We start from the raw sequence: 222,590 nt of genomic DNA, 5'->3' as shown, positions 1-222,590 counted from the left end.
GGGCGACCGAGCGTGGTGTACCGCCGCCGCGCGTACGACTACGGCGTCATGAGCCTGGGCATGTAAGCGAACGCTCGGGGGCGGGCCCGGTGCCGTGGGCCCGCCCCCGAGCGAGATGTCAGCGGCCGGAGGACTTCAGGAACAGGTCCCGGGCGAGCACCGCCGTGTCCGCGTAGTCGGCGAAGAGCCCGTCGAGCCCCGCCGCGAGGAAGATCCGGACCTCCTCGAGGATGTTGCCCCACGCGTTGGGGTCGGTGCTCGTGCGCAGGTTCAGCGGCAGGAACTGGTTCTCATTGCGGAAGGTCCACGAGTGGACCTTGAGGCCGCGCGCGTGCGCGTCGTGGATGAGCGCCGTCGGCTGCAGCAGGTTGCCGTCCGCGTCGCGGGCGATGACCAGGTTCTTCGTGGCGCCGACGCCGTCGGTGAACGCCTTGAGGTAGTCCAGGCCGGCCGGGGTGGCGAGGTCGGCCCAGGTGCGCGGGTCGCCGCTGGTCTTGAAGTCGAAGGGCTGCCCGACCTGGTCCAGTAGCACGACCGAGGGCGTGTCGACGAGCCCGCGCAGCTTCTTGATGCTGGTCGGCTCGAACGACTGCAGGAACGCCGCCGCGTTGCGCCCGGCCAGGCCGTTGCGCTTGAGCACCTTGGCGACCAGCGGCTCCAGCTCCAGGCCGATGCCGCGGAAGTAGGTGGGGTGCTTCGTCTCGGGGTACACCCCGATGGTCCGCCCGACCTTGCGCCCCTGCTCCCGGGCGAGGTCGATGACCTCCTGGAAGGTCGGGATCTCGAACAGCCCGTTGTAGATCGCGTTGTGCGGCCGCACGGCGGGAAGCCGCTCGATGGCGCGCAGCGTCTTGAGCTCGGCGAGCGTGAAGTCCTCGGTGAACCACCCGGTGACGGCGACACCGTCGACGGTCTTGGTGGTCTTGCGCGAGGCGAACTGCGGCTTCGTCGAGACGTCGGTCGTCCCGCCGATCTCGTTTTCGTGCCGCGCGACGAGCTGCCCGTCCTTGGTCGGCACGAGGTCCGGCTCGATGAAGTCGGCGCCGAGCTCGATGGCGAGCGTGTACGACCCGATGGTGTGCTCGGGCCGGTGGCCGCTCGCGCCGCGGTGGCCGATGACCAGCGGCCGGCCCGGGCGGTGGCGGTCCTGGTCGGAGTCGTGGGCGTAGGCCGCGGCGGGGCTGACAAGTGCTGCGGGCAGGACGGCCGCGCCGGCGGCCACGCCCATGCCGGAAATCACTGCACGACGACGCATGGGCCATACGTAAGTTGGCCCACGGCAACGTGACGTGACGCGAAGGTGGCCGCCGGGCGCAGTTTGGCGAACGCAACGTTGTCGATGCGCCGACGCATGGCCCGCCTGGAGACCACCGACCTCGCGCCGCTACGCCCCCGAGCCCGTCACGGCACGCTGGCCAGCGCCGACACGGCACGAAGGCGATCGCGCGTGCGGCGTGGGGCTGGGCGCGGGCGCGGCGTGGAGGCCCGCATGCGTGACGTGGAGGCGTGAGTGCGCGGCCCGGGTAGCGCGAGACCGTCCTGCGCATGCCGATGCCGCGGCAATGCCGCGCGGTGGCGCAGGACCAGGGCTCGGCTCGCGGCGCGGGGCCGGCGACTAGGGCTCGGCTCGCGGCGCGGGGCCGGCGGCTCGGCGGCGCCAGACAGAATTGCCTCGCCGCGCCCGCGAACCGGAGCGCGGCCTTGGCGTTGTGGGCGCCGCCGAAGCCGTCGCCCGCGCCCAACGCCGTCGCGAGGGCGATCAGGCAGCGGCCGGGCGCACCTTGGCGAACATGACGTTGTCCAGCCGGGTGCCGTCCGGGCCGGGCAGCCGCGCGTGCTGAAGCGCCTCTCGCTCGTAGCCGGCCGCCTCCAGCACGCGCTGGGAGGCGATGTTGTCAACGGCGGTGCCGGCGATCATCCGCGCCATGCCGCTCTCGAACCCCCAGTCGGTGACCAGCCGGGCGGCCCGCGCGGCGTACCCGTGCCCGCGCGCCTCCGGCATGAGGCTGTAGCCGATCATTGCCTCGCGCAGCACGGGCTCGGCGTAGTAGACCGCGATCTCGCCGAGGTACGCGTCGTCGTCGGCCCGCCAGATCGTCATCTCGGCCCGCTGCCCGGCCAGCCACTTCGAGGCGGACTCGGCGCACTGGCGCGCGATGACCGCGGGGTCGGCCGGTGTGCCCACCACAGAGCGGCCGCTCACCTCCGGCAGGACCCGCAAGTTGTACGTCACGAGGCCGTCCTCCGCCACCATCGGCCGCACGACCACGACGCCGTCGGTGAGCCGGCCGTCCGGCAGGTCGGGCAGGGCCCGCGGGCTCGGGCCGGGCGGGTCGTCGGCGAGCCGCGCCCAGACGACCGTGTCGTAGCGGGTGCCGTCCCGCCAGCGCGACGCACCGCGCGCGATGCCCTCGCGGGTGAACCCCGCCGCGATCGCCACCCGCTGGCTTGCGACATTGGTCAGGGCCGTTTGGAGGTACAACCGCTGGAAATCGGTTTGGAACAGCTCGGCGCTGAGCAGCTCCACCGCCGTGCTGGCCACCCGCCGCCCGCGCGCGGCCGGCACGACCCAGTAGCCGATCTCGGCCGTGTTGTCGCGGCCCGGCCGCCAGCCGATCGCGCCGAGGACCTCGTCGCTGTCAGCGTCGACCACGGCCCGCTCGGTGGCGCCCCGCTCGATGAACGCTAGCGCATCCGCGTGGGTGTAGGGGGACGGGAGCAACGGAAGGTACCGCTGCGTAATTGTATCCGTGCACGCAGCGACAATGATCTTGGCGTCGTCCTGGCGCCACCGGCGCAGTGCTAGCTTCATGACAGGTCTCCGGGCAGCAGGGTCGCGATCCAGCCGTCAAGGCGCTCGCCGCGTTGCACGCAGCTATCGCGCTGAACACCCTCCACCACGAAGCCGACCTTCTCCGCCACGCGGCGGGACGCATCGTTGCCCACGTGGGCGCGCCACACGATGCGGCCCAGCGCGAGGCGGTCGAAGCCGTAGGCGCACGCGGCGCGAACGGCATCCGTGGTGTAGCCCTTGCCGCGTGCCCAAGGTGCCGCCGAGAAGCCGACCTCGGCGGTCACCGGATCGATCGGGTTGATGCGCACGTCGACGGTGCCCGCAAACCGGTCGTCCCGGTCGGCGAACGCGAAGCCCGCGCCGGTGCCGCGCAGCCACATGGAGGGATAGGTGACATGGATGAAGTCCAGGCCCTGCTCGGGGCGGTAGTCCAGCGGGATCGACGTCCACTGCACCGTGCCGGGGTCGCGAAACGTGGCCACGACGTCGTCGAGGTCGCTCTCGCGCAGCGCCCGCAGCGTGCACGCACCCGCGGGCAGGCGCTCGGGCGGCTGGCTGAAAGCGCGGGCGCGGCGGGCCCCGGGGCCGCCAGGGGCGACCCAGGCCGGCGGGGTGTCGCAGACCTCGCCGGGCATCAGCACGCCGTACCAGCAGTCGGTGAAGCCGCCGGCCTTCGCGGGCAACCCCGCGCGCACCACGCCGTCGAACGTGAAGCCGATCCGCTCCGCGCTGAGCTTCGAGGCGTGGTTGCCGACCTCGGCCCGCCAGATGAGCCGGCGCAGCCCGAGCACCTCAAACGCCCAGTGCGCCACCGCGCGGCCCGAGCGCTCGGCGACCCGCCGGCCGCGGGCCCAGGGCGCGACCCAGCAGCCCAGCTCCGCGTTGCGATTGGGCAGGTCGAGCGCGACCAGGCCGGCCGAGGCGAGCAGTTCACCCGAGCGGGCGTCGAAGACGCCCAGCGGCGCCGCAGTCTGGGCCGCCCAGGCCGCGCGGGTGATCGCGCCCGTGTAGTCCTCGGCGTGTTCGTGCAGGTAGGGGACGGGGACCATGGTCCAGCGCTGGATGAGGGGGTCCTGACAGGCGCGGAAGACGTCCTCGGCGTCGTCGGGCTGCCAGGCGCGCAGGACGAGCCCGTCGGTGGCGAGTTCGATCGGCTCCATGAACGCCGATCCTGCCGTATGCCTCCGCGTCAGGAGACGGATATTTCTGCGGTACACCGTGTGATTTGTCCGCCTTTGGGGCTCGGTGTCCGTAGAGTAGGCGGGCGGGGGCGGCAGGTCGGCGGAAAAGCCGCCTACGATGGGTCGCAGACGTTTGAGGGAGCGCTGACCCGTGTCGATTTTCGAGAAGATCCTCCGCGCCGGCGAGGGCCGGATGGTGCGCAAGTTGAAGGCCGTCGCCGACGCCGTCAACTCGCTGGAGGACGAGTATGCCGACCTGACCGACGAAGAGCTCGCCGGCATGACGGAGCAGTTCAAGGAGCGACTCGCCGACGGTCAGACGCTGGACGACATCCTGCCGGAGGCGTTCGCCGTGGCCCGCGAGGCCGCCTCCCGGGTGCTCGGGCAGCGACACTACGACGTGCAGATCATGGGCGGCGCGGCCCTGCACTACGGCAACATCGCCGAGATGAAGACCGGTGAGGGCAAGACGCTGACGTGCGTCCTCCCGGCGTACCTCAACGCGCTGTCCGGCAAGGGCGTCCACGTGGTCACCACGAACGACTACCTCGCCCGCCGCGACGCCGAGTGGATGGGCCGGATTCACCGCTTCCTCGGCCTGACCGTCGGCGTGGTCGGGCCCAACGAGCCGTCCGCCGTGCACCGGGCCGCCTACCAGTGCGACATCACGTATGGCACCAACAACGAGTTCGGCTTCGACTACCTGCGCGACAACATGGCCTGGTCGCGCGACGAGCTCGTGCAGCGGGGCCACAACTTCGCGATCGTCGACGAGGTCGACTCGATCCTCATCGACGAGGCCCGCACCCCGCTGATCATCGCGGGCCCCGCTGAGCAGTCCGCGCGCTGGTATCAGGAGTTCGCCCGCGTGGTGAACCGCCTCAAGCGCGGCAAGGAGGGCGAGGCCGACTACGACGTCGACGAGTCCAAGCGCACCATCTCCGTCACCGAGCGCGGCGTGGCCAAGGTCGAGGACCAGCTGGGCATCGACAACCTGTACGAGTCGGTGAACACCCCGCTCGTCGGCTACCTCAACAACGCGATCAAGGCCAAGGAGCTGTACAAGCGCGACAAGGACTATGTCGTCAACGAGGGCGAGGTCCTCATCGTCGACGAGTTCACCGGGCGCATCCTGCACGGTCGGCGGTACAACGAAGGCATGCACCAGGCCATCGAGGCCAAAGAGGGCGTCGAGATCAAGCAGGAGAACCAGACGCTCGCGTCGATCACCCTGCAGAACTTCTTCCGGCTCTACAGCAAGCTCTCCGGCATGACCGGCACGGCGCAGACCGAGGCCGCCGAGTTCAACAAGGTCTACAACGTCGGCGTGGTCTCCATCCCGACGCACCGGCAGATGATCCGTGTGGACCACCCGGACGTCATCTACAAGACCGAGAAGGCGAAGTACAACGCCGTCGTCGACGACATCGTCGAGCGCCACGCCCTCGGCCAGCCGATCCTGGTCGGCACCGTCTCCGTCGAGAAGTCCGAGCTGCTGTCGCAGCTGCTGCGCCGCCGCGGCGTCGCGCACGCCGTGCTCAACGCGAAGTTCCACGCCAAGGAGGCGGAGATCGTCGCGCAGGCCGGCCGCAAGGGCGCGGTGACGGTCGCCACCAACATGGCCGGCCGCGGCACGGACATCCTGCTCGGCGGCAACGCGGAGTACCTGGCCAACGCCGAGCTGCGCCAGCGCGGGATCCTCGAGGAGGAGGACCCGGAGGGCTACGAGAAGGCGTTCAACGAGCTCCTGCCGGAGATCGAGGCGCTCGTGGAGCAGGAGTCCGAGGAGGTCACCGACGTCGGCGGCCTCTACGTGCTCGGCACCGAGCGGCACGAGTCGCGGCGCATCGACAACCAGCTGCGCGGCCGCTCCGGCCGGCAGGGCGACCCGGGCGAGTCCCGCTTCTACCTGTCGCTGCAGGACGAGCTCATGCGCCGCTTCCGGGCCAGCGCCGTCGAGGCCGTCATGGACCGCTTCAACATCCCCGAGGATGTGCCGATCGAGTCGAAGATGGTCACGCGCCAGATCAAGAGCGCGCAGACCCAGATCGAGGCGCAGAACGCGGAGATCCGCAAGAACGTTCTGAAGTACGACGAGGTCCTCAACAAGCAGCGCAAGGTCATCTACGCCGAGCGCAAGCGCGTCCTCGACGGCGAGGACCTCAGCGACCAGGTCCGCAACATGATCGACGACGTCGTCGGCGCGTATGTGGTCGGCGCCACCTCCCTCGGCGAGACCGCCGAGGACTGGGACCTCGAGCAGCTGTGGACCAACCTCAAGCAGCTCTACCCGGTCGGCATCACGATCGAGGACCTCGAGGAGGAGTCGAACGGCCAGCTCGACCCCGAGTTCCTGCGTGTCCAGCTCATCGAGGACGCCCACGCCGCGTACGACCGCCGCGAGGAGGAGCTCGGCTCCGAGGCCGTCCGCGAGCTGGAGCGCCAGGTGCTGCTCAACGTCATCGACCGCAAGTGGCGCGAGCACCTGTACGAGATGGACTACCTGCAGGAGGGCATCACCCTGCGGGCCTACGCGCAGCGCGACCCGGTGGTCGAGTACCAGCGCGAGGGCTTCGACATGTTCCAGCAGATGCAGGAGGGCATCAAGGAGGAGGCGGTCGGCTTCCTGTTCAACCTTGAGGTCCAGGTCGAGGAGGCCGTCCCCGAGCTCGAGGCCGTCGCGGCGGAGGGCGAAATCGACGGCGAGACCCCCTCGGTCCCGCTGCCCGAGCCCCACGTGGAGATCCGCGCCAAGGGCCTCGGCGCCCGGGCCCCGCGCGCCCTGCAGTACTCGGCCCCCACGATCGACGGCGCCGCCGGCGAGTCGGGCGTGGTGATCGAGCAGGAGGCCCCCGCGGCCCCCGCACTCGGCGTCGGCACCAACGGCGCCGGCGAGCGCGGCAACCCGCGCCGCTCGGGCCCGCCGCTGCCGAACCAGAGCGGCCGCAAGCCCTCCCCGGGCCAGGCGGTCGCGAGCAACGGCCCGTCCCGCAACGCCCCGTGCCCGTGCGGCTCGGGCAAGAAGTACAAGCGCTGCCACGGCGCCCCCGGCGGCCCGGCCTAGGCCGCCCACCGTCGTCCGTGTGAAGGGCGGGCACCCCGGCTCACGTCGGGGTCGCCCGCCCTTTGCGCTGCCGCACCCCCGCGCCACCGTTCGCGCTCCCGATCAAGCGCTCCCAACGATGACCGCCACCGACGCCGCGACCGCGAGCCGACCCGCGGCGGTGACGGCCGCAACCTGCCAAGGCGGGTTGCTTGGCCCGGCGGCGAGGGCGCGCCCCGGCGGCGACGAGCGTGCGGGCCGGTGAGGGCCCAGCCCGGCGGCGAGCGTGGGGCCTGGCGAGGGGCTCGGGCCGGCGGTGGCCAGCGTGTGGCCCGGCAAAGGCCGGCCTGGCGGTGGGCGTGCGGTGCGGCGGCGTGGGCCGGCCTGTCGGCGGCGAGGGGCGGTCCGGCGGCGGCGTGGGGGCGGTCCGGCGGCGGCGTGGGCCGGCCTGTCGGCGGTGAGCGTGCGGTGCGGCGGCGAGTGTGCGGGGTTGGCGGCGCAGGCGCGGCCCTAGCGGCACGGGCGCTGGCTGCGCGGGTCGACACCGCGCCTCCCGGTCGGCCTTGCGGCTGGCGGCGGGGCGAACGTCGACGGCGAGGCGGCCGCCGCGGTCTGGGCCCTGCAGATCCGCGGCGGCCGCGTTCGGGTGGTGGGTGTGGTGCCCAGTGCGCCCGCTGCCCCCATGGCTACCGAGCGCACCGGGGGTTCCCGGCGGTGTTCGGGTGGCGGCCATCGCACCCCGGCACGGTGTGGAGTGCGATGGCCGCCGTGGAGGGCATGGCCCGGCCCACCGAATCCGGGACCATGCGCCCTCCGGAGCCGCCGCGCGCGTCGTCCCTCCCCGGCCGCGCACGGCGGATGTGCATCCCGGCGGCCGTCCCACCCCGTGATCGGGACGGCCGCCAGGTGGTCGAGTGTCCCGCCCCGCGCGTCGCGTCTTGCCGGCCGCGTGTGGCGGATGGTGCGTCCCGGCGGCCGTCCCACCCCGTGATCGGGACGGCCGCCAGGCGGTCGAGTGTCCCGCCCCGCGCGTCGCGTCTTGCCGGCCGCGTGTGGCGGATGGTGCGTCCTAGCGGCCGTCCCACCCCGTGATCGGGACGGCCGCCAGGTGGTTGAGTGTCCCGCCCCGCGCGTCGTGTGTTGCCGGCCGCGTGTGGCGGATGGTGCATCCCGGCGGCCGTCCCACCCCGTGATCGGGACGGCCGCCAGGTGGTTGAGCGTCCCGCCGCCCGCGTCGCGTGTTGCCAGCCGTGTGTGGCGGATGGCAGGACGCGGTGGCCGCTCCGCCCCGTGATCGGAACGGCCGCGCGCGGCGGATGGTGTGTGCCGGAGGCCGCCCCGCCCCGTGATCGGGACGGCCTCCGGCGGACCGAGGTCTGGCCTATAGGACGGTGACCACGGTGCAGATCCAGCCGAGTACGCCGACGCTGCGCCGATCCGTGCGCTCCAAGCGGATCGCCATCGCCCACGTCGCCTCGCCGTGCTCCAGGACCACGACCGCCTCGGCGATGCCGTCCAAGGGCTCGCTCAGCAGCAGGCGGCGGGCGCGGACCAGGTGGCCGCGGCGGGCGGCCTCGCCGGGGGTCATGCGGATGCGGACCGTGCGGCGCAGGAGCTGGTCGCTGATCTCCGTGAAGCGCTTCGGGGACGTCATCGGGCGCAACTGCGCCGGTGGGCGGTAGCCGTTGAGGATCTCGACGCACAGGCTGACGAACTTCTGGGCCGCGGCGTACGCGGTTGAGCGGCGGCCGTCTGCCGTTGTCGGGGCCGGGCGCGGGCGGGGCTGCGGCGGCGGGGTCACGGCGGGCGGCGGCGGCGAGCCGGGCCACTCGAACGGCAGCTGGTCCATGTCCAGCGGCGGCTCCGGTGGCGGGTCGACCGGCGGGTCCAGGGGCGGTGGCATGCGCAGCACGACCGCCGGGCCGCAGGGTGTGCGGCGCGTCCGGGCGCCGCGGCGTGGCCGTCGTTCGGTGATCACCGTCATGGAACTTGCCCCCCGATCCTTGCGTTTGCTTTCGATTGCCTCCCACAACCTTTGTATCGAGCGCGCACAATATCGTCAAGAATCCTGCGTTTGCTTACGTTTGCCTTCGCCCGGTTCCGCGGCATACGTCCGTTCACGCACGCCGGGGAGCCGTGATCAACCCGGCAGGGCCGTGATCAAAAGGAGCGGAAAGAAGACCAGGGGTCAGAACTCGTCCGAGTCGTCGCGGTCGACCAGCGGGTTGCTGCGCACCCACTCGGCCGTCTCGGCGTACTTGCGCTCGATGTACTCCTCGAGCTTGCTCCGCTCGATGCGCCACTGGCCGCGCCCGCCCACCTTGATCGCGGGCAGCTCCCCGCTGCGCACCATGTGGTACACCTGCGAGGTCGACACGTTCAACTGCTCGGCGACGTCGGCCATGAGCAGGAATCGCGGCTCCATCGGCTCAGTTTGCCACCGTTCGCTTCCCACTGGTTACGACGACTCTCGGGCGGGTCCCAATCGGGACCGACACGCGCGACATGCGTGTCGAAAGCCGGACCAGGGTGTAGTACAAGGAGCGTGACGACGGACCTCACGCGCGTGTATCTGCCCGCGACCCTCGCTCAGCTCGCCGTCCTGCGGGAGAGCGGGGAACTGCCGCCGCCCGTCGAGGCGCACGCCGTCACTCCGGCGCTGCGCGAGTGGTACGCGGAGGGCGACGAGGAGGAGCTCGAGTACGTCGCCTTCACCCGCGCCGCCCAGAGCGCCCTGCGCCTGCTGCGCCACGACGCCAAGGCGCCCCGCCGGCGGGTGGTGGTCTCGGCCGACCTGCCGGGCACGGTCCTGAAGATGACCGGGCTGGAGCTGGGCTCGAGCCTGGTCGAGGTCTCGACCAGGGTCGCGCTGCGGACCGTCGCGGCGATCCACGTCGACGGGCAGGCGGCCGAGGGCGACGTCTCGGCGGCCGCGGACGTCGTCGAGGAGGCCGAGGCCGGCGACCCGGACGCCCAGTTCACGGTCGACGGGGCCGAGGACCACGAGCTGGAGTGGTACGACCCCTCGGAGATCGATCAGCTGGTGAGCTGAGCGAAGGGGACTAGGCCCGCTTCAGGGTCCGCCCGACCAGGATCATCGCCAGGAACGCGCCCGCGAACAGCAGGATCAGCCCGTGGTTGACCTGCTCGGGCAGCCGGTTGGCGATGATCGCCGCGTCGAACTCGCTGTCCCTGGCCACCGCGTGCGACAGCGGCAGGCCGCCGATCCAGCCGACCAGCGCGGCGCCGAGCGTGAGCAGGCCCGGGACGGCCCCGGCCAGCGGGTACGCCGGCCACGGCAGCGCCAGGCCCGTGCGGCGCAGGTAGCCGAAGGCCAGCGCGCCGGCCGCCAGGCCGCTGACGATCGACGTCGTCAGCTGGAGCCGGTAGGACGCGTCGGCCATGCTGCCGACGGTCTCCTGGTTGCCGAAGAGGTTGACGAGGTCGTTCTGGAAGTACGCCACGAGCAGCCCGATCGCCGAGGCCAGCACGCCGGCGGCGGCGCCCGCCACGATCGCGCTGACCGGCTGGGCCGCGGCGATCAGGCCGCCGAGCACGCCGGCGACGGCGACCGTGGTCGCGACGTAGGCGACGGACGGGCCCGTGTGGTACGCCGCGAGCATCCCGCCCATGGCCAGCAGCCCGACCGGCAGGCCGCCGAGGCCGCCGTACAGCAGCCGGCGCCGCCACTGCGCTTCGGGGGCGAACCGGCCCACCGCCAGCACGCCGAGCGCCGCGCCGGCGATCAGCGTGGGGGTCAGCACGCCCGGCAGCACGAGCGCGGCGACGGCGGGGCCGGGCACGTGCCCGTACGCCGAAAAAAGCGTCAGGAACAGCAGCACCAGCGCGAACCCGGCCACGAACACCGCCCGCGCCGGCCGCCAGAGATCCGCGGTCCGCTCTGTCAACGAAGCCTGCTTGACACCCACGATGAAGCAGCGTACGCGAGCGGCCGGACCGGGCCGCCGCCCGTGCGAGGATGAAGAGAACCTCGCCAAAGACGACGTGGGAGACCCTCATGGATGCCTTGCTCACTGTGCCCGAGCCGAACAACGAGCCCGTGCACGGCTACGCCCCCGGAACCCCGGAACGGGCCGCACTGCAGCGCCGCGTCGCGGAGCTGGCCGCCGAGCGGCACGACCTGACCATGACCATCGACGGCACGGCGCGGATGGCCGCGGGCGAGCCGATCGAGGTCGTCGAGCCGCACAACCACCGCCATGTGCTGGGCGTCACACACAACGCGACCACCGGCGACGCCGCGGACGCGGTCGCGGCGGCGAAGCGGGCGGCGCCGGCGTGGCGCGACCTGCCGTACGCCGAACGGGCCGCCGTCTTCCTGCGCGCCGCCGACCTGCTGTCGGGCCCGTGGCGCGACACGCTCAACGCCGCCACCATGCTCGGGCAGTCCAAGACCGCGATCCAGGCCGAGATCGACTCGGCCTGCGAGCTCATCGACTTCCTGCGCTTCAACGTCCACTTCGGCCGCCAGATCCTGGCCGACCAGCCCCGCTCGTCGGCCGGCGTGTGGAACCGCTTCGACCACCGCCCGCTCGAGGGCTTCGTCTACGCGATCACGCCGTTCAACTTCACCGCGATCGCCGGCAACCTGCCCTCGGCGCCCGCGCTGATGGGCAACACCGTCGTGTGGAAGCCCTCGCCGACGCAGCAGCTCGCGGCGCACTACACGATGCGGCTGTTCGAGGCGGCCGGCCTGCCCCCGGGCGTGATCAACCTGGTCACCGGCGACGGGCTCGCGGTGTCCGAGGTGGCCCTGGCCGACCCCGACCTGGCCGGCATCCACTTCACCGGTTCGACCGCGGTGTTCCGCACGCTCAACCGCGTCGTCGCCGAGAACGTGTACCGCTCGTACCCGCGCATCGTCGGCGAGACCGGCGGCAAGGACTTCGTGATCGCGCACCCCTCGGCCGACCCGGCGGCGCTGGTCACGGCGCTGATCCGGGGCGCGTTCGAGTACCAGGGCCAGAAGTGCTCGGCGGCGTCGCGCGCCTACGTGCCGGCGAGCCTGTGGGCGACGATCAAGGACGAGCTGGCCGGGACCGCCGACTCGCTCACCTACGGCGACGTCGCGGACTTCACCAACTTCGGCGGCGCGGTCATCGACCGGCGCGCGTTCGACCGCCACGCGGCCGCGCTGGACCGGATCAAGAACGCCGCGTCGTGCACCGTCGTGGCCGGCGGCACCGCCGACGACGCCGAGGGCTTCTTCGTCCGGCCGACGATCGTGGAGTGCACCGACCCCGGCCACGAGGTGTTCACCACCGAGTACTTCGGGCCCATCCTCGCCGTGCACGTGTTCCCGGACGACGACTTCGACGCCGTGGTCGCGCAGGCGGAGTCCGTCGCGCCGTACGCGCTGACGGGCTCGATCTTCGCCACCGACCGGGCGGCCATCGACCGGGCCACGCACGCGCTGCGCTTCGCCGCGGGCAACTTCTACATCAACGACAAGCCGACCGGGGCGGTCGTCGGCCAGCAGCCGTTCGGCGGCGGGCGCGCGTCCGGCACCAACGACAAGGCCGGCTCCTGGCACAACCTGCTGCGCTGGACGTCGCCGCGCACGATCAAGGAGACCTTCGTGCCGCCGACCGACCACCGCTACCCGCACATGGGCTAAAAACAAGATCACACGCAGTGCTACCGCGACGCCCGCCGTGGGCGCGGTCCGTGACTCCCGGGCCCGCGGCGTGCGCGCATAGTCGCTCTTTCCAGTGCTACCGCGACGTCCGCCGTGGGCGCGGTCCGTGACTCCCGGGCCTGCGGCGTGCGCGCATAGTCGCTCTTTCCAGTGCTACCGCGACGTCCGCCGTGGGCGCGGTCCGTGACTCCCGGGCCTGCGGCGTGCGCGCATAGTCACCCTTTCAGTCGCGGGACGGTGCGACCGCGACGATCTTGTCGAGCGTGAAGGCCCGATCGTCGCGGCGCAGCCGGCACCAGGCCTCGATCACCGACCCGGCGAGCTCGGCGTTCTCGATCACCCGCTCGGAGGCGCGCCCGTGCGCGTCGACGTAGCGGATCCAGATCGGCCCGCCGTGCTCGACCGCGTCGGCGAGCAGCTGTGCCTGCTCGGGGCGCAGCTGGGGCGCCCGCCGCCGGATCTGCTCCAGCGGCGACGCCTCGCGCTGCTGCGGTACGGCAAGACGGCGCGCCAGCTCGTCGACCTCCACGGCCGGCCGGGCGCGCCGCGCGGGTACACCGGCCGGGCGCACGCTCACCTGGGCCCGCTCGGGCTGGTAGCCGGCGGCGCGCAGGGCGGCCAGCGTCTCCGCGGCCGGCTCGCGGGAGCCGGCCACCGTGGGCGCGAGCCGCTCGAGCCCGAGCGCGGCGACCACCGCATCCAGCAGCGCCGGGTCCTCGCAGAGCACCACGCTGCCGACGTCGCGCACCCGCACCGGGTCGGCCGGCGGCGGCTCGGGCAGCATCAGCGCGGAGACCTCGGCGATCGAGCGCCCATCGGCCAGGGCACGCCCCAGCGGCGAGATCGCGAACGTGTCCGGCCCGGTCAGCGCGCACACCCCGAACGCCGCCGCCTCGGCAAGGACCTCCCCCACGGCCGCGTCCCCGGCCGCCCGCGCGTCCCCGGCTGTGCGCGCGTGCCCGGCCGCTCGCGTGTCACCGGCTGTGCGCGCGTGCCCGGCCGCTCGCGCGTCCCCGGCTGTGCGCGCGTCCCCGGCTGTGCGCGCGTGCCCGGCCGCCCGCGCGTCCCCCGCCGCCCGCGCGGGCAGCGGCGCGGTCCAGCGCACCAGCGGGGCGAGCGAGTCCGCGCCGGCCACGGCGGTGTCGGGCGGCAGGTCGTGCAGGACGCGCACGACGACCCGGCGCAGGGGCGGGCCGCCCCACCAGCCGGCGAGCAGCCGGGCCAGCCGCTCGCCGGGCGGGGCCTCGAGCCAGCCGGCGTACGCGGCGGTCGGTCGCAGCCGTGCGCCCTCCGCGGCCAGGAGACCTGCTTGGAGTACGACATCGGCAACGGCGTCACCACGACGGCGGGCGAGGGGCGCCTCGGCCAGCAGCGTCGCGGCCCGGTCGAGCAGGATGCCGGCGGCCTCGGCCGCGGCGGCCCGGATCGCGGCCCGGTCGGCCGGCACCAGCGCCGGCGCGGGCGGCACCGGCTCGAACGGCTCGGGCGCCGCGGCCCGGGCGGCCTCGAGCAGCAGACCCGGCGCGGTCCACAGCGTGTCGCCGTCGGGCCAGACCAGCGCGCGCTGGCTCAGCACCCGCAGCGCGGCATCCAGCCCCGCGTCCGCGTCCGCCTCGACGCCCAGCTCCTCGGCCAGCAGCGCGCGCTCGAACGGCGGCTCGCCGAGCCGGGCCAGCGCCTCGACGACCTGCAGCGCGGGCAGCGGCAGCGTGGCGAGGACGTCGGCGACGCCCGCGCGGGCGCACAGGCGCGCCGCGAGCTGGGTGAGGTCGCTCGGCGCGGGCGCGGCGAGGGCGTCCGGCCGGCGCCGCAGCACCTCGCCGAGCTCGCGTTCGTCGAGACCCCGCAGCCAGCGGACCAGTGCGCCTCTCGTCACGACACGCGACCTTATAGCGTCGGTGACCAATGAGCTGCGGCCGGATGTGACGACTCCCGTCTTTGTGCCAACGGGCCCACCGCGCCCGTTTTGCGTGGCGGCCCTCGCCTACCGTCTGGGGTGAGGGGGAGGTACGGGTCATGAAGACGGTCACCGGGGGCAAGACGCTGCTGGGCAACCGCTACCGGCTGGAGTCGGAGGTTGCCCGGGGCGCGATCGGCGCGGTCTGGCGGGCGTACGACACGCAGGCGAACGAGTGGGTCGCGGTCAAGATACTGCGCTCCGAGGCCGCCGAGGTGCCCGAGCTCAAGGACGGCTTCCTGGGCGAGGCCGAGCTGCTGGCCGGCCTGGAGCACCCGTCCGTGATCCGGGTCAAGAACCTCGTCACCGACAAGGGCGTCCTGGCCATCGCCATGGAGCTCGTCAACGGCCCGGACCTGCGCCGCCGGCTGCGCGCCGAGGGCCCGCTGCCGCCCGCGGTCGCCGCCGAGGTGGTCGCGCAGGTGGCCGACGCGCTCGCGTACGTGCACGCCAACGGCATCGTCCACGGCGACGTCAAGCCCGGCAACCTGCTGGTGCCGACCGACGGCGGCCCGGTCCGGCTCGCCGACTTCGGCGTGGCCCGCCGCCTCGACCGGCCGGCCGGCCCCACCCACGCCACGCCCGAGTACGTCTCCCCGGAGGTCGTCGCGGGCGCCACGCCGAGCCCGTCGGCCGACGTCTACGCCCTCGGCGTGGTGCTCTTCGAGCTGATCTGCGGCCGCAGCCCGTACCGCGGCGGATCACCCAACGAGGTCCTGCGCCGCCACGCCGACTGCGTGGCCGTGCCCCCGCCCGGCATGCCGGCCGCGCTCTGGCCGGTGATCGAGGCGTGCATGGAGATCGACCCGCGGATGCGCCCGACCGCCGCCTCGATCGTCGGCCGTCTGCGCGCCGCCGAGGGCGCGCTCGACGGCTTCGAGCCGCTGCCGCGCCTGCCCGCCGAGGCCGTCACGTTCTGGCAGCGCTCGGCCGAGCAGACGGCGCCCGTGCAGGCCCCCGTCCGCCGCGTCGACTGGGTACCGCTGCCGACCGCCCCGACTTCGCCGGCGGCCGCTTCGGCGGCGCTGATGATGGCGGTGCCGATCGGCGAGTTGCCGACCGAGCCCCACGGCGTCGCCGACCTGCCCACCCACGCCTTGCCGGAGCCCCCGACGGTCCCGCACTACTCCACCGAGCCGGCTGAGCCGCCCACGCAGGCCCTTTCGGCAATTTCGGATTTGTCGGAATCGCCCGGCGCTGCGGCAGTCGCCCCTTCCGGCGATTCGGCCACCGCCGACGCACAGGTATCTCCGGGCGAGCCGGTTGGCGCGTCCGATGGTGCGGCGGCCGAGGCGGTGGCGGCCGGTGGGGAGGTCTCTCCCGGCGAGCCGGTTGGCGCGTCCGAGGGTGCGACGGCCGCCGCCGACGCGGAGGTCTCTCCCGGCGAGCCGGCCGAGGCGTCCGATGATGCTGCGGCCGAGGCGGTGGCGGCCGGCGAGCCGCTCTGGGCCGATCCGGAGCCCGTTGCGGAGATGATGATCCCGCCGCAGCGGACCGGTTCGCCGGATGAGCCGCCCACGGTGCTGCGCTTCGAGTCGGCGGCGCCGTCCGGCGACGAGGCGACCCAGGTTGTGGCCGCATCTTCGCCCACACCCGCGTCCAGTGCACCAGTTTCGGATATTTCCGATTCTGCGCCGCCGACGCACGTGATCGCGGCGCCGCTCTGGCCCGCCGGGGCGCCGAATATGCCGCGTGTTTCGGAAATGTCGGGTTCGCCCGATCCGCTCCGGCCGGCGGTGGCGGGGGACTTCGAGCCGCTCAGCCAGTTCGCGGAGGAGGAGCCGCCCACCGAGGCGCACACCGGCGGCACGGCGCGCCGCCAGCGCCGGCTGCTCGTCGGGGCCGCCGCGGGCCTGCTGCTGATCCTCGGCCTCGCGGTCGGCGGGCTGCTGCTCTCCGGCGGCGACCAGAAGGCCAACGGCGGCGACAAGAAGGTCAACGCGACCACGCCGGCGCCGGCCGGCTCCGGGTCGCCGGCCGCCGCGCCGGGGGAGAGCGCCACGCCGGGGGCCGGCACCGCGCCGGCCGAGCCGGGGCAGACCGCCACCGGGCCGGGGGAGAAGCCGCCGACGAAGAAGCCGACGCCCAACCCGACGCCGACCAAGACCGGGCTGCCCGGGATCGGCGACCCTATGCCGTCATTCCCGTCGATGCCGGCGTTTCCCACGTTCCCAACATTCGGGTGACGCTGGTGGAACGGCTGTCCTAACTCGACAGTCGCAGCGCGACAGTCGACAGTGGATTTGCCGAAATCCTGGACTGAGCGGTCGAAAGATGACAGCGTAGAGTCATGGCGGATTCTGGAGTGAACGCGACCGCGGCGGCGCTGCTGGGCCTGCTGCACGAGGGGCCGATGACGGGCGGCCAGCTGATGGCGGCCGCGCAGCGCCGCCTGGGGCCCTACTGGTCGATGACGCGCAGCCAGGTGTACCGGGAACTGCCCGCCCTGGCCGACTCCGGATACGTCAAGCTCGGCAAGCCGGGCGCCCGCTCCAGCCAGCCTTATGCGATCACGCCGGCGGGCAAGCGGGCGTTCGCCCGGTGGCTTTCCGAGCCCGCGGGGCGCGAGTCACTGCGCAATCCGGTGGCCCTACGTGTCGCGTTCGGCGCCCAGCAGTCCTCCGCCCAGCTGCAGGACGTCTACGCCCAGGCCGCCGAGTACCACACCGCGGCGCTCACCGAGGCGCGCGAGATGGCGAAAGAGGCCAAGAAGTCCGGCGACGACTTTTTCTCCGCGTCGCTCGAATTCGCGGTCGGCTATCACAAGGCCGCGCTCACGTGGCTCAAGAGCGCGCCGGGCAAATAGCCCTTCGCGACCCGGCGTAGTCTTGACGCGTGACTGCTCTGGACCACGCCGAGGCTCTCAAGCAACTTGACGGCACCCTTCGCAACATCGAGGCGGTGCTCGACCTCGACCGCCTGCGCAAGGAGAAGGCCGATCTCGAGGAGCAGGCGTCGGCTCCCAACTTGTGGGACGACCAGGTCGCCGCACAGAAGGTGACGTCGCGCCTGTCCTACGTCCAGGGCGAGATCACGAAGCTCGAGCGGCTGCGCGGGCGCCTCGACGACGCCGTGGTCCTGCTCGAGCTGGCCGAGGCCGAGGGTGACGTCTCGTCGTTCAGCGAGGTCGGCGACGAGATCGGCGGGCTGCGCAAGTCGATCGAAGAGCTTGAGGTGCGGACGCTGCTGTCCGGGGAGTACGACTCCCGGGAAGCTCTTGTGACGATCCGCGCGGGCGCCGGTGGGGTCGATGCGGCCGACTTCGCCGACATGCTCATGCGGATGTATCTGCGCTGGGCGGAGCGGCACGGCTACGCGACCGACGTCTACGACACCTCCTACGCCGAAGAGGCGGGCATCAAGTCCGCGACGTTCGCCGTGAAGGCGCCGTATGCGTACGGCACGCTGTCGGTCGAGTCGGGCACGCACCGGCTCGTGCGCATCAGCCCGTTCGACAACCAGGGCCGCCGCCAGACGTCGTTCGCGGCGCTCGAGGTCGTGCCGGTGGTCGAGCAGACCGACGACGTGGAGATCCCCGACGACGAGCTGCGCGTGGACGTGTATCGCTCCAGCGGCCCCGGTGGCCAGGGCGTCAACACGACCGACTCGGCGGTGCGGCTGACCCACATCCCGACCGGCATCGTCGTCTCCTGCCAGAACGAGCGCTCCCAGATCCAGAACAAGGCGACCGCCATGGGCGTGCTGAAGGCCAAGCTGCTGGCCCTCAAGCGGGCCGAGGAGGCCGCGAAGATGGACGCGCTGCGCGGCGACGTGGCCGGCTCCTGGGGCGATCAGATGCGCTCCTACGTCCTCCACCCGTACCAGATGGTCAAGGACCTCCGGACGGAGTACGAGACGGGCAACCCCACCGCGGTCTTCGACGGCGACCTCGACTCGTTCATCGACGCCGGGATCCGGTGGCGCAAGCAGCGGGAGCTCGGCGTCGAGGCGTGATGATCGCTTTGGAGTGCGTCAATTACCTTAAGTGATTGCGGTACCGCAGGAAAAAGTGAGGCGTACGTCACACTTTTTCGCGGAATCAAGCGCTGCCCTGCGGTTCGCGTCGCCTGGTCGGGTCCGCATTTCCGGCAAATCGCGCATGCCGCACGCCGTGTACTTGGCGCACTTGTCACACCGCGTAGACTCACGTCCCGTGATTCGGCTTGACCACGTGACGAAGACGTATCCGAAGGCGTCTCGCCCCTCCCTTGACGATGTTTCCGTCAACATCGAGAAGGGCGAGTTCGTCTTCTTCATCGGTCCCTCCGGCTCAGGCAAGTCCACGATCATCAAGCTGCTCCTGCACGAGGTCGCCCCCAACCGGGGCAAGGTCGTCGTGAACGAGCGCGACGTGACGTCGATGCGGTCGTGGCGGATCCCGGCCTTCCGGCGGCAGATCGGCTGCGTTTTCCAGGACTTCCGCCTGCTGCCGAACCGCACCGCCTACGAGAACGTCGCATTCGCCCTCGAGGTGATCGGCAAGTCGAAGGGCGTCGCCCGTCGCGTCGTCCCCGAGGTGCTCGAGCTCGTCGGCCTCGGCGGCAAGGAGCACCGCTACCCCCACGAGCTCTCCGGTGGTGAGCAGCAGCGCGTTGCGGTCGCCCGGGCCTTCGTCAACCGCCCGCTGATCCTGCTGGCGGACGAGCCGACCGGAAACCTGGACCCGGACACGTCCATCGAGATCATGCGTCTGCTGGACCGGATCAACCGCACCGGCACGACCGTGGTCATGGTGACGCACGACTCCAACATCGTGAACCAGATGCGGCGCCGAGTCGTCGAGATCGAGAGTGGCCGGATCGTGCGGGACCAGCCTCGCGGTGTCTACGGCTGACCCCCAGCCCTAGTCCGCACCGCCCTCCGTCCTCCTGCTGGGTCCGCTGGGAAGGAACCCCCACCCGATGCGCGTGAGATACATCCTGTCCGAAGTCCTCACCGGGCTCTGGCGCAACGTCACGATGACGATCGCCATGATCATCACGATGACGGTTTCGCTGTCGATGCTCGGCGCGAGCCTGCTGCTGTTCTTCCAGGTCGGCAAGATGGAAGACTTCTTCTACCAGCGGGTGGAGGTGTCGGTCTTCCTCAAGGGCGACGTGAGCGACGACCAGCGCAGCAACCTCGAGAGCGCGATCAAGTCCAACGCCCTGGTCCAGTCGTACAAGCACGAGACCAGAGACGAGGCCTGGACCCGCTTCCAGGAGCAGTTCAAGGACGCGCCCGACCTGGTGAACTCGGTCAAGAAGGAGTCGCTGCCGGAGTCGTTCCGGATCAAGCTCAAGGACCCGAACAAGGTCCAGGAGTTCACCGACCAGTTCCGCACCCAGGACGGCGTCAGCGACATCATCGACCAGAAGCAGCTGCTGAAACGGGTCTTCGACCTACTCGGCGCGCTGCAGACTCTGGCGCTGACGGTCGCCATCGTCCAGGGCGCGGCCGCCTTGCTGCTGGTGGCCAACACGATCCAGGTCGCGGCGTACAGCAAACGCCGCGAGGTGGCCGTCATGAAGCTGGTCGGCGCCTCCAACTGGTTCATCCAGATGCCCTTCGTCCTGGAGGCGGTCTTCGCCGGCCTGATCGGCGCCATCCTGGCGTTCGGCGCGCTGATATGCGCGAAGGTCTTCTTCATCGACGGCTCGCTGAAAGCACTGGCCACAGTCCTACTACCGGTGGACTGGTCCAACATCTGGCTGATGCTTCCGGTCCTGTGCGGCGCCGGCGGCCTGGTCAGCGCGATCACGGCCTGGGTGACGCTGCGCTTCTACGTCCGCGTCTGACGCGTTCGGCTCGCTGAGGGGCGGCTCCGGTTCTTCCGGGGCCGCCCCTCGCTTTTTGCCTTCTGCGCCCCGGGCGGGCGCCGCAGCGGTGTTCGTGGAGCTTCGTGCCCCGCTAGCGCTCACACGTTTCCGCGCCCCCCGCACCGTGCTTGCGCCCTTGTATTGGCCGTGCCTGCCTCACGCCGCGACCCGCCCGTGTGGCCTTGCCCGCGGTGCGTCTGGTGTACGTCCTTGCGGTGGTGTTGGGCCACGATAGGTGCATTTAACCGATATTCCTGACTTATGGGTTTTGCGCTGCGTACGGTGACCCTCAAGTGGTACTGGAGGGTTGCTTCCGTGAACCGAACCCGGATCGTCGCTGTTGTCGGTGTGGTCGTCATGTTGCTCGGGGCCGGCGGGCCCGGGTGGGCCGATACCAGCGACGACAAGGCGCGGCTCGACAAGCAGTTGCAGGAGACGCAGGCGACGCTCGAGGCGGCCACCGACAAGGCGCAGCAGGCCGCCGCCGACCATGATCGCGCGGCCGCGGCGATGCCGGGGGCGCAGGCGGCGCTCGCCGATGCCAAGGGGCGGGTCATCGCGGCCGATGCGGCGGTGCATCAGGCCGAGCGCGACCGGGACGCCGCCGATGCCGCGGTCCGGGCCGCCGACGCCGAGTATGCCTCCGCGCAGCGGGAGGTCGACCGGGCCAAGGGCGATGTGTCGGTGTTCGTGGCGGCGGCGTACAAGGGCGGCGGCTTCGCGATGGTCAACTCCGTCTTCGATGGGAGCCCGACCGATCTGGCGGTGCGCATCGAGTACCTCGACAAGGTCGCCCAGGCCAAGCAGCAGGCCGTCGACGAGCTCACGGCGGCCCGTACGGCCGCGCGGGAGCGCAGCGCCGTCGCCGTCCAGGCGGGGCAGGGGGCGCGGCGGGCGGCCGCGGACGCCGCACGGACGCTGTCGGAGTCGCAGGCCGCGCAGGCGGGGGCCGAGAAGGCGGCCGCCGACGTGCGGGCGCTGATGGACCAGACCGCTCGGGCCGAGGCCGCGGCCGGCGCCGAGCGCAGTGCGGTCCTGGCGCGGTACCAGGAGCTGAAGGCCGAGAGCGACCGCGTCGCCGCCCAGTTGCGCGCGGAGGCCGACGCCGAGGCTCGGCGGGCCCGTGCGGCCGCGGGAGCCGCGTCCAAGGGGCCGTTGACGACCGTCACCGCGCCGAGGGACGGGGCGTTCTTCCTCATGCCCGTGCACGGCTGGAAGTCGAGCAACTTCGGGATGCGGTTCGACCCGGTGTACAAGGTGTATCAGCTGCATGCGGGCGTAGATCTGGCGGCGGGCGGCGGCCAGCCCATCGTGGCGGCGGCCGACGGGGTCGTCGTGCGCGCGGGGCCCTCGGGGGGCAACGGCAACTACACGTGCATCTCGCACGGGCTGTACCAGGGCAAGGGGCTCGCGACCTGCTACGCGCACCAGTCCGCGATCCTGGTGCACGTCGGCGAGCACGTGCAGCGCGGCGAGCTGATCGGGCGGGTCGGCACGACGGGGGCGTCGACCGGGTATCACCTGCATTTTGAGGTACGGCTCAACGGCACGCCGGTGCAGCCGCTGAACTGGCTGCCGGGCTGCCTCTGCTGATCGCACGGGAAATGGTCTTGCCGGGCGCGATATTCTTCAGTTCGGTCGAGAAACGCTGGAGGGGTCGATGCCGCGCGAAAAGGGGCGCAAGCTGGTCGCGTCCAACCGGAAGGCGCGCCACGACTACGAGATCCTCGAGACGTTCGAGTCCGGCATCGCGCTGACGGGGACCGAGGTCAAGTCGCTGCGCGCCGGGCGGTGCTCGCTCGTGGACGCGTTCGGGCAGATCTCCGACGGCGAGGTCTTCCTGCATGCGATGCACGTCCCGGAGTACACAATGGGCACCTGGACCAACCATGCGCCCCGGAGGATCCGGAAGCTGCTGCTGAAGCGGCAGGAAATCGACCGCATCGGGGTGAAGGTCCGGGAAAGCGGCCTGACCCTCGTGCCGCTCTCGGTGTATTTCTCGGACGGATGGGCGAAGGTCGAGCTCGCGCTCGCGCGCGGCAAGAAGGCCTACGACAAGCGCCAGACGCTGGCCAAACGCGACGCCGACCGGGAGATCGCTCGCGTTATGGGCAGCCGCAACAAGGGTCGCGCCGAGTAAATCCGCTCTCGCGCGTGAGTAATTGCGAGCTGCTCGGCAGGTAATACGTGGAGGCCCTATAGTCCCTGCGTGACCGAGATTCGGGTCGATGTTGACCTCGAGCAGCCGCCATCCGTGGTGTGGCGCGCGTTCACCGAGGCCCACCTCGTCACCGACTGGCTGCCGACGACCCGGTTCCTGGTCCGCGACGACGGGACGTTCACCTTTCAGGCTCACGATCTTGAGGGCCTGGAGGACCCGATCGAGGGACAGCTTGTCACCGTCGAGGCCGAACGCCGCATGGTGATGCGCTGGGAGGCCGTCAACCTGCATACGGTCGTCGCGATCACGCTCACCGAGCGGGGCGCGGGCAGCCGCTTCACGCTCACGCAGAGCGGTTTTCTCGGGCCGCAGGGGACCATGCGGCGAAGGGTGCTGCTCGCGACGTACACCACCCTCTTCGAAGGACCGCTCAGCGCGACGCTGGCCAAGATCGCCGCTCAGGACGCCGCGGTTTCGGAGGCGCCCGCGCCGACCACCGTGAAGCGCAACGACGGCGGGCCGTTCAATCGGCTGCCCCGCCAGCCCTCCGTGCCGAGCCGCTCGGCGCCCGGCCTGAGCTCGTCCATCCGGTCGACGGCCGGCCCGCGCCCGACGACCCCCGTGCCCGGCTTCGCCGCCGCCGTCCTCGGCGCCCACGCGACCGGCGTGGCCGAGGTCGCCCCGGCGGCCGTGCCGGCCCAGCCCGACGCTCCGGCGGTCGACCAGGCCGAGCCCGACGCCCCGGTGGCGTCGCGTCCGGCCGCCGTTCGCACGGCCCGCCTGGGCGCGCTGACGGCGCCCGTACGGGACGGGTGGAGATGGCTTGCCGGCGCCCGCGACTGGTCGGCCGACCGGCGCAGCCAGGCCATGGCCGCCGGCGCCGCGGTCCTGCTGCTGCTGGCCATGGCGGCCATCCTGGTCGGCAAGTCCACCGCGCTACATCCGGCCGACCCGCCGCAGACCGGCGGCGAGAGCCCCGGCCCCGCGCAGGCCTCGGTGCCGGCCGCCTCCGGCCGCCCCACGGCGACCGTCCCGCCCCCGGTCGTGCCGGCCACCACGCGCTCGCCCGCCTCGGCCCCGCCGGCGAGCGTGTCCGCCTCGCAGCCCGGCACGGCGGGTTTCGCCCAGCTGATCGCGGTGTACAAGACCGAGGACCTGAGCCTGACCGCGTACCGCGTCACGGTGACGATCAGCAACCCCACCGAGACCGTGGCCAACGACTGGGCGGTGGTCATCGTCCTGCCCCTACTGGACTTCGACGTGAGCAACGTCTCGGGTGCCCGCCAGAGCCGCTCCGGCCTGCGCGTCTCCTTCACCCCGCTGGACAGCAACCGCAAGGTCGCCCCCGGCGCCACGGTCACCATCCGCTTCGACGTCAACGGTTTGGGCGTGCGAAACGGCCCCTTCACCTGTACGATCGATGGTCGGCCGTGCACCGCCGCGCCCGCCTGACGGGCTCCGGCGGGTACTGGGATGAAACTGTGGCCGGGACGCGTTACGCTTGATCGGTCGCACGAGGGTGCGGCAGCCACCACCACCCACACGGGGGTGACTGGTTTCGACTTTGTTTGTGGCGATAGGGGAAGCGAGCCGAGGAAGCCGACGTTGTCTCGTGAATCAGTCGTCGGAAAGTTATAAGCGCCAATCTTAAGCGCTCCGAACTCGCTCTCGCTGCCTAAGCTAGAGTGAAGTTCTGTCGGTCTGGGAACGCCTTCGGCCCAGTAACCGGCATCAGCTAGAAGGCTGGCCAACCGAGTCCGGTCACGGGGCTCGTGCGGCGAGATTAATTGTGACTGGGCCCGTCATACCAGCTCGCTCGCGTGATTGGTAGGGCCGAGTAGAGGCATAGCGAGCTGCGCTCGGAGAAGTCCTAACAAAGCGACGAAGGACCCGGGTTCGATTCCCGGCACCTCCACCATGGAGGGCGTAATTGAACCCGCGCCAGCGAGAGCGGCGCGGAGGAGATCGCCATCAGAGGCGGGGTCACCGACATCGGTGGCCCCGCCTCTTGCTATCTCGGCGAGCGGCTTGACCTGGGCTTGGAGGTCGTCAGCGGCCACGAACGGCCCCTGGTCGTCGGCGTCGAGATAGAGCCGGTGGAAGAATGTCCGGTTCAGCGCCTGGCGCGCCTTGGTCGTTGCCTGGCGGTACAGCTCCTGCGGATCGCTCAGCAGTTCGAGGAGTTCGTCGATCCGCTCCTGCGCGCCAGCGGTGTCAGGTGCCTCGTCGAGCTGGCGGGCCAGCCGGCCGCGCTCGTCACGGATCGCACGGAGCCGCTGGGCGATCTTGTCCTGCGGCCAATCCGGATCGCCGACGAGGTCGAGGAACCGATCCTCCTGAGCGCCGAGCTTCGCGAGCTGTGCCTTCACCCGCTGCTGGATCTCGGATCGCGTCGAGACCGAGTGGCCGAGGACGTCACGAACGCGCCGCCCGATTCGCTGGCGCAGCTCAGGTGGAAGCATCACCGTCGCGTAGTTCTCGATAACGGCCGCCTCGACCCGTTCCGTCGGCAGGTACGGCAGGTCGCAGAGACGCTTCTGGCGTCCTTGGCAGAAGTGGTAGAAGTACAGGCTCCCGGTGTGGCTCTTGCCTCGCATGATCATGAGCCGGCGGTGGCATCGGTGACACCACACGACGCCCTTCAGGTAGTGGTTGTGCGTCCGTTCCCGGATACCGCCGGCCCGGCGGATTTCGAGCATCCGCTGAACCTGATCGAACAGTTCTTCGGCGACCAGCGGCTCATGGCGGCCCTTGAACTCCTGGCCCTTGTACTGGACGTAGCCGAGGTAGTACCGATCGCGCAGCAGGTTGCCGAGCGAGTTGATGGAGATGGGCATTCCGCCCGGGAACCGCTTCGTCGGTCGCGTCTTCAGCCCGGCGTCCGTCAGCGCCGCGATCAGCGCGTGGAATCCGTAGTCGCCCGTGGCGTAAAGCTCGAACGCCATCCGAATGAGCGGGCCACGCTCCGGATCAACCACGACCGTGCGGACTTCGCGTCCCTCGAACTTCTCGCGCACGTTCATGTAGCCGATGGGTGCCTTGCCGACCGATCCGCCGCGCGCCACCTTCTGGCCCATCTTGTAGGCGATGTCTGCCCCGGCTGCCCGGGACTGGTACTCGTTGACGCCGTCGAGCACGGTGGCGACCAGGTCGCCGATCGCGCTGTCGTCGGTGTGGTCCATGACCGAGATCAGCGTCGCGCCCGCGTTGCGAAGGTCCCGCTTCGTGATCGCAGCGTCGATGCTGTTCCGATGGAGCCGCGACCGTGCGTACACGATCACGTAGTCGATTCCGCGCTCAGCCTTGAGCCGAGCGATCATCGCCTGGAACTCGGGCCGGCGGTCGGTCGTCGTGGCCGATCTGCCCGGCTCCACGAACTCGGCGACGATCTCCGCGTTGAGCTGGGCGGCCCGCGCCTGAACAGCGGCGCGCTGGGCGGGCAGCGAGATGCCTTCCGGGTCGTAGTCTGTGTTGACCTGGCCGGCCGACGACACGCGAAGGTAGCTGAACGCGCGCTTGCGCGTCGTCGTCGGCCGGTCGTGTTGGCGTGTCATCGTCATTCCTCCGGTTGGGTCTTTCTGCGTTCTTGAGCCATCAGCACGAGCGCTTTGACGAGCAGTTCTTCGTCGACCTGGACGAGGCGGCGCTTTCTTGCCTTCCTGTGGTGCGCGGGCGCCTCCTTTCCTGGGTGTCGTCGGTTCGTCTGCGGCGAACGTCCGTCCGTCGTCCGTCCGCGCGTCCATCGGCGCAGACGCGCGTGTGAGGCGGACGGACGTCCGCGCGGACGTTCACGAGATGTCCTCGTCCGCGGCTCGCCAGTGCCCGCGGCTGACCTGCTGGGCGCGCCCGTCACTGGCCAGGTTCTGGAGGCGGTCGTACACCCACGTCCGCCGCATCCCGGTGAAGTGCATCAGTTCCGGGACAGTCAGCCCGTCGTCGGGCGCGTCCCTGAGCGCCATCTGCAAGGTCATCTCCGGTTGCGTGACGATCTCGCCTTCGACGACGACCTCGGGCTCTGTGAGCGCCTTCTCGGATAGCTCGTCGAGCCCTGGCCGGCTCTCGGCGTAGCGGGCGGCGGTGGTTTGCACGTCGTCGTCGGTGACGAGGTAGCCGCGGGCGCGGCGGGGTTGGGTGTGCCCGTCGCCGAAGATGTAGAACTTGCCGGGTGCGTCGAGGGTGTGTGCGTGCCAGCCGGCGCCGAGCATGCCCTTGTCGAGGATGAGGTCGACATCGCGCCGCTCGCGGACGCGGAGGCAGATGCGGACGCTCATCTGTGATCGGAGCGCGCCGCCGCCCATGGATTTCTGCGTAGGTCGCTGGTTGGCGCCGAGCAGCGTCGTCGCCACCGCTCGGCCGCGCCGCGCGATCGACTCCGCCGCCTCGACGGCCCCCGGTGCTTGCTCGACGAGTTCGGCGTACTCGTCGACCACGATGACGAGCGCGGGGGAGCGGGGGCTGGGTTCCCAGACTCGGCTCCCGCTGCGGCTCATCGCCTCCGCACGGGCGTCGAGCACCCGCACGCCATCCCGGAGCAGGGCGGCGGCTTCGGTGGGCGTGGTGGCGAGCCTGGCGAGGCAGGATTCCCAGCTCTGAGGGTTCAAGTAGGACATCGTCAGCTCCACTGGAGATTAGCTCCGGCGGCCTGACCTGATCGGTGGGGCCGCCGGAGTTTTTGTCGCGGCATTAAGTGTGCGCGCGTGGCTGTGGCACGTCGCTGTGCTCGGCGCCCGCCGGCGTAATTGGCTTCGCCGGCCGATTTCACGCCGATACTCGTCGACCTCTTAACATTGCTTCTGGTCGGGCTGGACCTTTTCTGAAATCTGCGACTGCGGCATCGATTATTTTTGCTAGCTTTGCGAATGTGATTAGATCGTCCCATCGGTTCGTCAGGTACGCGATCGAGTTTGTGGCCGGGAAAGTGGCAAGTTCGAGCATGCGTAGCGTGACGTGCGCGACGTCTTGCACTGTCTTTGGCTCATATTCCGGCGTCGTCGGGTTCGGGAACGTTCTCTGAAAATCTGATCGTGAGATCGTATTATGGGCACCTGAGTGCACGGCGTTGTTGAACCGGAGGTACCAGGGTCTGAGTTCATCACTTTCTACGACTTTCTCCAGATGTCCGAAGGTGATCTTGTCGACGTTGGGGAACAGCGGCCGAGCCCAGCCGTATGGCGTAAAGAAACGATTACCCCATTTTCGCCTTGCTGCAGCCGCTATGCGCCGATCCTCGCGGTCGTAGCCGGCTCTTCGCCGCTCGAGGAGCGACGAGACGTAGTATCGCTCGCAAAATTCGAAATTGTCTCCACCGTCTCGGCCGGCGGATGCCAGTACCCAGATTGTGACGGTGGTTTCGTAGAGCGTCCGGGCACGTGCTTCCGCAGCTTCGCAGAAGCCGTGCTGCAGAAGGTGGAGAATTTCGTCAGCCAGCACGACCGTGCGGGCGTGCAGGCTCGTCAGCAGTAGACACTTGAGCGGCAGCCCGCCGAATAAGCTTCGGATTCCCAGTGAGCTTGGTGCGGTCCGCTGAAGGTCATCTAGGATGGTTACGCATGAATCCATTTGCTCCCGGTTGATGATTTCGGCCGCCGCGATTGCTTGCTCGGCTTTCACGAAAGCGTGCCAATAGGCTCGTAAGGAGCGCTTTCTTGCATGGGCACTCACATCGCTTCGGCGTTTGACGTGCTTATGTACAAGCCGTTCGAATCTGGAGCCGATTGCGGTTGGGGCGGTTCGGATGCGGCCTAGCACCTGATGTTGTGCGGTGACGACCGCCGTCTCCTTGTCGTCTGCGCCAGCCTTGATAAGTTCGTTGGCAACTTCGACCACGGACGCCAAGAAATCGGGCTCGTCGTATCGCACTTATTCTCCCACGAAGGCGGTTAAAAGAACTCTACAGAATGCCGCATCGGCGGACTCCGCGCAAGTTGTTCATCCGTGTGAGGTGCTACCGTTGCTGTCCTTACCGGAGTTCAGGCTGTGATTCTCGTGGCGGCCACTGCGCTGTCGGACGGCAGAGTCGGCTGCGTTGAGCGAGTTCGAGACGTGCCTGGGATGGCGGTTTGTTGGTCGGCGGGTCCTAGGTCTACGTCTGCGGGTTCAAGTAGGCCACCGTCAGCTCCACTGGAGATCAACTTCGGCATCGGGTAGGCCGCCCAAGCCGTGCGAGGGCGGTTGCTCGGTCCGTTGACGGATGTCACGGTGCTCGCGTCGTGGCCGGAGCCCGTCAGGCTTGCGCCCACGTCTACCGGTCGGGGCTAGATCATCGCATTCGCGCAGTCGAGCTGGGAGCAAGCGGGCTGCCGCGCTGACGGGTGCTCGTGATAGCACTTAAACATGGCAGAGACGGGAGTGCGGATTGTACGCATCTGGTTACTGATTGCATTGCGGGAATTGGGAGACGCTGCGCCCCGGCAGGCCGTTCATCAAGCGGTGGAGACTCTTTTCGGAGATCAGTTCACGGCCGACGATCTGGCGCCACGTCGAGGGCGTCCGGGCGCCGAGCCGGCTTGGCGAAACAACCTCGACTCTTTGTACGATCGGCTGAAGAAGGAGGGAATCTGCCTCCCTTCAACACGTGCTCAGCCGTGGAGGCTCTCGCCAGCGGGGTCGATGGAAGCGTCTGCTCTCCCAAACTTGGGCGCGGAAACACTCAAGCAAGACGGCCGGTTCAGTCCAAAAAGCTCTAGCCCCTACACGGCGAACATTGCCGCCGCGGTGCAGGTTAAGTTACGTGAACACGAGGCGCTTCTCGCCGATTACGGTCGCGCAGCGGCGTCCATTGGCTGGCTGCCGGTTACTACCGTCCACCCACGAGACCTGGAATTGTCGCGAGCCGGGGACCGGTGGTTGGCTGAAGTCAAGATGATCTACGGGACTCGCGTCACGTCGGCGGTTCGCGAGGCGTTGGCTCAGCTGCTCGCCTACCGGTACTTCTTCTACAAGGGCGTACCCGACCCGGGCTTGCTGGCGATCTTCTCGGAGGATCCCGGCGGCGACAATGTGGGCCTCCTTCAGTCGGTCGGCATCGCGTCTGTATGGCGTAGGGGATCAGGTTGGAACGGTTGTTCAGCAGCAACTGCTGCAGGGCTGGCTCCGCCGGCCACCCCATAAGGAACTATGTTGCCGGGTTCAAGTAGGCAAGTGTCAGGTCCACTGGAGATCGACTTCGGCGGCCGTTCCCGATGGGCCGGCCGCCGAAGTTGTTTTCCGCGGACTTCGCACGCTGAGCGCGTCGGGCCACGTATCCCGGGCGCTACGCTCTGCGGTGGCTTGGAAGTGCGCGATCGTCAAGTCCGCCTCGCTCGCCCACGCCCGTTGCGTCGCGTCAGGTGCACACGCCGCTCGGCTGCACGGCGGGAGTGAATGGGCCGGTGGCTGCCGCACCCCCTGCGCTGTGACGCGGATCCTGCGCTAAAGCGGGAGGATGCTGACGTCGTACTTCTGGATTTCGGGATCGCGGGTGGCCAGTGTCAGGCCCTCGACCTGGGCCTGGGCGATGAGCATCCGGTCAAAGGGATCTCGGTGCAGGAGGGGCAGACGGCCGGCGACGATGGCGTGTTCGGCGGTGATCGGCAAAGGGCGAAAACCGGCGTCGCGGACGCGCTCAGGTAGGTCGGCTGGCTGGAGCTTGCCGAGGGCTTGTTTGATTGTCACTTCCCAGACGGTTGCCGAGCTCAGGTAGACGTCCGGCTCGTGATCGAGTTGGTCCTTGATGTCGTCGGGCAGGGTCGGATCGTTGGCGAGCCACCATAGGACGACGTGCGTATCGAGGAGAAGGCTCACGACGTCAGGCCGAAGTCACGGGCAATCGCGTCGTTGACGTCGGATGAGTCCCAGTCTTCGGCCATGGCCAGGCGGCCGGCGAGCGAGCCCCGGCCGGCGCGGTTGACTCGCCGGTTCAAGGGGATGACCTTGGCCACCGGCGTGCCGGCCCGGCTGATGACGATCTCCTCGCCGTGCTCAACGCGGTCGATGATCCGCGAGAGGTTGGTCTTGGCGTCGTGGATGTTGAATGCGGCTGCTTCGGACACTGCGACCTCCTTAGCTAACAGTCTAGCTAAGAGGCGCGCCGCTCGTCCGTCCGAACCTTGAGGACGGCGAGACGGTGATCTGGATCTTGAGGACGGTCGGGCCTTCGTCAGCGTGCAACCGGGGGCGTGAGCGGGACGGAATCATGCTGTCGTCGCCACGGGATTGCCTGCAGCGCCTCGCTGCGGCCGGTTCAAGTAAGCCATCGTCAGCTCCACCATGGAGGGCGTAATCGAGCCCGCGCCGGCAAGAGCGGCGCGGCGGAGATCGCCATCAGAGGCGGGGTCACCGACATCGGTGGCCCCGCCTCTTGCTATCTCGGCCAACGGCCTGGCCTGCCCCGGGAGGCCGTCGGCCGCGACCACCGGCCCTTGGTTGCCGGCGTCGATGCGGACGCCCTTCGGAGGAGGGCAGGATGCCTGTGGCGGAGGTCCATGCCGCCTTGAGGTCGACGCCCCAGCGGGCGACGTCGGGCAGGACGCGAGGTTGCCGAGGATGACGCATGGGGTGGCTCCCGCGTGCGGATCGGCCGCGAGCACCGGCATCACGGCGCCGGCTGGCGCGCCCGGCTCTGCCTTGCCAAACGGCCAGAGCGTTGCCGGCGTGGGCCGGGTGCCGGGGCGGGATTCGATGGCGGGAACGTGGGCGATGACGTCCATGCGTCGACCACCGCGGACATGACCCGTGAGCCGGCCAGCCCGAGGTTCTCGGCGATATCGGCCCATGCCTGGATGTCGCGGTCGACCCGGACACGGGCGCGCCGCCGCCGGGTGCGCACACCACGGCACGGCGAATATCACCGTGCCCGCGAACAGTGGAGGAGCAGAGGATCCCGGCTCGGGCCGAGCAGCTTCGGCAGGTCAAGGACCAGACGCTCGCGGCGCCTGCCGTGAAGGAGACGCGTTCCGAGCCTTCATCACGACTCTTTCTTTGCTGGCCCATCGAGGTTGCCGACGAAAGGTCGGACGGTCGGGCCTGCCGGAGGGTTCACTCCTCCGATCATGTTGGCATGTGAGACAACATAGGGGCGGGCGAGGGCGTTCGGGCTGAATTCGGCTGCTTCCTGCGGTTTTGGTGTCAGTATGCCCAAGTCTTCAACTATGTAAGCTATTTCGCCAATCAACCTGGCATGAGCAGACGTTTGGTCGAGCCTGTGCTTCGGAAGCGTTCCTGTCTCGTATAGGGCTTCGCGAAGGATTGCGAAGATCAGTAATGCCGTGGTGATCGCAATAATTGACACCGGGAAAGCCAATTCCCACGAGGAGTAGCCAATGGCACTGCCGTGGGCGCGAACACAAACTGCTGCAAGCCACGCTAATCCGACGACCAGGGTGACAAAGGCTGTGGCGATCACCGTCCGCCACCCGTCGTCGTAATGCGACACTTTCTGGCGGCCGATAAATAATTGTCGACGTCTGTTGGCTCGTATTTCGCCCAGGGTGTTCCATGATTTTTGATTGACGGCGCCCCTCAACGGCATAAGGGCGCTCGGGAGCTTGAAGAGCTTTCCTGGGCTAGCCACTCTTCGGTGTGCACGGACGGAGGATATCACGTGTCATTGAATGAATTTGCCCTCGTTCGCCGTCAGCGGGCCCGGGGCGACCGATCGACTGGCCTTTCGCACCCAATGCAGCGGGCGCAGCCCGGAATGGTCGGCAATGATGGGGCTCATGCTCTTAGGGGTTCAAGTAAGCCATGGCTGCCTCCATCACTGGCGGCCCCTGTTTCGCCTCTGGGGCCGCTTGCCGTTCAAGCCGTCGTCACCTGCTCCTCAGAGCCTGTCAACGCGACGAACGGAGAACGCCATGAAAGAAGGCTGGACCCTCTCTGACGTGTGGATTCTGCGGTCGATCGGCGGGGCGGGCCGGGCTCGTGGGTCGTCGTTGCGTCAGGTGATCGCTGCGGCGGACTACCTGAACCACGCGATTCCGCGGGAGGACGAGTTCGTCACGGCGGTCAGCCGGCTGGCCGCGGCCGGCCTGATCGAGTTCGACGTCGCAGCCGACCGTTACTGGCGTACCGCGGCGGGCGAGTCGTCGGCGGCGCACCGTGGGACGTTTGCGGCCGGGCTCGCCGCATTGCCCGAGCTGCCATCGGTGGGCCCGCCGCAGGCACTGCCCGCCGGGGTGTTCGCGTCGGCAGTGGCCGGCTACCTGCAGACATGAAGAACGCGAACCTTCCCGCTCCAATGAGCGTTGGAGGATGTCGAGTTTTGTGGAATCGGCGTTGATATTTATCCACGCGGATATTTCTGGGTGTAACTCTTCCGTTGCCAGCGTTGCCGGTCGACTGTCACGCCACGTGAGAGAGCGCTCTCACACAGCGCCGCCCAACACCGCCGCATTTCGATGCTTGGAGGCGTTCATCCCATGAAATGGAGCCGTCGAGAACCCGCTCAACAGCAACCGCGCCGGCGTGCCGGTCTGGCCAGGATGGCCCTCGCCGCGGCCGCCGTCGCCGCGGTGGTCGTTGCCGGCGGCAGTGGCCCGGCTGCTGCCGCGTCCGGGGACTACACCCAGAGTGTCACGCAGCTGAACGCGACACAGGCCCAGATCTCGTTCACGCCGACGACCGCCGCGCGTTATGTCGACGTCCACTACCTTTCCCCCAACGCTGGTCAGCAGAACTTCCGCATGACCAACAACGCCGGGACCTGGCAGCGGACCGTCAGCTCGCTGACCAGTGGCTTCGTGCTGGAGTACTGGTTCACGTACGAGAAGAACGGCCCGCAGTTCGATACGCCGCACTTCTTCTACACCCAGGGTGGCGCCAGCACCGTCGCCACGCCGACGTTCAGCCCGCCGGGCGGGACGTACTCGAGCGCGCAGTCGGTGACGATCGCGACGGCGACGGCCGGGGCGAGTATCCGGTACACGCTGGACGGCTCGACGCCGACGGCCGCTTCGCCGCTGTACACCGGGCCGCTCACGATCTCCGCGACGACCACGGTCCGCGCGATCGGCGTGCTGGCCGGTCAGGCGAACTCCGCGGTTGCCAGTGCGACCTACGCGATCGGCACCGCGACCTCGTGCACGACCCAGCCTGACATCCCGAACTTCGGTCCGAACGTGCGCATCTTCGACCCGAGTATGTCCACCGCGACCGTCCAGGCACAGCTCGATGCCGACTTCAACGCGCAGAAGGACACCCAGACCGCCCAGATGGCCGGCCGGCGGGTGGCGCACCTGTTCAAGCCGGGCACGTACAACGTGCATGATGACGTCGGCTTCTACACCTCGGTCGCCGGCCTCGGTCAGAACCCGGGTGACGTGACGATCAACGGCGACGTGACCGTCGACGCCTTCAACGCCTCCGACGCCGGCAACGCGACGCAGAACTTCTGGCGCTCGGCGGAGAACCTGGCCATCGTCCCGAGCAGCGGCTCCGACCGGTGGGCGGTGTCGCAGGCCGCTCCCTTCCGCCGGATCGACGTCCGCGGCAACCTGTGGCTGTACCCGGCGAGCTTCGGCTTCGCCAGCGGCGGCTACATCTCCGACACGCGAGTTTCGGGGCAGGTCTCGTCGGCCTCGCAGCAGCAGTGGTACACCAAGGACAGCAACCTCGGCAGCTGGAACGGCAGCGTGTGGAACATGGTGTTCTCCGGCACCACGGGTGCCCCGGCGAACTCCTTCCCGACGCCGCCGATGACCACGCTGGGCACCACTCCGGTCTCCCGCGACGTGCCGTACCTGTACATCGACGGCACCGGCAAGTACCGGGTGTTCCTGCCCTCGCTGCGCACCAACGCCTCCGGCGCGAGCTGGGCCGGTGGCAGTACACCCGGCTCGTCGCTGCCGATGAGCCAGTTCTATGTCGTGAAGGCGGCCGACACCGCCTCGACGATCAACGCCGCGCTGGCGTCGGGCTGCAACCTGTTCTTCACGCCCGGCGTGTACCACCTCAACCAGACCCTGAACGTGACACGAGCCAACACCGTGGTGCTCGGCATCGGGTACCCGACGCTCATCCCGGACAACGGGGTCAACGCGATGCAGGTCGCCGACGTCGACGGCGTTCGGATCAAGGGTCTGCTGTTCGATGCGGGTACGACCAACTCGGCGGCCCTGTTGACCGTCGGCCCGTCCGGCTCGGCCGCCGATCACGCGGCCAATCCGACGACGCTGCAGGACGTCTTCTTCCGCATCGGGGGCGCGGCCGTGGGTAAGGCGACGAACAGCCTCGTCGTCAACAGCAACAATGTGATCGTCGACCACACCTGGGCCTGGCGGGCCGACCACGGCAACGCGGGTACCGTCGGCTGGACGATCAACACGGCGGACACCGGCGTCCTGGTGAACGGCAACAACGTCCTGGCGACCGGCCTGTTCGTCGAGCACTACCAGAAGTACGAGGTCGTCTGGAACGGCCAGAACGGCAAGACGATCTTCTTCCAGAACGAGAAGCCGTACGACGTGCCGAACCAGGCATCCTGGATCGGCCCGAACGGGCTCAACGGGTACGCCGCGTACAAGGTGGGGCCCAACGTCACCACGCACGAGGCATGGGGATCGGGCAGCTACTGCTTCTTCAACGCCAACCCCGCGGTGAACCTCTACCGCTCGTTCGAGGTGCCGAACACCGCCGGCGTGCGGTTCCACAGCGTGCTGACCGTATCGCTCAACTTCAACGGCACCATCACCCACGTCATCAACGACACGGGTGCGGTCACGCCATCGGGCACCACACCGGTCAAGGTGACGAGCTACCCGTAGGCCCCGGGGCCGACCGGCGCCGGGTCAGAAACGGCGGGCGGGGCTGTTCGCCGGGATCTCGTCCAGCTCGAGATCCCGGTGACCCTCGTCGATCATGCTCATGATGGTCAGGGCGATCGCCCGCACGCCGAACGCCACGGCGGTGAAGACGGCCAGCTGGATGGGGTTGATGCCGGCGTCGCTGTCCACCGTGATCCTCGGGTCGGTGGTCACGTCATGGGCGATCATGTATTGGGCCACCGTCAGGCAGACTGCCAGCAGCGTGACGGCCGTGGCCACCGCCGACCGGGTCGTGGCGCCGGTCCCCAGCCAGACCGCGGTCGCGGTCACCGCGGCCAGGCCGCCCGCGACCACCGCCGTGCCGGCGACGTCGATCGTCATGGCCGAGCCGGTGCGGCCGGAGAACGCGGCCTGGACGCTCATTGCGGCCAGCAGCAGCCCGACCGCGGTGCCGCCGCCGATCGTCCACACGGGGCGCGGGCGCCTCGCGGCCAGCCAGAAGACGCAGGACGTGAGGAGTACCGCGAACACCGTCAGGCCCATGCTCGGGGCCAGGAAGAAGTGGACCTCGTAGTCGCTCATGTGGATGGCGGTGGCGGCCACGAAGAGCATGTCGTCGCGGGCGGTCTCCACCAGGGCCCATGCCGCGACCACCACCAGGAACAGGCGGTTGCGCGGCGACCGGCGCGGGTCGGTCATGCGGGACAGGCAGAACACGGCCAGCAGGCAGCCGATGCCGTTGCCGAGGAGTACGCCGAGGGCGAACCAGACTTGGTGGTCCACGGTGTGGTCGGCCTCCTCGTGAAATACGGTGCGCACACCGTACACCGCTGTCGATGACCGCCGAGGGGTCGGCAACGCGAACGGATCGGCCCAGGTGGGAGACCTGATGGCGGGCGATGCGCCGCCCGGTCGTGACGAAAACAACAAAGCATTGACGTTTGTGAAAGAAATTCAAAATATTCACTCGATGAGAGCATCGACGCAGGTCCATTGGCATCGATAGGATCGTCGGCGGTCGACACATCCGCCACACGGGAGGCGTGCCTCGATGCAGACCGCTATCGCGCTCAGGGAACTGTTCTCGGCCGAAGGGCGGCGGGATCCCTATCCGTTCTATGCGGGGCTGCATCGGCTGGGGCAGGCGGCGCCGCTCGACCCGGCCGTTGACCGGTACTCCGTCGTCGTGCACGGCTACGAGGCGATCGAGAAGCTCACCCGCGACCCCGTGTTCCGCATGCTCGACGCGGCCTACCTCGACCGGCTCGACGGGCGCGACATGCCGCTCTGGCGCCGGCGGCGCTCGCTGCAGGTGCTGCAGCAGACCGTGTTCTTCCTGAACCCGCCGGACCACACGCGGCTGCGACGGCCGCTGGCGCAGGCGTTCACGGCGCGGCGCATGGCGGCGCTCGAGCCGGCCATTGTGCGGCTCATCGACCGGCGGCTCGACCAGGTCGAGGAGGCCGGCGCCGGCGGGCGGACCGTCGACTTCATGAAGCTCTTCGCGTATCCGGTGCCCAGCGACGTCATCGGAGAGCTGGTCGGGGTGCCCGAGGAGGACCGGGCGTGGTTCCCGCCGCGGTCGGAGCCGTTCTCGCTGGTGCTCGAGCCGGGGCCGCAGAACTGGCGGTACCTGCAGGCCGGAGACGCGGCGGCGGTCGAGCTGACCGGGTACTTCGAGAAGCTCGTCGCGGCCCGCACGGCCGAGCCGCGCGACGACCTGACCAGCTCGCTGCTCGGGTCGCGGGCCTCCGGCGCGGCCGAGTTCAGCGATGAGGAGCTCGTGGCCAATCTCATCGGGGTGTACAACGCGGGCTTCCTCACCAGCGTCCACTCGATCGGCAACGGGCTCATCCTGCTCATGGACCGGCCGTCGCACCGCGCCGAGCTGCGGGACCGGCCCGAGGTGGCGGCGGCGTACGTGGAGGAGATCCTGCGGTACAAGACGCCGGTGCAGTTCGGGGTGCGCTATGCCGCCGAGGACACCGAGGTCATGGGGGTCCCGGTGCCGGCCGGCGGCGAGGCGCTCGTGCTGCTCGGGGCGGCCAACCGCGACCCGCGCCGGTTCCCGGACCCCGACGTGTTCGACCCGCACCGGCCCGACAACCACACCATGTCCTTCTCGGTCGGGCCGCACTACTGCCTCGGCGCGGCGCTGAGCAAGCTGGAGATCCAGCTCGCCCTGCCGATGCTGCTGCGCCGGTTCCCGAAGCTGGCGCTGGCCGGTCCGCCGCGCACGCTCGACCTGATGACCTTCCACGGCTACCAGGAGATTCCCATCACCATTGCCTGAATGCGCTAGGGTGCCCGGGTCCGTGCGATGACGCGACGGGAGGGGACCCCAGTTGGACGGCCCACGGGTTTCGGTGACCGGATCGGGATCCGTTGGAATTGACGGCAATAACTACGGCATCGCTTCCACAACGACGATCTTCGGGGCCGGGTTCGAGCCGGTCGACGGCGCCCGGATCAATCCCGCGACGGTGTACCAGGCGGTCGATCTCACCCGGTTCGCCGGCCGGGAATGGCTGACCGAGCGGTTCGACCGGTTCCGGGCGCGGCACCGCAGCGGCTTCTTCCTGGTCGAGTCCGCGGCCGGCCTGGGCAAGACGACGTTCGCCGCCTGGATCAGCCGCGAGCGCGGTTACGTCAGCCACCTCAGCGAGCCGAGCGGTCCCAACACCGCCGCCGTTGTACGCCGGGATCTCGCCGCCCAGCTGATCCCGCGCTGGCACCTTGAGGGGTGGGCGCCGGAGGGGATGCTGCCGCCCGCCTCCGCGCGGCCCGACTGGTTCGCCGAGATTCTCACGGCCGCCGCGCGCAGCCGCGACGAGCTTGAGCCGGGCACCCCCATCGTGCTGGTCATCGACGGGGTCGACGCGGTGCGCAACCTCGACCCGGAGGCCGGCGTCGGGCTGCCCCGCACGCTGCCCGAGGGCGTCTACGTGCTGGCGACGGCGCGGGTCGGCAGCCGGCTGTACGAGCACTGGTCGCCCTTCGGGTTCGCCGTCATCCACGCCGACGACGAGGCGAACCTGCGCGACATGGAGATCTACCTGCGGCGGGTGGCCGACGAGCGCGAGATGCGCGACCGGCTGGCCGCCGCCGGCATGCTGAGCACCGAGCTGGTCGGCACGCTGAAGTCCCGCTGCGCCGGCGTGTGGATCTACCTGCACTTCGTGCTGGACGAGATCCGCAGCGGGCGGCGCCGGGTCGACGACCTCGGCTCCCTGCCCGAGGACCTGTGGTCGTACTACGCCCAGAGCCTCGAGCGTCTGCGCCGCGACGAGCCGAGCTGGGACCTGTGCTACCTGCCCGTCCTGGCGGTGCTGGCCGTGGCGCGGGAGCCGGTGCCGCTGGACCTGGTCGTGGAGCTGTGCCCGACCGCGCGCCGATCGCCGATCCGGCGGTTCCTCGGCGAGACGTTCCAGCCCTTCTGCCACATCACCCCGGCCGATCCGCGCACGCGCGAGCCCGACCGGTTCCAGCTGTACCACGCCAGCCTTCGCGATTTTCTCCTCGGCGAACGGCCGGAGCATCCGCGGCCGGGCAACGACGCGTTCTGCGGCGAGCTGCGGGACGCGGCGCAGCGTGCGCACGAGCTGATCATCGATCGGTACCTGTCGGCGTGGGGCGGCCTGCGCCGGGGCCTGCCGGAGCTCGCCGCCCGCCCCGCCCCCGGGCTCATCGACCGCGGCTACGGGCTGCGGCACATCGTCGAGCACCTGCGCCTCGCCGGGTGGCACCGGGAGATCCACCGGCTGCTGGGCTGCGTGCGGGTCGGCGAGGACCCCGACGGCCGGCCGGTGCGCCAGCAGTTGTGGTTCGCGATCCGCGACCACGCCGACGACCACGACGGGTACCTCAACGACGTGGAACTGGCCCGCGGCCTCGCCCTGCACACCGTCGGGCGAAAGGGCGACGACCGGGCGGACCTGGTCGGGCTGTCGGTGCAGTACAGCCTCATCCTGGCCGGCTTCAACTCGCTCGCCGAGTCGGTCTCGGCGCGGTTCGCCACGGTCCTGGTCAACGCCGGGATCTGGAGCACGAGTCAGGCGCTGTCGCACGCCCGCCGGCTGCCGAAGGCCGTCGACCGCGCCCGGGCGTACCTCTTCCTCCTGCCGCAGCTCGACGCGGCCCAGCGCACGGCCGCCCGCCGGGCGGCGCTCGCGGCGGCCGCGATGATCCGCGACGACCTGCAGCAGGCCGAGCTGTTCATCGCGCTGGCGCCGCACCTCGACGCCGCCGTCATCGAGCGGGACGCGATCCCCTTCGTCTGCCGGCACAGCCGCTCCGGCTGCCGCGTCGTCACCCTCGACGCGCTGCTGGCCGCGCTGCCGCCCGAGCGGCGGCCCGTCGTCGCCGGCGACCTGCTGGAGCACGCCAACCAGACGAGCGACGCGGACGCGCGCCGGGACCTGCTGATCGGCATCGCGCCGCACCTGCCGGTCGCGAAGGCGCTGTCCGCCGGCGACCTGGCCTGGGGGATGGGCGACTCGCTGTCGCGCGCGGTGATGGCGGTCGCGCTGAGCGCCCACCTGCCGGACGAGCGCGAGCGCGCCGAGATCGCCGTCGCGGCGATCACCGCGGCCCGCACCCTGCGCGACCCGGCGAAGGCCACCAACACCCTGCTACAGCTGGCGCCGCGCACCACCGAGGACACCCTGCCAGCGCTGGCCGACGGTGCCTTCCGGCTCTCCGACGAGCCGGGCTGGTCGCTCGTGGCGCAGCGCAGCGGGCAGCAGCTCGGCGCGCGCGGCGTCGAGCAGCTCATGGCGACGATGTTCCCGGTGGCGGGCAGCCCCGAGTGGGTCGCGGCGCTGGAGAACCTCGCGCCCCGGCTCGAGCCGGAGTCGCTGCACCGGCTCGTCGGCGACGCCGCCGGGCTGCCGCCGGTGGCCCGGGCGCGCATGATGGAGAGCCTCGCGCCGGTGCTGCCCGAGTCGCTGTACGGCCTGGCCGTCGAGGCCGCCCGCGGCGTGGCCGATCCGCAGATCCGCATGGTGCTGGAGCACGGCGGTTCACGGCCGCCGGACGACGAGGCGCTGCGCGCGATCCGCGCTGCGTTCGCGGCGACCCGGACCCTCAACGACGACGCTGCGCGTAGCCAGTGCGCGGCCGCGCTGTGGGAGGTCTCCGGCCGGATCGGGCCGCGGGGCCTGAGCCTCTTCGACGACGTCGCCGGGTGGCTGCCGGACGCCAGCGACGAGATGGCGCTCGGCACCCGCACCGAGGCGCTGCGCCGTCTCCAGGCCGAGGCGCGCAACATCGGGCTGCTCGGCCCGGCCGCGGTGCGGGCCGCGATCGCGGCCGTCGAGCAGGTCGCCGAGTGGTTCCCGTAGGCCGCGCCGGTCACGGGGCGTTGAGGTAGGCCCGCACCGCCGCGCGTACCTCCCGCGCACGGAGCGCGTCCGCCTGGCGCTCCTGCTCGCGGCCGGCGCGATGTTCCTTCCCGCGGCCGCGCGCTGGGGCCTGCCGGCTGCTTAGAGACACTTCCATCCGTCGATGGGTGGCGGTAGGTTTCGGCGGTATGAGGCTTCGCCGGGCTGCGGCCGTCATCGCGCTGGGTGCCGTCGTCGTCGGGACCGCGGGTGGGTTCGGCCGGCCGGGCCCGTCCTGGCGGGTCCTCGACTCCGGGTCGACGGCGCGGCTGCGCGGGCTCTCGGCCGTCGATGAGCGCGTCGCCTGGGCCTCGGGCACAGGGGGCACCGTGCTGCGCACCGTCGACGGCGGCCGGACCTGGCGCTCCGTCGGGCCGCCGGACGCCGCCGACCTGCAGCTGCGCGACATCGAGGCGTTCGACGCCCGGCGCGCGGTGGCGCTGTCCATCGGGGAGGGGGAGCAGTCGCGGCTGTACCTCACCGACGACGGCGGCGCGACCTGGACGGAGACGTTCCGCAACCCGGACCCGGCCGCGTTCTACGACTGCGTCGCGTTCTTCGACCGGTGGCACGGCATCGCGCTGTCCGACCCCGTCGACGGGCGCTTCCGCATCCTCGCCACCCAGGACGGCGGCCGGCACTGGAGCGTCCAGCCGGGCGACGGGATGCCGGCCGCGCTGGACGGCGAGTTCGCGTTCGCGGCCAGCGGGACGTGCCTCGTGACCGCGCGGTCGGGCGGCCCCGACGCGTGGTTCGCCACCGGGGGCGGCGCGGCCGCGCGGGTGTTCCACTCCGGCGACTACGGGCGGCACTGGAGCGCCGCCGCCACGCCGGTGCCGAGCGGGGCGTCGGCCGGCATCTACTCCCTGGCGTTCCGCGACCGCCGGACCGGCATCGCCGTCGGCGGCGACTTCGCGGCCCCGGCCGCCGCGCCCGACGGGGCGGCGACCACCCGCGACGGCGGGCGGAGCTGGGCGGTCGCGCGGACGGTGCCGGGGGAGTACCGCTCGGGCGCGGCCTGGCGCTCCGAGCGCGGCGACGTCGCGTACGCGGTCGGCCCCACCGGCAGCGACGTGAGCTACGACGGCGGCCGCACGTGGACCCGCTTCGACACCGGCAGCTTCGACGCGGTGGCCTGCGCCGGCGGCGCCTGCTGGGCATCGGGCGAGTCCGGCCGCCTCGCGCGCCTGCGCTGACTCCGCTTCGCGCGCCTGCGCTGACCCGCTTCGCGCGCCTGCGCTGACCCGCTTCGCGCGCCTGCGCTGACCCGCTTCGCGCGCCTGCGCATGGGCGCCGGTGGCCCTGCCGGGCGGCGCGGTTACCTGCGCACCTACGCACCACGATCGGGACTGCCCTGGGCCGGCGCCCTCGCTCTCGCCTGCCCGCCTCCGCGGGTAAATGCGCCAGCGGCCCCGAGGCGGTCGCGGCGCTGGGCGCGCTGCCTACGGAAGCCGGGGTGGTAGACCGAAGCGGGCGAACACCGCGGGGTCGATGAACGAGACGATCTCCGCGATCCGGCCGTCCTCGCGCAGCGTGAACACGTTGAGCGACCACGCCTCGTGCGGGCCCTCGGCGCCGGCGCGGCGGTAGCAGGCGATCGCGGGCTGCGCGTTGGCCGCCGAGCCGAGGTGCCGCCAGCTCCCGCACGCGGTCAGCGGCAGCTTGAGGGCGAAGTCGGTGACGGCCGGCAGCCCGCTGTACCAGTGCGGCAGTGGCGGCATCGACCAGGTGACGTCCTCGGTCAGCAGCGCCACGAGCGCGGCCGCGTCGCCGTGCTCCAGGGCGGTGGCGTAGGAGGCGACGATCTGGCGGATGCGGTCGTCGCCGATGCGGCGCAGGGTCGGCTGCTGCGGGATCGGCGGCACCTTGTCGGCGAGCGTGCGGCGGGCGCGGGCGATCGCCGAGTTCACCGAGCCGACCGAGGTGTCCATCATCGCGGCGATCTCGGCGGCGGCGAAGCCGAGCACCTCGAACAGCAGCAGCGCCGCGCGCTGGTTGCCGGGCAGGTGCTGCAGCGCGGCGATGAACGCGAGCTCGACGCTCTCGCGCCGCTCGGCGACCACGTCCGGGTAGGGCTCGAGCCAGGCGACGTCGTCGCGGGGCCGGTCGTCGACCTGGGCCCGCTCGCTGGCCGGGCCGAGGTCGATCGGCAGCGCCCGGCGGCCGCGCGCCGCCACGAGGTCGAGGCAGGTGCGCGTCGCGACGGTGAAGAGCCAGGCGCGCAGGGAGCCGCGGCCCTGGTACCCCGACAGACCCAGCCACGCCCGCACCAGCGCGTCCTGCAGCGCGTCGTCGGCGTCGTGGACCGAGCCGAGCATCCGGTAGCAGTGCGCGTGCAGCGGCCCGCGCAGCGGCGCGACCAGCCGGGCGAACGCGTCGTCGTCGCCCCGGCGCGCCCGAGCGAGGTCGTCGGCGAAATCGGGCTCGAGAAGGCGACGAGTCTGGGGCATCTGGCCGGTCTCCCTTCTTGAGAGAAGGAGGTCATCCCTTGAAGAACGACACGCTGCGCGTCCCGGACGCCACGCTCTACTACGAACTGCGGGGCAGCGGGCCGCTCCTGGCGCTGATCGGCTCGCCGATGGGCACCCGCTTCCTGGCGCCGCTCGCCGACCTGCTCGCCGCCGACCATACCGTGCTCACCACGGATCCGCGGGGTATCGGCGCGAGCGTCCTCGATGACCCGGAGTCGGACTCCAGCGCCGAGCAGCGCGCCGACGACCTGGCCCGGCTGCTCGAGCACGTCGATGCCGGCCCGGCCGCGGTGTTCGGCACCAGCGGGGGCGCCGTCAACGCGCTCGCCCTGGTCCAGCGGCACCCGGGGCTGGTGCACACGGTGGTCGCGCACGAGCCGCCGATCAGCGAGGTGCTCGAGGACCGCGAGGAGCGCCGCGCCGCCATCGAGGACATCATCGCCACCTACGAGGCCGGCGACGTGCCCGGCGCCTGGAAGAAGTTCCTGGTCAACGCGGGCTCGCCGCCGCCCCCGCCGGGACAGGGCGAGGGCGCGCCGCCGCCGGACCCGCAGCAGGTCGCCGACGAGCGGTACTGGTTCCGCCACGAGATGCGCGGCACCACGCGCTACCGCCCGGACGTCGACGCGCTGCGGGCCTCGGGCGCCCGGATCGTCATCGGGCTCGGCGAGGACTCGGCCGGCCAGCTGCTGGACCGCACCTCGCACGCGGTCGCCGCGCTGCTCGGCGGCAAGCCCGTGCCGTTCCCGGGCGGGCACATCGCGTTTGTCGTCGATCCGGCGGGATTCGCACCCCGGCTCCGCGAGGTTCTGCGCGACGCGTGACATAGGTCACGTCATCGGGGGTGTGCGTGAATGTGCTGGTGACCCGTTCGTCAGCACATTCACGCACGGCGCGCCATGTCCGTAGAAATCGGGCTCCGGACCGATTCGCGGTTCAGCAATTCTTCAACTTCCGCTGGAATGCTCGCGGGCATGATCCGGAGGTGGCGGAAATTCATTTTGATCGCCGTGTCGATCGCGATCATCGGGTTTCTTGGATTGACCGCTCGGTACTTCGTATGGCCGAGCCTGCCCGCCGTACCGCCGCATATCGACGCCATCGTCGAGCTGGCCGGCCCGGGCGACGGCGACCGTGACCGGCTCGCCGTACAGCTGGCCCAGCAGCGGCGGGCCGACTATCTCGTGCAGTCCACGCTGCAGTCCGACGCCGAATCGGGCCGGTGCCTGCCGCCCCAGGCCGGCGTCGTCGTGCTGTGTTTTCACCCCGACCCGGAAACCACGAAAGGCGAGGCGGAATCAATAGGCCGAATGGCCAGGCAGTACGGCTGGCATTCCATCGTTATCGTGACCACCGCCGACCATGCATGGCGCGCCCGGCTGCGCGTAACCCGTTGTTTTCCCGGCCCCGTGTACGTCGCGACCTCACATCTGCCGCCGCTGTACTGGTTCCGGCAGATTCCGTATCAATGGGCGGCCTCGGCGAAGGCCGTATTCGTGCAGAAGTACTGCTGAGGCTTGACCTGGAGCGCGCTCCAGGTGGCAGCGTCATGGCCCATGAAGACGCGATTCCTGGGACGCAGTGGCATCGAGGTCAGCGCGCTGGGCATGGGCTGCTGGGCGATCGGCGGCCCCTTCTGGGCCGGCGAGCAGCCGCTCGGCTGGGGCGAGGTGGACGACGACGAGTCGATCCGCGCCGTGCGCCGCGCGCTCGACCTCGGCGTCACGTTCTTCGACACCGCCAACGTCTACGGCGCCGGGCACAGCGAGGAGGTCCTCGCCCGCGCGCTGGCCGGCCGCCGGGACGAGGCGGTCATCGCCACGAAGTTCGGCGGCACGTTCGACGAGACCACCCGCCAGGTCGGCCCGGACGACGGCTCGCCCGCCGCCGTCGACCGCGCCGTGCGCGAGTCCCTGCGCCGCCTGCGCACCGACCACATCGACCTCTACCAGCTGCACATCAACGCCCTGCCGATCCCGCAGGCGCTTGACCTCGTGCCGGTGCTGGAGGACCTGGTCGCGCAGGGGCTCATCCGGGCGTACGGCTGGAGCACCGACTTCCCCGAGCGCGCGGACGCGTTCGCCTCGGCCGGCGAGCACTGCGCCACGATCCAGGCCGACCTCTCGGTGCTGCGCGGCTCGTACGCCGTGCTGCCCGTCGCCGAGCGCCACGACCTCGGCGTGATCGTGCGCGGACCGCTCGCCATGGGCCTGCTGGGCGGCCGGTACACCGCGACGTCCGCGCTGCCGCGCGACGACGTGCGCGGCCTCAGCCCGGACTGGATGACGTACTTCACCGACGGCCGCCCGACGCCCGAGTTCCTGTCCCGCATCGAGGCCATCCGCGAGATCCTGGCCTCGGACGGCCGCACGCTCGCGCAGGGCGCGCTGGCCTGGCTGTGGGCGTACGATGCCCGGACGGTGCCGATCCCCGGCTGCCGCACGGTCGCGCAGGTCGAGGAGAACGCCGGCGCGCTGACGCACGGCCCGCTGACGCCGGAGCAGCTGGCCGAGGTCGAAAGGTTGATGGGCCGAGCATGATGCCCGCCGAGCTGCCCGCGGGCGCGCTGCTGCGCCCGATCGAGCTCACCGATGCCCCGTCGCTGCGTGAGACAAGCCTGCGCAACCTCGACCGGTTCCGCCGGTCGAGCCCGCGGCAGCCGGATTCCTTCTGGACGCCTGAGGGCCAGCGCGAGCGCGTGGAGAAGGCGGTGGCCCGCAACGAGTCCGGCGAGGCGTACTGCTGCGTGATCGCCCGCGACGACGCGGTCCTGGGCCTGGTCACCCTGTCGACGATCGTCCGCGGCCCGTTCTGCAGCACGAGCATCGGCTACTGGATCGACCACCTCGAGGAGGGCCGCGGCATCGTGACGGCCGCGGTCGGCGCGGCGTGCGCGACCGCCGCCGACGACCTGGGCCTGCACCGTGTCGAGGCGAGCACGCTGCCGGACAACGTGGCGTCGCAGCGGGTGCTGACGAAGAACGGCTTCGAGCAGTTCGGCCGCGCGCGTGACTACCTGTTCCTGGACGGCGCCTGGCAGGAGTCGGTCCCGTTCCAGCGCATCCTGCACGACCGCCCGCCATCGGCCGGTTCGGCCTAGGTCCGGCGCCCGGCGTCGCCGGGTCTTCACCGACCCTGCAGGGCACCCGTTCTGTCTGTGCCCACCGCCGCCGCGGGAGCCGACGGCGCAGTAGCGCGGCGGGCGCGGAAGGCGAGCACCAGCAGTACCGCACCCAGGAAGGCCACGACCGCCGCGGACGCCGCGGTTACGTGCATGGCCGCGATGAACGCGCGGTTGGCCGCGTCCGCCAGGTCCGGGCGGTGCAGCGCGTCCGCGACCGCGCGGGTGTGCTCGGCCGACGGCGCGGCCGCGTCGCGGGCGGCGGCCGGAAGGCCGGCCAGCGACGGCTCGATCCGGTCCCGGTAGGTGGTGGTCAGGACCGTCCCGAGCAGCGCGATGCCGAGCACGCTGCCGACCTGCCGCACGGTGTTGTTGACCGCCGAGCCCGCACCCATGCGGTCCAGCGGCAGCACGGCGATGACCGCGGCGACGGTCGGCGCGATCGTCAGGCCCATCGCCGTACCGCTGACGAAGCCCACCGTGCAGAACCACACCAGCGGCGTGTCGAGGTCGAACGCCAGGTTGGTCAGGAACGCGGCCGCGACGACGAGCAGGCCCACGCCGCTGACGGCGCCGACGCCGAATCGCCGGGCCAGGCGGGCGCCGAGCGGCGAGCCGACCGCGACGCCGAGCGCGCCGGGCAGGAACGCCAGGCCGGTGTCGAGCGCGCCCATGCCGCGGGCGCCCTGCAGGTAGAAGTTGCCGTAGAACATCTGGCCGGTGATGCCGAAGAACAGCGCGGCCAGGGCGAGGTTGCCGGCGCTGAACCGGCCGTTGCGGAACAGTCTCGGGTCGAACGACGGCTCGGGCGCGCGCCACTCGAAGGCGGTGAAGGCCGCGAGCAGCGCGAGGCCGGCGAGCACGGGCGCCCACACCCGCCACCGCGTCCAGTCCGTGTCCTGGCCGGCCTCGATCAGGCCATAGGCCAGAAGAGCCAGGCCCGCCGTGGACAGCACGAGACCGACCGGATCGGGCCGCCGCCGCTGCGCCAGTTTCGGATTCGGTACCACCACGACGACGCCGATCAGCGCCAGCGCCGCGACCGGGAGGTTCACCAGGAAGACCGACCCCCACCAGAAGTGGTCCACGAGCACGCCCCCGAGCAGCGGGCCGAGCGCCACGCCGACGCCGCTGGAGGCCGACCAGGCGGCGATGGCCCCGGCCCGCCGCTCGGGCGGGAACGTCGCGCCGATGATGGCCATCGAGGTCGGCATCATCATCGCGCCGCCCAGGCCCATCAGGCCGCGGGCCAGGATCAGGCCGGTGGCGTCGCCGGCCCAGGCGGCCCATACCGAGGCCGCGCCGAAGCAGAGCAGGCCGAGCACCAGGATCGTGCGATGGCCGTAGCGGTCGCCGAGCGCGCCGGCGGCGAAGAGCGCGGTGGCGAAGAGCAGCGCGTACGAGCCGACGGCCCACTGCAGCTCGCCGGGCGTCGCGCCCAGGCCGGTGCGCGGGTCGGCGATGCGCTCCAAGGCGATGCCCAGGATGGTGGTGTCGATCCAGATCAGTACCGCGGCGAACACGAGGACCGACAGCACGCGTCGCTGCCGGGGTACGCTGATTGACAGGTCCCTGACGGTCATGGTCGCCACAATGGCAAGAACGTCAGGTTCCTGTCAACAGGGTAACGCTGCACAATGGTCGGGTGAGTTCCCCCGAGGCCTGCTCGACCTTTCTCGTCCGTCACGCCTGGCTCGCCCTGCGCGGCGTGGTCGCCGAGGCGCTGGTCCAGCACGAGCTCTCCGTGGCGCAGTTCGCGTCGCTGATGATGCTCGACGAGAGCCCCGGGCTGTCCGTGGCCGACGTGGCCCGCAAGGTCTCCACCGCCCGGCAGTCGGCCAACGAGATGCTCGGCGGGCTGGAGCGGGCCGGCCTGGTGGAGCGCCGTCCGCACCCCACCGACCGGCGCTCGCAGCAGATCTATCTGACCGACGCCGGGCGGGTGCGCCTGGGCGAGGCGATGCCGACCGTGCAGGCCGTCGAGGCGCGCCTCGCGGCGGGCTTCAGCCCGCAGGAGCTGGCCGTGGTGAACGCGTGGCTGGTGCGCATGACCGAGGCGACCACCTCGGCGGGTGAGGAGATACCCACGCTCTGAGCTGGACAGGAGTGTGTCCTGCATCACATCATGAGATGTAGGCGGGAGGTGCGGCATGGAACTGCTCGGCGGCATTCAACGCATGGAAGACGCCATCCAGGCGCCGGTCAGCGACCCGGCGTGGCGCCCCACGATGAGTCGCGCGGTGGCTCAACTGAAGGCGGCGTTCGCCGAGCACGTCGAGGAGACGGAGGGGCCCGCCGGCTTATACGCCGAGGTGTTGGACGATGCGCCGCGCCTGGCGCCGTACCTCAACGACCTCGTCGGCGACCACCGCAGCGTGTGGACGGCCCTGGACGAGCTCGAGGACCGGCTGGAGGAGCGCGACCCGGCGGAGTCCGTGCGCTGGCAGGCCGACCGGCTCATCCGCGAGGTGTGGCAGCACCGGCAGCGGGGCGCGGACCTGCTGTACGAGGCGTACGAGACGGATCTCGGCGGCGAGACCTGACGGTTCGCTTACGGCCGGGCGCCGCGCGGGCAGGTGCGCAACCGCGCGCTCTACGCTCGAACGATGGGGCAGCGCGTGCTCGTCGTGGACGACGATCCGACCGTGAGCGACGTCGTGCGGCGGTATCTGGAGCGCGAGGACTTCAGCGTCCGGCTGGCCGGCGACGGCCAGGCCGCGCTCGACGCCTACCGCCAGGAACGGCCCGACCTCGTCGTGCTCGACCTCATGCTGCCCGGCATCGACGGGCTCGAGGTCTGCCGGCGCCTGCGCCGCCAGGACCCCGGGCTGCCGATCATCATGCTCACCGCGCTCGGCGAGGAGTCCGACCGCGTGCTGGGCCTCGAGATGGGCGCCGACGACTACGTCACCAAGCCGTTCTCGCCCCGCGAGCTCGCCCTGCGGGTCCAGTCCGTGCTGCGCCGCACCGCGCCCCCGCCGCCGCAGACCGGCGAGCTCGTCGACGGCGATCTGCGCGTCGACGTCGCGCGGCGCATCGTCACCCGCCGCGGGGAGGAGCTCGCGCTGACCGTGCGCGAGTTCGACCTGCTCGTGTTCCTGATGCGCAACCCGGGCCGGGTGCTGCGCCGCGCCGAGCTGCTCGAGCAGGTCTGGGGCTGGACGTTCGGCGACCAGTCCACCGTCACCGTCCACATGCGACGGCTCCGCGAGAAGATCGAGGACGATCCGGCCGAGCCCACGCGCATCCTGACGGTCTGGGGCGTCGGATACCGGTACGAATATGCGTGACGTGGTGTACACCTTCCTGCTGGCCCTGGGCGGCTCGCTCCCGGTGGGCCTCGCGGGCCTGGTGGCGCTGCGGGCGCTGCGGGGCCGCTCCGTCACCGCGCACATCGTGGTCATCCTGCTCGTCACGGTCCTCGGCGTCCTCGCCGGCATCGTGGGCGCCGCCATGCGCATGTTCATCTCCGACCACGACCTGCACGTGCTGCTCATCGTCGTGGGCACCGCGGCCACCGTGTCGCTGGCCGTCGGGCTCTGGTCCGGCCGGCGCCTGGCCCGGGCCAGCATGTGGGCGGCCGAGGCGCGGGAGCGCGAGCGCGCCGCCGAGGCCCGCCGCCGCGAGCTCGTCGCCTGGGTCTCGCACGACCTGCGCACGCCGCTGGCCGGGCTGCGGGCCATGGCCGAGGCCCTCGACGACGGCGTCGTGTCCGACCCGGAGACGGTCGCCGACTACCACCGCCGCATCAGCGCCGAGACCGACCGCATGGCCGCGCTCGTCGACGACCTGTTCGAGCTCTCCCGGATCAACGCGGGCGCGCTGCGGCTGTCGCTGGCCGACGTGCCGCTCGGCGACGTGGTCTCCGACGCCATCGCGTCTGCCACGCCGCTGGCCGCCGCCGAGGGCATCCACATCGTGGCCTCGCCGTCGTCGGGCTGGCCGGTGGTCCGCGGCTCCGTGCCGGAGCTCTCCCGGGTGGTGAACAACCTCATCCGCAACGCCATCCGCTACACCCCGCCCGACGGCACGGTCACCGTGACCGGCGGCCAGGATGCCGGGGGCGGCTGGCTGTCCGTGAGCGACACCTGCGGGGGCATACCCGAGGCCGACCTGCCGCGCGTGTTCGACGTGGCGTTCCGGGGGGCTCCGGCGCGTACACCCGGGAAGGAAGCGGGCGGGGGACTGGGCCTCGCCATCGTGCGCGGGCTCGTCGAGGCCCACCAGGGCGCGGTGGCCGTCGACAACGTGGGCGACGGCTGCCGCTTCGTGGTGCGGCTGCCCAGCGCGGACCGTCCAGCGCGTGCCGGCATGGGTCATCCGGCCGCTCCGGCGGCCGCGGGATGACGTCCGGCCGCTCCGGCGGCCGCGGGATGACGTCGCTTCGTGGTGCGGTTGCCTAGCGCAGGCCGTCCAGTGCGTGCCGGCGCGGGTCATCCGGCCGCTCCGGCGGCTGCGGGATGACGTCGCTTCGTCCTGGTGCGGTTGCCTAGCGCAGGCCGTCCAGTGCGTGCCGGCATGGGTCATCCGGCCGCTCCGGCAGCCGCGGGATGACGTCGAGGAGGACCCGCCGCAGCCGGTCGGTGTTCTCCCCGAAGACCCGGAAGACCTCCTCCTGGGTGACCCCGTGGTCGCCCTCCACCCCCGCGTCGAGGTCGGTGACCAGCGCGATCGAGGTGTAGCAGAGCGCCAGCTCGCGGGCCAGCACGGCCTCCGGGTGGCCGGTCATGTTCACCACGGCGCCGCCGATCGAGGTGTACCACCGGGACTCGGCCCGCGTGGAGAAGCGCGGCCCCTCGACGACGACCATCGTGCCGTCGCCCGCGTCGATCCCGTGCTCGGCGGCCACCTTCTTCACGACGTCGCGCCCGGTCGCGCAGTACGGGTCGGCGAAGTTCACGTGGACCGCGCCCTCGTCGTAGTACGTCTGCACCCGCCCCGACGTGCGGTCGATGAGCTGGTCGGGCACCACGAACGTGCCCGGCCCGAGCTCCGGGCGAAGCCCCCCGACCGCGCACGGGGCCAGCACCTGCGCGACGCCTATCTCCTTGAGCGCCCACAGGTTCGCCCGATAGGGAATCCGGTGCGGCGGGAACCGGTGATCCCGCCCGTGCCGCGGCAGAAATGCGGTCCGCCGCCCGTGCACCGTCGCGACCGTGATCGGGTCCGACGGTGGGCCATACGGCGTGTCGACCACGTGTTCCTCGGCGTCGTCCAGGAGTGCGTAAAGTCCCGAGCCACCGATCACGGCGACGTCCGCGAGTGAGGTCACGGAACAGACCCTAACCGGGACGCGCGGGTCAGGCTATGGTGCGAGACATGACCCTCGCACCCCGCTTCGCGAAGATCTACCCGGCGCGCCCGGTCATCGGCCGCCCGGTCGGTGATGTTTGCTGGTGGGGCTGATGTCCACGCACGGGGATCTCGGTGGGATGGAAGGACATTCGTCCGGCCAGCCGCCGACGGGCCGCGGATCCCCGCGGCCCGGTTCGTCGGGCGGCACCGGCCGAGGCACGTCGAGGAAGCGGCGAGGGAGGGCGATGGAGTCGTTGACCGGGCGCTTGCTGGTGGCGACGCCCGCGCTCCGCGACCCGAACTTCGAGCGCACCGTCGTGCTGGTGGTTGCGCACGAAGAGGGCGGCGCGCTCGGCGTCGTGCTCAACCGCGCCACGGAGGTCCAGGTGGCCGACGTCCTGGGTGGCTGGGGCGCCCTGGCCGGCGAGCCGCCGGTCGTCTTCGAGGGCGGCCCGGTCCAGCCGGAGGCGGCGATCTGCCTGGCCCGCACCCGCCCCGGCGTCGAGGACCTGGCCGGCTTCAACCGCGTCTCCGGCGCCGTCGGCACCGTGGACCTTTCAGGCGACCCCGACCTCCTGGTCGCCGGCGTCGTCGGCGTCCGCGTCTTCGCGGGTTACGCGGGCTGGTCCCCGGGCCAGTTGGAGCGCGAGATCGAGGGCGGTTCGTGGTTCGTCTTCGACGCCCTGCCGAGCGACGCGTTCGCCCCACGCCCGGACGACCTGTGGCAGATGGTGCTGCGCCGCCAGGGCGGCCTGATGGCGGCGGTTGCCCACTATCCATCCGACCCCACGCAGAACTAGAGGGGGAACCCGGTGTGAGCCCCTCCCCGGGTGTGTGTACTATTCCGTGAGTGCCCGCAAGACCGGGGCACGCGAGATGGGGCCGTGGCGCAGCTGGTAGCGCACCACACTGGCAGTGTGGGGGTCAGGGGTTCGAGTCCCCTCGGCTCCACTCATCGATAGGCGCTTCCTGCTCAAAGGCGGGGGGCGCCTTTTTCGCCTTGGCGATTCGTGGGTGCTTCGCGCTCGCTTCGCTCGCTCCAGGCGGGGGCTTTGCCACCCGCACCCCCGTGTCGGTGGTTGGGGCTCGCCCGGAGGTTGCGGGCTTTCGCTTCGTGCGGTCGGGTCATCGGTGGGCGTTTCCTGCTCAAAGGCGGGGGGCGCCTTTTTCGCCTTGGCGATTCGTGGGTGCTTCGCGCTCGCTTCGCTCGCTCCAGGCGGGGGCTTCGCCACCCGCACCCCCGTGTCGGTGGTTGGGGCTCGCCCGGAGGTTGCCGTCTTTCGCTTCGTGCGGTCGGGTCATCGGTGGGCGTTTCCTGCTCAAAGGCGGGGGGCGCCTTTTTCGCCTTGGCGATTCGTGGGTGCTTCGCGCTCGCTTCGCTCGCTCCAGGCGGGGGCTTCGCCACCCGCACCCCCGTGTCGGTGGTTGGGGCTCGCCCGGAGGTTGCGGGCTTTCGCTTTGCTGCGGTCGGGTCAGTCGCCGAAGCTACTCGTCGGAGGGCGTGCTGGGGGCATCGGCGAGGCGAAAAAGATTCAGTCGGCGGCTTTGTCAGCGGGCGGCGCCGCCAGGATGAGTCGGCGAGAAGGCGTAGGCCGTTCAGGGCGACGATGATGGTGGAGCCCTCGTGGCCGGCGACGCCGAGCGGGAGCGGCAGCTCGCCGAGCAGGTCCCAGGCGACCAGGGTGGTGATGAAGGTCCCGGCGACGACCAGGTTGGCGGTCACGAGGCGCCGGGCGCGGCGGGACAAGGCGACGAGCACCGGCAGGGCGGTGAGGTCGTCGCGGACGAGGACCGCGTCGGCGGTGGTGAGGGCGAGGTCGGAGCCGTGGCGGCCCATGGCGATGCCGAGGTCGGCAGTGGCCAGGGCGGGGGCGTCGTTCACCCCGTCGCCGACGAGCAGGACGCGGTGGCCGTCCTGCTGCAGGGCGCGGACCCGGTCGACCTTCTCCTGCGGCAGGAGCCCGGCGTGGACCTCGCGGATCCCGGCCTCGGCGGCGAGCCGGCCCGCGGCGCCCGCGTTGTCGCCGGTGAGGAGCACCGGCGACGCGCCGGTCAACGTGGCGAGCGCGGATACGGTCTCGGCGGCGGCCGGGCGGATCTGGTCGGCGAGCACCACGACGCCGATCGGGACGCCGTCGTTCAGGACCACAACGGCGGTATGACCGGCGACCTGGGCCGCGTCGACGACCTGGGCCGCGTCGACGACCTGGGCCGCGTCGACGGCCTGGGCCGTGTGGGCGGCCGGCGGGAGGCGCGTTCCGTCGGGCCGGCCGACCTCGATCCGCCGGCCGGCGACCGTGGCCGTGACGCCGCGGCCGGGCAGCGATCGGAAGTCCTGGACGCCGGGGATCGGGATGCCGCGGTCCCGGGCGGCGGCCACGATGGCGGCGGCGACCGGGTGTTCGCTGCGGCTCTCGACGGCGGCGGCCAGGCGCAGCAGGCCGTCCTCGTCGAGGCCACCGCCGGGAGCGGGATGGACGCCGACGACCTGGAGGGCGCCGGTGGTGAGGGTACCGGTCTTGTCGAAGGCGACCCGGGTCGTGTCGGCGAGCCGCTCCATCACGACGGCGGACTTGACCAGTACGCCGTGCCGGCCGGAAAGGGCGATCGCGGACAACAGCGGCGGCATGGTGGCCAGGACGACGGCGCAGGGCGACGCGACGATCATGAAGGTCATGGCGCGCAGGAGCGTGCTCTGCAGGTCGGCGCCGAACAGTAGCGGGACGGCGAACAGCAGTACCGTGGCCGCGACGACGCCGACGGAGTACCGCTGTTCGACCTTCTCGATGAACAGCTGGGTTCGGGCCTTGGTGGCCGACGCCTGCTCGACCATGGACACGATCCGGGCGATGACCGACTCGCCCGCCTCGCGGTGCACCCGGGCGGTCAGCGCGCCGGTGCCGTTGAGGGTGCCGGCGTAGACCTCGTCGCCGGCGGCTTTCGCGGCCGGGAGTGCCTCGCCGGTGATGCCGGCCTGGTCGACGTCGCTGGCCCCGTCGACGACGACGGCGTCGGCGCCGATGCGTTCCCCGGGCCGGATTCGGATCAGGTCGCCGACGTGGAGCTCGGCCACGTCGACCGTGGTCTCGGCCCCGTCGGCGTCGAGCCGCGCCGCACGCTCCGGCGCCAGGCCGAGCAGTGCGCGTACCGAATCGGCGGTCCGGGCGGTGGCGAACGCCTCGAGGGCGCCGGAGGTGGCGAAGATGACGATGAGCAGCGCCCCGTCGAAGACCTGCCCGATCGCGGCGGCGCCGATCGCGGCCACGATCATCAGCAGATCCACGTCAAGGGTGCGTTCGCGCAGCGCATGCAGCCCGGCCCGGGCGGGCTCCCAGCCGCCGGTGACGTAGCAGGCCAGATACAGCGCCCACCAGACCGGCGCGGGTGCGCCGGCCAGTTGCGCGACGCCGCCGGCCGCGAACAGGGCGGTGGCGACGGTCGCCCAGCGGATCTCGGCCAGCGCCCACAGGTGACCCGCCAGGCGGCGCGTCGCCGGCGGCGCCGCGCCGGCGACCGGTCGAGCAGGCGTTTGTGTCGTGGTCAGGGTCACGGCAAACAACCATATCTGCGTAGACATGCAGATAGCTAGGCAGATGAGCAGACAGATTCGGAGGATGCGGTTACTCTGGTCGTGTGCACACCGAGCTGCCGGACTTTCAGATGCCGAACGACGAGCAGGTGCACCTTGCTGCGGAGGGGTTCCGGCTGCTTGCCGATCCGACCCGGATCAAGATCCTCTGGGCCCTGCTGCAGGGTGAGTCGTCGGTGGCGTGCCTGGCCGAGCTCGTCGGCGCCGCCCCCACCGCGGTGAGCCAGCACCTGGCCAAGCTCCGCCTCGCCGGTCTGGTCCGCGGCCGCCGCGAGGGCACCTTCGTGCACTACTCCGCCGCCGACACCCACGTGCGCGCCCTCCTTGCGGAGGCGCTGTTCCATGCCGACCACGCCGACCGGGGACTGCCGGACCACCCCGGCGATGACTCGCTGTCCCACCGGCACGCACCGGCCGGGTGAGCGCGCCGGCCTGATGGACCGTATCGATCCGTAGCGGTGCCCCCGCGCTCCTAGGTCTTGTAGGAGTTGGTCTTGTGCCGGGGGCGGGGCGATGCGTAGGGTCGGCTACGGCCGCGCCCCGGCGCCGATCACCCCCCTCGATCGGCGTACGCGTTCGGCGCGGCGATCCCAGAAGGGGCCACCTGCAGGTGCTGTTGCGCTCTGTCGTGACCGTTTTCGCCGCGGCCGCGGTACTGCTGACCGGCGCCGGGGTGGCGCGGGCCGAACCGTCGCCGGCCGAGCTGGAAAAGCAGATCGACGACATGTGGAACCAGCTCGAGCCGATCATCGAGCAGTACAACCAGGTTCACGGCCAGCTCAAGGAGAACCAGGCCAAGGCGGCGGGGCTGCAGAAGCAGCTGCAGCCCCTGGAGGCACAGGTCGACGCGGCGATGGGGAAGATCGGCGACATCGCGGTCCGGCAGTACAAGCTGGGCCGGGTCACCACGATGCAGGTCCTGCTGTCCGGGGCCACCCCGACCGACATGATCGACCAGCTCGCGATGGTCAACGCCATCGCCCGCAGCGAACGAGCGCAGATCGCGGGCGTCGCCGCGGCCCGGGACAAGCTGGCCACTGACAAGCAGGCCCTGGACGTGCTCATCAACCAGCAGTCCGCGCAGGACGCCGACCTCGCGGCGAAGAAGGCCCAGATCGAGGGCAAGGTCGCCGAGCTGCAGAAGCTGCGCCAGCAGGCGTACGGCAGCAGCGGCGCCACCGGTGAGCTCAAGCCGGTCGCGTGCCCGGTCGACTACCTCGGAGGCCCCGGCGGCACGGCGGCGAAGAAGGCGTGCGAGCTCATCGGCAAGCCCTACGTCTGGGGCGCGACCGGTCCGAAGAGCTACGACTGCTCCGGCCTGACGCTCGCGGCCTGGGCCGCCGCCGGGGTCACGCTGCGCCACTACACCAAGTGGCAGTGGGAGGACGCCAAGGCCGTCTCCCGCGCCGACCTGCGCCCCGGCGACCTCGTGTTCTTCTACAGCGATCTGCACCACGTGGGCCTCTACGTCGGCGGCGGCTGGATGGTGCACGCCCCGACCAGCGGCGACTACGTGCGCATGGCGAAGCTCGACGGCCGGCCCATCGCCGGCTACCGCCGTCCCGGCTGATGGTTGTGCCCCGGGGCTAGGGGCAGCGCCGCTCGCCCTTCCTACTAAGAACCTTCGTTGCTGCTGTGGAGTACGCTCCGACTCATGCGTGGTTGCGCATAGGTCAAGGGTTCGGTCGCATCGTCACCCGGACTCGTCAGCAGGAAGGCCGCCGCCATGACCGCGAGTGGCACCGACCGTCACGAGGGGCACGATCACGATGAAGCTCGCGGTCCCGAGGACGACGACCACGGCGGCGGGCACGATCACGGCGGCCACGGGCACGCCGGGCACGGCCACGGGGTGTCGGCCGACGCCGACCGGCGCTGGCTGACCATTGCGCTGAGCCTCATCGGCGTCTTCATGGCCGGCGAGGTGGTCGCCGGCGTCATTGCCCGGTCCCTCGCGCTGCTCTCGGACGCCGCGCACATGCTCACCGACGCCGGGGCGATCGTCCTGGCGCTGGTGGCGATGCGCCTGGCCGCAAGGCCCCCGAAGGGCGGTTACACGTTCGGCTTGAAGCGTGCCGAGATCCTCTCCGCCCAGGCGAACGGCCTGACCATGCTCATCCTCGGGCTGTGGCTGGGCATCGAGGCGGTCCGGCGGCTGATCCACCCGCCGGAGGTGGCCGGCGGCCTGGTGCTGGGCACCGCTCTGGCCGGCATCGTGGTCAACCTCGCCGCCGCCTGGGCGATGTCCAAGGCGAACCGGTCCAGCCTCAACGTCGAGGGTGCCTTCCAGCACATCCTCAACGACCTCTTCGCCTTCATCGCCACCGCCGTTGCCGGCGTCGTCATGGTCTTCACCGGCTTCACCCGCGCCGACCCGATCGCCACGCTGATCGTGGTGATGCTCATGGTGAAGGCCGGCATCGAGCTGATTCGCGCGTCCGGCCGGATCTTCCTGGAGGCGGCGCCGACCGGGATCGACCCGCCCGCCCTGGGCGCCCGCCTGGCCGGCGTGCGCGACGTGGTCGAGGTCCACGACCTGCACGTGTGGGAGATCACCTCCGGCGAGCCGGCGCTGTCCGCGCACGTCCTTGTCGCCGAGGGCCGGGACTGTCATGCCGTGCGGGCGGCGATCGAGGGCCTGCTGCGGCGGGAGTACCGCATCGCGCACAGCACACTGCAGGTCGACCACGCCGACACCGACCCGGCGGTGTCCACCGGGGACGAGGTCGGCCTCGACGCCCCGGACCTGCACTGCGCCGACTCGCACGGCGCCTCCTACCGGCCCGGGCCCTTGTAGGTCCGTGACCGCCTTGCGACCGCCGCAGCACCGGTTGCCGGCGGGGAGGGGTGCGGGCCCCGTGAGCGACCGCGGGGCCCGCAATATCGGCGCTTCCGGTTCTCGAACCCCTGCACCTTGTGCCCTCCAGCCAACTCGGCGCCATCGTAACCCGCACGCCACGCACGGCGCCCTCCGATCAACGGACCGGCATAGTTGCCAAAAATCCCGCGTAGCAAGGGAGTGCTGCCGGACGTGCTGGGCCGGACGCGCGCTGCGCCATTGGCACGATTCGGGGAGTTGATGTACTAAGCAAAATAGTAGTTTCTTAGATGTCAGCGGCACCGATTCCCTGCATCTTGAAAGGACCACCCTCATGAGCGAGTACGGCGACTTCGACGGCGGCCACGAGCCGGGCGGCGACCTGGAGTACGGCAACTTCCAGATGGGTCACGACGCTGGTTCGCTGGACCAGTTGCACCAGGCCAGCGGGAGTGAGTCGGACTACGACTCGCAGTTCGGCGTGTACGGCGAGGACCACAGCGCGTCGGAGTCCACCGACTTCCAGACCGGCAAGCACGTCGAGTTCGACGGCGCGGACGGCAGCCACTTCGAGTCCACGGACTACACGAACTACTCCAACGACTCGCAGTCGTCGGACTCGGTGTTCGCCGCGCAGGGCAGCGAGTCGGCCCACACGGCGGATTTCTCCCAGATCGACGCGCTGCGGGCGCAGTTCGAGAACAACTTCGCCGAAGGTACCCAGTACAGCGTCGGCGGCGGCGACGCCGGCCTGTCCATCGCCGGCAACTAGTTCGCGAACGGGGCAGGGTTCGCTACAGCCGGCGTGCCCTGCTCTGGTCGGCACCGGGTGGTTCGGGACGGTTGCATCCGGTACCCAGGTACAGGCTTACCGTCGTAGGGCGGCACCGGACCGGTGCTGTTGTGCCAGTTCCGGGAGCCTGTGATGGCCTTCGGCACCGCCGACGAACCCGACGGAGACCGCGCATGAGCCTGCCCCTGCAGCCGACGCCCACCCACCACCACAAGCCGGCGCCGCCGGTGGACGACAGCCCGCCGCTGCTCTCCAAGATCAGTGGTGGGCTCGCCGCGCTGGCCTGCGCCGCGTGTTGCGGCCTGCCCCTGCTCATCGCCGCCGGGGTCCTGACCGCCGCGGGCGCCGCCGTCCTGGAGAAGACGCTGTGGGCCGTCGCGGCCGGGCTCGCCGTGGCCGCGCTCGGCATGTGGTGGCTGCACCGCCGCCGCAGCGCTCAGCGTGCCGCCGCGGCGGGCTCGAGTTGCGGCTGCGGCGGCGCGGGCTGCGGCTGCTGAACGCCCGAGGCGGCGCGGCCCTCGTCGCGGGCGCGCCGCCCCGGTGTGCTGGCATACGATCATGACGATCGTCCGGTCCATCGCCCTGTTCGTGCTGGCTGCCCTCGCCGAGATCGGCGGTGCCTGGCTCATCTGGCAGGGCGTGCGCGAACACAAAGGGCTGCTGTGGATCGGCGCAGGCATCGCCGCGCTCGGCGCCTACGGCTTCGTCGCCACGCTCCAGCCGGACGCCAACTTCGGCCGCATCCTCGCCGCGTACGGCGGCATCTTCGTCGCCGGTTCGTTGGGCTGGGCCATGGTCGTCGACAAGTTCCGGCCCGACCGCTACGACATCATCGGCGCCCTGATCTGCCTTGCCGGCGTCGCCGTCATCATGTACGCGCCTCGCACCTAGCCTGGAGCCGGTGGCCCAGGCCACCTCCGTCGGCCACCGGCCGCGCTGCCCTTGGACAGCGCTGGACTGCTTGTTGGCTAGCGCTGCAACGCCTGCGCCGGTTGGATGCGGACGGCTCGGACGGCCGGGGCGAGGCCGGCGAGCATGCCGGCGCCGGCGCTCACCGCGCAGGCCGTCCACGCGGTGGAAAGCTCGATGACCGGGATCCACCCGTTGTACATCGCCACGACGGCGACGCCCAGAATTCCCAGCACCGCGCCGACCGCGCCGCCGAGCGTGCCCTGCGCCGCGGTCTCGGTGACCAGCTGGCAGAAGATGTACCGCCGACGGGCGCCGACGGCGCGGCGCAGGCCGATCTCCGCCGTGCGCGAAGCCATGCTCGCGGTCGCGGCGTTGCCGATCGAGATCGTCCCGATGACCAGGGCCACGGCGCTGAGCCAGAGCGTGAAGCTGGTGACGCTGTGCTCGACCTCGCGCCGCAGGGTCCGCGGGTCCGGCGCCGCAAGGGCGCGCAGGTCGTCCGGCGCCTCCGGGCGGATGGCTACGGGCGCCTGCCGGCCGATGACCTGCGCCGCCCCGGCCGCGGTCTCGATGAGGATGTCCCGTTTCGGCGGCTCCTGCGGCGGCGCGAGCGACAACAGCCCCTCCGCGTCCAGGAACGGCATGATGGCGGCCGACAGCGCCTCCGGACGGCGCGCCACGTCGCGGTAAATGCCCATCACGACGTAGGAGCGCCCAGAGATGAAGACCGCGACGCCGGTGCGCGTGACGCCGAGGGTTCGTGCGGCGGTGTCGGACAGCAGCACGACGGGCGCCCGGGCGCGGTCGTGGAAGTCGTCGTACAGCCGGCCGAGCGTCAGCGTCGGGCTCATCACGCGCAACGCCGCCGCGTCGGCGCCGATCACGGTGATGCCGGCGTCGGGGGCGTGCGGGTCGAGGGTCGCCCGCATAGGTTGTTCGCCGAGCGTGACCCGCCGGCCGGCGCCGACGACGCCGTGCAGGCGGCGCAGGCGGTCCAGTGCGGCCGGGCCGGCCCAGGCCGGATCCAGGTGGTCGTCCTCGGGCTGGACGACGACCTCGGTCGCCCGTCGCAGGTCGAACGACGACGACACCTGGTGACTGAGCGTCGCGCCGAGGCCGAGGCTGGCCACGAACGCGGCGGCACCCAGGATTGTGCCGAGTACGGTCAGCAGCGACCGGCCCGGGTGCCGCAGGATCGACAGCGCCGCATCGCGCACGATGTCGCCGAGGCGCAGCCGTGGTACCGCGATCCCGAGCGCGGCGAACGCCTCGCGCCGGCGCGCCGGTCTCATGCCGACACCGACCCGTCGACGACGCGCAGGCACCGATCCGCCTCGGCGGCCACGTCGGCGTCGTGGGTCACCACGACGAGGGTCAGGCCGTCCGCGTTGAGCTCGCGCAGCAGGGCGAGCACGTTGCTGGTGTTGCCGCTGTCGAGGTTGCCGGTGGGCTCGTCGCAGAACAGCACTCGCGGGTGCCCGGCCACCGCCCGCGCAATCGCGACCCGCTGCCGCTCGCCACCGCTCATCCGGCTCGGGTCCGCGTGCATGCGGTGGGCCAGCCCCATGCGCTCCAGCGCGTCGACGGCCAGCCGTCGCCGAGCCTTGCGCCGGTGCGGCCCGTACGCCATGCCCAGCTCGACGTTCTCCACCGCGGTACGCCCGGGCAGCAGGTGGAACGCCTGGAACACGAAGCCGAACAGCTGCCCGCGGATGGCGTTGCGCAGGGCCTGGCTGCCGCCGACCGTCTCGACGCCACCGACGCGGTACGAGCCCGACGTCGGCAGGTCGAGAAGACCGAGGAGGTTCAGCAGCGTCGACTTGCCCGACCCCGACGGCCCGGTGACGGAGACGTACTCGCCCTCGGAGATCACCAGCGACGTCGGGTGCAGCGCTTTCACCGGCGGCACGTCGGGGTAGGTCCGCGCCACGCCGGCCAGGGCCAGTACCGCGCTCATCCGGCACCGCCCCGCTCGCCCACGACGACCTCGTCGCCGGCCGCGAGCCCGGTGCCGCCGTCCTGCACCTCGACCCAGCCGCCGGCGATCTTGCCCACGACGACCGTCACGTCGGTGGACCGGCCGTCCCGGACGACCGTCACGAAGGTCGTCCCGTCGGCCCGCGAGGACACCGCGGTCACCGGAACGGCCAGAACCTCCACGTCCTCGCCGGTCACCTGCACGGTGACGCGGACGCTGCGCCCGGCGGACGCGTCCAGCGGGGTGCCGGCGAACTCCAGCCGTACCGGGAACCCGCCCTGCGCGCCGTCCGCGGTCGCCGGTTGCGCGCCGACCTCGCTCACTGTCGCCTTCGCGGTCGTACCGGCGAGGTCGTCGGCGACGGTCGCGGACTGGCCCGCGTGCAGCAGCGGCTGCTGGTCCCGGGCGGCCAGGGCCTCGACGGTGGCCGCCTTGCCGTCCAGCTCGAACAGCACCGTCTTCGGGTCCTCGAGCACATCGCCGACGTGCACGCCGACGCGGCTGACCCGCCGGTCCGCCCGGTCGAGGACCAGCACGGACGCCTGGCTCAGCCCGCGGCCGGCCGGCGGCGGGTAGCCGTGGTTCTGGTAGAGCTTGACCACCGCGGCGGCGGTCGCCTCGTCGAACGTGCCGGACTTGGAGGCGTCCAGGCCGATGCGGCGCAGGGCGAGCTGCACCTGCACCACATCGGTGCCCTGCAGGCCGGGGGCGAGGTCGCGGTACAGCGGAAAGGGCAGCACGAGGGCGAACATGGGCTCGCCCGACCGCTCGAACAGCACCGTGCCTTCACTGGCCCGGGAGCCCGCCTTGGCGAACACCTTCGTGACGACGCTGCCGGACCCGACCGCCGTGTGCGGGGCGACGAGCTTGACGCTCGCACCGGGCTGGATCACCCCGCGGATCACCACCGGCTCGGTCAGCGCGCGGCGCTCGGCCCGCGCCGTGAGCAGCGAAGGCTCCGGCGGAGCGGCGTCGGCCGCGGCCTGCTGCGGCGAGCGCAGGCGCGGGCCCAGCACCACGGCCACCCCGGCGACCAGGGCGACCACCGTCACGAACACGCCGGCCAGCACCAGGGAGCGCCGGCGCGCCGCCCGGACCGCGTTGTCGGCGCTCTCGCTCATCGGCCCACCAGCTCCGCGGACCGCTTCGCCATCGCCTCGACCTGCGGGTTGAGCTCGATGAACGCGTCCTCGTTGCGCTGCACCAGGTCGGCCTGCACGTCGCGCGCCACGCGGAGCGTCTCGGCGGCGAGGCCGGTGTCCTGCCGGCAATGCCGCCACGCCACCGCGAGCGCACCCTCCTCGGCGCTGGCCTGGTATCGGCGCTCGGGCACCGGGGGCCCGACCTCGACCGTGCCGGGCCGGTTCTGGGGCTGCCACTGCTGCTCGCTGCCCTGGACCACGGCCCCGAACTTGATGCCGAACGTCCGGGGGTCCGGGTGCTTGCGGAACGCCTGTTCGTCCGCGGGGTGGTAGCCCTTCGGCTCGAGGCAGCCGAGCAGCTTCGAGCCCGTCTGCGGGTCGCTGCGGGCCTGGATCGTGGTCATCAGCGGCTCGCTGAGCTTGTTGCCGAGGTCGAAGTAGGCGAAGTACAGCTTCTCCGACGCCTTGCCCAGCTTGTCCCACGCCTCCTTGGAGCAGGTGTCCATCGCCTTGTCGTAGTTCGGGTCGTTGCTCACGACGGCCGGCGGCTGGGGCGGCTGGTCGGTGCCGAACCCGATCCGGCGGGCCTCCTCGTCCGTGGTCGGCCCGAACGTGGCCGGCGTGATGACCAGGTGGGCAAACTCGTTGGGCGGCTTGGGCAGCATGGCCTGGAGGTCCTGCGGGTACCCCGCCTGCTTGAGGCACTGGTTCCTGATCTTCTGCTGGGCGTAGTCGACCAGGCTGATGTCCTCGCCCAGGAAGATCGAGAACGGGTGCTCCGCGTCGACCTTGATCGTGTCGGCGGTCTTGCCGCCGCCCGCGTCGCCGGTGCACGCGACGAGTGCCCATCCCGTGAGCGCGAGGCCCACCATCGTGCAGAGGGCCCGCGCCGAGCCCTTGAGCTGTTTCACGATTCGGCTCCTTCGAACAAGCTTCGAACACGGCCTGTCGTGCCGGCGGCGCGTACGAGCGCCCGCCGCCGGCACGACAGTTGCCCTGACTAGCAGCGGGCGTGCGCCTGATTGGCGTGGGCGCCGTAGTTCCCCTTGTCGTTGCGGGCCACGGTCTTGTACGTGTACTGGGCGTACGTCACCTCGTTGACCGTGATCATCCGCACGGAGCACTGGGTGTCCCGGTTCCAGATGCCTTCGATCGCGTAGGCGAGCGTGAACTCGGGGTTGTTCACGGTGTTGATGAACACGTCGTCGTAGTGGTTCGGGTCGCTGTACCAGAAGTGCCGCTGGTACTGGCTGGTGACGAAGCCGTCCCAGAACTCCTGGAAGCAGATCTCCCCGGTGTTGCAGGCGGCCTTGCCGTCACCGTGGTCCGCCGCCTGGGCCGGCAGGCCCGGCAGCAGCGCGCCGGCCCCCAGCGCGGCTACCACGGCGAGCCGCAACACGTTTCGTTTCATGGATAGTCCTCACTCTTCTCGGTCCTGGGCGCCGGCACGGCCTAGCCGTTCCGCGTGACGTCTCACCGGATCGGTCAAGGGGTGGTCCGCCGGCACGGAAATCGCGCGAGGGCATCCACTGCAGATAGATGCTCCCCCACCGGATTCCGCGCGGTTCTGCGCCGCGAAAGGGTGAGGGAACATCGGCCGCACGAATATCGGGCTAATAGCTCGAGAAATGCGCGGCCGGTCCCCGTTTACGCCACTCAGGCGGCTGAGCCGGAGGGGCGATGCAATGCATCCTGCGGCCATCGATCGATCGACACAATGGCCCCGGATATCAATGTGAACAGCGTCACAGGGAAGGGTATTTCCCCTGTTCAGGGCGTTTCGCTGTCATGCCGAAAATGGTCAAGTGGTGCTGACCCGGCCACTTTCGTGACCGGGTTGAATTGCGAGTTCTGATGTATGTCAGGTGGCCGAAGGTGATGCGCTGGTGAACTGCAGCGGCAGTCCGGGCGGGCATTCCTCCAGCTTCTCGAGGTCGTAACCGGCCGCGGCGCCGCCCAGGTCGTGGAACGCCAGCCGGAAGCATGCGCTGCTCTGACCTTCGAGCAGCGTGTAGGAGGTGGAATTGGTCTCCACCACCAGCGTGAGGTCCGGCGTGCGAGTGATGACCCAGACCCAGGTCCCGGCCGCACGCGGGCGTGCGGCGAGTTCCCTGAGCGAGTCATCGTCCGGGCCGGATCGGTCGTGGGCCGCCCCGACGACGTCGTCCGCATAGCCGCGGGCGATGATCGGCAGCTCGGCCTCGGCCCGCTGATGGTTGCGGTCCATTCGCTCGTTCCTGTCCCGCAACTGCAGACCCAGCAGACAGAGGGCGCCGGCGACGCACACCACCGCCGCCAGTGCCACGACGACGAATGCCTTTCGCACGGCGCCCTCCCTGTCGATCAGTGGTAACCGATGGCCACAAGCCCGCTGGTCACGGCGTTGGCGTACTGCACATGGCCGGTGTCCTTCGGGTGGAAGCTCGACCGGCTGATGCAGACACTGAGGCGCAGCGTGTACCAGCCGAGGCATTGGTCGCTACTGGGGTCCCCGGCGGACGGCTGGAAGTCGCCCGGTCCGGTCGGCCCGACGATGGCCTCGTTGATGTACTCCGGAATGTCCGGAACGCCCGGCCCGGGCGGCATCCGGCAGGCGCCGAAGTCGCCAAACCCGGTCACCATGTCGATGTACGACACCCTACCGGGACCGCTCGTCGACGACCCTGCCCCGGTGTAGTAGGCGTTCGCCTCGCCGGCGACCTCCTGTTGCATGGTGCGCATCGTGATGGCGAGCTGGTTGATCATGTCCTGCTCGTCCGTGTTCAAGAGCGCGAGGCCGCAGCCCGTGTCGTGCTGTTGCGCGATGATCTGCGGGTAACCGACGATGACGATCCTCGCGTTCTTCGCCTTGACGTGAATCACGTCGACCAGGGTTCTGACCCTCGCCTTCGCATCCCGGATGTACTGCTCGTACTGCGCCCGCTGGCTGGTGCAGATCTGGGCCTGGGCGCAGGCGCCTATCACGTTCGGGAATTTGGCGTCGTTGCCGCCGGCCGACAGCAGGACCAGCGTCGTGTCGTCGCTCAGCACACCGGAGTTCGCCTGGTCCCGTTCGAAGAACTGTCCCTCAGCGACCTCGTGCAGGTCGCCGACGCTCGGTGCGGGCTGCGCCCAGTATGTGGGGACGTTGCCCGACATCTTGTTCGCCTTCGCTCCCGAGCACGACACGTTCTGGAAGTCGATCCGGGAGTCGAACGTGTCGGTCATGGCGCCGATGTTCAGCGTCATACCCGGCAGCTTGGTCAACCGCGGCCACGATTTCTTACTGCGCCGGCAGGCGTCCCAGTAGGTCCCGGTGTAGTCCTTGTCCGTCTCGTTGTAGTAACTGCCGGCGCCCTCGCCGGACTCGTACGAGTCGCCGATCGCCACGACGAAGTGCGCCGGTTTCTGCGGCAGCGGCACGAACGCCGCCGCGTCCCAGGCGATGTCCTGGTTCCCCTGCCCGTCCAGCGTGGCGTTGCTCAGTTCCAGGTTCTGCACGTCCGAGCCGCCGAAGCTGTAGGTGCCCAGCTGTACCCAGGTGTTCGCGGCCCGGTTGGTGGGTAGGAACCGCTCCCGGTCAGTCGCCTGACCGCCGCCGGTGTGGATGACGTAGTGCGCCTGCTGCGTCCACGCCCCGTTGTCCGGCAGGTGCACCATGACCTGGTACCACCCGTTGAGCCGGTTGGTCGGCGTCCAGGTTCCGGTCACGAGCAGGTTCGTCTTGAAGGACTGCTGCGTGTGGGCGAACCAGAAGTGCCCGCCGAAGCCGCCGCCGATCTGGTGGAAGTCCACTTTGGACGGATAGATGGTGCCGGCCGCGCTGCTGGCGGAGCCGAACTTCCACGTGAGTTTGCCGCCCTTCGCCACCGGGGTACAGCCGTCCGGTCCCAGCGGCTTGCTCGTGTCGATGTCGTCGATGATGATGGCCGTGCCCGGCAGGCCGACCACGTTGCACTGCTCGGGATAGATGTTGCTGGCGAGCGGGCGGGGTTCGACCGTTGTGTATGTGCGACGCTCCTGGCCGCACTTCACCGCGCAGTCCGGAAGCCAGCTCACCGACTGGTGCCACCAGCACACCGTGAGGTCGTTCTCCTGGCAAGGTCCGGCCGGCTCGTTCGCGTAGTCGGGGTCGGTCGACTTGTGCGGCGGCGCCGCCGGGTCGCACCGGTTCACGGTCGCCACGCAGGCGATGGTTTGTGGCGGTTGCGCCTCCACGAACGGACCCGGCTGCGTGGAGCCCTGCCACACGGCCGTGGTGTAGGTCGACTTCCACTTACCGCCGTCCGCGTAGTCCGGCAGGATCACCGAGGTGTGGGCCCAACCCATGATCCGCTCGGGGTACGACCAGTCGCTCGGGTGCTTCGCGTTGTCGTAGGGGATGTTGTCGTGGTTCTTGGGCGTCACGATCGCCTGGGTGAGGTACGGCTGGCGGTCCTTCGGATAGATCGGGTTCGCCGGGTTGTTGAGCCAGCCCAGCCCCCACTGCCCGGTCGGGTTGTGCGGCTGCGGGTCGTGCAGCCCGGTGTTGTAGGCCCACACCGCGAAGAACCAGTTCTCGATGTACGTCGGGTTGCCGTCGTTGACGGTGATGCCGTAGTCGAACAGCTGGTTCCACTTCTGCTGCAGCAGGCGCACCGAGGCGGCGATATTGGTCGCGTAGTCGATCGCGACGGCCTTCTGCGCGTCGGCCGACAGGCCGTCGGCCGCGCCGGTGTCGACCGTTCGCATGCCGGTCGTGACCTGACCGACCCCGTAGCCGCAGTCGGTGTCGCCGAAGTTGATCGAGTTCGGGTCCTGCGCCGAGTTGAGGCCGTAGAAGCCGGAGGAGGTCAGCGGGTTGCCGGAGGACCCGTCGACCACGTGCCAGCTCGCGTTGCGCAGGTTCGACTCCTGCGCGAGGATGCCCAGGAGCACCTGCGCCGGCACGTAGCCCCCGGTCCCGCCCGGCGTCTTGAGCGTGACTGACTGGAACATGTTGCCCTGCGGCGACCACGCGGGCAGCCCGGAGTGCAGCCAGTCGGCCGGCCGGCTGAAGGTCAGCTGCCCGCGAACGGCGAGGTCGGCAGCCCACTCGACCTGCTTCGCCGTCGGCTGGTACACCTGGATGGCCGGATCGTTGCGCGGGATCGCGCACGTCCGTTCGGGGTCGTACGTCACCGTCGACGAATCGATGACCGCAAGTGACCGGGGTGCGGCGGCGCCTCCCTGGGCGACGTGCACGGGCGACGGCACGGCGCCGGCGGAGCTCGCCGACGGGTCGAGCGCGAAGGTCAGATCCTTGCCGCCGACCACCTTCGCCTCGATGTGGACACGGTCGGGCCGACCGTCGACGGCCGTCCCGGCCGCCGAGCCGGCCGCCTCGGTGTGGGACGTCGCGGAGTTCACCACGAGCCGCCCGGTGCCCGACACCTCGGCGTCGGGGCTGCCGTCGACCGCGAGCCACCCGCCCGGCCGGTTCTTCTCCCACTGCGCGGACCCCGCGGCGCCGAGCGTCATGACCCGGCCGCCCGCGCCGGAGCGCAGCCGCACCTTCCCGGTCGGGGCACTGCCGACCTTCTGGAGCTTTCCGGTGGCGTACCGCTGGAAGCTGGTCCGGCTGGCGTCGGAGACCTGGAAGGCCAGCCCGTCACGACCGTCCGGCACCAACCGGTACGGCGTGCTGTCGGTCGCGGCGAGCAGCTTGGTGCGGCCGTCGCCCTGCACCTCGATCAGGCCGCGGCCGGAGGCGGCCACGATCCGGTCGCCGACGGGCAGCGCGGAGGTGAGCTCTCCCTTGGCCCGTGTGGTGTGCGACAGCTTGCCGGTCGTCGTGTCCACGACCGTGAGCCACGTCTGGGGCTGCGCTTCGGTGCCTTCGAGGCGTGACAGCACCGCCGTCTCGCCGGCGCCGCAGGCCGGGTTGTAGTAGGCGAGCGTCACGAGCTCGGGCAGCTTGGTCACCGCGCCGCTGCCGAGGTCCACGACGGCGGCGAAGGCGCCGCGGCTCATCAGCTCGCCGTGGTTGGCGAACTGGCGCGGTGCGTAGACGACCACGGCCCGGCGCTGCGATCCGGTCACGCAGTACTGACCGATCCACTGGTCGGTGTCGATGCCCGGCTCGACCAGCGTGGCGGCTGTCCGCCAGTGGTACGCGTCCTGGCGATCGGCGACCAGCAGGTGCAGGCCGGTCTCGTCGGTGGCGGTGGTGACGATGCGGTCCGCCTCGCTACGCCAGTTACGACCGAGCGCATTGTCGGGATCGGTGACGTGGTCCGGGTCGGCGGCCGGTCCCGGATCGGACGGCGGCGCCGCGCTCGTCGTGGCCGGCGGATCGGACGGCGGCGCGGCGAGGGCCGCGGCGCCCTGCAGGCCGACCGACATCAGGGTGACGACCGCGGTGAGCAATGGCGGCAGGAGCCGGCGCCGTCGTCGTCGATGGAACTGGCTGGAACCGGGCATGGTCCACCTTCCGTGAGGGGTACGGAGCCTCTTTCCGCGGGAATGCGGAAATAGGCGGGCAGGGGTATTCAGGGCAGCGGGAACCGATTCCACGACAAAGCCATCGCGGGCTGGCGTTTGCGTCAGTCGAAACCCTGCTGGAACTGGTCGGCGACCGGGTGGATCAGGTCAGCGCGGAGTGCTACCTGTTGACAACGGTGGACAGCAAGGACATGACGTTCTATCCACGATGGAATAACAGAACGGTAGACTTCGATGTCTGCCTACCGAACCGGCAATTGCCGTGAACCCATTCCTGCGGAATCCGTCAGCCCGCCGCCGGCACCTGCGCGGCGGCTGCGGCGACCGCGGTCATGTGCCGCTGCTGTCGAGCGCGTTCTCGTCGGTGACCGCGACGCCGTACCGGATGCCGCTGGGGTTGACCTTCATGCGGTCCGGCCTGGACTGGTGGGACGCTCGCCGGCGCAGCCCTCTGGCGGGACGGGCTTGCCCTGGTGGGTGAGGTCGGTCGGTGGGCGGTCCGGGTCGCCGACCCGGCCGGTCACGGCGATGTTCTGCGCGAGCGTGAGGCCTCGGGGCTGGGCTGGAGCGCGTCCACCGGAGACGTCATGGTGTTCATGCCCGGCCGGGCCGCGGTGCTGGCCGGCGGCGGGCTGGGCGCGGCGAGTCGGGCCGACGGAGGGTCGAACGGCTGCCACCCAGGCCCGTGTTCGGGCTAGGTGGGCAAGCCTGTGGCGACCAGGCATTCACCATGGTTGGTCTCCCCGTGTACGTGATCAGACTTGGCCGGCGGACGCGCGTGCCAATGCGCAGCGCCGGTGGAACCCCCGTGTGTTCGAGTGACAGGTGTCGACCCGTGCAGCCCGATCACGATTCGACAATCTACGGGCATCACTGAATTCTCGGCAACCCCCCATCGCCGGTGCGGCGAGGGCACTAGCCGTAGGGTTCGTCGTCAGCATATGCTGACGGTATGTCAGCGGCAGGCGACCTTGAGCGCGTTGTGCGCGGCGGTGACCCGGACGTCGCCCTGGAGGCGGTGGCCCGGCTTCGCCGGTTGCTGGAGCAGCTCGAGGCCGAGCACGTCGCGGCGGCGCGAAGGGCCGGGCGGTCCTGGCACGAGATCGCGTCGCGGCTCGGCGTGACCAAGCAGACCGTGCACCGCAAGTACCGTCGCATCGAGGGGGACTGATGTTTCGCGGCGATCACCTCGAGCTGGGTCGGACGATGCATCGCGCCCTCGCCATGGCGCGGGAGCTCGGCCATCCGCGTACGGGCAGCGAGCATCTGCTGCTCGCCCTCGCCGCGGCCGACCACCCCGTCGCCGCGGTGCTGGCGGGGCACGGCGCGACCGAAGCGGTGCTGCGCGAGGTGGCCGGCCGGGCCGCGCCGCTGGGGGCCGGGGCCGCCGCGGACCGCGAGACGCTCGCGCCGCTCGACATCGACGTCGACCGGCTCCTGGGACACCTGAGCCCGGCCGTGCTGGACCGGCCGCCCGCCCGTGAGCCGCTGCTGCCCTTCGGGGCGGCCAGGGTGCGCCGGCACGCCGCGGGGCTCAACCCGCCGCTCGGGCTCGACGCCCAGGCCGCGTACGAGGCGTCGCTGCGCCTGGCGCTCGCTCGTCGCGAGCGCGATCATCGCCCGGAGCACCTCGCGCTCGTGCTCGCCGCCCTCGACCCGGGCGCCGCCTGGGCGTTGCGCGCCGCCGGCGTCGATGCTCGCGACGTCCTCGCCACCCTCGCGCGCGCCTTCCCGCCGCCGCGGCGCAACGTGCTGCTGCGCGCCGATCGCCGGATCGGGCTGCGGACGCGGTGCCGCGACGTCGTCCGGCGTTACCAGCGCACGACCGGACGGGCGGTCACCTCGGCGGCGGCGATCACGACGCTCATTGCCGGCGACGCCACGCGGTAGCGGCGGCAACGTCCGACCGGCGTTTCGCTGCGAAGATGCGGCACCAGGACGAGAGCGCTCTCTCGCGTTGCGTGATCAGTTGATAATTGATCGTGATCAAAGCGTTGACGGAGTTGAGTCGGTCACATAGTCTTTCAAGGACTTCGATCGACGGGCATCACCGTCGATGCCTGTTCAGTCGGGCCTGTCACGGGGGTGTGTGCCGAATGGTATCCGCCGGCTTTGTATTGCCCGATACCGCGCATTCCCCGGTTGCTGCCGCGTTAATTTGATTCGCGGCAGTCCCTCCCGTCATCCGCCAGACCGGAAAAACACCGGAGGTGTATGTCATGGCGTCCACCGGCACCCTGATCAAAAAAACACTGTCGAGGCGCATGTTCACGCGCATCGGCGTCGGCGGCCTCGCGGCCGCCACGGCACTGGTCGCGTCCGAGGCGCCGGCCAGCGCGCTCTGCCCGTACTTCTGCTGCAACCTGGCCTACTGCCCGGGCAGTTACAGCTACTGCGTGGCCCACAAGAACTACATCTGGGGCTGCTACAGCGGGGCCCAGTTCTGCCAGTGCTGCGAGGCGAACGGCAACACGTACTCCGCCATCAAGTGCGGCTGAGCGTCGATCGGAGGAATGGACCAATGGCTAAGCACACCCCGACCGACCGCGGCTACGCGGTGATCTTCGAGAACGACGAGGGCACCAACGTCGGTGTCTGCACCGCAATCGCCAACGGCACGCCCAGCGACCTTTTCGCCGTGCACACGCGAATGGCCAGCATCAAGATCGAGGAGGGCATCACGTTCTCGACGGTCGGCAGGCTGCGCATCTCCAACCGCCCGGTGGCGGTGGTCGGCGAAGAGGACGTCGTCCACATCCGCAGCACCACGCCGGCGGCCGCGCGCAACATCGCGGTCCTGCCGTCCTGAACGGTGCACTGAATTCATGACCGTCATTCTGGTTGTCTTCACCGCCGCGATCTGTGCGATGTTGCTGCGGGCGGGCGCCGGAAAGCTCACAGTGCCGGCGCCGCTCGGGGCGGCGCTGGCCGAGCTGACCGGGCGCGCGGCCGTGCCGGCGTCCCTCGTGCGGGTCCTGGCCGTCGTCGAACTGGCGCTGGCGCTGCTGGTGCCGTTCGCCGGGCGGAGCCCGGTGGTGCCCGCCGGCGCGGCCGCGCTCGGCATCGCCTTCGCGGCCGTCGGCGTCGTCGGGCGGACCCGGCGCACGCGCAAGCCGTGCGGGTGCTTCGGCGCCACGTCGGGCGGCTCGTTCGGCGGCACGAACATCCTGGCCGGGCTCGCGCTCGTCGCGTGGGCCGGGCTCGCGTTCGCGTATCCGCTGGACGACTATCGCGCCGCCTCCCTGCTGCTGGGCCTGATCGTGGTGATCGGCGGCCTCTGCTGGAGCAACCGCAAATACATTCCGCTGTTCTTCAACGCCGTCACCGCGATCCGGAGGACCTCGTGATCGTCACCACGCTGATCGTCGTGCTGCTGGTTCTGCTCACCGTCGCAGTGGTCGTGCTGTTCGCGATGATGGGCGAGCTGGCCAACCGGACCGCGGACCACGCCGACACCGGCAGCGTCGGCGAGGGGCCCGTGCACCCGCTCGAGGAGACCCGCAGCGGCGAACTTGTGGCCGGCCTTCCGGCCACCTTCAACAAGGGCCCCGGCGTCGTCGTGATCTTCAGCACGAGCTGCCGGGCCTGCGGCGTCCTCGCCCCGGCGGCGACCGAGTTCTTCACGGACTACCCGGTCAATCTCATCGGCGTGCTGGTCACGACGGCGGGCGACGCGAACGGCGCCGACTTCGTCGCCCGGCACCGCCTGGACGCGCTGCCCGTGGTGGTCGACGTCGAAGGCAACATGGCCACGTCGGTGTTCGGCATCGCGAGCAGCCCGGCCGCGGTGGCCGTCGGCGCCGACGGCGTCATCATCGGCGGCGTGGCGTTCACGTCGTACAGCTCGCTCACGCGCTGGTTCGACGAGGTCTTCGGGCCGGTGCCCGAGCCGGTGCTCGACCCGGAGCCGATGCCGCTGCTCCAGGGCCGGAAGGCGTGATTCGCGAGATCCTGCTGACGACCGCGTTTCTCGGGTTCGTCATGCAGTACTGGAGCCCTTGAGGCCGCTCGATGGTCGGCGTGGTGGCGCCGATGCTCAGGCGGTCGCCTGGGGAAGCACACAACTTCATGCTCGGGTACCTCGCCGGGTACGTGGCCGGTGGCACGATGCTGGTGCTCGTCGCGTACGGCGTCGGCCGGCTGCTCGAGGCGGTGGTCCCGCACACCGCGCGGCTCGTCGCCCTGACCGTGGTGCTGCTCGTGCTGGGTGTGCTCGACATCGTCAACCGCACGCCCCACGCGATGCGCCAGGTGCCGCAGCGGCACGCGCGCAATGTCTCGCCGGGCTGGCGGGGCGTCGTGTGGTCGTTCGACCTCGCGCTGCTGTTCACCACCCGCAAGACCACGTCGCTGGTGTGGGCCGCGCTCGCCACGCTCGTCCTGCTCGACCCGGGCGCCGCGCTGTGGTTCCTGCTCATCATGGTGGTCGTGTCGGTGGGCCAGCTGGTGGTCGGCACCTACCTGGATCACCTCATGACCACGAAGAACATCGGCGGGGAGCTGCTGTTCATCCGCCTGTCCAGGGTCGTCGCAGGGGGAGTGATGGTGTGCCTGGCAACCGTCCTGACCGTCTGGTGACCAGCGCCGCCGACCGGTGTCAGCTCGACCCGGCCGGCGGCGTCCTGGTCGTCACCCGCTTCGACTGCGACACGCTGTTCCGGCTGGTGTACATGCGGCTCGTACACCTCGTCCTGAGCCGCCGGGTCAGCCGGGCGCTCGGCGAGACGCTGCTGTTCGTGTCCACGTTCACGGAGGTGCGCACGAGGCGGGTGATCAGCGTGACCGCGTTCGGCCGCGTCGAGGACCTCTACCGGATGGGCACCGTCGGCGACCACATCCGGGGCGCGAAGCTCGTGGCCCGCAAGCGCTTCCGCACCAGCGCCGGCATCTTCCCCTACGGCGGCGACTGGCGGCGCGTCATGTTCGACTCCGCCGTGCACTCACCGTCGCCGCTGCAGGACTACGGGGTTTGAAGGTTCGACGCGCTGCTGCGGAGTCCGCTGGCGTACAAGATTCAACCGTTGGTTCAGCGGTACGGTCGAGGGGGTGATGACTGCTCTCAACGACGTCATGGACCTGTTCCCGGTCCGCCCGCGGCTGCTGGCCCTCGGCGAGCCGACCCACGGCGCGGACGTGCTGCTCGAACTGCGCAACGATCTCTTCCGGCGGCTCGTCGAGCGGGAGGGGTACCGGACGATCGCGATCGAAAGCGACTGCCTGATGGGCCTGGTCGCCGACGAGTACGTCACGTCGGGCACCGGCACCCTGGACGCGGCCATGGAGCGCGGCTTCAGCCACGGGTTCGGCGCGTCGGCGGCCAACCGCGAGCTGGTGCGCTGGATGCGCGCGTACAACGACAGCCGGCCCGAGGCGGAGCGCGTGCGCTTCGCCGGGTTCGACGGGCCGCTGGAGATCACCGGCGCGGCCAGCCCCCGGGAGGCGCTCACCGCGCTGCACGGCTACCTCGCCGACCGGGTCGGTGCCGAACGGCTGCCCTGCACCGCGGAGACGCTCGACCGGCTGCTCGGCGCCGACGATGGGTGGACCGAGCCGGCCGCGATGATGGACCCGGCGCGGTCGGTGGGGCGCACGGCCGCGGCCCGGGAGCTGCGCCTGATCGCCGACGACCTCGTGGCCCTGCTCGACGCATTCCCGGCGCAGAACCGGGAGCCGGCCCGCCTGTACGGTCGCACGGCGACCGGGCTGCTGCGGTACCACTTCTGGATGGCCGACGCATCCCCGGGCCGCATGGAGTGGCTGCTGAGCGTGCGGGCGTCGATGATGGCCGCCAACCTGCTCGCCCTGGCCGAGCGGGGGCCGGTGCTGGCCTTCGCCCACAACGGCCACTTCCAGCGCGACCGCAGCGAGGTGCGGATGGGCGGCGTACCGGCGAGGTGGTGGAGCGCCGGGGCCATCGTCGACGCCCGGCTGGGCGACGGGTACGGCTTCGTCGCCACCGCCCTCGGCACGATTCGCCACCACGGCGTGCAGGAGCCGCCGCCGGACACCATCGAGGGGCTGCTGTACGCGCTTCCCGGGGACCGGTACGTCGTCGACCCGCGTGAGCTGGCGCCCCTCGCGCACCGCCGGTCTCCCTGGTTCGGTTACGCCCCACTGGACCCGGCCCATCTGCCGAACTACGACGGGATCGCCTTCGTCCGGGACGTTCCCGAGGCGTAGCGCGCTCGCGTTGCGGGTATTGGTGCGCAGTGGAACAGGGCAGGTACGAGTTCGTGGTGGTGGCCAACCGGCTTCCGGTTGACCGTGTCTCCTCCGAGCCGGGTGAGGAGGCGTGGGCCCGCAGCCCTGGCGGCCTGGTGAGCGCGCTCGAGCCCAGCGTGCGCCAGTCGCGGGGGGCCTGGGTGGGCTGGACGGGCGCGCCGGACGACGATCCCGGGCAGTTCGAGCTCGACGGGGTACACCTGCGGCCGGTGCCCCTGAGCGCCGAGGAGGTCGACCAGTACTACGAGGGCCAGTCCAACTCCACGATCTGGCCGCTGTTCCACGACGCCGTCGAGCAGCCGGTGCACCGGCGGACGTGGCGGGTGACCTATGAGGCGGTCAACCGCCGCTTCGCCGAGGCCACTGCGGAGCTCGCCGCCGAGGGCGCCACCGTGTGGGTGCACGACTACCAGCTGCTCCTGGTGCCGCGGATGCTGCGCGAGGCGCGGCCCGACCTGCGCATCGGCTTCTTCCTGCACATCCCGTTCCCGCCGGTCGAGCTGTTCATGCAGCTGCCCCGGCGCGCGGACCTGCTGCGCGGGCTGCTCGGGGCCGACCTCGTCGGCTTCCAGCAGTCGCTCGCGGCGGACAACTTCCTGCAGCTGGCGGCCCGCCTGCTCGGCCTGGAACCGGAGGGTGAGCGGGTCGAGTACGAGGGCCGGACCGTCACCGCGCGGGCGTTCCCGATCTCGATCGACATGTCGGAGATCGACCGGCTGGCCGCCGACCCGGGCGTGCAGGCGGAGGCCCGCCGGCTGCGGCGCGAGCTCGGCGGCGACCGGCGGCTGTTCCTCGGCGTGGACCGGCTCGACTACACCAAGGGCATCGAACAACGCATCGAGGCGTACGGCGAACTGCTCGCCGCCGGCGCGGTGAGCAACGACGAGGCGGTCCTGGTGCAGGTCGCCACGCCGAGCCGGCTGCGGGTGGCGCAGTATCAGCAGCTGCGCGAGCGGGTGGAGCGCGAGGTCGGCCGGATCAACGGCGAGCACGGCGACGTCGGCAAGGCGCCCGTGCACTACCTGTTCCAGTCCCGCACCCGCGAGGAGCTGGTGGCGCTGTACCTGGCCGCCGACGTCATGCTCGTCACCCCGCTGCGCGACGGCATGAACCTCGTGGCCAAGGAGTACGTGGCCGCCCGCCGCGACGAGCAGGGCGCGCTGGTGCTCAGCGAGTTCACCGGCGCCGCCGCCGAGCTCGACGGCGCGTTCGTGGTCAACCCGTACGACGTCGACGACCTCGAGCGCGGCATGGCGGCGGCGCTGCGGGCCGACCCGGCCGACCTCGCCGCCCGGATGCGCCGGATGCGCAGCCACGTGCGCGAGCACGACGTGGACCGGTGGGCCCGCGAGTTCCTCGACGTCCTCGGCGGCCCGGTCTCGTCACTGTCGCGCTGACGCCGCCGGGTCGCGGGGTGCGCCGGTTCCCCGCCCGCCGTTCGCCTGCCGCCGCAGGTGGTAGCTGACCCGTGCCCTGGCACGACCGCCGCGGACATGAGGTCCTGGGTTGTTATCTCCCCAGTTGTTGCCGATCACCCCGGACGGGCGCATCATGTTCCAGCCGACGGTCCCAGGGAGGCGCAGTGAGGCGGGTCCTGAGTCTGCTGCTGGTCGCCGCCGTTCTCGGCGGCTGCTCCGGCCAGCCGGAGAGCGCGCCCGAGCCGGCGTCCAGCGCGGGCCCGGTCAAGGTGATGTCGCACAGCGACGCGCAGGCGCTGGCGGCGAAGTACCGTGACGAGGCCGTGAGCACCATCGGCGGGTCGATGAAGGACGCCCCCACCGAGAACCTGGTGACGTGCGAGGGGCCGCACACGTTCGCGGCGCTCACCTACGGTGACGTGCCGGTCGCCGCCGATCAGCAGCCGGCGGTACTGCAGAAGCTCCGCGACCACTACGTGACCGAGAAGTACAGCGTCGAACCCCCGTCCACGGACCCCTCCGACCACGGCGCGCTCAACGCGACCGGCCCCGACCGCGTGACCCTGTCGGTCGTCGGCGACGGCACGGAGTTCGTGCGCATCAACGTCGCGACCCCGTGCTTCCAGTCGACCGAGCCGCTGTAGGCGCCTAGATCGCGGGCCGGACGGCGCACGGTCCGTCCGTACTTCGTCCTGGACGGCAACATCTGCGCGCTGCTGGCCGCGAAGACGCACGTGAACGTGTTCCTGTACGACGGCGCGATCGTCCCCGACCCGCACGGCATCATCACCGGCGGCCACGACAACAAGACCGCCCGCACGGTCGCGGTCCGCGAGGGCGAGAGCGTCCCTGCGGACCCGCTCCTGGCGATGTTCCGCCAGATCATCGCGAACAATCGCGCCGGCGGCTGGCGCCGGCTCAAGGCCGCGGGCGGCTGAGGGCCGGGCGCGGGTGCGCCGGGCGGCGCCCCGGCGACGGGTTCGTCGCCGGGGCTGCGGTGGGCCGGGTCAGTCCTCCAGGGAGGCCGCGACCTGCTCGAGCTTGTCGAGGCCCTCCTGCATGCCGCCCTCCATGCCCGAGGCGATCACGGCGTCGCGGTCGGCCTCGTCGCGGTACTCGCACAGCATGTCCATGTGCGTCGCCCCGTCGCGCTCGGTCAGCGTGACGGTGACGATGCCGGCGTGGCTGTCCGGGTCCGGGATGCCCTCGAAGATCTCCGTGTTGACGAGCCGGTCCGGGGCCGCGACCTCGCGGTACTCACCGCGGAATGCGACCTCGAACCCCCCGTTGGCCGTCATCACGTAACGCCACCGGCCGCCGACCCGCAGGTCGATGTCGGCGCTGACCATGGTGCCCTTCTCGCCCGCCCACCAGCGTTTCACGAGCTCGGGCTCGGTGTACGCCCGCCAGACCAGCCGCTTGGGCGCGTTGAACTCACGCGTCACCAGGATCTGGTTGTCCGCCGGCAGCGTGACCTTGGCCGTTCCCTGCGTCGTCGTCATCGTCGTGCTCCGTCCCCTTCAATTCCTCGATCACCGTGTCCATCAGGTCGAACCGTTCGTTCCACATCCGCTCGTAGCCGGCGAGCCATTCGTGGATCCCCTTGAGCGGCGCCGCGTTGAGCCGGTAGACGCGCTGCCGGCCGTCGTCGCGGACGCGCACGAGGTCCACCTCGCGCAGCACGCGCAGGTGCTTGGACACCTGCGGCTGGGCCAGGCCCAGCACCCGGACGAGGTCATTCACGTGCCGCTCCCCGCTGGCGAGCAGGTCGAGAATCTCCCGCCGCCGGGGCTCGGCCACCGCGTTGAATGCATCTGAGGTAGTAGCCGCCCGAGCCATGCGCCCAATCATATTCCCATAAAGGCATGAGTCAAGTCCGGCAAACGCCGTAACCGCCCGGCTGGTGCGCGGCGGCGCCGCAGTCGCCGCGCACCAGCCGGAGGGCGGCGCTGTCGGCCGCCACGGCCGCTCGTCCGCGTCCGTGGTCGCCGCGCACCTGTCAGAGCGCGGCGCTGTCGGCGGTCGCGGCCGCTCGCCGGCGAGGTCCGTGCCCGGCTCGGGGGCGTGGCAGCACGTCTCGCCGGCGGCGGGGGGCGGGGTGCGGCGCTGTCGGCCGCCGCGGCCGCTCGTCGGCGTTAGGCAAGGTCCGAGCCGGGCTCGGTGGCGTGGCGGCACGCCTCGCGGACGGCGAAGGTGGCGGCGCCGCTGCGGTTAAGGTCGGGTTCAAGAAAATTAATGTGTACGGCTTGATGGATCAAAATAATCAAGGTACAACTTAACGTATGACAGGTCGGGCCATGGACTGGCAGGAGTTGACGAACCTGACGCGGGGGCGGCCGTTCGTTGTCGAGCGGGTGCGCCTGGCCGGGGGCGTCGCGATCGAAGGGGCCTTCGAGCCGCCGCAGCTCGGGCAGCTCAGCCTCGAAGATCAGGTCTTCGTCACGGCGTTTGTGCGGTGCCACGGGTCCATCAAGGAGATGGAGCGGATCTTCGGGGTGAGCTACCCGACGATCAAGTCGCGGCTGAACCGGATCGCGCAGGCGCTCGACTTCGTGGAGACCGATCCGGCGCCGTCGCGGGCCGACGTCATCGATCGGCTGCGCCGCGGTGAGATCGATGCGCAGCAGGCATTGCGCGAATTGGAGGGGCGCACATGATGCCGCAACTGCTGACCGCACGGGTGAAGCGCCCGGCCGGTCGTCCCATCCGGATCTGGGTGCCGGTGCTGCCCGTGCTGCTGATCCTGTCGCCGGTCCTGGTGCTGGCGACCGCCGTCGCGGTGGTCGCCTGCCTGGTGTACCGGATCAGGGTCTGGCGGGCGCTCGGCGCGGGGTGGCGGATCGTGTCCGCGCTCCCGGGCTCCCAGTTCGACATCGAGCACGGCCGCACGGCGGTGCTCGTAACCATCAGGTAGAGAGGTGCACGGTGAACGAACAACGCAAAGAGATCCTGGAGATGCTCGCCGAGGGGAAGATCACCGCGGACGAGGCGGACCGGCTGATCGCGGCGCTCGAGCGCGACCAGCCCGTGCCGGCGGCGGTGAGCGAGGACGGGCCGAAGACGAAGCCGAAGTACCTGCGGGTGCTCGTGGACGCCATCGACGAGGGCGTGCCGAGCCGGGTCAACGTCCGGGTGCCGCTGCAGCTGCTGCGGGCCGGGGTGAAGCTGGCGGCGCTGATCCCGCCGCAGGCGCTCGGCCAGGCCAACGCGGAGCTCGCCCGGTCGGGGGTGCCGCTCGACCTCACGCAGCTCAAGCCCGAGCAGCTCGAGACGCTCATCGAGCACCTGGACGAGATGACCGTCGAGGTCGACCAGCCGGACGCCAAAGTCCGGGTCTTCTGCGAGTAGGAGCCGACCGCTTCGCGGGAAACCGTCCCATGATCGGACGGGCCCCCGAGAAGGTGCTCGAACACCTCCTCGAGGTCGCGCCCGCACACAGCAGAGCACGATGAACTGCCAACCCGAAGTTTAGCCGAAACGCACGCACAGAGCAGGGGCCGCCGAAACGGTGGCCCCTGCGCCGTCTCAGGAGTTGGCCGGGGCCGTCAGAAAGGACGGTGACGAGTGCTCCGGGGCCACCGCCGTGGCCTTGCGCAGGCGCAGCTCGGCGTCGAAGGCCTCGTCGTCCAGGCTGCGCTTCGCGGCGGCGGCCATGTCGGCGGCGCTCGCCGTCTGGCGCTCGATCTCCGAGGCCTCCTGGTAGGCGTGGAACTTGCGGTCGCGGATCACCCGGCGCAGCATCAGCTGCTGCGCGAACGGGTGGGCCGTCGGGTCCCAGCCGTTGCGGTGCATCAGCGCGTCGGCCAGGTTGGCCGCCGAGATCTCGCCGCGGTCGTGGGCCTCGTTGGCGATCCGCACCAGGTGCCGGCGGCGCGACTCCGGGTCGTCGTCCGTGAACGGGAACGCGTTGGCGCGGCGGAGGCGGCGGACGTCCTGCTCGGCCTCCTCGTAGGCGCGCCAGGCCGCCTCCTGGGTGCGCTGGGCGGCCTCCCACTCCGAGCGCCGGCGTTCGGCCATCAGCGTGGCGCGCGATGCGGCGACGGCCACCTCCGCGCAGTACCGCTGCAGCTCCTGGAGCTCTTTCGACGTCCGCTCGGCCTTGGCCTGGCGCTCGCGCACGGCCTCGGGGTCGCGGATCGCCTTGCGCAGGCGGGCCCACCAGCTCGGGCCGCCCGAGCCGCGGCGGGACAGGAAGGTCAGGATCAGGAACGTGATCAGGACGGCGGCGAGCAGGGCCAGCCAGATGGCCAGCGCTTCCTGCATGCCGTGGGAGAGATTCTGCATGCTGGCGGCACCTCGGGGGGACGAGTTCCGATCAAGGGGGAAAGGGTCGTCTCACGCCGAGTTGGCGGGTGGTGCGCGGCCGGCGACCGCGCCGGGCGGGCGGCCGGCCGGGACCGCAACGGCGCCGTCGAGCATCGGCGCGGCCGCGGCGAGCACGGGCTCGGGGGCCGGCTCCTCCACAGTGGACCGCGGGGCGGACGGGGCCGGGGCCGCTGACGCGGCGAAGGACACGGCGGGGGAGGGCGCCGGCTCCATTGTGGACGGCAATGCCGGGGTGAATCCGGCGCCGAGGATGAGCGCGCAGATCGTCAGCGCGAATCGTCGCACGCCACGCCGCAGGCGGCTGGGTGGCGTCGCGAGATGCATGACTCAAACATGCCCGCTCCCGATGATGGTCGCAACCCGGTAGCCTCTTGCGCCGTGGATCTGACCGTCATCCTCGGGCCGATGAAGAGCGGCAAGTCGCTCGAGCTTGTGAGCCTGCTCTCACCGCTGCAGTACACCGACGCCCGCCACCGCGTGTTCCAGAGCGCGCGGCACGTGCGCGACGCCGGCGTGGTCTCGCGCAGCGGGGCGGCGCTTGCCACCGTCAAGGCGACCTCGCTGGCGTCGGCGCTGGACGAGGAGCTCGACGTCGTCGGCATCGACGAGGTGCACATGTTCGCCCTGTCGGACATGTCGGTCGTGCGGCGGTTGCTGGAGCGCGGCACCCGCGTGGTCGCGGCCGGCATCGACCTCGATCACCGCGGCGAGCTGTTCGCCCCGGTCCGGGCGCTGCTGGAGCTGGGCCCGGCGAGCGTGACCTACCGCCGCGCCGTGTGCGACCGCTGCCGTTCCTTCTCCGCGGTGTACACCCAGGTGCTCGAGCACGGCGAACCGATGATCCGCGAGCTGGCGCCCTCGACGGCGCTTCCGGACGACGGGACGTACACCTACGAGGCTCGCTGCCGCACCTGCGTGGTGCTGCCGAGCCGGACCTACGCGGCGGCCGACTCCAGGGCGAACTGAGGGTTCGGCACCGGGCGGCCGAAGTGGTAGCCCTGCGCGTAGCGGTACCCCAGGCGGTACAGCTCCCGCGCCTGCTCGGCGGTCTCCACGCCCTCGGCGATCGCCTCGAGGTTGAGGCCGTCACTGACGTTGATCAGCGCGGTCGCGATCACCGCGTGCCGGCCCGCCATCGTGACGTTGTCGACGAACGACTTGTCGACCTTGAGAATGTCGACCGGGCACGTCTGGAGCAGGCCCAGCGACGAGTGACCGGTGCCGAAGTCGTCCAGCGCGATGCGCACGCCGAGGCGGTGCACCGCGTCGAGGGCCTCGATCGCCCGGCCGCCGCCGAAGACCGCGGTCTCGGTCACCTCGATCGTGAGGCGCTCGGCGGGCAGTCCGGTCGCCGCGAGTACCGCCGCGACCACCTCCGCGAAGTCGGGCTCGGCGAGCTGGCGGGCCGAGACGTTGACGCTGACCTTGCCGGGCGCGGCCGTGCCGAGGGTGGCCAGCCAGGTCGCCGCCTGTGAGCACGCCTCGAGCAGGATCCACGCGCCGAGCTCGACGATCTGGCCGTTGCGCTCGGCGACCGGGATGAAGTCGGCTGGGCTCATGAAGCCCAGCTCCGGGTGGTGCCAGCGAATCAGCGCCTCCACGCCGGCGATCTCGCCGTGCGGCAGGGCCACGATCGGCTGGTACACCAGCTGGAACTGCCCCTGGTCCAGCGCCTCGCGCAGCTGCGCGCCGAGCCGGGCGTGCTCGGAGGCGCGCTGGTCGAGCTCGGGCCGGAAGCGCTCCTGGCGCGACGTGCTCTCCTTGGCCGCGTACATCGCCACGTCGGCCCGGCGCAGCAGCTCGAACGGGTCGCGGGTGCCCTCGGCGTCGGCGACGCCGATGCCGGCCTGCACGAGCAGGTGGTGCTCGCCGGCGAAGACCGGCTGCTCGAGCGCCGCGGCGAGCTCGGCGACGAGCGCGTCCGCGGCGGCCTGGCCGGTGTCGGGCATCAGGACCGCGAACTCGTCGCCGCCCAGCCGCGCGACCACGTCGCCGGGGCGCAGCACCCCGGTGAGCCGCCGCCCGACGGCGGCCAGCAGCTGGTCGCCGACGGCGTGCCCGAGCCCGTCGTTGATCCGCTTGAAGTCGTCGAGGTCGATGAACGCGACCTGCGGGCGGCCGCCGCCGTCGAGCTCGTCGCGGATGAGCTCCTCGAGCAGCCGCCGGTTGGGCAGGCCGGTGAGGTCGTCGCGCATGGCGAGGTCGCTGAGCTGCCCGGCCTGCGTCTGCACCTTGCCGACGAGGCCCGCCATGCGCACCACCACCAGCAGGAACAGCGCCACCGCGACCGCGCCGATGGCCAGCCAGTCCATGTGGCGTACCCCGGCGAAGCCCTGCCCCAGCAGCAGCACGGGGGCGATCAGGGAGCTGACCGCGAGTACCGTCAATCGGGGCTTGGAAAGCGCGGTCTCGGGCGCCTCGACGGCCGTCGCGAGCGCGCCCGTCGACGGGTGCAGCGCGGCCGCGCCCAGGCACACGTAGGACGTGAGCCAGCCGATCTGGAGGATGCCGCCGGGCACCGCGCTGTAGCTGGACAGCACCGAGTAGCTCACGTCGGTGGCGAACATCAGCACGAAGCTCGTGACGATCAGCCAGTAGCTCGGCGTTCGCGCGGCCCGCCCGGCGAGCAGGCGCGCGAGCAGGACGAGCAGGACGACGTCGGCGAACGGGTACGCCAGCGAGAACGTCCGCTGGATCACCGACATGTGCTCGGCGTCGGCGATCGGGTGCATGACGAACACCCAGAACAGCAGGCCGCTGCCGGCCGCCGTGATGCACGCGTCGATCACCCCGGCCTGGTCGCGCCCCTGCGTGCGCAGCAGCAGCCACACCCCGGCCACCAGGGCCGGATAGGCGCCGAGGTGGAACGCGTCGGCGATCGAGGGGAAGGGGACGCTGCCGGCCTGGTGGAAGGCGATGCCGTACGCGACGTCGCCGAGCACCGAGACGCCGAGGCCGACGGCGAACCAGTACCACAGCGCGCGCCGCTGCGGCCGGTTGCGCCGCACGCCGAGCAGCACCATGATGACGGCGCCGAGGCCGACGGCCTCGTACCCGAGGTTGGCGGCGTAGGAGCTTCGGGGCAGCAGCGGGTAGCCGGCCGCGCACAGGCCGCCCACAAGTAGCCAGACGAGCCAGAAGCGCCTGGTCAGCCACTCTCCCACGGGAGGGTTATCGGCAGCCCGCGGGCCCGGCTTGAGGGTTGTCATCCGGGTTTATACCCCCAGGGGGTTTCCGCCGTCCCGGGTATGCTGGTCGGTATGACTGCCGCGACGCCGCGCGGGTACACCGCGACCAAGGACCAGCTCCAGAGCCGTCTGCGCCGCATCGAGGGCCAGGTCCGCGGCGTCGAGAAGATGGTCGACGAGGACCGGTACTGCATCGACGTACTGACCCAGATCAGCGCGATCCAGGCGGCCCTGGACAAGGTGGCGCTCGGGCTGCTCGACGACCACGCCCGGCACTGCATGCACAACGGCGCCCAGGAGGGCAACGGCGAGGAGATGGCCACGGAGATGATGGCCGCCGTCGGCCGGCTGCTGCGCCGTGGCTGAGTACCGGTACGTCCGCCAGACCGACGGCTTCACCTGCGGCCCGACCGTGGCCATGGTGGCGTCGGCGGCCCTCGACCCGGCCTACGGCGCCTCGGTGGTCGACGACGCCGCGGAGCAGCACCGCATCCATGCCGCCGCCAACCGGGTCTGGCCGCGCAAGCTGGGCACGACGCCGTGGGGCGTGGCGGCCGTCATTTCGGCGCACACGGCACCCCTCGGCACGCGCTACGGCTGGCGCCTCTTCCGCGGCGACCTGCGCGCCGCCGTGGCCGCCGTCGAGTGCGACTGGCCGGTGGCGATGCTGATCGGGGCGGGAGTTCCGCGGCATTGGGTGCTGATCGTGGGGCACTCGGACGGCGTGCTGGAGTGCTTCAACCCGGCGCGGGGCTCGGTCGCGTCGATTTCGGTGGCGGACGTGGCTGGGCGGCGGCTGGAGAGTTTGGGCTTTCCGCGCGCTTTTGCGCTGGTGCTGCCTACTCGGTATCGGTGAGCTTTGGAGAGTGTGGTTGCCGTTCCAAGGTCAGGTCGGTTCGCTCGGCTGTAACGTGTGCGTAACGTTGCGTGATGTCGGGGGCCGGTCATGGGCATTGAGCTGTCGATCGTTGCGGGGCTTTGCTACGCGTCGTCGAGTGTGAACGCCGGTGGGGTGGACCGGCATGCGACCACCGCCGCCGAAGTGGAGCTGTTCGGGCTCGATGACGAGGCGCTGCGCGAGGCGGTGACGAACTGCTTGGGCCGGGCGCCGGATCGGGTGCAGATCGACGGGCTGTTGCACGGTACGCACGGGTGGACGCCCGTCACCACCAACCTCCGCGTCGCCAGTGCCTCCGTCACCGGGGTCGGGTCCGAGCCGGTCGGGCTGCCGATCGGGGACGGGGTGCGGCTCGCGGTCACCGCGGCGCACCTCTGGTCGCCGACGGGGGCGTTGCTGGCGGGGGAGCTCCTGAAGTACGACATCGAAGTCCCCGGCGGCCACAAGCTCTCCTATGCGCATGAATGGGGCGCCGACTCCATCGAGGAGTCGGGCGTCGACCTCGCGGGGGCGGGGCCGGGGGACGAGCTCGTGGCGCTGCGGATGGAGCTGGGGGTGCGGGTGGTGTACGACGCGTACCTCAGCGGCGACGTCGCCGTGCTCTTCCGCGACGGGCATGAGGGGCACCGCGTCTGGGGGGTCGACATCGGCACCATCATGGCGGCCGGCGGTCAGCCGAACGGGCGGAACTTCGCCGAGAATCTCAGCATCCGGTACGTTGCGGGCGCGCGCGTCGTGCACGCCGGGCCCGGTGGGCAGGTCAGTACCGTCGGCGGGCCGGGAATTCGGGCCGGAAACGACCTCGCGCTGATCCACGCCTGACCGCTACGTTTGGCCTCGTGGCCTACCTGATCTCCGTCAACGCCGGGACCCCGCGGCCGACCGAGCACTCCGACGTGCCCGTCACCGGGATCGACAAGCGGCCGGTCGCCGGGTTCGTGTCGATCACCGAACCGGGGCCGAAGGGCACCACGCCGACCGGGGTCGAGGGCGACCAGATCTGCGACACGCGGCATCACGGGGGACCGGACCAGGCGGTGTACGCGTACGCCCGCGAGGACCTCGACTGGTGGGCCGGCGAGCTCGGGCGCGAGCTGCGCGGCGGCGTCTTCGGCGAGAACCTGACCACCGCCGAGCTGGACGTCAACGGCGCCCGCGTCGGCGAGCGCTGGCTCATCGGCGACGAGACGGTGCTCGAGGTCTGCGCGCCGCGCATTCCCTGCCGCACGTTCGCCGGCTGGCTCGGCGAGCGCGGCTGGGTCAAGCGGTTCACGGAGGTGGCGCGGTGCGGGGCCTACCTGCGCGTGGTGCAGCCGGGGCAGGTGCGGGCCGGCGACGGGATCCAGGTGGTGTACGCCCCCGAGCACGACGTCACGATCGAGCTCATGTTCCGGGCGCTCACCACCGAGTCCGGCCTGCTGCCGCGGCTGCTCGCCGCCGGCGAGGCGCTGCCGGAGCGCACCCGGGAGAAGGTCCTAGCTCGTCTGCAGTGAGCGCTTCGACAGGCCCATGAAGTACCCGTCGATGACCGAGCGCACGGGCGCGTCGGGCCGATCGGCGGCGCCCAGCGTGACGAACAGCGGCGTGTAGTGCTCGACCGTGGGGTGCGCGAACGGCATGCCCGGCGCCTGGCTGGCGAACCGGCTCAACGTGTCGACGTCGCCGCGCGCGAGCGCGTCCGCGGCCCAGGCGTCGAAGTCGGCCGACCACGCCGGCGGCCGCCCGGCGCCGCCCCAGTGCTCGCGGCTGAGGAACGGCAGCCCGTGCGTCATGAACCCGGACCCGATGACGAGCACGCCCTCCTCGCGCAGCGCCCGCAGCCGCCGCCCCAGCTCGAGGAGCCGGTCGGGGTCGTGGGTCGGCAGGCTCAGCTGGAGCACGGGGACGTCGCCCAGGGGGTACATCACCATGAGCGGCACCCAGGCCCCATGGTCGAGCCCCCGGCTGGTGTGCTCGTGCAGCGGCTCGGAGTCGGGCATCGCCGCGGCCACGCGCTGCGCGAGCGCGGAGGCGTCGGGCGTCGAGTACTGCAGCGTGTAGAACACGGGCTTGAAGCCGCCGAAGTCGTACACCAGGGGCGTCCCCGCCGCCGTGGCCGACACGCTCAGCGGCGCCGACTCCCAGTGCGCGCTCACGATCAGGATGGCCTTCGGCTTGGGCAGGTCCAGCGCCCAGTCGAGCAGCTGCCGCATCCACGGCCCGTCCTCGAGCAGCGGCGGCGCACCATGGCTGATGTACAGGCTGGGCAGGGCGCCGTCCTCGGGCGTCCAGGACCGCTGCTCCCGACTCGCGGGCACAGCGACGGCGAGGTGTTCCTCGAGGATCGGCAGCGCACTCATGCACTCGAGAGTAGCGCTGTAGTTGAGCGCTCAACAAGTGCTGCGTCGCGCGGCTCACAGCGCTTTCCGAAAAGTCGGGCGCTGGCGCGCCACGACTTTTCGGATTTTTCGCCTGGCAGGTCATAAATGCGGATATGTCGTGGCGCGCCAGCGCCCGACATATCGGAGCGCACTTCGGCGGTGCGATCGTGCGCTCTGGGAGCGCGAAGGCGGCGTTTTCGCTCCCAGGCGCTGAGAGGTACACAAACACTCCATCGCCGTGGAGCGGAACGCCGCCGACGCTCGTCGACCGGCGGCGAGCTTTGCGGGGCTCCGGTGGAGCCGGAACTCAGGACGACAGCGCCAGATCGGAAGCGCGCTGAAGGGCCTCGGCGACCGCGCGGGTCTCGGCGGCGCCGTACACGAGGAGGATTTCGCGTTCCCGGCCGCCGCGGCGGTCGGTGGCGGTCGCGCGCTCCACGACGACGCGCGTGGTGGTGAGCTGGTCGTCGACGGAGATGTCCATATCGGCCACGCCGATGTCCACCTGGCGGACGAAGAGTTCTTCCATGAACCAAAGCGTGGCGCCGCGCACGGACGCGGACGCCGCCCCGGGCGGGTTATTCAGAAATGGGTGCGCGCGGCCGTCGTGACCAGGAGTTTTGCCTCCTGGAGGTGCGCCTTCTCCTCGGCCGTCACGTTGGGGTCGGCGATGCGGCGGTGTGCGGCCGCCTCCAGCTGTGACAGCGGGTTGTCGCGCGTGCAGCTCAGCAGCGTATTGAGGAACGGCTCGGCGGCCTCGGCGAACGGGCCGGGCAGCACGGCCGCGCCGGCCAGGATGATCGCCGTCATCGCCACGTCCAGCTCCGGCGGGCCCTCGCAGCTGTTGCGCCAGTCGATGACGACCGGGCCGCCCTCGGTCATGACGACGTTCTCCGGGTGCAGGTCCAGGTGCAGGATGCGCGTGCCGGGGTCGGTCGCCGCGCGGACGCGAACCTTGTGCAGGCGCTCGAGCAGGTCGGCGAGGACGGTGGCGCCGGAGTGCAGGTCGAGGGTGCCCGAGCCGAGGGCCTGCAGCATCGTCGGGCCCTCGAGCCGCTCCATGACCAGGTCGGCGCCGTCGGCCTCGTAGACGCGGGGGACCGGGTAGCCGTGGTCCGAGACGTACCGCATGATGGCCGCCTCGGCGGTCACGTCGCCGCCGCGTCGATATCTCCGCAGGACCCGCCGCTCGTCGAGCGCATAGACATCAGCGTCGCGGCCGCTGGCGAGAAGTGCGGTCATGCCGCGACTCTACGTCGCCCCGTCCAATCATTCAGCCCTTGGGGCTACAGCCATCCATTCTCGTCAGCGAGCCGCACGGCCTCCGCTCGGGTGCGGGCGCCGGTCTTGCCGATCGCCGCCGACAGATGGTTGCGCACCGTGCCCTCCGACAGGCCGAGGTGGGTGGCGACGTCGGCGACCGTGCCGCCCTCCCGCGCGGCGCGCAGCACGTCGGCCTCGCGCGGGGTCAATGGGCTGTCGCCGCTGGCGAGGGTCTCGGCGGCCAGGGTCGGGTCCACGACCCGCAGGCCGGAGGCGATGCGGCGCACGGCATCGGCGAGCTGGCGCGCGGGCGTGTCCTTGACCACGAAGCCGGAGGCGCCCGCGGCCATCGCCCGGCGCAGATATCCGGGGCGGCCGAACGTGGTCACCATGAGCACCTTGCAGGACGGCAGGGCGCGGCGCAGCTCGGCCGCGGCCGCGATGCCGTCCAGGCCGGGCATCTCGACGTCGAGCAGCGCCACGTCCGGGCGGTGCTCGCGCGCGGCCGCGACGACCTCGTCCCCGCGGCCGACCTCCGCCACGACGGTGAGATCGGCCTCGAGGTCGAGCAGCGCCGCGAGGGCGCCGCGCACGAGCGCCTGATCGTCGGCGATCAGCAATCGGATGGACACGAGAGCATGTTGCCACGCCACCGGGGCGCATCGTCGGCGGCGGCCGACGCCCGGATCACGCGCTCCGGTCGGTGATTGTGCGCACGGCCGCGGCGACGACGCCGGCGGCGAAGGCGTAGTTCAGCGTGTCGGCGGTGTCGCCCGGCCGGTGGTACTGCGGGTTGCGGTAGTCGGCGGTGTCCGTGACCAGCAGGGCGCGCCGCCCGGTCTCCCAGTAGGGCACGTGGTCGCTGCGCATCGCCACCTCGGCGGCCAACGGCGGCAGCACGAGCGGGAAGGCGGGCACTTCGAGGCGCGTGGCGTACCGGCGCAGAAGCCCTTGCGAGTCCTCGTTCGCGACCACGGCGATGAAGTCGCCGCGCTCCGGCGGATCGACGAACCCGGCGAGTTCCTCGGGAAAGCGCTGGACCGGCGAGGTGTACCCGATCATCTCGAACACGATCGCCTCGGTCTGCGGCGTGATGTGGGCCACGTGCGCACGGCTGCCGTCGAAGGACTTCTCCTCGCCGCCGAAGAGCACGAACCGGATCGTCCGGGCCGGCAGCTCGACGTCGCGCAGCGCCCGGGCGGCCTCGAGCACGCCCGCGACCCCGCTGGCGTTGTCGTCGGCGCCGGGGGTCGTCTCGACGGAGTCCCAGTGCGCGCAGAGCTCCACCGCATCGTCGGAGGTGCCGCCCTGGATCTCGGCGACCAGGTTCACCTCGTGCAGCTCGCTGCCGTAGCGCTCGACGCGCACGGGCAGGCCCAGGCCGGAGAGCTCGTCGGTGATGTACCGCAGCGCGGCGGCCACCCCGGGCTGGTCCTCGAACCGGGGCCCATGGGCGGTGAGCGCCTCGACGTGGGCCCGCAGACGCTTCGCATCGATCACGGAACCAAGATATAGAACGGCCCCCGAGGTTCCCGCGCTAGCTGCGCGTGGGCCGGTCGGACTACACCGGAAAGCCTCGGGGGCCGGGTAACTGTCTCGTATTCGCCTTCCGCCATCCGGGCGGACACTGCGAAGTGCGAGTCCAGAGGACGGCGACTAGCGGACAGCCACCTCACGAGTCCCATTGCTACACAACTTTGGACCACCTCCTTTCCCGTGTACGACTAACGTAGCCACCCTCTAGATCACCGGCAACGGTTTTTCGGGAGCAACTGTGGGGCGGCCGCGCCCGACTACGCTGCGCAATGTGACTGAACCGGATCCGGAGGTGCTCGAGCTCGCGCACCAGATGTTCGACCTCGCCCGCGCGGGCGCGACGGACGAGCTGGCCGCCTGCGTGGACGCGGGTGTGCCGGTGAACCTCACCAACGACAAGGGCGACTCGCTGCTCATCCTCGCGGCGTACCACAACCACCCCGGCACCGTCGCCGCCCTGCTCGACCGCGGCGCGGAGGCCGACCGGGCCAACGACCGGGGCCAGACCGCGCTGGCCGCGGCGGTGTTCCGGCAGAGCCCGGACAGCGTCGGCGCCCTGCTGGCCGCGGGCGCCGACCCGGACGCCGGCGGCCCCTCCGCGCTCGACATGGCCCGCTTCTACGATCTGCCCGAGATGCTGCGGCTGTTGGAGGGCGCGCGATGAGGGATGTGCAGATCCGCGGGGACATGATCCGCCTGGGCCAGTTCCTGAAGCTCGCCGACGTGATGGAGTCCGGCGGCGAGAGCAAGGAGCTGATCCTCGACGGCGAGGTCACGGTCAACGGCGAGGTCGACACCCGCCGCGGCCGCCAGTTACACCGCGGCGACGTGGTGCGCGTGCTGGGGGAGACCCTGCGGGTCGCCTGAAGATCGTCGTACTCAGCAACTTCACAGCGCCGTTTGGGCCGCTGCTCAGGTCGGCCGCTCATGCTTATGGTGTGACCGGCGCCGGAAAGCCGGAAGCCTCCCTGGATGGTCCACCGGCGCACGGTCACGCCAACTTCACTCAGGTCGTTGCCAGCTGGGGTGGTCAGTTGGGGCAACGGTGATGCGGTCGAGGTCGGGGCACCACCTGCCGGGGGTGTTCCCGGCCTCGACTGTGTTACTCCCCGCCGCCAGGTTCAGGTTGACCGTCACGGCGTACGGCTGGCCGCCCGGCTCCAGGGGATGCGTGACGGCCCGGTCGTGTGGGCGGCCGGCCCGCTCGCCGGAGGCGCGATCGGTTCCTCGACGCCGGCTTCGGCCCGCCCTGGTACCCGGTCGGCGAGCGCCCGCAGCCCGAGCAGCACGACGGTGACGAACAGGAACGTCCCGGCGAACGCGACCCGCGACGCCGGCCGGTCGCCGGCCCGATGCCGCGGGGGCACCTTCGCGCGGATGTGCTTGGGCCCGTTCCAGCGCCGCTTGCGGGGGGAGCGGCGCAGCCGGATGAATCCCGGCATTCCGTAGGCGCCATGCCGGGCCTGCGCCGGTTGGCCTTGTCCTGGTCCGCCTGGCGCCGGCTGAGTTCTCACTCCATGCCCGGATTTATCCGACATTTCATGGTTTAGCAGCATCATGGCGTCAGAACGACCTTGCCCCGCACGTGGCCGGCGCTGAGCATGCGATGCGCGTCCTCCGCCTCGGCCAGCGGCAGCTCGCGGAACACCGCCGCGCGCAGCAGCCCGCGGTCGGCCAGGTCCGCGAGCCAACGCAGGTCGGCCGCGTCGGGCTCGGGTTCGACGTACCGCCCGCCGGCCGCGGCGATGGCCGGGTTGACGGTGGAGATCGCCCGGACGGGATCGCGGACCTCACGCAGTACCGCCGCGGTCGCCTCCGCGCCGGCGAACTCCACGGCCACGTCATAGGCCACGCCGCTGGGCCCGTTGAGGTCCAGCGGCTCGGCGCCCAGCTCGCGCAGGAAGTCGTGGTCGGCCGGGTCGGCGGTGCCCAGCACGCGCTCCGCGCCCAGCGCCCGTGCGATCTGCACCGCGAAGTGCCCGGCGCCGCCCGCCGCGCCGTGTACCAGTACGACGTCGCCCTCGCCGGTGCCCGCGGCGCGGAGGGCCTGGAGGGCGGCGGCGGCGTCCTGCGGTATCGCGGCGGCCTCGACGAAGGTGAGCCCGGCCGGCTTGTGCGCGGCGGCGCGCTCGGGCACCGTCACGCGCTCGGCGTAGGCGCCCTCCGCGCAGGCGTACACCTCGTCGCCGACGACGAAGCCCGTCACCTCCGCCCCGCGGCCGACGACCACGCCGGCGAGCTCGCGGCCGGGTACCGCCGCGGCCGGCCGGGACAGGTCGGCCTGTTCGACGCCCGCGGCGCGCACCTCGACCAGCAACTGGTCGGCGCCCGGTTGAGGGTCGGGAACTTCCTGGAGGGACAGGACGCCGGCATCGTCGTGCCCGGTCAGCGTGATGGCCTTCACGCCTTCCATGTCTAGCCCCTCCGCGCGCCCGCGTAGGCGGATACGCCCAGGTCAGATGGGGTGAGATGGTCTAACCCGGCGATGGTGAGAGCCCCCCCGCGCCCGCGGTCACCGCGTCGTTCGACGAGGTCGGGCGCGCTGTCCCGGCGGCCGCGAGGGCGGCACCGGACCAGCCGGGGCCGGCCGCGGCGCACGCGGTGACGGTGGGCGCCGGCGCCTGGTCGTGGCGCCGCGCTGGCTGGTCGTGCGCGGGGGTGGCGTCGTGCTCGGCGGCGCCCCCGTCGAGGCGCCGCGCTGGCTGGTCGTGCGCGGGGGTGGCGTCGTGCTCGGCGGCGCCCCCGTCGAGGCGCCGCGCCGGCTGGTCGTGCGCGGGCGCGGCGCCAGTGAGGCGCATCTCGGCCACACTGCCGCGTCGTGGGGGTGGGCGGCGCGGCGTGCGTCGGATGCGCCCGGAGGCGCGCTACGCGCTCTGCCTCCTCATCAGCGTCGTCGGCAGCACCGGCGGCTCGTCCCACGTCTCGCCGGACATCTGCGCGAGCAGCTGGCGGGCCGCGGCCGCGCCGATCTCCTCGACCGGCTGCTTGATCGTGGTGAGCGGCGGCTGCGTGAACGCGGCCAGCGGCAGGTCGTCGAAGCCGACCAGGGCCACGTCCTCGGGCACGCGCCGGCCCGACTGGCGCAGGGCGTGCAGGGCGCCGACCGCCATGAGGTCCGAGGCGCAGAAGACCGCGTCCAGGTTCGGGCGGTGGTCGAGCAGCCTCGTCATCGCGTGTACGCCGGCGGGGCGGGTGAAGTCGCCGTACGCGATCGGCCCGGGCTCCAGGCCGGCGCGCTCCAGGCCCTCGCGGAAGCCGGCCAGGCGGTCGACGCCCGCCGACACGTCCGGCGGGCCGGCGATCGTGACGATGCGCCGCCGGCCGGTGCGCGCCAGGTACTCCACGGCCTGGCGTGCACCGCCGCGGTTGTCGGCGTCGACGTACGACAGCGAGCTGCCCTGCAGCGGCCGGCCGATCAGCGTCACCGGGACGCCCAGGGCCGGGAGCGTGACGACGAGGGGGTGGCTGCTGCGGCAATAGATCAGCAGCACGCCGTCGATGTGGCCACTGCTGAGGTACCGCTGCAATGAAGCCGGTCGCTCGCCCGCGGCCAGCAGCATGGGCATGTCGCGCTCGGCGAACGCGGCGCTGGCGCCGGCGAGGACGCGGGAGTAGAACGGGTCGGCGAACAGGCGTGCGTTCGGCTCGCACACCACGGCGGCGACGGAGCGGGGGCGGCGGTCGACGGCGCGGGCGGCGCGCTGGCGGACGTAGCCCAGGCGGTCGACGGCGTCGCGGACCTGCTGGCGGGCGGTCGGCGAGACACGGGCGGAGCCGTTGAGCACGCGGGAGGCGGTGGCGGAGGAAACGCCCGCGAGGGCGGCAACGTGGGCGAGGGTGGGGTGTTCGGCGGTGTCGCGCATGGGGTCGTGCGCGGGATCATGCGTTGCTTCTGGAGCGGCGGTAATCGACATCGCGACCTCCTCAGATAGCAAGTCGTCGATTTTGGGAGCGCTTCCATATCGGAGCGTCATACACCGTTTCTGCGCTGTCAACACGAGATTGCCGCAAGGTTTCGTTACCGGGCTTTGGTCTGTAAATTTCAGCGGCGCTGTGACATGCGCAGGCCGGACGGGGCTCGACGTGCGGGTCCGGGATCTCTAGCCTGCTGGAGCAGATAGATCCCTCTCGCATCCCCCAGGGAGGCACGTCATGCGCGACTGGATCGCGGTGATCATCACGGTGCTCGGGGTCCTGCTCGTCCTCGCCGGTGGCGCGCTGATCGTCCTGCAGGCGGTCGGTGACCGCCGCCCGCCGGCCCCGGCTCCCGAACCCGCCCCCAGCTTCGAGGCCGACTACGGCACCGACGCCGCGGCGGCCGCCCCGGCGCCCCGGCCCGCATCGGCGCCGGTCGCCGACCGGATCCTCGGCGCTGTGAAATCCCCCTCACCCGCCGATCGCCTGATCTTCTGGGGGATCATCCTGCTGGTGCTGGCGGCCATCGCGGCCGGCGCCATCAGCTTCGACTTCGGGGCCAAGGGCGGCAGCTGAGCGCCTGGAAGCGGCCGGGCTAGCCCAAAACCCCGCCAGCGCAACCCCGGAGATTCCGCGTCGGGCGGGAAGACTATTCTGCCCCAGGGGTGACGTGTTGATCGCGCGGCGCCTCGCGGAGCTGGCTCGCCAGCTGGTTCAACAGCCTCAGGAGGCCTTTCGTGACCACCGTCGCACCGAAGCCGATCGTCACCAGGCCATGGCCGGTGCACAAGCCGGTCAAGGGCTCGGCGTTCGCTCGGCTGCTGCGCACCACGGACGCGAAGCAGATCGGCCTGATGTACCTCACCACGTCGTTCGTGTTCTTCATGATCGGCGGGTTCATGGCCCTGCTGATGCGTGCCGAGCTGGCCCGGCCGGGCCTGCAGTTCCTCTCGCCTGAGCAGTACAACCAGCTGTTCACGATGCACGGCACGATCATGCTGCTGTTCTTCGCGACGCCGATCGTGTTCGCCTTCGCGAACTACATCACGCCGCTGCAGATCGGCGCGCCGGACGTGTCGTTCCCGCGGCTGAACTCGTTCGCGTACTGGCTGTATGCCTTCGGCGGCTCGATCACGCTGATCGGCTTCATCACGCCGGGTGGCGCCGCCGACTTCGGCTGGTTCGCCTACGCGCCACTCAACAGCATGATCAACTCGCCCGGCGTCGGCGCTGATCTCTGGATCGTCGGCCTGGTGCTCTCCGGCCTCGGCACGATCCTCGGCGCCGTCAACATGATCACGACGATCCTGACGCTGCGCGCCCCGGGCATGACGATGTTCCGGATGCCGATGTTCACCTGGAACATCCTCGTCACCAGCGTCCTGGTGATCATGGTCTTCCCGATCCTGGCCGCCGCGCTGCTGGCCCTGGAGGCGGACCGCCGGCTCGGCGCGCACGTGTACGACGCCAACACCGGCGGCGCGATGCTCTGGCAGCATCTCTTCTGGTTCTTCGGCCACCCCGAGGTGTACATCGTGGCGCTGCCGTTCTTCGGCATCATCACCGAGGTCATCCCGGTCTTCAGCCGCAAGCCGGTCTTCGGCTACAAGGGCCTCGTCGGCGCGACGATCTCGATCGGTGCCCTGTCGATGAGCGTGTGGGCCCACCACATGTTCGCGACGGGCCAGGTCCTGATGCCGTTCTTCTCGTTCCTGAGCTTCGTCATCGCGGTGCCGACCGGCATGAAGTTCTTCAACTGGATCGGCACGATGTGGCGGGGCCAGATCACCTTCGAGACACCGATGCTCTTCGCGATCGGCTTCCTGGTGACCTTCCTCTTCGGCGGCCTCTCCGGCGTGCTGCTGGCGAGCCCCCCGATCGACTTCCACGTCTCGGACACGTACTTCGTGGTGGCCCACTTCCACTACGTGCTGTTCGGCACGATCGTCTTCGCGGTGTACTCCGGCATCTACTTCTGGTTCCCGAAGATGACCGGCCGGATGCTCGACGACCGGCTGGGCAAGGTCCACTTCTGGCTGACGACGATCGGCTTCCACACCACGTTCCTGGTGCAGCACTGGCTCGGCACGCAGGGCATGCCCCGCCGTTACGCCGACTACCTGCCCAGCGACGGCTTCACGACGCTCAACACGATCTCGACGATCGGCGCGTTCATCACCGGCCTGTCGACCCTGCCGTTCATCTGGAACGTGTGGAAGTCGTACAAGACCGGCCGCGTCGTCGAGGTCAACGACCCATGGGGCCACGGCATGTCGCTGGAGTGGGCGACCTCCTGCCCGCCGCCCCTGCGCAACTTCGACAGCATGCCGCGCATCCGCTCGGAGCGCCCGGCGTTCGACGCGAAGTTCCCGGCGCACGCGCCCGGCCACTCGCTGGAGGCCCCGCCCCCGGGCGGCGCCCGTCCGCTGAGCCACGAGGCCGACGGCGGGGCGAGGTACCAGGAGCAGCCGTAAGCCCGCAGAGAGGCAACCAGAACGCCCCCGGCGGATCGCCGGGGGCGTTCTCTCTTTGAGGAGCGGTCGTAGGCCCGCTGAGAAGCATGCAGAACGCCCCCTGGCGATCCCGCCGGGGGTTTTCTCGTTCGATACTCCAGCGCGCCGCTGAGGGCCTTTGAGACCGTAGGCCGCAGCATCACTCGGAAGGGTGACGCTCTGTGGTCCGCCGCATCTGGAGCGCCGCCGCCGGGGTGTGGGCGCGGCGCTCCAGGGGGTCTTCGTCGGAGGGGCCGGTTTCGGGTCGGCCGGGAACTACGTTCGGTAAAGGTCAGGCGGGCTGCGTGACGCCGCGCTCGCGCGGGGACGGAAGCCGGCCGGACACGGTGCCGGGCGGGATCGGCACGCCGAGGATGTCGCTCACGCCCACCACGGCGAACAGGCGCGCGATGAACGGATTGGGTCGGCGAATGTCGAGCTTGACGCCCATGCTGTGGCAGATGCGCTTGGCAACGACGAGGGTGCCGATGCCGGTGGAGTCGAGGAACGTGACCCCCGAGAGGTCGATGACGAGGAGGTCGATGCTTCCGTCGAGCACTGAGCTCACCGAGGTGCGGAGCTCCTGAGCGGTCTCATAGTCGATTTCGCCACTCAGCGTCAGCACTGACTCTCGCTGCTCCGAGGGACGAGTCTCGATCGACAACTTCACGTGACCCTCCTGGTGCTGAGCCGTCCACCATGGACGACCCTTTGAGGTCCCGCAAGCGTAGCGAAGTCTGGCCAGTTTCGCCACGCTCCGTGTAGGTGCTCCTTACGTTGCGACGTGAGAAGTCCTCACATCGGTTTGCGGAACCGCTTGCCCGGATGACGGTACACGTCGGTTGTTACACGGCAAGTCCAGCCATGTGCCATCCGCCGGACGGTCAACTCGTGGCCACGACCGGTTCACCGACCAAGGTCACTCCCGCTTCCCGCAGCTCTACCAGGGCTTTCGCGGTCGTGGCCGGCATCACGCCCGCCGTGAGGTTCAGGAGCACAGTTGTAACAAAGCCCTCACGCACCGCATCGAGAGCGGTCGCGCGCACGCAGTGGTCGGTCGCGATGCCGACGACATCAACATCGGTGACCCCGCGCTCGCGCAGCCAGTCGGCGAGGCCGCGGCCGCCGGCGTGGCCCTCGAAGCCCGAGTACGCCGCCTTGTAGTCGCCCTTCTCGAACACGGCCTCGATGCGGGACGTGTCCAGCGACGGGTGCAGGTCGACGCCGCCCGTGCCGACCACGCAGTGCGCCGGCCACGTCGAGACGTAGTCCGGGTGCGGGTCGAAGTGCGCACCGGGATCGATGTGGTGATCCTGGGTGGCCACCACGTGGTCCCAGTCGCCCTCGGCCAGCGCCGCGGAGATCGACGCGGCCACCCCCGCGCCGCCGGCGGCGGCGAGCGAGCCGCCCTCGCAGAAGTCGTTCTGCACGTCGACGACGATCAACGCCCGCGTCATGCGGTGCCTCCAGTCATGATCACCGGTACCGCCGGGTCGCCGGCGGAGAGCTTGAGCCCCTCCCAGGGTATGGAGATGAGGCACTGGCGCAGGTGCTCGCGGGAGTCGGCGAGCGTCGGCAGGTCATCGACGGGCGCGCCGCCGCGCAGGAACGGCCGCTGCAGCAGGCGGTCGTGCGGCTGCGCCTCGGGCGCGCCGAGGGAGACGACGACCTCCTCGGTCGCGGTGCCCGTCGGCTTGTGCCGCCGGACCGCCGTCTTGCGCCCGCCGACCGTGCCCTTGTTCTCCGACCGCTTCACGACCGGCCGCCCGTCGACCTCGACCAGCTTGTACACCAGCCCGGCCGTCGGCGCGCCCGACCCGACCACGACGGCCGTGCCGGCGCCGTAGGCGTCGACCGGCTCGGCGGCCAGCGCGGCGATGGCGTACTCGTCGAGGTCGCCCGACACGACGATCTGCGTGTCGGTGGCGCCGAGGGAGTCCAGCAGCGCCCGGGACTCGGAGGCGAGCACCGACAGGTCGCCGGAGTCGATGCGCACGGCCCGCAGGTCGGGCCCGGCGACCGCGATCGCGTTGCGGATGCCCTGCGCGATGTCGTAGGTGTCCACCAGCAGCGTCGTCTGCTTGCCCAGGGTCGCCACCTGCGAGGCGAACGCCGCCGTCTCCGAGTCGTGCAGCAGCGTGAACGCGTGGGCGGCGGTGCCCGTGGTCGGGATGCCGTACCGCCGGCCGGCCTCGAGGTTGGACGTGAACGCGAAGCCGGCCAGGTAGGCGGCCCGGGCCGCGGCGACCGCCGACTCCTCCTGGGTACGGCGCGAGCCCATCTCGATCACGGGCCGCCCGCGGGCGGCGGTGACCATCCGGGCCGCGGCGGCCGCGATCGCGCTGTCGTGGTTGAGCACCGACAGGATCATCGTCTCCAGCACCACGCACTCGGCGAACGTGCCGCTGATGGTCAGGATCGGCGAGCCGGGGAAGAACAGCTCGCCCTCGGCGTAGCCGTCGACGTCTCCGCTGAAGGTGTACTTCCCGAGCCACTCCGCCGTCGCGGGGTCCACGATGCCCCGGCCGCTGAGGAACTCGATCTCCTCGGGCCCGAAGCGGAACGAGGAGATGAGGTCGAGCAGGCGTCCGGTGCCGGCGACCACGCCGTAGCGGCGCCCGGTCGGCAGGCGGCGCGCGAACACCTCGAAGACGCAGCGCCGGTCGGCCGTCCCGTCGCGCAGGGCGGCGGACAGCATGGTCAGCTCGTAGTGGTCCGTCAGCAGCGCGCTACTCGTCACCCTGCCAACATAATCACTCCTCCGGCGGCAGTGATCGCAGGGCGGCGGCGAGCTCCGCGCGGCCGGTCACCCCCAGCTTGGCGTACACGCGCATGAGGTGGTTGTCGACCGTACGGGAAGAGAGGTACAGCTGGTCGGCGATCTCCTTCGACGGCACCCCGGCCGCCGCCAGCCGCGCGATCTGCCGCTCCCGCCCGGTCAGCATCGGCTGCGGCACGACCAGGGCCGGCGTGACCGCGTTGGGGCACTCGATGCGCAGCTCGGCGAGGCGCTGGGCGGCCCGCGGGGTCTGCGGCGAGCGGATGCCGCGCAGCAGGGTCACCGCGCCGGCGGCGGCCTCGGCGGCGTAGAGATACAGCTCCATCTCGGCCAGCTCCTCGGCCACGGCGAGCAGCGCGCCGCCGTCCTCCTCGGCCATCGCCTGCACGTGAGCGGCCATGGCCGGCGCGAGGCGGCCCTCGACCGTCTGGGACAGCACCGAGATCCGCTCGTTGACCTCGGCGGCGAAGCCGAGCCGGCCGAGGTCGTAGAGCGCGAACATCTCGTGCGCCGCGAAGCCGTCGCTGTTGTTGCGGGCGGCGAGCCGGCGCAGCACCTCGGCGGCGGTGACGACGTCCCCGGAGGCGACGGCGACCCACGCGCGGGCCTCCTCGATCCAGGGGTACAGCACCTCCATGGAGCGGTAGTGCGCCTCCTCGGCGAGGGCGAACGCGGTCGCGGCGGCGGCCCCGTCGCCCAGCAGCGCGGCGATGTGCGCCCGCTCGGCGTGGGCCAGCGCCACGAAGATGCGGCCCGTGGCGAGCATGGCGCTGGCCTGGCTCGAGGCGCGGCTGGCCTCCTGCAGGTGCCCGCGCAGGCGGGCCGCCTGGGCGCGCACGATCTGCAGGTAACCGGAGCCGAGCAGGAAGTTGCCCGCGTCGGCCATGCCGGCGAACTCGGTGGCCACGATCGCGTCGACGGCGGCAAGGTCGCCGGCCAGGATCATGGCGGTGCCGCGGGCCAGTTCGATGCCCAGCTGGATGTACGGCACCTCGGCCCGCCACTGCGCGGCGTCCACGTCCAGCAGGGCCATCGCGCGCACCGTCTGCACCGGGGTGCCCCGCATCGCCTGCAGGTGGCCCATGTTGCTGCGGGCCAGGGCGCGCGGCCCGGGGGCGCTGGCCGGGCTGTCCAGCACCGTGCGGGCCAGCGTGAGCGCCTGCCCGTAGTCGCCGCGATGCAGCCGCATGGTCGACTCCACGGACAGGGCGAGCGAGCGCTCCCGCAGGTCGTTGAGCTTGTGGGCCTGCACGTCCATCTCGTCGGCGGTGGTGGAGTCGCCCAGGCCCCACTGCGAGGTGATGTGCCGGATGGCCAGCCAGCGGCTGCGCTGGGCCTCGTCGCTGATCTGGTCCTCGTTCTGGTCGAGGATCAGCGCGCCCTCGTCGGGGCAGTTGGCGAACATCAGGATCGTGGCGAGCGTCTCGGCGGCGTCGAACCCGCCGCCGGCCGCGACCGCCGCCTTGCCCAGGCGCATCGCCAGGGCCATGTCATAGGTGGCGAAGGCGAGCCGGCAGGCGTTGAGCAGCAGCACCGGGTCGCGGGCGGTGTCGCTGTCGAGCCGCCAGACCGCGACGCGCAGCAGGTCGTCGCGGCGGCGCGCGCCGCTCTCCTCGACCAGCGTGGCCAGGTCGGCGAGCAGGCGCCGGAACCGGGTGACCGGGCAGCGGCGGCGCACGACCTCCCCGTACAGCGGATGGGCCAGCCGAACCGTGGTGCGCCGGTCCTCGACCACCACCCGCACCAGCTGGCGCTCCTCGGCGATCTCCACGGTGGCCAGGTCGGTCGCCTTGACCAGCAGCGGCAGGCCGATCGGCTCGCCGAAGGCGACGAGCTCCAGCACCGCCCGCTCCTGCGGGGTCAGCTTGCCGATGCGGGCGTCGACGACCTCGGTGAGCGTGGGGGCGAGGTCGACCTTGCCGGTCCAGCGCTGCATGCCGTAGCTCTCGATGATCTCGCCGGCCGCGTGCGCGGCGATCACCAGCTCGCGCAGCAGCAGCGCGTTGCCCTGGGACAGCTGCTGCAGCCGGTCCACCGAGGCCGAGTCGACCGGGCCGCCGAGCACCTGCTGCAGCAGGTCGGAGGTCTCCTGCAGGGTGAGCGGCCCGAGCTCGATCCGCTCGACGAGGTCGTCCTTCCACAGCGCCGAGATCGGGTCGTGGACGGACTCGCCGGTGCGCACGGTGCCGATGACCGTCGCGTTCTCGGAGCGGGCCACGTAGTACACGAGCGCGGCCGACAGCGGGTCGAGCAGGTGGGCGTCGTCGATCGCGACGACGATCGGCCGGCCGGCGGCCTGGCGGTGCAGCGCATCGACCGCCCAGCGCAGCAGGCCGGCGGGCGAGCCGCCCGCGGGCTGGTCGGGCGGGAGCACCTGGGCCAGCCCGCCGAGCGGGAGGCCGGCCGTGGCGGCGTTGGCGGTCGCCGTCCACACCGCAAGTCTGTCCTGGTCAAGGGCGTTGACGCCCTCGCGCAGCAATCGGCTCTTGCCGATGCCGGGCGGGCCGCCGAGAATCAGACCGCGACCGGTGGAACCGGAGGCCGCCTCGGCGACTCGGATCAGTTCTGCGTTTCTGCCGACAAAACTCCAGGGGGGCACCGTCGCAGCATATCGATATGTTGATTACTGCGCGTACCCGCAGACGCACGAACTTGAGTAGCGCGTTCGGTCCCAGTTGAGTAGCCCTGACCCTGCTGCTGTAAGTGCCCGTTCACGTAGCGTTCCGATGCCCCGCCCGCACGGCCGTTGAGCTGCCGCTGGGCGGATCTTCCCGGGCGTGCACAAGGAGGTCGCACATGGGCTTCGGGGTTATGCAGGCACCGCTGGTCGATCTGACTGTCACTTCGACGCCGGGGTACGGCGTCAGGACGATCGGGAGCCCAGTGTCCGCCATGCCGGTTCGCGGCAGCCGCCACCACCGGCCGCCGACCGCCCCGTTCCAACCGCCCAGCCGTTCGTACGCCGTCGTCGCGGGCACGCCCCGCGGCGGGAAGACTGCGCTGGTCAATGCGCTGATTCGGCGTACCGTCGAGGAATCCTTCGACGCGGGGGACGCCTGGCTGGTCTTCCGGCACGGCGAGCGCGCCGACGCGTGGGCCTTCGTGCCCGGGCATCGCGAGCCGCGCCCGTTCCCGGAGCGCAGCTCGGTCAAGGGCCCGGTCCGCCCGGCCCGGCGCGTGGAGATCGCGCACCCGTCCGGGCTGCTCGAGCGGGTCTCCTTGATCGACACGCCCGGCAGCGGGGGCGTTGACCCGGCGACCGCCGAGGTCGTCCTCGACGCCGCCGGCGGCGGGCTCGGCCTGCTGTTCGTCGTCGACGCCGCAGCGCCTCTGACCCGCGCGGACCTCGACCTGCTCGGCGCGGCCGCCGGCCGGGTGGAGCGGATCGCGTTCGTGCTCACCCGCATCGACCAGCACGACGAGTGGCCCGAGATGCTCAGCGCCAACCGTGCGCTGCTCGCCTCGCGCGGCCCCCGGCTGGCCACCGCGCCGTGGTTCCCGGTGTCGCTGAACCCGGACGGCATCTTCGGCGTCGCCGAGCTGCGCCACCAGCTGGAGAGCTGGGCCGACGAGCAGGCCGCGGCGGGCGCCCGCACGGGCGTCATGGCCGCCGCGACCGTCTCGGCGACCGGCGACACCTGGCAGGAGGTGCTCGACCGGGAGATCCGCGCGCGCCGGCTCGCCGCCGTCGAGCACATCTCGATCGAGCTGGCCACCATCCACGTGCGCTGCGTGCAGGAGCTCGGCTCGGGCAAGGGCTGCCCGGAACTGCCCCGCGTGCTCGACCGGGAGCTGCACGCCCTGTCGGTGCGCGCCTCGCGCCAGCTGCACACCGACGCCCGCGAGGTGATCGGCGCCGTCTTCGGCTCGCTGCTGGACGCCCCGCCGGACGCGGCCGTGCTGGCCCGCATCGCGGCCGCCGCCCGCCGGGCCGTGGACTCGGCCCGCGACGACGACCGCGAGCGCGACCGGGCCCTGCTGGTGACGACCACCTCGGGCGTCGCCGCGCTGACCGGCGCCGGCGCGCTGGACAGCCTCTCCGCGGTCGGCGCGGCCGGCGACGACGCCGGGCAGGTGCTCTCGCCGGTCGGCATCGGTCTGAACGCCGGGTCGTATGCCATGTGGCAGCCCAAGCACGCCCCCGGCGGCCCGCCGAAGCTGCCGGACAAGAAGGACTGCCGGCGCTGGCTGCAGCACGCGCTGCGCGAGGTCGAGGTCGAGTTGGGTCACGAGCTGAGCGAGCGCTACGCGGAACTGCGCCAGGCGCTCGCCATCATCGCGGGGGACGCGGTCGACCATGGCGTGCTGCTCGCTTGATGGCACCATGTTGGTATGGCGGCGCCGCAGGTCCTACCGATCGAAGAGACCCACGTCGAGGTTGACGAGGTGCCCCAGGCCGACCGTCCGTGGGTGACGGTCGTCTGGAACGACCCCGTCAACCTCATGAGCTACGTGACGTGGGTCCTGCAGAAGCTGTTCGGGTACAGCAAGGAGAAGGCCGAGCGCCTCATGCTCGACGTGCATCACAAGGGCAAGGCGATCGTCACGAGCGGCGCGCGTGAGAAAATGGAGTACGACGCGTCCCGCCTGCAAGCGCACGGCCTCTGGGCGACGGTGGAGCAATCGTGACGATGTTCGTACGATCCGGCACGGTGTGCGTGGCTCGCTTCGGTCCGGGCGAGGCGGCCGTGCTCAACGAGGTCATGCTCGAGGTGATTACGCTGCTGTCGGAGGGCTTCGACCGCACCGACCCGGTGATCGAGCGCCTCTTCCCCGACGTGTACCGCGACGACGCCGCCCTGTCGGCCGAGCTGCGCCGCTACACCGAGGACGACCTGCGCTCGGCGAAGCTGGAGCAGGCGGCGATGCTGCTGGACGCCCTGCCCGTCGAGGGCGGCGAGGTGGCCCTCGACGAGGAGCAGGCGGAGGCCTGGCTGCGGGCGCTGACGGACGTGCGGCTCACCCTGGGCCTGCGCCTGGGCATCGTGGACGACGACGTCGACATCGAGGCCGAACTGGACGAGGCGATCCTGAAGGACCCGACTTCGGCGCGGGTCGGCCAGCTTTCGGTCTACCAGTACCTGACCTACCTGCAGGAGTCGCTGGTCGGCGCTCTCATGGCGTGACGAGCGCCGGCTGAGGCTTGATCGATAAGTCGGGCGCTCCGCGCCACGACTTATCGGATTTATCGCCTGACAGGCGAAAAATCTGTTGAGTCCGATAAGTCGGCTAGCGGCGTTTTTGCAGTTGGTGCGCGCCGAGGCCGTGGACCGCGGTCGCGGGTTCGGGCGTTGGTGAGCGGCGCGGCCGTGCGACGGCTGCGGGTCCGGGTCGAGGGTGGCGGGTCGTCCGGGCGGTGTGCGCGAATGGCGTGCGGGCCGGCCGCTGGAACGGCCCCGCGGACGTGGGTCATGGGCCGGGGCGAGTGGCGCGCGGGCTCGGGCTGGGTCCGGGCCGGCGGTGCGAGCGCAGGGCAGACGGGCTTGGGGGTGCGGGCTGTGGCGGTGCGAGCGCAGGGCAGGCGGGCTTGGGGGTGCGGGCTGTGGCGGTGCGAGCGCAGGGCAGACGGGCTTGGGGTGAGTGCGGGCCGGGGCCGAGAGCCCGCGGGTCGTGAGGCGGGGCGAGCGGCGCGCGGGCCTGTGGTCAAGGCGAGTGGCCCGTGGGCGTGCAACCCGGTGCAGGCGTGGGCGTGAAGGCCGGGTGTCGGCGAGTGGGCTTGCGGTGGCCGGGGGCGTCGGTCGTGAGGGCGGTCACGGGCGAGTGAGGCTCGGGTTTCGGTAGGCTGTCACCCGTGCTGACCATCGACGCCGCGATCCTCGACGCGATCGTTGCGCACGCGCGCCGGGACCACCCGGACGAGGCGTGCGGGATCGTCGCGGGGCCGGCCGGCTCCGACCGGGCGGAGCGGCATGTGCCGATGGAGAACGCCGCCCGGTCCATGACCTTCTACGAGTTTGACTCGAAGGAGCAGCTGCGGCTGTGGCGCGAGATGGACGACGCCGACGAGGAGCCGGTTGTCGTGTACCACTCGCACACCGCGACCGAGGCCTATCCGTCGCGCACGGACGTTTCCTTCGCCGGCGAGCCCAACGCGCACTACCTGCTGGTGTCGACCCGCCATCCGGAGCTGACCGAGGTCCGGTCGTTCCGCATCGTGGACGGGGCCGTCACCGAGGAGCCCGTTCAGGTAGTTAATGCAGTCGTGGATCCGAACGCCGTCCAGACGTACCTCTTCGGGCAGAGCCCGGCGACCGTCGACTACGAGTGTTGACCAGGTCTTTCCCGGCCTGCTCACGTTCGTTCGTCGCTTCCTGCCGCTCAAGAGGAGAAGAAAATGGCTATCGAGGTTCGCATCCCCACCATCCTGCGCAGCTACACCGGCGGCGCGAAGACCGTCGAAGGCAGCGGTGACACCATCGCCGACCTGCTGACCGATCTCGACTCCCGGCACGCCGGCATCAAGGACCGGCTCATCACGGGTGAGGGCGGCCTGCACCGGTTCGTCAACGTGTACATCAACGACGAGGACGTCCGCTTCCTCGGCGCCCTCGACGCGAAGCTCAACGACGGCGACTCCGTGACGATCCTGCCCGCCGTCGCGGGTGGCGCGTTCGCGTTCGCCGCCGCTCACGCCCTGCGGGGCTGATCGCCGTGGCGCGCTACGAGTCCCTGCTCGACGCGTGCGGCAACACGCCACTGGTCGGCCTGCCCCGGCTCTCGCCGAGCGCCGACGTGCGGCTGTGGGCCAAGCTCGAGGATCGCAACCCGACGGGGAGCGTCAAGGATCGCGTGGCGCTGTGGATGGTGAAGGCGGCCGAGGAGTCGGGCCGCCTTCGCCCCGGCGACACGATCATCGAGCCCACCAGCGGCAACACCGGCATCGCGCTGGCGATGGTGGCGAAGCTGCGCGGGTATCGGCTGGTCTGCGTCATGCCGGAGAACGTCTCCGCCGAGCGCACCGCCATCCTGCGCATGTACGGCGCGGAGATCATCTTCTCGCCGGCCGCCGGCGGCTCCAACCGCGCGGTCGCCGTCGCCAAGGAGATCGCGGCCGAGCACCCGGACTGGGTGATGCTGTACCAGTACGGCAACGAGGCCAACGCCCGCGCCCACTACGAGTCGACCGGCCCGGAGATCCTGCGCGACCTGCCCACGATCACCCACTTCGTGGCCGGGCTGGGCACGACGGGCACGCTCATGGGCGTCGGGCGGTACTTGCGCGAGAAGGTCGAGGACGTCGAGATCATCGCCGCCGAGCCCCGCTACGGCGAGCTCGTCTACGGCCTGCGCAACCTGGACGAGGGCTACGTTCCGGAGCTGTACGACGCGACGGTCCTCACCCGCCGCTTCTCCGTCGGCACCCGAGACTCGGTGCTGCGCACGCGCCAGCTGGTCGAGGTCGAGGGCATGTTCGTCGGCTTCTCGACGGGCGCGGTCCTGCACGCCGCGCTGGCGGTGGCGCACCAGGCCCTCAAGGCCGGCAAGCGCGCGGACGTGGTCTTCCTGGTCGCGGACGGCGGCTGGAAGTACCTGTCGACCGGCGCCTACGGCGGCACCCTGGCCGAGGCGGAGACGGCGCTCGAGGGCCAGCTCTGGGCATAGCCGCGCCGCTAGGGAAAGGGCGACTGAGCGCGCAGGGTGAAGGCCCGGGAGTCACGGGCCTTCACCACGGCGGACATCGCGGTAGCGCTGATCTAAATGCCGGTAATGACCCAGCCGATGAGCAGGCTGGCGGACGCGACGCCGAGCAGCGCGAAGGGCAGCCGGCGGCGGTGGATGCTCGCGAAGGCCGCGATCGTGCACGCGAGGCCGACCAGGCCCACGGTGATGACGGTCGGGGCGTACCAGGCGCGGTACTGCGCGATGAGGCCCACGAACGCCCGCAGCGCCACGGCCATGCCGCCGAGGCCCAGCAGGGCCGCCCAGGCGCACACGGCCGCGATGTGGCGGTTGGCCGGGCGCGGATCGGCCTCGGTCGGGAGGCGGAATGCGCCCGGTAGCTCCCGGACGATCCGCTTGGCGCGTGAAACGTCGACCGACACGATGGCCTCCTGTTACCCCTGGTGCTGGCTCACTGGGTGCAACGACCGGGGTGGTCGAGCGTGACGGAACCGTGTCACGTTGGCGACATCTGGGCTCCGATCATTCAGCCTCGGCGGCCAGGGACGCGTAGGCTGCGCAGCGTGACGGGCCAAGCCGTTGCCCTAAAGCGGCCGGTCCGTGGATTGGATCTATCCTCACCTGACCGGTGCGATCCACAGATTCTTTTGAAGACGGGAGACGGCGGGTTGAGGGCAGGATCATGAGGCTTACGGTTCTCGGCTGCGCCGGCAGCTTTCCTGGGCCGGAGGCGCCCTGTTCCGCCTACCTCGTGGAGGCGGACGGCTTCCGCCTCCTCATGGACTTCGGTCCCGGGTCGATGTCGACGCTGCAGCGCTACGGCGGCCTGTACTCCGTCGACGCCATCCTGCTGTCGCACCTGCACTGCGACCACATGCTCGACGCCTGCTCCTACATCGTGGCCCGCCGCTACGCCCCGGCCGGCCCGTTCCCGCCCCTGCCGGTCTACGCGCCGGTCGCCGCGCCCGACCGCATCGCGGCGGCCTACGGCGGCGAGAACGAGCCGATGTCGATCGGTGACGTCTACACCTTCTACGCCCTGCAGCCGGGCAGCTTCCCGATCGGGCCCTTCTCGATCACGGTCGACCGGGTCAACCACCCCATCGAGACGTACGGCGTGCGAATCGAACACCAGGGCAAGGTCCTCACCTACTCCGCGGACACCGGCCCCTGCGAGGCGCTGATCCGCCTGGCCCAGGGCGCGGACGCGTTCCTGTGTGAGGCAAGTTACCTCGACGGCATGGACAACCCGCCCGACCTGCACCTGACCGGCCGCGAGGCGGCCGAGCACGCGACCAAGGCGGGGGTCGGCCGGCTGCTGCTCACGCACCTGGTCCCGGCGTGGTGCAGCGAGGCCCTCACCCTCGAGGCCGCCTCGGGTGCCTTCTCGGGGCCGATCGACGTCGTCCGACCAGGGGCTCGGTACGACATTTAGGAACCCGTTTGCCGTTTGGCCAACATATCGTGGCCGCATGCATGGACACCCCCCTCATGGTCATGGCATGCGGATCGCGATCGTCACCGAATCGTTCCCGCCCGATGTGAACGGTGTCGCCCACTCCGTCGTCCGGGTCGCCGAACACCTCGTCGCGCGTGGCCACGAGCCGCTCGTGATCGCCCCACAGCCGTCGTCCGCGGCGCGCTCGGTCACCGGCTCGTTCCCGTACCAGATCATCCGTGTGCCCTCGGTGGCCACGCCGGGCTATGGGAGCTTCCGGCTTGGCCTGCCCAGCCCGCGCCTGGCCGCCGCCCTGAAGGCGCACCGCACCGACCTGGTCCACCTGGCCAGCCCCTTCATCCTCGGCGCGCGCGGCATGACGGTTTCGACGGCGCTCGGGCTGCCCACCGTGGCCGTGTACCAGACGGACGTCCCCTCCTACGCCCGGCTGTACTACCGGTCCAACCTCGGCGAGCAGGCCGCCTGGCGCTGGCTGCGGCGCATCCACAACGCCGCCGACCGGACCCTCGCGCCCTCCACCGCCGCCGCCACCGCCCTGCACAGCCACGGCATCGAGCGCGTCTGGCTCTGGCGCCGCGGCGTCGACGCGGCCCGGTTCGACCCGGGGCACCGCTCGGCCGCGCTGCGCCGGGCCGTGGCCGCCGAGGGCCAGGTCATCGTCGGGTACGTCGGCCGCCTCGCGGTCGAGAAGCGCGTCGACCTGCTCGCCCCGGTCAGCCGCATTCCCGGCGTCCGGGTGGTCGTGGTCGGCGACGGCCCGGCCCGGGCCAACCTCGAGCGGGCCATGCCCGAGGCGGTCTTCCTCGGCGAGCGGCGCGGCGCGCAGCTGGCCCGGATCTTCGCCAGCCTGGACCTGTTCGTGCACACCGGCCCGTTCGAGACCTTCGGCCAGACGATCCAGGAGGCCCTGGCCAGCGGCGTACCGGTGGTGGCGCCGGCCCAGGGCGGCCCGCTCGACCTGGTCGACGACGGCCGGACCGGCCTGCTCGTGCCGCCCGGCGACGCGCCCGCGCTCGTCGACGCGGTCGCCTCGCTGGTCAACGACCCCGAGCGGCGCCAGGCGATGGGCGTCGCGGCCCGCGTCGCCGTCGCCGCCCGAACCTGGGCCGCGGTCGGCGACGAGCTGATCCGGCACTACGTCGACGTCCACTCGGGGGGCCTGGCCGCCCGGTCCGTCCCCATTCCGGCGTGAGCTCTCGGATAGTGCGGCTGGCGAACTTCGTCATGCCGCGTTCCGGCGGGCTGCGCACGGCGCTGCAGGCCCTCGGTGAGGGGTACCTCGCGGCGGGTCACGAGCCGGTCCTGATCGTCCCCGGAGCCGCCTACTCCGACGAGATGACCTCCCAGGGCCGGGTGATCACGATCCCCGGCCCCGTGGTGCCGGGCACCGGGGGGTACCGCGTCCTGCTCGCCCGACGGCGCCTGGTCAAGCTCCTCGAGGATCTCGAGCCCGACCAGCTGGAGGTCTCCGACCGCTTCACGCTGCGCTGGACCGGCCGCTGGGCCCGGGAGCGCGGCATCCCGGCGGTCATGGTCTCCCACGAGAGCCTGGCCGGGCTGCTGACCTTCGCCGGCCCGCTCGGCAACCCGTGGGCGGACCTGCTCAACGCCCGCAGCTTCCGTTCGTACGACCGCATCGTGTGCACGACCGGCTGGGCCGCCTCCGAGTTCCGCCGCATCGGGGCGGGCAACCTGTCCCAGGTGCCCCTCGGCGTCGATCTTGATCTGTTCAACCCGTCGCGCTACGACGAGGACCTGCGCGCCCGCTACGCCGAGCCCGGCCAGGTCCTGCTCGTGCACTGCGGCCGGCTGTCGTCGGAGAAGCGCCCCGAGCGCTCGGTCGACGCGCTCGTCGGCCTGCGTAAGCGCGGCATCGACGCGGTGCTCGTGATCGCCGGCGACGGGCCCCTGCGCGCCCGTCTGCAGGAGCAGGCCCGGGGCCACACCGTGCACTTCATGGAGTTCGTGGCCGACCGGACCGCCGTCGCGTCCCTGCTCGCGACCGCGGACGTGGTCGTCGCGCCCGGGCCGATCGAGACGTTCGGGCTGGCCGCGCTGGAGGCCCTCGCGTGCGGCACGCCCGCCGTCGTCGACGCGGCGTCCGCGCTACCCGAGGTGGTCGGTGCCGCCGGCGTCGCCGTCACCAATGACTTCGCAGGAGGTGTACTGCAAGTGCTCGCTCGACCCGTTTCCGCCCGTCGAGCCGACGCCCGTGCTCGCGCGGAACAATTCTCGTGGCCGGCCGCGGTCGCCGGCTTCCTCGCCGTGCACCACTCGTCCTCGACGGTGGCCGTGCGATGACGGTCTTTGCTGCCCTCGGCGACTCCACGACCGCCGGGTACGGCGACCGGTTCCGCGGCAAGTGGCGCGGCTGGGCGCCGATCTTCGCCGAGGCCGTCGGCGTCCGGCTGCACAACTTCGCCACCAGCGGCGCCCGAGCCGCCGACGTGGAGCGCGTGCAGCTGCCCCAGGCGCTCCGCGTGGCCCCCGACCTGGCCGCCGTGCTCATCGGCACCAACGACACGCTGCGCGACCCGTTCTCGCCGACGCGCTTCGCCGGAAACCTGGAGCGCACCGTCGCCGCCCTGCGGGGGGCCGGCGCCGAGGTGCTCACGATCCGGCTGCCCGAACCCGGCCGGATGTTCGGGCTGCCCGGCGCGCTCGCCCGCCCGCTGGCCCGGCGGATGGCCGAGATCAACGAGGCCGCCGATCTCATCGCCGCCCGCTACGACACCGTGCACTTCGACGCGGCGGGGAACCCCGACTCGTACGAGCGCTGGATGTGGAGCGTCGATCGGCTCCACCCGAGCGAGCGCGGGCACCGGTTCCTCGCCTGCTCGTTCTTCGACCTGCTGGAGGAGCGCGGCTTCGTCGACCGCATCGCGGCCGCCGGCCTGGCGGCCCGCCGCCCGTCGCCGGAGCCCAACAGCCGGCCGCCGTCGAAGCTCGCGCAGGCGGCCTGGATCTCGACCGCGGGCACCCAGTGGGTGATCCGCCGCTCCACCGACCTCCTCCCCGGCCTGCTCCGCCTCGCCTGGTCGGAGTGGCGGCACGGCTCGCCCGACCTGGACCTGCTCGACCTGGAGCTCGGCTCCGCGGTGCGCAGCGACGAGGTACCGGGGAAGGTCGCGTGACCACGGCTTGACTAGGGTGGTCGGTATGGCTCGACCCGATGGACGCGCATCAGAGCAACTTCGACCTGTATCGATCACCCGCCAGTGGAGCATGCACCCGGAGGGGTCCGTGCTCATCGAGTTCGGCGCCACCCGCGTGCTGTGCACGGCCAGCGTCACGGAGGGCGTGCCCCGCTGGCGCAAGGGCTCCGGCCTGGGCTGGCTCACCGCCGAGTACGCCATGCTGCCCCGCGCCACCACCACCCGCAGCGACCGGGAGAGCGTCAAGGGCAAGATCGGCGGCCGCACGCACGAGATCTCCCGCCTCATCGGCCGCAGCCTCCGCGCCTGCATCGACCTCAAGGCCCTCGGCGAGAACTCCATCGTCCTGGACTGCGACGTCCTGCAGGCCGACGGCGGCACCCGCACCGCCGCGATCACCGGCGCCTACGTGGCCCTGCACGACGCCGTCGCGTGGCTGGCCTCGCAGCGCAAGCTGGCCGGCAAGCCCGCCGAGGTCCTGCACCGCACCGTCTCGGCGGTCAGCGTCGGCGTCATCGGCGGCGAGCCGCGCCTCGACCTGTGCTACGAGGAGGACGTGGTGGCCGACGTCGACATGAACGTCGTCTGCACCGGGGCCGGGGAGTTCGTCGAGGTACAGGGCACCGGCGAGCAGGGCGTCTTCACCCGGGCCGAGCTTGACACGCTGGTCGACCTCGGCGCCCTCGGCTGCGCCGAGCTGGCCACGCTGCAGCAGAAGGCGATCGCCGGATGAAGCTGCTGCTGGCGACCCGCAACAAGAAGAAGCTCGTGGAGCTGCGCCGGGTCCTGGAGACCTCGGCGCCGCACGTCGAGCTGCTCGGCCTGGACGACGTCGACTCCTACCCGGAGGCCCCGGAAACGGGCCTGACCTTCGAGGAGAACGCCCTCCTGAAGGCCCGCGAGGCCGCCCAGTACACCGGCCTGCCCAGCGTCGGCGACGACTCGGGCCTGGCGGTCGACGCCCTGAACGGCATGCCCGGCGTCTTCTCGGCCCGCTGGTCGGGCCTGCCGAGCGGCGCCCCCGACCGCGACGGCGCCAACCTGCGCCTGGTCCTGGCTCAGGTGGCCGACGTCCCCGACGAGCACATGGGCGCCGCCTTCGTCTGCGCCGCCGCTCTGGTCTACCCGGACGGCCGCGAGGAGGTCCTCCGCGGCGAGATGCGCGGCCACCTGATCCGCGCCCCGCGCGGCGACGGCGGCTTCGGCTACGACCCGATCTTCGTCGCCGACGGTCACACCCAGACCACGGCCGAGCTGTCCCCGGACGAGAAGGACGCCATCAGCCACCGCGGCAAGGCCTTCCGCGCCTTGGCCGCCCGCTTGTAGCTCCGTTTCGCGCGCCGGGGCGTTCGTTTGTTGCGCCCCGGCGCAGGCCTATCTGTCCTGGCCAGGCACTTTCCGGCCGCCGGCGTTGGACGCGCCTCTGTCTGAGGTGTGGCAGCGCTCTCTCCGCTGCGGCGCGCTGGCGCCCTCGTGCTCCTGCTCTTGCGGCGCGCCGGTGTGCTCCTGCTCCTGCTCTTGCGGCGCGCCGGCGTGCTCGTGCTCCTGCTCTTGCGGCGCGCCGGTGTGTTCCCGCTCTTGCGGCGCGCTCGCGGGCTCCTCTCGTCGTCGCGGTTCGTCTCGCCGGCGTCAGGCGAGCGGACCGGTCTCCCGTTCGATCTCCTTCCGCAGCTCGCGCGACCACACCAGGCCTCGGGCGGACTCCATCACCGGGGCGAGGAACACGTCCGGCCCGGGCCCGCCGGCGAAGCGCTCCACCCGCTCCACCGCCAGCCGGCCCGCGGCCGAGGGCTGCAGCGGCGCCCGCAGCTGGATGCCGCGGACCGCCGAAATCAGCTCGACGGCCAGGATGCTGCACAGGTTGTCCAGTACGGTCCGCAGCTTGCGGGTGGCCGCCCACCCCATCGAGACGTGGTCCTCCTGCATCCCGGACGTCGGCAGCGAGTCGACGCTCGCCGGCGCCGCCAGCCGCCGGTTTTCGGCCACGATCCCCGCCGCCGTGTACTGCGCGATCATCAGCCCGGAGTTCACCCCCGCGTCCGGCGTGAGGAACGGCGGAAGGTCACGCGACCGGGTGACGTCCAGCAGCCGGTCTACCCGCCGCTCCGCGATCGCCCCGACCTCCGACGCCGCGATCGCGAGGAAGTCGGCGGCGAACCCGAGCGGCGCACCGTGGAAGTTGCCCGTCGACTCCACGCGCCCGTCCGTCAGGACCACCGGGTTGTCGACGATCGAGCGCAGCTCCCGGGCCGCGACCGTCGCGGCGAACTCCAGCGTGTCCCGCGCCGCCCCGGCAACCTGCGGCGCGCACCGCATCGAGTAGGCATCCTGCACCGCATGCACCAGGTCGTCCCGGTGCGAGTCCATGATCGGCGAGCCCTGCAGCAGCCGGTGGATGTTCGCCGCCGACGCGGCCTGCCCCGGATGCGGCCGGATCGTGTGCAGCTCAGGCATGAACGGCCGATCCGAGCCCAGCATCGCCTCGATCGACAGCGCCGCGGTCACGTCGGCCATCGTGAACAGGTGCGCGGCGTCCTCGATGGCCATGAGCAGCATGCCCAGCATGCCGTCAGTACCGTTGATGAGCGCCAGCCCCTCCTTCGAGGACAGCTCGATCGGCGAGACGCCGGCGTCGAGCGCACTCACCCGCGTGCCGTCCTTCGCCAGCACCCAGCCCTCGCCGATGAGCACCAGCGCACAGTGCGCCAGCGGCGCCAGATCCCCGGACGCGCCCAGCGAGCCGTGCTCCGGCACCCACGGCGTGATGTCAGCGTTGAGCAGCTCGACGAGCGCCTGGGCGACCTCGGGCCGCACCCCCGAGCGCCCCATCGCGAGCGACCTGATGCGCAGGAGGATCATCGCGCGCACGACCTCCCGCGGCATCGGCGCCCCGACGCCCGCCGCGTGCGACCGGATGAGCGCGTGCTGCAGTTCCGCCCGCCGCTCCGGCGCGATGAACGTGTTGGCGAGCGCCCCGAACCCGGTCGACACCCCGTACACGGGCCGTCCGTCCCGCTCGATCGCGTCCACGATCGACCGGCTCGCGCGCATCGCGTCGAGTGCGTCTTCCGCGAGGGTCACTCGCGCGTTGCCCCGGGCGACCGCGATCAGGTCGGCCGGGGTGATGCCAGAGGCGGTGATGGTGATCAAACCAGCTCCCCATTGAGCACGACGGTGGTTGTGAGCGGCACCCCGGGCCGGTAGGCCAGGTGCACGTGAGAGGGGGCGTCGAGTACCACGAGGTCCCCGCGCGCCCCGACGGTGAGGTGCCCGACGTCGCCGCGCCGCAGCGCCATCGCCCCGCCGCGGGTGGCGGCGAACACGGCCTCGGCCGGCGTCATCGCCATCTCGCGCACCGCGAGCGCGATGCAGAACGGCATCGACGACGTGTACGACGACCCGGGATTGCAGTCGGTGGCCAGCGCGACTGTGGCTCCCGCGTCGATGAGGGCCCGCGCCGGCGGATACGGCGATCGCGTCGAGAACTCGGCCCCCGGCAGCAGCGTCGCCACCGTCGACGAGTCGGCCAGCGCCGCAATGTCCGCGGCCGACAGGTGCGTGCAGTGATCCGCCGAGGCCGCGTTGAGCTCGACCGCGAGCTGCACGCCGGGCCCCTCGGTCAGCTGGTTGGCGTGCACGCGTACGCCCAAACCGGCATCGGCCCCCACGGTCAGGATGGCCCGGGAATGGTCGGCGTCGAACGCCCCGCGCTCGCAGAACACGTCGATCCACCGCGCTCCCGCCCCGCACGCCGCGGTGAGCATCGGCCCGCAGATCAGGCTGACGTAGTCGTCGGTCCGATCCGCGTACTCCGACGGCACCACGTGCGCCCCGAGAAACGTCGTCTCGACGCTGAACTCCCGCGCGATCCGCAGCGACCGCGCCTCGTCCGCCACGCTCAGCCCGTACCCGGACTTGATCTCCATCGTGGTCGTCCCCTGCCGGAGCGCCTCGTTGCGCAGCCGGGCCACGTTCGCCCGCAGCGTCTCGTCGTCCGCCGCCCGAGTCGCCCCGACCGTCGTACGTATCCCGCCCCCCGTATAGGCCTGCCCCGCCATCCGCGCCGCGAACTCGCCAGACCGATCTCCCGCGAACACCAGGTGCGAGTGGCTGTCGACGAACCCGGGCAGCACGGCCGCACCGTCGGCATCGAGCCGCGCGTCGGCCGCCGGGGCGTCAACGGCACGCCCGATCCACTCGACCCGCCGATCGTCGATGACCAGCGCCGCGTTGCGCCGGATGCCGAGCGGCCCCTGCCCCCACGCCGGGTCGGCCGTGACCAGCTCGCCGATGTTGGTGACCAGCAGCGACCTCATCGCACGGCCCCGATCCGGCTCCCGCCGCCGTTCCCGGCCACCGCCCGCCCACTGCGCGCGTCCGTCTCGCGTGCGTCTGCCTCGCGCGCGTCCGTCTCGCGTATGTCTGTGTTGCTCGCGTCTGCCTCGCGCCCGTCCGTCTCCCGTGTGCCTGCCGTGTGCGCGTCTGCCTCGCGCGCGTCCGTCTCGCGTGTGCCTGCCGTGTGCGCGTCTGCCTCGCGCGCGTCCGTCTCGCGTGTGTCTGCCGTGCGCGCGTCTGCCTCGCGTGTGCTGGTACCGCCCGGCTGGCGCTGCGTCTCACGGCCGTGGCTGCCTGCTTCGCGAGGCTGGCTCTGCGCCTCCGGGTTGTGGCTGCCTGTTCCGCCGGGCTGGGTCCGTGGGCCGCCGGCGGGCTTCTTGTGCGCCTGCGCCGCGGGGGTCGTGATGGCGCTGATCGCTCGTTCCAGTGCGGCGCCTACGTCGGGGATCGTGACGTGTGCTCCGTCGCGGACTACGACGCGGCCGTCGACCATGACGTGGCGCACGTCGGCGGCGGTGGCCGCGAACGCGATCTCCGTCGGATCGCAGCCGGCGGTGCGGGGGGAGTCGAGGGCCACCGTGACCAGGTCGGCTCGGGAGCCGACCTCGATGGAGCCGGCGTGTGACCAGCCGAGCGCGGCGTGGCCGGCGGCCGTGGCGGCCTCGATCAGCTCGGGCGCCGGGAAGTGCCCGCGGTGCTCGGTGTGGAGGCGCTCGTGCATCTCCAGGCCGCGCGCCTCTTCGAACAGGTCGATGAGCGCGTGGCTGTCGCTGCCGAGGCTGAGCGGGCTGCCAGCGTCGGAGATGGCCCGGGCCTGGCCGATGCCGTCGGCGAGGTCGCGCTCCGTTGTGGGGCAGAAGCAGACGCCGGTGCAGGTGTCGCCCAGATCGGCTCGGTCTCCGTCGGCCAGGTGCGTGGCGTGCACGACCGTCACCCGCGGGCCGAGCAGGCCGCGCGAGGCGAGCAGCTCCGTCGGCGTGCGGCCGTGGACGGCCAGGCACGCCTCGTTTTCCGCCCGCTGCTCGGACAGATGCACGTGGGTCGGCATGCCCGCGGTGCGCGCCGCGAGCTCCCCCAGCGCGTCGGCGGGGACGGCCCGGACGCTGTGCGCCGCGGCGCCGATCCGCGCATGCGGCCGTGGCCGGAGCCGGTCGAGCCGGCTCGACCAGGACTCGAAGGATCCGTCGCCGAACCGCAGCTGCGTGCCCTCCAGCGGCCGCCCGTCGACTCCCGCGGTCAGGTACAGCGTGTCGAGCAGCGTGATCCGGATGCCGGCGTCGGCGGCCGCCGCGATGAGCGCCTCGCCCATCGCATTCGGGTCCGAATACCGCACGCCGCCCGGGCCGTGGTGCAGGTAGTGGAACTCGCCGACGCAGGTGATCCCGGCGAGCGCCATCTCGGCATACGTGGCCACCGCCAGCGCGTGATACGTGTCCGGGTCGAGCGCCCCCGCCACCGCGTACATCTGCTCGCGCCACGTCCAGAACGTCCCGCGACCCCGCTGCGTGCGGCCGCGCAGGGCGCGATGGAACGCGTGCGAGTGGGCGTTGGCCATCCCCGGCAACGTGACGCCCGCGAGCCGCACCGCACCGGCGGCCTCCGGCGCGTCGACCGGCGTCCCCGCGCGCACGGCCACGAACCGGCCGCCGGCGATCTCGATCAGCACGTCGTCGGCGACCCCGTTGGGCAGCCACGCGTGCGCGCAGTGGTACCGCGTCACTGACATAGCCGGGCCAGCAGATCGGTGAGCTTCTCCACGCCGACCGCGCAGTCGGCGTCAGAGGCCGACTCCTGTGGGGCGTGGGAGATGCCCGTCGGGTTGCGCACGAACAGCATCGCCGTGTCGACGTGCCCGGCCAGCACCCCGGCGTCGTGGCCGGCGCCGGTCGGCAGCACGGGTGCGTTGAGCTCCACGGCGGCGAGGCGGCTCACGTCGCCGTTGAACCCGACCTCGCCGCTCAGCGACTCGGTCGCCATCGCGACCCGGGTCCCGTCGCGACGGGCGCGTTCCTCGGCCCGCTGGTGGACCGACTCGACCAGCTTCTGCAGGGTGTCGGTGTCGGCGGCGCGGGCGTCCAGCCAGGCGGATGCCCGGGCCGCGATCGCATTGGTGGCGTTGGGCGCCACATCCACCCGCCCAACCGTGGCGTGCGCCCCGTGGATCCGGGCCACCTCTTCGGCGGCGATCACGGTGTGTGCCAGCGTGAGCATCGGATCGTGCCGGTCGGCCATCCGGGTCGTGCCGGCGTGGTTGCCCTGGCCCGTGAAGTCGAAGCGGTAGCGCCCGTGCGGCCAGATCGAGCTGGCGACGCCGATCGGGGCATCGAGGTGATCCAGCGCCCGTCCCTGCTCGACGTGGAGCTCGACGAACGCCGCAATCCGCGCGAGCCGCTCGGGATCGGGCCCCAGCCGGTCGGGATCGAGCCCGGCGCGGCCCATGGCGTCGGCGAGCAAAGTCCCTTCCCGGTCGCGCAACCGCAACGCCTGCGCGGGGTCGTAGGCGCCGGTGAGCAGCCGCGAGCCGAGGCACGGGACGCCGAACCGCGCACCCTCCTCCTCCGTGAACACCACCACGGCGATCGGCCGCGACGGCGTGACGCCGCGCTCGCGGAGCCGGTCGATGGCGAGCAGCCCCGACACCACGCCCAGCGGCCCGTCGTAGGCCCCGCCGTGCGGCACCGAGTCGAGGTGGCTGCCCGTGACCACGGCGCCGTCGCCCTCGGGCTCGCCCCACCAGGCCCACAGGTTGCCGTTGCGGTCGATCTCAACCTCGAGGTCGCGGTCCAGCGCCTCCTCGACGAACCACTCCCGGCACACCAGGTCGGTGTCGGTCCACGAATGGCGGACGTATCCACCGTCGTCCCCGGCCCGGCCAACCGGGCTCAGCGACCCCCACAGCGCGGCGAACCGCCCGGCGCTCATCGTGGCGGCTCCCGCATCGGTGCTCGTGGCGGCTTCCGCGTTGGTGCTCACGCTGGTCGCTCCTGCCTCGGCGCTCACGACTGCTCCCGCATCGGTACTCGAAGGGCGGTCGCCTCCGCGACCTCGGCGGCGTCCTCGTATCCGGCGTCGACGTGTCGCAGCACGCCCATCGCCGGGTCGTTGGTCAGGACCCGGGCCAGCTTCTGCGCCGCGAGGTCGGTGCCGTCGGCGACCGAGACCTGGCCCGCGTGGATCGACCGGCCGATGCCGACGCCGCCGCCGTGGTGGATAGACACCCACGACGCGCCTGACGCGGTGTTGACCAAGGCGTTGAGCAGCGGCCAGTCGGCGATGGCGTCGGAGCCGTCGCGCATCGCCTCGGTCTCGCGATACGGCGAGGCGACCGAGCCGGTGTCCAAGTGGTCGCGCCCGATGACGATCGGGGCCTCCAGCGTGCCGTCGGCGACCATCTCGTTGAACCGCAGGCCGGCGCGGTCGCGCTCGCCCTGCCCGAGCCAGCAGATCCGGGCCGGCAGGCCTTGGTAGGCCACGCGCTCCTGCGCCATGGTGATCCAGCGGCGCAGAGACTCGTTCTCCGGGAAAAGGTCGAGGATCGCCCGGTCGGTCGCCGCGATGTCGGCCGGGTTTCCCGACAGAGCGGCCCACCGGAACGGGCCCTTGCCCTGGCAGAACAGCGGCCGGATATACGCCGGGACGAAGCCCGGGAACGCGAACGCCCGGTCGAATCCGCCGAGCTGCGCCTCGCCGCGGATCGAGTTGCCGTAATCGAACACCTCGGCGCCGCGGTCGAGGAACCCGACCATTGCCTCCACGTGCCGCGCCATCGATTGCCGGGCCCGCTCGGTGAACTCCTCAGGCTTCTTCGCCGCGTAGTCGGCGGCGTCCTCGGGCGCGATCCCGCTCGGTACGTAGGACAGCGGGTCGTGCGCGGAGGTCTGGTCGGTGACGATGTCGACGGCGACGCCCATCGTCAGCAGCTCGGGCACCAGGAGCGCGGCGTTGCCCACGACCCCGATCGACAGGGCTCGCCGGGCGGTCTGAGCCTCCACCGCCCGCCGCACCCCGTCCTCGAGGGAGTCCGCGATGACGTCGAGGTATCGGGTGGCGACGCGCCGCTCGAGGCGGGTCCGGTCGACGTCGATGATCAGGCAGACGCCGCCGTTCATCGTCACCGCCAGCGGCTGCGCGCCGCCCATGCCCCCGCAGCCCGCGGTGACGGTGAGCGTGCCGGCCAGCGATCCGTTGAACCGCTTCTCGGCCACCGCCGCGAACGTCTCATAGGTGCCCTGCAGGATGCCCTGCGTGCCGATGTAGATCCACGAGCCGGCGGTCATCTGGCCGTACATCGTCAGGCCGAGCGCCTCCAGACGCCGGAACTCCGGCCAGTTGGCCCAGTCGCCGACGAGGTTGGAGTTGGCGATGAGCACCCGCGGCGCCCACTCGTGGGTCTGCAGCACACCCACCGGGCGGCCCGACTGCACCAGCATGGTCTCGTCCGGGGCCAGAGTCGTGAGCGTGCGGACCAGCGCCCGGAACGAGGGCCAGTCCCGTGCGGCTTTGCCTGTGCCGCCATACACCACGAGGTCCTGCGGACGCTCCGCGACGTCAGGGTCGAGGTTGTTCATGAGCATGCGCAGGGCGGCTTCTTGTTGCCAGCCTCGCGCCGTCAACTGGGTGCCCCGAGGGGCACGGATTGCTTCCATGATTCTCCTCGGCTAAGGCAGGAATACCTGGCGGTTGGCAGCAGAGCGCTCGAACGCCTCGAGCCGCTCCTGGGTCTCTGCAGGCGCGGCGTCGCACATCGCCTGCAGCAGCATCGTGACCATGGCCATCGGGGCGGTGTGCATGTCGAACACCAGCCGCGAGCCGACCGGCGCGGGCAGCACCACGTCCGACTCGGCCGCGGCCGGGCTGACCGGAGAGTCCGTCACGGTGACGACCCGCAGTCCGGCCCCCCGCGCCTCGCGCAGCGCGTCGACGGCCTCGCGCGGATATCGGGGCAGCACAAACGCCAGCATCGCAACTGCACCGGCCGCCCGTGCCTGTTCCAGTCGATCCGCGAACAGGCTGCCTTGCTCGTGCAGGAGCCGGACGTCGGGGTGCACCTTGGCGGCGAAGTAGGCGAAGTGTCCGGCGAGCGCGCCGGCCGCCCGCATGCCGAGCACCGGAAGGGGGCGGCTCCCCATCAGCAGCCGACCCGCCTCTGTCAGGGGCCCGGCATCGCGCAGCGTGTCGGACAGCTGCTGGAGGTTGGCGATCTCGTCGCTCAGCGCCTGCTCGAACTGGCTGGTGGGCGAGCCCTCGTCGGTGTCGTCCACTGTGGGCGGTCCGTGGCGATAGCCGTCGATCGTGACCCTCAGCTCGTCTCGCAGCGCCGGATAGCCGTCGAACCCCAGCGCCGTGGCGAATCTGGTCACCGATGGCTGGCTGACGCCGGCGAGGTTGGCCAGGTCGCCGCTCGAGAGATAGCCCGCCCGGCTGGCGTGCTCGACCAGGATCCGCGCGATGCGGCGCTGGACGGGCGTCAGTCGCTGCCCGTCGAAGAGGTCGAGGATCCGCTGGCGCGGGGAGGTGGTCATGAGTCGACTGTAAGTTGGCTTTCAGGGTTGCGTCAAGTGCATGGAGTCATTCAGAATGTTGGCGGGAAGGGAGGACCACATGCGACTCTCTGGACGTGTATCTGAGCTATTTGGCGACGTACCCCATCAAGAGCTGCTACCGCACCGAGACCGAGCGTGCCGAGGTGGAGCCGTGGGGCCTGGCCGGAGACCGGCGCTGGATCGTCGTCGACGAACAGTCGAAGCTCATCACGCAGCGCGACTGCCCGCCGATGGGACGGATCAGGCCGCGTTACACCGAGAGCGGCCTCGTGTTGGAGGCGGCCGGGATGAATCCGTTGGACGTCCCGTTCCCGACGGGGGGCCTGGCGGACATCAGGCACTTCCATCGGTGGATCGCAGCGACGTTCGCGGGGGACGTCGTGGCGCAATGGATCTCGCGGGTCATCGAGCGGCCGGCGCGCCTGTTCTACCTGGACGATCCGACGCGGCGGCCCGTCGAGCCGGACTTCGCGAAGCCGGACGACCGGGTCTCGTTCGCCGATGGCTTTCCGCTGCTGCTGACCAACGAGGGGTCGTTGCGGGCGGTGAACGACTGGCTGGTCGAGGACGGCGACGAGCCGATCGCGATGACGCGGTTTCGTCCCAACGTGGTCGTGGCCGGCGCGCCGGCCTGGGCGGAGGACGACTGGATTGGCCGGCGGATCGCCATCGGGGATGTCACGTTCCGCGCGCCGAAGCCGTGCGACCGGTGCGTGCTGACGACCATCGACCCCGAGACGGGTGAGAAGGGGCGCCAGCCGCTGCGCGTACTCGGCAAGCATCGGCGATTCCCGGAAGGGCTGCTGTTCGGCATCAACCTGATTCCGGATGTGCGCGGCGAGATTGCGATTGGCGACGAGATCACGATCCTCTGACGGTTGCTGGTGCGGAGCTATCGCCGCGGGTCATCGGGGCTGACCGCGGCGGGGGTGCGCGGTGGGCCTGAACCGCGGGTTGCGCCTAGCGGGCGGCTGCGCCGCGGGCGGCGGCTGCGCCGCGGGCGGCGGCTGCGCCGCGGGCGGCGGCTGCGCCGCGGGCGGCGGCTGCCCGAGAGGGGCGGTGGGGCCCGCGTGGTGGGTTGCGCCGCGGGCGGTGGGTGCGCCGAGAGGGGGCGGTGGGGCTAGCGTGGTGGGTTGCGCCTCGCGCGGCGGGTGCGCCGCGCCGCGGATGGTGGGTGCGGAGCGCCGCGGGTAGCGGGTGCGGCGCGCGTGATGGCTGCGCCGCGGGTGGTGGACCGCGGCGCGGCGGTGGGTGCGCCGGGGTGGGTGGCGCAACCCGTGTGGTGGGTGCGGTGGGCTGGTGGTTTGCGTCGCGGGCGGTGGATGCGCCAGGAGTGGGCGGCGCGGCCCGCACGGTGGGTGGCGCCGCGGGCGGTGCGCCGCGCGGCGGATGGTGGGGGCGGCGTGCGTGGTGGGTCGCGGCGCGGGTGGTGGACTGCGGCGCTGGTGGTGGGGTGCTTCGTGCGGCGGGCGTCGTAGTGGCTGCGTTCCCTCGGTGCCGAGGCTCGGGACATCGCTGACATGAGGCGGCCCGAGGGTGGGGCTGCGGGCTGCGGCTGGGTCAGGCTGAAGGCCCAGGTCAGGGTGGGGATGGGGCTGGGTGGGCTCGTGTGGCGGTGGGTGGCCGCTTGTGCGAGGCGAATGTGGCATAACGCGTCGCGGGGGGCGGGTGGCGGGTCATGATCAACGCGTGACGCCCTTGCGGGTGAGGCCGCACCTTGCCGAGATTTTGGAGCGTACGCGGCATGTTGTCGTGACGTTCAGTGTGTTGGGGAACCTGCTGCCCGAGCCGGCGGTGGTTGCTCGGCAGGTGGGGGACATGTTGCGGGAAGGTGGGTTTCGGACGTCGCTGCTCATTGGGGAAAGCGACAATCCGTTCGACATGTTGGCGGAGGCGTACGGGGTGTCGGAGGAAGTGGGGCGCCGGGCCGAGCAGCTTGTGCATGATGCCGAAGTTGATGCTGCGGACTGGGTGGCGGGTACTGCTGGGGCCGGCGAGTTCTTCGAAGCTTGTCGGGGGACGGGGCGGTCTGTGGCTGTGTACGCGCCGCATAGTGAGTCTGCGGTTGGGCGGTACCTGCATCGGCTGGGGTTGCGGGGTCTTGTGGGGCCGGCGCTTGGGCGGGGGTTCGCCGTGCGGAATCCGGCCGTGCGGACGCTTGCGCCCGTGTTTGACGCCATTGGGGTTGTGGCGCATGAGACTGCGGTGGTCTGTGCGACGTTCTCGGCGATGTCGGCGGCGCAGCGGGCGGGGGCGCATGCGATCGGGGTTGAACGGATTCGGGAGCCGCGGAAGATGTTGCATGGTGGGGAAGGGCGCAATGCCGTTGTGCGGTCGCTGACGGCGTTGGCCGACGCGGTGGTTGAGTGCGGGGAGCCGCGTGCCGGGTGAACGTTGAGGTTCGAGAAACGCTGAGTGTTCGTGGGCGGCGAGGTATGTAAGGGCCGCGAGGAACTGGGCCGACCGGGCATCGGACCTGCCGGTCCGTGGCGGCGAGCTGTGACAAGACTGCGCATCGGCCCAGGCGGCCTGTGTAAGGGCCGCGAGGAACTGGGCCGACCGGGCATCGGACCTGCCGGTCCGTGGCGGCGAGCTGTGAGAAGACTACGCATCGGCCCAGGCGGCCTGTGTAAGGGCCGCGAGGAACTGGGCCGACCGGGCATCGGACCTGCCGGTCCGTGGCGGCGAGCTGTGAGAAGACTACGCATCGGCCCAGGCGGCCTGTGTGAGGGACACGAGGAACTGGGCCGACTGAGCATCGGACCTGCCGGTCCGTGGCGGCGAGCTGTGAGAAGACTACGCTGTCAACGGTCAGGACGAAGTCCTGTCCTGCGGTCTTTGAAGCTCGGTGTGGGCGGACACCAGATTTCCGTGCTGACGGTCAGGTGATCTCCTGGTGGGGTTAGGTCAAGGCTTTGACTCCTTTGCCGGCGAGGGCCTGTTGCAGGCGGTGTGAGTCGCCCTCGGTGGTGATCAGGTGGGCGTGGTGCAGGAGCCGGTCGACGGTCGCGGTGGCGAGGGTCTTGGGCATGATCGTGTCGAAGCCGGATGGGTGGATGTTGCTGGTCACGGCGATGGAGCGGCGTTCGTAGGCGGCGTCGACGATGCGGTAGAACGCTTCGGCGGCGTCTTGTCCGGCGGGGAGCATGCCGATGTCGTCGACGATGATGAGGTCGCTGCGGCAGATCCGGGCGACGGTGCGGGCGGTGGAGCCGTCGGCTTTGGCCCTGCCGATGGTGCCGGTGAGGGTTTCGAGGGTGAACCAGGCCACCCGCAGGTCGGCCTCGATCGCGGTGTGGGCGAGGGCTTCGACGAAGTGGCTCTTGCCGGTGCCGGAGGGTCCGGCGACGGCGAGGTTCTCCGCCCGGCTGATCCATTCCAGGGTGGTCAGGGCCTGCTGGGTGGGGGCCGGGATGGAGGACTGGTCCGGTCGCCAGGTGCCGAAGGTCTTGCCGGTGGGGAAGTTCGCGGTCTTGCGGCGCATCCGTCGGGTGGCGGCGTCGCGGCCGATGACTTCCTCGTTGATGAGCACGCGCAGCACCTCGGCGGGGTCCCACCGTTGGGCTTTGGCGGTGGCGATGACGTCGGGCGCTGCTTGTCGCAGGTAGGGCAGCCGCATCCGGCGTAGCAGCCGGTCGAGTTCGTCGGGCAGGGCCGGCGCGGCGGGTGCTGCTGCTGGTGGGGTGGTGCGTCGGGTTGTCGGTCGGGTCATTGGGTGTCCTGTTCGCGCAGCAACTGGTGCAGCTGCAGGGTGTGGTGGTCGAGGGCGTGGAGCAGTCCGGTGGCTGCGAGGACGCCGTTGCCGGGGCCGTTGAGGAACTCGGCGAGGTCGTCGCGGGTGTCGGCACCGGCGTGCCGCAGCCAGTCCTCGACCCGGCGCAGCAGCCGTGCCAGGTCGTCGACGTCGTCGCGGTCCAGATGCACCCGGTGGACCGGTTCGTGGTGGCTCATCGGCCGAACCGTCCCCAGCCGCTGGTGCCGGGCTGGGCAGAGTGGGTCTCGTCGGCGTGGACCAGGTCGCCGGTGGCGCCGCGGCGGTCGAGGTGGTCCAGGATCGAGCCGAGATCGTGCTCGTCGAACCGGCCGGCCGCGGCGGCCAGGCCGAGCGCTTGGTCGACCCGGGCTGCGCCGAGGATGGTGGCGAACTCGACCGCCCGGGCCATCTTCGCCCGGACCCGGACCACGCCCGTCGCGGCGGCCTCGATCAGCCACTGGTGCGCGCCGTCACCGATGGCCAGGAAGTCCGCCTCGGCCTTCGACCTGGCCCGTGGCCGGGGCGGGCGGGGGTGGTTGCCGCCGGGATGGTGCGGATAGTGGACGTCGAGGATGCGGGGGTTGCCCGGCGTGGACAGCGCGTGCCGGGCGATCTCGACGGTTCCGGCCGGGCCCATCGCGACGATCGCCAGTTCGTCGCCGACGACCCGGCACCACACCCTGGTGTCGACGTGTCCGGGCGGGGTGGAGTAGCGCACCGACCCGAACCGCACCGTCTGGTCGTCGCCGACCAGACGTTCCTCACCCAGCGCCGCCGTGTGCGGGCTGGCCGGCAGCACGTGCAGCCGGCCCCGCTCCACGGCGAGGCGTTCGACCGGCGCGACGCCGGTCTCGCGGTGCGGGCGGGCGTTGATGTGCTCGCACCACGCCTCGCACGCCGCGGCCAACTCGGCGAACGAGCCGTACTCGCCGCGCAGGTTCGCCTCGGTGGGCACCAGATCGGCCTTGGCGACCTTCACCGTGGCCTCGACCCCGCCCTTGGACTCCGGGTCGAACGGCTCACACGTATGCACCGTGACCCCGTAGTGCCGGCCCGCCGCGACCACCATCGGATGGCGCACCGCGACCCCGGCCACATGCTCGACCGTGACCGTGCGGGCGTTGTCACCCAGCAGATACGTCGGCGCGCCCCCAATACGGCGCAGCGTCGCGTCCATACACGCGATCAACGAACCGAGGGTCTGGTCCCAGGTCGGGATCACCACCCGGAACCGGGACCAGGAAAGCCACGCACAGAACAGGCTCGTCTTACGCCCGCCAATCCGCGGCCCGTCGCCCCAGTCGAACTGCAGCCACAGCCCCGGCTCGGGCACCCACGGACGGTAGGTGCGCCGCCGCCCAGCCCGCCACGCGCTCTTGGCCGCCGCGACCGCCCGCCGGGTCGTGCGCTGCGTGCCGGCGAACCCCAACGCCACCAGGCGTTCATGCACCTTGTCCGCGCGAACCTTGCCCTTCGACGCCTCGACGAGCTCCTCAACCTTCGGCAGGAACGCGTCGATCAGCTTCGGCCGGACCGCCCGCGCGAACGGATCCCCGCCGCCGGCGTCCCGCCGCGCCACATACCGCTGGACCGTCTTCGGGTCACACCCGGCCAACTGCCCCGCCGAGTGCGCGCACCCGGTCAGGTCGTACGCCTCCAAAATTTCCATGATCTCCCTGTCAGACTTGGTCACGGTCTCCCCGGTGCGGTCGGCGGCAAGGTCAGCAACCCGCCAGCCAACCCGCCGGGGAGATCCACTACACGAGGTCATGACGGAGATCACCTGACCGCCCACCAGGAATTCCGGTGTCCGCGAGCCGGGACTCAACTGTCCGTCAGAAAGGATTTTTCAGCGTCCGCGAGCATACGCATCGGCCCAGGCGGCCTGTGTGAGGGACACGAGGAACTGGGCCGACTGAGCATCGGACCTGCCGGTCTGTGGCGGCGAACCGTGTGAGGGACACGAGGAACCGGGGCGCCTGAGCAAAGGCGTTCCGTGCTTCGCGCGAGGCTGGGCAGGTATGACCGGGGGCTTCCGCCAGCCGTCACGTGGTGGGAGGGCGGGCTCTGGTAGAACAACGCGCGTGTCGTTTCTGCTTTGGAGCGGGCGGGCCGTTGGGTACCGGCGGGCGGGGGCCGGCGTTGCGCTGGCCGGTGGGTGCTTCGTGGCCGGGTACCTCGTGGCGCCGGGGGACGCGTTCTCGCATCCCAAGCGGCTGGTCCTCACGGTCCTGCTGATGCTGGCGGGGGTCGCGGTGCTCGGGTGGGCGGCGGCGATGGGGCACGTCGGGGTGCAGATCAGCATGTACAACGTGCGGATCCGGCACGGGCTGGTGCCCATGCCGCCGATTGCGGTGCCGCTGCGGATGGTGCAGGACCTTCGCGTTGTCGATGTGCAGTCGAGCCTCGGGCAGCGGTGGGGGTGGACCTGGGTGCCGGGGCGCGGGCGGGCCGTGATCGTGCGGTCCGGGCCGGCGCTGATGTTCGACTTCGGGGGGCGGCAGTTCACCGTCAGTGTGGACGAACCCGAAGAGGCCGTCGCGGCTCTCAAACGCCTGCGCTAGAACGCCGCGGGAGGGCTTGGCACCGCGGAGATGGCAGGGAGACGCTTCAGCGTCGACCGGTGTCTGGTGGGAACAACGGTCGTAAGTTGTGCGGACCCGAGCCATGGAAAGGCAAAACATACCGGTAATCCGGCCGAAACCGTTCGTGCCTAGGCTCCCGTCATGGCGGACATCTTCGATGAGTACTCGATGTCCGGGGGCATGTTCCAAGCCTGGGACGAGATGTTCGAGCGCCCCGGACAGCCGCGGGCGCCCTACCGTTCGTTGTTCGCCGCGCTGCAGCCGCTGGCGCCGGCCGACCTGCGGTTTCGGGCCGATCAGCTGGCTCGGGTGTTCACCGATCGCGGGGTCACGTTTGCGTATGCGGGGGAGGAGCGGCCGTTCCCGCTCGACCTCATTCCGCGCATTCTCGACGCCGCGGAATGGGATTTGCTGACGAGTGCGGTGCAGCAGCGGGTGCGGGCGCTCGAGTCGTTTCTCGGCGACATTTACGGCGCGGGGCGGGTGTTTGCCGACGGGGTCGTGCCGCGGCGGCTCGTGACGACCAGCGCCCATTTTCATCGACAAGCCTATGGCATCGAACCGCCCAACGGGGTTCGCGTGCATATCAGCGGCGTGGACCTGGTTCGGGACGAGGAGGGGCGGTTCCGGGTCCTTGAGGACAATCTTCGGATTCCGTCCGGGGTGTCGTACGTCATCGAGAACCGCCGCGCGCTGACGCACACGATGCCGGCGTTGTTCGCGGACGCTCGGGTGCGGCCGGTGGACGACTATCCGGCGCGGCTGCTCGCGGCGCTGCGGGCGGCGGCGCCGGAAGGGGTGGACGATCCGACGGTCGTCGTGCTGACGCCCGGCGTGTACAACGCCGCCTACTTCGAGCATGCGCTGCTCGCCCGGCTGATGGGGGTCGAGCTCGTCGAGGGGCGGGACCTCGTGTGCAGCGGCAACCGGGTGCGGATGCGCACGACGCAGGGGGAGCGGCCGGTGCACGTGGTGTACCGGCGGGTCGACGACGACTTCATGGACCCGCTGCACTTCCGGCCCGACTCGGTGATCGGGTGCCCGGGGATCGTGAACGCGGCGCGGGCGGGGCAGGTCACGCTCGCCAACGCGGTCGGCAACGGGGTGGCCGACGACAAGCTCGTGTACACCTACGTGCCGGACCTGATCCGGTACTACCTGAGCGAGGAGCCGCTGATCGACAACGTCGAGACGCACCGGCTCGACGACCGCGACCCCGACGTGCTGCACGACGTGCTCGGGCGGCTCGACCAGCTCGTGCTCAAGCCCGTCGACGGCGCCGGCGGCAAGGGGATCGTGATCGGGCCGCAGGCGTCGGAGGAGACGCTCGCGGCGCTGCGGCGGGCGGTCGAACAGGATCCGCGCGGGTGGATCGCGCAGCGGCCGGTCGCGCTGTCGACGTCGCCGACGCTGCTCGGGGACCGGGTCGCGCCGCGCCACATCGACCTGCGGCCGTTCGCGGTCAACGACGGCAACGAGATCTGGCTCCTGCCGGGCGGGCTGACGCGGGTCGCGCTGCCCGAGGGGGCGCTGGTCGTCAACTCCAGCCAGGGCGGCGGGTCGAAGGACACCTGGGTGCTGGCGCATCCGGGGGACCCGGCGCCCGCGCCGATCCAGCCGCGCGAGCCGGCCGAGCCGCGGGAGTCCGGTGCCGGTCCGCGGGACGGTGGACCGGCGGCCGCCCAGATGACGGGACAACAGTGATGCTCAGTCGTATCGCGGAGTCGCTGTTCTGGATCGGCCGATACGTCGAGCGCGCCGACGACACCGCCCGCATTCTCGACGCGTTCCTGAGCCGCCTGCTCGAGGACCCGTGGGCCGACGAGGACGCCGCGTGCCGCTCGCTCATGGCGATCCTCGGCGTGGCCGCCCCGCAGGAGCGCCGCCTCACCACCGGCGACGTGCTGGAGCTGCTCGCGTTCGACGCCGAGGACCCGAGCGCGATCTCCGGCGCGCTCGTGGCGGCCCGCGACAACGCCCGCGGCGTGCGCGAGACGATCTCCAGCGAGATGTGGGAGTGCCTCAACGTCACCTGGCACACGCTGGCCTCGCGCCGGGTCGCGGCCGAGCGGCTCGGGCCGATCGTGTTCCTCAGCTACGTGCGGGAGCGGGCCGCGGTACTGGCGGGGCTCGCCGAGTCGACCATGAGCCGGGACGACGGGTGGCGGTTCCTGGTGCTGGGCCGCTCGCTGGAGCGCGTCGACATGACCGCGCGGCTGCTGTCGATCCAGACGAACACACGGACCGTGCTGCGCTCCTGCGGCGCCGACGAGGCGTTCCTGCGCACCCACGGCGGCACGTTCGACCCGCAGCGGGTCACCGAGTTCCTGCTCCTGGACCGCCTGTTTCCCCGTTCCGCATTGCACGCCCTCGGTACGGCGGAGCAGTGCCTGATCGATCTCGCGCCCACCACCGAGCGGGCCGGCGTGACCGACGCCGCGCGGCGGCCGATCGGGCAGATTCGGACGCGTCTGGAGTACGCCGACACGGCGCTGCTGCTGGCCGAGCTCCCACAGCACCTGCGCGCCCTGCAGCAGACCTGCGCCACCGCGAGCGCGGCGATCACCGCCCGGTACTTCCCGCAGTCCACGCCCGTCACATGGGGCACCGTCGCTTGGGGTGGATCATGAACTGGCGCCTGAAGATCCGGCACGTCACCGGGTACAAGTACGCGGGCACCGTCTCGGCGTCCTACAACGAGGCCCGGCTGACCCCGCTCACCCTGCCCTGGCAGACGACGCTGTTCAGCCAGGTCGAGGTCACACCGGGCGCGGCCACCTACCGCTACTACGACTACTGGGCGACCCAGGTCACCGCGTTCGACCTGCACCGGCCCCACCAGCAGCTGCGCGTCGTCTCCAGCAGCCTCGTCGAGGTCGTCACGCCGCCTTCGGCCACGATCCGGCTCGGCTGGGACGGCCTGCGCGCCGACGCGGTGCTCGACGCGCACGCGGAGTTCCTCGCCGCGAGCCGGCTCACTGCGGTCGAACCGGCCCTCGTCGAGCAGGCCTGGGACGCCGTCGCCGGGCGGCCGCCGGCCGAGGCCGCCGAGGCGGTGTCGCACTGGGTGCGGTCCGAGGTCGCGTACGTGCCGGGGTCGACCGGCGTGCAGACCAGCGCCCAGGAGGCGTGGGACCTGCGCAAGGGGGTCTGCCAGGACCTCGCGCACCTGACCGTGGGGCTGCTGCGGGCCCGGGGGGTGCCGGCGCGGTACGTCTCGGGGTACCTCCACCCGAAGGTCGAGGCCGAGGTCGGCGAGACGGTCGCGGGGCAGAGCCACGCGTGGATCGAGTGGTGGGCCGGGGAGTGGACCGGGTTCGATCCCACGAACGGGGTGTCGGTCGGCCCGCGGCACGTCGTGGTCGCCCGCGGGCGTGACTACGACGACGTGCCGCCGCTGCGCGGGGTATATCACGGCGCGCCGAGCAAGCACCTCGGCGTCACCGTGGAGATCACGCGCCTCGCCTGAGTATTGTGTCTCTCGGTCTACAAGGGGCCGTAGCCCAATGGCAGAGGCACACGGTTTAGGTCCGTGCCAGTGTGAGTTCGACTCTCACCGGCCCCACGCCCTCAGGCGAGGTATGTCCGCGGAAAGCGCGGACCGGGTCGGGCGTCATGCTGGCTCCGGGGGCCGAGCCCCCGGAAACCCCACGGTTCGGCGGTTGCGCCTGTGTGGCGGATGCCGTGGCGGCACGGTTCGGTGGTTGCGCCTGCGTGGCGGATGCCGTGGCGGCACGGTTCGGTGGTTGCGCCTGCGTGGCGGATGCCGTGGCGGCACGGTTCGGTGGTTGCGCCTGCGTGGCGGATGCCGTGGCGGCACGGTTCGGTGGTTGCGCCTGTGTGGCGGATGCCGTGGCTGCACGGTTCGGTGGTTGCGCCTGTGTGGCGGATGCCGTGGCTGCACGGTTCGGTGGTTGCGCCTGCGTCGGCGGATGCCGGCGGTATTTCGGTTCTGTGCCTTCGGCTTCCGCTCGTACACTCGGGCGCATTATGACGAAGCTGAATCAGATCATCGCGGTCGAGAAGGGCGTGAAGTCCCGCTCGTTCCAGGACCTCACCGAGGCCCACCACGTCCTGCAGAAGCCGGCGCTGCTGGCCGGGATCTCCCGCACGTACCGCCCGAAGGACGAGGAAGGCGAGCAGCTCCCGCCGGAGTCGACCCGCGTGCAGGTGAAGGCCGAAGAGGTACTGCGGCAGACGGGCACCATCCTGACCCGCCTCTTCGACGTCACCGCGACCAAGGACTGGACCAACTGCGTCGCGCGTGCCGATGTCGTCGTCGACGGCAACACGCTGCTGCGCGAGGTGCCGGTGTCGTACCTGCTGTTCCTCGAGAAGCAGCTCGCGGACCTGCTCACGTTCGTGCGCAAGCTGCCGGTGCTCGACGCCGCGGAGACGTGGGTGTACGACGCGTCGGCCGACACCTACGCCACCGAGCCGACCCAGACCACGCGTACGAAGAAGATCCCGCGCAACCACGTGAAGGCCGAGGCGACGGAGAAGCACCCGGCGCAGGTCGAGGTCTACTACGAGGACGTGGTCATCGGCTACTGGAAGACCGTGAAGTTCTCCGGCGCCCTGCCGGCCAAGCGCGTCAACGAGCTCGTGGAGCGCGTCGAGCGGCTGCAGGCGGCGGTGAAGTTCGCTCGCGAGGAGGCCAACGCGGTCGAGGTGGTCGAGCAGGAGACCGGCGAAAAGGTGTTTCGCTACCTCTTCGGGTGAGCATAGGATCGGCGGTGCGCAAGGAGCGCAGACTGAACCTGAGGCTCAGTTTGACAGGTGCGCGCGGTGTCAATGTGGAGGTTCGATTCCTTCCGCCGCCATTCACGTGGCGGCGTAGCCCAATGGCAGAGGCGGCCGCGGGAGCCGAAACACAAACTCAACTTCTCGCTCCAGTCTGAGCATTCGCCGCCGAACGCCGGATCAAACGAACGGGACGCCAGTCGTCGAGGTTGCGGGTTCAACTCCCGCTCGGTCCTCTCCATGGGCCGATAGCTCAATCGAAGAGCGCGACGTCATAACTTGATCTACGTTCTTCAAACGTCGCCGGTGTGCGCAATTGGGCGGCACGCCGAAGCCCGGTGGATGGATACTCCGCCGGGCTTCACCATGTCCGGGGGGCCGCGACCGCCGATGGCCGTGAGGCCACATGTGCGGCGCCGGGCGGGGCCGGCCGCGGACGGACGTGAGATGGGCCGAGGGGCCGGGATGTGAATGGCCGTCGGGCTACACGCGGAACGTCGGCCGCGCCGAGGCGGCGGGGTTGGTTGCTGGGTGGGGGAGATGATGCGCCGGCCACACGACGGCAGCCGCCCGACGCGCCCATGGAATATGCGTCGGACAGCGGGATGCGCGTCGCCGCGCTGGTGGCCCCCGCCGCGTCAAAGTGGTGTGCGCCGGGGGTTGGGGATGCACGCCCGGCGGCGCTGGGCCAAAAGCGACGCCGGGCCAAAGCACGCCAGCCGAAAGCGGCGCCGCGGCCAGAAGCCCGCCGGCGGAAAGCGGCGCCGCGGCTAGAAGCCCGCCGGCGGAAAGCGGCGGCGCGACCAGAGGCAACCCGGCTGGAGTGCGGCGCCGCGGTCAGAGGCGGCGCCGGGCGGAAGGTGGCGGCTCAGTCCAGGCCGAGGTCCTTGCGCAGCTTCGCCACATGGCCGGTGGCGCGCACGTTGTACATCGCGCGCTCGATCTGCCCCTTCTCGTCGATCACGAAGGTGGACCGGATCACGCCGAGGACCGTGCGTCCGTAGTTCTGCTTCTCGCCGTAGGCGCCGTAGGCGCGCAGCACGGCGCGGTCCGGGTCCGAGACGAGCGGGAACGTGATCGCGTCGCGCTCGCGGAACTGGGCCAGCTTCGCCGGTGAGTCGGGGGAGATGCCGACGACCTCGTAGCCGGCCGCCTGCAGTGACGCGAGGCTGTCGCGGAAGTCGCACGCCTGCTTGGTGCAGCCCGGCGTCATCGCGGCCGGATAGGCGTAGAGGACGACCTTGCGGCCGCGAAGGTCGGCCAGCGACAGAGGCTCGTCCCGGTCCGTTTGCAGCGTGAACTCGGGGGCGGTGTCACCCGGCTCGAGGCGCGTCGTCGTCATGACCGAACTCTATCGCGTGACTGTTTCCCGCGATGGCCGCCATAGCGGTACGTCCATGAATAATTACGCACAGTAACCGGGAACTTTTCGTGGTGGACCCGCGACCACCCGAAGATGAGGGGCGAGAAATCATGACGTCATGACCCGACGCAGATGGTCCATACCCCTGGCGATGATCCTCGGCGCCCTGGCCATCCTCGTGCTGCCCGCCGCGCCCGCCAGCGCGCACGCAACGCTCGAGCAGACCGCGCCCGTCGCGGGCACGGTGCTCGACCAGTTGCCGGGCGAGGTGACACTGACGTTCAGCGAGCAGGTCCGGATGGTGGCCGACAAGATCCGGGTGACCGGGCCGGACGGCAACCGCGCCGATAGTGGCAAGCCGACCGTGCGCGACACGGAGCTCGTGATCCCGCTCAAGCCGGGCGGGCCGAAGGGCACGTACCTCGTCAGCTACCGGATCATCTCGGCCGACAGCCACCCGGTCAGCGGCGGCTACAGCTTCTCCTACGGCCAGCCCTCCGCCGTCCCGAACGCCGACGACGCCGGCTCCTCGGTCCAGACCAACACGGTCGTCAAGGACGCCATGTCGGTCGCGCGCTTTCTGGGCTTCGCCGGCCTGGTGCTGCTGATCGGCCCGGCGCTGGTGCTGTTCGCCCTCTGGCCGCGGCGGCTGTCCGCCCGCGATCCGGGGCGCCTGGCGCAGGCCGGCGCGGGGCTGCTCGCGGTCAGCACGCTCCTGGAGTTGTACCTCCAGATCCCCTACACCGCCGGCACGACCCTCTTCGACGTCTCCGGCGACGCCGCCCGTGAGGTGATGGGCACCCCGTTCGGCGCGGCGCACCTGGTGCGGCTCGGCGTGGTCATCGCCGCCGCCCTGCTGCTGCGGCCGCTGGTCGCCGGGCGGGCCAGCAAGATCGACCAGACGCTGCTGGTGATCCTCGGCATCGTCGGCCTCGGGACCTGGCCGATCTCCGGCCACCCGAGCGCCTCGCCGGTGCCGACCCTGACCGTCGTCGCCGACGTCGCCCACCTCGCGGCCATGTCCATCTGGCTGGGCGGCCTGGTCATGCTGTTCGGGTTCCTGCTGCGGCGGGCCAACGCCCGCGAGCTCACGGCGATCGTCCCGGTGTGGTCGGGGTGGGCCCTCTTCGCGATCACCGTTCTCGTGCTGGCCGGCACCGCGCAGGCGCTCGTGGAGATCGGCACCATCGACGCGCTGACCGGCACGACGTACGGCCAACTGGTCATCGCGAAGGTCCTGCTCCTCGCCGTCGTGGTGGCGGTCGCGGCGTACTCGCGCCGGATCACCAGCCGCCGCTTCACCCCGGTCCAGGTCCCGGCCGCGGTGGGCGCGGGCAGCGGCGGATACCTCGAACCGGACGACACCGCCGAAGATGGCGAGGCGCCGGAGGAGGAGGCCGATCGCGACGAGGACGAGGCGGTGGAAGAACCTCCGCCGGTCGCTTCGGACGGCGATCGCAAGCGGCTGCGCACCGCGGTCATGATCGAGGTCGCGATCGCGGTCGTCGTCCTCGCGCTCACCTCGGTGCTGGTCCAGACGAGCCCGGCCCGCGGGGGGCAGAGCGACACCCCGCCCGGACCGTTCGACACCACCGTCTCGAGCGACCTGCTCAAGCTGCAGATCGACATCTCGCCGGGCCAGGTCGGGCTCAACGCCATTCACCTGTACGCCCTCAAGCCCGACGGCGTCCAGCCGCAGACGGTGGTCGAGTGGAAGGTGACCGCCGCCCTGCCGTCGAAGGGCATCGAGCCGATCACCGTGCCGACCCTCGCGATCGGCGACGACCACGCGGTCGGGCAGGTCACGCTGAACCCGGCCGGCACGTGGGAGTTCAAGTTCACGGCCCGGGTGGACGACCTGAACCAATCCACGTTCACGGTGCAGGTGCCGGTGAAGTCCCCCTAAAACAACCACTCGGTGAACTCGCCATAAAAGAACCGGTTCCGCGGTTTTGGGGCAATACGGGCGTTTGCTGACCGAATTGCCGGTAATGTCGGCCCCGTAACGCCGGGGGAAGAGGGGCCGCTGCCATGGTCGTGCGTCTGGTTCGGGCGGGTGTCGGCGCGCTGCTGCTGCTCATCGCGGTGCCGCTGGCTCTCGCCGGTGGCGGACTCCTGTTGGCCATGGAGCATCGCGCCGCCGACGACACCTTCACGGCGCGACTCGAGCGGGTCCGTGCGGACGGCATCGCCGTGGTCGTGCCCGACGTCGACGCGCTGCTGCGGGCCGACGCGCCGTTCGCGCGGGGTGGGCAGACCACGCTCAGCCTGTCGGCCGTCGGCGCCGGCGGCCCGCTCTTCATCGGGCTCGGGGAGGAGCGGGACGTCCAGCGGTACCTCGAAGGCGCCGCCCAGTCCCGCCTGACCCGCGTGCGGCTCGCCCGCGGCCCGCTCCCGGTCGAGCTGACCACCGCGACGGCGCGGCGCGAGCACCCGATGGTCCTGCCGCCCGCCCCGCCGGTCCCGGGCGTCCCGGCCCCCGGCGTCCCAGCCCCGGGTGACCCGGCCCTGGGCGACCCGGCCCCGGGCGATCCGGCCGCCGTCCCGGCCCCGGCGGACGGCCAGGTGCCCGCCGACGCGCAGCCGGCCGACGGGCCGGGCGCGCCGGCGACGGCCAAGCCCGGCGAGCAGAAGTTCTGGCTGGCCCGCAGCGAGCGGCACGCCGGCGCCGCCGAGCTGACCTGGTCCCCGTCCGCGCTGCGCGGCCGGCACCTGTCGCTGGTCATCATGCGCGCCGACGCGGCGCCCGGCGTCGACGCCGCCCTGACCGCCCGCCTCGACCCGGCCTGGCTCGGCCCGACCACCGGTGGCCTGCTCATGCTCGGCTCGGCGCTGTTCTTCCTGGCGCTGGTCACGATCGCCTGGCCGCAGGGCCGCCGGCCGGCACCGCTCGCCGTCCCCGTCCTGCCGACCCAGCCGATGCCCGAGCTGCCCGCCGCCCCGGCTCCCGCGCCCGCCGCCGACGCGGAGCCCGCTGCGAAGCCAGAGCCCGTGGTCGAAGCGCGCGAGGAAAACGTCGCAGAAGAAGCCAACGCACCGGCGGAGCCCGAGCCGGCCGAAGCGCAGCAGGCCGACGAGCCCGCGACCGCCGAGGGCAAGCGGCCGAGCAGGGCGGTCCTGGCCACGCTCGCCGACGTGCTCGCCGCCGCCGACGCGGAGGCCGCCGAGCAGCGGGGCCAGGCGGAGCAGCGGCCGGCCGAGGTCCGCGATGTGGTTCTGCTCACCGAGAGCGAGCTGGACCGCCCCGCGCCCGAGGGCGTCGAGCTGGAGGGCAACGGCCCCATCCAGCTGCCCCCGCTGCCGGCCATGCCGGCCATCGAGCTGCAGTTCACCTGGGCGCCGCTCGCCCTCGACGAGCCCGCCGACTCGGGCCGCGCCGCGCGCTGAGGGGCGCCTGGATGCGGTCCGTTGATAACGACATCGCGCAGTTTGGGTGGTTGCCTGCACCGAGAGGTGAGCAGTCGACCAGATGAACACTAGGCTGTCCGGTGTGGGTGATCTTTTGGTCTGGATCGACTGTGAGATGACGGGTCTCGATCTGGGTAAGGACGCGCTGATCGAGGTGGCGGCGCTGGTGACCGACCCGGATCTCAACGTGCTCGGCGACGGCATCGACGTGGTGATCCATGCCGACGACGCCGCGCTGGACGGCATGCTCGAGGTCGTTCGCGACATGCACGGCAAATCGGGGCTCACCGAGGCGGTGCGGGCCTCCACGGTCCAGCTGGCCGAGGCCGAGGACATGATCATGACGTACATCACGGAGCACGTGCGCGACCCGCGCACCGCCCCGCTGTGCGGCAACTCGATCGCGACCGACCGCGGCTTCCTCGCGCGCGACATGCCCCGCCTCGACCACCACCTGCACTACCGGATGATCGACGTGTCGTCGATCAAGGAGCTGTGCCGGCGGTGGTACCCGCGCGTGTACTTCGGCCAGCCGCCCAAGGGCCTGGCCCACCGCGCCCTCGCCGACATCCGCGAGAGCATCCGCGAGCTCGAGTACTACCGGCGCACGCTCTTCGTGCCGCTGCCCGGGCCCGACGTGGACACCGCCAAGGCGATCGCCGCGGAGTTGAGCAAGGAAGGCGACACGAACGGGTCATAACCCTGTCGACGAATCCCGCCCCGCATGCCCTACTATTAGCGGGCGAGTTCATGGTGGCTGTAGCTCAGTTGGCAGAGCACCGGGTTGTGGTCCCGGGTGTCGTGGGTTCAAATCCCATCAGTCACCCCACATGAAATCGGCCCCCGTCCAGCGGACGGGGGCCGATTCGCTTTCCGGGCCGTTTACGACAGCGGCAGCAGCGCCAGCCGGGCGTGGTACTCGTTGCCGATCCGCTCCGTGTCCGAGCCCACCAGCAGGCCCTGCGGCGTCGCCAGCAGCGCCCGGGCGCCGACGCCCCGCGGGACGCGCTTCGGGTTCCAGGACGTCGCCTTGCCCGTCACCGGGTCGATCGCCGCGATACCGGGCCGCGCCACCGCGCCCGGGCCCGCGTTCTCGTGCCCCTGCGGGTTGTCCATCCAGCGCTGGTGCCCGCCGACGTAGACCGCCGCGCCCGTGTCCGCCACCGAGTACAGCGAGTCGCCGCCGGTCCAGTTGACCCACAGCGGCTTGTGCAGGCCCGAGCCGCGCAGGTCGAACCGGGCCGCGGTGTCGCACATGAGCTTGTCGCCCCACTTGCGGCCGGTCGCCACGATCGTCGCGTAGGTGCCGGTCGGGTCGAAGTCGATGCCGCGCAGGTACGTCTCGAAGCCGGCCCGGCACGGGCGGGCGTAGGCGTCGGTGTACCAGTCGGCGAGGCGCGCCGGGGCGCCGGGCGGGGTGTCGATCATGACCACCTGGGCCCGCCACTGGCCGGCCGCCTGCTCCACGGCGCCGACCGCCGCGAGACGGGTGCCGTTCGGGGTCAGGGCGAGGTCCTCGAGCTTGACCCGCGTCAGGTTCGGCGCGGCCAGTTTGAGGTCGAAGGCCGGGTCGACGGCGCCCGTCGTCGCGTCCAGGCGGGCCAGGCCGACCCGGCCGACCGAGCCGATGCGGCTGAACGATCCGGCGGCGTAGACATACTGGCCGTACGCGATGATGCTGCGGATGTCGCCCCAGTTGATCTGTGCCGTGAACGCCGGCACCCGCTGGCCGTCGGCAAGGCTCAGCTGGGCGATGCCGCGCTGGGCGCCGCCCGCGATCTTCTGGAACGCCCCGGCCGCGTAGACCGTGTTGTTCGGTCCGGTGGCCAGCGACAGCACGGGCGCGTCGGGCTGCGGCGCGAACGGCAGGATCTCGCCGGTCGCGGCGCGGTACGCGAAGAGGTTGTTGCGCTTATACCTGACCTGGCGCTTCGCGTCCGTGACCGTGCTGAAGTCGCCGCCGACGACGACCGCGTCGCCAACCACGGCGAACGCGCGCACCTCCCCGTCGAGCACGTTGGGCGTGTAGTCGACGGGGTCGATGGACACCGGGGCGGACTGGTTGAGCGCGGCGGACGCCGGGAGGGCGACCGCGACCGCGGCCAGTGCTGTTACTGCAGCGGCGATGAGGCGTCGGCGCATGCGGGCGGCTCCTTGGTGATTTTCGTGGTGCCAGACCGTCCCACCGGACACGGCAGGACATAGTCGACCAACGCGAAAAGGTCACAAAGGAAACGCTACGGGCGCTAAAGCACCTGAACGGCCGGAGAGTCCGATTCGTTCGGGTCGTCCGCATTGACCATGAAGTGAGCGGCCCGCTCCAGGTACTCCCACAGCACCGCCTCGTGCTCGGGTGCGAGCTGGATCGCGTCGACGGCCCGCCGCATCTGCCGCAGCCACGCGTCGCGCTCCGCCGAGGCGATCCGGAAGGGCGCGTGCCGCATGCGCAGGCGCGGGTGGCCGCGGGTCTCCGAGTAGGTGCCGGGGCCGCCCCAGTACTGGATCAGGAACAGCCGGAAGCGCTCGTTGGCCGGGCCGAGGTCCTCCTCCGGGTACAGCGGCCGCAGGATCGGATCCTCGGCCACGCCGGCGTAGAACTCGTCGACGAGCTTGCGGAACGTCGGCTCGCCGCCGACCAGCTCGTAGAAGTTGGGGGACGTCACGCCATCAACTATGCCGCGCCGCCTGTGAGGGGGGTGCGGGTGGGAGGCCGCCGAGCTCCGCGGTGCGCTCCGTCAGGTCGACCGTGCGCTCGGCCGGGTCGGGCATCGGCGGCTCCCGGCGCGCCGACGGGCCCGGCGAGGGGCGCCTGCGCGGGGGCAGCGGCGCGCGGCCCAGGTCGATGGTGACCTCGCCGAAGTCGTCGATGCCGCCGGGCGTCGCGGCCTCGTGGGCGTCGGCGGCGGCCCGGACCTTGTTGGCGGCGATCGCGTCCGCGACGGTGGCCTGCGCCGGCCACGAGGCGATGATCAGCACCATGATGCCCACGCCGGCGATGCCCATGAAGCCCACGACGTCGGGCAGCCGGTAGTGCAGGGCGAGCCAGCCGGTGAGCATGACCGTGGCGCCCTGGATGAGGTGCATGCCGCTCTGCATGACGCCGAACGCGCGGGCCCGGTAGGCCGGCGGCAGCACCTGCACGAACAGCCCGTTGCCGGCCGGCAGCGTGATGGCCAGCGAGGCGCCGCCGAGGACCGTCATGATGACGACGACCGCCAGGCCGGGGTCGAACAGTGCGGGCACGATCGCCAGCGGCGTGACGATCGCCAGCGGCCGGATGAGGGCCACGCGCCGCTGGGGCCGCAGCAGCCACGTCACCAGCGCGCTGCCGAGCACGTAGCCGCACGCGGCGGCGCTGAGGATGGCGCCGAAGGCGAACGAGTCGGCGCGCCCGGCCAGGTGAGCGGCCCAGGCCGCGGCCATGCCCTCGGGGATCACGCCGAAGGCGACGCCGCCGAAGACGACCAGCGCGATCGAGCGCATGACCGGCGAGCGGAACACGACCCGGTAGCCGTCGACCGCCTCGCGGACCAGGTTGGTGCGCTGCTCGGTCTTCAGGCCCGGCGGCCGCTCCTTGATCCGCAGCTGTACGAGCAGCGCCGAGAACGCGAACGTGACCGCGTTGAACAGCAGCGCGGCGGAGTCGTCGAGGCTGACCAGCAGCGCGCCCAGGGCGTAGCCGCCGACGAGTGCGATCTGGGCGGTGGTGCGCATGATCGTGATGCCGGTGACGTACTGCTCGCCGGAGATCAGCTGCGGCAGCAGCGCCGAGCGGGCGCTGTCGAACGGCGGGCTCAGCAGGGCGTTGCAGAACAGCAGCGCGATGAGCAGGCCGACCGGCCCGTGCGGGAAGGCGGCCAGCACGAACATGATGCCGGCGCGGATCAGGTCGCAGCCGATCATGGTGCGCCGGTAGGCGTGGCGCTCGGCCCACGCCGACAGCAGTGCGCCGAAGCCGAGCCAGGGCAGGTAGCTGATCGCGAAGGTCGCGGCCGTCAGCGCCGGCGACTTGGTCTGGCCGTACACCACGGCGACGATGGCGGCGCGCGCCACGTTGTCGCCCAGCGACGACTGCGCCTGCGCCCAGAACGCGGCCGCGAACTCGCGGTTGGCGAGCGTCTCGCGGATGGTGGCCGAGCGCTGCGCGGACTCGTCGGGATCGGACACCGGCAGAGCCCCCTTCCCTCGGTCACGACAGCGGCTCAAACGTTCGCGGGCGCGGCCGAACCGGTCATTCCGCCACTTAGAGGGGTCAACGGCGGCGGACCGGGATACTGTGCAGCGATGCACCTGAACGAACGGACGATAACCGACTGACCACCCGACGCGCGACCCTACCCTCTGGGTTGATCACGGGTGGCCGTGAGATCGGACAAATTCCGCCGTTCGGCGCAGTACTGGCGATATGGCTACAGGAAGCCGGGTGGCGCAACGCCGCCTGGCGGTCAGGTCGGGCCTGACGGAGCGTGGCCCGCGCCGGGGGCCGCCGGGTCGTGCCCGTCGGTGCTGCCCGGCCGGATGAACATGCGCGCCGCGGTGAGCTGGGCCGCGATGCCCGCCCGTTCGAGCCCCTCGGTGAGCCGCTTGCGCAGCTCGCGGCCGACCCGCCACTGCGCCTCGGTCGACGTCTTGACCGTCGTGCGCAGCACCGCGCCGTCCGCCGTCAGCTGCTCGACGCCGAGCACCTTCGGCGGGTCGATGAAGTCGTCGGCGAAGTGGGGGTCCGACGCGAAGTCCTCGGCGGCCTCGCGCAGCACCGCGGTGGCCTGCTCGACCGAGACGAACCCGACGGGCACGTCGATGTTGACCACGGCCCAGCCCTGGCTCTTGTTGCCGACCCGCACGATCTCGCCGTTGCGCACGTACCAGACCACGCCGGCGGCGTCGCGGATCGTGGTGATGCGCAGGCCCACCGCCTCGACCGTGCCGCTGGTCTCGCCGACGTCGACGACGTCGCCGACGCCGTACTGGTCCTCGAGCAGCATGAACAGGCCCGCGATGAAGTCCTTCACCAGGTTCTGGGCGCCGAAGCCGATCGCGAGGCCGGCGATGCCGGCGCTGGCCAGCAGGGGCCCGAGGTTGATGCCGATCTCGCCGAGCACCAGCATGGCGGCGATCGTGAACACCACCGCCGAGGCGATGCTGCGCAGCACCGAGCCGAGCGCCCGGGCCCGCTGGTTGCGCCGCTCGCTGGGCAGCGTCAGCGTGGGCAGCCGGTTGCGCAGCGGGCGCAGCAGCGTGCCGCCGCCCTCCCGCTCGGCGACCGTGTGCTTGATCAGCCGGTCGATGGAGCGGTGGATGATCGCCCGGATGACGAAGGCGATCAGGATGATCAGCGCGATCGTGACCGGCTTGACCAGCACCCAGTAGCTGCTCTCGGCGAGCCAGCGGCTGTTCGTCTTGTCGAAGACGAAGTCGCACAGGCCGTTGGTGGCGGCGCAGCTCGGGCGGGCGGGGCTCGGTGCCGTCGGCGAGGGCGTCTCCAGCGGCATCGCGAAGGGGCTGATCACGGAGCTCCTAGCGGCAAACCGGGGCGAATGGGGAAAATCCGCACAAACGTTCGGGGGTCGCGGGTGAAGGTTCACCCACCGGCCGCAAATAGTACGTGCAATCCGAGGATCTATCAGGGACGATTAGCCCACGGACCGCCGCCGGCGGGCCGCGACTCTACGTCACATGGCCATTTCCAGGGAGACTTCCTTCACGTAGCTAGGGGGACGGCGCGATGCCTGACATACGACCCGCACGAGTATCGGGTGCGCTGGTGCTTAATGCCACCTATGAGCCGCTGTGTGTCGTGTCTGTCAGACGTGCCACTATCCTGGTCCTGACGTCGAAGGCCGTGTGTGTCGCCGACGGTGACGGGATCCTCCACAGTGCGATGAACGAGCTGCCGGTCCCCTCCGTGGTCCGGCTCACCCGCTACGTCCGGGTGCCGTATCGCACGCACATAGGCCTCTCGCGGCGCGGAATATTCGCCCGTGACGGATGGCGTTGCGCCTACTGCCGCGGCCCGGCCGAGACCATCGACCACGTGATGCCACGTAGCCGGGGCGGGCGGCACGCCTGGGAGAACGTCGTAGCCGCCTGCGCCCGCTGCAACCACACCAAAGGTGACAAAACGCCAGCCGAACTCGGCTGGCGTTTGCATACCGCCCCCATTGCGCCCAAGGGCGTGGCATGGCGGGTCCTCGGGCACCGCACGCCGGACCCGCGCTGGGCCGACTGGCTCGACCTGCCGGCCGACGGCCTGGCCCAGGCGGCCTGACCCACTTCGCTCACGTGACCCGGCAGGGCTCGGCCGGGTCTGAGTGGTGCAGATCCCACAGTGTGAGGGCGCCCACCCCGTGCTGGGCAGTGGTGATCGCCACCAATGCCGGCGATCGCGCCGGAGCGGTACGTCACGCGGGCAGGCGAACGAGCGCCGCGGGCCGACCTCGTTGTCCGGTATGTTGGAATACGGCCGGAAATGTCGGCATACTGGGCCGAGAGGCCCATGTCGGTGGCGGTAGGCCCCCGGCAACCGGCTGGTCATGGTCGCCCGCTAACGTGAAGCCGGTCTTTTAGTCCCTTCGACGCCTGGGGGCGTTGAGCTTGTCCATTGTCGAGACGACGCTGATCTTCGCCGGTATCCCGGCAGCGGTCATCCTGCTCATCTCGGGCGCCGCCTACGCGGGAGGCTCCCGCCGGAGCAAGCGCTACCGTCCCGGACGGCCGTTTGAGTTTACGCCCGTCTGGTTCCTCTCCGCGCCCGAGCAGCTGGCCAAGGCGGCGCACGCCCGCGAGCTCACCGGTGCGCGGCGGGCGGAACTGACCGCAGGCGGCGAGGCCACCGCGACCGAGTGGTCCGGCGACAAGGCCCAGCCGCACGTCATCGGAGGCGCAAGTGACCGGTGGTAACCCGGCGGCCCTCGGGGGCCGGCCCGAAGTCCTCAACGGCCCGTTCACCACGCGCCAGCTGCTGCGCCTGGACGAGGCGCTGCGTCTGGCCGACTCCTCGACCGGCCTGACGTTCAGCATCTACGTCGGCGACCTGGAGGAGCCGGCCCGCGTCAGCGCGGAGAAGCTGCACGGCCAGCTGGCCGACCCGCCGCACTCCGTGCTCATCGCGCTGTCCCCGAACCAGCGCCTTTTGGAGATCGTGACGGGCGGCGAGGCCCGGCGCCGCCTCCCGGACCGCGCCGCGAAGCTGGCCGCGCTGTCGATGGCCGCGGCGTTCGGCGGCGGCGATCTGGCCGGCGGCCTCGTCTCCGGCCTGGCCCAGCTAGCCGACCACGCGGGCCGCCACTAGCCCCGTTCCACGGAGAAAATTCTTTGCAAGAGGCCAACCCAATCGGTGGGTTGGCCTCTTTCAATATCGATGAGCAACCAGGCGGGCATCGACGAGCGTCGCGAGTTCTTCGCCGCGCAGTACCCGCGGCTGGCGGGATGGGTGCGCCGGCAGGTCGATGACGACGACACGGCGCACGACATCGCCGCGGAAGCGTTCACCCGGCTGATGTCGCGGTGGTCGGCCTCGCACGACCCGCACGCGTACCTCTACAAGACGGCCGTCAACCTGCTGCGCGACCACTGGCGCCGCACACAGCGCGAGCGGCGGGCGCTCAGCCTCGCCGCCTCCGGCCAGCGACACGCCGCCGATCCGCGGGCCGATCGGGCGACCGATCTGCGGGCGATGCTGGAGCCGCTGCCGGAGCATCAACGCACCGCTGTCATGCTGCATTACCTCGCCGGCTTCTCGATCGGCGAGGTCGCCGCGATCGTCGGGCGGCCGGAGGGGACCGTCAAATCCGACCTGTACCAGGCCCGGACGCGCCTCCGGGCAGAGTTGGACTACAGCCATGACTGACCCGTTCGACGACTGGCTGCACAGCCAGCGGGTGGAGCCCCTGGCGCCGCGCCCGGGAGCCTACGAGCTGGTCGCCCGGTCCGCGCGGCGGCGGCGCACCGGCCGCTTCGCAATGACGTCCGCCGCCGTCGGGGTGGCCCTCGTCGCCGGGGGCGGGCTCGCCTTCCGGCTCGCCACTGCGCCCGTACCGGACCCCGCGCCGGCCGGCAGCTCGTCCGCGTCCCCGGCGACCCGGAGCTCCGAGCCCAGCGGCGCCGCCACCCAGGACCGGCCGCCGTCGGCCGGCGCCACCGGCACTGCCACCGGATCCGGCACCGCCACCAACGCGCGCTGCCGCACCGCCGACGTTCAGGTCACCCACGGGAGGCCGGGGCGGGGCGACGAGGCGGACGGTAACCAGCACGACTGGATCGTCTTCACCAACACCGGCGACCACGCGTGCACGCTGCTCGGGTACCCGGGCGTGTCGTGGATCGCCGGCCCGGACGCGGCGACGGTCAACAAGCCGGCCGTGCGGGACTTCTCCCGGCAGACCGCCGCGCGGATCACGCTGGCGCCGCAGCAGCAGGCGCACGCGGAGATCTTCTGGCCGCGGCCGGACGCCGTCGCGAACTGCAACCCGGTGCGCATCGACGGCTACCGCGTCTACGTGCCCGACGAGAAGGCATCGGTGTTCGTGGCCGCGCCGTTCGACGTGTGCTCGACCGAGGGCGTCGGCCTCGCCACCATCGAGCCGGTCGTCCTGCCCTGACGAAGAAGCACAAACCCTGACGAAGAAACACAAGAATCTGGCGAAGAAGCCCGGAAAAAGACGGCGCGCGCCCCCGAAGGGGCGCGCGCCGTTGGCAATCAGGCCGTGGCGTCCTTGGCCCGGGCCCTGAGGGCGCGCGCGATGCCGTCGCGGCCCTCGCCGACCAGCCGGCGCAGCGGCGCGGGCGTGTCCGGCGTGGCGAGCCAGGCCTGGGTGCGGGCCACCGTCTCCTCGCTCACCTGGTACGCCGGGTAGCCCATCTCCACGAACTCCGCCGCCGGCTCGCTGTCGCGGCTCTCCCACACCGGCAGCAGCGCGTCGAAGTAGGCGGCCACGTACGGCGCGGTGAGCTCCGTCTGCGCCGAGTGCTGGAAGCCCTGCAGCAGCGAGCGCTGCAGCCAGTTGGGCAGCGCGTGGTCCTGCGTGAGCCGGCGCCACGTCTCGGCCTTCGACTCGGCCGTCGGGACCAGCGCGCGGGCCAGCGCCGCCTGCCGCTCGCCGCTGGCCGTGCGGTCGCGGTCGAGCTCGGCCTCGATCTGGGCCGGGTCGGCGGCGCCGTTGGCGATCAGCGCGTGCAGGATGCCCCAGCGCAGGTCGGCCTGGATGGACAGGCCCGACGGGACGTCCTCGCCGCGCAGCCAGCCGGCCAGCACCGCCAGGTCGGCCTCGCTGCGGGCCGCGGCCGCGAACGAGCGGGCCCAGGCCAGCTGGAAGCCGCTGCCGGGCTCGGCCGAGCGCAGCGCCTCGCTGGCCGTGCCGGCCAGCTGCGCCCAGCCCTGCGGCGCCCACGCCGGGTCGGCGTAGAACACCAGCGCCGACTGGGCCTGGCGGATCGTCGCGGTGACGAGGTTGATGTCCTTCTCGGCCGGCAGGCCGCGGGCGACGAGCCGCACGTAGTCGCGGGCGGCGAGCTCGGCGTCGCGGACCATGTCCCAGGAGGCCGACCACACCAGGGCGCGGGCCAGCGAGTTGTCCAGGCCGTCGATGTGGTCGACGACGGTGGCCATGGAGCGCGGGTCGAGGCGCAGTTTGGCGTACGTCAGGTCGTCGTCGTTGAGCAGCAGCACATCGGCGGCGCGGCGGCCGGCCAGCGTGGCGATCTCGGTCCGCTCGCCGTCGACGTCGGCCTCGATCAGCTCACGGCGGACCAGGCCCCCGTCGACGAGGTCGTAGAGGCCGATCCCGATGCGGTGCGTGCGCAGCGTCGGATACGCCGCCGGCGCCTCCTGCTGGACCACGACCCGCTCGTAGGTGCCGTCGTCCGCGATCGTGACCTCGGGGCGCAGCGTGTTGACCTGCGCGGTCTCCAGCCACTGGGCGGCGAACTTGCGCAGCTCCTTGCCGCTGGCGCTCTCCAGGGCCGTGAGCAGGTCGTCGAAGGTCGCGTTGCCCCACTGGTGCTGCTGGAAGTAGGCGCGCAGGCCGCTGCGGAACGGGTCGATGCCGACGTAGGCGACCAGCTGCTTGATGACGCTCGCGCCCTTGGCGTAGGTGATGCCGTCGAAGTTGACCTCGACCGCCTCGACGTCGGGCATCTCCGTGTACACCGGGTGGGTCGAGGACAGCTGGTCCTGGCGGTAGCCCCAGTTCTTGCGCACCGACAGGAACGTCGTCCACGCGTCGGTGAAGCGGGTCGCGTGGGTGTTGCACCAGTGGCTGGCCCACTCGGCGAACGACTCGTTGAGCCACAGGTCGTCCCACCAGCGCATGGTGACCAGGTCGCCGAACCACATGTGTGCGAGCTCGTGCAGGATCGTGTTGGCCCGCTGCTCGTACTCGAAGTCGGTCACCGGCGAGCGGAAGATGTAGTGCTGCTCCGCGTGCACGACGCAGCCGAAGTTCTCCATGGCGCCCGCGTTGAACTCCGGCGAGTACACCTGGTCGTACTTCGGCAGCGGATAGCGGATCCCGAACTCCTCGTGGAAGAAGTCGAAGCCCTGCTTGGTGATCAGGAGGATGTCGTCGGCGTCGAGATACTGCTTCATCGACTGCCGGCAGAAGACGCCCAGGTCGATGCCGTCGTGCGTCTCGCGGACCTCGTGGTAGGGCCCGGCGCACACGGCGGTCACGTAGGTGCTCATCGGCGGCGTCTGCGCGAAGTGCCGGACCAGGCCCTCCTGCCGCTCCAGCGGCATGTTGGAGATGACCTGCCAGTGCTTCGGCGCCGTCACACGGAAGGTGAACCGGGCCTTGAGGTCGGGCTGGTCGAAGCACGCGAAGGCGCGCTGGGCGTCCGACGTCTCGAACTGGCTGTAGAGGTACACCTCCTTGTCGACGGGGTCGACGCTGCGGTGCAGGCCCTGTCCGGTCGTGGAGTACGTGAAGTCGGCGTCCACGACGAGGACGTTGTCGGCCTGCAGGCCGGGCAGCGCCAGCCCGCGGTCGTTGGACCAGCCGCTGACGTCGACGGGCTCGCCGTTGAGCGTCGCGCCGCGCACGGTCGCCGCGGCGACCTCGATGAAGGTGGCGGCGCCCGGCTCGCGGCAGGTGAAACGGACCTCGGTGGTCGACCGGAACGTGCCTTCCCCGGGATTTCCGGCGCCGTCGGTCAGGTCGAGGCTGATGTCGTACGCCGTCACGCCGAGCAGGCGGGCCCGCTCGACCGCTTCGACCTGGCGTAGGTTGCGTACACCGGCCACGTGTCGTCTCCTGTCGTTTCGCTGTGGCCGTCCCCGTCGACGGCGTCACACCGAGTGTTCCATGTCGGCGGAGGACGCTGGGGGAGTGGCTCAGGTCACGGGGGCGCGAAGTGGTACACGCCACGCGACAGGAGTAAGGATCGGGATGGATTCCCGACTCTTTCACTAGTGAGGTGGTCACCGTCATGGCCGAAGACCGCGTCATCGCCGACATGTGGTTCGACCCGCGCTGCCCGTGGGCCTGGATCACCTCCCGCTGGCTGCTGGAGGTGGAGCAGGTCCGGCCAGTCCGGGTGCGTTTCCACGTCATGAGCCTGTCGATCCTGAACGAGGGGCGGGACGATCTGCCCGAGCAATACAAGGAGGGTCTGGCAAAGGGTTGGGCGCCGGTCCGGGTGGCGATCGCCGCCGAGCAGAAGTTCGGCAATGAGGTACTTCGCCCGCTTTACACCGCCCTCGGAACCCGGATCCATCACGACAAGCAGGAACTGGGCGACGAGCTCTACCGCGCCGCGCTCGTCGAGGCGGGCCTGCCCGCGGATCTCGCCGAGTTCGCGGAGTCGACCGAGTACGACGCGCAGCTGCGCGAGAGCCACTTCGCCGGCATGAACCCGGTCGGCATGGAGGTCGGCACCCCGGTCATCCACGTGCCCGGGCCGGACGGCAACCTCATCGCATTCTTCGGCCCCGTCGTCACCCCGCGGCCCAAGGGTGAGGCCGCCGGACGCCTCTGGGACGGCACCCTGCTCGTCGCCGGCACGCCCGGTTTCTACGAGATCAAGCGCACGCGCGACGTGGGGCCGACGTTCGACTGACCGCATAGGAGTAGCCTGCCTACTCGTGCGGCGGTTCTTGACTCCCCGGTGGGTGCTCGGCCACGCCCTGGCACTCGCCGGGGTGGCGGTGTGCCTGCTCGCCGGGCTCTGGCAATACCATCGGGCCACCGCCGGCAACATGCTCAGCTGGGCGTACACCGTGCAATGGCCTTTGTTCGCGCTCTTCGTGGTCTTCCTGTGGGCGCGCGCCATCCGAGACGCCCGCGGCACGGGCGCGCCCCGGCCGGGCCCGCCGCCGATGCGGCCGCCCGTGCGCCGGGTGCCCGCACCCGTCGTGGGCGAGGACGAAGATCCGGAACTGGCGCAGTACAACCGGATGCTCGCCTGGCTCGCCGCGAACCCCGACCGACGCCCGAAGGACTTCCCAGGATGAACGTGAACCCCGCGCTGACCCGCTACCGAGTGATCGCCTGGATCGTCGGCGTGCTGCTCATCGTGCTCACGATCGGCACGGTGCTGAAGTACACCACCGACGACGACACGATCGTGGCTGTCGTCGGCCCGGCGCACGGCTTCCTGTACATGGTGTACCTGGTGCTCGCCGCCGACCTGGCCCGCCGGGCGCGCTGGAAGCTGCCGTTCACGATCCTGGTGCTGCTGGCCGGGACCGTGCCCTTCCTGTCCTTTGTCGCCGAGCGCGTCGTGACCCGCCGCGTGCGGACAGCGTTTCCGCTAGTCGTTTCCCGGGCACCCTAACCGTGCAGTCGTTGCGCGCGAAGGGAGTCCGAAGGTGGGGATGGAAGTCCGGCTCTCGCTCTCCCTACCGCGTGACCGGTCGACGGTGCCGCTGACGAGGCGGGTGCTCGACGCCGCCCTGGCGGTCTTCTCGGTCACCAAGGAATGCCGCGACGACATCGGGCTGGCCGTCGGTGAGGCCTGCGCCAACGCGGTGCAGCACGCGGACTCCGGCGCCGACTACGAGGTGACGGTCACGATCCATGAGGATCGCTGCGTCATCGACGTGGTCGACGACGGCACCGGCATGGAGAGCGCGGACCTGCCCGACGCGCCGCCGGACGCCGAGACGGGCCGCGGCCTGAAGATCATCCATGCGCTCGCCGACATGGTGGAGCTGCGCCGCCGCCAGCCGCGCGGAATGGTCCTCAGAATCGTCAAGCTCCTCACCCGGTCCTCACCCGCGTACTCGTAGGGCTCACCCACACGTACCAAATTCGTGCCGCGTCTGCGACAGAAGCCGCGCGGCGGGCCCGGCGTGTCGTCTCCTGGAAATGCGCACAGCCGGTGCGACGCCGGCGTGAACGGATGGCGTTCGCAAAGTAGCGACGTCATCTTCCGGGAAAGGCCGAGACCATGTCAGAGACCCGCTGGACCGTCCAGGAACGGACCTGGAAGGACGAGCTGCCGCAGCTGCCCGACGACCTGAGCGCGTTGCTCGCGCCGCCCGTCGTCGTGAGCGCCTCCGGCCTGCTGCGCCGCACTGCGGGACGCGCCGTCCCCCGCGCCACGGCCAAGGTCGGCTGAGCTATAGCGTTCCCGTTATGACGGTTGCGCACCCGATCGCCCAAGCCTGGCTCTCCACCGGAGGGACCGGAGCGCAGAACTACGACGAGTTCGCCGACGACGCGGAGATCACCGCGATCATCGCCGACAACCCCGCGAGCGCCCTGGCCGTCGAGATGCCGCACCGGGCGCCCGAGAGCGTCGGACGGCCATTCCTCGACTGCCTGCCCGACGCCGTCGCCCGGCTGCAGTCGGCCAAGGACGCCGGCCGTTACGCGCCCGCCGCCGATGTCGTGGTGCTGTACCGGATCACCGCGCCCGACGGCGCCCGCGCCTACGGCCTGTGGTGCATGGTCGACACCGATCAGATCTCCACCAGCGCCGATGAGCCCGGCACGGTGATCCGCAACGAGGACGTCTTCATCGAGAAGGTCCGCGAGCGGGTCGCGCTCGCCGAGGCCACCCGCCACCTGCTCTCGCCGGTGCTGCTGCTGCAGACCGCCCACGGCGACGCCCTGCACGCCGCTCTCGCGCAGGCCGTCGCCGACGCCGGCAGCCCGGCCGTCACCGACGTCGACCCGTCCGGCCGGGCCCACGAGATCTGGGCCGTCGGCGCCGGCACCACCCGCGACCGGCTGCTCGCCCTGGCCGGCGGCGGCGAGCTCGTCGTCGCCGACGGCAACCACCGCAGCCTCGCCGCGCAGACCGCCGGCTACCCGCGCTTCCTCGCCGTCATCACCACTCCCGAGTCGGTGGCGATCCAGCCGTACAACCGGCTCGTCTCCGAGCTGCCCGAGGGCCTCGAGGGCCTCGACCGCGAGGAGCTGGCCGGCCCGGTGGGCGTGCCGTCGATCGGCGGGCGCGTGCACCTGTACACCCGAAACGGCGCCTGGTCGGTCGCGCTGCCGCGGATCGAGCAGGGAAGTGTCGTGGACAACCTCGACCACGCCCTCGTCGAGCGGCGGCTGTTCGCCGAGGCCCTCGACCTGGAGCCGGGCGACAAGCGGATCACGTACGTCGGCGGCGACTACCCGGCCGAGTGGCTGCGCGGCGAGGTCGACGCCGGCCGCGCCGAGCTGGCCGTGCTCATCGCCCCGGTGACCGTCGACGACTTCGTCGCGGTCAACCTGGCCCGCCAGAAGATGCCCCGCAAGAGCACGTGGTTCACCCCGAAGGCGCGGGCCGGGCTGGTCGTGGCGCAGCTCGATTCGTTCTAGTCACCCGATCGTGATACACACTAGGCCGCTGAACTTCCGGGCCTGGGGTGTGCACATGCAGATGCAGATTTTCCTGGCGGCGATGATCGCCGCCTGCGGGATCGGCGCGTTCGCCGCGGCCGCGCTCGTCTGGGACCGCCGCCGCATCTGGCGGCTCCAGACGGGCGCGACCGCCGGCTGGGTGTTCGGTCTCGTGCTGCTGGGTGGCGGCTTGCTGGCGGGTTCGTGCCTGGGCCTGATCCGGCTCTGACAGACTGCCGGGTATGCGCGTCTACCTTGGTTCGGACCATGCCGGCTATGAGCTGAAGGTGCACCTGGTCAGCGCCCTCGGGCTGCAGGGCTACGAGGTCGTCGATGTCGGCCCGGCGAAGTACGACCCGGACGACGACTACCCGGCGTTCTGCCTCCACACCGGCGCCCGGGTCGTCGCCGACCCGGAGAGCCTCGGCGTGGTCATCGGCGGCTCCGGCAACGGCGAGCAGATCGCCGCCAACAAGGTCCCCGGCGTCCGGGCCGCCCTGGCCTGGAACGTGGAGACCGCCCAGCTGGGCCGGGAGCACAACAACGCCAACATCGTCGCCATCGGCGCGCGCCAGCACACGCTGGACGAGGCCACCACCCTGGTGACGGCCTTCCTGACGACGAAGTTCTCGGGCAACGAGCGCCACGCCCGGCGCATCGCCCAGGTGCTCGAGTACGAGAGCAGCCACGTCCTGCCCGCGCTGCCCTAAGGATTTTCAGATCAGCGCTACCGCGATGTCCGCCGTGGGCGCGGTCCGTGACTCCCGGGCCTGCGGCGTCCGCGCGTAGTCACGGCGCCGGCCGGCGCGTGGGTCTCGGTCAGGCGACCGAGACCCACTTCGCCTCCGAGGGCACGCCGTCCTTGTTGAGCAGGAACAGCATGTAGGGCCCCGGCGGCATCAGCGCCGGCGACGTCGGCAGCGTGACCGTCACCGAGTCGACGGTCGTCTTGTAGTCCAGGATCAGCGAGCGCTGCTCGGTGTTGAGCATGTGCGTGGCGGCGCTCGGGCGGATCAGCCGGACCGCGGCGATGTCGTCGGGATTGCCGGTCTTGTAGGTCGCCGACTGGCCGGCGGTGAGCGCCGTCGGGCCGTCGCCGATCGCCGGGCGGGCGCCGCCGCGGAACAGGTACGGCGGGGAGTAGATCTCCAGCCGCTGCTCGAACGTGCCCGTGATGCTGTTCTTCTTGTCGCGGAACAGCGGGTCGGAGCCCACCGTGAGCACCCGGCCGTCGGGCAGCAGCACCGCGGCGCTGTGGTAGTTGCGCCCGACGTGCGGGTCGGCCGCGTACGTCAGCGTGTTGGTGTCCGGGTGGTAGATCCGCGCCGTGTGGTTGTCCGTCGCGCCCCGGCCGCGGTAGTCCGACGCCCCGTTGCTGATGAGCACCGTGTCGTCTGGCAGCTGCGTCAGGCTCGCGTACCGCGTCGGCTGGGGCAGGCTCGGCCCCGGCTCGAAGTGCGGGTTCTCCGCGCCGAGCTTGATGACGTCGATCCGGCTGGTCGCCTTCGACGACTCGCCGACGCCACCGCCGCCGACCACCATGATCTTCTGGTTCTGCACCGGGCCGGCCCACGCCGACGCGCTCGTCTCCAGCTGGTCGGCGTCGCGCAGGCCGGGCACGGTCTGGAAGTCGTTGTTGCTCAGGTCCCACAGGCCCGGGTCGCGGCCCTTGGTCGCCGGGCCGTAGCCGCTGTTGGAGCCGGAGAAGAACAGCACGTTGTCCTTGCCGGTCTGGAACAGGGCCGGGTACGTCGGGAAGTAGTGGTTGAGGTCGCTGCGGGTCGTCCAGGTCTTCGTCTTCGGGTCGTAGATCTCGTTCTTGGTCCCGTCCACGACCTGGCCCCCGCCGTCGAGGCCGGACACCGCGAGCACCGAGCCGTCGGAGAGGCCGGTCAGCGTCGGATACCACCGCTTCTCGTGCATGTCCTGGACGCGCTCGTACTGCTCGGTCACCGGGTTGAACTCGTAGGCCTCCTTGCGGCCCTGGTAGTCCTGCTTGTCCATGGTGATCTTGTCGGCGAGCGCGTAGTAGTTGTGGTGGTCGACGCCCGTGAGGCCCTCGAACTCGTACTGCGCCTTGTGGTCGACCGCGTATTCGGCACCCTCGCCGGCCGCGTCCACCCACACCTTCGCCTCGCCGGCGGTGATGACGACCTTGGGCTGGTCGCCGGGGTGGTGCGGCGGATAGGTGACCTTCGTCGCGGCCGGGACGGTGACGTCGTCGCCGAGGATGTACTTGTGCCCGTCCACGCTGTCCAGCACGCTGCCCTTCGGGAACGTGCGCGGCCCCTCGGGCGACTCGTTCTTGACCGTGATCGTGCCGCCGGCCTTCTTGACGTCCTGCTCGAGCACCTCGTAGCGCAGCGTGCCGCCGGCCACCAGCAGCTTGCCGTCCGGCAGGAACGCGTGCCCGGCGCAGAACAGGTCGGTCGGCGTCGGCACCAGCGTCGTGTGCCCGGTGACCGGGTCGAAGACCAGCGTCTTGAACGTGCCGGCCTGGAACTGCTCGCGGTCGTTGCCCGAGCCGGCGATCAGCAGGATCCGGCCCGACGGCAGCAGGGCGGCATGGATCGCGTTGACCCGCTGCCCCTTGGGCAGCTCGACGACCTGCCAGAAGCCGTTGGCCGCCTTGTACTCCGGGCTGTTGATCTTCCGGTCGTGCAGCCAGTCGACGGTGGCCGAGTACAGCGGGGGCACATTCGCCCCACCGAGGATCGCGGCGGCGGCGACGGGCAGGACGATCTTCCGGCGAATCCAGTGCGGCACGAACAACGGGGGCCTCTTCCGTACTGCGACAGCAGGCGTTAGCCACCGTAGAGGGACGGCGGAGCCGCCACAAATCCATCGGACGGCCCCCTCACGCACCGCTGTGCGACGGCCACCGAGCGTTCAGCCCGGTCGCGCCCGCTCCTCGCCGGGCACGAGCCGCGCCGATTGGCGTAATGGCCACCGGCGATCACCTGTCCGGCGAGCGGCGCCTGCGTCTGGTCGGATCGGCTCCTCGCGCGGCGCTGGGCCCTTCTGGACGGCGCGACGGTCGCCGGCGTCGACTGGTCGGGTCGGCTCTTTGCGCGGCGCCGGGCCGTGCTGGACGGCGCGACGGTCGTCGGCGTCGGACTGGTCGGGTCGGCTCTTTGCGCGGCGCTGGGACGTGCTGGATGGCGCGGTGGTCGCCGGCGTCAGCTGGTCGGCGAGCGGCGGCCGGGCCGGGTCAGCTCCTCGCGCGGCACCCAGCCGCGCCGGATGATCTGCAGGTCGCGTTCGGCCGCGGCGATGTCGTCGTCACTGGGCCGGGCGGCGTCGCGGGCCCGCATCGCCGCCGAGACGCTCACCTGGGAAGCCCCGCCGCCCACGAGTCCCCGCAGCCCGCGCTCGGACACCACCTCTTCGTGGTGGTGATGGTGGTGGGCTTCATGGTGGTGCTGCGGGTGGTCGTCGTGGTGATGCTCGTCCTCGTGCGGCTCGGCGACGGCCGGCTCGGGGTCGTGCACGGCCGCGGTCATCGCGAACGTGCCCGACAGCTCGGCGAGGTGATGCGGCGACGGCGGCCGCGGCACCGGCTTCGGCGACGCCGCTTCGTCGGCTTGTCCCGAAGGCGCCCCAACGGGCAAATCCGAAATTTCGGTTTTGCCCGGACCGTCGCCGCTGGGCTGAGTCGATGATCCCTCGGGTCGCGCCGCGGGCTCGGAGGCGGGCCGGGCCGGGCCCCCGGAGCCGGGCGGGAGGGCGCCCGGCGGGACCGCGGCGCCGGAAGCGTTTGAAGCCGCGGCCTCGGAAGCGCGTGGGCCCGCTCCCTCGGAGCCGCGCGGCGCTGCTCCCTCGGAAGCGCGCGGCGCTGCACCCTCGGAGCCGCGCGGCGCTGCACCCTCGGAAGCGCGCGGGTCCGCGCCCTCGGAGCAGCGCGACGCTGCACCCTCGGAAGCGCGTGCGGCCGCGCCCTCGGAAGCGTGCCGTCCGGCGTCGTCAGGGGCGGGTGCGGCCGCGCCCTCGGAGCCGGGCGGCGGTGCGTCCTCGGAAGCGGTGGGCGGTGCGCCCTCGGAAGCGGGCGGGGCCGCGTCGTCGGGGGACTCGGGGCTCAGCGCTTCCTCCGGTGCGGGCACAGGCGAGGTCACCGGCTGATGTTGCCGCATGCGGCGCCGCCGGCGCTGGATCCCACCCATGCGCCGACAGTACCGCCTCGGCCGCCGCCCGCCGACGGATCAGAAGATTTCGATCGAGTTGGGCGTGACCGGCCAGCCGAACGCGGTGCTCGTGGCGGCCACGGCGCTCGGGCGGTGCTCCTTGATGCGGCCCGCGAGGTGCAGGGCGCCGAGCCGGGTGCCGCCCAGGTACGCCGCGGCGAGGTCGGCGATGTCCAGCGTGAGGTCCGCCTCGCCGTCGGCCGGGGTGCAGGTGACCAGCGCGCCGCCCGCGCCCACGCGCAGCCGCCAGCGGCCGGCGTTGGCCTCCAGCAGGGCGTCGGTGACCTCGAGGACGACGTCGACGGGCGCGGCGTACTTGCGGGCGGTGAGCGCCCGCGGCAGGTCGATGATGCGCACCCACAGGCCGTCGCCGACCTTCCCGCCGAGCTGGCGCGGCTCGTCGACCATGTGGAAGAGCGGCTCGTCGACGCTGGAGCAGCCCTGCACCATCGTGCGGGCGAGGTCGATGCGCAGCAGGAACCGGTAGAGCTCGGCGTAGGCGGCCGTGGTCGTCGCGGCCACCTCGATGACGTTGACCTCCTGCTTGGGGCCATTGTCGTCCCAGCCGGGCTTGATCCGGAAGCGGGCGTAGCCCTCGACGACGCCTTCCGGGTTTTCGAACAGCACCGCGCGGGCCGCCGTGCCGCCCTCGCGCCGGTGCTCCGGATCCGACGTCAGGTGCCGCCACCAGGTATCGCTGCGGCTCGACCAGCCGGGGCGGGTCGGGAGCACCCGGGAGTACACCTCGGAAAGCTCCTTGATGACGTCGGAGGGCACGGCGGAGCGCAGCCGGCCCGGCGCCGGCGGCATGCGCACCGAGAGGTCGCGGCGGTCGGCCCGGATGGTCATGTTCTGGGCGGCCAGGCCGTAGCCGAAGCGCTGGTAGATGCGGCCCTCGGAGGCCCACAGGGCGGCGACGGCCTCGGGCGAGTCGTGCAGCTGCTGGGTGATCATGCGGCGCAGCAGGCCCTTGCGGGTGTGCACCGGCGAGACGACCACGCCCGTGACGTGCGCCACGGGGATGACGGCGCCGGGCACGGCCATGTCGCGGGTGAACGCCCCGACCACGCCCACGACCTCGCCGTCGTGCTCCACGAGATGGTTGCGCGGCGGCTCGAGGACGGTGCGAACGGTGTCGTCGGGGTTGGGGGAGCCGGTGATCCCGAACGCCTCGCGACGGACCCGGACGAGCCCGTCGCGGTCCTGCTCGGTGGCGGTGCGCAGCACGTAGTCGCTCATCACGTTGTGTCTACCTCGTGACCTCCACTGAGCGCGACCGATTTGCGCGCTCGTTACTCTCGAACCGTAGGGGGGCCGGCAACATGTTGCTAGGGGGAGTCACATCATGACGCAGGGTGCGCTGCTGGACCTGGTCTGTGGTCCGGCCAGCCCTTTGCCCGAGACGTTCCAGCGGTACCGCCTGGTGGCGCACATCGGCTCGGGGGGCCAGGCCGACGTCTATCGGGCGGTGCGCATCTGCGGCGGGGTGACCTCCGCGCCGATGACGGTCAAGGTCTTCCGCGTCGACCCGCAGCGCCCGATCGCCGACGAGCTGCGCTCGTGGGACAAGGGCGACGCCGCGCTCATGGACCTCAACAACCGCGGCGTCCCCGGCATCTGCCGGCGCGCCGACGGCTTCTACGGGCCGCCGCCGCACCGCCCGGGTGAGCGCCCGGCGCCGGGCGACGCCGTGCCCTACCAGGTGTACGACTACCTGCACGGGGTCAACCTGCGCGAGTACGTCGTGCAGCGCGCGGCGGCCGCACCCGGTGCCCGCCGCCTCAACGCCGTCTCGGCACTGAAGACCCTGGCCTCGGTACTGCAGCACCTGCACGAGCCGCAGCAGAGCGGCGCCACGCCGGTGCTGCACATGGACGTGAAGCCGTCCAACCTCATGGTGCTCGCCACCGGCGAGGTGCGCCTGATCGACTTCACCGGCGCCCGGTACTTCCGCGAGGAGGAGATCACCCAGATCGCCTACACGCCGGAGTCGGGCGGGCCGGAGGCGTTCGGCGGCGTGAAGTACGTCGGCCCGGCGTACGACGTGCACGGCTTCGGCGCGGTGGCGTACTTCATGGTCACCGGCGCCTACCCGCGCGTCGACGGCCGCAGCGACCAGGGCGGCCCGCCCGACGCCTCGCCGCCCGCGTGGAGCGTCCTGCGCCGCCACCCGCTGCTGGAGCGCCTCCCGGCCCTGCGCGACCACCTGCACGCGCCGCTGGCGGACCGCCCCGCCGACCGCCCGCTGACCCGCGAGCTGCCGTCCTGGCTGGGCGGGCTGGCCGAGCTGGTGCGCCGCTCCGGCCTGCCCGACGTCGGCTGCGACTGGCAGGAGGGCGAGGCGACCGACAACGGGCGCGTCGTCGGGCGCGCGCGGCCGTCGGTCAGCGGCACCGAGACCGACGCCTACCAGCGCATCGAGCGCCTGGAGCGGGAACTCGTCGCGCTGCGCTCGGCGTCCGCGCCGGTCAACTCGGCCACCGCGTTCCACCAGACGGTCCCGCCGGCTCGCCCGGTGTCCTCCCCGCCGGCCCGCCCGGTGTCCTCCCCGCCCGTCTCGGCCCCGCCGGTGTCCGGCGCCCCGGTCTCGCACGGCGGGGTGGCGGTCAACGCCGACGGCGTGCCGCAGATGCGCGGCCGGGCCAAGGTCATCCCGCGGCCGGCCCCGGACCCGACCGGCATGATGCCCGTGGAGCCGGACGAGGACCGCCGGCCGCGCTACGTCCCGGCCCCCGGTGAGCGCGCCCGGCAGCTGAAGATCGGGTGGCGGTACACCGGCGTCGGCGCCATGATCGCGTTCATCTGCTGGGGCCTGTGGGCGCTCGACAGCCAGGGCAGCCTCACCGGCCCGTTCATCGCGTTCCTGGTCGTGCTCGTCGTCGCCGTCGGCGTGTTCGCGCTGGCCCGGCTGCTCGGCCGGCTCATCCTCGAGCAGCGCCTGGGCCGCCCGCGGCGCGGCGCCACCGGCGCGCACGCCCTCACCGGCCTGTTCCTGACCGCGGCCGGCGTCGCCTACCTGCGCGAGGTCGGCTGGGTCGTGACGTTCACCCATTGGGTGAAGGACCTCATCTGGTGAGGTGGTGGCGCCGCCGCCGGCCGTTCGCCGGCAAGCTCGAGGGGCTCGTGAACTTCCGCGACCTCGGCGGCCTGCCCGCGCACGGCGGCACCGTGCGCCCGGGCGTGCTCTTCCGCAGCGATTCCCTGGCGTACGCCACCCCGGCCGACGCCCACCGCCTGGTCCGCGACCTGGGCCTGTCCACCGTGATCGACCTGCGCGGGGAGTACGAGGTCTTGCAGCTGGGCCGCGGCCCCCTGTCGTCGGCCCGGGTCGGCTACTACTCCGCCCCGATCGCCGACGTCAGCGGCGCCGAGGACCTCGTCGGGCACTACGTGGCGATGCTGGCCGAGAAGGGACCGGTGCTGGCCGGCACCGTGCGCCACCTGGCCTGCGCCGGCAGCCTGCCGGCGGTGTTCCACTGCGAGGCCGGCTGCGACCGCACCGGGGTGCTGGCCGCGATCGTCCTGGGCCTGCTCGGCGTGCCCGAGGAGGCGATCGCGGCCGACTACGCCGCGACGGCCGCCGCCATGCCGACGATCCACGAGCGGGTGGCCGTCGTGGTCGACCGGCTGGGGCTGCCGCCGCGGCCGGCGTCGCTGCCGGCATGGGAGCCGGAGCCGGCGTTCATGACGAGCACGCTCGACCAGGTCCGGGTGCGCTGGGGCGACATGCAGGGGTGGGCCCGCGAGAACGGGCTCACCGACGACGACCTCGCCGCCCTGCGGGCCAACCTGGTGGTGGCCGCCTGACGCCGGTCTACACCGGCGCCGGCACCTGGGCCGCGGCCGGCGCCGGGCGGGCGTTGAGCAGGGCCGTGTAGTCGCGCTGGGCGGCGTCCAGCAGCAGCGTCCAGGCGTCCTGGCCGATCGGCGTGCGCACCGGGCGCCCGTCGGCGGCGATCAGCCGCAGCACTTCGGCCGCGAACAGCTCGGGCGGGCTCGCCATGGGCAGCGTCTTCAGCGCCCGCACGCCGGCCCGCACGGGCTCGACGACGCCGGAGTACGCCGCGACGTGCTCCGCCGACTCGGTCAGCGACGCGCCCCACTCGGTGGCGCACGCGCCCGGCTCGACGGCCATCACGTGCACGCCGCTGCCCGCCAGCTCCAGCGCGAGGGTGTCCACCATGCCCTCGAGGGCGTATTTGGCGGCCGCGTACGCGCCCAGGCCGGGCATGGGCGTGCGGCCCGCGGTCGAGGACACCATCACGATGTCGCCGAAGCCCTGCGCCCGCATGAGCGGCAGGACCATCCGGGTCAGCCGCCACGGTGCGACGAGGTTCACCGCGAGCTGCATCTCGAGCTCGGCGTCGGTGACCTCCTCGACGGCGCCGAAGTGGCCCACGCCGGCGTTGTTCACCAGCACGTCCACGCCGCCGTAGCGGGCGAGCGCGGCGTGTATCGCGTTGTGGCAGTCGTCGGGGTCGCGTACGTCGAGTACGCAGGTGGCGAGCGTGCGGGGATAGCGGTCCCGGAGGTCTTCGAGAGTCTCGGGGCGCCGCGCTGTGGCGAGCACCTGCTGCCCGGACGCCGCCACCGCCTCGGCGAGCGCGCGCCCCAGGCCGGTGGAGCAACCCGTGATCAACCAGCGACGAGTCATGTTCCGCATAGTGACTCTCAGTATCCGCCGACCGACAGTCTGAGAAACGTGAATGACAATCATTCAGGACGCATTTCCGCCGTTCGTGTCGACCCGGGAACCGGCCGTACAGTTGGCGGGTGCGCTCGTTGGCGGAGCTGATCTCCGACGACCGGTCCGCGTGGGCCGAGATCGAGGCCGCGGTCACCGGTTCCCCGTATGCCGTCGAGGTCCTGGCGGCCGATCCCGATCGGGCGGCGACCTGCCTGCACCGGCTGCAGGTGAGCACGACGTCCTGGTTGGGCGCCCTGGTGTACGGCAGCGGCGGTTTGGTGGTGGACGGCGGCTGGCTGCGGGTCTTCGGCTCCGGCCACCCGCGGCGGCGGCTCGCCGACATCCACCAGGCGAACGAGGCGTTCGCGCCCGCCGGGCTGCTCGTCGCCCAGGACATCCTGGGCGGAGAGTTCGTGTGGCGCCAGGGGGAAATCCATTCGGGGCAGGATGGCCGGCCCACGATTCACTACTTCGCGCCGGACACCCTGCGCTGGGAAGATCTGACCCTCGGCTACACCGACTGGCTGTACGCCATGCTCGGCGGCGCCCTCGACCAGTTCTACCTGAGCTGGCGGTGGCCCGGCTGGCGCGACGAGGTGGCCGCCTGCCCGCTCGACAACGGCATCAACGTGCTGCCGCCGCTGTTCACCCGGGAGGGCAAGGACATCGAGAGCTGCAGCCGCCGCGCCATCCCGATGTGGGAGATCGTCGGCGTGAAACACGACATGGCCGACCAGCTGGGCGCATGACGCTCGCCTACACCGACACCGGGCGCGGCCCGGTCATGGTCCTGCTGCACGGCGGCGGCAGCGGGCGGGCCACCTGGGACGCGTTCGGCCGGGCGGTCGGGGCCGTTCCTGGCTACCGCGTCGTGGCCCCCGATCTGCGCGGGCACGGCGACAGCCCGAGATTTCCGCGGTACACCCTGAGCGACCACGCCGACGACGTGGCGGAACTGCTCGACGAGCTCGGCCCCGACCCCGTCGTGCTCATCGGCCACTCCCTGGGCGGCTACGCGGCGTCCGTGGTCGCGCAGCGGCACCCGGCCCGGGTGAGGCGGCTCGTGCTCGAGGACCCGCCGGCGCCGCCGCGCGCCGGGCCGCCCGGCGGCTTCTCCCGCACCCGCCTGGCCCTGTCCGGCCTCGCGGGCGGCCTGTCCCGGCGCCGGTTCGACCGTCACGCGCTGACCTCGGCCATCGCGCAGCTGCGCGAGCCCGACCCCGGCTGGTGGGAGGCCCTCGCCGCGATCGAGGCGCCGACGCTCGTGCTTTCCGGCGGCCCGAGGAGCCACATCCCGCCGTCGCGCCTCCAGGCGGTCGTGACGGCCATCCCCGACGCCCGGCTGGTCACCATCCCGGTCGGGCACCGCATCCACAGCATGGCGCTGCCGCAGTTCACCGCCGCGGTGCTCGGCTTCCTCGACGGCGAGTAAATTCGGACGGCCGGGCACGGACGGGACGTTTCCGCAGGTCAATTCCTTGATCGCGGGTGTCTTCGCACGTATGTTCGACTAGTGTTGGCGGGCATGGAGATCAACACCTGTACCGCCACGAAGACCACTACGACCGCTACCGGCGACGTCGAGGTCCGCTGCGCGAAACCGACCGGCCACGCGAGCGCGGGCGACCCTCAGCACGAGGCGAAGCTGGGCGTCTTCCCCGTCCGCTGGCGCTCAGCGGGCGACGAACGTGAATAGCCGGCGATCGGCGGTGAGGGGGCGGGGCGGCGCCGCCAGTTCGTGCACGCCGACGCCGAGCGTCTTCCCCGTCCCCTGGCGCTCAGCCGGTGACGAACGTGAATAGCCGGCGATCGGCGGTGAGGGGGCGGGGCGGCGCCGCCAGTTCGTGGACGCCGACGCCGACGGAGAAGGGCTCGGGGGCGTCGAAGGCGACCTCGCGGAAGCCCGCCTCGGCGAACCAGCCGCGGATCCGCGGCGTCACGTCCGGGGCGCCGCGGTGGCGGGTCCAGATAACCCGCGCGCCCGGCTCCGCGAACTCCGGCAGCGCGTGCACGGTCGCGCGGATGTCCTCGTCGGTGACGTTGCCGAAGACGCCGCACATGAGGATCACGCCGGCCGGCACCGCCCCGGCGTAGGCGGCGGTCGCGCCGGCGTCGGCCTCGAGCACCTCGAGGCCGGACAGGCCGGCCGCGGCGATGCGGTCCCGGGCGTCGGCGGCGTTGACCGGGTCGAGCTCGACCAGCCGGCCGGTCACGTCGCCGCGGCGCGGGTGCTCGCGCAGCGCCCGCACCACGTCGCGGCCCTGGCCGGCGCAGGCGCTGACGAGGCGGACCGGCCCGGCCGGGCGGGCGTCGACGGCTCTCGCAACGTGCGCGGCGACCAGGTCGAGCCGCACCGACAGCGACGAGCCGGGGACGTCGTACTTGTCGTGCCAGCGAACCCAGGCGTCGGTCATGGATCGAATCTAGTGGTCGCGGTACTCGATCCGCGGTGGGCGGCGCGGGGCCGGCACGTCGTTGACCTTCGGCATGATGATCGTCGCGCCGACGTCCTCGAGCTGGCCGCCGGCCCGGGCCGCCAGCCGCTCCTTGAGCAGCGCGTTGGGGATCTCCATGGTGATGTCGCCGGCGTGCTCCGGGGTCCCGGCCTGGCGCACCAGCTCCGGGCGGCGCTTGCCCTCGCCCTCGCGCTCCAGCGCCGCCGCGCGGGACTGGTCGCGCACGAGGCGGGCGTCCAGCCGCCACAGGACCAGCGGCAGCAGGCACACCAGGAGCGCCACGCACGGCCACAGCAGCGACGCCGGGGCCGCGTAGTCGCGCACGAACGACACCACGATCGCCGCGACCAGCAGCACGACCCAGCCGAGGTGGTTGCGGAACGTGCGCAGCCCGTCGCGCGTGCTGCTCGAGCCCTTCGGCGTCACCACGAACCGGGCCGGGCGCCGGAACACGGTGCTGAGCAGCTGGACGGCGTAGATGGGCGCCGCGATGATCGACATCAGCATGCCCTTGATGCCGCGGGAGTCGGGCGGCTCGTAGGGGCTCACGTTGTACTGCCGGTTGCTGATGTAGAGCCAGAGCGAGAAGGCGGTGGCGTCGGTGTACAGCGCGAACCACAGCTGCGGCGAGATCGTCATGCCGCTGACGCCCAGGCCGAGGAACAGGATGGCGTTGACGATGCCCAGCAGCCAGCCGATCGCCATCGACGGGTAGAAGGTCGTGATCAGCGTGTAGTGCAGCAGCCCGCCCGGCGACAGCCGCCAGAACCGCCGCCAGTACATGCGCGTGAGGATCTCAAACGTGCCGCGCGACCAGCGCCGCTGCTGGCTGAAGTAGTCGTTCCAGCTGGACGGGCCCTCGCCGGCCGACAGGACGTCCGGGGTGTACACCGACTTCCACCGCCGGCCCGTCTCCGGGTTGCGGGTGGTGTGCAGCATCAGCCCGGTCGCCATGTCCTCGGTGATCGAGTCGCTGAGACCGCCGATGCTGCGCAGCGCCGAGATCCGGATCGCGTTGTTGGTCCCGACCAGCATCGAGGTGCCGTAGCGGTTGGCCGCGCGCTGGATGACGCTGTGGAACGGGAACTGCTGCGACTCCGCGGCGCGGGTCACGAACGCCTCGCCGTTCTTGTAGCACTGGGGCCCGATCGCGTACGCCACGTCGGGGTCCCGGAAGTAGCCGACGATCCGCTCGGCGAAGTTGGCCAGCGGCACGTGGTCCGGGTCCACGGCGAGCAGCACGTCGTAGTCGTCGCCGTGCGCGTCGACCCACGCGTTGTAGTTGCCGTGCTTGGTCCGCGCCCGGAACGGCCCCTTCGGCCGGTTGTACCGCCGGATCCCGTTGCGCGTGAAGTGCCGGATGCCCAGCTCCTCGCACACGGCCTTGACCTCGTCGTCGTCGCCCTCGTCGAGCAGCCAGATGTCGAACACCCCGCGGTGGCGGATGCGCTTGGCCGCCCGCAGCGTGTCCCGCACGACGGCGATCGGCTCCTTGCTCGGCACGATCGTCGTCAGGAACGCCAGCCGCAGGCTCGAGTCGGGCGTCACCGGCACCGGGTCGCGCGCCGTCATCGAGGCCAGCGACAGCGACAGCACGTTGACCAGCCGCAGCAGCTCGACGATCGCGATGCTGCAGATGACGAACACGTTCGCGATCCCGGCCGCCTTGGCGACCGGCCCCGGGTTGGTCTGCGCGAAGTGCGCCGGCTGCAGCAGCCAGACGCAGAAGATGACCTCGAAGCAGATGTTGAAGACCGCGATCAGGACCGACCCGACGACGCGCGGGCGCCCGTTGACCTTGCGTTGCGCCCGGTAACGGACCCGATACGGCTTCCCGGCGGGTGGTGGAGTCAGGGGTCCCGCGAGCCGGCTGTAGCTCTCCAGCCGAGCCCAGGAACGCCCGAACACCGGGATCTCGAATGGCTCCGTCACGGGATCCTTCCGCTGCGTCACTCTGCGTGTTCAGGCTCCCCCGCCCTGACCGTCAGAGAGCATAGGCCAAAGCCAGGTTGCCGACATCCGCGGTGATGCTGGTAACCCGGCCCGGGTGATGCGCCGGGGTACCCTCCCGTGGTGGCGAACGCGGTGGCGGGTGGCGGGACGCGGGCGACGGTGATGCTCGCGCTGGCGCTGGGCGGCCTCGGTCTGGTGGCCGGCTGCGGCAAGAAGGACGCCCCCGCCCCGTCGGCCGCGGCCAGCTACCGCAACTGCTCGCCCGCCACGTCGGCCGCGCAGGCCGTCGCGCCCGGCAACCCCCTCGCCGGCCGCCCGCTGTTCGTCGACCCCAACGCGCCCGCGGTCCAGCAGGTCGAGCGCTGGACCGGCCAGCAGCGCACGGCCGACGCCACCACCCTGCGCAAGATCTCCGACCGCCCGGCGGCCCTGTGGGTCAGCGACGGCCAGGCCACGGTGACCGCCCGCGTGGACGCGGTGCTGACCTGCGCCGCGACGCAGGCCCAGCTGCCGGTCCTGGTGGCGTACAACATCCCGAACCGCGACTGCGGCAAGTACTCCTCCGGTGGCGCCGCGTCGCCGGACGAGTACAAGGCCTGGATTCGCGCCTTCGCCGCCGGCGTGAAGGGCCGGCCGGTCGCGGTCGTCCTGGAGCCGGACGCGATCGCCCACGCCGTGGAGGGCTGCGAGACCGACTCCCGCTACGCCCTGCTCTCCGACGCCGTCGCGGTGCTGAAGGCGACGGGTTCGGCCGCGGTGTACGTCGACGCCGGCAACCCGCGCTGGATCACCGACGTCCGCAGGGTCGCGACGGCCCTGCAGCGCTCGGGAATCGACCGCGCGGACGGCTTCGCCCTCAACGTCGCGAACTTCATCACGACGCAGGAGAACATCGCGTACGGCAAACAGGTCTCCGACGCCGTCCCCGGCAAGCCGCACTTCGTGATCGACACCAGCCGCAACGGCGCCGGCCCGGTCGACGACCCGGCCGACGAGATCAACGGCGGCCCGCGCTGGTGCAACCCGCCCGGCCGCCTGCTCGGCAAGCCCCCCACCACGACGGGCACCGGCGACTCTCGCGTCGACGCCCTGCTGTGGATCAAGCGACCGGGCGAGTCGGACGGTTCGTGCCGCGCCGGCGAGCCGCCCGCCGGCCAGTGGTGGCCGGAGTACGCCCTCGACCTGGCCCAGCGTTCCCCCTGACGGGCGCCGGTCAGGCGGCCGTACCGAGCTGGCGGTGTAGTTCGTCGAGCGCCTTTGTGGCCGTTCGCAACTCTCGTCGGGCTGCCTCGACGTCGATAACCGCCGACGCGGCCAGCGCGGCGTTGCGTATGTACGTGGAAAGCGGCTGACCGGCCGCGGCGGCCGCGGCGGCGATGGCGTCGAGCTCGCCGCGTCCGAAGCGCACCGACACCACCGAGCGGATCTCCGAGGCGGGCTCGCTCGGGACCTCTTCGCCGGCGGCCTCGCCGCGGTGCGTGTACAGGTCCTCGGCCGCGGCCTCCATCTCGGCCGGGCTCAGCCCCGTGACCTCGTCGACTTCCTTGGGCTCGCTCATGACTGCTTCCATGCGGTGATCGGGTACGCCGTATTCGTCTCCGCGGTGTAGATGAACGCCACGGTCAGCTTGCGGCCGGCATCCGTCACGCCGATCGCCACGTGCGTCGCCACGCGCCCGCGCAGGTTGGTGCGGATAACCGGACGACCGTGAGTGACAGCCGGGTCACCGTATCGCCTTTCGTGAACACGTGCTGCCCCGCGGGCATCGACGGAGGGTGTTGCAGTCGGTAGGCTTTTCCATGCGGTTCGCAGCCGTCCTGAGAGGGTTGCCGCAGCCGTGTCGCCGAAGTACGCCGAGATCGTTGTTGCGCTCCAGAAGCGGATCGATCGCGAGTTCTATGCCGTCGGGGATCTCCTGCCGAGTGAAGCCGAGCTGACCCAGGAGTTCGGCACCTCCCGTTCCACCGTCGTCCGGGCCCTGCGGTACCTGCGGCAGCAGGGATGGCTGCGGGGCGTCCAAGGCAAGGGGCGCATCATTCTCGGGCGCCCGGCCGCCAGCCTCGTCGGCCTGCCCGTGCGGGCCAGGTACCTCCTGCAGGCCGACCAGCATGCCTCGCTCGTCGGGGTGCGCCGGCTGTCCGCGTCGCCGCGCATCGCCGGCGCCCTGCACCTGCCGACCGGGACCACGCTCGTCGCCGGCCGGTACCTGCTCACGTCCGACGAGGCGAAGCCGATCGGGATGAGCACCGTCTTCGTGCCGGCTCTCTTGACGGACACCGTGTCCGTTTCGTGCGAGGGCGGGCTGGTGCCGTACATCGAGCGGCGCAACGGCATCACCGCGCACCGCGTCATCGAGCGGGTCGGCGCCCGGACCGCGACCGAGGCGGAGACGGCGACGCTCGCGCTGCGCGGCCATCCAAGCGTCGCGGTGTGCCTGATCACGGTGCTCGACGCGGCCAGCTCACCGTTCCTGGTCGTGGACGCCGTACTCACCCGCGACAGCCCGGAGACGCTGGCGATCTACGACCTGTGACAGCCGGCGACCATGCCGTGTGGGGGCGGAGTCAGGTCGGCCGCCGATGGCGGTCGGCATGACGAACAACAGCATCTCGTCGGTCGACGCAACGTGGCACGGCAGGCGCTCGCCCCGTCCACGCCATGATGGGACTATGCCCGACTCGAGTGGTCCGGCCGGACCCGATCCGTCGCACTACCCCGATGTCGCCGCGGCCGGTGACCTCCGTGCGGCCCTGCAGCACGAGTTCGACGTCGCGGGCGTGGCGCTGCGCGCGCTGCACGTGTCCTCGCCGGGCCGGCTTCGGATCGGTGCCGAGGTGCGCGCCGCGGACCGGCGCGCGGACGTCCTCCTGGCGCCGAACCGGCGGATCTTCCTCGTGTCGTTCTGGATGCGGGACGTGCGCATGGCCCTGGGCAAGGCCGGCGAACTGGACGACGCCGCCGCAGCGGTCGCGACCTTCCTGTCGGGCGCGGGTGTCCGGCAACTCCGCGCGGCCTGGCCGTTCGTCCGCTACGGCGGGTTCGCCGAGGCGTTCGAACGCGGCGAAGCCGAGGAGTTCGAGCTGCGCCGCGAATCGGAGGATGCGATCGCCTACCGGTGGCGGCAGTACCTCGACCTGACCCCGGCCTCCCACACGTTCGAACTGCACGACTTCTTCGTGGCGGCCGCCGTCGAGCCGCGGCTGCGCGCGCTGTTCCCGTTCACCAGCCACTGCCATCTCGGCTTCCGCCGATCGGCCTCCGATCCGGCAAGCCGAGCCCTGGCGTGGGTCCGCCCGTTCGGCGCCGGCCAGTACCTGATCGCGGGGCCGGACCTCCGCCAGCTGTACCCGGCGGATGTCCGCAGGACAATGTGGGAGGGCGAGTCGATCCCCGAGGCGCTGGGGCCGGCCGGGGTGCAGGACAGCGTCGCGCTGGTGCTCACCGTGCTGGACCGAGAGCACCACACGTAGGCCGCCACCAGCGCCAAGGGCCGGATGGCCGAGGCGCTACCACGCCGCGGTTGGGGCCCGGCGTCCTGATCCGGTGTGTTTGGGCGTTTCGTCCGTCCTGCTACGTAAACGCCGATGGGGTGAGGAGTCTTGCGCCGGGTGTGAGTTCCTGGGCGTTTCGAGCCAACCGTGAACAAGCGGCAGGCGCGAGGCTCTGCACGTACACCCGCGGCCAGTTGAAGGCAGAGAACTCATCCGTCGCCGGGCACGCCGCCGCTGCTTTTGAGGGGGTTTGGGTGGAGCTTGCTCCCCCAACGGAGCGGTAGCGACTAGAAAGTACAGAGCGGGCGAGGAGAATCGAACTCCCACCGTCAGTTTGGAAGATCGCCCCGGCCCGGACGTTCTGACCAGATTTGCCCGGTGGGGTGACGGTTCTCCGCGCCCGCTTGTGCCCGTTCGTGACCCCTGGCGGACGGTGTTACTGGCACAGATCTGGCACGTTCGATCTTGGGTCCAGGAGCCTCCTGAGCGAGCCGCCGCGCCGGCCGATGCCGGCGCTTGCGCCGCCCCAGCAGGCCGAGCGCGAGCGGCGTCCGATCCAGGGCCGTCATTCCCGCCCCCAGAATGGCCGTAGCGGGCCAAGCGTCGCTCCCGTATGCCGTCCCACCCTCTGGGGAGCGGGCCGGCGTCGGGCGGGCCAGGCTCGCCGCTAGGCGACCGCGAAGCGGCTCGGCCTGGCGCGCTCGGCGTCGGGCTGCTGGGCTCGCCCTGGACGACGGTGGGAGCGAAGCGACCTCCCCGGAGCCAGAGGCCCCGTCGGAGACCCGCCGGAGGCAGACCGCAACTACCCGCGGACGGCGAGGCCGCGGGAGCATACGGTCCGGACCACCGCGAGAGTTGCGGCAGCTCAAATCTCAAGCCCTCAACCGCACAGGCTTCGCACAGCCTGAGCCAGCGCGCGACGCGCGCAGCGCGTCGCCTTGATTCACTACGGGCAAATTCGGCAGAGCAGGGCGATAGGCCCTGGGTGGTCAACGTTTGGCGGTCAAGCATGCCGTCGGCCTAGCCTCGGTCTTTCGCCACCAGTCGATCATGGTGGTTGAGGGCGTTTGTTGATCGTTGTGCGGGCCGGTCGGGGGGATGGGCGTGCTGGTGGCCCGGCGCGTAGGCCGGGTTCCTCCGTGCGGTGTGGGCGGGTTGTGGTGCCGGTGTCAGCCGATCGGGCGGGGTAGCGCGGTGAGACGGGTGAACGCGGTGGCCAGATCTGTTGCCCAGGGCCAGGTTTCGGCGATCCGGAGTCGGGTCTGCCGGGCGGTGCGGGTGAGCCGGGCGGCGGTGTGCAGGAGCCGGTAGCGCAGTTTCTTGGGTTCCGCGGTGGCGAGTTCGCCGTCCAGGAGGAGGTGCTGGGTCCAGGCGAGCAGGTCGATGCCGGTGAGGGCGAGTTCGAGCCAGACCTGGTTGATCGCGAAGACGCGGGACGGGAACCGGCCGAAGCCGGTGTCCTTGCCGGTGCGGATCCGGTCCTCGACGCGGGCGTGGGCGCGGTGGCGGGCTTCGAGGAACTGGATGCTGCCGTCGCCGGCGGGGGTGTCGGTGGCCATGACCTGGTGGCGGAGGCCTTCGATGGTGTCGAACAGCGACAGTTGGGCGCCGGGGTGCGGCCGTTCCCGGCGCACGATGAACCGGGTCCCGGCCGGGTAGCCATCGGCGGGGACCAGGCCGGTGAGCTCGCAGATCTCGGCGCCTTCACGCAGGTCGCCGTCGGTGTCGATCGCGGGGACCCAGCCGGTTGCCTGGCGGATCGCGGCCCGGATCGGTTCGGTGATCGCCACGCCAACGGAGAACCGGGTGTCGATCCCGTGCTCGCGCAGGGCGCGGATGTGGGTCAGGAACCCCTGGGTGCAGCCGGCTGAGTCCGACCGGATCAGGATCGGGGTGCCGTGCCGGTGCGCGTCCGGGATCTGCTGCAGGGCCCGGTCCACAACGATGATGTGATCGGCGGTGGTGTTCGACCCGGCCCGGCCTTCCCGTAACAGGCCCGACAGCGCCTCCCGGGTCCCGTCCAGGAAGCAGAGCAAGGGATGGAACCCGAACGTCTTCTTCCACGTCCGGGTCGCGGATTCCTTCTCCGAGTGGCAGATCACGATCGTGGCGTCCACGTCGAGGATCAGACCGCGCACCGGCTGTCCCGCAGCCGTGGAGGCCGGTAGCCCCGTGCGGGTCTCGGATGCCTGCGCCCAGGCCAGTTCCCGCGCCCGGGCCCGGGCGTCGCGCAGCCGGGCCAACGCCGCCTCGTCCACATCGGACAGCACCCGCCACGCGGTCGGATCCGACGCCACGGCCCCGAACAGCGCGGGCTCGTTGCGCAGCACCGCAAGATCGGCGATCGTCGCGCCGCCGTCGGCAAGGAGCACCGCGAGGTCGACCGCGACCCGACCCGGGTCATGCCCGGACTCCCGCACCCGCAACGAGGCAAGCGCATCACTGAACCCGGCGGCCAACCCGGTCGCGTCGGCCAGGTCGGCCAGCAACCGGGCCCCGGCATGCCCGACAACACCCCGACCGTCGGCACTGACCACGATCTTCGGACGTAACCCGGTAACCTTCACCCTGACAGTGCCCCCTGCAGCGGGATTGGATAGACCCTAGACAAGTCCTATCTTCCCAGATCAGAGGGCACTTTCGCGTTCCCCCTCACCATCTCGCGGCACCCCTTAATGAAGGCGCGAGGCTAGCGGGACGAATGAGGTGCAGTATTTCGCGGCGCCTCCTACCAGTGTCCGATCGTTGACTGCGCAGGCGGGGTCATACAGTACGGAGATCTGAACTCTTCGTGTTCATGGCCTTCCAATGAGTACACATGTTCGACATACTGATCGAGACGACCAGGAGGGATGGTATGGCTGACCGCAGCAGCATCGAATGGACCGAGGCGACGTGGAACCCTACAACTGGGTGTGACCGAATATCGGCCGGATGTGACAACTGCTATGCCCTAACCCTCGCGAAACGGCTTAAGGCGATGGGGTCGCCTAAGTACCAGACCGACGGCGACGAAAGGACTTCTGGTCCTGGCTTCGGTGTCGCGTTACATCCCGACGCGCTGTCCATTCCGCAACGTTGGAGAGAGCCGAGGGTTGTGTTCGTGAACTCAATGAGCGATCTCTTTCATGCGCGTGTTCCTGTTTCCTTTGTCAAGCAGGTCTTCGATGTCATGGCGGCAACGCCGCAGCACACTTATCAGATATTGACCAAACGTGCCAAGCGTCTCGCGGCGATCGGATCGAAGGTTGCGTGGCCGTCGAATGTCTGGATAGGAGTAAGCGTCGAAGACGAAGGTCAGCTTGCGCGAGTCCGACACCTGACTCTGGTGCCGGCTGCGGTCCGGTTTATTTCCGCCGAGCCTCTCCTCGGTCCACTTCGGGATATCAACCTTGAAGGCATAGATTGGGTTATCGCGGGCGGAGAGTCAGGCCCAAGGGCTCGGCCAGTCGATCCAGAGTGGATCCGCCAGCTCCGAGATGACTCTGTTGCACAACGAGTTCCGTTCTTTTTCAAACAATGGGGCGGTGCGACGCCTAAGGCTGGGGGCCGGACGCTTGACGGGCGGCTATGGGATGAGATGCCGGAATCGCCTAGACGTTCAGACCGTTTGTTGGTCGCTTCTATGTAGAAATTCCGGTTTGCCCGAATTATTGACCGTAATCGTTCTTGCACTCACTGTCACGAGTGGACTAAAGTCGTTGCCTGCTGAAAGTCGAGCCGCGAACTCGACCTGATTTGGGGGCATAACGGTGGTCGACGATCTAGACGGGGCGCAAGGTGCGGATCTCGGTCTCAGTTTCGGCGGCGAATCTGCCGGCGAGCAAGAAACGGATTCTGCGAGCCCGTTTTTTGTAAGCAAGAAGGCTGCGGCGGTGCTGAAACATGAAATACTTCGCCAGTATGTCGTGCCATTCGTCAGCAAGGTTGGCTCGACGAGCCCAGACGCACGCGTCGTCTACCTGGATGGCTACGCTGGGCCTGGGACGTACGCCGATGGTACGCACGCCTCTCCGTCACTCGTTCTGGAGTCAGCGGCAACCGTTTCGCAGTTCCGCAAACTTGAGTGTGTCTTCGTCGAAAGAAGTCGAAAAGACTTCGAGCGGCTGGGGACGGTTGTCAAGGCGGCGCAGGCGCGGGGGATCAACGCAGAAGCTCGTTATGGTCGCGTTCAAAACCACCTGGACTACGTGCTTGAGCGAGCGCGGGGCGTGCCCCTTCTGGCATTTCTGGATCCATTTGGCCTTGGAATCCCATTCGACGATCTGGTTGGCAAGATTTTCGGCCCTGATCGTCCGCAGAACTCCCAAGGATGGATAGCAACCGAGGTCTTGTTGAATTTCTCGGCAAATGCCGTTCGGCGAATAGGAGGCCTGCTAACGACGACAAAGCCTGTCGCGAACCGCGATGCCACCCTCAACGCGCTTGACCTTGCGTGCGGTGGTACGTGGTGGAGGCAGGAGTTTGTTGCTTCGAGCGACAACGCTGAAGCAGTGCAACGGATTTCCTTTGGGTTCGCACGGCGTGTCTGTGCCGCAACGAATGCTCGGGCTTGGGTAGTGGCGGTGCGTAATCGTTCTCACCATCAGCCGGTCTACCATCTGGTTTTCTTCACGAGGCACTCTGACGGTATCTGGCTTTTCGGCGAGGCCAACTCCCTAGCTCAAGAAAAGTGGCGGGCATTCTGTGCTCCCCCGCCCCCGCCTAAAGACGAGAATGCGCTTTTCGATATTCCAGACACCTTCGAGGCGGAAGAGGCGGCGCGAAAGCGGCGGTGGATTGACGAGATTAAGGGCAACATTCTTAATCTTCTTGCCACCAGAGGGGCGTTCGTTATAAAGGATCACCATACGGCTGTATTGGGCAGTGCGATTGACGGGGCGCGGAAGACACATATCAAGAGCGCTGTCAAAGAGCTGTATTCGGAGCGGAAGACGGGGTGCAATGGGGTGGGCGATGTTGAGACGCTCAGGATCACGCCACCGTCCTAACGATATCTAATCTGGGGCCATGTGGAAAGAATCTCGCGATCAGGTGGTCTAACGCTGAAGCGCGCTGTCTGGGAAGCTTGAAGGATGACGATGGGTTCGGTTGGCGAGCGGATCGGGGCGTATCGGCGTCGCCGCGGGCTTAGTCAGGCAACGCTGGCGGGGCTGGTCGGTCTGAGTCGTGGCTTTCCCAGGTTGAGCGAGGTGTCCGCTCTGTCGATCGGCTCTCGGTGTTGCTAGACCTGGCGAAGGTGCTACACGTTGAGGTTGAGGCGCTGACGGGGCAGCCTTGGCAGTACGCGCCCAGCGGGAATCCGGTCGTTGGCGGCCTCGATGGTGTGCGGCAGTTCTTTGCCCGCTACGACAATCTGCTCGGCGTCGAAGCTGGCGACCAGGTCGACGTCGCCGACGTGCGGCGTCGCGTTGATGGCGCGCACCGGGCGTATCAGGCCGCTGAATACGAGCGTGTCGTCGAGAACTTGCCAGCGCTGCTGTCGTCAGCCGATCCGCTGCGCTCGTTTGGGGCCGGTGGCGGCCAGCGTGAGGCGTTGGCCGGCTACGTGAACGCCTACGCGATGGCTGCCAAACTGCTTACCAAGATGGGTGCAGCCGATCTGGCGCTCTTGTCGGCGGACCGGGCGGCCTCTGCTGCCGTCGATGCGGACTCCGTTGGGGCGCGTGGAATGGCTGCCTATCAGGTCGTGTGTGCACTGCTACGGGCAGACCGCGCTGAGGACGGCGAACGGCTGGCAGTCCACATGGCAGAGGTCGTGCAGCGTGAGGCCCGGCCGGATGTGCCCTCAATCATCTCGGTGGCTGGCGCGCTGTGGCTGATCAGCGCCGTCATCGCCGGGCGACGTACCGATCGGGCCGAGGCCTGGCGGCGGCTGAATCAGGCTGACGGCCTGGCGACGATGCTCGGGCAGGATGGCAACTTCGCGTGGACGGCTTTCGGGCCGACGAACGTGGCGATTCACCGAGGGTCCGTTGCGGCCGAGCTCGGCGACCCGGCTGAGGCGCTGCGGGCGGCGGACGCCGTAGACCCGGATCGGTTGCCGGTGGGGCTGAACAGCCGGCGGGCGCAGGTGCACCTTGACCTGGCTTGGGCGCAGGTGCAACGCAAGCGGGACGCCGATGCGCTGCTGCACCTGATGGAAGCCGAACGAGTCGCGCCAGAGATGGTGCGCTACAACGTAATGGCTCGGGAACTGGTGCGGGAGATGCTGGCCCGCCAGAAGCGGTCGAAGACCAGTGCACTGCACCGGTTGGCGGTCCGCGCTGGTGTGCTGGACTAAGAGCCGTGGCTGAACGCTCGGTGACGCTGGTGGTGTGCGGTGCTCCGCTGACCCTCCGCGCCGCCGATCTTGTGACCGCGCTTCAGGCGAGCGGGTGGCAGCCGCGAGTGGTCGGCACGCCCGCGGCGCGGGAGTGGCTGGACGTCGACGCCGTGGCTCGACTGACAGGAATGCCGCCGCAGTTCGACTACCGGGCGCCGACGTTGAAGCGTCGCGCCGATCCGCCCGCGGCGCTCGTCGTGTGTCCCGCGTCGTTCAACACGGTCAACAAGGCCGCGGCTGGCGCGATGGACACGTATGCGCTCGGGCAGATCTGCGAGGCGATCGGGATGCAGCTCCCGACGCTCGTGGTGCCGATGGTGAACGACAAGCTCTGGGGCCACCCGGCGTGGCCGTCCAGCCTGACCGTCTTGCGCGCGGCCGGCGTGCGCCTGGTCGACATCCACACCGGGCAGCTCGGCGAGGCGCCGACCAAGTCCGGTACCGGCCCAGAAGTCATGGAGCGGTTCGACCCCGCCTGGCTCGTCGCCCAGCTCAACGCACTTACCGCCGGCTGAGCACGGCTGCGCATTTCGGTCCCTAACCCGCACAAAAGTGCGGGTTGTTTCGTGGTGCGGGGATATCGCTCCGTTTGGCCTCACGCTCTCTCGTAGCAGCGAGCCTTGCGCATCCCTCGATCCGCGGCACCTCACGCGGCGGGTCGTTCGCCCAGCGCGCAGGGACACGATCGTGAGAAGGGCGGCGACCCATGGGGAGCGCCGAGAGCGTCGATCAGTCCGGGCCGGTGCGGTGCGTGCGCCGGCTTCGGTTGGGTGTACGTCACGTCCAGGCTCTCCCTCGCCACCGGCGGGGAGCGTGGAGCGCGGGCGTAGCCGGCGAGCGTGCCGGGTCTGCGGTGATCCCTCCGCCGATCTGGACGCCGTCACCTCCTGAGCTGGCACCGGGGCGGGTGTAGAACCTCGTCTACTAGAGGACGGCTGCGAACCTGCCCGCCTCGGTGTCGTTCCATCCGGCCGGGACGCCGGTGATGTACGTCCCGGAACCCGGTCACGTCGTATCGGCCTGGATACGGCCGTCGCTCGAGGGCCGCGCCGCCCGGATCAGGATTCGCGCCGTCGACACCGACCCGGCCCTCGGTGACCGGCTGCGGCTGGTCGGCGCCGAGCTCGATCCGGAGTACCGGCCGACCGGTGAGAACTCCGTCCTCGTCGAACCCGATGGGCTGTGGCCGGTCGCGACGGAAGGAGGCGAACGATTGACGAACCGGTGCTCTGCACGGAGCGGTTCTACCGCGACGCCGAGGGCCACCGGGTCCGTCGTTCGGGCTGGACCTGCATCGAGTGCCGCCGACCGTGGCCCTACCTGACCGCCCGACTGCTCATCCGCCACCGGATACGTGACGCGTACGACCTGGTCCGCATCGCGACCGTCGGAAAGCTGAGGGTCGCTGACACCGAGGTCGGCGAGCACTCCGGGCACAAGCTATATCGGCAGTTCACGGTCTGGACCCATCGCAACCTTGTCTGCGGCGTCTGCGGCAGCGATCGGCACGTGGCCTTGCCCGGCGTCCCACCCCGCCTGTACCGCTGCGACGGCTTCCGCACCCTCGTGGCCGGCGGCGCGCCATGACGGTCTACGTCTCCTCTAACGTGCGCGACAGATCAACGCCGCGCAGGAGCAGCTGAACCGCCACGCGTTGACGCTCAACAGGAGCCTGTGCACCACGTGCGGCGTCGAGGACCCATGCGCCGAGCGGTGCGCGGCACTCCGGACGCTCGCCACCCATGGTCGGCTCCCGCGTCGACAGCCCGGCGCATCGCGACCCGAATGGCTCTCGCTGCCACCAGCCGGCGGAACCGGATGGTTCGACTAGACGAGCGCCAAGGCGCAGGTGGTCGAGGCACTATCACGCCGCAATTGGGACCCATTGTCCAGATCTGGCGCGCTTGGGCGGTTTCGTACGTTCCGCTGCACGCGCGGATGGGGTCATGGGGTGAGGAGCGTCGCGCTGAGGGTGTGAGTTCCTGGGCGTTTCGAGCCAACCGTGAACAAGCGGCAGGCGTGAGGCTCTGCACGTACACCCGCCGCCAGTTGAAGACAGAGAACTCGTCCGTCGCCGGGCGCGCCGCCGCTGCTTTTGAGGGGGTTTGGGTGGAGCTTGCTCCCCCAACGGAGCGGTAGCGACTAGAAAGTCCAGAGCGGGCGAGGAGAATCGAACTCCCACCGTCAGTTTGGAAGTCGCAAGGGTGACGTGCGCGGAGGTACTTCCGGTGCGTCGAGTGCAGGTCAGGCGGCATTTGGCCCTACCCGATATGTGACGTTTGTGCGCTCCGTGCGTCCGGTGCGTCGAATACAGTGACACGTCCGTGAGACGTGATGTGCCTCCCGGGCCGGTCTGGAGGGCGGGCGGAGATCTCATGAGCGCCAGCAGTGCGCTGGCTGCACGCTACCTTCTGTAGTTGTCGGTCGGCCCGCGAGATATTTAGTTTCTCCCCTTGTAGGGGCTCTTAGGTGTCAGGAACCTGTGACACCTGTGATACGTGTGACATTCGCAGGTCAAGGGCCATTTTTGCCGTCACAGCCTAGCCGTCTGTCACAGGTCGGCACCTGTGACAGCGCCTCCGAAAGCTGTGACAGGGCGGCAAACCGACGCGGCCGACGTCGGACGCGGGTCGCCGCCCTGGTAGCTACCGAGGTCCATTCTCACTCTGCGTGTGGTCGGCGGCTAGTGGGACCATTTGCTTACGCGGGCACCCGCCAAGCCGTTATCAGTGACGGCAGGCAGCGTCGGCGGTACGGTCTGCTGCGACGCGACCCGACCGCGACAGGGGGCACTGATGGCCGCTGAACGCTTCACCTTCACGCTGCGCCTGAACGGCAAGCGGGTGCGCGAGGTGGACTCGTTCACCCGGGCCCTCGACCTCGACGAGGCGCGACGCACCGACCGCATCCTGCTCAACTGGATGGTGGCGGCGATCGAGCGGGCCGGCTTCGACCCGGCGAAGATGGTCAACCAGTTCGACCTGTCCGTGTGCCGAGAGGGTGAGGTCAGGTCCGCGTTCGTGTTCGCGGCCTCCGTCGATGAGGTGCCCGACGCCGAGCGGTAGCGCCGGCTAATTGCCGCGGGCGATTTTGCGTCCGACGAGGATGCCGTCGTGGATGTCGAGTCGCAGGGTTACCCAACCGTGTAGGACCAACGCCGCGCATTCAGCGACGGTGCGCGTCCGGTCCACCAGGCCCATGCCCTGCACGACGGCGCATGCAGCTTCCAGTCCCTCGGCCTGGAGCGCGTTGATCGCTGGGGCGGCGCCGACCTGCTCGAGTGCGAGGGCGTAGATCATCGGCTGGCGGGGGAGGCCGACGATCACACTGGCCGCGATGAGATGCGTCGTCAGATAGGGATCGCTTGCGACCTCGGCTCGATGGGCATCGAGGCATGGTGCTTCCCAGATGTTGGCGGCCATCATGCGCCACGTGGGCGTGGTGTCGACATCGAGCATGCCGTTGCTGCCTGGCCGCCGTTCGCGTGCTCCGTACTCTCTGGAGTCGATCCAGTCCATAGCGCTCGGCGCGGGGAACGGATGGGTCGGATCGCAGCGTGTACCGTCCAGTCCCTGGCGCATGGCGTGCCACCCTTCGACTATAGATGGTCGTGCATATCTTACTGGGCCACTGCAGGGGGCAATAGGGTGAATACGATTCGTTCACTTGAGGGTGGCGGGACGTGCCTGAGGAGACCGCCGAGGATCGGCAGGCACTCGAGAACCTGCAGCGGGCGGCGAACGCCAACAACAAGGCAGTGCGCGAGCAGATGGCCCGCGGGGAGAAGCCCATCGAGCGGCGGGCGGGGCGATCGTAAGCGGCTCGCGAGCGCTATGGCAGAGGCGCTCCCGCTGTCGGTTGCCGCCGGGCGGGACAATGGGCCGGTGAAACTTTGGCGGCGGAAGCTGAAGAGCCAGGGCGCGAACCTGGTGTTCGCACTCATGCTCGGGATGCAGCTGTTCAGCGGCGAGGCCGGGGATCCGCTCCTCGCGCACCTACCGAAGCCGGCCGAGCCGTACGCGGCCGACTGGGATCGGGCGGAGGTTGAGCCCGCCGTGGAGCCGGTCGACCTGAACCGGAACTCGAGCCCGGCGCCGACCGGGGGCATGGAGATGCGCGCGACCGGGACGCTCGGGTTGACCGGCACGGTGATCATGCCGGGTGATCCGTACGTGCAGATCCACCGGCAGGTCTAACTCGCTATGCCCGACCGATCGGCCGCCCCGGCCCGGGTGAACCGTCCCAGCGGCTGACCGGTTCCGGCTCGACCTCCGTCAGGATGCTCGGATGCGCCCCCGTCACCCCGCCTCCGCGGCCGTCGCCCTGCTCTTCCTTGCCGGCTGTTCGTCGCACAGCGACCCGGCTCCCGTCGATTCTGCGGCAGCTGCGGCGGCGACGTACTCGGCGAAGCCGTGGTCGCCGCCGGCGAAGGTGTACACGACGCCTGTACCCGCCGATTTCGAGGTCACCGTCAACGAGTTGGGCAGGAAGTGCTTCGGTAGTGCTGGCTGCAACGTGACGTTCTCGGTCGAGTTGAAGAACGTTGGTGGCCACGACTTTGACCCGGCGAAAACCTACAAGATCGTGTATACGGTGAACGGGACCGAAGACCCGTACAGCAACGCCGTGACGATGACCGGCGACCAGTACAGCCGCGCCGACGAAGAGTTCGTCCAGGTCAAGGACAAGTCGGCGAAGCTGACGGCGACCGTCACCTCGGTCGTGTCCGCGTAGGCCGATAGGGCTGGCGCGGCGGTTGCCGTGCTGCGGAAGGGCGGACCCCGGTTGGGTCGTGCCGCCGCGCCGACCGTCCATGTCTATCGACTGCTGGCGATCCCTGTCGTGGAATGGCGGTAGGTCTGCGGATGGTGCACGTCCCGGCGGCGAACGGGGGAGCGATTCCGGCTACCGGACCCGCTCGCGTTCGACCGCCCGTACATCCGGCCACGTCCACCCGTCGACCTCGACGGTCCGGTAGGCGAGCTTTGGCGCGTTCGTTGCGAAGTCCAGGGCGATGCCACCTTCGGCCTGCTCGAACTCGGCAAGGTGCAGCTGGCAGCAGATTGGCAGCGGGGGCGGCGCCGATCGGCTAGACGGTACAGTAGGAAAGTCCTACTATTGTCCTATGACCACCACGACCGTGACCCTGCCCGACGAGCTGCACGACAGCCTCAAGCAGGTAGCCGCCGCCGAGCACCGCTCCGCCAACGCCACCATCGTCTGCGCCGTCGCCGAATACGTCCAGAACCACGACAAGCGGGCCTCGGTACGCCTCATCGCCGCCGAAGTCGCCGCCAAACATCGCGAACTGCTCGACCGGCTGGCCAAGTGACGATCTACCTCGACGTCGATGACCTCCTCGACATCGCCGCAGCCGCCATCGGCAGCCCGGCGAAAGTCCGCGACTACGGCCTGCTGTCCTCGGCAGCGGCCAGGCCGCAGACGAACGTCTTCGGCCAGGAGGCATACCCGGACCTTGCCGGGAAGGCCGCCGCGTTGCTGCACTCGCTGTGCGCCAACCATGCGCTCATCGACGGCAACAAGCGGCTGGCGTGGGCTGCGACGATCACGTTCATCGTCCTGAACACCGGTGGCGGTATTCCCGACGTGGATGTCGACGATGCTGAGGCGATGATGCTGGCCGTCGCCCGGGGTGAGCTCGTCGAGGTCGACGACATCGCGGCGCAACTGCGCCGTCTCGGCGTCATCTAGGCCGGGCAGGGTTTCGAGCGCGCCCGAGGTGACCCCTCGGGCGTTTGCTTTTGCCCGCTATTCGCAGCCGTCGTCGAACTCGCTGAGCCGGTCCGGGGGCACCATCCGCAGGTCGGCGACGTCCAGCCCGTGCCTGCGAAGCAGCCGCTGCAGCTGCGCGATCGTGACGAAGTGGCGTTCCCCGGACGGCTCGACCGCCTCGAACCAGGTCCTCGAGCCGGTGTCGTCGAAGTCGCCGACGGTCTCCTCGACCCGCCAGCCGCCCGCGTGCAACACCACACCCACCCGACCATGATCGCTCGGCGTTTCCGCAGGTCAAGTGGTGCGAGCGAACTACAGCGATGGGATTCGCGGGTCCGCCTCGACGCGGAACAGGTCGCCGTATCGGCCAACGTCGAACAACCGTCAGCCATCCGGGACTGCCGGACATCCCGTTGTCCGCACACCACACCGTCGGCAGGATCGGGGATCCGCCCGACACAAGGAGATGCCATGACCCAGCCTGCCCACCCGTCGACTGGCCTCCGAGTCGGCGGCATCATCCTGATCGTCTTCGGTGTGCTGCCAATCCTCTGCGGCGTCGGATACGGAATCGCCTACTACACCACGCAGGGCTTCTTCGACGTCGAGGGTGCTGACGCGCTCGCCGACCTGCGGTACGGCAACCTTGCCGTCGCGGGTAGCGGCTTGTGCTGCGGTGCGGCGTTCATCGTCGCGGGTGTGGCCATGCTGGTCAGCGCCAAGCGGCGCGGCGCGCAGCCAGGCACGGCTGCCGGGTAGAGCGTCCCTCCTGCGGCTTGGTCACCTGGTCGCGGCGGTCGCAAGAAGTAGCCGATCCGTGTGTCGGCGATGGCGTGTAGATCGGGAGAGGCCAGAGCGTTCCGGCTCTACTGTTCGCTGGCCGCCACCCACTCGGCGAGCACGACCTCAACATCCACACCACGCTCTGCCGCCACCTGCCGGGCCCGCTCATCGACGACGAACGGCACCGCAACAGCCCGGATCACCACATGCGGCGCATCCGGCGGAGGAATCTCAGACACCGGGCCGGCGACCGGCGTGAACTGCCAACCACCGGGGGCCGCATCCTCGACGAGCTGCTCCATCTCAGCGAGCTCGCGGAAACTGCGCGTGGTCATGACCGCACCGTACCGCCGTCCCGGCCCAGTAGATCGCTTTCACGCAGACTAGGAAGCGCTTCATCGAACGCCTGCCGGAACGCGGCCACACCCTCAACCGGCACCAGGCGCTCCGCCAGGGCCGCATCCCGGGCGGCCTGCACGCCCATCCGGCGCCAGAACAGCGACGGGTCGGCCGCCTCCGCGGCGGTCCGTGCGTCCACCTGGGCTTGGATCTCGGCGAAACGCTTCCGAGACGCGGGCGGCACGGCGGGCAGGTGCTGCTCGTCCATGAGGTGAGGCTACGGCGTTACAGGCCGCCCCGTGACCGGCATCCCACTGCGGCGTTCGGACGTTCGGGCGAGCGCGAATAGCACGCAACCGGCGCGAAGAAAACTGCGATAAACGGACGTGACGAACAAATCGCGCCGACAAGTCGAGCCCCTCGACCCGGACAGCCCCGCCGGCCGGGCCGCCTCCCGCGCCCTCACCGCCGCGATCGACAACGTCCGCGCCAGCATCGCCGCCCGGCGGGCAAGTGGCATGGACGGCTGGGCGAATGAGCGATGAGGCAGCGTGACGTGACGCTCGACGCCCACCTACCCGAGCCTCGAGACGACCCCGACGCCTCCACATCGAGTCCCCCACCGGCTTGCACCTGCGGCCAGCAGCTCGTCGACGGCATCGCGCGCCTCCTGGACCTCGCCAACGCCCGGCGCGATCCCTGGCTCTACACATTCCAGGAAGTGGCCGAGCTGATGGGCGTTGGTCTACGGGTCATCGAGGACCGGGGCCGCAGACTTGAGTTCGCATTCGTCAGCTTCGGCAAGAGCCGCCTGCTCACCCAGGAGCAGCTCGACGCTCTCATCGCGAAGTTCACCGTTCAGCCGGCGGAGGTGACGTCGGCCGACGAGGAGATCGAGGCGCGCAGGAGGGCGCGGACTCGCAGCGGTCGCCGACGGCGGAGCGAGCTGCCGTGACCGTGGATGCAATTTTGCCTGAGCCGGAAATTGGAGCAGTTGCGGGGGAGAAGCGCAGCATTGGCGCCAAGCCGTCCCGGCGCCTGCTCGCACCAGGCATCGAGGAGTACATCCGTGTCGTTGTGGCCGCCGCCCCGCCGTTGACCGCTGAACAGGGCGCGGCACTGCGAGTGATGGCCTACCCGGACGAGCGCAGCCAGCGAAGCAAGCAGCGGTGACCACTAACGACGTCCCGCGCGTCCTCACGCTGCAGGATGCCGCCGCCGAGAGCGGTCCTCCGCTGGGCTGGCTCCTCCGTGGCTGCAAGACCCGGGAGCTACCTCACGTGCGCGCCGGCCGCGCTGTACGGATGACCCCCGAGCAGATTCGGCAGGCCATCCAGATCGCGGCAGTCGTCGCCGGCGACGACTGCCGAGCTTGCCGCCGACCGCATCGCGTACGCGTCGGGTAGACGGGCCTCACGGCGACGGCGAAACGCCGAATAATTGCGCGCGATCAGCGCAGCACGCCACCGAACAGGTACCGGGTCGCCCCCGACCTGCGCGCCTCCAGGCTGGCGGGGACGCGCTGCGCGACCGCCGCCGGCAGCAGCTGCGCGGACTCCAGCACCGACACGAACGCGTACGAGTCCAGCTCCTGCGTGCGTAGCCGGATCGCGTGTTCCGCTTCCTCGAGCACACCGCCGTCAAAGATCAGGTTCACCATCGCCCGCGGTCGAGGGTCGGCCGCAGGCGCCCAGTCGACGGCCAGCAGGGCGCCGATGTCGAGCGTCAGGCCGAGCTCCTCGCGGACCTCACGCCGGGCGGCATCGTGCGGGAACTCGTCCGCCTCGACGTACCCGCCCGGCATCAGCCATGACTCCCGGTAGTTCGGCTTCACCAGCAGCACCCGGCCCGCCGGGTCGGTGATGAGCACGGCCGCAGCCGCGTGGAACGTCGGCAGGTTCGCATAGTGGACCTCCGGCGGTGCCCACTCGCCCATCAGGCGGCCTTGGCGAGCTGGGCGGCCTGGTCGAGGAACGCGGCGGCGGCGCGGTTGCGCCGGTGCGGCTGCAGCAGGCGGCCGAGTTCGTCGACGCGCTCCACCACCCGCCGGGACCGGACCTCACCGGCGAGGGTCAACGCCTGGGCGCCGAGCGCGGCGGCGTGCTCCACGTCAGGCCGCGGCCCGGTCGCGTGCACGGTGGCGACCAGCGCCGTGTGGAGCGCGCGGGTGCGGGTGCCGCCCTCGTCGACGGCGACCGCGTCGGCGGCGTGCCGCAATGCTCGGTCGGGGCGGCCGAGGTCCCGCCAGCAGCGCATGGCGGTCCCGGCGTAATGCGCCGGCGTGAAGTAGCCGGCCCAACTGGGGGCGTCGCTCGAGGTCTTGGCCATGGCCTTCTCGGCGTTGCGGAGGGCGGTCGAGCAGCTGGCCTCGTCGGCGGCGATGGCGTGCGCGCATGCCTCGGTGGTGTAGAGCCGCGCCAGGACGGCCGGGTGTGCGCGGCGGGCGCCGTCGACTGCGGCCCGGGCCAGCCGGACGGCCTCGGCAGGCTGGCGGAGGAACACGGCCTGCGTGGCCATGTTCGCGAGGATGTGTGCGCCGAACGCCGGATCGTCGCCGGCCTTCGCCATGCGCAGGGCTTGGATGAAGTACCGCTGCGCGAGGCCGTGCTCGCCGACGTCGTACGACATGAACCCCACCTGTCCGGTGAGCTCGGCGACCGCGGCGAGCAGCTGCCGGCCGACGGCGTCGGTGTAGGAGCCGTGCAGCATCGGCGTGACCTCGCGGTGGAGCCAGCCGACCATGAGCGCGCGGGCGTGGCCGCCGCCGTGGCGGCGGTCCAGGTCGAGGATCTGCCGCTGCGAGGCGTGCAGAGCGGCGACGTCTCCGGCGGTGACGCGGCGGGCACCGACGTGGGCGGTGTCCCGGTCGCGGGGGTCGAACAGCCAGGCCCAGCCGGCGGTCATGGTGGCGCCCACGATGAGCGGGGCGGCGGTCAGGGCGTCACGGCGCAGTAACAGGTACCTCCACAGGTCGGCGACGGTGTTGCGGCTGTCCTCGAGGGACGGCCGGTACTCCAGGCCGAGGCGTGTGAGGTCGGGGCCAGCGCGGCGGAACCCGAGGTCGTCTTGGGTGACGGTCCGGCCGAGTCGCCGCGTGAGCACTTCGGCGATGACGGCGGGGGCCGGGTCGTCGGGTGTGCGTCCGCGCAACCACCAGTAGACGGATGCGCCGTCGTACTGCAGCTCGACGCTGCGCGTGGCCCGGCTGTGGGCGTTGACCTGCCGCGCGAGGGCGGCCTGGCTGTGGCTGTAGCCGGCTTCGGCGAGGAGTGCGTCGAGCTCGTGGTTGGTCACTGGCTTCGGCATGGCGACCCTGATCCGTTGCGCAGAGCGGTGAATGCTGGGGCGTTTCGAGCGTAGGCGGCGGCGCAGGCGGGGGACAGGTCTGCGCAAGGGCGCGCAACGGCGGGCATGAATGCGCAGGGGTGCGCAACCTGCTCCATCTCCCGCAAGCCTCCTTCCGGGCGGAGCGTGGTGGTCACGGGCTCGGCGGCGACTGCGGCCGTCGTCGGGCTCGCCAGACCAAGGGAGGTGCTCGGTGCGCGGACTAGTCGTTCGGCTCGACGCCAGCTTCACGACAAATGCGCCGGACGCTCTCACGGGTGTAGACGCCGGCGAGACGCTCGAGGATGTCCTTCTGCCTGATGCCGGCCTTCGCCTCGGCGACGATCTGTGCCGCGAGAGCGTCCCTCGCGGCTCGCATCTTCTCGCCGGCGGCCTGGCGGGCGCGTCTGGCTTCTTCCACGGCGCGGATGGCGGCCTTCTCTGCTGCCAGGCCCGCAGCATATGCAGCTGCCGCGGCGGCGAGCGGATCACCTGCCGCGCCCATCGCCTTCTTCGGCTTCTGCGTGGTCATGGGGCCGATCATCCCACATCGGCCATACAGCACTCAATCGTTGGCCCAATGCCAAACGCCTTGACCCATGTGGCACTGGGCCTTATGATTATTGGCGTAAGCAAGACGGGCCCCAGCCGGTGCTACCAACACCGACCGGAGCCCTTGACCGGACACCTGCTACCAACAGGAGACCGACCCAAATGCACGCTATCAAGGCCCCCGCCGCCACTCGCGAGCCCGTCCTGGCCATCGGCCAGCAGATCGAGGCCCAGGCGGGTCGGACCGTGATCACCCTCCAGCGCGTGACCGTTACCGCCTGGACCGTGGTGACCTACATCGGCACCCGGCGGATCACCGACCAGTGCGCGACCTTCGCCGACGAGCAGGCCGCGGCTCTCACCGCCTCCGCCTACTACCAGCTCGCCCTCGCCGAGACCGTTGAGCCCGCCGCCGACCCGGCCCGCTCGCTCGCCGTCGGCGAGATCCGCGAGCACGTCGCCGGGCCGGTCACCATCCGGATCTTCCAGACGGCGCAGGCCGGTGTGCTGGTCCAGGGCCGCCGCAACGGCGTCATCGACTCGGCGCTGTGCAGCCGCCACGACCACGAGTGGGACGCGCTCCGCGCCTACGCGGCCCTCGTCGCCGCGAACCCCGCCTGACTTTCCTCCCCCGTCGTGGTGGCGGGGTCGTCCCCGTCGGCCCCGCCACCACCCCTCACCCTGCCCAAGGAGCCCATCCCATGCAGTTGCCCGAGTTGAAGTCCGTCGACGGCGGACGTCCCTACCGCGTGTGGACCGTCGGCCTGATGCCCCTCAACCAGCTGCCCCGTTTCGAGCCGGGCATGACCGCCCCCGCGTTCGTCCCTGTCACCGACTGGCGGGTCATTCCCGACTGGGACGGCCGGCTGTACGTGCACCGCGGCGACGGCATCCGCCACGAGCTGCACGGGACGCAGCACGCCTCGGAGCATGACGCCAGGCGCGCCGCGTACGGCGCCGGACTGCTCGGCGTCATGGTCTACGAGGCCGACGCTGCGGACTACGGGTTCCCGAGCGCATGACCAGCCCCGACGAGATGACCGCCGGCGAGCGCGCCCGCGTGCTCGCCGCCATCGAGGGCCAGCGGCCGGTCCGCATGATCCGGCCCTCCGACGGGCGCAACGTCCCCGTCGCTGCCGACCGAGTCCAGGAACGCCTCGCCGCCGGCTACCGGCTCGCCGAGGAGGACGAGCAGTAGCCCGGGTGACTTTCCCGTGCGCCCGACCACTCGTCGGGCGCACCGATGGCCACCCGGCCAGCAGAAACAAGACGGGCCCCAAACCTGCGATTCCGCCGCAGCCGGGGCCCTAGGGCAAAACTAACTGGAGGTCCGCCCATGGACACCAACACTACGGCCGCCCGCACGGCGACCATCACCGGCCTCGCGGGCGAGCCGAGCATCCGCGAGGTGCCGCAGCCCACATTCATCGACCTCGCCCCTTGGTGGAAGTGCCCGGCGTGGTGCGACAAGGGCAACAACTGCTACGGCGGCGATGCCCTGAGCTTCGGCGGCCCGGCAATCATCACGAGCCGCCACCACGCCAGGACGGTGCTCGTCGGCGACGTCAAGGACATCGACGGCGCCAGCACCAAGGTCAGCGTCGAGGTCGAGACCATCGAGGACATCGACGGGTACCCCGAGGCGCCGGTCGTCACCATCTCCATCCCCCTGACGTCCATCCACGCCGACGACGCGGAGCGGCTCGCCCACACGATCCTCGCCGCGGTCGCAGACGCCCGCCAGCCGCTCCCCAGCAAGGCGGGGGAGACAGCGTGAGCGCCGCGACCCTGACCCGCACCACGGCGCGGACCTGCCCGCCGTGGTGCCGCAAGCACGGCACCGACCCCGACGGGTCGATCTGCCACGAGGGCGAGCCGATCACCGTGCAGGCGGCCGGCGGCGGCAACCTCGTCGCCGGCGAGGTCGACCTGTACCTCAACCGCTTCGACGAGTACGGCATCACCGGGCAGGCCGCGATCGTCATCACGGCCAGCCCCGACGGGATCGACCTGACCGCCGCCGAGGCCCGCCAGGTCGCCGCCGCGGTGCTGTACCTGGCCGAGCAGCTCGAGGCGACCCGATGACCATCGCACGCCGCGACGCGCTACTGCTGATCGCCGCCGCTGTCGCCGAGGGCATGCCCTGCCCGGCCAAGATCGTCCTGACCCACCACGACGTCATCACCGTCCACACGAGCACCATCGCGGCTGGGCTGCAGTGGCTGGCGTGGTTCGGCATGGGCCAGATCGAGCTGACCGCGCTCGGCACCGGCTACATCGCGCTCCACAACCACCGCGTCCTGTGGTGGCACGGCCGCCGGGTCACGGTCTGCTCCAGCGAACAGGCGCCGAAGCCGGTCGAGTCCGACGCCGCCGCCCTCGTCCGCGCCGCTACGGCGGAGGTGGCTCGTGCCGCCGCGTGACGACGAGGGCCGCCGCGCCCGGGAGGCGCAGTACCTCACGGACCTGCGCACCCCGAAGGAGCCGTTCGGGATCGCCGCTGGCAGCATCCGGACCGGCCACGACGACGCGAGCATCACCCACCCGGCGTGGTGCTCGCCCAACGAGTGCACGGTCGCGTCGCCGAACTACGCGCACCACCTGTCGGAGTGGACGATCGTCTACCCGTCGCACGACGGCGAGGCGGCGATCTTCGTGCGGCTGTTCGCCGACGCGATGGACTCCGCCGAGGAGCCGCCGGGCGTCGAGATCTGCCTCATGCGCCCCGGGCAGGCCTCGTCGCTGGAAGGCTACGAGCTGCGCGGCGCGCAAGCCCGCCACCTCGGCCAGGCGCTCCGGGGACACGCGTCGGTCGTCGGCGACCCGCACCACTGGGACCGGCCGGTGACGCTGTGAACACCACGACGCGCATCCCCGTGTTCTGCACCCAGGCCGGGCGGTCCGACTTCGCCGGCGAGGTCGGCTACCTGATCCACGGCACCGCCCGCCCCGGGTACGTGTCGATCCGCACCGGCAAGGTGTCGGTCGCCGTGCCCGTCGAAGGGCTGACCGCGGCCGTGTTCGACGCCCGCGAGTGGACCTCGCCCGATGGGCTGCTCGGGACGGCGCTGCACAAGTCCTGCGGTGCCGAATGGCTGGTGGTGACCGTCGGCAGTGGCCGTCATCCCGAAGCCCAGCTGTACGTGTCGGCGCCGCCGGTCCGCTCCCATCTGGCCGAGGTGCTGCTGGCCATGTGCACGGCCGAGGACGCGTACGCCGGGGAGATGGACTGGCTCCGGACTGAGGACGGATCGCTGTGACCGGGACCTCGGCCTCCACCCATCCGGCGTGGTGCGACGACGCGCAGTGCGACGCCGAAGGGCTCCAGCTGCACCACAGCCGCGCGATCGACGTTCCGGCCGAGGCCGGCGCCGACCGCGACAGCGCCCGGTACGTCGTCAGCATCTACGGCACCCACCACGGGCAGCCGCTGCTCGAGCTGTCGATCGTCCCGGCGACCAGCGGACCCGTCAGCCCCGTCTTCGACATCGGCGCCGACCAGCTGCGCCGCCTCCGGGCCGCGCTCGCCGCGGCCGGTCACGTCCTCGACGCCGACCAGCCGCACCTCGCCAGCCTCAACCACCCTGACGACCAGAAAGGCGGAGTCCCCGCATGACCGTCACGACGATCCGCCCCAACCTGGCCCTCGTCTCGGCTGAGACCGCGGAGGCGCCGCAGCCGACCGGCTGCACGGCCGGGGTGCCGTGGTGCACCGGCAACGCGAACAACCACGACCTCGACCTCGCCCGCGAGGGGGAGCCGCTGTACCACGACAGTGCCGCCGTCGACCTGCCGCTCACGGCCGGGTCGGGCGAGGGCTGCGACGGGTACACGGTCAGCCTCGAGCGCCGCGACACCCTCGACGGCGAGATCGGGCACACCCGCATCTACATGGCGCTCCTCCGTGACGGCTCCCCTTCGGGCGCGTGCGGCGGCTACGCCACGATCCACGAGGCCGAGCAGGTCGGCCGAACGATCCTCGGCCACGTGGCGACCGCCCGCGGGCTGAGCATCGCGCCGGCCGTCATGGACGAGCTCGACGAGCACCTGTCGCGGCTGTCGTCCCGGCAGATGATCGCGATGCGGCTGCGGTACGGCTTCGGGTTCACCCTCGCCGACATCGGCCGCATCCTCGGCGTCGGCCCCGACCGGGTCCGCGTCTACATCTCCCGCGCCAAGCAGCAGCTGCGCGCGTGGGGCGTCACGGTCGATGGCTCGGCCACCACGGCGGGTGCGGCATGACGCTCGCCCTCTCCCAGCAGCAGGTCAACGACATCTTCGACGAGATGTGCCGCGAGCACCGCGGCGAACTGCTCCGCTACGCCCGCCGGCACGCCCGCACCTGGGACGACGCCGAGGACGCCGTTCAGCAGGCATTCATGATCGGCCTGCTGAAGCGAGACACGGTCACAGCGCTCGACGAGCCGATCGCGTGGTTGATGAAGACCACCAAACACACCGCTCTGCAGGTCACGCACCACCGCCAGCGCGAGATCGCCGGTAGCGACTTCCTGGACCTCTTCGGCGAACCCGAGCCGATCGAGGGTGACGAACGGTGCATGGCCGACGAGGAGACCGCGGCCGCCGTCGCGTCGGTGATCGAATCCCTGCCGCCGCTACGCCGCACCGCGGTCGAGCTGTGGTGCCTACACGGCTTCTCCTGGGACGAGATCGCAGAGTACATGGACGTGCCAGTTCCGGCCGCCCAGAAGCTCGTGTTCCGAACCCTTGAGCGTCTGCGCGCCGGCGCACCTGTGGTCGAGGGAAGGCGCCACGAGGACGTTCAGGCCGAGATCCTCTCGCTGATCGCACAGCCGCGCTTGCTGCGTCGGCTCGATCAGCATCACCGCCAGATCCTCGCAATGCGCTTCGTCGAGTGCCTCAAGGTGCGCGAGATCGCTGCACGCCTCGGCGTCAACACCACCACCGCGACCCGCCTCCTGACCGAGGCGCGGGACGCCTTGCTTTCGCTGAGCCACGAAGGAGAGCCGGCATGACCAAGCCGCTCAAGGCCGCCGCCAAACCGGACGACGTGAAGGCGGCATGGGACCTCCTCGGCCCGCCGGCACGGATGGCGGTCCAGCTGCACTGCGTCGACCGGCAGCCCGTGTCGACGGTCGCTGCCCGGCTCGGCGCCGACAAGGCAGTCGCCTACCGGCTGATCAACACGTCACTCACGCACCTGCAGGAACTGGGCATCGACATCCCGGACCTTCGTCAGTGGCTCGCCTCGGCGGTGTCGGCCGAGGTGACGATGCCGGATGAGCCGAAGCCCGACGAGGCCAAGCCGTCGCGCAAGACGGTCGTTCCGATCGAGCGGCTCGTCGACGTGCTCGCCAAGGAGTTCGGTGGGCGGCGGGTCAGCGCCAAAGGCGCCGAGGAACTGCTCCGGGCCACGTTGGGAGCCTGCTCCCGCGCCCGTGCGATCGAGGCCCGCGACGCGCACAACAGCAACCTCGACGCGGCGCTGGCGAAGTCGCTCACCAAGCCGCTGGAGACCCAAGGTGGTCCGAATTTGGACCCCCTCGACGAGGTCGCTGGTCGATCGCACTGCCGCCCCGAGGGTGTACCTACAGATACACCCTCGACGAAGCCGCCGGCGGACCCGGAGTTGGCGCCGGTCGTCGACGAGGCGCCGAGCGCGGGCGAGGTCGTCGAAAGCCCCGTTGTGGTGCCATCCGTGGCCGAGGTCTGGCTTATGGGTGCACGCCCGCCGATCAGCTGCATGCTCGTCCACACCGACGAGACGACCGGCACCCGCGACCTGACCGCCGTGTCCATGCTCGGCGCCCAGCGGGAGATCACCGGCCAGTTGATCGCCGACGGCTACCGGCCCGACGGCCCATGGGTCGACGTCGACCCCGCCGGCCCTGAGGCCATGCGGAAGTTTCAGCACGCCGAGGGGAGCCCGTCATGACGGCCGTCCTCGAGCCGGTCGCCGTGTCGGCAACTGTCCCAACTGGGACACTTGCCGGCCCCGACGTCGACCCGGACTGCCCGAAGTGCGGCACCTGCGCCGCTGTGGTCTATGTCGGGGCGACCACCGAGACCGTGTACGAGCTCGGCGAGCAGCCCGGCCCGAAGCATGCATGGTCATGCCGGACCTGCAGCGCCGAGTGGACCACCCTCGCGTCGGAGCCTGTCGACTGCCCCGCGGCCCTGTCCTGGTGTGTGTCGCACGAGGCCGACCACGATGGCGCCCAGCATCACGCGGGTGCCATGCGGGCGGCCAGCTACGACCTCGACGGCTTCCACGAGCCGACGCCGGGCCTGCTCGTCGTCGGCGCGACCCGCGACGAGCGGCCGGACGGCACGGTCGACCCGGTCGTGTGGGTCGACCCGTCGTCGCAGCTGAAGGCGGAGACGTACGGATTCTCCCCGGCCGCGGCCCGCGAGCTCGCCATGGCGTTGCTCGCCGCCGCGGCGGAGGCCTCCGGCTCGAAACGCGCGGATGACCTGCGCATCGGTGACCGGATCGTCCTCGACGGCCGGGTGCACGTCGTGCGGTTTCTCATGGTCGACGCGTGTCACTGCGACGACGTCGACGAGCCGTGCGACGGCACGGTCCAGGTCTACACGGACCTGTCGGAGGCGGTCGACGAGACGTCCCCAGCCGCCACGTTCGACCCGGCCGACCTGGCGGAGGTGGCTCCGTGACCCGCGCCTACCCGATCACGCCGCAGCCCGACGCCGGTCCGCGGTTCACGTACGGCCTGCTGCTCGCCGTCGGCCGCGTCCTCGCAGAACACGGCTTCCCCGAAGTCACCGACGGCGGCGACCTCGTGGCCCTGCAGCAAGCCCTCTACGACTTCGTCTACCAACCCTCGACCGGAAATGAGACCACGTCATGCACCTCCTGACCGCTGTCGCCCAGACGACCGCCGACCACCTGCACATCCTGGCCGCGCCCGAGCCGTCGGGAGCACCGACGCCGAAGGAGCTCAACACCGACGGCATCCTCAACTTCTTCGTCACCAAGATCGTGCCGATCCTGCTCGCCGGACTCGGGATCATCTTCGTCTCCCGCGCCAACAAGGGCGAGGTGTCGAAGGTGCTCACCTCGAGCAGCGTCGCCCTGATCGGCATCGCGTTCATCGCCGGCGCGACCAGCCTGTTCTTCTTCGGCGGATCCATCGTCGACCTGCTGTTCAAGTAGGGCCAGCCGATGACCACGCCCACCAGCAGCACCTTCGACCTGCTCGAAGCCGCCCAGTACGGCCACCCCGTGAGCTACATGGCCGACAACTTCACCGAGCATCTCCTCCTCGACGTAGCCGACCGTGGCCTGGTCGAGGTCCGCCACAGCGGCGGCGGAACCGTCTCCATGCGCTGGGCGCTCCGCCAGGCCGGCAGCGCCCAGCGCAGCGAGCTCCTCCGCATCCACCTCACCGCCGCGGGCCGTGACTTCCTGCAAGGAGCCTGACGTGCTGCTACGCACCGACGACGACATCTACCGGGCGAGGCTCGTCTACCTCGGCCCACCGAACTACACACTCCCGATCCAGCTCCCGTACGCCCAGTACGGCCTCTTCGCCGTCCTGTGCACGGGCTTCGTCGGCGCCGGGACCCTGCTGACCGGCGGCTTCGGCTGGATCGGTGTCGAGATCGGCGCGGCCATGGTCAGCACCTACGCCATCTGGCGGCACGTCGACCCCGACCGGCCCGCACGGAAGATCCTCGCCACCGCCGCCCGGGACTGGCGCCAGACCGGGCCCCCGCCGCCGGCCCAACTGCCGAGCCTGTCAGCCGCCCGTATCCGAATCGGAGGCCCGCGATGAAGCGCAACCTCACCGACGGTCGCACCCTCGGCCGGGTCGTGGCGCTCACGCCGTACGTGCGGCAGCCCCGCGACCCGGCGCCGACCGTCGACCTGCAGCTCCGCGAGTTCGTCAGCAACCTGACCTTCACCGCGAGCACCGCCACCGCCTGGTACGTCCTGCCGGAGCGGGTGTGGGCATTCCGACCCGACGCCGACCGCGAGACGTTCATGACCGCCGTCGCCGAGCAGTACGCGAAGCTCGCCGGGCATCGGCTCCACCTGCGCCGCACGTCCCGGCCGTACCCGACCGGCCAGTGGGCGGGGAACCTGCTCCGGTCCTCGGCGCCGATCGTCGGGCAGCAGGCCCTCGCCGATCACCTGCGAGCCGCCGCCAACCACGTCGACGCGCTCGGCTACGCCGAGGGGGTCACCTACCTCGGCGTGACCGTGGCCCGTCGGCACGTCGGCGATGCGGTCAGCGAGTGGGTACGCGCCCGCGCCGGCCGCGGCGGTGTGGCCCGCAGCGAGCGGGACCGGATCGCCGCCAAGGTCGAGAAGTTCACGGCCCTGCTGCGGCCGTTCGGCCTCGGCGCCGAGCCCGCGACGCCGACACAGCTTGCGTGGCTGCTGTACCGGTCGGTTGGCCTCGGCCTGACTCCGCCCGACCGGCGAGTCACCGCGACGGGGCCCGAGGACATCATGGCCCTCACCGAGCACGTCGACCGGTACCGGACCCGGTACGGGGCGACGACCCGCGTCGTCAACCGTCTCACCGGCGAAGAGTCGTATGCCGCCGTGCTCACCGTCGGCCGGATGGAGCCGCTGGAAATCCCGCAGCAGCACCTGCCGTGGCTGCACCTCGCCGACGAACTGCCGTACCCGGTCGAGGTGTCCTCGCGCGTCGACGTCCTCGGCCCGGGCGGCGCCACGTCCAGCCTGAACCGGCGTCTCCTGCTGCTGCGCAATCAGCAGCGCGACTACGCCGAGCACGGCCTGGACATGCCGCCCGAGCTCGGGCGGCTCGCCGAGCGGGCCGTGGCCGTCGGTGACGAGATCTCGACCGGGCAGCCCGTCGACGCCGCACGCGTGCACGGCTGGCACCGCCTGGCGGTCACCGGCCCGACCGAGAAGGTGGCGCTCGAACGCGCCGACGAGGTCGCCCGGCTCTACCAGCAGCACGCCCGGATTGCCCTGCAGCACCCGAAGGATCAGCCCGAACTGGCCCGCGAGTTCATCCCGGGCGAGCCGATCGCTGACACCGGCTACCTGCGGCGCATGTCCGTGAAGCTGTTCGCAGCCGCCGTCCCGCAGGCCGCCGCCGCGGTTGGTGACGGTCGGGGCGACCTGATCGGCTACACGTCCGGGACCGGCCGCCGGCCGGTCATGTTCGACCCGCACTTCGCGACCGAGGTCCGGGAGCGTTCGGGCCTGGCCATCGTCGTCAGCGAGCCCGGCGGCGGGAAGTCGACGCTCATCGGGTCCATCGGCTACCTTTCCGCGCTGCGTGGCGTCCAGACGACGCTGCTCGACCCGTCCGGGCCCCTCGCCCGGCTCGCCGACATGCCGCTGATGCGGGGACGAGCACAGGTGCTCAACCTCGTCGGCGCCAACCGGGGCACCCTCGCCCCGTACGCCCTGATCCCGACGCCGCGGCGTACGGACTTCGCGGCGGGCGAGCACGGCGACCACCTGTTCGACGTCGCGGTGACCGATGCCCGCGCCGAGCGGCGAACCCTCGTCCTCGACATCGCCATGATGCTGCTGCCGCCACAGGTCGCCCGCAGCGAAGCCGCCGCGTCGCTGCTGCGCCGGGCCGCCCGGCAGGTTCCCGCCGAGGAGGCGTCGCAGCTCGAGGACATCGTCGCGGTCCTGAATGCCGGCGACAGCAGCGCCCAGGAGCTCGCGGCGCTGCTCAACGACGCCGCCGAGCTGCAGATGGCGCGGCTGCTGTTCGGCCGCCCGCCCGTCGGGGCGCTCGGTTCCGACGCCCCCCTGACGATCATCACCATGGCCGGTCTGCGGCTGCCAGACATGACCGTCGAGCGCGACTACTGGTCGGCGGCCGAGGCGCTGACGGTGCCGATGCTGCACCTCGCGCACCGTCTGGCCGTCCGGCGCTGCTACGGCGGTGACATGCACCGGCGCAAGCTGGTGGCGCTCGACGAGGCGCACGTGATGCAGGGCTGGCGTTCCGGCCGCTCGTTCCTGGTCCGCCTGGCCCGCGACTCTCGGAAGTGGAACATCGCCGCGCTGGTGGCGTCGCAGAACCCGCAGGACATTCTCGACCTCGACGTCCAGAACCTTGTCTCCACCGTCTTCGCGGGGCGCATCGCCGCCGATCCGGAGGTCGCGGCCGGGGCGCTACAGCTGCTGCGCCTGGCTGGCGGAGTCGGCTACGAGGAGACCCTGGCCGCACTTTCGCAGGCCGACCCGACATCGGATGCCCGGCTCGGGTTCCGCGAGTTCGTGATGCGCGACGTGGACGGCCGCATGCAGAAGATCCGCGTCGACGTGTCCTACGCCGACCGGCTGCTCGCTCACCTCGACACCACCCCTGGAGGCGTCGCATGATCCGCCGCACCCTTCACGCGCTTGCCGCCCTGACTGCCGCCGCGCTGCTGGTCCTCGGTCCCGGCGTTCCAGCGCACGCCGACCCGGAGCCGGTCAAGCCGCTATGCACGGTCGAGGAGTGGCAGGTACCCGCGAACTTCCTCGACTGCGCCCACCGCCTCGGCAACGCTGCCGCTCGCCGCGCCGACTGCGTCAAAGCACCAACACCCGCCTCGCCGGACTCCGGCATCTCCGGCTGGCTCAGCCGCCGCCCCGACGCCGACCTGCGTCCCGGCGTCCTCGGCCAGTACGCCCGGCATGGCATGGCCGGCTACCCGCTCGACATGTACGACACCTCCTGCGCCGGGGCGGTGACGCACCCAACGGACACGGGCCAGAACGCAATCGCCGGTATGGAGTTCTCGATCGCCCAGATCACCCTCGGTACCGCCAACGGGCTGCGGGAACTCGCCTACGACCCGCACGCGATGTGGGGCTGGTCCGACTCGATCGTCCGTACCGCCACCGAGAAGACCTACGACTACGTGTTTTCCGTGCTCGGCGCACTGGCCCTCGCTGCCGCCGGCGGATGGCTGATCTGGCGGGCACGGCTCGGCAGGCTGTCCGAGGCGACCAAGCTCGCCGGATGGGCGCTGCTCGTCATGGTCGCCGTCACCGGCATCGGCAAGTACCCGCTGCTCGTGACCCACGGCGCCGACCGGGTCGCCGTCACCGGCCTGAGCGCGATGCACGAGGTTGTCGGCCCGGGTTCCAACGACATCCCGCTCGAGGACTGCGCTTCGCGGGACAGGAACCCTGACGCGTGCAAGGACCACCGGACCGTCGCCGTGAGGTCGTCGGACGCGGCCGTCTACGCGATCCTGTACCGCAACTGGGTCCGGGCCATGCTCGGCTGCGACGACTGCCCGATCGCCAAGAAGTACGGCCCGGCACTGTACGACGCGACCACGATCACATGGGGCGAAGCCGCGGACATCGACGCCCACCCGGAACTGCGGCCGGTGATCGTGCAGGCGAAGGCTGAACAGTGGATCTCGATCGCCGAGGCGGTCAAGGCCGAAGATCCGGAAGCGTACGAGCATCTGCAGGGTCTGCACGGCGACGACCGGCTCGGCAGCGGTTTCATCGCGATGCTGTCCGCCGGGATCTATTCGATCTTCGATATTGGCGCCAGCGTGGTCATCCTGCTCGGATTCCTCGTCGTGCGGGTGGCAGTCATGACGTTCCCGCTCATGGCCACCATCGGAATCCTGCAGCCCGGTCACCCGTCCGTCATGCGGCTGTTCAACGCCGTCGTCGGCTCCGTCGCCAACATCATCATGTTCGGGGCCGGTGCCGGCCTCTACCTGTGGATCGTCGACTCCGTCTTCGACTCGGACCTGTCCGGCTTCGTCCAGATCAGCGCGGTCGGCCTGACCGGTGTCGTGCTGTGGATGGTGCTGCGGCCCGTGAAGCGGCTCGTCCGGGTCGGGGCCCGCAAACGCGACGAGGAGGACGAGAAGCCCGGCTTGCTGTACCGGCTGCTGTCGTTCGCCGGGCAGACCGTCAAAGACGCCCGCGAAGCGGCGCCCAGTTCGCATCCCGCCTCACGGCCCCGGCCGGAGACGACCGCGGGGAACCGGGCATGAGGCGCCTGCCGGTCCGCTGGATCGTTGCCGCCGTGGCCGCTGCCGTCATCGCCGCGGTACTGCTGGCCGGACGGCATTCCGGGAGCGCTGAGCACGCCTCGGGCGGGTCGCAGGCCGCTCCCACGTCCGCCGCGGCGGCCGAGAGCGGCGACGAGGAGTCGGGCGACGACGGCAGCGCCGACGTGAGCGACCAGCCGGCGGACATCACCGCCGGGCCGATCGAGGCACGGGAGGCGGCCGTCGACCTGCTCGTGAAGATCCTCAACACGCAGGGCAAGTCACCGGAGCAGTGGCGGGCCGGGTTCCGGCCGCTCGTCACCGATGAGCTGGCTGCGGAGCTCGCCGACGCCGACCCGGCGAAGGTGCCGGTCGGTCGGGTCGGTGACCAGATTGCGGTCGCGCCCGCCGGCGATGAGCTGGTGACGGTCACGATCCCGATCGTCAGCGCTTCTGGGCAGACGCTCGTGGCCACCGCGAAGGTGACGCTGACGGGGGCGGGCCATCGGTGGCTCGGGTCGCAGCTCGACCTGGAGCAGGCGTGACCGGCCGCGGCGCGGTCACGCTCGCCATTGCGCTGGGCGTCGGGGCGGTCCTGTGCATGGGTGGGGTCGGCCTGGCGTCGTCGATGCAGGGCTGGTTCACGCAGCAGCAGGAGGCACCGCCGGCGTCGGACTGTGGCGGTGGCCAACTGCAGGTCCACGACGCCTCAGCGGTAAAGGCCGACGGGTTCACGGCGACCCAGGTGGCGAACGCGACGGCAATCGTTCGGACCGGCCAGCAGATGCAGGTGCCGCCGCGGGGCTGGGTGATCGCCGTGGCCACGGCCATGCAGGAGAGCAACCTGCACAACCTCGCCAACCCCGGCGTGCCGTCGTCCATGGCGCTGCCGCACGAGGGCTCGGGCCGCGACCACGACAGCGTCGGCCTGTTCCAGCAGAGGCCAAGCCCGCCGGAGGGCGCCGGCTCGTGGGGGACGGTCCAGGACCTAATGACGCCGGCGACGTCCGCGAGGAAGTTTTACGACGCGCTGCAGCGCGTGTCCGGCTGGCAGTCGCTGTCGCTCACACAGGCAGCCCAGCGGGTGCAGCGCTCAGCGTTCCCGGGGGCCTACGCGAAGCACGAACCTCGAGCGGCGGCCCTCGTCGGTGCGGTCTCCGGCGGCGCGGACCTGGCCGGACAGCAGCCAGGCCAGTGCGCGGCTCCCGCCGAGGTCACGGCCGGCGGCTGGGTACGCCCGGTGTCGGGTGAGGTCGGCTCGCCATTCGGGCCGCGGGGTGGTCGGCTGCACGCCGGCGTCGACTTGATGGCGTCGCGGCGGACACCGATCCGGGCCGCGTCGTCAGGCACGGTCATCAAGGCGGTCTGCGACGCGTCGACGGCCCGAACGGTCGGCACCTGCGACAGGGACGGGTCGCCGAGCGCGGCCGGGTGCGGCTGGTTCGTGGATATCCAGCATGCGGCCGGGATCATCACGCGCTACTGCCACATGACCCAGCGGCCAGCGGTGTCAGCGGGGGAGCACGTGGCGGCCGGGCAGCAGATCGGCATCGTCGGCTCGTCGGGGCACAGCTCGGGCCCGCACCTGCACTTCGAGGTGCATCTGAACAACGACCGTTCGCCTCAGGGCGCGGTCAACCCGGTGCCGTTCATGCGGGAGCACGGGGCGGCGCTCGGTGCATGAGCAGCTGCTACTCGGTGTCGGATGCCGGCGCAGTGGTTTCGGCCTCGGCGTCGCGGAGCTTCGCGAGCTCGCGGCGGACGTCTTCTGGGTTGCAGACCCGGTGACGGCTGGCTGGCTTGTTCCGGGATCGGATCTGGCCCTGCACGAGCATCGTGTGGACCTTGGTCCGGCCGAGCTGCAGCAGGAGGGCGACCTCGCCGGGCGTCAGCCAGTCGCCCCGCTTGAGGCGCTCTTCGAGCTTCCCGGGGTCTTTCTCGACGACCACTGCGCAGCCTGCCTTCGACGGTTGCTGGCGATCGTACAGATCGTTCGCACCGTTCGTGATGTTCGGCTGTCGTCTCACGCTACGAGTATGCGTTAACGTTCGTATTGTTCGCAACGTTCGCAACGTTCTACAATGAGAGGCATGACGCCCCGCCCGCCGCGGACCGGCACTCGCCAGGTCGCCAGGCGGAGCCCCACGACTCCCACCGAGGTGACGCTGTGAACGCCCTCACCACCTTTGACCCCCGCCCGGCGGTTCCCCCGGCCGTCGGGCGGGTCAACGGTCACATCCCGGCCGTCCTCGCCGCCGACGAGCCGCGCAGCGCGAACACCGCAGCAGCCGCCGAGCTCGACGCCGACCTGGCCAAGACCGTGAAGCGCACCTCGTACATGCGGCAGCTCTTCTACGTCGTCGTGCTCCTCGTCGCCCTCGCCGGGCAGGTCTCCGGCGCGGTCGCCGCCCTCGGCATTCCGCTGATCTGGGCGATCCCCGCGGTCGGCGCCCTTGAGCTCGGCGGCATCGTCGTGCTCGCCAACGCCGACGTGCGCCGCCGGCTCGGCGAGAAGGCCAACGCCTCCCGCATCCTGTCCGCCGCCATCGCCGCGTTCGCGGTCGCGTTCAACTGGATGGCGCACGACAACAAACTGCTCGCCGGGTTCTTCGCGGCGATGTCCGCGCTGGGTTACCTGGTGTGGCTGATGCACACCGAGAACCAGCGCCGCGACCGGCTGCGGGCCAAGGGGCAGCTGCCGCCGGTGACGCCGGCGTATGAGCTGATCGGGCACTGGTTGCGGCACCCCTGGCAGACGCTGCGCGCGAAGAATCTCGCCAAGGCCAATCCCGATCTCGGGCTGTACCCGTCGATTGCGGCGGCCCAGGCGGAGAAGCGGCGGGAGGTGCGCACGGCCGCCATCGCCAAGGTGCTGCACCGCAAGATCCGCGCCGCGGTCGACCCGACCACCGCCGACATCGCCGTGGCCGTCTACGACCTCGACGAGATCGCGGTCCGCCTCGCCGACGGCGCCGACTACGACGGCCTGACTGCGCTCATCGGCGCTGCGCTCACGCCCGACCGGCTCGCCGCCGAGCAGCCTCCGCGAAAGGTCCAAGCCGACGTCGGTACACCCCTACGCGACGTGCTCGCCATCGACGGGCAGATCGACAGCGCCATCGACAGCGGAGCCGACACCGACATCGCCAACCTGTCGGCGCCGGAGCCGACAGCGCCATCGACAGCCCGGCGCCTCGCACACCGACAGGCGCACCGACAGAACCGCCGACAGGTACGGACCGCCACGCGCCGACAGGTGTCGGCCGTCGACACCGACAGCGGGACCGACACCGACATCGACAGCCAGACCGACAGGAAGACCGACAGCGGGACCGACAGCTCGACCGCCAACAACACCGACAGCGGGACCGACAGGAAGCCCGCCAGAAAGACCGCCACCGGCACCGCCAGGCGGGGTGGGAAAGCCAAGCACTCGCCGTCGGCCATCGCCAACGCCGCCGCACTCCGCGAGCGGTACGGCAACCGGCTCCCGGCCGCCGACAACACGATCCGCACCGACATGAAGTGGTCGCACGACCGCGTCCGCGCGGCCCGCACCGCCCACCACGCCAAGGCCGACATCAACACCGACAGCACCGGCGCCTGACCGGGCCGCCGGACCGACAGAAGGAGCACCCCGTGGCCAACCCGATCATCAACGACAAGGGCATCGTCTACCTCGGCTGGACCTCGCTCGCCCTGGCCGTCATCGGCGGTTGCGCGATGACCGCCAGCTTCCTCGGGCACTGGATCGCCGCCATCGTCGGCGTCGGTCCCGACTGGCTCGCGCCGCTGCTCGGCGTCGTGCTTGGCGTCGCCGCCATCCTGGACATCCTGCTCGACGGCACCCCGAACCGGCCGGCGATCTGGACGGCGATCCTGCTGCCGTCGATCGCGCAGTCGATCAACGGCAAGGGTGGGCAGACGATTCAGCAGTGGGCGGCCGACCTCAACGCCTACAGCTCGGCGAAGCTCGGCGAGTGGCTCGGGCAGGGCTCCCTGACTGCGCTCGCGCTGATCGCGACCGGCGTCGCGCTCGTCCTGGCCCGCCGCGTCATCGCCAAGACCCGGGCCGGCCAGCGCGGCGGCAACGTTCCCGCCGGCGTGCGGGGCTGATCTGTGCCAACCCGGGCTGAGAAGTCCCGTGAGCGGCGGCGGGTGCACGCCGAGGCGCAGATCGCCGAGCAGCCCACCGACCGCGGCCGTTTCTGGAAGACGTGCGCCTGGCTCCTCGTTGAGGGGGGCCAGGTCGCCCAGCTGGAGCAGGTCACGAGCCTGGTCCGGACCGTGATCGACCTGATCCGAGAGGGGATCGACGTTGAGCGCATCCACGACCGCATCCGTCACTGACGGTGATGTTCGATCGAAGTTGGAAGCCCAAGGGGTCGAAGATGACAGCCCGGCCGTGTCGACGCGCGCGCGCGAGAGTAGCCGTGTCGTCGAACTTCGGCAAGCACCCTCCGTGATCGGCCGGGCAGTTCGCGGCTGGTGGGCATGGACGGCACGGCCGGCGTCGCTGGCCTCGATGTGGCGGCTGTCTGGCGTCGACGCCGACCGGGCACCCGAGCGGTTCCCGTGGCTGATCACCGCCTGGCGGTGGTCGAACCGCACCGACCGGCTGATCATGTTCATGCTCGTGCTCGTCGCGCCGACCGGCGCCCAGGGCCCGCTCCGCTGGATGTTGCAGCGACCCACCCGGCGGTGGGGCTTCTACCTGGTGGCGCTCGTCCTCGCCGCCGTCATGGCCGGGAGGTAGGACTCCGATGCCGTCGACATGGAGCTACGTCCGCAGCATCGCCAAGGCCGTCCAAGAAAACAAGGCCACACCCGAACCGGCCGGGGCCGGCAACGGCGGTCCGGGCCCGTCCCTCGTCGAGCGGCTCGAGCTGCAGGCGCTCATGCGCACCTCGGCGAAGACGTACCGCGACCACCTGATCCCGTGGGGGATCCTCGGCGGTCACATCGTGGCGGGCCTCGTCGCCGTCGACGGCGTGAACCTCGCGGCTGCGTTTGCTGCCGCGCCGGTCCTCGCCGTGGGCGGGTATGCGGTCCGCCGTCAACGACTGACTGCGCGGGCCATCAGGCGCGGGCGGATCGAGCGGGCGCAGCGGACCGGCCGCAGGGTCCTCCGCATCCATCAGCAGGCGCTCGCGTGGGGTGCCGCCGGCGGCACGTCCGGGCTGTGGCTGGCCGCCGCGGCGGCCACCGACCCGGGCACGGCCGCGGGCCGTGTCGTGTGGATCGCCGGCGCTACGGTGTGGGCGCTGTGGTCCTACCCGGTGTGGACGGCGGCCGAGCGGCGCCGGCTGCGACTGCCCGACCCGGAGCGCCCGCCGCGCCCGTCGAGCCAGCCGCCGGCCGCCGATGTCGCGAACGACCGCAAGCTCGACGAGGCCGTGGTGGCAGCCCAACCCACCGCCCGCTACCAGCTGCCGAGCCTGACGGCGGCAGCCGGATCGGCAGCAAAAACCGACGACACCGACGGACGCGGCAAGATGATCCAGCAGGTGCTCACGGACTTCACCGTCGACGCGAGGGTCACCGGATCAACCCGTGGCCCCGCGGTGACCCGGTTTGAGATCACGCTCGGCGCCGGCGTCAAAGTCGAGGCGGTCACCAAGCTGCAGCGGAACCTCGCGTATGCGGTCGGACAGCCCAAAATCCTGCTGCACTCGCCGATTCCCGGTCGGAGCGTCATGGGGCTCGAGGTCCCAAACGCCGAGCGGGTCACGGTCGCGCTCGCCGACGTCCTCGACGCCCCGGCGATGCGTACGGACCGGCATCCGCTCCTGGTTGCGATCGGCCTGGACCTCGAGGGCCAGGCGGTAGTCGCGAACCTCGCCAAGATGCCGCACATTCTCGTCGCTGGCGCGACCGGCGCGGGCAAGTCCAGCTGCCTCAACAGCCTGCTCGTGTCGCTGCTGACCCGGGCGACGCCGGACGAGGTACGTCTGTTGCTGGTCGACCCGAAGCGGGTCGAACTCACCAACTACGACGGTCTTCCGCACCTGGTCACGCCCGTCGTTACCAATGCCAGGAGGGCAGCCGATGCCCTCGAATGGGTCGTTGCCGAGATGGACATGCGCTACGACGACATGGCCGCGGCCGGGGTCCGGCACATCGACGACTACAACCGCAAGGTGCGGGCTGGGCAGATCACCGCGCCGCCGGGCAGCGAGCGGGAGATCCGGCCGTACCCGTACCTGCTCGTCGTCGTCGACGAGCTCGCCGACCTCATGATGGTCGCCCCGCGCGACGTCGAGGACTCGGTGGTGCGCATCACCCAGCTGGCCCGCGCGGCCGGCATCCACCTGGTGCTCGCGACCCAGCGGCCCAGCGTCGACGTCGTCACCGGCCTGATCAAGGCCAACGTGCCGTCGCGGCTGGCCTTCGCCACGTCCAGCCTCGCCGACTCGCGGGTCATCCTCGACCGGCCGGGCGCCGAGAAGCTGCTGGGCAAGGGTGATGCGCTGTTCCTGCCGATGGGCGCCGCCGAGCCGGTGCGGGTTCAGTCTGCGTGGGTGTCTGAGGCGGAGATCGACGCCGTGGTTGAGCACTGCAAGCGGCAGGCGGAGCCGGTCTACATGCCGCTGGTGATCCAGGAGAGGATCCGGCCGCCGCGCGACGAGACGCCGCCGGTGGTCCAGACGGGCCGGGCGCGCGATGTCGTCCTGGCCGCTGCCCAGCAGCTCGCCGCGGAGGGTCTGCCGCTGACCAAACCGGACCTGGTCGCCGCGACGCCAGGCATCGGCGACGACGCCCGGGACAAGGCCCTGACGGATCTCGTCAAAGAGGACGTGCTGCGGCGGTCCGGCCGCGGCCTGTACGAGGTGCCGACCAGCTAATGCCACTTCGCTACGGCAGTCGAGCCGTCCCACACCGATCAGAGAAAAGGTAACGGGCACAGATGAACGAAACTGTCGATCGTGGTAATCGCTGGCGGCGCGGAGGTGTCGGCGTGAGCGTGCTTGCCGACCCGCGGGTGACGGAGAAGGCGGGCGGCGGCGACACCGTTGTTCGCGGCATCGGTCTCACCGTTTATGTGCTGTGGATGGGCTCGTACCGGCGGTGCGTGTGCTTCGGCGACAACCTGCCCTTCATGCCGCTCAACGGGGGGTCCGTCATCGGATTCGAGACCGCGGCAGCAGCTGTTGAGCTGCGCTGCGGTAGCAGATACAGCTCGCCAGTTGGTATAAGCACAACTCGACTGGTGCGTGTGAACAACGCACGGTACGGTGCAAGAGTCATCGAGTACAGGGGCCGCGAGAGCCTGGGACTCCCCCTGTCGAAAGGGACGACTACATGCCACTGCCCACGTTTGCGCCGCCTTCAGAACCCCCTGTGCGGTCGGCGACACTGACCCGCCCTCAGGCCGCGGGTCGGCTCGGAATCTCCCCTGCCGGCGTCGACAAACTGGTCCGTGCCGGCGTCCTCGACGTGCCTATCGCCACCGGCCGGGTCGAAGAGTTGGCCTTGCGCGATCCGCTCCAGGTAGTTGATGGCGAGCTCACGGTTCTCCGCATCGACGCACGCGCGGAGGCCTACCCCGGGGAGGACAGGAAGTACATCGGGTTCCACGTCGCGCATAGCAACGATGAACTTGAACAATCAAGCCTCCGGTGGTGGCGTTCCGACCCAGCCCGGGTTCTTGACAACGTCCTGCTCGCCGTCACTCTGGCGACTTTCCCCGTCGCGGTGTATCGCGTCACCAACCGCGTCAACGAGAAGTACCGGGAAGGCGAGGACCAACCTCGCCACCACTACGCTGGGCAACTCCTGGCGCGGGTCCACCCCGGGATGCAGGCGGAACACTTGAAGAACGCGCCTGGCCACCTGCGGGAGCTGGCGAAGCAAATAATGGCCAGCAGGATCACTGTCTCCAGTGGAGGCCCGATCGGCTATCTCGAACCAACCGCTGCGGGATAGATCCCGCGCTGTCGCGTAACCGACCGCTGCCTGGGGCACGAGCAGCAGGCGCGGCGTATGCCGGGCTGGCGGTGGTCGCAACCGCTGTAGGGCTGTGGACAGCCGCTGTAGATGACGACAGCCGTGTAGTTCGGGCGTCACCCTAGGTCTGGGGGTGACGCCCGTTCTCGCATCGAGGCGTGGGGGTTGGCGGTGCGGGCAAGGTCCAGTGGTGTCGGCCTGTCGGGGCCGGGCGTCAGCCGGGAACCTGCCGTCAATGGCGTCGGTACTCAAGGCGGCCGGTGTAAACGGTATCGACCTGGCGCCCTACGTGAGTTCGGATTGCAATAACATGCGGACAGCGTTGGGTCCCATGCATTACGGAACGGGATAAGCAATACCGATCGTGTTATCCCGCGACTTCGCAGCGTCATTTTTGATCAAGTAAGCCCATGTGACTTGAGACACTCCGGCGCCGACATATTCGTCCGCGATGTCCGACTTCAGACGTTATGAAACTCGACTTTTCAGTTGCCTCTGATGGCCAATCGTTTACTCGCCTAGAACCTGCGGGGCGAGAGTGGACTAGCCGAATGGCTGAGTAGGGTGTGACGCTGTGTCACACCCTCGACATTCACCGCCAGTAATTCGCGCAGGTCAGGCATCTGTCGATCAAGAAGCCAGAGCCTCCCAGCTTCCAGCCAAGGAAAGCGGAAGTCTCGCCCGCCTTTCCGGCTGCGAAATTGATAGGGGGGCAGCGTAGGCTTTTGTCGTCAGCGCGACCACCACCCATTTGGGTCGAGGACGTGCAGTCCCCTTGGACAGCAACGCGGGCCCCCAGCTGCAACTGGAGACCCGCAGGTTGCCGACATCCGCACTAGAGCCCTGCAGGGGACGGAAGCGAGGACGTATGGCGAAGCCAAGACTACACGAAAACTTGCCCGGCGAACCACGCGGAAAACTTCAACGGATTAAAAACCGAAGCGAAAAACACCGAAGGGTCCTAGTGATTGCAACGACAATCGCGGTACTTGGCGGAGCAATCGGGGAAACTACAGAGATCCCGGTGGAAGTTAACGTGACGGTCAACGTCGAGCAGAACTAGCAAGCCCCAGAGGATGGCCCGTGCTAGTTAGCACGGGCCATCTTCGTTGAGGAACAGCTGTGGTGGTGATGGCTTCAACGCCTGAACACGAGCAGCCCGGCCCGTGGACCTTCAGCCGGCCGAGGTCGAAGTGGATGACCGGCACCATCCCGGCGGCACGCTTCACCGCGTCAAGGGTTCGCCGGTGCGCGTCGCCGGAGTCCACACGCCAGCACTACGCCGCCGTGCTCGCGGGCGGTTGCCGGCGTGATCACGTCGAGCCGCCGCGGCGCAATTCGGCCACCACCTCGGCCGCCTGCCGACCCTCCCGGTCGAACGCGGTCTCCCCGATCTCCGCGCGGTGGCTCGCCAACTCCCGAGCCGCCTCGGCGAACATGTGGCGGTACGCGCCCGATCGGGCCGCGTCCCGCAGATCGAGCACGCCGTCGGCGACGTCCCGGCCGATCTCCTGCCACATCTCGCCGGCCACACCGCGGGCGAGCGTCCGCATCAGCGCGGCCCGCATCTCGGTGCGAGCCCGGTCGTCGGCGTCGAACATCATCGCTACCTCCCCTGGCCGGGAAACGCGTACGGGACGTCGGGCAGCGGGAAGTCGCCGGTGTGGATCAGGTGCGTCTCCAATGCCTTGATCAGACCCATGCTGCTGAACGCCAGCGCGTTCGCCGCCACCGCGATCTGCGTCAGCTTCGACACCAGCTCGACGGCCCGGGCGAACTCGAGCGCGGCGAGTCCGTAGCCGATCACCGCGCCCACGCCGGTTTCGACCGCCACCGTGCCGGCCGCGGTGGCCGCGACCGCAACGATGCACGAATCGGCGAGCGCCTCGGCGAAGTTCGTCGCCTGGTTCGACAGCTGCCAGATCCCCTTCGACGTGCTGATGTAGCCCTCACCGGCCTTCCGCAGCGGCTCGGGCAGCGCCAGGACCGGCGCGGCGGTGCCGGCGAAGTAGTTGACGGCCGCGTCGGCGGCGTGCCCGTCCCAGCGGTTGCCGAGCTCGGCCGCCACCCAGTTGACGTTCGTGCCGGTCACCTCGGCCCAGTCGGCGAGGTGCTTCAACGCGTCCCCGGCCTTCGCGAACAGCTCCCAGTTGCCCATCAGGGCCTGGCCGACCTCGCCGAACAAGTCGAAGCCGGTGACCTCTTTGATGATCTCGTTGCCCCACCAGGTCGGGGAGAACAAGGAGGTGAACTCGGTGGCGTCGAAGTAGCCGCCGCCGGGCGTCGCGTCGCCGGCGTCGGGGGCCGTCAGCATCGCCGTCGCATCCTCGATCGGGATCATGACACCCGCTGATGGTCGGCGCCCGGGTACGTGCCCGGGTTCGCGTCCGGCAGTGCCGCGTCGAACCGGGCTGCCGCGCCGATGTCGGTGCCGCGGTAGTAGCCGGCGGCAGCGGTCAACGCGGTGCGGGACCCGTTCGCGAGGGTTTGCAGCTTGCCCAGCCATGATTCCAGGTTCGTGAGCATGTCCTGATGGCGCTGCACGAGTGTGGTGAAGATGCTGCCTTGGCCGTCGACGCGGGGCAGGTAGGTGGTCGCGGCGCCAATGTGGTGTGCGATCTGGTCGAGGTTGCTGGCGGCGTCGTCGAGAACTGCTGGGTCGATCCGCAGGTTCACATCGCCCCCCAGGCTCTGCGGCCGTAGATGGTTATGCCGGCGCCGACGAGCCACACGATGAATGTGGCGATGGCCAGGTGGCCCTGGCGTTGACGATCGCGGGTGCGCAGCAGTTTGACAGCGAGGACGCTGGACGCGATGAGCACGACGGTGCCGACTGCCCAGAGGGTGGTGGCGCCGGCGTTGATGAGGTGGTCGCGGGCGTTGGCAGCGAGGGTGGGGATGCCGATCAGCAGGGCGGATGCGGTGGTGAGGAGCGCGATGATGGCCGGGGCACGACGGAGGCGCCGGGTGTCGTCGGGCTGCTGGTCAGGGGGCACGGTTCTCCTCAGCCGATGGTGATCGATGGACGTGAACCAGGGTGCCGCGCGAAGGCGCAAGGGTTCAACAGCGGATCGCAGCCTGTGGATAAAAGTGCGTACGTCAGCCGCGGGGTCAGCCAGGGCATAGTCTCGGTACGGCCGGCGCTGGGCCGGGGAGTCATGCGCATAACCGCCGGTCATCGCGATCATGTTGGACGGGCCGAGATTCCGACACCCCTACCGAGGTGGCCTTCTCTCGCAGGAGGGGCGGCGATGGCTACATTTGAGAGCGGGCGGGTCAGAGCGGATCTCGTCCCTCAGGGCGAAAACGCCGTCAGCTGGGACAGTGCCCCAACATTGACGGGGCGCCATCCGGTTGATGATCACGAGATCGGCACGTCGGTCACTGTCCGCCCGCTCATCCGATGTGCGACCGTCAGGTGATGCGCCGCGCAATTTCCGGGCCGTCGGAGCTGCCTGAGCCTTGGCATGAGGACCCCGTCCGCGACGAGATTCCGCTCAGGCGTTCCGTGAACACGTCGGCTGGTGCCTGGATCTCATCGGCAGCCGACGCTGTGATCTCCGACTGCTGTTGCCCCAACCGCGTGGCGTTACATGAAGACGCGGGCGTCGTGAAGCGCAGCGAACGGTACGAGGAGTTCGGCCACGGCAAGCTCGCTCGGCCCGCGCCTCAGCGGCTGGCCGAAGCGGCCCAGGAACTTAGCCACGGCGAGCTCAGCCACGAAACTGGCGAACGCGCCACCGACCGGCCCGACGTCAAGCAACAGCTGGGCGAACTCGTCTCCAAGAGTCTCGAGAGCGTCGTCATGCTGGCGGCCGAACGTGGCGTTGAGGCACTTTTCCCCGGCTGGGGTTGCGTCGTCAAAGTCGCTGAGCTTGTAGCCGGTGCAATCGACGCGTTCCGCGAGCTGAACAACGGCCGGGCGGTTGACTTGTCGGTCCCGCTTCTGCGATCGCACGTGGGGTTGACGCTGGATGTGGTGATACGGATCAGCGACGACGACCCGCCGTCGATGCCGGAGCTCAAGGCGAGCATCGGTTGGGATTCGAAGTTCCAGGTACTGTCGGACCCGCTTCAGGTCGAAGCGGGGCGGCAGCAGCCTGTTGTCGTCGATGCCGACCTGCTGCGCGCGACGGAGACGTTGCGACGGCATACCGAGGAGCAGGCGGCTCTGCACGACCGCGACATCGCCGACCATGACCCACTGCGGGTCGCCTACCTGGCTTCGCAGGGGCCGAACGATCTTTGTATGTCGGTCCCCGCAGCCCGGACGGAACCCGTGGTCCGGGTGACGATGGGGTTGCGCTGCGGGCGCTGCGGTTGTTCTGCGGGTTCGCCGTCTGCGCCTGTGGCTTGCGGATGTATCTGGCCACTCTTCGGGCCCGCATCACATCGGGGTAGTTCGTCTGCTGGTCTTTGGCCTGGCCAACGCGTGTCTTAGCGTCGAGGCATGGGGGCGTGGGTCGGGTCGATGTGCACCGGCGACGGGGGCGAGTCGACGTGGGCGGTGTCGGGGCGACGAAGTGGTGCCGGCTTGCCGGGGCCAGCTACGAGCGGAACTTCCCGAGCCTGACGGCATTGACTGCCGGCGCGGCTACGGTCGGCGTGGACATCGTTGACTTGCGGGAGCAATCGGGAAACCTTGCGAGAAGTTGACTTGGTTTCGAATTGAGAATTCTCCCGTTGAGAAATCTCAGCGCGCACCGTGAAGATTGCGGTTCAGTTCGTCGCTGACCGACGCTAACCGTCGCCAACCCAATTGCAGTCCGAATCCACTAGCGAACCGCTACACACAGGCGTTCTACCCCACTGTCAGTAGTCACATAATTTCAAACATTAGTTCGAACGCACAGTTCAGAGGCGGTATGCCACACCGCCTAGGCATGGTGACGAGCGCCACATTTCCCGACTGCAACGCGTAGCGTTCGGCTGACTTTCGGCAATCATGGCAGCTAATGGGCTTGGCTCCACGCAACATTCTTGCCGCTTTTCCAACAAGAGTGCCATGATCCATTACGGTCTAATTCCGCACTGCCACTTTCGGGTGTAGGGTCCACGCTCAGCACCGAGCGCAACGCCGCCCTCGTGCCCGCTCACCCTCGTGCGGGCCGCCAACCGGCACCCGGCCACCACCGGACCCGGACAGCAAAGGACGGCACGGACTCTCACCTCCGCGCCGCCCGGTGCCACAGGTATGGTGGCGCCCCACTATAGGCGCCACCTCAACGCTTGCGTCAAGTGGAGATTGAGGTGCAGCACCGAGGGGACCGCCGCGCGCGGTACTTCACGTTCAGGGTCAAACGGCCCACCTGGCGCGCCGTCGGCAAGGCCGGCGCCGTGCTTCTCGCCGGGGTCGTCACCCACTACGAGCCGCACTACGGGACAGTCCTCGTGGCCATGCTCGTGGCGACCGGCGCGCTGTTCCGCCGGTAAGACCCCCGCCCAGGCAGAAGCCCCGCTGTCCAGCTGGACGCGGGGCTTCTTGCTGTGATGCCCGCGGCATCAGCGCAGCGACGCGAGAGCAGCCCAGCCCGTCCGCAGCCGGTGGGGCCGACGTAACAGTGCACCGCGCCGACTCGGCATCCCTCGCTGCCATCCGGAATCGGCCAGCTGGACCGGTCGTTCTCGCCCACCATCCGGACCAAGCGACTCGGCTGTACGTGCCGAACCAAGTATTGAGGCCTGACGCTCCATCGCGCCGATGTGACATTCTCGGCCATCACGCCGACCTGGAAGGCCCCGCCGTGCGCCGCACACCCCTACTCGCCGCAACCCTGCTCCTGGCCCTCGGCGGATGTTCGAGCAAACCCGCGTCGAACACCGCGGAGCCCGGCACGGCGGCGAGCAGTTCAGCGTCGGCGGCCCCGCCGCCGACGCCGAGTCGCTGCCCGCACGGCCGGCTCCCCAGCGGCTACTGCGCCGGCGGCACCGACGAGCCGCTTCCGCCGCCATCACCGGCGGCGCCGGACCCGGTCGGGGCGATCGTCTGCCCGAAGGTAGCCAAAGCGATGGGCACGACGGCGATCTACGACGATGCTGCTGCGATGCTGGCAATCGGGGAACAGGCGGCGACATCAGCTGACAGTCTCATCGCGGCGAAAGGGCGGGCGATCGTGGAGAAGGCGAAGGCGGCGAAAAGCAACCCCGACGACGTTGCCGCGAGCATCGAGATGGGCACGGCGGTGACGAACCTCGCCACCGTGTGCGCCCAGTCCGGGTTCAAGAACTAGCCCGGTCAGCTGACGGCTGCAAGGGCGAGCCTGCGGGCCGCCATCGTCGCCACCGCCCGTTCGTCCAAGTCGGCGGCAGGGTAGAAGTTCTGCACGACGGGCGCCCGGCCGGTGGCTGCCCGTTCGAGGCGTTCGGCGGGGATGACCGGTTCGGGCCGTCCGGTGCCGTTGTAGGCGAGGGACAGACCCTGAGGGAGGTAGCCGCCGACGTCGTAGGCGCCCAGCGGGATACGGCGGCCGTCGACGGTGATCCCGGAAGGGTCGCCGCCGATGTCGAGGCCGAGTTCGTCGAGGAGCGCTGCCGACACGAGACCACCCGAGGCCAGGTGGAACTGCTTCTGGAAAGTCGACGGTTTCCGAGCCGACGTGCCGATCTTGATACCGGAGCGGGTCGATGCCGCCTCGAACCCGAGCCCGCCGTAGTTGCCGGCCATGTGCGACTGCGGGTTCACGCCGAGCGTCAGGACGCCGCCTGCGCCGGGCTTCAGGCCGGTCCCTGCCGGGGCGCCGTTCGCGAAGTCGTAGGTGGTGAAGTACCGCTGCCCGTGGCCGCCGCCCCGCCCCGTGACAAGGCCGAACACCGCTGATGCGAGGCCGGAACAGTCGTAGCCGAACGGGCCCGCAGCCGCCCAGATGTACGGCAGCCGGTCCACGGCCCGAATGAACGCCTTGATGTCCTCGCGGCCACCCGAGGAGGGGCCTTCGGTGACAGCGCGGGCCACCTCGGCCCGGGTGGGGATGCGGGTCATCGCGGTCGTCGTCGGGTACGGGTAGTGGTCGGTGAGGAGCTGCTGGATGAGCCCACCCGACGCGTACCCGCGGACCGCCTGCTTCGGGATCTTCATGTCGTTAACGGCATGCATGAAGGCCGGACCGTAGTAGTTGACGGCCGCCGTCTTGTGCACGAACTCGCCGTTGGACAGCCAGAACGGTGCGCCCGTCGACCGCTCCATGGCCGGCACGTCATCGGAGGTGCCGGACCCCGGTCCGATGACCGGCCCACCCTCGGCAAGGAGCGAGCCGCGCGACTGGCCCCGCCCGCCGGGGCTGTGGGTCTCGGGGTGAAGCTGACCCTGCGCCTGACTGAAGGTGATGCCGTTGCGCAGCGCGTACTGGTAGGTCAAGAGCTCGTCGAGCTGCGCCTTCGTCGCATCCAAGCCGGTGACGGCTATGTCGGTCGTCGCCGAGGTCGGCACCTTGCCGTAGATGTCGATCAGCTTCTGGGTGGCATCCCGGTCGAGGCCCTTCGCCTCCCACTTCTTCTTCAGCGACTCGACCTCGGCGTCGTGCGCCTTCGTCGCCGCGTCGACACTCATACCGTTGGCAATGTTCGCCCGGTACGTGTTGTTGATCGCGATCAGTTCGTCCTTCAGGCTGTCCCGCACACGCAGGCCCGCCTCGGTCGTCATGTCGAGCTTCTTGGCACCCTTCTCGTTGAGCAGGTTCCGGTCGTCGAGGGTCTTGTTCGCGGCGATGATCGCCTTTGCCTGGTCCTCGGCTGCCTCGTCGGCCTGCCGGGCAGCACCGAACAGGGAATCCTCAGCGGCGCGCAACGCATCGGTCTTCTGCGCCGCCGTAGACGCCGTGTCGGCGACGATCCGGAAACTGTCGGCAAGGGACTTCACCGACGGCGAGGCGTCCCGGAACACAATCGCAACCCTGTTGGTCCGGTCCGCCGAATTGTTGGCAGCATCGGAGTAGGCGTCCGCGTAGAACTTCGCGTCCTCGTACGACTTCTTCAGCGACTCGTACAGCTCACGCGACCGCTTCGCCTTGTCGAGCTCCGCGCCGCCGCCGAAACCAAAGGACCCCTGGAACGCCCTCTTGTGCGCCTCGGCGTCCGCGTCGGCCTGCGCCTTAGCCGCGTCCAACACCCGTTTCTGCAGCTCAAGATTGTTTTGGTACGACCGGCCGAGGTCGTCGACGGTGAGGCCCTGCTGCCGCAGGACTGCGGTCAGGTCACGCAGCTGCGGGTTCTGACGGACCATCGAAGCGATCGACTCGGCTGACACCTTGCCGGTGCGTTTGTACTCGTCGCCGACGTCACTCAGCGACCGAGCGTTCTGATCGATCTCGGCTTTTGCCTGCTGGTGAGCGGTGATCAGGTAGCCGATCGCGGTGACGGCCAGACCGATTCCCAGCCCGAACGGGCCGCCCATGAACGAGGAGGTGGCTTTCGCCGCCGACTGGAAGCCCGTCACACCGGTTGCGGCGCTGGCTGTAGCGGCCTGGAAGCCGAGCATCCGCCCCGTGCCCTGCAGCAAGCTGGAGTTGAGGACGGCCTGGGCGCCCCCGCCGAGAAGCGCTGCGAGCTTGTAGGCAGTGAGCGCCGTCGCAAGCGCCGAGACGACCGGCACGGGGATGGCGTCGATGACCTCAGCGAGGATGCGCAGTTCGGTGACAACTACTGAACCGATCGGCGCGTACGCCTGGGCGATGTGGGATCCGGCGGTGGCGATCGCGCCAACGGTCTGAACGACCCGCGGCCCCTCGGTCTGGGCGTAACGGATGAACTCCTGGAAGCCCTGGTTGTGGTCAAGCCCCTGGCTGAACTCCGCGAAGCGTCGGGTGACGTTGACGAGGCCGCCGCCGACCTGCCGCTCGAACGGCGCGAACTGCTGGATGATCCGTGCGCCGCCCTCGGCGACGTTGACGGTTGCGGTGAACAAGCCGTCCATCGTCGGCACGGCCTGCGAGCCGACGTAGGAGAAGAACTGCCGCCAGAACGGGTTCGTGAACGTCTCCGCGCCCCGCCGGGCCAGGGTGCCCATCTCTGTCGACACGCCACCGATGAAGCCACGCACGTCGGCGAGGTGCGGCAGCAGAATCTGGATGCCCTCCTGCACCCCCGGCAGGAGCCCATCCGAGGCTGCCGTCTGCAGGTCGAGCAGTTCCGGTTTGAGGCCGAACAGGAACCTGGCGAAACGCTGGCCGGTGGCGGGCAAGTTGCCCATAGCGTCGTCGAGCTTGTCGACCGCCGAGCCGGCGGTGGCTGCGGAAGCGACGGTCGCTGCGCCAGCGGCCCGCTGCGCTGCCACGACGGCCTGCTGCGCCTGCTGGATGGCGTACGCCGACTGGCGGGCCTGGGCCGCGGCCTGCTGCCGGGCTTCGGTGACGGCACGTTCACCCTCGGCGATCCGCTCCTGGGAGCGGGCGACAGCGTCCTGGGCAGCTTGAACCCGCCTCGACCCGTCAACACCGGTCTGCTGATTGCGAGCCTGCTCCTCGGTGAGCCGACGGCCCTGAACCGCCAACTCCTCCTGGCGAAGCAGCGCCTCCTCGAGCGCATCCCGCGTCTGCTGGGTGCTTTTGGTCTTGACTGCGGCGGTGGCCGCCTCAACCTCGGCGGCGGCACGCCGCTGGTCGATAGCGTTCTGCCGAAGCCGCAGCGCCGTGTCCTCCTGGCTGCGCTTCTCCTCCTCGCGGGCATCGTTGAGCGCCTGCTGCGCGCGCTGCGCATCCTCCTGAACGCGGACCAGGGACCGCTCCGCGTCTGCGATCTGCTGCAGGGAGCGTCGCTGCGCGTCGGCGGCGGTCGCCCTCGAGTTAGCCAGCCCGGCCTCAGCGGAACGCAGCTGGTCGGCCGAGGACGCGAGCGATCGCTGCTGGCCGAGCAATGTCGCGCCGGTTTTCGCTGACGCCGACTGGGCGGCGTCGAGCGCTTTGACGGCGTCGCCGACACCGTGGAACGCGAGGGCCAGCACCCCGACTGCGGGCACGGCCGAGGCGGCGCCGATACCGAGGCCGACGATCGCGGCAGCGCCGGCCGCGGCGCCCGGCACGATCGCCGGACCCAGCGCCAGCCCGGCAGCGACAAGGGCGTTCATCTCCCCGCGGGAGTTGCCCGTGTCGACGTCAACCTTGGCGCTGGCCCGGCGCCCGTCGAGACGGGCAAGTTCCCGGTCGATGGCCGCCAGCTCGAGCGACGCCTGCCCGGTGTCGACCCGCACTTGCGCATTGGGGGACTTCGCCGCGAGCTCGTCAAGGGCGGCCTTCAGCCGGCGGACTTCCTCGAGCGCCTCGGTGGCGCCGATGTCGACACCGATCCGCTTGCTGGCAAGCGTCGACAGTTCGCCGCGGAGATCCTTCAGCTTCTGCTCGGCCTCGGTGGTCGCGACGCCGATCTGCGGGGTCGGCAGCGACCGCAGCGCCGCCTCGATCCGGCGGCGGGCGGTGTCGGCGAACGTGCCGCCGAATTCCTGCCCGTACCTGCCGCCCTGCGCGCGGACGCCGGCGCCGGCGCGATCAAGCCCGTCCCGGACGCCCTTGGCGACTTCGACGGCGATGGCCCGGCCGATGACTTTGCCGATCTCCTGGCCGGTCTTCTCGGCGCCGGCCTGGTTCTTGGCCACAAATTCCGGCCAGAAGCGGTCAGCACGCGGAACTATATCGACGTATACCGATCCGGCGGAGATGCCGTTGTCAGCCACGGCTCACCCCTCCACGACGTGGTTGAGCTGCTGAACGGCCTCGGCCACCGAAATGTCCTTGGCGTCGGCGAGCATCTGGAAGGCCAAGGTGAGCGCAACGGCCTGCTCGCCGACGATCCGCCCGAGCAGCTTCGCTGCCTCAAGGTCAGGGCAGGGACCGAAGAGGGGACTGCGGGCGCTGACGGCCGCCGCGTCGATCCGGGAGTCGTAGACGTGCATGATCGCCGATTCGACCGCGGTCATGGAGTCGACACCGGCATCAACGGCGGCCGAGAGCAGCAGCGCAACGTCGCCAGCCTGACGAACTCCGCGGCGGATCGACTGGACGAACGGTACTGCCGTTGGATGGCTCATGCGGCGGTCTCCAACAGCAGCGCGTTGGTGAGGGCCGACAGCCACCGCTTGCCGTGTTCGACGCCGCCGCGTGCCGTCTCCCGACGCTGCAGCGTGGCTGCGTACCGCTGCGCCGCGACAGCATCCATGCCGAGCGCATCGTGGACGGCCACCGCAAGCGCAGCAGTCGTAGCGGCAAGCCCCGCCGGCGCATCCGTCGTCAGGCTGCCAGGTACGACTCGCAGTCGGCGCGATGCACCCACCAGACGCCGCCCGCCCGGCGGCCGGCCAAGGCGCCTGATCGCAGTAGCTGGCGAACCCTCGAGGTGCTCACCCCAAGCAGATCCGCGGCGACGGCTGTATCGATCCATGGATCTGAGCCTGCGGGCATTTCCGCTGCGAGGACTTCCGTGCTGCCGTCTGCGGAAGCGCGGCGAGCCTTCCACATCTCCGCCGCGGCGATGACCTGAGCCCACGTTTGGCGCACGGCGACGAGCTGGGCCGGATCAAGCCGGCCCTCCTCGACTTTGCGGCCGAGACTGACCAGTTCGGCGGGCAGGTGCTTGGCGAGCAGCACCGAGATGACAAAGGCCGAGAAGCCGCCCACATGAGCGCCAAGCAGGGGCTCGCCATGGTGCGCGGCGGGCGGGACCGCACCGACGGGGGCTGTAGGGCGGCGAGACAATCCATCGGGGAGGGGTGCCCGACGGATCAACCCTGCCCTTCACTGGCAGTGGCAGCATCCGCCTGGGTGGGCGCGGCATTGTGTCCCTGGCCTGATGTGTCCATGGTGCCGGTCATCCTCCGGTCCCTCCTACTTGTGGGAGCGCCTCACGCGCTTCCGGTCGTCAGTTCGCTGGGTGCGGCTGCATCCGCGGTCGGGTGCAGCGCAGCCCTGATCTCTTCCATCACCACGGCCCGGACGTGGTCGTCCTCGGCGTCGATGCCCAGACGGCGCATCGACGCCGTCAAGATGTCGGTGAACAGCTCGCGGGCGACCCACGGCGGAAGCGTCGGGTCCGAGGCCAGCGAAGGCCCAGCCGCGTCCGCCAGGTCGTGAGCTAATGCCGCCGCCCGCACCGGATCGGCAGGGTGCAAGCCAGCCGCAAGACGCACCAGCGTCTTCCACGACGGCCGGGACCGGCCACCCTCGATCGCGGTAATCGTGCTCGAATTCACGCCGCACCTGGCGCTGAGCGCCGTACGGCTCAACGCGGCAGCCTCGCGGCGACCCCGGAGCAGGGCGCCCACCGTCGCGGCGAGACGCACCTGCTCCGCACCTTCCGGCTTCCGGGAGTTGTAGGCGATCATCAGGCAATGACCGCCGCGCTCAGCACCAGGCACATCCCCGACGCCGACTTCGGCCCGACACTGCGCCACGTGCGCCAGGCCCGGCGGCTGTCGCTGCGCCAGCTCGCCGCCAAGCTGCAGATGAGCCACGGGTACCTCGGGTCGCTCGAGCGTGGCGAGAAAGCCCCGTCGACCCGGCTGGCCGCACAACTCGTCGACGCGCTCTGCGTGGACGGTGACCCTGCGACGGTGATTCTCCGCAACGGCATCCCCGGCGTCGGCCGCGACGGGCATCGGCGTGCCCCATGAGGTTGGTCCAGTCCATGGGGTCGGCGCTGCGGGCCGTGCTCCAAGTTCCCATGAGCACTCATGGGGCACACCGCGCCGGGGCGGCTGACGGCTCGCAGCAGTCGAGGTGTCCCACGTCCTGCCGGTTGAGCAGGGTGTTCCATGTCGCGGGCGTCGTGGTCATGGTGCGGTCTCCCCCGCTGTGGTTGGGTGGTGGCGGGACCGGGCGCGTGCGAGGCGCCCGGTCCTTGCGTTCGTTCATGCGGGCTCGCCTCCGGTGCGGTTGCCCTGGACGTACGGGTTGCGGGCGTGGGCGCGGCGGAGCCGTTCGACGCCGTTGGTGGGCATGGCGAGCACGACGGCGTCACGCTGTCCGGCGTCGCGCTGGCGTGGGGTCGCCTCGGGCTGGACCGTTGTGACACCGGTACGGGTCGCTGCGTGGGGCTGATGCCTACGCGGGTCGGTGCGGGCCTGGCCGTGATGCTCTGCCCCATGACTGCCCGCGCCGGACGTGGCAGGGCGGGGCCAGTCGTTGCCCTGCTGTCCCTGGTGCTGGCCGCCACGGTTGCCGCGCGGCCGGCGTTCCGGCGGCGTCACCGACTTGACGGTGATCTCCAGCTCGGGCCGCTCGCCGCGCTCCGGCTGCCAGAGGCGCAGGCTGCGCAGCCGGCCCTCGATGTGTACGGCGTCGCCTTTCGCGTACCTGGTCAGCTGTTTGGCTTCGTCGCCGAACGCGGCCAGGGCGGCGACGAACGAGCTGTCCTCAACCCAGTCGTCGCCGTCCTTGCGGTAGCCGGTGAAGCGCACCATGCAGTTCGCCCACGGCGTTCCGGTCTTGGCGATGCCGCTGCGCGGCTCGGTGATCAACTTCCCGTCGCCGCGGATCTCAGGAAGGCTCATTACGGCACGACCTTGATACCGGGCTCGGGTGCGGCTGCGGCTTCGTAGTTCGAGCGCGCCTGCTCCAGATCCTGGAAGTACATGATCCAGTCGTGGCCGGAGAGGGTCACCTCGTCCTCGATGAGGCGGTGCTCGATCGACGCCGTCGGCGCCTTGAGGTGCGCCTCCGACGAGGAGAGCGTGACGAGGTACGGGAAGGCGTCGAGGCTTTCGACGGCCTGCCAGCCGACGACGAGGAACAGGTCGGCGCCGTACTTGCCGGACGCGACGGCGTACAGCGGGAAGGACTGCGGAATCATGCCGGCACCTCCTCGCGGGCAGCCAGCCGCACGACGCGTTCGGCGTCTTCGCGTTCGGCGGCAAGCCGGCGTTCGTACTGGCGGACCTTGTTGATGCACGACTCGTAGGCGATGCCGGCGAGCTCGCGATTGTCGTAGAACGTGATGCGCCGGTGCTCGCCGGCCATCGTGCGAGCGGTGTCCTTCGCGGAGTGCAGGTCGAGCATCACCGGAAGTGCGCTGTAGCCGTCGAGGGGCGTCCAGGCGACGACGAGCAGCAGGTCGATGTGGGTGTCCGCTTCACCGACGGCGTAGAGCGGTGAGGACGAGTGGGGGATCACGTGGTCTCCTCCGGAGCGGTCGTGGGTGGTTTGGCGGCGAGGAGGGCTGTGGGCTGGGTCCGCACGGGTGGCTTGGCGTCCGCGCCGGTGGGGCATGGAGCGCCGAGGTCCGAACGTGACGCAGTCAACGTGGCGCACTTCCTGGCCTGCTGGTGTGCTGTCGCGGGCTTGTCACAGGTGTCACAGGTTCGCGGGTCGTCCGGCGGAACCTGTGACACCAACCTGTGACGGCCTTGACCTGCGCTAATGGTTCGTTTCACGGTCTCTGTCACAGGTGTCACAGGTTCTTGGCGCAAGAGACACGCGTTAGGGACGCAAATGATGTCCTTGTTGATCTTGCTGGCTATTGCCGGTGCGGCACTCACGATGCCTCGCAGTTGAGGGCGTGGCCCTGCTCGTCGAAGCCGAAGCTGCACGCGGGGCAGCGCGGAGGGCCGTCGAACACGTCGAGCTGCTCGTCGCGGGGCGCCTGCTCGACCTCCGCGACCCGAGTCTCGGAGGTCTCCGCCGCCTGGTCGTCGTTCTCGACCGGGTCCAGGGTTGGAGCCGGAGTGGTGTTGAACAGCACCTCAGACCTGACGTGCAGAACCCACAGACTGGTACCGCCCACCCGCTTGGACACGACCAGCTTCCCGTCTTTGCTGACGGCGGCGAGGATGCCCTGTCGGTGCAGCTCCTTGTGCAGCGTCTCCTTCGTGGTGGCGAGCGGCATGTGCATACGCTTCGCCTGGGCAGTCGCTACGGAGTGCGCGTTCGCCGGGTAGAGGTAGACGCCGTCCTTGTCGATCCAGCCGACCTGCTCGCCGCGGGGCCGGTAGTCGACGCGGTCACCGGAGGCGACCCGCTCCCAGCCAAGCTGGCGGTAGCCGATGGTGCCGCCGAGTTCCGGGACGTCGTTCGTCTTCCGGTCCGCGAGGTGCGCATACCCGCCGACGAGGGCGCTGTCGATGGCGCTGAGGTAGATCTGGACCGGCTCGTAAAGCTTCGTGTTCTCGTGCTGCTCGCCGGCGAGCGCACCAAGGGCGGCCTTACACCGGGCGAACAACTCGTCCCGCTCCGTCGCCGTGACCGCCTTGACCGCGACCGCGAAGTCCAAAAACACCCTCCAGCCGGTGAGCAGCCCGGCTGTTGCCTCGGGCAGCCGGAGGTGCCCGCCGCTGCCGAGATCATCCCGCAGGTCGATGATCTGCTGCTGCAGGTCGTTGGCGTAGGTCGGGTTGGCGTCCATCTGGCTGGCGATCCATCGGACGTACCCGGCCATGCACAGGGCGTAGACCCCGTCCCGGCCCCGCTTCTGCGCCTCGGTGAGGAGCTTCTTGTCGACGTTCCCGGGTTCGGTCGGGACGGCGGTCATCCGGGCTCGCAGGGACTGCCCGCTCGGGAGGTCTTCGCCGCTGGACATCAGCTGTGCGTGCGGAGGTTTCGGCGGGCGGATCGTGGCGTCCGCGTTCATTCGCTGGCGGCCGGCGGCGTTCGCCGACCCGCGCACGACGCGGTCCACGGCGGCATTGAGGGTGGCCAGGTTCGCCACCGACTGAGGGGCGTAGTCGTCGATGACCATCAGCACGTCCTTGAGGACGTTCGCCAGGCCCTCGAGAACGTTCCCCGTTGATGTCCAGGAGGTGGGCAGCGCCTTGGCGTTCATGGCAGGGCCGAAATGCTGCTGGGCGACGGCCAGCACAGCGCTCTTGAGTGAGCCTGAAGGGCCGTGGACCCATACGGTCGTTTCGGGGTCACCGGGCAGCGGGGCACGGTAGACCGCGGCGAGGATTGGCACCATGACCGCGTCGGGCGCGATTCGCAGCATGTCGAGCGATGCCGCGACGGCTGCCCGCAGGTCCCCTTCGGCGACCGCCGTCGGGTCGGGAAGCCAGTACCGGTTGAGCGCCTCACTGCCGAGATCGACGGCGACGGTCGGGTCCAGCCCGTCGGCGCCGATCGCGCCGGACGTGGTGAGGAACCGGTACTTGCCGCCAATGTTCCGCCACCCCGTGTGGGCGTAGCGGACGGTCTGTGTCCATCTGCCGCGGGACAGGATCTGCGTTGCGGTCCAGACGTGGTCCTCGGCCCTGCTCATCGGCATGATCGTGGCGTGGGCGCCGACGGCGATCGCTGCCCATTTCCGCGCCTTGGGCGCCTCCTCGGCAGGGATCTCGGCCTCGCCGGTGTAGCCGTTGGGCAGGGTGACGCGGATTTGTACCAAGCTGAGCCGCTCGGTGCCGTCGTCGCGGATTACCTCGGACAGGATGCGGGGATCGAACTCTGCGAGCAGGGTCCGGCCACCGTCTTCGTCGACGATGTAGATGCAGCCGCCCTCGTCGAGGTATCTGCTTTCGGCGTCCAGAGTTGCAGTGGTGCGTTCTT

General features: G+C 70.8%; 232 protein-coding genes, 3 tRNA genes, 1 other RNA gene and 4 pseudogenes (1 of these 240 running past the window's edge). 150 read left to right on the top strand and 90 right to left on the bottom strand.

The window, feature by feature from the left end:
* Nucleotides 1–66: the 3' end of a ribosome hibernation-promoting factor, HPF/YfiA family gene (gene hpf / locus ACQEVU_RS45570; RefSeq protein ID WP_433335801.1), read on the top strand. Its footprint begins 582 nt before the window's first position; the window shows 66 of its 648 coding nt (coding positions 583–648); its start codon lies beyond the left edge, outside the window; its stop codon occupies nt 64–66.
* A gap of 52 nt (nt 67–118) precedes the next feature.
* Here hpf and ACQEVU_RS45565 read toward each other — a convergent pair whose 3' ends face one another.
* The 3 genes from ACQEVU_RS45565 to ACQEVU_RS45555 form a co-directional block, all read right to left on the bottom strand.
* The gene (locus ACQEVU_RS45565; protein WP_433335799.1) at nt 119–1,255 is read right to left on the bottom strand and encodes a glycerophosphodiester phosphodiesterase; all 1,137 of its coding nucleotides are present in this window, start codon (nt 1,253–1,255) and stop codon (nt 119–121) included.
* Nucleotides 1,256–1,759: 504 nt separating this feature from the next.
* Nucleotides 1,760–2,812 (bottom strand): GNAT family N-acetyltransferase, encoded by a 1,053-nt coding sequence (locus tag ACQEVU_RS45560; protein ID WP_433335797.1) that lies wholly within the window; start codon nt 2,810–2,812, stop codon nt 1,760–1,762.
* Nucleotides 2,809–3,954 (bottom strand): GNAT family N-acetyltransferase, encoded by a 1,146-nt coding sequence (locus ACQEVU_RS45555; protein WP_433335795.1) that lies wholly within the window; start codon nt 3,952–3,954, stop codon nt 2,809–2,811. Before ACQEVU_RS45555 ends, ACQEVU_RS45560 begins: the two co-directional genes overlap by 4 nt.
* Nucleotides 3,955–4,126: 172 nt before the next feature.
* On the opposite strand from ACQEVU_RS45555, the gene secA reads away from it, so the two are divergent.
* Entirely contained in the window at nt 4,127–7,039 is a 2,913-nt protein-coding gene (gene secA, locus ACQEVU_RS45550; RefSeq protein WP_433335793.1) for a preprotein translocase subunit SecA, read from the top strand.
* A 1,360-nt stretch (nt 7,040–8,399) separates the two neighbouring features.
* Here the strand turns inward: secA and ACQEVU_RS45545 are convergent.
* Both ACQEVU_RS45545 and ACQEVU_RS45540 read right to left on the bottom strand, forming a co-directional pair.
* A complete protein-coding gene (locus ACQEVU_RS45545; protein ID WP_433335791.1) occupies nt 8,400–8,921 on the bottom strand; it encodes an Rv3235 family protein in 522 nt (173 codons plus the stop codon).
* 285 nt (nt 8,922–9,206) lie between these two features.
* A complete protein-coding gene (locus ACQEVU_RS45540) occupies nt 9,207–9,443 on the bottom strand; it encodes a helix-turn-helix domain-containing protein (RefSeq protein ID WP_433335789.1) in 237 nt (78 codons plus the stop codon).
* Between the two features lie 120 nt (nt 9,444–9,563).
* On the opposite strand from ACQEVU_RS45540, the gene ACQEVU_RS45535 reads away from it, so the two are divergent.
* Nucleotides 9,564–10,070: a DUF6912 family protein gene (locus ACQEVU_RS45535; RefSeq protein ID WP_433335787.1), complete on the top strand. Its 507-nt coding sequence runs from the start codon at nt 9,564–9,566 to the stop codon at nt 10,068–10,070.
* A gap of 10 nt (nt 10,071–10,080) precedes the next feature.
* Here the strand turns inward: ACQEVU_RS45535 and ACQEVU_RS45530 are convergent, their stop codons facing one another.
* Nucleotides 10,081–10,926, bottom strand: a complete 846-nt coding sequence (locus ACQEVU_RS45530) for a hypothetical protein (RefSeq protein ID WP_433335785.1) — start codon at nt 10,924–10,926, stop codon at nt 10,081–10,083.
* A gap of 110 nt (nt 10,927–11,036) precedes the next feature.
* Here ACQEVU_RS45530 and pruA point away from each other — a divergent pair, with 110 nt between their 5' ends.
* Nucleotides 11,037–12,656 carry an L-glutamate gamma-semialdehyde dehydrogenase gene (gene pruA / locus ACQEVU_RS45525; RefSeq protein ID WP_433335783.1) on the top strand — a complete coding sequence of 540 codons (1,620 nt, stop codon included), beginning with the start codon at nt 11,037–11,039 and terminating at the stop codon, nt 12,654–12,656.
* A 244-nt stretch (nt 12,657–12,900) separates the two neighbouring features.
* Here pruA and ACQEVU_RS45520 read toward each other — a convergent pair whose 3' ends face one another.
* Entirely contained in the window at nt 12,901–14,553 is a 1,653-nt protein-coding gene (locus tag ACQEVU_RS45520) for a hypothetical protein (RefSeq protein WP_433335781.1), read from the bottom strand.
* Nucleotides 14,554–14,693: 140 nt separating this feature from the next.
* Between ACQEVU_RS45520 and ACQEVU_RS45515 the strand changes: the two genes are divergently transcribed.
* The 9 genes from ACQEVU_RS45515 (at nt 14,694) to ssrA (ending at nt 24,511) form a co-directional block, all read left to right on the top strand.
* Entirely contained in the window at nt 14,694–16,820 is a 2,127-nt protein-coding gene (locus ACQEVU_RS45515; protein ID WP_433335779.1) for a protein kinase domain-containing protein, read from the top strand.
* Nucleotides 16,821–16,924: 104 nt separating this feature from the next.
* The gene (locus ACQEVU_RS45510; RefSeq protein ID WP_433335777.1) at nt 16,925–17,440 is read left to right on the top strand and encodes a helix-turn-helix transcriptional regulator; all 516 of its coding nucleotides are present in this window, start codon (nt 16,925–16,927) and stop codon (nt 17,438–17,440) included.
* Nucleotides 17,441–17,469: 29 nt separating this feature from the next.
* Nucleotides 17,470–18,588, top strand: coding sequence for a peptide chain release factor 2 (prfB, locus tag ACQEVU_RS45505; RefSeq protein ID WP_433335775.1), 1,119 nt, complete (start codon nt 17,470–17,472; stop codon nt 18,586–18,588).
* Between the two features lie 199 nt (nt 18,589–18,787).
* Nucleotides 18,788–19,468 (top strand): cell division ATP-binding protein FtsE, encoded by a 681-nt coding sequence (gene ftsE / locus ACQEVU_RS45500; protein ID WP_433335773.1) that lies wholly within the window; start codon nt 18,788–18,790, stop codon nt 19,466–19,468.
* Between the two features lie 67 nt (nt 19,469–19,535).
* Complete coding sequence (gene ftsX, locus ACQEVU_RS45495) at nt 19,536–20,411, top strand: permease-like cell division protein FtsX (RefSeq protein WP_433335771.1); 876 nt, start codon at nt 19,536–19,538, stop codon at nt 20,409–20,411.
* 336 nt (nt 20,412–20,747) lie between these two features.
* A complete protein-coding gene (locus ACQEVU_RS45490) occupies nt 20,748–22,025 on the top strand; it encodes a M23 family metallopeptidase (protein WP_433335769.1) in 1,278 nt (425 codons plus the stop codon).
* Nucleotides 22,026–22,092: 67 nt separating this feature from the next.
* Nucleotides 22,093–22,572 (top strand): SsrA-binding protein SmpB, encoded by a 480-nt coding sequence (smpB, locus tag ACQEVU_RS45485; RefSeq protein ID WP_433335767.1) that lies wholly within the window; start codon nt 22,093–22,095, stop codon nt 22,570–22,572.
* Nucleotides 22,573–22,641: 69 nt separating this feature from the next.
* Nucleotides 22,642–24,045 (top strand): SRPBCC domain-containing protein, encoded by a 1,404-nt coding sequence (locus tag ACQEVU_RS45480; RefSeq protein ID WP_433335765.1) that lies wholly within the window; start codon nt 22,642–22,644, stop codon nt 24,043–24,045.
* Nucleotides 24,046–24,137: 92 nt separating this feature from the next.
* Nucleotides 24,138–24,511: a transfer-messenger RNA gene (ssrA, locus tag ACQEVU_RS45475) on the top strand.
* A 616-nt stretch (nt 24,512–25,127) separates the two neighbouring features.
* Here ssrA and ACQEVU_RS45470 read toward each other — a convergent pair.
* From ACQEVU_RS45470 to ACQEVU_RS45460, 3 genes and pseudogenes are all read right to left on the bottom strand, one after another.
* Nucleotides 25,128–26,147 (bottom strand): annotated as a pseudogene (locus ACQEVU_RS45470) (recombinase family protein); the annotation flags it as partial.
* Nucleotides 26,148–26,381: 234 nt separating this feature from the next.
* Nucleotides 26,382–27,203, bottom strand: coding sequence for a hypothetical protein (locus ACQEVU_RS45465; protein ID WP_433335763.1), 822 nt, complete (start codon nt 27,201–27,203; stop codon nt 26,382–26,384).
* A 148-nt stretch (nt 27,204–27,351) separates the two neighbouring features.
* Nucleotides 27,352–28,452: a DUF5677 domain-containing protein gene (locus ACQEVU_RS45460; RefSeq protein ID WP_433335761.1), complete on the bottom strand. Its 1,101-nt coding sequence runs from the start codon at nt 28,450–28,452 to the stop codon at nt 27,352–27,354.
* A 474-nt stretch (nt 28,453–28,926) separates the two neighbouring features.
* Between ACQEVU_RS45460 and ACQEVU_RS45455 the strand changes: the two genes are divergently transcribed.
* A complete protein-coding gene (locus ACQEVU_RS45455; RefSeq protein WP_433335759.1) occupies nt 28,927–29,703 on the top strand; it encodes a hypothetical protein in 777 nt (258 codons plus the stop codon).
* 300 nt (nt 29,704–30,003) lie between these two features.
* Here the strand turns inward: ACQEVU_RS45455 and ACQEVU_RS45450 are convergent, their stop codons facing one another.
* The 3 genes from ACQEVU_RS45450 to ACQEVU_RS45440 form a co-directional block, all read right to left on the bottom strand.
* Complete coding sequence (locus ACQEVU_RS45450; protein ID WP_433335757.1) at nt 30,004–30,375, bottom strand: type II toxin-antitoxin system VapC family toxin; 372 nt, start codon at nt 30,373–30,375, stop codon at nt 30,004–30,006.
* Nucleotides 30,372–30,623, bottom strand: coding sequence for a type II toxin-antitoxin system Phd/YefM family antitoxin (locus ACQEVU_RS45445; protein WP_433335755.1), 252 nt, complete (start codon nt 30,621–30,623; stop codon nt 30,372–30,374). The genes ACQEVU_RS45450 and ACQEVU_RS45445 overlap by 4 nt, the downstream gene beginning before the upstream one ends.
* A 914-nt stretch (nt 30,624–31,537) precedes the next feature.
* Nucleotides 31,538–32,095, bottom strand: a complete 558-nt coding sequence (locus ACQEVU_RS45440; RefSeq protein ID WP_433335753.1) for a hypothetical protein — start codon at nt 32,093–32,095, stop codon at nt 31,538–31,540.
* A gap of 331 nt (nt 32,096–32,426) precedes the next feature.
* Between ACQEVU_RS45440 and ACQEVU_RS45435 the strand changes: the two genes are divergently transcribed.
* Nucleotides 32,427–32,786: a hypothetical protein gene (locus ACQEVU_RS45435; protein ID WP_433335751.1), complete on the top strand. Its 360-nt coding sequence runs from the start codon at nt 32,427–32,429 to the stop codon at nt 32,784–32,786.
* Between the two features lie 267 nt (nt 32,787–33,053).
* Nucleotides 33,054–35,333: a chitobiase/beta-hexosaminidase C-terminal domain-containing protein gene (locus ACQEVU_RS45430; RefSeq protein WP_433335749.1), complete on the top strand. Its 2,280-nt coding sequence runs from the start codon at nt 33,054–33,056 to the stop codon at nt 35,331–35,333.
* Between the two features lie 24 nt (nt 35,334–35,357).
* Here ACQEVU_RS45430 and ACQEVU_RS45425 read toward each other — a convergent pair whose 3' ends face one another.
* Nucleotides 35,358–36,152 (bottom strand): hypothetical protein, encoded by a 795-nt coding sequence (locus tag ACQEVU_RS45425; RefSeq protein WP_433335747.1) that lies wholly within the window; start codon nt 36,150–36,152, stop codon nt 35,358–35,360.
* 232 nt (nt 36,153–36,384) lie between these two features.
* Between ACQEVU_RS45425 and ACQEVU_RS45420 the strand changes: the two genes are divergently transcribed.
* From ACQEVU_RS45420 to ACQEVU_RS45410, 3 genes are all read left to right on the top strand, one after another.
* Nucleotides 36,385–37,626: a cytochrome P450 gene (locus ACQEVU_RS45420; protein WP_433335745.1), complete on the top strand. Its 1,242-nt coding sequence runs from the start codon at nt 36,385–36,387 to the stop codon at nt 37,624–37,626.
* Nucleotides 37,627–37,699: 73 nt separating this feature from the next.
* Nucleotides 37,700–40,675, top strand: coding sequence for a hypothetical protein (locus tag ACQEVU_RS45415; protein ID WP_433335743.1), 2,976 nt, complete (start codon nt 37,700–37,702; stop codon nt 40,673–40,675).
* 188 nt (nt 40,676–40,863) lie between these two features.
* Nucleotides 40,864–41,910, top strand: a complete 1,047-nt coding sequence (locus ACQEVU_RS45410) for a WD40/YVTN/BNR-like repeat-containing protein (RefSeq protein WP_433335741.1) — start codon at nt 40,864–40,866, stop codon at nt 41,908–41,910.
* Nucleotides 41,911–42,156: 246 nt separating this feature from the next.
* Here ACQEVU_RS45410 and ACQEVU_RS45405 read toward each other — a convergent pair whose 3' ends face one another.
* Complete coding sequence (locus tag ACQEVU_RS45405) at nt 42,157–43,164, bottom strand: sigma-70 family RNA polymerase sigma factor (protein ID WP_433335739.1); 1,008 nt, start codon at nt 43,162–43,164, stop codon at nt 42,157–42,159.
* A 38-nt stretch (nt 43,165–43,202) separates the two neighbouring features.
* On the opposite strand from ACQEVU_RS45405, the gene ACQEVU_RS45400 reads away from it, so the two are divergent.
* Nucleotides 43,203–44,009 carry an alpha/beta fold hydrolase gene (locus tag ACQEVU_RS45400; protein WP_433335737.1) on the top strand — a complete coding sequence of 269 codons (807 nt, stop codon included), beginning with the start codon at nt 43,203–43,205 and terminating at the stop codon, nt 44,007–44,009.
* A 59-nt stretch (nt 44,010–44,068) separates the two neighbouring features.
* On the opposite strand, the gene ACQEVU_RS45395 is transcribed toward ACQEVU_RS45400, so the two are convergent.
* Nucleotides 44,069–44,212 carry a hypothetical protein gene (locus tag ACQEVU_RS45395; protein WP_433335735.1) on the bottom strand — a complete coding sequence of 48 codons (144 nt, stop codon included), beginning with the start codon at nt 44,210–44,212 and terminating at the stop codon, nt 44,069–44,071.
* Between ACQEVU_RS45395 and ACQEVU_RS45390 the strand changes: the two genes are divergently transcribed.
* From ACQEVU_RS45390 to ACQEVU_RS45380, 3 genes are read left to right on the top strand one after another with little or no spacing between them, the layout of a single operon-like run.
* Nucleotides 44,196–44,699 (top strand): YdcF family protein, encoded by a 504-nt coding sequence (locus tag ACQEVU_RS45390; protein WP_433335733.1) that lies wholly within the window; start codon nt 44,196–44,198, stop codon nt 44,697–44,699. The two genes, ACQEVU_RS45395 and ACQEVU_RS45390, sit on opposite strands and share 17 nt — an antisense overlap.
* A gap of 42 nt (nt 44,700–44,741) precedes the next feature.
* Nucleotides 44,742–45,725, top strand: a complete 984-nt coding sequence (locus tag ACQEVU_RS45385; RefSeq protein ID WP_433335731.1) for an aldo/keto reductase — start codon at nt 44,742–44,744, stop codon at nt 45,723–45,725.
* Nucleotides 45,722–46,285, top strand: coding sequence for a GNAT family N-acetyltransferase (locus ACQEVU_RS45380; RefSeq protein ID WP_433335729.1), 564 nt, complete (start codon nt 45,722–45,724; stop codon nt 46,283–46,285). Before ACQEVU_RS45385 ends, ACQEVU_RS45380 begins: the two co-directional genes overlap by 4 nt.
* A 26-nt stretch (nt 46,286–46,311) precedes the next feature.
* Here the strand turns inward: ACQEVU_RS45380 and ACQEVU_RS45375 are convergent, their stop codons facing one another.
* Nucleotides 46,312–47,889: an MFS transporter gene (locus ACQEVU_RS45375; RefSeq protein ID WP_433335727.1), complete on the bottom strand. Its 1,578-nt coding sequence runs from the start codon at nt 47,887–47,889 to the stop codon at nt 46,312–46,314.
* A 62-nt stretch (nt 47,890–47,951) separates the two neighbouring features.
* On the opposite strand from ACQEVU_RS45375, the gene ACQEVU_RS45370 reads away from it, so the two are divergent.
* The 4 genes from ACQEVU_RS45370 to ACQEVU_RS45355 all read left to right on the top strand — a co-directional run bounded on the left by ACQEVU_RS45370 (nt 47,952) and on the right by ACQEVU_RS45355 (nt 50,653).
* A complete protein-coding gene (locus tag ACQEVU_RS45370) occupies nt 47,952–48,401 on the top strand; it encodes a MarR family winged helix-turn-helix transcriptional regulator (protein WP_433335725.1) in 450 nt (149 codons plus the stop codon).
* Between the two features lie 55 nt (nt 48,402–48,456).
* Nucleotides 48,457–48,849, top strand: a complete 393-nt coding sequence (locus ACQEVU_RS45365; RefSeq protein WP_433335723.1) for a hemerythrin domain-containing protein — start codon at nt 48,457–48,459, stop codon at nt 48,847–48,849.
* Between the two features lie 63 nt (nt 48,850–48,912).
* The gene (locus ACQEVU_RS45360; protein ID WP_433335721.1) at nt 48,913–49,596 is read left to right on the top strand and encodes a response regulator transcription factor; all 684 of its coding nucleotides are present in this window, start codon (nt 48,913–48,915) and stop codon (nt 49,594–49,596) included.
* Complete coding sequence (locus ACQEVU_RS45355; protein WP_433335719.1) at nt 49,589–50,653, top strand: sensor histidine kinase; 1,065 nt, start codon at nt 49,589–49,591, stop codon at nt 50,651–50,653. Before ACQEVU_RS45360 ends, ACQEVU_RS45355 begins: the two co-directional genes overlap by 8 nt.
* Nucleotides 50,654–50,795: 142 nt before the next feature.
* On the opposite strand, the gene ACQEVU_RS45350 is transcribed toward ACQEVU_RS45355, so the two are convergent.
* On the bottom strand, nt 50,796–51,578 hold the full coding sequence (locus ACQEVU_RS45350; RefSeq protein WP_433335717.1) for an S-methyl-5'-thioadenosine phosphorylase: 783 nt from the start codon (nt 51,576–51,578) through the stop codon (nt 50,796–50,798).
* A gap of 268 nt (nt 51,579–51,846) precedes the next feature.
* Between ACQEVU_RS45350 and ACQEVU_RS45345 the strand changes: the two genes are divergently transcribed.
* The gene (locus tag ACQEVU_RS45345; protein WP_345134984.1) at nt 51,847–52,401 is read left to right on the top strand and encodes a YqgE/AlgH family protein; all 555 of its coding nucleotides are present in this window, start codon (nt 51,847–51,849) and stop codon (nt 52,399–52,401) included.
* A gap of 78 nt (nt 52,402–52,479) precedes the next feature.
* Nucleotides 52,480–52,552: transfer RNA gene (locus ACQEVU_RS45340), tRNA-Ala, on the top strand.
* Nucleotides 52,553–52,574: 22 nt separating this feature from the next.
* On the opposite strand, the gene ACQEVU_RS45335 is transcribed toward ACQEVU_RS45340, so the two are convergent.
* Entirely contained in the window at nt 52,575–55,151 is a 2,577-nt protein-coding gene (locus ACQEVU_RS45335) for a heavy metal translocating P-type ATPase (protein ID WP_433335714.1), read from the bottom strand.
* 83 nt (nt 55,152–55,234) lie between these two features.
* On the opposite strand from ACQEVU_RS45335, the gene ACQEVU_RS45330 reads away from it, so the two are divergent.
* The 6 genes from ACQEVU_RS45330 to ACQEVU_RS45305 all read left to right on the top strand — a co-directional run bounded on the left by ACQEVU_RS45330 (nt 55,235) and on the right by ACQEVU_RS45305 (nt 59,692).
* Nucleotides 55,235–55,612: an ArsR/SmtB family transcription factor gene (locus ACQEVU_RS45330; RefSeq protein ID WP_433335712.1), complete on the top strand. Its 378-nt coding sequence runs from the start codon at nt 55,235–55,237 to the stop codon at nt 55,610–55,612.
* A gap of 206 nt (nt 55,613–55,818) precedes the next feature.
* Nucleotides 55,819–56,760, top strand: a complete 942-nt coding sequence (locus tag ACQEVU_RS45325) for an NlpC/P60 family protein (protein WP_433335710.1) — start codon at nt 55,819–55,821, stop codon at nt 56,758–56,760.
* 156 nt (nt 56,761–56,916) lie between these two features.
* Complete coding sequence (locus ACQEVU_RS45320; protein WP_433335708.1) at nt 56,917–57,987, top strand: cation diffusion facilitator family transporter; 1,071 nt, start codon at nt 56,917–56,919, stop codon at nt 57,985–57,987.
* A gap of 355 nt (nt 57,988–58,342) precedes the next feature.
* Nucleotides 58,343–58,780: a hypothetical protein gene (locus tag ACQEVU_RS45315; protein WP_433335706.1), complete on the top strand. Its 438-nt coding sequence runs from the start codon at nt 58,343–58,345 to the stop codon at nt 58,778–58,780.
* Nucleotides 58,781–58,974: 194 nt separating this feature from the next.
* Nucleotides 58,975–59,298 (top strand): hypothetical protein, encoded by a 324-nt coding sequence (locus ACQEVU_RS45310; protein ID WP_433335704.1) that lies wholly within the window; start codon nt 58,975–58,977, stop codon nt 59,296–59,298.
* 61 nt (nt 59,299–59,359) lie between these two features.
* Nucleotides 59,360–59,692, top strand: coding sequence for a YnfA family protein (locus ACQEVU_RS45305; RefSeq protein ID WP_433335702.1), 333 nt, complete (start codon nt 59,360–59,362; stop codon nt 59,690–59,692).
* Nucleotides 59,693–59,769: 77 nt separating this feature from the next.
* Here ACQEVU_RS45305 and ACQEVU_RS45300 read toward each other — a convergent pair whose 3' ends face one another.
* The 7 genes from ACQEVU_RS45300 to ACQEVU_RS45270 all read right to left on the bottom strand — a co-directional run bounded on the left by ACQEVU_RS45300 (nt 59,770) and on the right by ACQEVU_RS45270 (nt 69,253).
* The gene (locus ACQEVU_RS45300; RefSeq protein WP_433335700.1) at nt 59,770–61,005 is read right to left on the bottom strand and encodes an ABC transporter permease; all 1,236 of its coding nucleotides are present in this window, start codon (nt 61,003–61,005) and stop codon (nt 59,770–59,772) included.
* Complete coding sequence (locus ACQEVU_RS45295; protein WP_433335698.1) at nt 61,002–61,670, bottom strand: ABC transporter ATP-binding protein; 669 nt, start codon at nt 61,668–61,670, stop codon at nt 61,002–61,004. Before ACQEVU_RS45295 ends, ACQEVU_RS45300 begins: the two co-directional genes overlap by 4 nt.
* Nucleotides 61,667–62,812 (bottom strand): hypothetical protein, encoded by a 1,146-nt coding sequence (locus tag ACQEVU_RS45290; RefSeq protein ID WP_433335696.1) that lies wholly within the window; start codon nt 62,810–62,812, stop codon nt 61,667–61,669. Before ACQEVU_RS45290 ends, ACQEVU_RS45295 begins: the two co-directional genes overlap by 4 nt.
* Nucleotides 62,809–63,744 carry a hypothetical protein gene (locus ACQEVU_RS45285; protein WP_433335694.1) on the bottom strand — a complete coding sequence of 312 codons (936 nt, stop codon included), beginning with the start codon at nt 63,742–63,744 and terminating at the stop codon, nt 62,809–62,811. Before ACQEVU_RS45285 ends, ACQEVU_RS45290 begins: the two co-directional genes overlap by 4 nt.
* An 89-nt stretch (nt 63,745–63,833) precedes the next feature.
* Nucleotides 63,834–64,244 (bottom strand): hypothetical protein, encoded by a 411-nt coding sequence (locus tag ACQEVU_RS45280; protein ID WP_433335692.1) that lies wholly within the window; start codon nt 64,242–64,244, stop codon nt 63,834–63,836.
* Between the two features lie 450 nt (nt 64,245–64,694).
* Complete coding sequence (locus ACQEVU_RS45275; protein ID WP_433335690.1) at nt 64,695–65,138, bottom strand: hypothetical protein; 444 nt, start codon at nt 65,136–65,138, stop codon at nt 64,695–64,697.
* A gap of 38 nt (nt 65,139–65,176) precedes the next feature.
* On the bottom strand, nt 65,177–69,253 hold the full coding sequence (locus tag ACQEVU_RS45270; protein ID WP_433335688.1) for an SGNH/GDSL hydrolase family protein: 4,077 nt from the start codon (nt 69,251–69,253) through the stop codon (nt 65,177–65,179).
* Between the two features lie 494 nt (nt 69,254–69,747).
* On the opposite strand from ACQEVU_RS45270, the gene ACQEVU_RS45265 reads away from it, so the two are divergent.
* From ACQEVU_RS45265 to ACQEVU_RS45205, 13 genes are all read left to right on the top strand, one after another.
* Entirely contained in the window at nt 69,748–69,972 is a 225-nt protein-coding gene (locus ACQEVU_RS45265; protein WP_433335686.1) for a hypothetical protein, read from the top strand.
* A gap of 254 nt (nt 69,973–70,226) precedes the next feature.
* Nucleotides 70,227–70,445, top strand: a complete 219-nt coding sequence (locus tag ACQEVU_RS45260; RefSeq protein WP_433335684.1) for an ECF-type sigma factor — start codon at nt 70,227–70,229, stop codon at nt 70,443–70,445.
* 35 nt (nt 70,446–70,480) lie between these two features.
* The gene (locus ACQEVU_RS45255) at nt 70,481–71,164 is read left to right on the top strand and encodes a Clp protease N-terminal domain-containing protein (protein ID WP_433335682.1); all 684 of its coding nucleotides are present in this window, start codon (nt 70,481–70,483) and stop codon (nt 71,162–71,164) included.
* Between the two features lie 374 nt (nt 71,165–71,538).
* Entirely contained in the window at nt 71,539–71,772 is a 234-nt protein-coding gene (locus ACQEVU_RS45250; protein WP_433335680.1) for a hypothetical protein, read from the top strand.
* Between the two features lie 23 nt (nt 71,773–71,795).
* On the top strand, nt 71,796–72,083 hold the full coding sequence (locus tag ACQEVU_RS45245; RefSeq protein WP_433335678.1) for a hypothetical protein: 288 nt from the start codon (nt 71,796–71,798) through the stop codon (nt 72,081–72,083).
* A 16-nt stretch (nt 72,084–72,099) separates the two neighbouring features.
* A complete protein-coding gene (locus ACQEVU_RS45240; protein ID WP_433335676.1) occupies nt 72,100–72,621 on the top strand; it encodes a MauE/DoxX family redox-associated membrane protein in 522 nt (173 codons plus the stop codon).
* Nucleotides 72,618–73,214, top strand: coding sequence for a hypothetical protein (locus ACQEVU_RS45235; protein WP_433335674.1), 597 nt, complete (start codon nt 72,618–72,620; stop codon nt 73,212–73,214). The genes ACQEVU_RS45240 and ACQEVU_RS45235 overlap by 4 nt, the downstream gene beginning before the upstream one ends.
* A gap of 128 nt (nt 73,215–73,342) precedes the next feature.
* Nucleotides 73,343–73,852 carry a hypothetical protein gene (locus ACQEVU_RS45230; protein ID WP_433335672.1) on the top strand — a complete coding sequence of 170 codons (510 nt, stop codon included), beginning with the start codon at nt 73,343–73,345 and terminating at the stop codon, nt 73,850–73,852.
* Entirely contained in the window at nt 73,849–74,247 is a 399-nt protein-coding gene (locus ACQEVU_RS45225; RefSeq protein WP_433335670.1) for a hypothetical protein, read from the top strand. The genes ACQEVU_RS45230 and ACQEVU_RS45225 overlap by 4 nt, the downstream gene beginning before the upstream one ends.
* A gap of 76 nt (nt 74,248–74,323) precedes the next feature.
* Entirely contained in the window at nt 74,324–75,454 is a 1,131-nt protein-coding gene (locus ACQEVU_RS45220; protein ID WP_433339688.1) for an erythromycin esterase family protein, read from the top strand.
* Nucleotides 75,455–75,483: 29 nt separating this feature from the next.
* Entirely contained in the window at nt 75,484–76,893 is a 1,410-nt protein-coding gene (locus ACQEVU_RS45215) for an alpha,alpha-trehalose-phosphate synthase (UDP-forming) (RefSeq protein ID WP_433335668.1), read from the top strand.
* A 185-nt stretch (nt 76,894–77,078) separates the two neighbouring features.
* Entirely contained in the window at nt 77,079–77,558 is a 480-nt protein-coding gene (locus tag ACQEVU_RS45210; RefSeq protein ID WP_433335666.1) for a hypothetical protein, read from the top strand.
* 90 nt (nt 77,559–77,648) lie between these two features.
* A complete protein-coding gene (locus ACQEVU_RS45205) occupies nt 77,649–77,852 on the top strand; it encodes a hypothetical protein (RefSeq protein ID WP_433335664.1) in 204 nt (67 codons plus the stop codon).
* Between the two features lie 69 nt (nt 77,853–77,921).
* Here the strand turns inward: ACQEVU_RS45205 and ACQEVU_RS45200 are convergent, their stop codons facing one another.
* Nucleotides 77,922–78,416 (bottom strand): SRPBCC family protein, encoded by a 495-nt coding sequence (locus tag ACQEVU_RS45200; RefSeq protein WP_433335662.1) that lies wholly within the window; start codon nt 78,414–78,416, stop codon nt 77,922–77,924.
* Nucleotides 78,415–78,753, bottom strand: a pseudogene (locus tag ACQEVU_RS45195) (ArsR/SmtB family transcription factor); the annotation flags it as partial. The gene ACQEVU_RS45200 and the pseudogene ACQEVU_RS45195, both read right to left, overlap by 2 nt.
* A gap of 458 nt (nt 78,754–79,211) precedes the next feature.
* Between ACQEVU_RS45195 and ACQEVU_RS45190 the strand changes: the two are divergent.
* Genes ACQEVU_RS45190 through ACQEVU_RS45180 form a run of 3 tightly spaced genes read left to right on the top strand, consistent with a single transcriptional unit; the run spans nt 79,212 to nt 80,262 of the window.
* Nucleotides 79,212–79,571, top strand: coding sequence for a DUF2089 domain-containing protein (locus ACQEVU_RS45190; RefSeq protein ID WP_433335660.1), 360 nt, complete (start codon nt 79,212–79,214; stop codon nt 79,569–79,571).
* On the top strand, nt 79,568–79,828 hold the full coding sequence (locus tag ACQEVU_RS45185) for a hypothetical protein (protein WP_433335658.1): 261 nt from the start codon (nt 79,568–79,570) through the stop codon (nt 79,826–79,828). The genes ACQEVU_RS45190 and ACQEVU_RS45185 overlap by 4 nt, the downstream gene beginning before the upstream one ends.
* 11 nt (nt 79,829–79,839) lie before the next feature.
* Nucleotides 79,840–80,262, top strand: a complete 423-nt coding sequence (locus ACQEVU_RS45180) for an SHOCT-like domain-containing protein (protein ID WP_433335656.1) — start codon at nt 79,840–79,842, stop codon at nt 80,260–80,262.
* A gap of 177 nt (nt 80,263–80,439) precedes the next feature.
* Here the strand turns inward: ACQEVU_RS45180 and ACQEVU_RS45175 are convergent, their stop codons facing one another.
* Both ACQEVU_RS45175 and ACQEVU_RS45170 read right to left on the bottom strand, forming a co-directional pair.
* The gene (locus tag ACQEVU_RS45175; protein WP_433335654.1) at nt 80,440–81,198 is read right to left on the bottom strand and encodes a hypothetical protein; all 759 of its coding nucleotides are present in this window, start codon (nt 81,196–81,198) and stop codon (nt 80,440–80,442) included.
* A 51-nt stretch (nt 81,199–81,249) separates the two neighbouring features.
* On the bottom strand, nt 81,250–81,564 hold the full coding sequence (locus ACQEVU_RS45170; RefSeq protein WP_433335652.1) for a hypothetical protein: 315 nt from the start codon (nt 81,562–81,564) through the stop codon (nt 81,250–81,252).
* Nucleotides 81,565–81,618: 54 nt separating this feature from the next.
* Here ACQEVU_RS45170 and ACQEVU_RS45165 point away from each other — a divergent pair, with 54 nt between their 5' ends.
* A complete protein-coding gene (locus ACQEVU_RS45165) occupies nt 81,619–82,206 on the top strand; it encodes a thymidine kinase (protein WP_433335650.1) in 588 nt (195 codons plus the stop codon).
* Here the strand turns inward: ACQEVU_RS45165 and ACQEVU_RS45160 are convergent.
* Complete coding sequence (locus tag ACQEVU_RS45160; protein ID WP_433335648.1) at nt 82,176–84,404, bottom strand: putative bifunctional diguanylate cyclase/phosphodiesterase; 2,229 nt, start codon at nt 84,402–84,404, stop codon at nt 82,176–82,178. The genes ACQEVU_RS45165 and ACQEVU_RS45160 overlap by 31 nt on opposite strands.
* A gap of 96 nt (nt 84,405–84,500) precedes the next feature.
* Here ACQEVU_RS45160 and ACQEVU_RS45155 point away from each other — a divergent pair, with 96 nt between their 5' ends.
* From ACQEVU_RS45155 to ACQEVU_RS45140, 4 genes are all read left to right on the top strand, one after another.
* Entirely contained in the window at nt 84,501–84,794 is a 294-nt protein-coding gene (locus ACQEVU_RS45155) for a metal-sensitive transcriptional regulator (RefSeq protein WP_433335646.1), read from the top strand.
* The gene (locus ACQEVU_RS45150; protein ID WP_433335644.1) at nt 84,787–85,284 is read left to right on the top strand and encodes a hypothetical protein; all 498 of its coding nucleotides are present in this window, start codon (nt 84,787–84,789) and stop codon (nt 85,282–85,284) included. The genes ACQEVU_RS45155 and ACQEVU_RS45150 overlap by 8 nt, the downstream gene beginning before the upstream one ends.
* A 90-nt stretch (nt 85,285–85,374) precedes the next feature.
* Entirely contained in the window at nt 85,375–86,148 is a 774-nt protein-coding gene (locus ACQEVU_RS45145; RefSeq protein ID WP_433335642.1) for a hypothetical protein, read from the top strand.
* Between the two features lie 17 nt (nt 86,149–86,165).
* A complete protein-coding gene (locus tag ACQEVU_RS45140) occupies nt 86,166–86,819 on the top strand; it encodes an MOSC domain-containing protein (RefSeq protein WP_433335640.1) in 654 nt (217 codons plus the stop codon).
* Here the strand turns inward: ACQEVU_RS45140 and ACQEVU_RS45135 are convergent.
* The 5 genes from ACQEVU_RS45135 to ACQEVU_RS45115 form a co-directional block, all read right to left on the bottom strand.
* Nucleotides 86,802–87,665: a dioxygenase family protein gene (locus ACQEVU_RS45135; protein WP_433335638.1), complete on the bottom strand. Its 864-nt coding sequence runs from the start codon at nt 87,663–87,665 to the stop codon at nt 86,802–86,804. The two genes, ACQEVU_RS45140 and ACQEVU_RS45135, sit on opposite strands and share 18 nt — an antisense overlap.
* A gap of 328 nt (nt 87,666–87,993) precedes the next feature.
* A complete protein-coding gene (locus tag ACQEVU_RS45130; RefSeq protein WP_433335636.1) occupies nt 87,994–88,215 on the bottom strand; it encodes a hypothetical protein in 222 nt (73 codons plus the stop codon).
* A gap of 53 nt (nt 88,216–88,268) precedes the next feature.
* Nucleotides 88,269–88,928, bottom strand: a complete 660-nt coding sequence (locus ACQEVU_RS45125; protein WP_433335634.1) for a phosphotransferase — start codon at nt 88,926–88,928, stop codon at nt 88,269–88,271.
* A gap of 44 nt (nt 88,929–88,972) precedes the next feature.
* Nucleotides 88,973–89,581: a response regulator transcription factor gene (locus ACQEVU_RS45120; RefSeq protein ID WP_433335632.1), complete on the bottom strand. Its 609-nt coding sequence runs from the start codon at nt 89,579–89,581 to the stop codon at nt 88,973–88,975.
* Between the two features lie 55 nt (nt 89,582–89,636).
* Nucleotides 89,637–90,449 carry a M20/M25/M40 family metallo-hydrolase gene (locus ACQEVU_RS45115; RefSeq protein ID WP_433335630.1) on the bottom strand — a complete coding sequence of 271 codons (813 nt, stop codon included), beginning with the start codon at nt 90,447–90,449 and terminating at the stop codon, nt 89,637–89,639.
* Between the two features lie 307 nt (nt 90,450–90,756).
* On the opposite strand from ACQEVU_RS45115, the gene ACQEVU_RS45110 reads away from it, so the two are divergent.
* Both ACQEVU_RS45110 and ACQEVU_RS45105 read left to right on the top strand, forming a co-directional pair.
* Nucleotides 90,757–91,149 carry an ankyrin repeat domain-containing protein gene (locus ACQEVU_RS45110; protein WP_433335628.1) on the top strand — a complete coding sequence of 131 codons (393 nt, stop codon included), beginning with the start codon at nt 90,757–90,759 and terminating at the stop codon, nt 91,147–91,149.
* Entirely contained in the window at nt 91,146–91,352 is a 207-nt protein-coding gene (locus tag ACQEVU_RS45105; RefSeq protein WP_433335626.1) for an RNA-binding S4 domain-containing protein, read from the top strand. The genes ACQEVU_RS45110 and ACQEVU_RS45105 overlap by 4 nt, the downstream gene beginning before the upstream one ends.
* 266 nt (nt 91,353–91,618) lie before the next feature.
* On the opposite strand, the gene ACQEVU_RS45100 is transcribed toward ACQEVU_RS45105, so the two are convergent.
* From ACQEVU_RS45100 to ACQEVU_RS45085, 4 genes are all read right to left on the bottom strand, one after another.
* On the bottom strand, nt 91,619–91,927 hold the full coding sequence (locus tag ACQEVU_RS45100; protein WP_433335624.1) for a hypothetical protein: 309 nt from the start codon (nt 91,925–91,927) through the stop codon (nt 91,619–91,621).
* A gap of 113 nt (nt 91,928–92,040) precedes the next feature.
* Nucleotides 92,041–92,898: a zinc-binding dehydrogenase gene (locus tag ACQEVU_RS45095; protein WP_433335622.1), complete on the bottom strand. Its 858-nt coding sequence runs from the start codon at nt 92,896–92,898 to the stop codon at nt 92,041–92,043.
* Nucleotides 92,899–92,959: 61 nt separating this feature from the next.
* The gene (locus ACQEVU_RS45090; protein ID WP_433335620.1) at nt 92,960–93,283 is read right to left on the bottom strand and encodes a hypothetical protein; all 324 of its coding nucleotides are present in this window, start codon (nt 93,281–93,283) and stop codon (nt 92,960–92,962) included.
* A 66-nt stretch (nt 93,284–93,349) separates the two neighbouring features.
* On the bottom strand, nt 93,350–94,399 hold the full coding sequence (locus ACQEVU_RS45085) for a LacI family DNA-binding transcriptional regulator (RefSeq protein ID WP_433335618.1): 1,050 nt from the start codon (nt 94,397–94,399) through the stop codon (nt 93,350–93,352).
* Nucleotides 94,400–94,637: 238 nt separating this feature from the next.
* Between ACQEVU_RS45085 and ACQEVU_RS45080 the strand changes: the two genes are divergently transcribed.
* Nucleotides 94,638–94,976, top strand: a complete 339-nt coding sequence (locus ACQEVU_RS45080; protein ID WP_433335616.1) for a hypothetical protein — start codon at nt 94,638–94,640, stop codon at nt 94,974–94,976.
* A 161-nt stretch (nt 94,977–95,137) separates the two neighbouring features.
* Nucleotides 95,138–96,874, top strand: a complete 1,737-nt coding sequence (gene ctaD / locus ACQEVU_RS45075; protein ID WP_433335614.1) for an aa3-type cytochrome oxidase subunit I — start codon at nt 95,138–95,140, stop codon at nt 96,872–96,874.
* Nucleotides 96,875–97,184: 310 nt separating this feature from the next.
* Here ctaD and ACQEVU_RS45070 read toward each other — a convergent pair whose 3' ends face one another.
* The 4 genes from ACQEVU_RS45070 to ACQEVU_RS45055 form a co-directional block, all read right to left on the bottom strand.
* Nucleotides 97,185–97,562, bottom strand: coding sequence for an STAS domain-containing protein (locus ACQEVU_RS45070; protein ID WP_433335612.1), 378 nt, complete (start codon nt 97,560–97,562; stop codon nt 97,185–97,187).
* A 214-nt stretch (nt 97,563–97,776) separates the two neighbouring features.
* A complete protein-coding gene (locus ACQEVU_RS45065) occupies nt 97,777–98,349 on the bottom strand; it encodes an isochorismatase family protein (RefSeq protein WP_433335610.1) in 573 nt (190 codons plus the stop codon).
* On the bottom strand, nt 98,346–99,632 hold the full coding sequence (locus tag ACQEVU_RS45060) for a nicotinate phosphoribosyltransferase (protein ID WP_433335608.1): 1,287 nt from the start codon (nt 99,630–99,632) through the stop codon (nt 98,346–98,348). The genes ACQEVU_RS45065 and ACQEVU_RS45060 overlap by 4 nt, the downstream gene beginning before the upstream one ends.
* Before the next feature lie 13 nt (nt 99,633–99,645).
* A complete protein-coding gene (locus ACQEVU_RS45055) occupies nt 99,646–102,270 on the bottom strand; it encodes a LuxR C-terminal-related transcriptional regulator (RefSeq protein ID WP_433335606.1) in 2,625 nt (874 codons plus the stop codon).
* A 293-nt stretch (nt 102,271–102,563) separates the two neighbouring features.
* Between ACQEVU_RS45055 and ACQEVU_RS45050 the strand changes: the two genes are divergently transcribed.
* The 6 genes from ACQEVU_RS45050 to ACQEVU_RS45025 all read left to right on the top strand — a co-directional run bounded on the left by ACQEVU_RS45050 (nt 102,564) and on the right by ACQEVU_RS45025 (nt 107,273).
* Nucleotides 102,564–103,988, top strand: coding sequence for a hypothetical protein (locus ACQEVU_RS45050; protein ID WP_433335604.1), 1,425 nt, complete (start codon nt 102,564–102,566; stop codon nt 103,986–103,988).
* 15 nt (nt 103,989–104,003) lie between these two features.
* Nucleotides 104,004–104,300: an ATP-dependent Clp protease adapter ClpS gene (clpS, locus tag ACQEVU_RS45045; RefSeq protein ID WP_433335602.1), complete on the top strand. Its 297-nt coding sequence runs from the start codon at nt 104,004–104,006 to the stop codon at nt 104,298–104,300.
* 2 nt (nt 104,301–104,302) lie between these two features.
* Nucleotides 104,303–104,797, top strand: coding sequence for a DUF2017 domain-containing protein (locus tag ACQEVU_RS45040; RefSeq protein WP_433339687.1), 495 nt, complete (start codon nt 104,303–104,305; stop codon nt 104,795–104,797).
* A gap of 665 nt (nt 104,798–105,462) precedes the next feature.
* Nucleotides 105,463–105,942 carry a Mov34/MPN/PAD-1 family protein gene (locus ACQEVU_RS45035; protein ID WP_433335600.1) on the top strand — a complete coding sequence of 160 codons (480 nt, stop codon included), beginning with the start codon at nt 105,463–105,465 and terminating at the stop codon, nt 105,940–105,942.
* Nucleotides 105,943–106,005: 63 nt separating this feature from the next.
* On the top strand, nt 106,006–106,317 hold the full coding sequence (locus tag ACQEVU_RS45030) for a MoaD family protein (protein WP_433335598.1): 312 nt from the start codon (nt 106,006–106,008) through the stop codon (nt 106,315–106,317).
* A gap of 5 nt (nt 106,318–106,322) precedes the next feature.
* On the top strand, nt 106,323–107,273 hold the full coding sequence (locus tag ACQEVU_RS45025) for a PLP-dependent cysteine synthase family protein (protein ID WP_433335596.1): 951 nt from the start codon (nt 106,323–106,325) through the stop codon (nt 107,271–107,273).
* 92 nt (nt 107,274–107,365) lie between these two features.
* On the opposite strand, the gene ACQEVU_RS45020 is transcribed toward ACQEVU_RS45025, so the two are convergent.
* Nucleotides 107,366–107,713 carry a hypothetical protein gene (locus ACQEVU_RS45020; RefSeq protein ID WP_433335594.1) on the bottom strand — a complete coding sequence of 116 codons (348 nt, stop codon included), beginning with the start codon at nt 107,711–107,713 and terminating at the stop codon, nt 107,366–107,368.
* A gap of 260 nt (nt 107,714–107,973) precedes the next feature.
* On the opposite strand from ACQEVU_RS45020, the gene ACQEVU_RS45015 reads away from it, so the two are divergent.
* From ACQEVU_RS45015 to rdgB, 6 genes are all read left to right on the top strand, one after another.
* Nucleotides 107,974–108,726 carry an MBL fold metallo-hydrolase gene (locus ACQEVU_RS45015; RefSeq protein ID WP_433335592.1) on the top strand — a complete coding sequence of 251 codons (753 nt, stop codon included), beginning with the start codon at nt 107,974–107,976 and terminating at the stop codon, nt 108,724–108,726.
* Nucleotides 108,727–108,793: 67 nt separating this feature from the next.
* Entirely contained in the window at nt 108,794–109,942 is a 1,149-nt protein-coding gene (locus ACQEVU_RS45010) for a glycosyltransferase family 4 protein (protein ID WP_433335590.1), read from the top strand.
* Nucleotides 109,939–111,051, top strand: a complete 1,113-nt coding sequence (locus ACQEVU_RS45005) for a glycosyltransferase (RefSeq protein WP_433335588.1) — start codon at nt 109,939–109,941, stop codon at nt 111,049–111,051. Before ACQEVU_RS45010 ends, ACQEVU_RS45005 begins: the two co-directional genes overlap by 4 nt.
* On the top strand, nt 111,048–111,884 hold the full coding sequence (locus tag ACQEVU_RS45000) for an SGNH/GDSL hydrolase family protein (protein ID WP_433335586.1): 837 nt from the start codon (nt 111,048–111,050) through the stop codon (nt 111,882–111,884). The genes ACQEVU_RS45005 and ACQEVU_RS45000 overlap by 4 nt, the downstream gene beginning before the upstream one ends.
* Before the next feature lie 25 nt (nt 111,885–111,909).
* On the top strand, nt 111,910–112,638 hold the full coding sequence (rph, locus tag ACQEVU_RS44995) for a ribonuclease PH (RefSeq protein ID WP_433335584.1): 729 nt from the start codon (nt 111,910–111,912) through the stop codon (nt 112,636–112,638).
* Nucleotides 112,635–113,231: an RdgB/HAM1 family non-canonical purine NTP pyrophosphatase gene (gene rdgB / locus ACQEVU_RS44990; protein WP_433335582.1), complete on the top strand. Its 597-nt coding sequence runs from the start codon at nt 112,635–112,637 to the stop codon at nt 113,229–113,231. Before rph ends, rdgB begins: the two co-directional genes overlap by 4 nt.
* 303 nt (nt 113,232–113,534) lie before the next feature.
* Here the strand turns inward: rdgB and hutH are convergent, their stop codons facing one another.
* The 6 genes and pseudogenes from hutH to ACQEVU_RS44960 all read right to left on the bottom strand — a co-directional run bounded on the left by hutH (nt 113,535) and on the right by ACQEVU_RS44960 (nt 121,762).
* Nucleotides 113,535–115,055 carry a histidine ammonia-lyase gene (gene hutH / locus ACQEVU_RS44985; RefSeq protein ID WP_433335580.1) on the bottom strand — a complete coding sequence of 507 codons (1,521 nt, stop codon included), beginning with the start codon at nt 115,053–115,055 and terminating at the stop codon, nt 113,535–113,537.
* A complete protein-coding gene (gene hutI, locus ACQEVU_RS44980; protein WP_433335578.1) occupies nt 115,052–116,221 on the bottom strand; it encodes an imidazolonepropionase in 1,170 nt (389 codons plus the stop codon). The genes hutH and hutI overlap by 4 nt, the downstream gene beginning before the upstream one ends.
* A 419-nt stretch (nt 116,222–116,640) precedes the next feature.
* Nucleotides 116,641–117,960, bottom strand: a pseudogene (locus tag ACQEVU_RS44975) (formimidoylglutamate deiminase); the annotation flags it as partial.
* Nucleotides 117,957–119,162 (bottom strand): allantoate amidohydrolase, encoded by a 1,206-nt coding sequence (locus ACQEVU_RS44970; protein WP_433339686.1) that lies wholly within the window; start codon nt 119,160–119,162, stop codon nt 117,957–117,959. The gene ACQEVU_RS44970 and the pseudogene ACQEVU_RS44975, both read right to left, overlap by 4 nt.
* A 74-nt stretch (nt 119,163–119,236) precedes the next feature.
* Nucleotides 119,237–120,889, bottom strand: coding sequence for a urocanate hydratase (gene hutU, locus ACQEVU_RS44965; protein WP_433339685.1), 1,653 nt, complete (start codon nt 120,887–120,889; stop codon nt 119,237–119,239).
* 9 nt (nt 120,890–120,898) lie between these two features.
* The gene (locus tag ACQEVU_RS44960; protein WP_433335576.1) at nt 120,899–121,762 is read right to left on the bottom strand and encodes a MurR/RpiR family transcriptional regulator; all 864 of its coding nucleotides are present in this window, start codon (nt 121,760–121,762) and stop codon (nt 120,899–120,901) included.
* Nucleotides 121,763–121,857: 95 nt separating this feature from the next.
* Between ACQEVU_RS44960 and ACQEVU_RS44955 the strand changes: the two genes are divergently transcribed.
* Nucleotides 121,858–122,658 (top strand): MOSC domain-containing protein, encoded by an 801-nt coding sequence (locus tag ACQEVU_RS44955; RefSeq protein WP_433335574.1) that lies wholly within the window; start codon nt 121,858–121,860, stop codon nt 122,656–122,658.
* 814 nt (nt 122,659–123,472) lie between these two features.
* Nucleotides 123,473–124,174, top strand: a complete 702-nt coding sequence (locus ACQEVU_RS44950; protein ID WP_433335572.1) for a hypothetical protein — start codon at nt 123,473–123,475, stop codon at nt 124,172–124,174.
* Between the two features lie 511 nt (nt 124,175–124,685).
* Here ACQEVU_RS44950 and istB read toward each other — a convergent pair.
* From istB to istA, 3 genes are read right to left on the bottom strand one after another with little or no spacing between them, the layout of a single operon-like run.
* Entirely contained in the window at nt 124,686–125,495 is an 810-nt protein-coding gene (gene istB, locus ACQEVU_RS44945) for an IS21-like element helper ATPase IstB (RefSeq protein WP_433322422.1), read from the bottom strand.
* Nucleotides 125,492–125,734, bottom strand: coding sequence for a hypothetical protein (locus tag ACQEVU_RS44940; RefSeq protein WP_433322424.1), 243 nt, complete (start codon nt 125,732–125,734; stop codon nt 125,492–125,494). Before ACQEVU_RS44940 ends, istB begins: the two co-directional genes overlap by 4 nt.
* Nucleotides 125,731–127,206, bottom strand: a complete 1,476-nt coding sequence (gene istA / locus ACQEVU_RS44935) for an IS21 family transposase (protein WP_433334882.1) — start codon at nt 127,204–127,206, stop codon at nt 125,731–125,733. Before istA ends, ACQEVU_RS44940 begins: the two co-directional genes overlap by 4 nt.
* A 415-nt stretch (nt 127,207–127,621) precedes the next feature.
* Between istA and ACQEVU_RS44930 the strand changes: the two genes are divergently transcribed.
* From ACQEVU_RS44930 to ACQEVU_RS44905, 6 genes are all read left to right on the top strand, one after another.
* On the top strand, nt 127,622–128,101 hold the full coding sequence (locus tag ACQEVU_RS44930) for a hypothetical protein (protein WP_433335570.1): 480 nt from the start codon (nt 127,622–127,624) through the stop codon (nt 128,099–128,101).
* 162 nt (nt 128,102–128,263) lie between these two features.
* A complete protein-coding gene (locus ACQEVU_RS44925; protein ID WP_433335568.1) occupies nt 128,264–129,826 on the top strand; it encodes a circularly permuted type 2 ATP-grasp protein in 1,563 nt (520 codons plus the stop codon).
* Nucleotides 129,826–130,752, top strand: coding sequence for an alpha-E domain-containing protein (locus ACQEVU_RS44920; RefSeq protein WP_433335566.1), 927 nt, complete (start codon nt 129,826–129,828; stop codon nt 130,750–130,752). The genes ACQEVU_RS44925 and ACQEVU_RS44920 overlap by 1 nt, the downstream gene beginning before the upstream one ends.
* Nucleotides 130,749–131,591, top strand: coding sequence for a transglutaminase family protein (locus ACQEVU_RS44915; protein WP_433335564.1), 843 nt, complete (start codon nt 130,749–130,751; stop codon nt 131,589–131,591). Before ACQEVU_RS44920 ends, ACQEVU_RS44915 begins: the two co-directional genes overlap by 4 nt.
* Nucleotides 131,592–131,614: 23 nt before the next feature.
* Nucleotides 131,615–131,687, top strand: a tRNA-Leu gene (locus ACQEVU_RS44910).
* A 425-nt stretch (nt 131,688–132,112) separates the two neighbouring features.
* Nucleotides 132,113–132,844 carry a hypothetical protein gene (locus ACQEVU_RS44905; protein ID WP_433335562.1) on the top strand — a complete coding sequence of 244 codons (732 nt, stop codon included), beginning with the start codon at nt 132,113–132,115 and terminating at the stop codon, nt 132,842–132,844.
* A gap of 889 nt (nt 132,845–133,733) precedes the next feature.
* Here ACQEVU_RS44905 and bcp read toward each other — a convergent pair.
* A complete protein-coding gene (gene bcp / locus ACQEVU_RS44900; RefSeq protein ID WP_433335560.1) occupies nt 133,734–134,207 on the bottom strand; it encodes a thioredoxin-dependent thiol peroxidase in 474 nt (157 codons plus the stop codon).
* A gap of 139 nt (nt 134,208–134,346) precedes the next feature.
* Between bcp and ACQEVU_RS44895 the strand changes: the two genes are divergently transcribed.
* The 4 genes from ACQEVU_RS44895 to ACQEVU_RS44880 all read left to right on the top strand — a co-directional run bounded on the left by ACQEVU_RS44895 (nt 134,347) and on the right by ACQEVU_RS44880 (nt 138,465).
* Nucleotides 134,347–136,134 carry a copper resistance CopC/CopD family protein gene (locus ACQEVU_RS44895; protein ID WP_433335558.1) on the top strand — a complete coding sequence of 596 codons (1,788 nt, stop codon included), beginning with the start codon at nt 134,347–134,349 and terminating at the stop codon, nt 136,132–136,134.
* A 125-nt stretch (nt 136,135–136,259) separates the two neighbouring features.
* Nucleotides 136,260–137,615: a hypothetical protein gene (locus ACQEVU_RS44890; RefSeq protein ID WP_433335556.1), complete on the top strand. Its 1,356-nt coding sequence runs from the start codon at nt 136,260–136,262 to the stop codon at nt 137,613–137,615.
* 82 nt (nt 137,616–137,697) lie between these two features.
* Nucleotides 137,698–138,336 (top strand): oligoribonuclease, encoded by a 639-nt coding sequence (gene orn / locus ACQEVU_RS44885; protein WP_433335554.1) that lies wholly within the window; start codon nt 137,698–137,700, stop codon nt 138,334–138,336.
* A gap of 53 nt (nt 138,337–138,389) precedes the next feature.
* Nucleotides 138,390–138,465, top strand: a tRNA-His gene (locus ACQEVU_RS44880).
* Nucleotides 138,466–138,518: 53 nt separating this feature from the next.
* Here ACQEVU_RS44880 and ACQEVU_RS44875 read toward each other — a convergent pair.
* The 4 genes from ACQEVU_RS44875 to ACQEVU_RS44860 all read right to left on the bottom strand — a co-directional run bounded on the left by ACQEVU_RS44875 (nt 138,519) and on the right by ACQEVU_RS44860 (nt 143,128).
* Nucleotides 138,519–139,778, bottom strand: coding sequence for a PKD domain containing protein (locus tag ACQEVU_RS44875; protein ID WP_433335552.1), 1,260 nt, complete (start codon nt 139,776–139,778; stop codon nt 138,519–138,521).
* A 104-nt stretch (nt 139,779–139,882) separates the two neighbouring features.
* Nucleotides 139,883–140,299 (bottom strand): globin, encoded by a 417-nt coding sequence (locus ACQEVU_RS44870; protein WP_433335550.1) that lies wholly within the window; start codon nt 140,297–140,299, stop codon nt 139,883–139,885.
* Between the two features lie 4 nt (nt 140,300–140,303).
* Nucleotides 140,304–141,803 (bottom strand): MFS transporter, encoded by a 1,500-nt coding sequence (locus ACQEVU_RS44865; protein WP_433335548.1) that lies wholly within the window; start codon nt 141,801–141,803, stop codon nt 140,304–140,306.
* A gap of 278 nt (nt 141,804–142,081) precedes the next feature.
* Nucleotides 142,082–143,128, bottom strand: coding sequence for a mechanosensitive ion channel family protein (locus ACQEVU_RS44860; protein ID WP_433339684.1), 1,047 nt, complete (start codon nt 143,126–143,128; stop codon nt 142,082–142,084).
* Nucleotides 143,129–143,361: 233 nt separating this feature from the next.
* Here ACQEVU_RS44860 and ACQEVU_RS44855 point away from each other — a divergent pair, with 233 nt between their 5' ends.
* The 5 genes from ACQEVU_RS44855 (at nt 143,362) to ACQEVU_RS44835 (ending at nt 146,236) form a co-directional block, all read left to right on the top strand.
* On the top strand, nt 143,362–143,904 hold the full coding sequence (locus ACQEVU_RS44855) for an HNH endonuclease (RefSeq protein ID WP_433335546.1): 543 nt from the start codon (nt 143,362–143,364) through the stop codon (nt 143,902–143,904).
* A 326-nt stretch (nt 143,905–144,230) separates the two neighbouring features.
* On the top strand, nt 144,231–144,536 hold the full coding sequence (gene ctaJ / locus ACQEVU_RS44850; RefSeq protein WP_433335544.1) for an aa3-type cytochrome oxidase subunit CtaJ: 306 nt from the start codon (nt 144,231–144,233) through the stop codon (nt 144,534–144,536).
* Complete coding sequence (locus tag ACQEVU_RS44845; protein WP_433335542.1) at nt 144,523–144,927, top strand: DUF5130 family protein; 405 nt, start codon at nt 144,523–144,525, stop codon at nt 144,925–144,927. Before ctaJ ends, ACQEVU_RS44845 begins: the two co-directional genes overlap by 14 nt.
* Nucleotides 144,928–144,996: 69 nt before the next feature.
* The gene (locus tag ACQEVU_RS44840; protein ID WP_433335540.1) at nt 144,997–145,485 is read left to right on the top strand and encodes an RNA polymerase sigma factor; all 489 of its coding nucleotides are present in this window, start codon (nt 144,997–144,999) and stop codon (nt 145,483–145,485) included.
* Nucleotides 145,478–146,236 carry a DUF4232 domain-containing protein gene (locus tag ACQEVU_RS44835; RefSeq protein WP_433335538.1) on the top strand — a complete coding sequence of 253 codons (759 nt, stop codon included), beginning with the start codon at nt 145,478–145,480 and terminating at the stop codon, nt 146,234–146,236. Before ACQEVU_RS44840 ends, ACQEVU_RS44835 begins: the two co-directional genes overlap by 8 nt.
* A gap of 98 nt (nt 146,237–146,334) precedes the next feature.
* Here ACQEVU_RS44835 and pepN read toward each other — a convergent pair whose 3' ends face one another.
* Entirely contained in the window at nt 146,335–148,875 is a 2,541-nt protein-coding gene (pepN, locus tag ACQEVU_RS44830) for an aminopeptidase N (RefSeq protein ID WP_433335536.1), read from the bottom strand.
* Between the two features lie 185 nt (nt 148,876–149,060).
* On the opposite strand from pepN, the gene ACQEVU_RS44825 reads away from it, so the two are divergent.
* The 8 genes from ACQEVU_RS44825 to ACQEVU_RS44790 all read left to right on the top strand — a co-directional run bounded on the left by ACQEVU_RS44825 (nt 149,061) and on the right by ACQEVU_RS44790 (nt 153,120).
* Nucleotides 149,061–149,690, top strand: a complete 630-nt coding sequence (locus tag ACQEVU_RS44825; protein WP_433335534.1) for a mycothiol-dependent nitroreductase Rv2466c family protein — start codon at nt 149,061–149,063, stop codon at nt 149,688–149,690.
* 25 nt (nt 149,691–149,715) lie between these two features.
* Nucleotides 149,716–150,084: a hypothetical protein gene (locus ACQEVU_RS44820; protein WP_433335532.1), complete on the top strand. Its 369-nt coding sequence runs from the start codon at nt 149,716–149,718 to the stop codon at nt 150,082–150,084.
* 2 nt (nt 150,085–150,086) lie between these two features.
* Entirely contained in the window at nt 150,087–150,407 is a 321-nt protein-coding gene (locus tag ACQEVU_RS44815; RefSeq protein ID WP_433339683.1) for a DUF3817 domain-containing protein, read from the top strand.
* Nucleotides 150,408–150,447: 40 nt separating this feature from the next.
* Nucleotides 150,448–150,861, top strand: a complete 414-nt coding sequence (locus ACQEVU_RS44810) for an ATP-binding protein (RefSeq protein WP_433339682.1) — start codon at nt 150,448–150,450, stop codon at nt 150,859–150,861.
* 161 nt (nt 150,862–151,022) lie between these two features.
* Nucleotides 151,023–151,193, top strand: a complete 171-nt coding sequence (locus tag ACQEVU_RS44805; protein ID WP_433335530.1) for a hypothetical protein — start codon at nt 151,023–151,025, stop codon at nt 151,191–151,193.
* Between the two features lie 17 nt (nt 151,194–151,210).
* The gene (locus ACQEVU_RS44800) at nt 151,211–152,389 is read left to right on the top strand and encodes a DUF1015 family protein (RefSeq protein WP_433335528.1); all 1,179 of its coding nucleotides are present in this window, start codon (nt 151,211–151,213) and stop codon (nt 152,387–152,389) included.
* Nucleotides 152,390–152,444: 55 nt separating this feature from the next.
* The gene (locus ACQEVU_RS44795) at nt 152,445–152,639 is read left to right on the top strand and encodes a hypothetical protein (protein ID WP_433335526.1); all 195 of its coding nucleotides are present in this window, start codon (nt 152,445–152,447) and stop codon (nt 152,637–152,639) included.
* Between the two features lie 13 nt (nt 152,640–152,652).
* Nucleotides 152,653–153,120, top strand: a complete 468-nt coding sequence (locus tag ACQEVU_RS44790) for a ribose-5-phosphate isomerase (protein WP_433335524.1) — start codon at nt 152,653–152,655, stop codon at nt 153,118–153,120.
* Between the two features lie 109 nt (nt 153,121–153,229).
* Here the strand turns inward: ACQEVU_RS44790 and ACQEVU_RS44785 are convergent, their stop codons facing one another.
* From ACQEVU_RS44785 to ACQEVU_RS44775, 3 genes are all read right to left on the bottom strand, one after another.
* Nucleotides 153,230–155,176, bottom strand: coding sequence for a galactose oxidase-like domain-containing protein (locus ACQEVU_RS44785; RefSeq protein WP_433339681.1), 1,947 nt, complete (start codon nt 155,174–155,176; stop codon nt 153,230–153,232).
* 413 nt (nt 155,177–155,589) lie between these two features.
* Nucleotides 155,590–155,967, bottom strand: a complete 378-nt coding sequence (locus ACQEVU_RS44780; RefSeq protein ID WP_433335522.1) for a hypothetical protein — start codon at nt 155,965–155,967, stop codon at nt 155,590–155,592.
* Nucleotides 155,968–156,609: 642 nt separating this feature from the next.
* Nucleotides 156,610–157,830 carry a GNAT family N-acetyltransferase gene (locus ACQEVU_RS44775; RefSeq protein WP_433335520.1) on the bottom strand — a complete coding sequence of 407 codons (1,221 nt, stop codon included), beginning with the start codon at nt 157,828–157,830 and terminating at the stop codon, nt 156,610–156,612.
* A 106-nt stretch (nt 157,831–157,936) separates the two neighbouring features.
* Here ACQEVU_RS44775 and ACQEVU_RS44770 point away from each other — a divergent pair, with 106 nt between their 5' ends.
* Together ACQEVU_RS44770 and ACQEVU_RS44765 are read left to right on the top strand one after the other, a co-directional pair.
* On the top strand, nt 157,937–159,667 hold the full coding sequence (locus ACQEVU_RS44770) for a protein kinase domain-containing protein (RefSeq protein ID WP_433335517.1): 1,731 nt from the start codon (nt 157,937–157,939) through the stop codon (nt 159,665–159,667).
* Nucleotides 159,664–160,398 carry a tyrosine-protein phosphatase gene (locus tag ACQEVU_RS44765; RefSeq protein WP_433335515.1) on the top strand — a complete coding sequence of 245 codons (735 nt, stop codon included), beginning with the start codon at nt 159,664–159,666 and terminating at the stop codon, nt 160,396–160,398. Before ACQEVU_RS44770 ends, ACQEVU_RS44765 begins: the two co-directional genes overlap by 4 nt.
* Before the next feature lie 7 nt (nt 160,399–160,405).
* Here the strand turns inward: ACQEVU_RS44765 and ACQEVU_RS44760 are convergent, their stop codons facing one another.
* Nucleotides 160,406–161,245, bottom strand: a complete 840-nt coding sequence (locus ACQEVU_RS44760; RefSeq protein WP_433335513.1) for an SDR family oxidoreductase — start codon at nt 161,243–161,245, stop codon at nt 160,406–160,408.
* A gap of 119 nt (nt 161,246–161,364) precedes the next feature.
* Here ACQEVU_RS44760 and ACQEVU_RS44755 point away from each other — a divergent pair, with 119 nt between their 5' ends.
* The 3 genes from ACQEVU_RS44755 to ACQEVU_RS44745 all read left to right on the top strand — a co-directional run bounded on the left by ACQEVU_RS44755 (nt 161,365) and on the right by ACQEVU_RS44745 (nt 162,974).
* The gene (locus tag ACQEVU_RS44755) at nt 161,365–162,027 is read left to right on the top strand and encodes a DUF2625 family protein (protein ID WP_433335511.1); all 663 of its coding nucleotides are present in this window, start codon (nt 161,365–161,367) and stop codon (nt 162,025–162,027) included.
* Nucleotides 162,024–162,710: an alpha/beta fold hydrolase gene (locus tag ACQEVU_RS44750; protein ID WP_433335509.1), complete on the top strand. Its 687-nt coding sequence runs from the start codon at nt 162,024–162,026 to the stop codon at nt 162,708–162,710. Before ACQEVU_RS44755 ends, ACQEVU_RS44750 begins: the two co-directional genes overlap by 4 nt.
* 93 nt (nt 162,711–162,803) lie before the next feature.
* A complete protein-coding gene (locus tag ACQEVU_RS44745) occupies nt 162,804–162,974 on the top strand; it encodes a hypothetical protein (RefSeq protein ID WP_433335507.1) in 171 nt (56 codons plus the stop codon).
* An 82-nt stretch (nt 162,975–163,056) separates the two neighbouring features.
* On the opposite strand, the gene ACQEVU_RS44740 is transcribed toward ACQEVU_RS44745, so the two are convergent.
* Nucleotides 163,057–163,692, bottom strand: coding sequence for a class I SAM-dependent methyltransferase family protein (locus ACQEVU_RS44740; RefSeq protein ID WP_433335505.1), 636 nt, complete (start codon nt 163,690–163,692; stop codon nt 163,057–163,059).
* A 9-nt stretch (nt 163,693–163,701) separates the two neighbouring features.
* Entirely contained in the window at nt 163,702–165,666 is a 1,965-nt protein-coding gene (locus tag ACQEVU_RS44735; RefSeq protein ID WP_433335503.1) for a glycosyltransferase family 2 protein, read from the bottom strand.
* A gap of 141 nt (nt 165,667–165,807) precedes the next feature.
* Between ACQEVU_RS44735 and ACQEVU_RS44730 the strand changes: the two genes are divergently transcribed.
* Nucleotides 165,808–166,890, top strand: coding sequence for a glycoside hydrolase family 6 protein (locus ACQEVU_RS44730; protein WP_433335501.1), 1,083 nt, complete (start codon nt 165,808–165,810; stop codon nt 166,888–166,890).
* A gap of 10 nt (nt 166,891–166,900) precedes the next feature.
* On the opposite strand, the gene ACQEVU_RS44725 is transcribed toward ACQEVU_RS44730, so the two are convergent.
* A complete protein-coding gene (locus tag ACQEVU_RS44725; protein WP_433335499.1) occupies nt 166,901–167,245 on the bottom strand; it encodes a plasmid mobilization protein in 345 nt (114 codons plus the stop codon).
* Between the two features lie 279 nt (nt 167,246–167,524).
* Here ACQEVU_RS44725 and ACQEVU_RS44720 point away from each other — a divergent pair, with 279 nt between their 5' ends.
* Together ACQEVU_RS44720 and ACQEVU_RS44715 are read left to right on the top strand one after the other, a co-directional pair.
* Nucleotides 167,525–168,220 carry a GntR family transcriptional regulator gene (locus ACQEVU_RS44720; RefSeq protein ID WP_433335497.1) on the top strand — a complete coding sequence of 232 codons (696 nt, stop codon included), beginning with the start codon at nt 167,525–167,527 and terminating at the stop codon, nt 168,218–168,220.
* Nucleotides 168,221–168,356: 136 nt separating this feature from the next.
* Nucleotides 168,357–169,157: a DUF6193 family natural product biosynthesis protein gene (locus ACQEVU_RS44715; RefSeq protein WP_433335495.1), complete on the top strand. Its 801-nt coding sequence runs from the start codon at nt 168,357–168,359 to the stop codon at nt 169,155–169,157.
* Nucleotides 169,158–170,347: 1,190 nt separating this feature from the next.
* Here the strand turns inward: ACQEVU_RS44715 and ACQEVU_RS44710 are convergent.
* The gene (locus ACQEVU_RS44710; protein WP_433332151.1) at nt 170,348–171,745 is read right to left on the bottom strand and encodes an IS1380 family transposase; all 1,398 of its coding nucleotides are present in this window, start codon (nt 171,743–171,745) and stop codon (nt 170,348–170,350) included.
* Between the two features lie 251 nt (nt 171,746–171,996).
* Between ACQEVU_RS44710 and ACQEVU_RS44705 the strand changes: the two genes are divergently transcribed.
* From ACQEVU_RS44705 to ACQEVU_RS44680, 6 genes are all read left to right on the top strand, one after another.
* The gene (locus ACQEVU_RS44705) at nt 171,997–172,809 is read left to right on the top strand and encodes a DUF5131 family protein (RefSeq protein WP_433335493.1); all 813 of its coding nucleotides are present in this window, start codon (nt 171,997–171,999) and stop codon (nt 172,807–172,809) included.
* A gap of 121 nt (nt 172,810–172,930) precedes the next feature.
* Entirely contained in the window at nt 172,931–174,169 is a 1,239-nt protein-coding gene (gene tcmP, locus ACQEVU_RS44700; RefSeq protein ID WP_433335491.1) for a three-Cys-motif partner protein TcmP, read from the top strand.
* A 227-nt stretch (nt 174,170–174,396) separates the two neighbouring features.
* On the top strand, nt 174,397–175,461 hold the full coding sequence (locus ACQEVU_RS44695; protein ID WP_433335489.1) for a hypothetical protein: 1,065 nt from the start codon (nt 174,397–174,399) through the stop codon (nt 175,459–175,461).
* A gap of 5 nt (nt 175,462–175,466) precedes the next feature.
* On the top strand, nt 175,467–176,018 hold the full coding sequence (locus ACQEVU_RS44690) for a flavoprotein (protein WP_433335487.1): 552 nt from the start codon (nt 175,467–175,469) through the stop codon (nt 176,016–176,018).
* 709 nt (nt 176,019–176,727) lie between these two features.
* Nucleotides 176,728–177,090 (top strand): hypothetical protein, encoded by a 363-nt coding sequence (locus ACQEVU_RS44685; protein WP_433335485.1) that lies wholly within the window; start codon nt 176,728–176,730, stop codon nt 177,088–177,090.
* 1,208 nt (nt 177,091–178,298) lie between these two features.
* Nucleotides 178,299–178,568, top strand: coding sequence for a hypothetical protein (locus ACQEVU_RS44680; protein ID WP_433335483.1), 270 nt, complete (start codon nt 178,299–178,301; stop codon nt 178,566–178,568).
* 6 nt (nt 178,569–178,574) lie between these two features.
* Here ACQEVU_RS44680 and ACQEVU_RS44675 read toward each other — a convergent pair whose 3' ends face one another.
* On the bottom strand, nt 178,575–179,084 hold the full coding sequence (locus tag ACQEVU_RS44675) for a hypothetical protein (protein WP_433335481.1): 510 nt from the start codon (nt 179,082–179,084) through the stop codon (nt 178,575–178,577).
* Nucleotides 179,085–179,185: 101 nt separating this feature from the next.
* Here ACQEVU_RS44675 and ACQEVU_RS44670 point away from each other — a divergent pair, with 101 nt between their 5' ends.
* From ACQEVU_RS44670 to ACQEVU_RS44650, 5 genes are all read left to right on the top strand, one after another.
* Nucleotides 179,186–179,320 carry a hypothetical protein gene (locus ACQEVU_RS44670; protein ID WP_433335479.1) on the top strand — a complete coding sequence of 45 codons (135 nt, stop codon included), beginning with the start codon at nt 179,186–179,188 and terminating at the stop codon, nt 179,318–179,320.
* A gap of 67 nt (nt 179,321–179,387) precedes the next feature.
* Nucleotides 179,388–179,699: a hypothetical protein gene (locus ACQEVU_RS44665; RefSeq protein WP_433335478.1), complete on the top strand. Its 312-nt coding sequence runs from the start codon at nt 179,388–179,390 to the stop codon at nt 179,697–179,699.
* Nucleotides 179,700–179,790: 91 nt separating this feature from the next.
* A complete protein-coding gene (locus ACQEVU_RS44660; protein ID WP_433335476.1) occupies nt 179,791–180,237 on the top strand; it encodes a hypothetical protein in 447 nt (148 codons plus the stop codon).
* A 391-nt stretch (nt 180,238–180,628) separates the two neighbouring features.
* Nucleotides 180,629–180,835: an Arc family DNA-binding protein gene (locus ACQEVU_RS44655; RefSeq protein WP_433335474.1), complete on the top strand. Its 207-nt coding sequence runs from the start codon at nt 180,629–180,631 to the stop codon at nt 180,833–180,835.
* The gene (locus tag ACQEVU_RS44650) at nt 180,832–181,215 is read left to right on the top strand and encodes a type II toxin-antitoxin system death-on-curing family toxin (RefSeq protein ID WP_433335472.1); all 384 of its coding nucleotides are present in this window, start codon (nt 180,832–180,834) and stop codon (nt 181,213–181,215) included. The genes ACQEVU_RS44655 and ACQEVU_RS44650 overlap by 4 nt, the downstream gene beginning before the upstream one ends.
* 57 nt (nt 181,216–181,272) lie before the next feature.
* On the opposite strand, the gene ACQEVU_RS44645 is transcribed toward ACQEVU_RS44650, so the two are convergent.
* Nucleotides 181,273–181,500: a hypothetical protein gene (locus tag ACQEVU_RS44645; RefSeq protein WP_433335470.1), complete on the bottom strand. Its 228-nt coding sequence runs from the start codon at nt 181,498–181,500 to the stop codon at nt 181,273–181,275.
* Nucleotides 181,501–181,707: 207 nt separating this feature from the next.
* Between ACQEVU_RS44645 and ACQEVU_RS44640 the strand changes: the two genes are divergently transcribed.
* A complete protein-coding gene (locus ACQEVU_RS44640; protein ID WP_433335468.1) occupies nt 181,708–181,995 on the top strand; it encodes a hypothetical protein in 288 nt (95 codons plus the stop codon).
* A 107-nt stretch (nt 181,996–182,102) separates the two neighbouring features.
* Here the strand turns inward: ACQEVU_RS44640 and ACQEVU_RS44635 are convergent, their stop codons facing one another.
* Complete coding sequence (locus ACQEVU_RS44635; protein WP_433335466.1) at nt 182,103–182,354, bottom strand: hypothetical protein; 252 nt, start codon at nt 182,352–182,354, stop codon at nt 182,103–182,105.
* A complete protein-coding gene (locus tag ACQEVU_RS44630; protein WP_433335464.1) occupies nt 182,351–182,626 on the bottom strand; it encodes a hypothetical protein in 276 nt (91 codons plus the stop codon). Before ACQEVU_RS44630 ends, ACQEVU_RS44635 begins: the two co-directional genes overlap by 4 nt.
* A 118-nt stretch (nt 182,627–182,744) precedes the next feature.
* Here ACQEVU_RS44630 and ACQEVU_RS44625 point away from each other — a divergent pair, with 118 nt between their 5' ends.
* Genes ACQEVU_RS44625 through ACQEVU_RS44615 form a run of 3 tightly spaced genes read left to right on the top strand, consistent with a single transcriptional unit; the run spans nt 182,745 to nt 183,531 of the window.
* Complete coding sequence (locus ACQEVU_RS44625; RefSeq protein ID WP_433335462.1) at nt 182,745–182,903, top strand: hypothetical protein; 159 nt, start codon at nt 182,745–182,747, stop codon at nt 182,901–182,903.
* Between the two features lie 11 nt (nt 182,904–182,914).
* A complete protein-coding gene (locus ACQEVU_RS44620) occupies nt 182,915–183,313 on the top strand; it encodes a hypothetical protein (protein ID WP_433335460.1) in 399 nt (132 codons plus the stop codon).
* Nucleotides 183,310–183,531 carry a hypothetical protein gene (locus tag ACQEVU_RS44615; RefSeq protein ID WP_433335458.1) on the top strand — a complete coding sequence of 74 codons (222 nt, stop codon included), beginning with the start codon at nt 183,310–183,312 and terminating at the stop codon, nt 183,529–183,531. The genes ACQEVU_RS44620 and ACQEVU_RS44615 overlap by 4 nt, the downstream gene beginning before the upstream one ends.
* Before the next feature lie 277 nt (nt 183,532–183,808).
* Here ACQEVU_RS44615 and ACQEVU_RS44610 read toward each other — a convergent pair whose 3' ends face one another.
* The 3 genes from ACQEVU_RS44610 to ACQEVU_RS44600 form a co-directional block, all read right to left on the bottom strand.
* Nucleotides 183,809–184,294 (bottom strand): NUDIX domain-containing protein, encoded by a 486-nt coding sequence (locus tag ACQEVU_RS44610; RefSeq protein WP_433335456.1) that lies wholly within the window; start codon nt 184,292–184,294, stop codon nt 183,809–183,811.
* Nucleotides 184,294–185,664: an XRE family transcriptional regulator gene (locus tag ACQEVU_RS44605; protein ID WP_433335454.1), complete on the bottom strand. Its 1,371-nt coding sequence runs from the start codon at nt 185,662–185,664 to the stop codon at nt 184,294–184,296. Before ACQEVU_RS44605 ends, ACQEVU_RS44610 begins: the two co-directional genes overlap by 1 nt.
* Before the next feature lie 241 nt (nt 185,665–185,905).
* Nucleotides 185,906–186,214: a hypothetical protein gene (locus ACQEVU_RS44600; RefSeq protein WP_433335452.1), complete on the bottom strand. Its 309-nt coding sequence runs from the start codon at nt 186,212–186,214 to the stop codon at nt 185,906–185,908.
* A 182-nt stretch (nt 186,215–186,396) separates the two neighbouring features.
* Here ACQEVU_RS44600 and ACQEVU_RS44595 point away from each other — a divergent pair, with 182 nt between their 5' ends.
* The 21 genes from ACQEVU_RS44595 to ACQEVU_RS44495 all read left to right on the top strand — a co-directional run bounded on the left by ACQEVU_RS44595 (nt 186,397) and on the right by ACQEVU_RS44495 (nt 199,873).
* Nucleotides 186,397–186,855 carry a hypothetical protein gene (locus ACQEVU_RS44595; RefSeq protein ID WP_433335450.1) on the top strand — a complete coding sequence of 153 codons (459 nt, stop codon included), beginning with the start codon at nt 186,397–186,399 and terminating at the stop codon, nt 186,853–186,855.
* A gap of 80 nt (nt 186,856–186,935) precedes the next feature.
* The gene (locus tag ACQEVU_RS44590; protein ID WP_433335448.1) at nt 186,936–187,256 is read left to right on the top strand and encodes a hypothetical protein; all 321 of its coding nucleotides are present in this window, start codon (nt 186,936–186,938) and stop codon (nt 187,254–187,256) included.
* Nucleotides 187,253–187,432, top strand: a complete 180-nt coding sequence (locus ACQEVU_RS44585; protein ID WP_433335446.1) for a hypothetical protein — start codon at nt 187,253–187,255, stop codon at nt 187,430–187,432. The genes ACQEVU_RS44590 and ACQEVU_RS44585 overlap by 4 nt, the downstream gene beginning before the upstream one ends.
* Nucleotides 187,433–187,570: 138 nt before the next feature.
* Nucleotides 187,571–188,011 carry a hypothetical protein gene (locus ACQEVU_RS44580; RefSeq protein WP_433335444.1) on the top strand — a complete coding sequence of 147 codons (441 nt, stop codon included), beginning with the start codon at nt 187,571–187,573 and terminating at the stop codon, nt 188,009–188,011.
* A complete protein-coding gene (locus ACQEVU_RS44575) occupies nt 188,008–188,319 on the top strand; it encodes a DUF6907 domain-containing protein (protein WP_433335442.1) in 312 nt (103 codons plus the stop codon). Before ACQEVU_RS44580 ends, ACQEVU_RS44575 begins: the two co-directional genes overlap by 4 nt.
* The gene (locus ACQEVU_RS44570; RefSeq protein WP_433335440.1) at nt 188,316–188,657 is read left to right on the top strand and encodes a hypothetical protein; all 342 of its coding nucleotides are present in this window, start codon (nt 188,316–188,318) and stop codon (nt 188,655–188,657) included. The genes ACQEVU_RS44575 and ACQEVU_RS44570 overlap by 4 nt, the downstream gene beginning before the upstream one ends.
* A complete protein-coding gene (locus tag ACQEVU_RS44565; protein ID WP_433335438.1) occupies nt 188,644–189,090 on the top strand; it encodes a hypothetical protein in 447 nt (148 codons plus the stop codon). The genes ACQEVU_RS44570 and ACQEVU_RS44565 overlap by 14 nt, the downstream gene beginning before the upstream one ends.
* Nucleotides 189,087–189,494: a hypothetical protein gene (locus ACQEVU_RS44560; protein WP_433335436.1), complete on the top strand. Its 408-nt coding sequence runs from the start codon at nt 189,087–189,089 to the stop codon at nt 189,492–189,494. Before ACQEVU_RS44565 ends, ACQEVU_RS44560 begins: the two co-directional genes overlap by 4 nt.
* Nucleotides 189,491–189,850 (top strand): hypothetical protein, encoded by a 360-nt coding sequence (locus tag ACQEVU_RS44555; protein ID WP_433318548.1) that lies wholly within the window; start codon nt 189,491–189,493, stop codon nt 189,848–189,850. The genes ACQEVU_RS44560 and ACQEVU_RS44555 overlap by 4 nt, the downstream gene beginning before the upstream one ends.
* Complete coding sequence (locus ACQEVU_RS44550; protein WP_433318551.1) at nt 189,847–190,476, top strand: sigma factor-like helix-turn-helix DNA-binding protein; 630 nt, start codon at nt 189,847–189,849, stop codon at nt 190,474–190,476. Before ACQEVU_RS44555 ends, ACQEVU_RS44550 begins: the two co-directional genes overlap by 4 nt.
* On the top strand, nt 190,473–191,231 hold the full coding sequence (locus ACQEVU_RS44545; RefSeq protein WP_433318554.1) for a sigma-70 family RNA polymerase sigma factor: 759 nt from the start codon (nt 190,473–190,475) through the stop codon (nt 191,229–191,231). Before ACQEVU_RS44550 ends, ACQEVU_RS44545 begins: the two co-directional genes overlap by 4 nt.
* Nucleotides 191,228–192,151 (top strand): hypothetical protein, encoded by a 924-nt coding sequence (locus tag ACQEVU_RS44540; protein ID WP_433318557.1) that lies wholly within the window; start codon nt 191,228–191,230, stop codon nt 192,149–192,151. The genes ACQEVU_RS44545 and ACQEVU_RS44540 overlap by 4 nt, the downstream gene beginning before the upstream one ends.
* Nucleotides 192,148–192,891, top strand: a complete 744-nt coding sequence (locus ACQEVU_RS44535) for a hypothetical protein (protein ID WP_433318560.1) — start codon at nt 192,148–192,150, stop codon at nt 192,889–192,891. The genes ACQEVU_RS44540 and ACQEVU_RS44535 overlap by 4 nt, the downstream gene beginning before the upstream one ends.
* Entirely contained in the window at nt 192,888–193,094 is a 207-nt protein-coding gene (locus ACQEVU_RS44530; RefSeq protein ID WP_433318563.1) for a hypothetical protein, read from the top strand. The genes ACQEVU_RS44535 and ACQEVU_RS44530 overlap by 4 nt, the downstream gene beginning before the upstream one ends.
* Nucleotides 193,082–193,390, top strand: coding sequence for a hypothetical protein (locus ACQEVU_RS44525; protein WP_433318566.1), 309 nt, complete (start codon nt 193,082–193,084; stop codon nt 193,388–193,390). The genes ACQEVU_RS44530 and ACQEVU_RS44525 overlap by 13 nt, the downstream gene beginning before the upstream one ends.
* 9 nt (nt 193,391–193,399) lie before the next feature.
* Complete coding sequence (locus ACQEVU_RS44520) at nt 193,400–193,657, top strand: hypothetical protein (protein ID WP_433318569.1); 258 nt, start codon at nt 193,400–193,402, stop codon at nt 193,655–193,657.
* 1 nt (nt 193,658) lies between these two features.
* Nucleotides 193,659–194,012: a hypothetical protein gene (locus tag ACQEVU_RS44515; protein ID WP_433318572.1), complete on the top strand. Its 354-nt coding sequence runs from the start codon at nt 193,659–193,661 to the stop codon at nt 194,010–194,012.
* Complete coding sequence (locus tag ACQEVU_RS44510) at nt 194,009–196,564, top strand: ATP-binding protein (RefSeq protein ID WP_433318575.1); 2,556 nt, start codon at nt 194,009–194,011, stop codon at nt 196,562–196,564. Before ACQEVU_RS44515 ends, ACQEVU_RS44510 begins: the two co-directional genes overlap by 4 nt.
* Nucleotides 196,561–198,192 (top strand): MFS transporter, encoded by a 1,632-nt coding sequence (locus tag ACQEVU_RS44505; protein WP_433318578.1) that lies wholly within the window; start codon nt 196,561–196,563, stop codon nt 198,190–198,192. The genes ACQEVU_RS44510 and ACQEVU_RS44505 overlap by 4 nt, the downstream gene beginning before the upstream one ends.
* The gene (locus ACQEVU_RS44500) at nt 198,189–198,734 is read left to right on the top strand and encodes a hypothetical protein (protein WP_433318581.1); all 546 of its coding nucleotides are present in this window, start codon (nt 198,189–198,191) and stop codon (nt 198,732–198,734) included. Before ACQEVU_RS44505 ends, ACQEVU_RS44500 begins: the two co-directional genes overlap by 4 nt.
* 56 nt (nt 198,735–198,790) lie before the next feature.
* Complete coding sequence (locus ACQEVU_RS44495) at nt 198,791–199,873, top strand: M23 family metallopeptidase (protein ID WP_433334724.1); 1,083 nt, start codon at nt 198,791–198,793, stop codon at nt 199,871–199,873.
* Nucleotides 199,874–199,880: 7 nt separating this feature from the next.
* Here the strand turns inward: ACQEVU_RS44495 and ACQEVU_RS44490 are convergent, their stop codons facing one another.
* On the bottom strand, nt 199,881–200,216 hold the full coding sequence (locus tag ACQEVU_RS44490) for a hypothetical protein (RefSeq protein ID WP_433318584.1): 336 nt from the start codon (nt 200,214–200,216) through the stop codon (nt 199,881–199,883).
* Nucleotides 200,217–200,356: 140 nt separating this feature from the next.
* Here ACQEVU_RS44490 and ACQEVU_RS44485 point away from each other — a divergent pair, with 140 nt between their 5' ends.
* The 6 genes and pseudogenes from ACQEVU_RS44485 to ACQEVU_RS44460 all read left to right on the top strand — a co-directional run bounded on the left by ACQEVU_RS44485 (nt 200,357) and on the right by ACQEVU_RS44460 (nt 206,115).
* Nucleotides 200,357–201,796 (top strand): hypothetical protein, encoded by a 1,440-nt coding sequence (locus ACQEVU_RS44485; RefSeq protein WP_433318587.1) that lies wholly within the window; start codon nt 200,357–200,359, stop codon nt 201,794–201,796.
* A 32-nt stretch (nt 201,797–201,828) separates the two neighbouring features.
* Nucleotides 201,829–202,305: a hypothetical protein gene (locus ACQEVU_RS44480; RefSeq protein WP_433318590.1), complete on the top strand. Its 477-nt coding sequence runs from the start codon at nt 201,829–201,831 to the stop codon at nt 202,303–202,305.
* Between the two features lie 3 nt (nt 202,306–202,308).
* Nucleotides 202,309–202,539 (top strand): hypothetical protein, encoded by a 231-nt coding sequence (locus tag ACQEVU_RS44475; protein ID WP_433318592.1) that lies wholly within the window; start codon nt 202,309–202,311, stop codon nt 202,537–202,539.
* A gap of 112 nt (nt 202,540–202,651) precedes the next feature.
* Complete coding sequence (locus tag ACQEVU_RS44470) at nt 202,652–202,945, top strand: hypothetical protein (RefSeq protein ID WP_433318595.1); 294 nt, start codon at nt 202,652–202,654, stop codon at nt 202,943–202,945.
* 760 nt (nt 202,946–203,705) lie between these two features.
* A pseudogene (locus tag ACQEVU_RS44465) lies at nt 203,706–205,034 on the top strand (DNA translocase FtsK); the annotation flags it as partial.
* Nucleotides 205,035–205,491: 457 nt separating this feature from the next.
* Complete coding sequence (locus tag ACQEVU_RS44460) at nt 205,492–206,115, top strand: hypothetical protein (protein ID WP_433318598.1); 624 nt, start codon at nt 205,492–205,494, stop codon at nt 206,113–206,115.
* Nucleotides 206,116–207,449: 1,334 nt separating this feature from the next.
* Here ACQEVU_RS44460 and ACQEVU_RS44455 read toward each other — a convergent pair.
* The 5 genes from ACQEVU_RS44455 to ACQEVU_RS44435 all read right to left on the bottom strand — a co-directional run bounded on the left by ACQEVU_RS44455 (nt 207,450) and on the right by ACQEVU_RS44435 (nt 210,334).
* A complete protein-coding gene (locus tag ACQEVU_RS44455) occupies nt 207,450–207,740 on the bottom strand; it encodes a hypothetical protein (RefSeq protein WP_433318601.1) in 291 nt (96 codons plus the stop codon).
* Between the two features lie 2 nt (nt 207,741–207,742).
* A complete protein-coding gene (locus tag ACQEVU_RS44450; RefSeq protein ID WP_433318603.1) occupies nt 207,743–208,477 on the bottom strand; it encodes a hypothetical protein in 735 nt (244 codons plus the stop codon).
* Entirely contained in the window at nt 208,474–208,812 is a 339-nt protein-coding gene (locus ACQEVU_RS44445; RefSeq protein WP_433318606.1) for a type VII secretion target, read from the bottom strand. The genes ACQEVU_RS44450 and ACQEVU_RS44445 overlap by 4 nt, the downstream gene beginning before the upstream one ends.
* The gene (locus tag ACQEVU_RS44440; protein WP_433318609.1) at nt 208,809–209,132 is read right to left on the bottom strand and encodes a hypothetical protein; all 324 of its coding nucleotides are present in this window, start codon (nt 209,130–209,132) and stop codon (nt 208,809–208,811) included. The genes ACQEVU_RS44445 and ACQEVU_RS44440 overlap by 4 nt, the downstream gene beginning before the upstream one ends.
* A 593-nt stretch (nt 209,133–209,725) precedes the next feature.
* Nucleotides 209,726–210,334 carry a hypothetical protein gene (locus ACQEVU_RS44435; RefSeq protein ID WP_433318611.1) on the bottom strand — a complete coding sequence of 203 codons (609 nt, stop codon included), beginning with the start codon at nt 210,332–210,334 and terminating at the stop codon, nt 209,726–209,728.
* Between the two features lie 1,040 nt (nt 210,335–211,374).
* Between ACQEVU_RS44435 and ACQEVU_RS44430 the strand changes: the two genes are divergently transcribed.
* Both ACQEVU_RS44430 and ACQEVU_RS44425 read left to right on the top strand, forming a co-directional pair.
* Complete coding sequence (locus ACQEVU_RS44430; RefSeq protein WP_433318614.1) at nt 211,375–211,569, top strand: hypothetical protein; 195 nt, start codon at nt 211,375–211,377, stop codon at nt 211,567–211,569.
* Nucleotides 211,570–212,144: 575 nt separating this feature from the next.
* A complete protein-coding gene (locus tag ACQEVU_RS44425; protein WP_433318617.1) occupies nt 212,145–212,366 on the top strand; it encodes a hypothetical protein in 222 nt (73 codons plus the stop codon).
* 5 nt (nt 212,367–212,371) lie between these two features.
* On the opposite strand, the gene ACQEVU_RS44420 is transcribed toward ACQEVU_RS44425, so the two are convergent.
* From ACQEVU_RS44420 to ACQEVU_RS44400, 5 genes are all read right to left on the bottom strand, one after another.
* Nucleotides 212,372–216,796, bottom strand: coding sequence for a hypothetical protein (locus ACQEVU_RS44420; protein ID WP_433318620.1), 4,425 nt, complete (start codon nt 216,794–216,796; stop codon nt 212,372–212,374).
* A gap of 3 nt (nt 216,797–216,799) precedes the next feature.
* Nucleotides 216,800–217,150 (bottom strand): hypothetical protein, encoded by a 351-nt coding sequence (locus ACQEVU_RS44415; RefSeq protein ID WP_433318622.1) that lies wholly within the window; start codon nt 217,148–217,150, stop codon nt 216,800–216,802.
* Complete coding sequence (locus ACQEVU_RS44410) at nt 217,147–217,278, bottom strand: hypothetical protein (RefSeq protein ID WP_433318624.1); 132 nt, start codon at nt 217,276–217,278, stop codon at nt 217,147–217,149. Before ACQEVU_RS44410 ends, ACQEVU_RS44415 begins: the two co-directional genes overlap by 4 nt.
* A gap of 71 nt (nt 217,279–217,349) precedes the next feature.
* Nucleotides 217,350–217,736 (bottom strand): helix-turn-helix domain-containing protein, encoded by a 387-nt coding sequence (locus ACQEVU_RS44405; RefSeq protein WP_433318627.1) that lies wholly within the window; start codon nt 217,734–217,736, stop codon nt 217,350–217,352.
* A 224-nt stretch (nt 217,737–217,960) separates the two neighbouring features.
* Entirely contained in the window at nt 217,961–218,440 is a 480-nt protein-coding gene (locus ACQEVU_RS44400) for a helix-turn-helix domain-containing protein (RefSeq protein WP_433318630.1), read from the bottom strand.
* Nucleotides 218,441–218,446: 6 nt separating this feature from the next.
* Here ACQEVU_RS44400 and ACQEVU_RS44395 point away from each other — a divergent pair, with 6 nt between their 5' ends.
* Nucleotides 218,447–218,728 carry a helix-turn-helix domain-containing protein gene (locus ACQEVU_RS44395; RefSeq protein WP_433318633.1) on the top strand — a complete coding sequence of 94 codons (282 nt, stop codon included), beginning with the start codon at nt 218,447–218,449 and terminating at the stop codon, nt 218,726–218,728.
* Between the two features lie 237 nt (nt 218,729–218,965).
* Here the strand turns inward: ACQEVU_RS44395 and ACQEVU_RS44390 are convergent, their stop codons facing one another.
* The 4 genes from ACQEVU_RS44390 to ACQEVU_RS44375 form a co-directional block, all read right to left on the bottom strand.
* Nucleotides 218,966–219,607: a single-stranded DNA-binding protein gene (locus tag ACQEVU_RS44390; protein ID WP_433318636.1), complete on the bottom strand. Its 642-nt coding sequence runs from the start codon at nt 219,605–219,607 to the stop codon at nt 218,966–218,968.
* A complete protein-coding gene (locus ACQEVU_RS44385) occupies nt 219,607–219,906 on the bottom strand; it encodes a hypothetical protein (RefSeq protein WP_433318639.1) in 300 nt (99 codons plus the stop codon). Before ACQEVU_RS44385 ends, ACQEVU_RS44390 begins: the two co-directional genes overlap by 1 nt.
* Nucleotides 219,903–220,226 (bottom strand): hypothetical protein, encoded by a 324-nt coding sequence (locus ACQEVU_RS44380; protein ID WP_433318642.1) that lies wholly within the window; start codon nt 220,224–220,226, stop codon nt 219,903–219,905. The genes ACQEVU_RS44385 and ACQEVU_RS44380 overlap by 4 nt, the downstream gene beginning before the upstream one ends.
* Before the next feature lie 361 nt (nt 220,227–220,587).
* Nucleotides 220,588–222,590, bottom strand: a 2,003-nt coding sequence (locus tag ACQEVU_RS44375; protein ID WP_433335434.1) for a DUF927 domain-containing protein, incomplete at its 5' end; no start/stop codon positions are given.

It is taken from the genome of Dactylosporangium sp. CA-139066 (assembly GCF_050936175.1).
Classification (GTDB): Bacteria; Actinomycetota; Actinomycetes; order Mycobacteriales; family Micromonosporaceae; genus Dactylosporangium.
Note: the sequence above shows the minus strand (reverse complement) of the source record. Positions and strands in the feature narration are given on the sequence as shown.

Bases quoted from the DNA above. Each gene is read 5' to 3' on its own strand.
- ACQEVU_RS45565 (WP_433335799.1), bottom strand. From the start codon at position 1,255: ATGCGTCGTCGTGCAGTGATTTCCGGCATGGGCGTGGCCGCCGGCGCG.
- ACQEVU_RS45560 (WP_433335797.1), bottom strand. From the start codon at position 2,812: ATGAAGCTAGCACTGCGCCGGTGGCGCCAGGACGACGCCAAGATCATT.
- ACQEVU_RS45555 (WP_433335795.1), bottom strand. From the start codon at position 3,954: ATGGAGCCGATCGAACTCGCCACCGACGGGCTCGTCCTGCGCGCCTGG.
- ACQEVU_RS45545 (WP_433335791.1), bottom strand. From the start codon at position 8,921: ATGCCACCGCCCCTGGACCCGCCGGTCGACCCGCCACCGGAGCCGCCG.
- ACQEVU_RS45540 (WP_433335789.1), bottom strand. From the start codon at position 9,443: ATGGAGCCGCGATTCCTGCTCATGGCCGACGTCGCCGAGCAGTTGAAC.
- pruA (WP_433335783.1), top strand. From the start codon at position 11,037: ATGGATGCCTTGCTCACTGTGCCCGAGCCGAACAACGAGCCCGTGCAC.
- ACQEVU_RS45515 (WP_433335779.1), top strand. From the start codon at position 14,694: ATGAAGACGGTCACCGGGGGCAAGACGCTGCTGGGCAACCGCTACCGG.
- ACQEVU_RS45510 (WP_433335777.1), top strand. From the start codon at position 16,925: ATGGCGGATTCTGGAGTGAACGCGACCGCGGCGGCGCTGCTGGGCCTG.
- ftsX (WP_433335771.1), top strand. From the start codon at position 19,536: ATGCGCGTGAGATACATCCTGTCCGAAGTCCTCACCGGGCTCTGGCGC.
- smpB (WP_433335767.1), top strand. From the start codon at position 22,093: ATGCCGCGCGAAAAGGGGCGCAAGCTGGTCGCGTCCAACCGGAAGGCG.
- ACQEVU_RS45465 (WP_433335763.1), bottom strand. From the start codon at position 27,203: ATGTCCTACTTGAACCCTCAGAGCTGGGAATCCTGCCTCGCCAGGCTC.
- ACQEVU_RS45455 (WP_433335759.1), top strand. From the start codon at position 28,927: ATGGCAGAGACGGGAGTGCGGATTGTACGCATCTGGTTACTGATTGCA.
- ACQEVU_RS45435 (WP_433335751.1), top strand. From the start codon at position 32,427: ATGAAAGAAGGCTGGACCCTCTCTGACGTGTGGATTCTGCGGTCGATC.
- ACQEVU_RS45430 (WP_433335749.1), top strand. From the start codon at position 33,054: ATGGCCCTCGCCGCGGCCGCCGTCGCCGCGGTGGTCGTTGCCGGCGGC.
- ACQEVU_RS45420 (WP_433335745.1), top strand. From the start codon at position 36,385: ATGCAGACCGCTATCGCGCTCAGGGAACTGTTCTCGGCCGAAGGGCGG.
- ACQEVU_RS45410 (WP_433335741.1), top strand. From the start codon at position 40,864: ATGAGGCTTCGCCGGGCTGCGGCCGTCATCGCGCTGGGTGCCGTCGTC.
- ACQEVU_RS45405 (WP_433335739.1), bottom strand. From the start codon at position 43,164: ATGCCCCAGACTCGTCGCCTTCTCGAGCCCGATTTCGCCGACGACCTC.
- ACQEVU_RS45395 (WP_433335735.1), bottom strand. From the start codon at position 44,212: ATGATCGCGATCGACACGGCGATCAAAATGAATTTCCGCCACCTCCGG.
- ACQEVU_RS45385 (WP_433335731.1), top strand. From the start codon at position 44,742: ATGAAGACGCGATTCCTGGGACGCAGTGGCATCGAGGTCAGCGCGCTG.
- ACQEVU_RS45380 (WP_433335729.1), top strand. From the start codon at position 45,722: ATGATGCCCGCCGAGCTGCCCGCGGGCGCGCTGCTGCGCCCGATCGAG.
- ACQEVU_RS45375 (WP_433335727.1), bottom strand. From the start codon at position 47,889: ATGACCGTCAGGGACCTGTCAATCAGCGTACCCCGGCAGCGACGCGTG.
- ACQEVU_RS45365 (WP_433335723.1), top strand. From the start codon at position 48,457: ATGGAACTGCTCGGCGGCATTCAACGCATGGAAGACGCCATCCAGGCG.
- ACQEVU_RS45360 (WP_433335721.1), top strand. From the start codon at position 48,913: ATGGGGCAGCGCGTGCTCGTCGTGGACGACGATCCGACCGTGAGCGAC.
- ACQEVU_RS45355 (WP_433335719.1), top strand. From the start codon at position 49,589: ATGCGTGACGTGGTGTACACCTTCCTGCTGGCCCTGGGCGGCTCGCTC.
- ACQEVU_RS45345 (WP_345134984.1), top strand. From the start codon at position 51,847: ATGGAGTCGTTGACCGGGCGCTTGCTGGTGGCGACGCCCGCGCTCCGC.
- ACQEVU_RS45320 (WP_433335708.1), top strand. From the start codon at position 56,917: ATGACCGCGAGTGGCACCGACCGTCACGAGGGGCACGATCACGATGAA.
- ACQEVU_RS45315 (WP_433335706.1), top strand. From the start codon at position 58,343: ATGAGCGAGTACGGCGACTTCGACGGCGGCCACGAGCCGGGCGGCGAC.
- ACQEVU_RS45310 (WP_433335704.1), top strand. From the start codon at position 58,975: ATGAGCCTGCCCCTGCAGCCGACGCCCACCCACCACCACAAGCCGGCG.
- ACQEVU_RS45305 (WP_433335702.1), top strand. From the start codon at position 59,360: ATGACGATCGTCCGGTCCATCGCCCTGTTCGTGCTGGCTGCCCTCGCC.
- ACQEVU_RS45300 (WP_433335700.1), bottom strand. From the start codon at position 61,005: ATGAGACCGGCGCGCCGGCGCGAGGCGTTCGCCGCGCTCGGGATCGCG.
- ACQEVU_RS45295 (WP_433335698.1), bottom strand. From the start codon at position 61,670: ATGAGCGCGGTACTGGCCCTGGCCGGCGTGGCGCGGACCTACCCCGAC.
- ACQEVU_RS45290 (WP_433335696.1), bottom strand. From the start codon at position 62,812: ATGAGCGAGAGCGCCGACAACGCGGTCCGGGCGGCGCGCCGGCGCTCC.
- ACQEVU_RS45280 (WP_433335692.1), bottom strand. From the start codon at position 64,244: ATGAAACGAAACGTGTTGCGGCTCGCCGTGGTAGCCGCGCTGGGGGCC.
- ACQEVU_RS45270 (WP_433335688.1), bottom strand. From the start codon at position 69,253: ATGCCCGGTTCCAGCCAGTTCCATCGACGACGACGGCGCCGGCTCCTG.
- ACQEVU_RS45260 (WP_433335684.1), top strand. From the start codon at position 70,227: ATGTCAGCGGCAGGCGACCTTGAGCGCGTTGTGCGCGGCGGTGACCCG.
- ACQEVU_RS45255 (WP_433335682.1), top strand. From the start codon at position 70,481: ATGCATCGCGCCCTCGCCATGGCGCGGGAGCTCGGCCATCCGCGTACG.
- ACQEVU_RS45250 (WP_433335680.1), top strand. From the start codon at position 71,539: ATGTTCACGCGCATCGGCGTCGGCGGCCTCGCGGCCGCCACGGCACTG.
- ACQEVU_RS45245 (WP_433335678.1), top strand. From the start codon at position 71,796: ATGGCTAAGCACACCCCGACCGACCGCGGCTACGCGGTGATCTTCGAG.
- ACQEVU_RS45240 (WP_433335676.1), top strand. From the start codon at position 72,100: ATGACCGTCATTCTGGTTGTCTTCACCGCCGCGATCTGTGCGATGTTG.
- ACQEVU_RS45230 (WP_433335672.1), top strand. From the start codon at position 73,343: ATGCTCGGGTACCTCGCCGGGTACGTGGCCGGTGGCACGATGCTGGTG.
- ACQEVU_RS45220 (WP_433339688.1), top strand. From the start codon at position 74,324: ATGACTGCTCTCAACGACGTCATGGACCTGTTCCCGGTCCGCCCGCGG.
- ACQEVU_RS45200 (WP_433335662.1), bottom strand. From the start codon at position 78,416: ATGACGACGACGCAGGGAACGGCCAAGGTCACGCTGCCGGCGGACAAC.
- ACQEVU_RS45190 (WP_433335660.1), top strand. From the start codon at position 79,212: ATGGACTGGCAGGAGTTGACGAACCTGACGCGGGGGCGGCCGTTCGTT.
- ACQEVU_RS45185 (WP_433335658.1), top strand. From the start codon at position 79,568: ATGATGCCGCAACTGCTGACCGCACGGGTGAAGCGCCCGGCCGGTCGT.
- ACQEVU_RS45175 (WP_433335654.1), bottom strand. From the start codon at position 81,198: ATGCAGAATCTCTCCCACGGCATGCAGGAAGCGCTGGCCATCTGGCTG.
- ACQEVU_RS45170 (WP_433335652.1), bottom strand. From the start codon at position 81,564: ATGCATCTCGCGACGCCACCCAGCCGCCTGCGGCGTGGCGTGCGACGA.
- ACQEVU_RS45155 (WP_433335646.1), top strand. From the start codon at position 84,501: ATGACTGCCGCGACGCCGCGCGGGTACACCGCGACCAAGGACCAGCTC.
- ACQEVU_RS45145 (WP_433335642.1), top strand. From the start codon at position 85,375: ATGGGCATTGAGCTGTCGATCGTTGCGGGGCTTTGCTACGCGTCGTCG.
- ACQEVU_RS45135 (WP_433335638.1), bottom strand. From the start codon at position 87,665: ATGAGTGCGCTGCCGATCCTCGAGGAACACCTCGCCGTCGCTGTGCCC.
- ACQEVU_RS45130 (WP_433335636.1), bottom strand. From the start codon at position 88,215: ATGGAAGAACTCTTCGTCCGCCAGGTGGACATCGGCGTGGCCGATATG.
- ACQEVU_RS45125 (WP_433335634.1), bottom strand. From the start codon at position 88,928: ATGACCGCACTTCTCGCCAGCGGCCGCGACGCTGATGTCTATGCGCTC.
- ACQEVU_RS45105 (WP_433335626.1), top strand. From the start codon at position 91,146: ATGAGGGATGTGCAGATCCGCGGGGACATGATCCGCCTGGGCCAGTTC.
- ACQEVU_RS45100 (WP_433335624.1), bottom strand. From the start codon at position 91,927: ATGCCGGGATTCATCCGGCTGCGCCGCTCCCCCCGCAAGCGGCGCTGG.
- ACQEVU_RS45095 (WP_433335622.1), bottom strand. From the start codon at position 92,898: ATGGAAGGCGTGAAGGCCATCACGCTGACCGGGCACGACGATGCCGGC.
- ACQEVU_RS45090 (WP_433335620.1), bottom strand. From the start codon at position 93,283: ATGCGCCTCACTGGCGCCGCGCCCGCGCACGACCAGCCGGCGCGGCGC.
- ACQEVU_RS45085 (WP_433335618.1), bottom strand. From the start codon at position 94,399: ATGTCGATTACCGCCGCTCCAGAAGCAACGCATGATCCCGCGCACGAC.
- ACQEVU_RS45080 (WP_433335616.1), top strand. From the start codon at position 94,638: ATGCGCGACTGGATCGCGGTGATCATCACGGTGCTCGGGGTCCTGCTC.
- ACQEVU_RS45065 (WP_433335610.1), bottom strand. From the start codon at position 98,349: ATGACGCGGGCGTTGATCGTCGTCGACGTGCAGAACGACTTCTGCGAG.
- ACQEVU_RS45050 (WP_433335604.1), top strand. From the start codon at position 102,564: ATGCCGGTTCGCGGCAGCCGCCACCACCGGCCGCCGACCGCCCCGTTC.
- clpS (WP_433335602.1), top strand. From the start codon at position 104,004: ATGGCGGCGCCGCAGGTCCTACCGATCGAAGAGACCCACGTCGAGGTT.
- ACQEVU_RS45040 (WP_433339687.1), top strand. From the start codon at position 104,303: ATGTTCGTACGATCCGGCACGGTGTGCGTGGCTCGCTTCGGTCCGGGC.
- ACQEVU_RS45030 (WP_433335598.1), top strand. From the start codon at position 106,006: ATGGCTATCGAGGTTCGCATCCCCACCATCCTGCGCAGCTACACCGGC.
- ACQEVU_RS45015 (WP_433335592.1), top strand. From the start codon at position 107,974: ATGAGGCTTACGGTTCTCGGCTGCGCCGGCAGCTTTCCTGGGCCGGAG.
- ACQEVU_RS45010 (WP_433335590.1), top strand. From the start codon at position 108,794: ATGCGGATCGCGATCGTCACCGAATCGTTCCCGCCCGATGTGAACGGT.
- ACQEVU_RS45000 (WP_433335586.1), top strand. From the start codon at position 111,048: ATGACGGTCTTTGCTGCCCTCGGCGACTCCACGACCGCCGGGTACGGC.
- rph (WP_433335584.1), top strand. From the start codon at position 111,910: ATGGCTCGACCCGATGGACGCGCATCAGAGCAACTTCGACCTGTATCG.
- rdgB (WP_433335582.1), top strand. From the start codon at position 112,635: ATGAAGCTGCTGCTGGCGACCCGCAACAAGAAGAAGCTCGTGGAGCTG.
- hutI (WP_433335578.1), bottom strand. From the start codon at position 116,221: ATGAGGTCGCTGCTGGTCACCAACATCGGCGAGCTGGTCACGGCCGAC.
- ACQEVU_RS44970 (WP_433339686.1), bottom strand. From the start codon at position 119,162: ATGAGCGCCGGGCGGTTCGCCGCGCTGTGGGGGTCGCTGAGCCCGGTT.
- ACQEVU_RS44960 (WP_433335576.1), bottom strand. From the start codon at position 121,762: ATGACCACCTCCCCGCGCCAGCGGATCCTCGACCTCTTCGACGGGCAG.
- istB (WP_433322422.1), bottom strand. From the start codon at position 125,495: ATGACCCGACCGACAACCCGACGCACCACCCCACCAGCAGCAGCACCC.
- ACQEVU_RS44940 (WP_433322424.1), bottom strand. From the start codon at position 125,734: ATGAGCCACCACGAACCGGTCCACCGGGTGCATCTGGACCGCGACGAC.
- istA (WP_433334882.1), bottom strand. From the start codon at position 127,206: ATGGAAATTTTGGAGGCGTACGACCTGACCGGGTGCGCGCACTCGGCG.
- ACQEVU_RS44925 (WP_433335568.1), top strand. From the start codon at position 128,264: ATGGCGGACATCTTCGATGAGTACTCGATGTCCGGGGGCATGTTCCAA.
- ACQEVU_RS44920 (WP_433335566.1), top strand. From the start codon at position 129,826: ATGCTCAGTCGTATCGCGGAGTCGCTGTTCTGGATCGGCCGATACGTC.
- ACQEVU_RS44915 (WP_433335564.1), top strand. From the start codon at position 130,749: ATGAACTGGCGCCTGAAGATCCGGCACGTCACCGGGTACAAGTACGCG.
- ACQEVU_RS44905 (WP_433335562.1), top strand. From the start codon at position 132,113: ATGACGAAGCTGAATCAGATCATCGCGGTCGAGAAGGGCGTGAAGTCC.
- bcp (WP_433335560.1), bottom strand. From the start codon at position 134,207: ATGACGACGACGCGCCTCGAGCCGGGTGACACCGCCCCCGAGTTCACG.
- ACQEVU_RS44895 (WP_433335558.1), top strand. From the start codon at position 134,347: ATGACCCGACGCAGATGGTCCATACCCCTGGCGATGATCCTCGGCGCC.
- ACQEVU_RS44890 (WP_433335556.1), top strand. From the start codon at position 136,260: ATGGTCGTGCGTCTGGTTCGGGCGGGTGTCGGCGCGCTGCTGCTGCTC.
- orn (WP_433335554.1), top strand. From the start codon at position 137,698: ATGAACACTAGGCTGTCCGGTGTGGGTGATCTTTTGGTCTGGATCGAC.
- ACQEVU_RS44875 (WP_433335552.1), bottom strand. From the start codon at position 139,778: ATGCGCCGACGCCTCATCGCCGCTGCAGTAACAGCACTGGCCGCGGTC.
- ACQEVU_RS44860 (WP_433339684.1), bottom strand. From the start codon at position 143,128: ATGCCGCTGGAGACGCCCTCGCCGACGGCACCGAGCCCCGCCCGCCCG.
- ACQEVU_RS44855 (WP_433335546.1), top strand. From the start codon at position 143,362: ATGCCTGACATACGACCCGCACGAGTATCGGGTGCGCTGGTGCTTAAT.
- ACQEVU_RS44840 (WP_433335540.1), top strand. From the start codon at position 144,997: ATGAGCAACCAGGCGGGCATCGACGAGCGTCGCGAGTTCTTCGCCGCG.
- ACQEVU_RS44835 (WP_433335538.1), top strand. From the start codon at position 145,478: ATGACTGACCCGTTCGACGACTGGCTGCACAGCCAGCGGGTGGAGCCC.
- ACQEVU_RS44825 (WP_433335534.1), top strand. From the start codon at position 149,061: ATGGCCGAAGACCGCGTCATCGCCGACATGTGGTTCGACCCGCGCTGC.
- ACQEVU_RS44810 (WP_433339682.1), top strand. From the start codon at position 150,448: ATGGAAGTCCGGCTCTCGCTCTCCCTACCGCGTGACCGGTCGACGGTG.
- ACQEVU_RS44805 (WP_433335530.1), top strand. From the start codon at position 151,023: ATGTCAGAGACCCGCTGGACCGTCCAGGAACGGACCTGGAAGGACGAG.
- ACQEVU_RS44800 (WP_433335528.1), top strand. From the start codon at position 151,211: ATGACGGTTGCGCACCCGATCGCCCAAGCCTGGCTCTCCACCGGAGGG.
- ACQEVU_RS44795 (WP_433335526.1), top strand. From the start codon at position 152,445: ATGCAGATGCAGATTTTCCTGGCGGCGATGATCGCCGCCTGCGGGATC.
- ACQEVU_RS44790 (WP_433335524.1), top strand. From the start codon at position 152,653: ATGCGCGTCTACCTTGGTTCGGACCATGCCGGCTATGAGCTGAAGGTG.
- ACQEVU_RS44775 (WP_433335520.1), bottom strand. From the start codon at position 157,830: ATGAGCGACTACGTGCTGCGCACCGCCACCGAGCAGGACCGCGACGGG.
- ACQEVU_RS44770 (WP_433335517.1), top strand. From the start codon at position 157,937: ATGACGCAGGGTGCGCTGCTGGACCTGGTCTGTGGTCCGGCCAGCCCT.
- ACQEVU_RS44760 (WP_433335513.1), bottom strand. From the start codon at position 161,245: ATGACTCGTCGCTGGTTGATCACGGGTTGCTCCACCGGCCTGGGGCGC.
- ACQEVU_RS44750 (WP_433335509.1), top strand. From the start codon at position 162,024: ATGACGCTCGCCTACACCGACACCGGGCGCGGCCCGGTCATGGTCCTG.
- ACQEVU_RS44745 (WP_433335507.1), top strand. From the start codon at position 162,804: ATGGAGATCAACACCTGTACCGCCACGAAGACCACTACGACCGCTACC.
- ACQEVU_RS44740 (WP_433335505.1), bottom strand. From the start codon at position 163,692: ATGACCGACGCCTGGGTTCGCTGGCACGACAAGTACGACGTCCCCGGC.
- ACQEVU_RS44725 (WP_433335499.1), bottom strand. From the start codon at position 167,245: ATGAGCGAGCCCAAGGAAGTCGACGAGGTCACGGGGCTGAGCCCGGCC.
- ACQEVU_RS44715 (WP_433335495.1), top strand. From the start codon at position 168,357: ATGCCCGACTCGAGTGGTCCGGCCGGACCCGATCCGTCGCACTACCCC.
- ACQEVU_RS44705 (WP_433335493.1), top strand. From the start codon at position 171,997: ATGTTCGACATACTGATCGAGACGACCAGGAGGGATGGTATGGCTGAC.
- ACQEVU_RS44680 (WP_433335483.1), top strand. From the start codon at position 178,299: ATGGCCGCTGAACGCTTCACCTTCACGCTGCGCCTGAACGGCAAGCGG.
- ACQEVU_RS44675 (WP_433335481.1), bottom strand. From the start codon at position 179,084: ATGCGCCAGGGACTGGACGGTACACGCTGCGATCCGACCCATCCGTTC.
- ACQEVU_RS44660 (WP_433335476.1), top strand. From the start codon at position 179,791: ATGCGCCCCCGTCACCCCGCCTCCGCGGCCGTCGCCCTGCTCTTCCTT.
- ACQEVU_RS44655 (WP_433335474.1), top strand. From the start codon at position 180,629: ATGACCACCACGACCGTGACCCTGCCCGACGAGCTGCACGACAGCCTC.
- ACQEVU_RS44640 (WP_433335468.1), top strand. From the start codon at position 181,708: ATGACCCAGCCTGCCCACCCGTCGACTGGCCTCCGAGTCGGCGGCATC.
- ACQEVU_RS44635 (WP_433335466.1), bottom strand. From the start codon at position 182,354: ATGACCACGCGCAGTTTCCGCGAGCTCGCTGAGATGGAGCAGCTCGTC.
- ACQEVU_RS44630 (WP_433335464.1), bottom strand. From the start codon at position 182,626: ATGGACGAGCAGCACCTGCCCGCCGTGCCGCCCGCGTCTCGGAAGCGT.
- ACQEVU_RS44610 (WP_433335456.1), bottom strand. From the start codon at position 184,294: ATGGGCGAGTGGGCACCGCCGGAGGTCCACTATGCGAACCTGCCGACG.
- ACQEVU_RS44605 (WP_433335454.1), bottom strand. From the start codon at position 185,664: ATGCCGAAGCCAGTGACCAACCACGAGCTCGACGCACTCCTCGCCGAA.
- ACQEVU_RS44600 (WP_433335452.1), bottom strand. From the start codon at position 186,214: ATGACCACGCAGAAGCCGAAGAAGGCGATGGGCGCGGCAGGTGATCCG.
- ACQEVU_RS44595 (WP_433335450.1), top strand. From the start codon at position 186,397: ATGCACGCTATCAAGGCCCCCGCCGCCACTCGCGAGCCCGTCCTGGCC.
- ACQEVU_RS44590 (WP_433335448.1), top strand. From the start codon at position 186,936: ATGCAGTTGCCCGAGTTGAAGTCCGTCGACGGCGGACGTCCCTACCGC.
- ACQEVU_RS44585 (WP_433335446.1), top strand. From the start codon at position 187,253: ATGACCAGCCCCGACGAGATGACCGCCGGCGAGCGCGCCCGCGTGCTC.
- ACQEVU_RS44580 (WP_433335444.1), top strand. From the start codon at position 187,571: ATGGACACCAACACTACGGCCGCCCGCACGGCGACCATCACCGGCCTC.
- ACQEVU_RS44570 (WP_433335440.1), top strand. From the start codon at position 188,316: ATGACCATCGCACGCCGCGACGCGCTACTGCTGATCGCCGCCGCTGTC.
- ACQEVU_RS44550 (WP_433318551.1), top strand. From the start codon at position 189,847: ATGACCGTCACGACGATCCGCCCCAACCTGGCCCTCGTCTCGGCTGAG.
- ACQEVU_RS44545 (WP_433318554.1), top strand. From the start codon at position 190,473: ATGACGCTCGCCCTCTCCCAGCAGCAGGTCAACGACATCTTCGACGAG.
- ACQEVU_RS44540 (WP_433318557.1), top strand. From the start codon at position 191,228: ATGACCAAGCCGCTCAAGGCCGCCGCCAAACCGGACGACGTGAAGGCG.
- ACQEVU_RS44535 (WP_433318560.1), top strand. From the start codon at position 192,148: ATGACGGCCGTCCTCGAGCCGGTCGCCGTGTCGGCAACTGTCCCAACT.
- ACQEVU_RS44525 (WP_433318566.1), top strand. From the start codon at position 193,082: ATGCACCTCCTGACCGCTGTCGCCCAGACGACCGCCGACCACCTGCAC.
- ACQEVU_RS44520 (WP_433318569.1), top strand. From the start codon at position 193,400: ATGACCACGCCCACCAGCAGCACCTTCGACCTGCTCGAAGCCGCCCAG.
- ACQEVU_RS44510 (WP_433318575.1), top strand. From the start codon at position 194,009: ATGAAGCGCAACCTCACCGACGGTCGCACCCTCGGCCGGGTCGTGGCG.
- ACQEVU_RS44505 (WP_433318578.1), top strand. From the start codon at position 196,561: ATGATCCGCCGCACCCTTCACGCGCTTGCCGCCCTGACTGCCGCCGCG.
- ACQEVU_RS44500 (WP_433318581.1), top strand. From the start codon at position 198,189: ATGAGGCGCCTGCCGGTCCGCTGGATCGTTGCCGCCGTGGCCGCTGCC.
- ACQEVU_RS44495 (WP_433334724.1), top strand. From the start codon at position 198,791: ATGGGTGGGGTCGGCCTGGCGTCGTCGATGCAGGGCTGGTTCACGCAG.
- ACQEVU_RS44460 (WP_433318598.1), top strand. From the start codon at position 205,492: ATGCCACTGCCCACGTTTGCGCCGCCTTCAGAACCCCCTGTGCGGTCG.
- ACQEVU_RS44455 (WP_433318601.1), bottom strand. From the start codon at position 207,740: ATGATGTTCGACGCCGACGACCGGGCTCGCACCGAGATGCGGGCCGCG.
- ACQEVU_RS44450 (WP_433318603.1), bottom strand. From the start codon at position 208,477: ATGATCCCGATCGAGGATGCGACGGCGATGCTGACGGCCCCCGACGCC.
- ACQEVU_RS44435 (WP_433318611.1), bottom strand. From the start codon at position 210,334: ATGGTCGGCGATGTCGCGGTCGTGCAGAGCCGCCTGCTCCTCGGTATG.
- ACQEVU_RS44425 (WP_433318617.1), top strand. From the start codon at position 212,145: ATGGGCACGACGGCGATCTACGACGATGCTGCTGCGATGCTGGCAATC.
- ACQEVU_RS44415 (WP_433318622.1), bottom strand. From the start codon at position 217,150: ATGAGCCATCCAACGGCAGTACCGTTCGTCCAGTCGATCCGCCGCGGA.
- ACQEVU_RS44410 (WP_433318624.1), bottom strand. From the start codon at position 217,278: ATGGATGCTGTCGCGGCGCAGCGGTACGCAGCCACGCTGCAGCGTCGG.
- ACQEVU_RS44400 (WP_433318630.1), bottom strand. From the start codon at position 218,440: ATGATCGCCTACAACTCCCGGAAGCCGGAAGGTGCGGAGCAGGTGCGT.
- ACQEVU_RS44395 (WP_433318633.1), top strand. From the start codon at position 218,447: ATGACCGCCGCGCTCAGCACCAGGCACATCCCCGACGCCGACTTCGGC.
- ACQEVU_RS44390 (WP_433318636.1), bottom strand. From the start codon at position 219,607: ATGAGCCTTCCTGAGATCCGCGGCGACGGGAAGTTGATCACCGAGCCG.
- ACQEVU_RS44385 (WP_433318639.1), bottom strand. From the start codon at position 219,906: ATGATTCCGCAGTCCTTCCCGCTGTACGCCGTCGCGTCCGGCAAGTAC.